We start from the raw sequence: 226,587 nt of genomic DNA on the forward strand, positions 1-226,587 counted from the left end.
CGTCGGCATGCCCGGCACGGTCTGGGTGACCGGCGGTACGTCCGGGTTCCCGGGGACGGGCGGGTCGGTGACGGGCGGGTCGGTGGCCGGCGGGTCGGTCGCGGGCGGGTCGGTGGCGTCCGGCTCGGTGGCGGCCACGACCGTGACCGCGTTGGAGGTCGCCGAGAACTCGCTGGCTCCGGCGGCGTTCACCGCGCGGATCCAGAACACGTACGACTGACCCGGCACCAGGTAGGCGAACGTGAGCTCGGTGGCGTCCGGCCCGGCGACGTCGACGTCGAGCGGGATGCCGGTCTCGGCGTCGAGCGCCTGCACCTCGTACCCGTAGATCGGGGTGCCGCCGTTGCTGGCCGGCGCCGTCCATCGGACGGTGACGGTCCCGTTGCCCGCCGTCGCCCTGCCGATCGCCGGGGCGCCCGGCGCGACCGGGGTGACCGGCCTCGTCGGCGTGACCGGCGGGGTGGTCGGGGTGACCGGCGGCGTGGTCGGCGTCACCGGCGGGGTGGTCGGCGTGACGGGCGGGGTGGTCGGGGTGACGGGCGGGGTGGTCGGGGTGACCGGGGGCGTGGTCGGCGGGGTGGTCGGGGTGACCGGGACCGCCTTGGGGGTGACGGGTTCGGACGGGCCGACGAACTCGCCCGGGCCGTTCGCGGTGACGGCGCGGACCCGGAAGGTCACCGGGACGCCGTTGGTGAGGCCGTCCACGACCAGGCTCGTCGCGTCGGCGGGCGCGTTGATCAGCCGGGTGCCGGTGCCGTCGTTGACCTCGACCTGGTGGCCGGTGACGATCGCACCCGAGGTGTTCTCCGGCAGTGTCCAGACGACCGTCGCCGACGCGTCGCCGGCCAGGGCGGAGACACCCGCGTACGCGGTCGGCGCGGTGACCTCGACCGTCTGGTCGGCGAACGCCAGCCGCTCGATGTTGCGCAGGGTGTCGGTGCCGTCGGGTCCGGACACGATCAGCGCGTCGTCGACCGGGGTCACGGCGTACTCGTCGCGCAGGCCGGAGAAGACCGCGGTGTCCTGGCCGGCGGCCGGGGCGGTCAGGATCTCCCGGACCGTGACGATGTCGCGGGGGTTGACCCGGCCGGCGAACACGTCCGCCTGCAGCTGGGCCATGCTGCCGACCGTGCGCAGCTCCTTGCCGTCGGCGTCGCGGACGCTGAGCCGGACGTTGAGGTAGCGGTCGCCGTCGATGACGTCGTCGCCGCCGCGGCCCTCGATGGTGTCGTTGCCGGCGCCGCCGAGCAGGATGTTGCCCTCGCCCCACACGTTGCCGCTCAGGGCGCACGGGCGGCCGGTCTGGTTGCCGACGGCGGAGGCCGCGGTCGGCAGGCTCGTGATGATCCGGTCCAGGCCGGCGATCCGGGCGATGCCGGCGGCGTCGAGGGCGTCGCAGCCCAGGAAGCCGGCGCCGCCGATGGTGGACGGGATCACGTCGTCACCGCGCAGGATGTCGTCGCGTGCGCCGCCGGAGAGCGCCTCGACCTCGTTGTACCGGTCGCGGACGCCGGCGGCGAGGATGTCCAGCGGGATCAGCGGCAGGTCCAGGTCCGCGTCGACCGGCTGGTCGTCGCCGCCCTGGTCCGGGCGGGACGCGATGGACCAGTCGAAGCCCGAGCCGCCGGCGTTCTTCTCGATGCCGGGGCCCTGGACGCCGATGTCGTCGCCGCCCTCCATGTCGTAGTCGTCGTCGCCGCCCTGGCCGATCAGCACGTCGTGGCCGGGCTTGTTGGAGTCGTCCAGGAAGAACAGGTTGCCGCTGTCGCCCTGCAGCAGGTCGGGGGAGTCGCCGCCCTCGGCCCAGTCGTCGCCGGCGTCGCCCCAGAGCATGTCCTCGCCCTCGCCGGCGAAGAGCAGGTCGTCGCCCTCGCCGCCGAACGTCAGGTTGGCGTTGGCGCCGCCGTTGGTGAAGTCCCGGCCGTCGCCGCCCAGGATGAGGTCCAGGCCGGGGCCGCCGTCGATCGCGTCCTCGCCGGGCCCGCCCTTGGAGATGTCGTCGCCGCCGAGGTCGGTGAGGACGTCGTCGCCCTCGCCGCCGAGCGCGATGTCGTTGCCGGCGCCGCCCTCGATGACGTCGTCGCCCTCGCCGCCCCAGACGGTGTCGTTGTCGTTGCCCGCGCCGACGCGGTCGCGGTCGTCGGTGCCGGCGAAGACGGACTGCGCGTTGATGCCCGGCTTGTCGACGCTGTTGCGGGCCCGGTACCTGATGGTCCCGTCCGGCATCCTGATCAGCAGCGCCTTCTCGTCGCAGGCCGAGGCGGGGTCGTCGGCGACCTGGTTGCCGAAGCGCTCGTACCCGGCCACGGTGCCGGCCAGGTGCGCCAGGTCGAACGCGCAGTCGGCGGTGGCGAACGAGTCGGCCCGCAGGCTGTGCGCGCTGGTGGTGCGCCCGATCAGCTCGGCGAACGAGTTGCCCTCGAGCTGGCTGCGCAGGTTCATGCCCGGCGTACGGGCCAGGTAGTAGAGCCGGTCGCCGTTCTGCAGCCGGGTGAGCTGGTTCTCGAAGACGTAGTTGAACGTGCTGCCGAGCAGGCCGCCGAACGGGTTGGTGGTCTCGGCGAGCCCGCCGATCCAGAGGTCGACGGCGTCCAGCCCGGTGTTCCCGGCGGTCCAGGTGCCGGTGGCGTTCATGAACGCGGCCGCGTCGGCCGGCGGCTCGTCGCCGTCCTGCGGGTCGACGATCGCGCGGGCCGCGAGCCGCTTGGCGGCGAGGTCGGCCGCCCCGGCGATGCTCGGGTGCGTGCCGTACGCGGCGACGAAGTTGACCAGCGACTCGGGGTGCTTGAGGTTCTCGCCGAGGTCGACCCAGCTCACGTACGGGGCGAGCTGGCCGTCGTTGGTGCGCTCGTGCAGGGTGCGCCGGAAGACGTTGAGCGACGGCACGCCCTCGGAGCGGCCCCGGGCGATGTTGATCGCGGCCAGGTCCATCGGCAGGCCGAGCAGGTTGCTGCGCAGCGTGTCGGTCATGAACTCGTCGAGCTCGTTGCCGACCTGGCCGGACATGCCCCGGACGATCTGGCCGGCCGCCTGCTCCGGCGTCAGCGTTCCGCCGTCGGTGTACGCGGGCGGGTTGAGGAAGCCGTCGAGCAGCGACATCGAGGCGTCCGAGCCGTCCTCGCGGGTCCGGGCGATGCGCTCGTTGAGCATCGAGTGGCCGAAGCGGTAGACGGCGTGCGCGAACTCGGCGTAGACGGCCGGGTTCAGCTCGGTCTGGGTGAACGCGAACGGCTGGAACGGGTTGATGCCCGGCTGGATCTTGCGGGCGAACTCCTCGAAGACGAGGTGCTGGTACTCCATCTCGTTGACGAACCGGGCGGCCTGGAAGATCCGCTCGCCGTTCCAGGCGTCGCCGAGCTGCCACTCGGCGAGCGCGGTGCCGTCCTCGGTGAGCACCCGCTCGATGTCGGCGACGAGCCGGTTGTGCTCGGCGTGGAAGATCTCGTGCACCGCGGTGAGGCCGATGTTCTCGTTGACCCGGCCGTCGCCGGCGATGTAGTGCGCGTCGAGCATCTCGTCGTCGTACGTGCCGGCGGGCTGCTTGGTGAAGTCGGCGCTCGCGGTGTCGTCGTCGTCGGCCCGGGGCGCGACCGGCGCGGTGGCCGGGTTGTGGTCGGTGTCCTGCGGGGTGGGGTCGGCGTGGTGCGCGATGTCGGTCAGGAACGGCGTGTCGAAGTGCAGCACGTCCGCGGGTACCCGGACCGGGTTCGCGGTGTCACCCTCGACCAGGCCGGAACGGGTCACGTACTGCGGCAGGCCGCGGGCCGGGCCGGGCACGAACCGGCCGTACGGGTCGGCCAGGATCATCGGCACGTTGAGCGCGTCCGCGTCGCTGAGCTTCAGGCCGAGCAGGGTGCGGGACTGGATCTTGGTGTCCGCCCAGGTGGGCAGGCCGCCGAGCGGGCCGGACAGCATGTTGCCGGTGGACACCGGGCGGCCCTGCGCGTCGGTGACGTATTCGCGCAGGAAGACCTGGTGCGCGGCGTGCGAGGCGTAGGTCTGCGAGTTGTCGACGTACGGCGTGTCGGTGTTGACCGCGTCCTGCACGTCGTCGGCGGTGCCGAGCTTGCCGTCGGCGCCGGGCTGGTTGGCGGCCCGGGTGAGCACCATGAACCGCATCGAGGGTGCGACGTAGCGGGCGTCGCCGGGCTTCGGGTCGTCGGCGTTGCCGGGTACCCGGTCCGGGCCGGCGATCAGCGGGTCGTCGGTCTTGAGCGGCACGATCACGGTGCCGCCGCCCTTGACGGTCTGGTCGATGCCGTGGTCGAAGAACTGCCCGAAGAGCGTGAACCACGAGTTGTACGGCGCGGACAGCCCGACGTCGGTGGTGACGTTCGGGATGAACAGCGTGCCGTTGTCGTCCGCCGGCGTGGTGGCGCCGCCCTGCGAGCGTACGGGCCGGTTGGCCGCCGCGACGGCCGCCGGGTTGGCCGCGGTCTGGTCGGCGATCAGGTTGCTGATCATCCGGGGCTGGGCGTCGACGACGGTGTTGTTCGCGCTCTTGTCCGCGTACGTGGTCGGGAACGACGGGCTGCCGGGGCCGAACAGGCCGGCCGGAGCCTTCTCGGCCGCCCGGAAGTCCTTGCCGGCCATCCGCGGGAAGGTCTGGTCGGCCGCGCCGAACCGCTCCTGCCCGGCCGTGAGGTTGGTGCAGGTGCCGTCGACAGTGCGCAGGCCCTGCGACACCAGCGGGCTGGCCAGCTGGTCCGGGCCGGTGCCGACCAGGGCGCCGCAGGGGCCGGTCGCGCTGGTGGTGTTCGCGACGTGCGCCTCGGCGATCTTGATCTGCTTGAGGATGTAGGCCAGGTCGGCGGCGGTCACGGTGAAACCTTGGCCGATCGGCCCGGCGGTGGCCGGGGTGGCCACCACGACGGTGGCCAGCAGGGTGGTGAGCACGGCGCTCACTGCGGTGCGAAGCGGGAGCCTCATTACGCGCATCTCCGGGGGAGTCAGGGGAAAAGCGTTGAATTCGCACATCTTGGGCACCGCCGGTGTTGCCCGACTCCCGTCCACCTGTGGGCATGCTGAAGGGCCGCACCCGTTGCCGGGGACGGCCCTTCAGGTAGAGCTCAGATCAGCTGTGGTGGCCGCCCGAAGACCTCGTGGTCAGGTCGGGGATGCCGTGCGACAGATCCACGCCCGGACCGGGCAGGTTCGCCGCGACCGCCACCCGGTCGCCCGGTACGCGCGCCGCGCGCCCCAGCGCCTGGCGTACGGCCTCGACCTGGCCGTCGCTGATGATCGCGCCGAAGTACCGGACGGTCAGCCCGGAGCGCTGCACCGTGGTGCGGTAGCGGTTCAGCGAGTCGGACAGCACGCCCTCGGCGTCGATCGACGCCGACACGTCGGCCGGCAGGACGCCGGCCGCCGGGACGACGGCGAACGTCAGGTCGTGCACCAGCACCGGCTGCACCAGGTAGAACGCCACGCTCGCCGGCTGGTTGTCGCGCATGAACGCCTCGGCGTCGGGCACCGAGACGCCCTCGTCCAGCACCAGCGTCTGCTCCGGCACCAGGTACTCGAGCAGCTCGGGGCTGAACACCGCGAACGTCGCGTCGGTCAGCGTGCCGAGCTTGGCGCGCTGCGCCGCCGCGCGCAGCTCGCGGGCGATCTGCCCGCGGTCGGCGCCCTTCGCCGGGTGGATCGCGACGGCCGCGCGCTTGCGCACCATCGGCCCGTCGAAGGTCGTCGTGGCCAGGTCGTCCCCGTGGTCGTCGTTGACCGGGCCGGTGGCGGCCTGTGCCGGGGCCTCCAGCCAGCCGCCCCAGCGGGCCAGCGCCGCGCCGCCGCCCGCCAGCAGGGCGAGCACCAGGCACCACCGCAGGGCGTTGCCCCAGGTGAGGCTCTTCATCAGGTACCCAGCGGGTAGCTCGGCCCGTACTCCACCGGCTGCTCCGCCTCCGCGTCCGGGTACGCCGCGTCGGCGCGGACCGGGTCGTTGGTGTTGAGGTCACCCACCGCGAACTGGATCATCATGTCGCTGTCCTCGTGGATGAGGTTGTGGCAGTGCACCATGTAGCGGCCGCCGGCGTTGCCGCCGCCGGTGGTGAACTGCATCAGCACGCTGACCGTCTCGTTCTCGCCGAGGTAGAAGACGTCCTTGCCGCCGTTCTCCCAGGCGTACGCCTTGCCGTTCGGGGTGTTGTTACGGCCGATGATCCGCCCGTCGATCAGGTGGATGTGCAGCGGATGGAACCAGCCGCCCGACTCGTTGACCAGATCCCAGATCTCGACGTCGTACGGCTTCGGGTTGCCGAAGATCCGCTGGAAGCCGCTCTTCTCGACGTCGTCCCAGGTCTCGCCGTTGATGGTCCAGATGCCGTGCTTGCGCTCCAGCCGCATGCGGCGCCGGGCCGTGGCCATGTCGGGCGTCAGCTTGTTGACGTCGATGGCGCCCAGGTTCGCCCACGGCTGCGGACCGAGGTCGAGCGTCTTGGGGATCACGTACGGGTCGGGCCCGGCCGGATCCGCGACCACCTCGAACTGCATGACCTTGTTGGTCTTGTCGAAGTCCTCGTTGTTCTTGTTGCTGAGGTTCTTCAGCTCGATCTTGGTGCCCGGCTTGTACTTGCGGAAGTCGATCAGGATCTCGTAGCGCTCGGCGGGCGCGTGCCGCCACGACGACACCGCGGTGACCTCCGGGGTCATGCCGCCGTCGGTGCCCACGACGTAGACCTGGTCGTCGGTGCTCAGCTTGAAACGGTACGAACGGGAGATGCTGGACACCAGCACCCGGAACCGGTAGACCCGGGGCTTGACCCGCATCTTGGGCCACGGCACGCCGTTGACCAGGATCACGTCGCCCATGAAGCCGGCGTTGTCCTCGCCGTCGAAGGCCACCGAGCCGTTGGCCTTGAACGCCATGTCGCTGACCACCAGCGGCACGTCGTACTCGCCCTGCGGCAGCTGCCGCTGCTCGTGCTGGTCGTGCAGGTGGTACATCGCGGCCAGCCCGACGAACGCGTTCTTCGCGGTGGTGCGGTGGTTGTGGTCGTGGTACCACATGGTGCGGGCCTGCTGCCAGTTCGGGTAGCGGTAGGTCTTGGCGTGCCCGGGGCTGGTGTGGTCGTTCGCGTACCCGTCGTACTGCGGCAGCGAGGCCGAGCCGTGCAGGTGGGTGACCGTGTTGAACTCGCCGCTGTACAGCGGGTGGTTCTGCAGCGCGTTCGCGATCCGGACCTCGGCCCGGGTGCCCTGCTGCACCTTGATGGTCGGGCCCGGGAAGATCCCGTTGTAGCCCGCGATCGTGGTGAGCAGGCCGGGGACGATGCTGGCCTGGCCGATCCTCTGGGTGAGCCGGTACTTGTGGAACGGCCCCTTGTCGTCGACGCCCTGCTCGCACGGCATGAGCACCGGCGGCCGCCGGAACATGTTCGTGAACGGGGTCGGGGTGTTCTTCGCCGCGAGCTTGCTCTCGGCGGCGATCACCTGACCGCCTGCGCCGGCCACGACCAGCCCGCCGCCACCGATCGCGAGCGCACCCTTGATCAGGCCGCGCCGGGTCACCATTCCATCAGTCATCCGTACTCTCCGTGTCCATCTCACCAGTCAGGCGCAGAAGCTAGTGACCGGCCCTGAGGTAAACCGGTGGAAATCCTGAGGCCGCCTTGAGCGCGCTCGGCCGGGCCGCCCGAAATCCTTAGGTGCAGGCCGAGACCGCCGATTTCGCAGCGGACAGAGGGAGTACGAACAGATGCGCGTGACGGTGTTGGGGCCACTCACAGTGACCGACGGCGGCGGCACGATCCTGCCCGCCGGCGACCTGCCGCGCCGGGCCCGGCAGGTGCTCGCGGTGCTGGCCGCCCGGCACGACCGCATCCAGACCAAGGACGCCCTCGCCGACGCGGTCTGGGGCACCGAGCTGCCCGGCAACCACGTCGCCACGCTCGAGCACTACGTGTCGATGATCCGGCGGCGCCTGCAGCCGGACGGCAGCGTCGCGAACTGGTTCATCGTCACCCGCGGCGGCGGGTACCTCTTCGACACCTGCCGCGCCGAGCTCGACCTGGCCGACCTGCGCGGGCAGATCCGCAGCCTGGACGCGCTCGCGCCGGACGGCCCCGACCGCCTCGCCGTGCACTCGTCGATCCTCGCCCTGGCCGGCCAGCTGCCGTTCCCGGAGGACCCGTACGCGGAGTGGGCCGAGCAGGCCCGCACCGAGGTGCAGCTGGCCGCGGTCGACGCCCTGCTGGCGCTCGCCGGCGCCGCCCTGCCCGAGGATCCCGCGCGGTCGCTGCGGCTGGCGCAGGAGGCGATCGGTCTCAGCCCGTTCCTCGAGTCGGGCTACCAGGCGGCGATGACGGCGGCGGTCGCCATGGACCGCCCGGACCAGGCGCTGCGCATCTTCGACCGCTGCCGGCGGGTGCTCGAGGAGGAGCTCGGCCTGCCGCCCTCGGCCGAGCTGATCCGCCTGCAGAGCGCCGCCCTGGCGCACCGGCAGACCACGCCCGCCGAGAGCGCGCCCGCGCCGGTCGCGCGGCCCGTCGCCCCTGCGCCCGTCTCCGGCGCCGAGCCGGTCTTCCTCGGCCGCCAACACCAGCTCGAGGTGCTGTTCGAGCCGACGGCGCCGCCGGTCGTGCACGTCGTCGGCCCGGTCGGCGCCGGCAAGTCGGCGTTCGTGGCCGAGCTGGCCCGGCGCGCGCCCAACCGCGTCGGCATCGGACATGCCGGCTCGTCGGTGTTCCGGCTCGCCTGGCTGCGCGCCGTGCTGATCGACCTGGGCGCCGGTCCGGAGATCCTCGCCGTCGTCGACGGCGCCCGCGCCGACGAACCCCTCGGCCCCGCCGAGCTGGAGCTGATCGGCTCGCTGTTCTACGGCCCCGAGCGGATCTTCCTGGCCGTCGACGACGCCGCCGACCTGGACAGCGCCAGCGTCGCGGAGCTGGCCTGGCTGAGCCGCAACTGCCCGCGGCTGCGGATCGTGCTGACCTACCGCTACCCGTCGCAGGTCATCGACCGCCCGCTGGCGGCGCTGCACACCACGGTCGTGCTGCGGCTGGGCCCCTTGAGTGCGCAAGACCTGGCGTCGCTGGACGACGACCGGGTGGCCGAGCGCAGCGGCGGAATCCCGGCGCTGGTTGCGGTCGCGACCCGGCCGCACGAGATCGCCTGCGCGGTCGCGATGCAGATCGCCCGGCAGCGGACCCGGTGGATGAACGAGCCGGCCTGGGACGTGCTGCGCCTGTGCGCGGTGCTCGGCCCGCTCAGCGCCGCCGACCTGGCCCCGCTCACCGGCCGCTCGGTGCAGGAGGTGCTGACCTCGATCGACGATCTGGTGCACGCACACCTGCTCAGCGACGAGCCCGACGGCACGGTGCGGCACCGCGGCACGCTGATCCGCGACGCCATCCGGGAGCAGGTGTCCCAGGCGTCCTGCACCCACCTGCGGGAACGGCTGACGGCGGCCTCCTAACGGAGACCGCCGCCGCTGTGGTGCCTTACTCAGCTCAGCCCGTCAGTTGGTCACGTTGACCGCGAAGGCGAGCGTCTGTGCGCCCGTCGTCGTGACGAAGCTGACCGTACGCACCGTGCCCGGGTTGGGCCCGGTGACCCGCAGGTCGAACGCCCCCGTGGCGTCGATGGTCGCCGGAGCGCCGATGGTGCGGCCGGTGAGCGTGCTGCCCAGCACCACGGTGACCCGCTGGCCCGCGAGCAGGCTGCTGGTACCCGAGATCCGCCACTCGTTGTTGCCGGTGCGGTAACGCACCGCGAGGTTGGACAGCGCGTCCGCCTGCGGCCGGATGATGACCCTGCCGGTGTCGGAGCCGGCCGGGTTGGTGACCGTCAGCTCGAGCACCACCGGGTCGTTGTTGAAGACGTAGGTGTTGTTCGGGCCGGGCACCGCGGGCAGCGCCTGCACCGGGTAGGTGAACGTCGGCTTCGCGCTCTTGGGGTTGACCAGGTTGACCGTCGGACCGGACACCTGCCGCCACGAGTACGTCTCGGCGGCGTTCGAGTTCGAGGCGTCCAGCGCCACCGCGCGGCCCCGGACCACGATCTGGTCCGCGCCCGGCTTGGCCTTCGGCAGGGCCGCCGCGATCACGTTGACGGTCAGCGTCACCGGCACGCTCGTGCCGCCGGGCCCGGTCACGCTCAGCGAGAACTTGTACTTGGCCACCTCGCTCGGCACGAACGTCGCCACGGACCCGGTCGGGTTCGACAGCGTGACGGCCGGCCCGGCCGTCTGCACCCAGTTGTACGTGCCGATCTCACCGGCCGAGCCGGTAGCGTCCAGGCGGATGGTCTGCCCGACGATGGCCGGCGATTCGACAGTCGCCGCGGCGACCGGGGCGGTGGGCAGGAAGACCTGGCCGGTGCCCGCCACCGAGGCGGTCGCGGAGCCACCCGCGGCCGAGTTGACCGTGATCACGGCCGGCGGAGCGGCGACGTTCTCGAACGGCACCCCGGCGGTGATCGGGCCGAAACCGGCGACCGAGAGGACCGGGTTCGACTTGTCGTCGCTGGAGTCGGCGGTGACCGACAGGGTCTGCGCGTCGGAGTTGTAGGCGACGCCGGTGATCGTCACGACGTCGACCAGGGCCCGCTCCTTGCGGGTCACCGGCCGGTCGCTGGCGTTGATCACCTCGATCTTCGAGCCCTTGGCCACGGCGCCGGCCGGGAACCGGCCGTAGTAGTGGCTGCCGCCGCCGCGCAGCGAGGTGGTGTGGAAGCCGAGCGCCTCGTTGGCGGCGACCTGGATGACCTGGTCGGGCTCGCTGCTCGCGAACACCTCGACCACGCTGACGCCGTCCGCGTTGGTCGAGTAGGTGGCCTGGTCGATGTCGACGCCCGCGTTGGTCGCGTAGCGGCCCTGGACGCTGAACACGTCGGTGAAGCCGACCTGACCCAGCACCGCGCCGGTGGTCGGGTTCAGCTGCTCGACGCGTACGAAGTTCGTGCTGTACGGGCTGCCGACGACCTTGTGGTCCACGCCGGGGTCACCGGTGTATCCGGCGGGCGCGGCGGGCGCCACGGCCGGGTCCCACTTCAGGAACGGGCCGATCCGGCTGCTCAGAACGCCACCGAACGCACCCGGCGCGATGCCGATGTCCTCGGTCATGTTGACGCCCTTGTCACCCGCGACGATGTCGTCGATCCCGTACGGGTGGGTGATGCGGAAACGCTGGCCCTCGGGCGCGTCGAAGCGGATCCGGACCCGGCCGAAGACGACCTGGTCGCCGGCGATCGGCTCCTCGCGGGCGAACGCCGCCTCGACGTTCATCCCGACCGTCACCCGGGCGCCGCCGGTGATCGCGAAGTCGGCGCCGGCGAGCTGGTAGAAGGACTCACCGGGGAAGTTGTCGGGGAAGGACACCGGCTCGTCGGGGTTGGGCATCTCGTCGGCGGGTCCCGGGCAGAGCAGGTCACCCGGGTCGGTGCACAACTCCAGGCGGGTGTTGTTGCTGTCCCGGTACCAGGCCGGGAACCCGTGTTCGGCGATCGGGCCGACCTGCACGAGACTGCCGGTCCGCTCGGTGGGAGGCTGCAAGGCCACCGCGGCGGCGGTGCCGGCCAGCGGCGCCACCACCGCCACGATCACGCCGAGCGTGACCGGGAGGCGAGCCAGTGTCTTCTTCATGGCACTCCTAAGCTGTTACTGGAGCAGCCAAAATAGGAATGCCGCCTGTGGCACCGCTGTGGTCCGGCTGAGGCTCCCGCTCGGCGGGCCGACCCGGGCCCTGACCCGGTGCGGCCTCAGTCGCGGTCCCGCTCGTCCAGGACGGGCCGGTCGCCGTCGCAGCCGACCCGGACCTTGACCCGGTCGTGGTTGTCGACGGTGCTCCGGAACTCGCCCTCGGCTTGCGCGCGCGGGCCCTGGTCGCGCTCGTGCACGGCGAATCCGCCCAGCGGCGACATCGCGACGATCTCGGCCTGCCCGGACGCGCACCGCACGACCACCGTGCCGCCCTCGGTCCGGAACGTGCGGAGCCCCGCGGCCGGCGCCGGGCCGCTGCCCGCGGACGCCCGGGCGGAGGACGACGCGGCGGTCGCCGGGGTGGTCGCCGGGTTGGTTGTCGGGTTGGTCGTCGCCTGGGCGGAGGACGGCGCGGTGAGCGTCGGGGTGGTCGTCGTCTGGGCGGCCAGGTCGCGTTCCACCTCCGCCGCAGAGCGCGGTCGCCCCGCCTCCGAGCTGAGGCCGTCACCGATGACCCGCACGGCGGCCAGCCCGATGAGCACGGCCAGCACCGCCGCGCCGATCCAGCCTGCGGTGCCGAGCAGAGTTCGTCGCTTCATCCGGTCGACTATGCCCTCCCGCACGCTAAGGCCGGGCCGGGACCGCGCTAAGGGAGGGTTAAGCCGCTGGTGACGGGCATCCGGGTTACGGTGCGGGGATGGCGCACCTGTTGCTGATCGAGGACGACTCGGCGATCCGTACCAACCTGCTGCGGGCGCTGCGCGAGCGCGGCCACGCGGTGGCGGCGTCACACACCGCGATGGACGGGTTGCAGACCGCCCTGGCCGAGCGGCCCGATCTGGTCGTGCTCGATCTCGGCCTGCCCGACCTCGACGGTCGCGAGCTGCTGCGCATGCTGCGGGCGGTGAGCCCGGTGCCGGTGATCGTGGCGACCGCCCGGGACGACGAGGAGGAGATCGTCCGGGTGCTGGACGCGGGCGCCGACGACTACCTGGTCAAGCCGTTCACGGCCGCCCAGCTTGACGCCCGGATCCGGGCGGTGCTGCGCCGCGGCGGCGAGGACCGCGCGGAACAGGCCGAGATCACCGTCGGCGGTCTGCGGGTCGACGCCGGTGCCCGGACGGCCTCGCTGGACGGCGCGCAGCTGGACCTCACGCCACGCGAGTTCGACCTGCTGCACCACCTCGCGTCCCGCGCCGGGCAGGTGGTCACGAAGCGGGAGCTGCTCTCCGAGGTCTGGCAGGTGCCGTACGGCGGCGCGGACAAGACGGTCGACGTGCACCTGTCCTGGCTGCGCCGCAAGCTCGGCGAGACCGCGCAGACGCCGCGATATCTGCACACGGTGCGGGGGGTGGGCGTGCGGCTGAGTGAGCCGGCATGAGGCGCCGCCTCACCCTGCTCGTCGCCGCCACCACCGGCCTGGTGCTGCTGGCCTTCCTGGTGCCGCTGGCGGTGCTGGTACGCCAGGTCGCCGCGGACCGCGCGGTGGGCCGCGCCGACAACGTGGTCCGGGCCATCGTGCCGCTGGTGGGCACGAGCGACTCCAGCGAGCTGGAGCTGTCGCTGAGCGGCGCGTCGGCACCGGTGACCGTCTACCTGCCGGACGGCCGGGTCCTCGGCGCACCGGCGGAGCCGACTGCGGCGGTGCGGCTGGCGAGCGCGGCCGGGCAGTCGTTCACGGTCGACGGCGCGGCGGGCCGGGAGATCGTCGTGCCGGTGGTCACCGCGCAGGGCACCGCGGTCGTGCGCACGGTGGTGCCGCGCGCGGAGCTGACCCGCGGCGTCGTCAAGGCGTGGCTCGTGCTCGCCGGCCTCGGCGTCGTGCTGGTGCTGCTGGGCCTGCTGATCGCGGACCGTTTCGCCCGGACCCTGGTCGCGCCGATCGCCGACCTGTCCGCGGTCTCGCACCGCCTGGCCCGTGCGGAGCTGTCGGCGCGCGCCTCACCCGGTGGGCCGCCGGAGATCCAGGAGGTGGCCGGCGCCCTCAACCACATGGCCGCCCGCATCCAGGACCTGCTGCGGCACGAACGCGAGCAGGTCGCGGACCTCTCACACCGGCTGCGCACCCCACTCACGGCGCTGCGCCTGGAGGCGGAGACGCTGCGCGACCCCGACGACGCGGCCCGCCTCGCGGCCGCGGCGGACGCGATCGAGCGGGCCGTCACCGCCGTCATCCGCGAGGCCCGCCGCCGCGGCACGGCCCGCCCCCGCTCCGGCTGCGACGCCACGGCGGTGGTCGCCGACCGGGTCGCCTTCTGGTCCGTGCTCGCCGAGGACACCGACCGAGGCGTACGCCGTGAGCTCCCCGCCGCGCCGCTCCCCGTCGCCGTCCCCGCCGACGACCTGGCGGCGGCGCTCGACGCCCTCCTGGGCAACGTCTTCGCGCACACCCCCGACGGAACCGACTTCGCGGTGTCGCTGGTCGCCCGCCCGCCCGGCGCTGTACTGACGGTCTCGGACGCGGGCCCCGGCTTCCCGGAGTCCGCGACCCGCCGCGGCGTGTCCGGCTCCGGCTCGACCGGCCTGGGCATGGACATCGCCCGCCAGGCCGCCGAAACCACCGGCGGCACCATGCGCGTCGAATCCGCCCCCGACGGCGGCGCCCGCGTAGTGCTCGAACTGACTGGCCCCTTAACCACCCCTTAGAGGTCACACAGCGTGCCGCTAAGCCGCGGTACGCGAATGTTCAGGGCGTCAACCAGTCACCGACCACCAGCCACAGCCACCAGTCAGCGGCCACGGGCTACCAGTCAGCAGTCAGCAGTCACCGGCCACCGGCTACCAGTCACCAGTCACCGGCCACCAGTCACTGGCCACCAGTCAGCAGCCAGCAGTCAGCAGTCATCCCACCGGAGGTTCAACCAAATGATCACGCTCCGCACAGTCTCCACCCTCGCTGCCGGCGTGGCCGCGGCGCTCGCCCTCGGCGGCACCGCCCTCGCAGCCAGCGGCGCCGACGACCCGAGCGGCTCCGACGACCGCGGCGGCGCCGTGGAGATGCTGCCGAACGGCGACCCGGTCCCGACCGAGTCGGCCACGGACCCGGCACCCACCGCCACCGCCGCCACCTCCACCCCGGAGGCAGTGCCGCCGGCCGCGATCGACATCGCCACCGCCCGCGCGATCGCCCTGAAGGCCACCGGCGGCGGCCGAGTCACCAGCATCGAGGCCGAGACCGAACACGGCCGCGCCGTCTGGGACATCGACGTCGTGACCAACGGCGTCCGCCACGACCTCGACGTCGACCGGTCGACGGGCGCGATCCTGCGCCACCGCACCAAGTCGTCGAACGGCTCCTCCTCGTCATCCTCCTCCGACCGCCGCGGCGGCCACGGCTCCGACGACACAGGCGCTGACGACCGCGGTCGCGGCCGCGGCTCCGACGACTCGGGCTCGGACGACCACGGCCGTGGCGGCCACGGCAGCGACGACTCGGGCTCGGACGACCACGGCCGCGGTGGCCACGGCAGCGACGACTCCGGCTCCGACGACCACGGCAGCGGCGGCCACGGCTCCGACGACTGACCCTCCGACGCCGCCGCCCGGCGGCCGCCGACCGACCACCGTCGGGCAGCGGTCGTCGGGTAGCGAGTCGCCGGGCAGCGGGTCGCCGGGGCAGCAGCCGCCGGCCAGCGGGTCGCCGGGCAGCAGCCGCCGGCATCGGTCCGGTGGTCGCCGCCCCAAGGCCGGGCTGATTGCTCACCGAATCGGCCCGAACGATCGCACGCAGCAGCAGGGCCCGCGGTCTCGCGGCGCTCTGCTGCCGCGGCGTCCGCCCACGTGACGACGGAGCAGCCCGACTACCAGCAGGGCGCTTCACCGTCCTGGTGCCCGCCCGCCGCACATGGGTCGCAGCGTGCTGCCGACTCAGGACGACACGCCCGTTGAGACAGCGGTCGGAGCCGCCCGATGCAGCGAGCAGCAGCGGGTCAACCAGCAGGCTGCCTCGCCAAGCTCGTCACTGAGAGTCGCCGAACCCTATGCCGCAAGCCTGCGCGTGGATCTTCGATTCGCGCCTGCCGCGAATATTGAGTAAACGTCAGCGCGAAGAGTCCTTTCTGTCAATGAGAATGCACCCATCGGGTCGCCGGAATGTTTGCAATTCCTGTGCGTGCAATAGGCGCCTTGACCCTCACGAGCTCTGGGTCGGTTTGAGTTGCGAATCGCCGGGACGGGGTGGGGATCTCATATTTTGCCGATGCCTATCTCGGTTGATTTCGTCCGACCTGGCCCGTGATCGACGCGGTCGGCACCGAGCAGTGAGCCGGCGGGGGCCACTGGCTACCCAGGTTCCGTAGCGGTCGCCGATCCGCCTGCGTTGATCTTGATGTGGTGGGGATAGGTGCGGCCGGTGCCGGGTTGCCGGCGCAGTTCGGGTTGCGGTGGCGAGGCGTTGGCTACCCACGTATTCCTCCAAGCCGGCATGCCGCTCACGGGTTCGGCCGCGGTGATTGGTCCGGCTTGGCTGATCGGATAGGCGCACGGGTCGTAGCCGTCGTCTGTAGGCGAGTCCCGCTTGACGGTGGGCTTCGTCTGTCGGTCGCGCTTGGGCGGCCGTCACCTGCCCGCCGATCCCGGCCGGCGAGCATGCCTTGATCGGCTCCGAATCACCGGCAATCTCGCTCGGCGGATGTGTCTCAACAGGCTCCGCCCGGCCCGCGGCCTTGTCGGGTGGGAGCGCCTGGTCGGGTCTTGCCTGCCTGGCGGTTCTGCTCGATGGTTGCGCCTTGGCCAGTCCCGCCTGCCTGGCGGGCTCGTTCACCCGACGAGCCTCGATCAGTTGCATCAGGCAGGCGGTCTGGTCCGGCGGACCCGTCGTGGTCGGCCTCGTCCAACCAGCGGGCTCGTTCGGCGGTCGCGCCGCGGCTGCCTTCGCCGGGACGGCGGTCCGGTCCCGCGTGCGCGTCTGGGTGGGTTTCGCCGGGCGGGCGGTTCTGCTTGGCGTAGGTGTCTGAGCGGGTTTCGGCTGGTCGGCGGTCTCGTTCGGCGTGCGTTTCTGGGTGGGTTTCGCCTGGCAGGTGGCTTTGGCCGGCGCGGATGTCCGGGTAGGTCCGTGCTGGTGGGTGACCTCGCTTGGCGAGCGTGCCTTGGTCGGGTTCGCCGGGTGGGCAGGCTCGGCTGGCACGCATGGCTGGGTTGGGTTCACCTGGCCGGCGGTCGCGTCCGGCGTGCGCGTCTGGGTGGGTTTCGCCGGGCGGGCGGTTCTGCTTGGCGTAGGTGTCTGAGCGGGTTTCGGTTGGTGGGTGGTCTCGTTCGGCGTGCGTGTCTGGGTGGGTTTCGCCTGGCAGGTGGCTTTGGCCGGCGCGGATGTCCGGGTAGGTCCGTGCTGGTGGGTGACCTCGCTTGGCGAGTGTGCCTTGGTCGGGTTCGCCGGGTGGGCGGGCTCGGCTGGCACGCATGGCTGGGTTGGGTTCACCTGGCAGGTGGCTTTGTCCGGCGCGGATGTCCGGGTAGGTCCGTGCTGGCGGGCGACCCCGCTTGGCGAGTGTGCCTTGGTTGGTTTCGCCGGGTGGGCGGGCTCGGTCGGCGCGCATGGCTGGGTTGGGTTCACCTGGCCGGCGATCTCGTCCGGCGGAAGCGTTCGGGCGGGTTTCGCCTGGTCGGCGGTTCGGCCGGGTCGGTGGGCTTCGGTGACGGCGGTCTTGCCTGGGTGCTCGGTCTGGTTGATGTTCCGTCGATCGTGGTGGGTCGAGGTGGTGCCGGGTGCCGGGTGTCGGGCGGGTGTGGGGTGGGCGGGTCCGACCGGGCGGGTGGGCGTCCCGGTCCTGTGGGGCGTCGCGGGCAGTATTGGCTGTGGGCTTGCCGGGCGTCGCTGGTCCGGGTGGGTCGTGGGGCGCTCGTCGTCGCGGCTGCGTAGCTGGCGTAGGCGCCGGGCGTGGCGTTGTGTCAGGCCCCATGCGCGGTGTCGCTCGTGGTTGCGGCGGAACTCGTCGCGCTCGGGGGAGTAGTTGCGGGATGCGGTGCGGTCACGCATGGCGGCCAGTTGGCTGCCGGTGAAGAATTGAAGCTGCTTGAAGCATTGATGCTGCCGCATGGATTTATTATCCCGGGCCGGCCGACACTTTTCCTCGCCAATCTGTGTTGGATCATGCCAACTTATCGAAGGAACTTACAAGGCGGTCACGGTGAAGATCTCATTGGTGGCTGCTGATTCGGTGTTCATTAAGAAATTGCGCGATACAGCGAACACCGCAACGAATTATCGTCACCGTCCGTGCATGTCACGCGCGGCAGGGAGGCGTCACGGAAGTATGCGCATCAAGACCGGAGGAGAAGCTCTGGCAGGACCTGTAGGAGCGCCACTCAATCCAGCCAGCAGATCACCGCGTCGCCGTCCTTGGCCGCTGCGGTGAAGAAGGTCTGCGCGGATGGTAGGAAGTGGGCCACCCACGCCAGCTCGCCGGGTCGTTCCCAGGTGCCGGGGTAGATCTCGGCCCGGTACAGCTCGGTCGGATCCACGTCGCGGGTGAGGTCTTCCTCGGTGAGCGTCGCCAGCTGCGCGGCCGCGGCCGCCACCTGCGCCGGCGTCAGGTAGGACGGCGGCCCGTAGCCCCAGTCGTCCTCGAGGCTCTCCAGGAAGTCGAACATCTCCGCGCTGTCGGGCTCGACGTCCGGCAGCTCCACGAAGCTCTCCGCGCCCAGGACCAGCGGAATCTCGAAGCCGAGCCGGTCGAGCAGGAAGTCGAGTCCGTGCCACGCCTTGCCGGTGCCGGTCCAGCGATCGGAGTCGCCGTCTCGTTCCTTCCTGGCGAGTTCATGGGCCCAGTCGAGGTCGGACACGGCGCGTTCCAGCTCGTCGGGGGACACGCGTAGCCAGTTGCCGTTCATGCTCACGGCGGCAGCCTAGACGTCGCCTACGACAGTTCTCACATCCAGAGGACGCCGTCGGCCTCATGCTCGCGGACTCGGTACTCGATCATGCGGCGCAGCAGGTCCGCCGGGACCGGGTGGCCGTACGGGAGCTTGATCGAGCCCTTGCCGGTCTCGAGATCGCCGAGTTCGGCGGCGAAGGCCTCGCGGGTGCTGGGGGTGAACGCGAAGTTCGCGTGCTTCGCGTGGCCGCTGATCATGAACAGGATCGTCCCCGAGGGGTGCACCCAGGCGGGGTGGCCCCACTTGATGGCCTCGCTCGCGTCCGGCACGGTCGCGCTGGCCAGCGCGTGCAGCTGCTCAAGCAGCTCACGGGCCGGCCCGGCGACACCGTCGATGTACTCGTCGATCGTCCGAGGCCTGCTCATGGCATCAGTCTGGCAAATGCTCAGGAGTCGTAATACCGGCTTCGTTGCCGCCGGTAGGATCCGGCCCGCGCGCGGCGGGAGTCCATCATGAAATGCCGGCAGGCGAAGACCGTCAGGCCGATGCTCACGAGCGCGACCAGCACGATGGGAATCACCGGAGCTCCGCCGACCGACAGCGGCGTGGTTGAGCTCACCGCCTTCTGCGCCTGCGCGGCGCCGGCCGTTCCGCCCGTCGCCGCCGCCGGCGGAGGCGCGGTCGGCAGGCCGGCGAAGTCGACGATGCCGCTGCTCTCCAGCAGGGTCATGTGCGTCATGACGAACTGGTTGGTGCGCTGGGCGAGCTTGCGTACCGTGTCGTTGCGGGTGCTGGCCCGGATCGTGGCGATGGCCGGGAAGATCTTGCCGTGTGCGGCCCGCAGCCGGTCGATGTAGATCTGGTCGAACTCCTCGCCCTCGGCCTCACGCATCTCGTTGAGCCAGCCCTGCTGGTCGGCGTTGGGCTTGTTCGGCAGGTCGACGTCGAGCTTCTTCGCCGCGTCGCGGACGAGCTTGTCCAGCACTCCGTGCTGCTCGGCGATGTCGCGGCCGATGGCCTTGATCCGAGGGTCGTCCGACTTCTCCTGGGCCATCTCGCCGGCGGGGATCTCCCACAGCCCGGCCAGGCGGACCTTCACCGTGAAGTCCTGGTCCGCCTCGGAGATGGTGCCCTTGCCGCGGTCGGTCAACAGTTCGTTCGGCGGCAGCGGGATGCCGGGCTCGGCGCGTGCCGAATTCGGGTCGAGCAGGATCAGGGCGACGGCGACGAGCGCCGCACCCGACAGGCGGTGACGCCACCCCAACACTTGATCGACGGCGAACACGTCAACCTCCACCCCGGTATTCGATTGCTGCCAGCGACGGGTACTACGTACCGGGTCCCGTTCTGGATCAACTCACGAGGACGAATTTCTACGGGCGGTCGAGGTCGGTGTTGAGGGCCAGGGCTCGGCGCCAGTGCCAAAGGGCCTGTTTCGGGTCGCCGGCGGCGTGGTAGATGTTGGCGATTCCGGCGTGTGCGCGGGCCCGTTCGGCGACGGCGTCGGTGTCCGCGGTCAGGGTGAGCACGGAGTTGTGCAGGTCAAGGGCGCGGTCGTGCTGCCCGGTGGCGTGCAGGGTCTCGGCCAGGCCGTTGAGCGCCGACCCCTCGCCGGTGCGGTTGCCGATGCCGCGGAACAGGTCGATGGCCTGCCGGTGGTGGTCGATCGCGGCGTCGAAGCGGCCCTGCTCCCGGCGTACCAGGGCGAGCTCGTTCAGGGCGTCGGCCTCGCCGGGCCGGTTGCCGATCTCGCGGTCCAGGGCCAGGGCGCGCCGGAGGTGGTCGACGGCCTGTTCGTGGCGGCCCTGCCGGGCGTGGATGGCGCCGAGCCGCTCGAGCTGCATCGCCTCGCCGAGCGGGTCGCCGAGTTCGCGGTAGAGGGCGAGCGCCTCCCGGGAGTGCTCGGTCGCCTCGTCGTAGCGGCCCTGCTGGCGGTGGACGATGCCGAGGGTGTCCAGCGCGTCCGCCTGGCCGAGGCGGTTGCCGGTCTCCAGGAAGATCGCCAGCCCTTGCCGGGTGCAGTCGACCGCCTGCCGGTGGCGGCCCCACCGGCAGTACGCGTAGCCGAGGTTGTTGAGCGCGCGGGCCTCGCCGGCCCGGTGGCCGATCTCGCGGAAGTTGAGCAGGGCGTGCCGGAGGTGGTCGACGGCCTCCGCGTGCCGGCCCAGCCCGTCGAGGCTGGTGCCGAGGTTGGCCAGGGCGTTGCCCTCGGCGGCCAGGTCGCCGCAGCGGCCGGCGGCCGCGCCGGCGTGCGCGTGGACGGTCAGGGCGTCGGCGAAGTGGCCGCCGAAGTCGAGGTAGAGGCCGAGGGTGGCGGCCAGGCGGCCGGTGTAGCCGGGCCGGCCGTCGGCGGCGGCGTAGCTGCAGACGGCGACCAGGTTGGGGCGTTCGGCGTCCAGCCAGGCCCGGGCCGCGGCCGGATCCGCGACCACGGGGGAGGGCGAGCCGGCGGGCGGCACCCGCGGCCGCTGGAACTTGCCGGCCGGGAACAGGGCGTCCATCGCGGCGGCGGCGGTGGCCAGGTAGTGGTCGAACAGGCCGCTCAGGGCGGTACGCCGGGCGTCGTCGGGGTCCTGCGAGCCGGCCAGGTCGGCGGCGTAGGCCCGCATCAGGTCGTGGAAGCGGTACCGCCCCGGCACGGCCTGGATCAGCAGGTGTGCGTCGAGGAGCTCCTCGAGGATCCGGCCGGCGGCGTCGAGACGCAGGCCGGTGAGCGCGGCGACGGCGTACGGGTCGGCGTCGGCGCCGGGGTGCAGGCCCAGGCGCCGGAACGTGCGCCGCTGCTCGTCGGTGAGGTCGTCGTAGGACAGGGCGAAGGCGGCGGCCACGCCGCGTTCGCCGTCGTGCAGCTGGCCGAGCCGGTCGGCGAGCAGCTCGGCCAGGTGCGCCGCGGTCCAGGCCGGGCGGGCCCGCAGCCGGGCGGCGGCGATGCGGACGGCCAGGGGCAGTCGCCCGCACAGCCGGACGACCCGCTCGGCGGCGCCGGGATCGCCGGCGGCGCCGGGCCCGGCGATCCGGGTGAACAGGGTGACCGCGTCGGCGAGGGGCAGGCTCTCCAGCGACAGGGGCCGCGCGTCGTCCAGGGCGGTCAGCCGCCGCCGGCTGGTGACCAGGACCAGGCAGCCGGGCTCGGCGGGGAGCAGCGGGCGGACCTGATCGGCGGTACGCGCGTTGTCCAGCACGATCAACATCCGGCGGCCGGCCAGCCGGCCCCGGTAGAGCGCGGCCCGGTCGTCCACCTCGGCCGGAATCTGATCACCTGGTACGCCCAGCGCGCGCAGCAGCCGCTCGAGCGCCTGCCCGGGCTCGATCGCCGCGACGGCGCGGGTGTATCCGTGCAGGTCGAGGAAGAGGCAGCCGTCGGGGAACCGGGCGGAGAGCCGGTGCGCGGCGTGTACCGCGAGCGCCGTCTTGCCGATGCCGCCCATGCCGTCGACCGCGCAGATCACCACGACCCCGGACGGCGTACCGGGTGCGAGGTCGAGCAGCTGGGCGAGCTCGGCGCGGCGGCCGGTGAAGTTCCCGGTGTCGGCCGGCAGCTGCGCCGGAACCGGCACCGGCGCCCGGCCGTCGAGCACCGTCCGGTACGCCTCGTCGAGGGCGTCGGTGGGGTCCACCCCGAGCCGGCCGGTCAGGTCCGTATGGGTGCGCCGGTAGACCTCGATCGCCTCGTCGCGCCGTCCCGCGGCGTGCAGGGAGCGGATGAGCAGCGTCGCCGCGCGTTCCCGCCCGGGCTGCCCGGCGGCCACCGGGGTGAGCAGGTCGATCACCTCGTCCGTGCCGCCGCGGGCGAGCAGCGCCGCGGCGAGGTCCTCGGTCGCGGCCAGCCGCAGGTCGCTCATCCGGTCCCGAATCGGGTCCAGCGATCGCTCGGTGAGGTCGGCGAGCGCCGGCCCCCGCCACAGGCCCATCGCGAGGCGCAGCGACCCGGCCGCGTCGCCGTCGTCCGCCCGGGCCTGCGCGACCAGGTCGCGGAACCGGTGCCAGTCGACGACATCCGGGTCCACTTCGAGCAGATAGCCCGGCGCGCGGGAGACCAGCCGTACCTGATCGCCGAAACCCGCCTTGCGGAACGCCGTCCGCAGCCGGGAGACGTAGTCGGTGACCAGCCGGTCGATGGTCACCGGCGGGTCGCCGGCGCCGCCGCCCCAGGCCAGCCTGACCAGGTCCGCGCGGCTGACCACGGTGTTCGCGTGGAATGCCAGCACCGCGAGCACCGCGCGCTGCTTCGAACCCAGCGCGACCGGACGCCCGTCGTGCCGGACGTCGACGTCGCCGAGCAGCCGCAACTCGACCATCACAGGCGACCCTACGGGATCGCTACGGCCCGGATCGGACCTCGTGTCCCGACGCTGTCGCCATGACCACTTTCTACGATCACGGCGGCATCCGCATCACCGATCGGTGGCTGTCCATCGGCGGCCGCCGGTGCCGGGTCGGCCACCTGCGCAACCTTCGGACGGCGCGGGGACACGGTGACCGCGCCACCCGGCGCGCGGCGGGCACGGCCGTGGTGTCGCTGCTCGTCGTCGGCGCGGCCGCCCGGCACGTACCGGCGCCGGTGTCCGTGCTCGGCGCGGTCGTCCTGGTCGTGCTGCCGGCCCTGGTCGCGGCCGCCCGCGCCCGGCTGGTCCGGCCGGCCTACCTGCTGCTGGCCGACTACCGGGGCACCACGGTCCGGCTGTACGCGACCCGGGACGAGACCGAGTTCGGCAAGTTCAGCCGCGCGCTGGCCCGCGCGTCAGTCGAGGCGGAACTCGCGGACCAGGTTGCGCAGCTGGACCGCGAGCCGGGCGAGGTCGGTCGCCGAGCTCTGGGTCTCGCCGGCGCCGATCCTGGTCGTCGCCGCGTCCTGCATCACGGCCTGTAGCTCGCTGGAGATGCCGTCGACCGCGGTGACCGCGCGGGACACGCTGTCGGTGATCTCGGCGGTGGCGCGGTTCTGGTCGCCGACCGCGACGCCGATGACGTCCTGGGTGCCGTTGATGTCGCCGACGATGCGGGCCACCTCCGCGGTGGCCTGGCGCATCGCCTGCGAGTCGCGCTGGATCGCCTCGATGCGCCCGGAGATGTCCTCGGTGGCCGCGGCGGTCTCCCGGGCCAGGTCCTTGACCTCCCCGGCGACCACCGCGAAGCCCTTGCCGTACTCCCCGGCGCGGGCGGCCTCGATGGTGGCGTTCAGGGCCAGCAGGTTGGTCTGCTCGGCGATCGAGGTGATCAGCTTCACCACGTCGCCGATCTCGGCGCTCGAGGTGTCCAGCCGCTCGGCGAGCCGGCCGGAGGTCGCCGCGGCCGCCGCGGCGTCGGCGGTGATCCGCCGGGCGTCGTCGGCGCGCGCGACGATCTCGTCGATCGAGGAGCTGATCCGGCCGATGCCCGAGGCCGCGGAGCCGACCACCTCGTGCACCGTCCCCGCCGCGGCGGCCAGCGTGTCGGTCCGGGCCACGGTCGCCTGCGCGCCGTCGGTCAGGCTGGTGCTGGTCGCGTGCAGCTCCTCGGAGGCGCTGCTCAGCGTCGAGGCGGCCTCGTCGAGGTCGAGGACCGCCGACCGTACGTTGTCCGTGGCGCGGCTCATCGCGACGGTCAGCTCGGTCAGCTCGTCCGAACCGGTGATCCGCGGGCGCACCGACAGGTCCTTGGCGGCGATGGCGTTGGCCACCTGCAGGCAGTCCGCGAGCCGGCGGCCGAGATGCCGGGCCAGCAGGACGGCGGAGCCGAGCAGCAGGACCGCGGCCAGCACGCTGGCGGCGATCGTGAGGTTGCGGGCGGAGCTCTGCACGGAGGCGGCGTCGAGGCTCGCCTGCTTCGACTCGGCCGCGATGGCGTCCTCCACCGGGCGGAGCGCGGCGACGAGCGCATCGGACGCCTTCTGGAAGACGGGCAGCGCCGCCTGGGCCTTCTCCTGGGTCGGGTCGGTGACGCTGAGGTTCGCCAGGCTCACCAGCCGCTGGCTCACCGTGACCAGCTGCTCGACCTGCTCGTCCAGGCCGCCCGCGGCTTGCCGTACGGACGCCGGCGCCGTGTCGGCGTGCAGCGCGTCGATGCTGTCCCGCAGCGTCGTCGCGTCGGCGCCGAGCCGGTCCAGGGCCGCCCGGCGCTGCTCGGCGGTGCGCGCCACCATGGCGGCGAGCACGTCGCCGCGCAGCACGGCCTGTGCGGCGGCGATCGCCCGGTCGGCGCGCTCGGCGTCGGTGGCGAGGACCAGGCGCGCCTGCGCCTGCTGCTGCCGGTCCGCGGCGAGCAATCCGATTCCGCCGACGGCGAGGACCAGCACCAGGCCGGCGATGGCCAGCGCGACGATTTTGCGGCCGAGGCTCAGCCGTGGCATGACCCGCAACATGCGACCCCCTACGCGTTCTCGTCCTCCCATCGGCCCGCCGGTGAATTACTTGAGGCTGCAAACTTCTCAACTTCCACGGCGGCGCCGTCGATGGGACTCAGCGACTACTCCGGGTCAGCAGAGGGGGAGACGTGCGCGTCAAGCCAGCCCTGACGGTTATCGCCGTCGTGACCGCCCTACTTGCCGGCAACGCGGCCTACTCGTCCGCGGCCCCGGCCGGGACGAGCCGGGCCGCCGCGGCCGTGCCCGCCGACGTGCGGCAGGCCGGGACCCTCGTCGTGGCGTCGGAGATCGGGTACCCGCCCTTCGAGTACGAGGACGAGCAGGGGAAGGCCGTCGGCGTCGACGTCGACCTGGCCGCCGCGCTCGCCGACCGGCTGAAGCTGCGCCTGGAGTTCCGCAACGTCGCCTGGGACGACCTCATCCCCACCGTCGCGGGGCACAAGGCCGACGCGATCATGTCCGGGATGACCGACAACGCGGAGCGGCAGAAGCAGCTCACCTACGTCGACTACCTGGTCGAGGGCTCGCAGGTCGTGGTCGCCGCCGGCAACCCGCACCGCATCGGCGGCATCGACGGCATCTGCGGCCGGCGGGTCGCCCTCCAGGCCGACACCACCCAGGACGAACTCGCACACGCGCAGGCCGCGCTCTGCGCCGCCGCCGGGCGCCGCCGGCCGGTCATCTCCGGCCTCGGCAGCGGCGAGGCGTACCCGCTGCTGAAGGCGGGCCGGATCGACGCGATCGTCGACGGCTACACCAGCGCCGCGTCCCAGGTCAAGGACGGCAACGGCGCCTTCGAGCTGGCCGGGGTCCAGGTCGAGGCGAGCCCGATGGGCATCGGCATCGCCCGGGACCGCGCCGAACTGCGCCACGCCGTGCAGCTCGCGCTGCGCGAGATCATCGCCGACGGCACGTACCTGAAGATCCTCGACAAGTGGGGCCTGAAGGCCGAGGCGCTGACGACCGCGGCCATCGACGGCGGGGTCTAGGTTCCGAGGGCGGTCAGCGACGCCCAGAGTGCCACCACCGCGAGCACCAGGGTGGCCGGCACGGCGAGCAGGCCGAGGCGGGTGAACTCGTTCAGGCTCACCTCGGCGTCGTGCTGGTGCACGATGCGCCGCCACAGCAGCGTGGCGAGGGACCCGGCGTAGGTGAGGTTGGGGCCGATGTTGACCCCCAGCAGCACGGCCAGCACCGCGCCGGGCCCGGCGGCGGCGGTCAGCGGCAGCAGTACCAGCACGGCGGGCAGGTTGTTGATGACGTTCGCCAGCACGGCGGCCAGCGCCGTGATCGCGAGCAGGGCCGCCAACCCCGTGCCGCCCGGTATCAGCCGCCCCAGCGCCGCGCCGAGGCCGTTGTCGACCACCGCGCCGACCACGATCCCCAGCGCCAGGACGAAGACCAGGAACGGCACCCCCGCCGCCCGTACGACGTTCGCCGGGGTGGTGCGGCGCCGGGCGAGGGCCCGGACGGCGAGGACCAGGGCGCCGGCGAACGCCGCCCAGGCGGGGTTGATCCCGGCCGCGGAGGTCGCGACGAAGCCCGCCAGCGTGCCGACCACCGTGACCAGCGCGAACACCGGCACCCTCGGCTGCTCGGCGGCCGCCGGGGCCGGGGCGCCGGCGTCCAGGTCGGCGGCGAAGAAGCGCCGGAAGACCAGGTACTCGGTGCCGATCGCCACCAGCCACGGCAGCGTCATCAGCGCGGCGAAGCGGGTGAAGCTCAGCGCGCTGGCGGTGAACGCCAGCAGGTTGGTCAGGTTGGAGACCGGCAGCAGCAGCGAGGCCGTGTTCGACAGGTGGGTGCAGGCGTAGACGTGTGGCCGCGGCCGGGCGCCCAGCCGCGCGGCGGTGGCGAACACCACCGGGGTGAGCAGCACGATCGTGGCGTCCAGGCTGAGCACCGCGGTGATCAGCGATGCCGCCGCGAACACGTGCGCCAGGAGCGTGCGCGGTCGCCGCCGCGCGGCGCGCGCCATCCAGATTCCGCAGGCGTGGAACAGCCCCTCGTCGTCGCACAGCCGGGCCAGGACGAGCACGGCGGCCAGGAAGCCGATCACCGGCCCCAGCAGGGCGACCTCGGCGCGGACGCGATCGAGCGTGATCGCCCCGGTGGCGATGACAACGCCGGCCGCGGGTACGGCGACGACGGCCTCCGGCAGGCCCCAGGGGCGAACGGCGGCGCAGGCCAGCACGGCGATGAGCAGGACGACGGAGAGGGTCTCCGCGAGCGAGGTGTTCAAGGTCCGGCCCTTCCCCGGAACCGGCGGCCGCGAAACCGTCCCGGCCGCCGAAGTGATCTTGGTCCCGTCCCGGTTGCCCCGATGAAATGAACCGTGGTTCACTCCTTGGCAAGCTTTGAACCCGGATTCAGAAGTTGGGAGCCTCCGGATGCCGTACCGGCAAACCGCACTGACCAGGCAGAACGCGCGGGACAAGCGGGACGGGATGCTCCGCGCCGCGCGGTCGTTGGTCGCCGCCGAGGGGTTCAAGGGGGCCACCGTCGCCGCGATCGCCGCGCGCTGCCCGGCCAGCGTCGGCTCGGTCTACTCCTACTTCGACAGCCGCGACCGGCTGCTCGCCGAGGTGTTCCGCAGCGCCGCGAGCCACGAGATCGACCTGGCCCGGGCGGCCGTCGCCGACGCCGGTCAGCACGCCGCCGAGCGCCTCAACGGACTGATCCGCACGTTCAGCGGGCGGGCCCTGCACGGGCGGCGGATGGCCTGGGCGCTGCTGTTCGAGCCGGTCAGCCCGGTGGTCGAGGAGGAGCGGCTGGTCTACCGCCGCTCGTACACCGACATCGGCGAGCGGATCATCCGGGACGGCCTGACCAGGGGCGACTTCGTGCCGCAGGATCCGCGGCTCGCGGCCTCCGCCGTGATGGGCGCCATCTCCGAGGCGCTGGTCGGGTGGATCCGCCCGGACAGCCCCGAATCGTCGCCCGAGGAACAGGCCGGCGTGATCGAGGCGATCCGGCTGTTCTGCTTCCGCGGACTGGGAGTCGCCCGATGACCACGACGTCGTCCCTGGCCCGCGCGCAGCGGGTGCTCGCCGACCAGTCCGTGTCCCGGATGTTCGGCACCCGGCTGGTCTCGTTCGGCGAGGGCAGCGCCACCGTCGAGATCGACATCCGGCCCGAGATCACCAACCACCACGGCGCGGTGCACGGCGGGATCGTCGCGTACGCCGCCGACAACGCCCTCGCCTTCGCCGGCGGCGCGGCGCTGGGGCCCGACGTGGTCACGTCCGGGCTGAGCATCGACTACATCGCGCCGGCCCGGGGCCGTACGCTGCGGGCGCACGGCATGGTCATGCGCGCCGAGGGCCGGCGCGCCGCCTGCCGTTGCGAGCTGCACGCGATCGCCGAGGACGGCACCGAGACCCTGGTCGCCGTCGCGCAGGGCACCATCGTCGCGCCGGCGGAGCCGGCGGCCACGCCCGCCGCCACGCCCGCCGCCCGGCCCGTGCGGCCCCGGGTGGGCCGGCTCGCCAAGCCCAGCGTCCAGGACGTGCTCCTCGAGCGCCGCCGCACCGGGAACACCGACGACGGCGCCACCGTCGCGCTGGTCATCGAGGGCGGCGGCATGCGGGGCATCGTCTCCGCCGCGATGGCCGCCGTCATCGAACGGGAGGGCCTGCTGCCGTCGATCGACATGATCGTGGGCACCTCGGCCGGCGCGGTCAACGCGGCGACCCTCGCCGTCGGCGCCGCCGAGGCGATGGCCGCGTCGTACGCGGAGGTCTTCACCTCGCCCGAGTTCATCGACCTGCGGCGGTTCGCCCTCGGCCGCCCGGTGATCGACGGACCGCGCATCGTCAGCCGGGTCGACGAGCTGTTCGACCTCGGCTCCGCGGCCGGCACCGACTGGGCCGGCCGGCTCGCGATGGTCGCCACCGATGTGGACACCGGCCGGGCCGAGGCGCTGTCCGACTTCACCGACCGCGCCGACCTGATCGCCAGCCTGCACGCCTCCGGCCTGCTGCCGATGCTCGCGGGCGACCCGGTCGAGCTGCGCGGCCGCCGTTGGCTGGACGGCGGCATCGTGGAGGCGGTGCCGGTCGTCGCCGCCGCCGTGCGCGGCGCCACCCACGCCATCGTGCTCGCCACCCGGCCGCCGGGCACCCAGCCGTCGTTCGGCGCCGTCGACGTCGTGGTCGAGCGCTACCTGCGCCGCCTCAACCCGGAACTCGCCGCCGCGTACCGCGGCCGTCCGCACCGCTACCGGGAGACCCTCCAGCAGGTGCGCGACGGCTGGAGCCACGGCCTGAGCACGCTCGCGCTCGCGCCCCGCCTCGGCGACCCGCTGCCGTCACGGCTCGAACGCGACGCGGGGGCGCTGCGTGCGGCCCGGGACGCGGCCACCGAGGCCGCCCGCGAAGGCCTGGCCTTCCTCCTGCGGTGACGCACGGAGGTGGCGCGGCGGCCGGAGCCGCCGCGCCACAGGTGCGGTGTCGTGGCCGGCCGGGGTCAGCCCGTCCGGCAGGTGACGGTCGGCCAGGTCCAGTTGCCGTTGGCCATGATCGTTACGCCGAAGTTGTTGCCGTTGCCGTTCGGCCGGGCGGTGACGGTTCCGCTCGTGCCGCTGACCGAGGCGTTCCAGCTGTTCTGCAGGCTCTGGCCGCCGTTGAGGCCGAGGCTGACGACCCAGGTGTTCGTGCCGCTGACCGCGACGTTGAGGTTGAACCGGTCGCCGAACTGCTGGCCGGCCGAGAGCGTCGCGGTGCAGTTGCCGCCGCCTCCGGGCGGGGGAGTGGTGGTGGGCCCGGGGGTGGGGCTGCCGCCGTCGCGCACCGTGATGTCGGAGCTGCCGCTGCTCTGGTAGCCCTCGGTGGCGATGATCTGGTACGCGTGGTTGGTGCCCAGGTTCAGCCCGGCGCGCGCCCAGGCGTCGAAGTGGTTGGCGGTGGTGATGGTGCCGCCGGTGCGCTTCGACTGCCGCACGCTCCAGTACTGGTAGAACGTGGCGGTGCCGTCGATCGACGGCTGGTTGACCCGCTGGGTGCGGTAGAGGTCGTAGGTGCTGCCGTCGGTGGTGACGGAGCCCATCCGGGTGGCGCCGGTGCTCGGGTTGTACGTGCCGAAGTTCTCCACGACGTAGTACTCGATGAGCGGGTTGCGCGTCCATCCGTACAGGGCGAGGTAGCTGTTGCCGTTCGGGCTGTAGCTGCCCGAGTAGCTGATCGTCCTGCGGCTGCCGGTGGCCCAGCCCTTGCCGCCGACCCAGTTGTTCGTGCCGCTGCCCCAGTTGCTGGAGTAACGGCCGTCGGCGCGCAGCGTCATGCTGGCGTTGCCGCTGTCCTTCCAGAACGAGAAGTAGAACCCGTTGTGGGTGCCGGTGGTGTTCGAGCTGACGGTCCGGTCGGCCTCGGCGTAGGCGCTCGGCGCGGCTATCACCGTGCCGGCGACGGCCATCACCGCGGCGCACGCGGCGCCGAGGAGGAGCCGCGTCCGGCCGCGTCTCCTCGGTGTGGTGGGGATGTCATTCATGAATCTGCTTCCTCCTCGTGACGGCTGGCGGGAGGCCAGCGGCGCGGACGGCCGCCGGGCATCGGCGTCTGACCACGCGGTGGGGGCCGGTCGCGGTTTGCAGTGCCATCGACGGTCATGAGTCCCGTCGATGGCGACGCTATTTCCGTACCCGCGAAGGTGTCAACAAGTTTCGGTAACCTTCCGGAAATCAAGCCGTGACGAAAGATCGGCGTTCAGCCTGACCGGCAGCAGAACGGCCGGATCCCGCTCCGAGGCGATCGCCGCTCGGATTGCGCAGGTCTGGGGACTGGCTGCTCCGGAAGTTTCGGTAGCCTGTGGTCCATGCATCCCGCGCACACGCAACGCGCCTACCGGCTTCGCTTCGATTGGGGGCTCGCCGGTGCCCGGGCGGCCGGTGCGGACGCCGACGTCGTGGTGGTCGTCGACGTGCTGTCCTTCACGACCACCCTGAGCGTCGCCGTCGAGGCCGGCATGGAGGTGCTGCCGTACCGGTGGAACGACGGGACCGCCACGCGCTACGCCGCCGAGCGGCAGGCCGTTCTCGCGGTCGGCCGCTCGGTCGCCGGGCCGGGCGAGGTCAGCCTGTCGCCGGCGACCATCCGGGCGAACGCCGCCGTCCGGCGCGTCCTGCTGCCCTCGCCGAACGGGTCGACCATCTCGCTGCTGACCGGCGCGAGCGGTGCGACGGTGGTCGGTGCGTCGCTGCGCAACTTCTCCGCGGTCGCGCGCTGGATCACCCGCCGGGCGGCGCCGCGAGTCCCGACGGTGGCGGTCATCGCCGCGGGCGAGAGGTGGGACGACGGCAGCCTGCGGCCCGCCGTCGAGGACCTGTGGGGCGCCGGGGCCGTCATCCGGTCGCTTCAGGACGCCGGGCTGGTGGACGCCTCGCCGGAGGCCGAGGCCGCGGTCGCCGCCTATGCCGCGGTCGAGAAGGACGCGCCGGCGGCGCTGCGGGCCTGCGCGAGCGGCCGGGAGCTCATCGGCAACGGCTACGCGGGCGACGTGGAGATAGCCGCCGAGATCGATCGGTGCCCCGCCGTACCCGTCCTCTCCGGCGCCGCGTTCGTCGCCGCCTCCTGAACCGTGCCGACCGCTACGGGGTCGGCGGGCGGACGGCGGACTTGTCGACGGTCTCGGGCGCCCGGCCGGCGAGGTGTGCCTGGATGAAGGCGACCAGGTCCGCACGGTCCTGCGCCGCGAGCTCGCCGACCGGGACCGGGATGAACTGGCCCCCTCCCACCATCCAGACGATCAGCACGTCCGGCCGCTGCTCGAGCCGGTCGAGGACCGGCCACCGGATGAGGCTCTCGGTGTGCCGGGCGATCGACTGGATCCCCTCGGCGTCGATCCGGTAGGCGATCGGGCCGTCGAGCAGCCGCCGCGCGCGTCCCACCGAGACGCGTACCAGCAGGGCCGGGATGCCGACGGCGAGGGTCAGGCCGGCCAGGACCAGGACGGTGCCCTCCACGTGGATCGCGATGCTGACCGCCAACGCGCCGAGGAGGGCCGCCAGCAGGCCGAAGATCCGGAAGAACCAGATCACCTTCCGCGCGGCGAGCCGTACGCTCGCCGCGAACTGGGCCTTGCTGAGCTGAGTCGTGAAGGCGAACTGCGTATCGGTCTCCATGGACGCGAGAGCATACGGTGCGGCTCAGGCCGCGTGGTGGTCGAGCAGGCGCAGTGCCCGGTGCACGTGTCCGTCCGTCTCGGCCAGCGCCCGGCCGGCCGCCTCGGCGCTGGCGCCGGCGATCAGCGTCACCACCGCGACCTTCGCGTCGCCGGCGGCCGCGCGCAGCGCCTGCCGGCACTGTTCCAGGTCGGCGCCGGTGGCCTCGGCCAGGATGCGCAGCTGCCGTTCGCGCAGCTTGGCGTTGCTCGCCAGCATGTCGGTCATCAGGTTCGAGTACGTGTGCCCGAGCCGCACCAGCGTCGCGGTGGAGAACGCGTTGAGCACCAGCTTCTGCGCGGTGCCGGCCTTCATCCGGGTGGATCCGGTGAGCACCTCCGGCCCGGTGTCCGGCGCGACGTGCACGTCGACGCCGTCGGCGATCGGCGAGGCCGGGTTCGCCGACAGCAGCACGGTCCGCGCGCCGCGGGCGCGGGCCACGGCCAGCGCCGCCCGGACGTACGGGGTGCGCCCGCTCGCCGTGACGCCGACGACGAGGTCTCCCGGGCCGGCCTCGGCGGCGGCCGCCGCGCCGGCCTCCTCGTCGTCCTCGGCGGCCTCGGACGGGTTGGTGAGCGCGTGCGAGCCGCCCGCGATGTGCGCGACCACCCGGCCGGGTGCCAGCCCGAACGTCGGTATCAGCTCGGCCGCGTCCAGGACCGCGATCCTGCCGGAGGTGCCGGCGCCGACGTAGTGCACGCGATGCCCGCCGGCGAGCGCCGCGACGGCCAGCTCGACCGCGGCGGCGAGGGCCGGCAGCACGTCGGCGACCGCGACCGGCACCTGGCGGTCCTCGGCGTTGATCAGGCGGAGCAGATCGAGGGTGGACATCCGGTCGATCGAGGCGCTGCGCGGGTTGCGCTGCTCGGTCCGCGACAGCGGCGCCTCGTCCAGGGGCCTCACCCGCGGCTCCGATCGGTGCCGATCCGCCGCCCGCGTACGGCCGCGTAGGTGACGTCCAGCGCGGCCCGGGTCTGGTGGTAGGTGCGCTGGGCGACGCCGACGAACACGCAGTCGATGACGGTGAGCTGGGCCAGCCGGCTGGCCATCGCGCCGGAGCGGAACGTGGTCTCGCGGGCCGCGGTGGTCAGCACCAGGTCGGCGGCCTGCGTGATCGGCGCCTTGGGGAAGTTGGTCAGCGCGACGGTGCGCGCGCCGTGCCGCCCGGCCTCGGTGAACGCCTCGATGGTGTCGCTGGTCGTGCCGGTGTGCGAGATGCCGAACGCCACGTCCCGCTCGTCCAGCAGCGCGGCGCTGGTCAGGGCCAGGTGGGTGTCGCTCCAGGCGAACGCGACGCGGCCGATCCGGTGCAGCTTCTGCTGGAAGTCGCTGGCCACGAACGCGCTGGCGCCGACGCCGTAGATGTCCACCCGCCGGGCGCCGGCGACCAGGTCGACGACCTGCTCCAGGACCGCGATGTCGATCTGCGACGCGGTCTCCTCGACGGCCCGGGCGTCCGCGAAGGCGATCTTCTTGACCACCTGGGCGAGGTCGTCGCTCTCGCTGATGTCGCTGCCGACCGGCGCGTCGCCGGCGCCGGCCTCGTACGCGCGGCCGGCCTCGGCGGCGAGGGTCAGCCGCAGCTCGGAGTAGCCGGCGAAGCCCAGCGCCCGGCAGAACCGGATCACCGTGGTCTCGCTGGAGCCGGCCCGCCGGGCGAGGTCGGTGATGGTGAGCCGGGCGGCGGTGGCCGCCTCGTCGATGATCACCCGCGCCACCCGCTGCTCGGCCGGGGACAGCGACGGCAGCAGGCCGCGGGCCCGGACCGTGATGGGCGAGCGGTCGACCGCCGTATCTGTCATGGAGAAAAGTTTCCTATGCTCGTCGTGCACGGTCAATTGTCTCCACCGACGGGTACGGTCACCGGAGGATGAGTGCGGAGCTGGTGATCGGTGTCGACGCGGGTGCCACCACCACGCGTTGCGTGGTCGCGACCCTCGACGGCGCGGTGGTCGGCCGGGGCACGGCCGGCGGCGCGAACCGCAACAGCAGCGGCGGCGACGCGGGCGCGAGCCTGCGCGCGGCGCTGACCGCGGCGCTGGCGGCGGTCGAGGTCTCGGCGGTGCGCCTCGGCGTCCTCGGCGCGGCCGGCTCGGCCGGCGCGGGCCGGGCCGCGTTCCGGGCGGCCGCGGCGGGCGCCTGGCGGGACGCCGGGCTGACCGGCGAGCCGGTCACGGTGACCGACCTCGAGGTCGGGTACGCGGCCGGCACCGCCGAGCCCGACGGGGTGCTGCTGCTCGCCGGCACCGGCGCGCTGGCCGCCCGGTTCACCGGCGGCGTGCTGCGGCGCCGCTGCGACGGGTACGGCTGGCTGCTGGGCGACGAGGGCTCCGCGGTGTGGATCGGCGTGCGCGCGCTGCGCGCGGTCCTGGCCGCGCTCGACGGCCGCGGCGAGCCGACCGCCCTGGTCGACGCCGCGTGCGCACACCTCGGCGTGGATCGGGGACAGTCTGAAGAGGACGTCGCGCAGGCCCTGCTCGCGGCCGGTTTCGCCGCGCCGCCCGCCGCGCTCGGCCGGCTCGCGCCCGCGGTGGGCGCCGCCTGCGAGGCCGGCGACCCGGTGGCCGGGCGGATCTGCGCCGCGGCCGCCGGCCGCCTGCTGCACACCTTCGACAGCGTCGGGCCGCCACCCGGCGCCGTCGTGGTGCTGGCCGGCTCGGTGCTGCTCGGCCCCGGGCCGGTCGGCCGGGCGGTGCGCGCCGGCCTGCTGGCCCGCACCGGCGCCGAGCCCCGCGCGGCGCGCGACGGCGCCGGCGGGGCGGCCGCGCTCGCCGTCGGCCTGCTCACCGGCGCCCCCGTGGCGCCGGTGGTGCACGCCCGGCTGACCGGCGGTCCTCACGAGCCGAGCCGCGAGTAGCGCAGGTACGGCCGGCGTCGCGCGTCGAACTCGGCCAGCTCCCCGGCCCACGCACCGACCACGTCGTCGGTGCCCGCGCCCGCGTCGATCATCGTGCGCAGCCGCGACGAGCCGGTGAGCAGGTCGATCCAGTACCGGGTGCCGCCGTCCACCCGCCACGCGAACGCGGCCTCGCGGCGGGCCTCGACCAGCATGCCCACCGCCGTACGGATCGGGTCGTACGCGGCCTGGTCGGTCACCTTGACCTCGACGCCCGCGCAGAGCCGGTTGGCGAACTTGTTGAACGTCGGCGTGAAGTACGCCTCGCGGAACTCCACGCCGGGCAGGTCCAGCGCGGTGACCCGGTCGCACCAGCGGTGGTCGAAGTCCGGCCCGCCGATCAGCTCGAACGGCCGGGTGGTGCCGCGTCCCTCGGACAGCGAGGACACCCCCTCGAACATGCCCGTGCCGGGGTAGACCACCGCGGTGTCCGGGGTGGGCATGTTCGGGCTGGGCAGCACCCACGGCAGGTCGGTGTCGCCGGCCCGCAGCCGTCCGTGCCAGCCCCGGCAGGCGATCACCTCGAGCTGCACCTGCCGTCCCGCCTCGGCGGCGACGAACTCGCCGTTGTAGAAGCGGGCCAGCTCGCCGACCGTCATGCCGTGCTGCTGCACGATCTTCAGCCGGCCCACGCCGGAGGTGAAGCCGTCCGTCATCATCGGCCCGTACGCGCGGCCCCCGACCGGGTTGGGCCGGTCCAGCACCAGGTAGCGCAGGCCCAGCCGGGCGGCCGCGACCATCGAGTCGTACAGCGTGTAGATGTAGGTGTAGAAGCGGGCGCCGACGTCCTGGATGTCGAAGACGACGGTGCGTACCCCGGCCGCGGTGAACATGTCGGCCCACCTGGCCTGCGAGGCGAGGTAGGCGTCGTACACGGTCAGCCCGGTGCGGGCGTCGGTGCCGGTGCCCTCGCTGCCGCCGGCCTGGGCCGAGCCGCGGAAGCCGTGCTCGGGGCCGAAGACGCCGCCGATGGTCACGCCGTCGGCGTGCATCCGGTCCACCAGGTGCCGGTACCGTCCGTCCACGCCGGTCGGGTTGGAGACGACGCCGACGCGCTCGCCCCGGACCGCGGCCCAGTCGTCGGCGGCGAGCCGGTCGAGGCCGGTCTGCACGCTCAGGCGGGGGAGCAGGCCGGGCTTGGCGGCGGCCGGTGCGCCGGGTGCCAGCGCGGCGGCGGCGCCGGCCGCGCCCGCGGCGAGCAGGCCGCGACGGTTCACCGGACGCTCCAGCTCAGCCCGTGCCCGTACGGATAGCTGCCGGGTATCTCGACCGGCAGCTTGCCGCGCGGCGGGGCGGCGCCGAGCAGGACCTTTGCGAGGGACTCCATGGCGACGCCCGTGAAGCTGTAGGTGGCCAGGTAGGTGGTGACCTCCGGCAGCGCCGCGATGTCGTAAGGGTCGCGGACCGCCACCACGACGACCGGCTTACCGGCCGCCACCAGGGCTCTGACGAGGGCCTGCTGGCGACCACCCGGATCGGCGACCGTGGTGTCCCACGCCCTGCTGGTGAGCACCACGGTGAGGTCGTGGGTGCGCGCCGCGGCGACCGCCTCGGCGATCTTGGCGTCGTTCGGCAGGTTGGTGACCAGCGGTGTGGCGCCGAGCGCGCCGGCCAGCACCGCGACGTTGTTGTACGCGCTGGAGTTCCACCCCGTGACCAGCACGGACTTCCCGGCGTGGGACCAGGGGAGCAGGCCCGCGTCGTTGCGGACCGCGGTGACGGTGCGGTCGGTGACGGACCGGGCCACGCGGACGTGCTCGGGCGAGCCGACGGCGCGCTCGGCCGCGGCCGGGTCGAGCGGGGTCCAGGCGAGCAGGCCGCGCTTCTGCTTGAGGGTGAGGATCCGGCGCACCGAGGCGTCGATGCGGGCCTCGGTCAGCTCGCCGGAGGCGACCGCGCCGAGCACGGCGTCGTAGGCCACCTGCATGTTCGGGGGCATCAGCAGCATGTCGACGCCGGCCTTGAGCGCCAGCACCGGTACCCGGTCGTCGCCGTACTTCTGGCGCACCCCGGCCATCTCCAGGGAATCGCTGACGATGACGCCGCGGTAGCCGAGCTCGCCGCGGAGCAGCCCGGTGATGATCGGCTGGGAGAGGGTGGCCGGGTCGCCGGCCGGGTCGAGCGCCGGCACCACGATGTGCGCGCTCATGATGGCGTCGACGCCGGCCGCGATCGCGGCCCGGAACGGCGGCGCGTCGACGCGCTGCCACTCCTCGCGCGTGTGCGTGATCACCGGCAGGCCGGTGTGGCTGTCGGTGGCGGTGTCGCCGTGCCCGGGGAAGTGCTTGGCGGAGGCCGAGGCGTTCGCGCCGCGCTGGAGGCCGAGCACCTGGCCCGCGGTGAGCGCGGCGGCGAGCTTCGGGTCGCTGCCGAACGAGCGCACCCCGATGACCGGGTTGGCCGGGTTCACGTTGACGTCGGCGACCGGGGCCCAGGCCTGGTTGATGCCGACCGCGCGCAGCTCGGCCCCGGTGACCTGCCCGGTGCGGTACGCGTCGAGCACGCTGCGTCCGGCGCCGAGCGCCATCCCGCCGGGGAACTGGGTGGCCGGCGCGGGCATCCGGGTGACCACCCCGTGCTCCTGGTCGGTGGAGATGGTCAACGGCACGCCGGGCGAGGCGGCCTGCAGCCCGTTGCTGAGCGTGGTGATCTGGCGCGGGCTCTGCAGGCTGTTCGTCCAGGCGAAGTAGATGACGCCGCCGAGGTGGTACTTCGCGACGATCTGCGCCGGGGTGTCCACGCCGTACAGGCGGCGGTTGGCGGCGGCGTCGGCGGCCGACGGCGCGTTCGCGTCGTTGCCGTAGACGTAGGTGGTGAAGAGCTGACCGACCTTCTCCGGCAGGGTCATCCGGGCCAGCGTCGAGTCGACCGGTGACGGCGCGGGCTTCGCGGCGGCCGGAACGGCGGGGACCGTGAGACCCAGGGCGGCGATAGCGAGAAGTGCCACGGGACGCGTTCGCATGGTGCCAGAAGGTAGCCGGGTCGCCGTGGTATGGCAATAACATTCGCCCCTCTTGCCAGTTACGAAGGAAACATTCATCCTCGACAGATCGACGTATGGAGAGGCGTTGATGATCAGACTTCGGTTCCTGCCCCCGCTCTGCGTGCTCGCCTGCCTCGTCGCCGGTGCGCCCGCGGCCGCCGCGCCCGCACCGGCGACGGCGCCGGCCGTCACGCCCGCCGACATCCGGTTCCGGCACGACGTGCTGCGGTCCGGCACCGCGTACGAGGCCGGCCTGCTGCCGGACCGGATCGCGGCGCTGCCCGGCATCGCCGCGTCCTACCTGGAGCCGACGCCCGACCATCCCGGCCGCCCCGCGTACGCGGGCGCCGCGGTGCTCGCGGCGCACCACGGCGTCGTGGTGTCGCGATTCGCGGTCGGCGACGCGGTCCGCTACACCGCGGGCGACGGCGGGATCGCCGAGCTGCCGCCCGAGCAGCGGATACCGGCCCGCACCGACACCCTGTGGGACCTCGCCTCGATCTCCAAGCTGTTCACCACGATCGTCGTGCTCCAGCAGGTGGAGGCCGGCCGGGTGGACCTGAACGCGCCGGTCGCGGACTCGGTCCCGGAGTTCGCGGCCGGCGGCAAGGGGTCGGTGACGGTCCGGCACCTGCTCACCCACACGTCCGGGCTGCCCGCGTTCCTGCCGTTCTACTCCCGGTACGGCACGCCCGAGGAGCGGACCGCCGCCGCCCTCACCACCCCGGTGACCGCCGGGTCGACACCCGGCGGGCAGTACGTCTACTCCGACATCGGCCTGATCGCGCTCGGCGTGCTGATCCAGCGGGTCACCGGCGAGTCCCTCCCGGACGCGGTCCGGGCCGGGGTTACCGGCCCGCTCGGCCTGCGCGACACCGGCTACAACCCCGGCGCCGGGCTGCGGGACCGGACCGCCGCCACCGAGTACCAGCCGTACGTGAACCGCGGCGTGGTCTGGGGCCAGGTGCACGACGAGAACGCCTGGTCCCTCGGCGGCGCGGCCGGGCACGCCGGGATCTTCTCCACCGTGGACGACCTGGCCGTGCTCTGCCAGACGCTGCTCGACGGCGGCAGCTACCGGGGCCGGCGGATCCTGTCCCGGTCGATGGTCCGGCAGGCGCTGGTCGACTACAACGCCGACCTGCGGCCCCGGTACCCCGAGAGCGCCCGCGGGCTCGGCTTCGAGCTCGCCAAGCACTGGTACATGGACGGGATGACCTCGCCGGTCACCTTCGGGCACACCGGGTTCACCGGCACGTCGATCGTCATCGACCCGCTCGACCAGTCCTTCCTCATCCTGCTCAGCAACCGGGTGCACCCCGACCGGGCCTGGGGGAGCAACAACGTCGCGCGGCGCGCGCTGGCGCGTACCTTCGCGGCCGCCCACCCGGTCCGCCCGCTCGCCGGCGGCGAGCCGTGGCGGACCGAGACGCGCGACGGCGCGGTCATGACGCTGACCGCGCCGCTGCGGCGCGCGGCGGGTGAGCGGGCCCGGGCCTCCTTCCTGCTCTGGTACGACACCGAGCCCGGCTACGACAGGGCGGCGCTGGAGTGGTCGGCCGACGGCGTGAGCTGGGCGCCGCTGCCGACCACCCTGCGCTCCGGCCGGGAGCGGCTCGCGGGCGACGGCACGTTCACCGGCTTCGGCGGCCGCCACTGGTGGCTGGCCACCGCCGACGTGCCGGCCGGCACCACCGCGCTGCGCCTCGCCTACCGCACCGACGCCGCCTCGCAGGGCCGCGGCGTCCTCCTCGACCGTCTCCGGGTCTTCGAGCCCGGTGCGCTTCTCGTCGACGGCGGGACCACCCTCGCCGCCGACGGCTGGAACCCATCAGTGAACTCATAGGCGGGAGCCGAACATGGGATACCGGATCAGCCGGCGCGGGCTACTCAACGGCGCGGCGGGCGTCGCCGCCGCGGGCACCCTCACCGGGTGCGCCATGGGCGGCGACGACCCCGAGTCCGAGGCCAAGGGCGAGGTCAGCGCGGCCAATCCGCTCGGCGTGAAGGAAGACGCGCCGCTCGAGGTGGTCATCTTCAACGGCGGCTTCGGCGAGGAGTACGCCAAGGCGCACGAGGCCATGTACCAGCAGCGCCACCCCAAGGCGCAGATCAAGCACTCGGCCACCCAGCAGATCTCCCAGACGCTGCAGCCGCGGTTCGTCGCGGGCGACCCGCCGGACGTGGTGAACAACTCGGGCGGCAACCAGATCGACTTCAACGGCCTGGTCTCGGAGGGCGCCCTGACCGATCTCGGCGAGCTGCTCGACGCGCCGAGCCTCGACGACCCGGCCAAGAAGGTACGCGACACGCTGCTGCCCGGCATCGTCGACGTCGGCTCGTACGACGGGAGGTTCCTGTCGCTGAACTACGCCTACTCGGCGTACGGCGTCTGGTACTCGCAGAAGCTGTTCGAGTCCAAGGGCTGGCAGTACCCGAAGACCTGGGACGAGATGATCGCCCTCTGCAAGAAGATCAAGGCGGCGGGCATCGCGCCCTGGACCTACCCGGGCAAGCACTCCCGCTACATGAGCTGGCCGATCCTCGCCGCGGCCGGCAAGGCCGGCGGCATCGAGGTGATCAAGGCGATCGACAACCTGGAGCCGAACGCCTGGAAGCACGAGGCGGTCCGGGCCGCCGCCGAGGCGTACTACCAGCTCGCCGTCGACGGCTTCCTCCAGCCGGGCGCCGAGGGCATGGACCACGTGCAGTCGCAGACCGAGTGGTGCCGGGGCCACGCCGCGTTCGTCTCCTGCGGATCGTGGCTGGAGAACGAGCAGAAGGCGGTCACCCCGCCGGACTTCCGGATGGCCGTCGCGCCGACGCCCAGCCTCGGCGCGGGCGACAAGATGCCGTTCGAGGCCTACCGCGGCACCGGCAGCGAGCCGTTCATCGTCCCGACCAAGGCCAAGAACGTCCGCGGCGGTCTGGACTACCTGCGGGTCATGCTCTCCCAGCAGGGCGCCGCCGACTTCACCCGCAAGGTCAGCAGCCTCACCTGCGTGCGGGGCTCGAGCGCCGGCATCGAGCTCGGCCCGGGCCTCACGTCGGTGACCGGCCTGATCGACGCGTCCAAGGGCGCCGCGTTCACCTGGCTGTACTCGTCGTACTACCGCAAGCTGGAGCGCGAGCGGGTGGACGGGGCGTGCGCCGAGCTGTACAGCAAGCGGATCAACGCGGCGCAGTGGTGCGAGAAGGTGCAGAAGTCCGCCGACGAGTTCGCCCAGGATCCCGCGGTCAAGAAGTACAAGCGGTCCTGAGGTGCGCGGCAAGCGGCTGTTCATCGCCACCTTCCTGATCCCGCCGCTGCTGCTGTACGGCGTCTTCGTCGTCTCGCCGTACGCGCAGGCGTTCCAGATCGCCGGCACGGACTGGAGCGGGCTGTCGCCCGACTACGAGTTCGTCGGGCTGGACAACTTCCGGCGGCTGGCCGGCGACGGCTACTTCTGGAACGCGCTGCGGCATAACGGGCTGATGCTCGTGCTGCTGCCGGTGGCGACGATCCTGCTCGGGCTCTTCTTCGCCTCGATGATCAGCGTGGGCGGGCGCTCGGACCGGGTCGGCGTGCACGGCGTACGCGGTGCCGGCCTCTACCGCGTCGTCTACTTCTTCCCGCAGGTGCTCTCGGTGGCGATCGTCGGCGTGCTCTGGAAGGAGATGTACGCACCGCACACCGGCATGGTCAACGGCGTCCTGCGCTCGGTCGGGCTGGACCGGCTCGCGGTGGCGTGGCTGGGCGATCCGCGGTTCTCGTTCTGGTGCGTGATGGCCGTGCTGATCTGGATGAACGTGGGCTTCTACGTGGTCCTCTTCAGCGCGGCCATGCAGTCGATACCCCGCGACCTGTACGAGGCGGCCCTGCTCGACGGCGCGAACCGGCTCACCACGCTGGTCCGGATCACGGTGCCGCTGGTGTGGGACACCATCCAGGTGGCCTGGGTGTACCTGGCCATCCTCGCGATCGACGGCTTCGCCGTCGTCCAGATCATCACCGACGGCGGCCCGAGCTCCTCGTCGGACGTGGTCGGCCTGCGGCTGTACAAGACCGCGTTCGCCGACGGGCAGTTCGGCTACGCCTCGGCCATCGGCGTGGCGATGTTCTTCCTGACCCTCACGGTGGCGGCCATGTTCCTGCGGGTCACCCGCCGCGACCGGGTGGAGCTGTGATGGCGCTGCTCACCGAGACACACCGCGAGTCGCCGCCCGCGCCGCGGACGCCCCCGCCGGCGCGCCGGGTACCGGTGCTCTCGCACGCGTTCCTGATCGGCTGGGCGCTGCTCACCACCCTGCCGCTGCTCTGGGCGGTGCTCAGCTCGTTCAAGAGCGACGAGGAGATCCTGACCGACCCGTGGAGCCTGCCGTCGCGCCTGCGGTGGGAGAACTGGGGGCGTGCCTGGAACGAGGCGCACATCGGCCGGTACTTCCTGAACAGCGCGATCGTGGTGACCGGCGCGCTCGTGCTGACCATGCTGCTCGGCGCCATGGCCGCGTACGTCCTGGCCCGCTACCGCTTCCGCGGCCGCCGGATCGTCTACCTCGCCTTCGTCGGCGGCATGATGTTCCCGGTCTTCCTGGCGCTGGTGCCGCTCTTCTTCGTGGTACGCAACCTGGGCCTGCTCGGCACCCTGCCCGGCCTGACGCTGGTGTACGCGGCCTACTCGCTGCCGTTCACGGTGTTCTTCCTGACCGCGTTCTTCCGCACCCTGCCCACCTCGGTCGCCGAGGCCGCGATGGTCGACGGGTGCGGGCACTTCCGGCTGTTCTTCGCGGTCATGCTGCCGATGGCCCGGCCCGGGCTGGTCAGCGTCGGCATCTTCAACTTCCTATTCCAGTGGAACCAGTACGTCCTGCCGATCGTGCTCATGCAGGGCGAGGGCGCGGAGCGCAAGTGGGTGCTGGCGCAGGGGCTGACCGCGCTCGCGGTCAACGAGGGGTACCGCGGCGACTTCAGCGGCCTGTTCGCCGGCATGACCATCGCGATGCTGCCGGTGATCGCCGCATATCTGCTGTTCCACCGGCAGGTGCAGAGCGGCCTCGCGGCCGGCCAACTCCGGTAAACGTCATTGTACTGTGGACCTTTGCGCTGCAAGGGAGAGCAACAATGGCCTGGGAGCTCAACGGAAACGGCGGCACGGACGCGACCAATATGTTCTTGGGAACCACCGACAATCAGCCGTTGGTCTTCCGGACCAGAGGCTTCGAGCAGGTGCGGATCGACCGCTTCGGGCGGATGGGAGTCGGCACGTCGGATCCCAGTAAGACGCTCACCGTGTCCGGGCACGTCGAGGTGGCCGGAAAGGTTTCCGGGTTCGGCTCCTCCGAGGACGACTCCGTCTTCCGGGTCAGGCACACCGGCAAGGGTTTCGCGGGATTCTTCCACGGCAAGGTCGGCGTCGACGGGGACTTCAACGTCAATTCCAACATCGGCGTCATGGGCGACATCAAGCTGGTCGGCGGCGGCGACCTGGCCGAGGAGTTCGACGTCGTCGGCGACGTCCCCGCCGAACCGGGAAGCGTCGTGGTGCTGGTCGGCGGCGACAACGTGCAGGTCAGCGACCGGCCGTACGACCGGCGGGTGGCCGGCGTGGTCTCCGGCGCCGGCGACCTGCGACCGGGCCTGATCCTCGACCGGCGCTCCGGGCCTCGCCGCCGTCCGCTCGCGCTCAGCGGCAAGGTCTGGTGCAAGGTCGACGCCGATCGCGGCGCCGTCGAGGTCGGCGACCTGCTCACCACGTCGGAGACGCCCGGGCATGCGATGCGGGCCACGGACCGCGAGCGCGCCTTCGGGTCGGTGATCGGCAAGGCGCTCGGCCCGCTCGATTCGGGCCTCGGTCTGATCCGCGTGCTCGTCGCCCTGCAGTGACCGCTATGCGCTGAAGCCGGCGGCGTTGGAGGTGAGGCCGCTGCGGAGTCCGTGTGCCCGCACGACATGGTCGGTCGGCTGGGCGCCGTGCACGAACCCGATCCTGGCGCTGTAGCCGCCGAACGCGTCCGCCTCCACGACGGCGTGAATGTGGATTCCCTCGACGATCTGCACCGGCTCCCGGGCCGCGAAGCCCCCACCGAAGATCCTCATCTCGGTCACCGTCGCGCCGGCCGGGCCGCTCGGCGCCAACTCGACCGAGCACGTCGGCAGGAACGGGGGAGCAGGCGGCGGCGCGGCGGGAGCCGGGCCCGGGCTGTGCACCGTGAACGGGAGGCTCCGCACCACGACGGCGAATCCGTCGCCGGTGATCCCACTCCGCGCGATCACCGCCTGATAATGGCCGGGTTCGTTGAACGTGGTGGGGACGATGGATCCCGAACCGATGTCATTGCCATTTGCCAGGGTCAGGGGTGTCACCCGGGGCAGCGGCACCCCGCCCTTGAAGTAATTGAGTACGGTTTCGATGGCATTGCCGGGCTGTGCGCTCACCTGAATACGCGGCGCGAACGGTGGCCGCCCGGACGCCGGCCCGACGATTTCGGCGGACAATTCCAGCGAGGACGGAAGGCGCCCCAGAGCGCTGATCAAAGACCGCAGGGAGCGCCGCGCATCGGCCGGAATGCCGGGAACAAATGCCGCTACCGTTCTCAGGTCGGGCTGCCGCAGGGCCTGGCCGACCCGGACGCCGGCGCTCGTCAGCACGCCGGTGAATTGCACGACGTCCCTTAGTGAATGAAGCTCGGGCATCAGGCTGCACCTCCGTGGCCGCCACCCGATACTAGGCCCTGGCACCCCGCGCGATGAGGTCGAACGCCGCCGGCAGGCAGGTGCTCCAGTAGCCGAAGTTGTGGGCGCCCGCCGAGTACGTTCCGGCCGCCTTCGGCCGCGGCAGCGCCTTCTCGAGGGCGCGTACCTCGGGGAGCAGGCCGTCGTCGGTGCCGCACCAGAGCCCGACGGGTGTGTCGCGCAGGCCGCCGGCGCGGGCGAACACGTCGTCGCCCGGGTGCACCGCGGGGGAGAACGCCGCGACGGCCCGGACGAAGCCCGGGAACGTCGCGGCCAGCAGGAGGGCGCCGTAGCCGCCCATCGACCAGCCGCACACGGCGAGGCGGGTGGTGTCGAAGCCCCGCTCGGCGCACCAGGCCGGGATCTCCTCGTGCACCATGCGCTGCGGATCGTCGGTGCCGGTGGGGCGCCACGACAGCCGGTCACCCGTGGCGCCGGCGAGGACGAACGGCGCGTTTCCCCGGCGTACCGAATCGCTGGCGAAGCGGCCGAGTCCCAGGCCGGGGAAGTCGGCCGCCGTCGTCGAGGCGCCGTGCAGGACCAGCAGCACCGGCAGGCCGCGCCCGTCGCCGTGCCCGGCGGGCACGGCGGTGTAGAAGTCGACGGTCCGTCCCCGGGCGGCGGATCGGCGCCGGTCGAGCCGCTCGTCGCCGAGCGGCGCGTCGGGGATCGTCGGCGGCGTCGCGGCGCGGCCGCGGTAGACGCCGCCCAGCGTCGCGACCGCGGCGGCGGCGCCGAGCGCGGTCAGCGCCGTTCGCCGCCTCAATCGTCCTCCATCGCCTGGTTCAACGAGGCGGTGCCGTGCCGGGACGCGCGGCGCGCACGGCGTCCCGGTGCTGCCGCAGCGAGGTGCTCATCGCCGCGATGAACCGGTGCACGGTCTCCAGCTCGTCGTCGGTGAAGTCCGCCATCACCGTGTCCGTGCGCCGCCCGAGCGGCTGGAAGAACTCCATGGCGAGGGCGGCGCCCGGCTCGGCGTAGTGCAGCAGGATCTTGCGACGGTCGGCGGTGTCGCGGTCGCGGCGGATGTGCCCGGCGCGCTCCAGGCGGTCGATCAGGGCGGTCACCGATCCCGAGGAGAGGTTGAGCTGCTCGCCGAGGCGGCCGGGGGTGGTCGGATCGCCGAGCAGTTCCGCGTCCATGACCGCGATCAGGGCGTGCAGGTCCGTCGGCCCCAGCCCGTGCAGGTTGGCGAAGGCGTGGCCGACCTGCTGGGCATCCGCCGCGTACTTCCGCAGGTCGTTGGTGACCTCGGCGACCAGCTGGTCGCGCCGCGTGTCGCGCGGCCGGTACATGCCGTGCTGTGTCACGTGATCCTTTTCTCCCTCCGCCGGTTTGCAGCATAACTCAGCTGTCGATAGTCTCGATTTTCGAGATACATGGAATTCAAGACTTCTGTCGTCGAGACGAGGAAACGATGTCCCTGCTCACCCACGTCGCCCGCGGCCGCCTCGCCGCGTGGCTCACCGTGGTCGCCGCGATCGTCATCGGCGCCGCCGTCTTCGGGCTGCCGAAGCCCGCCAACCCCGACCCGGTGTCCGCCACCGGCCTGTCGGCGCAGTGGCAGTCGACGGTGGCCCAGCGGCTGCAGGAGGAGCTGCCCGCCAGCGACGTCGAGCCGGCCCTGGTCGTCGCGAGCCGCGTCGACGGCGGGCCGCTCACCCCCGCCGACACCGCCGCGCTCGCCGGGCGGTCCCGGGACCTCGGCCGGTTCGCGGTCGGCGGACAGGTCGCGCCCCCGCGGGTCTCCCCGGACGGCACGGTCGCGCTGATCGCGGTGCCGGTGTCCACCGCCGGCGGCCAGGAGCAGGTCGCCGACACGATCGCCGCGCTGCGCGCGGCGCTGGACGGCACCGCGGCGGGCCTGACCGTCGAGGTGACCGGCGGGCCCGCGTTCACCGCGGACCTGACCAAGGTCTTCGAGGGCGCCGACGCCACGCTGCTGATGGTGACCGCCGGCGTGGTGGCGCTGCTGCTGCTCATCACCTACCGCAGCCCGTTCCTGTGGATCATCCCGCTGGCGGTGGTCGCGGCCGCGGAGCAGCTGACCCTGCGCGCGATCGACACGGTCGTGCCCGCGCTCGGCATCAACCTCCAGGCGGGCGCCGTCACCGGCATCGCCAGCGTGCTCGTCTTCGGCGCCGCCACCGACTACGCCCTGCTGCTCATCGCTCGCTACCGCGAGGAGCTGCGCCGGGAGCCGGACCGCTTCGCCGCGATGCGCGCCACGCTGCGCCGGACCGCCGAGCCCATCCTGGCCAGCGGGTCGACCGTGGTGCTCGGCGTGCTCACGCTGCTGCTGTCGGAGCAGGAGAACAACCGCGCCCTCGCCGTGGCGTGCGCGATCGGCGTCGTGTTCGCCATGCTGTCGGCCCTGCTCGTGCTCCCGGCCGCGCTGGTGATCTTCGGCCGGGGCCTGTTCTGGCCGTTCGTGCCGCACGCCGGCAGCGAGGCCCGGGAGGGCCGGCTCTGGGGCCGGCTCGGCACCGCCGTCGTGCGCCGCCCGGCGGCCGTCGCCGTCCTGTCGACGCTGCTGCTGGCCGGCCTCGCCCTCGGCGGCCTGGGCATCCGCACCGGCCTGTCGGAGACCGAGCAGTTCCGGGTCGAGCCGGAGGCGGTCGCCGGCGCGCAGACCCTCGCCAAGGCGTTTCCCGCCGGGACCACCCAGCCGGTCGCCGTGCTGACCAGCCCCTCGGCGGTGGACGCGGTCACCCGGGCCGCCGCCGCGGTACCCGGCGTCGCGTCGGCCAAGCCCGGCGCCGCCGGCCCCGCCGTCGCCCAGGTCGACGTCGTGCTGGAGGCCGAGCCGGGCACCGGCGCGTCGGACCGGGCGGTCGAGGCGCTGCGCGCGGCCGTCGCCGCGGTTCCCGGCTCCGCGCCGCCGGCCGTCGACGGTGCGGAGCCGAGCACGGGCGCGGTGGTCGGCGGCAGCGTCGCCGCCACCTACGACACCGCCGAGGCCAACGGGCGGGACCTGCGGCTGATCCTGCCGGTCATCCTGCTGCTGGTGGCCGCCGTGCTGGTGCTGCTGCTGCGCGGCCTGCTCGCGCCGGCGCTGCTCGTGCTCACCGTCATCGCCTCGTTCTTCGCCAGCCTCGGCGCGGCGTGGCTGCTCTTCGACCGGGTGCTCGGCTTCCCGGCGCTGGACAGCGGCGTCATCCTGCTCGCGTTCGTGTTCCTGGTGGCCCTCGGCGTCGACTACAACATCTTCCTGGTCACCCGGGCCCGCGAGGACGCCCGCCGGTTGGGCACCCGCGACGGGATGCTCTCCGCCCTGCGCGTCACCGGCGGGGTCATCACCAGCGCGGGCGTGCTGCTCGCCGCGGTCTTCGCGGTCCTGGGCGTGCTGCCGCTGATCCTGCTGACCCAGATCGGCGTCATCGTCTGCATCGGCGTCCTGCTCGACACGCTGCTCGTGCGGACCGTCCTCGTGCCGGCGCTGGCGTTCCTGCTCGGTGAGCGCTTCTGGTGGCCGAACCGCGTCCAGGGCGCCGCCGACGGACAGGGCCCGACGCCGCCCGGGCAGGTCACCGCGGACGACCGGCCGTCCGGGCCCGGCACGCACCCGGGCCGCACCCTGCTCCTGGACCGGCGCTGACCCTCAGCGGGCCTCGCCGGCGAGGCGATCCAGGAGTTCCCGGTCGTCCGGGGCCAGCCAGGTCTCGTCGAGCAGGCGGCCGCCCGCGCGCCGGACCGCGTGGACGAACGGCTGCGCCCAGAGGTGCTCGATGAGGGCGACCGCGGCGGCGCCGCCCGGCGGCACCGCGTCCTCGAGGGACCAGGTGGCCGGGTCAGTCCCGCCCTGACCGACCCGGTGCCCGTCGCTCGCGGCCTCGGTCTCGGCCTCGCTGAGGAACGCGGTGGTCAGCCGGCCGAGGTCCGGGGCGGCGCCCGGCGGTGGCGGCAGCGTGTCGAGGCGGCCGTCCGCGGTGCGCGACACCAGCAGTACGTCGAGCAGCCGCACGACGCCCGCCTCGGCGAGCCTGTTCAGCTCGGCCAGGATCTCGCCGGACAACGACGCCTCGGGGAACCCCAGCACGAGCACCTGCACCGGACCGCTCACGGCGTCACCCGCGCCGCGAACTGCTGGTACTCCTCGGCCGTGAGCACGCCGGCGGCGAAGAGGTGCTGCAGCGCGGCCAGCTGCTGGTCCGTGGGGGAGGCCGGCGCCGGGGGAGGCGGGGCCGGGCGCGGCTGGGGATGCGACGCGGCGTACGCCTGGGCCGGGCTGAGCCGGCCGCCGTAGTAGGGCACGTCGCCGGTCATGCCGACGCGCAGCAGTTGCCTGGGCACCAACAGCATGGCCTACGAGTCCTTCGCCCCGAGCGCCGCCGAGATCTGCTCGATGGCGGCGGCCTCACCGGGGCTCACGGTCTGCCCGTGCTCGCGGTGCGCCTCGGCCACCTTGTCGGCCAGCGCGAGCACGAAGCGCCGGTACGCGTCGACCTCCTGCGCCGTCGCCTTGCCCTCCAGCAGCGCGACCGCGTCGCGCAGGTGCTGGAGCCCGTGCTCCTTCATGTCCTCGAAGGAGCGGTATCTCGTGTGATCCGCCTGGGGTTTGGCCGCTGCGATCTCGTCGAGCAGCTCGCTCTCGCCGTGCAGCGCGCGTGCGTCCAGGTACGCCTTCGACATCGCGATCGTCTCGCGGAACGTTCCGCCGCGCGACGCCGTGATGACGATCAGGCCCGCGGTCGGCGGGCCCTCGAGCACTGACTTCCATTCCTCGGGCGTGAAGGCGCTCTTGGTGGTCATCGCAGCTCCCAATGGTCAGGCCATTGGCTCGAGGTTAGACGATCAGGGCCGGGTGCGGGGCCGAGTTGGGCGCGCCGCCCGTCGCGATGACGGGCGGCGCGCGGATTCATCGACTAGAACCTGATCTCGCCCTGGTTGTACACGCGGGGCAGGAAGTAGGCGTTCTGGATCTCCGCGTTGCTGTTGCTGCCGCGCAGCTGCTCGGACCAGATCATGAAGTACGTCCACCTGGGCTGACCGTCCAGCAGCGCCGCGGTGGGCATCTTGCCCATCTCGGCGAGCGCGATGGGCTTGCCCGCGGCGATCGCCTGGATCTGCTGGTAGTCGCCGCTCGACGGGTGGTTCTTGTACCAGACGTCGAGCGAGACGACGTCGACGTAGTTCGCGCCCGGGTAGTAGCTCGACCAGCCGCCGGCCGGGTTGTCCTGCACGTTCCAGACCCAGATCAGGTTGGTCAGGCCCTGACTGTCGAAGTAGTCCTTCATCTGCTGGTAGATCTTGGCGCCGCCGTTCGCCCCGGGCCGGGCGCCCCACCAGTTCCAGCTCTCGTTCATCTCGTGGAACGGCCGCCACAGCACCGGGACGCCGGCGTCCCGCAGCTGCCGCAGGAACGGGACGACGGCGGCCATCCGGCTGCGCCAGGTGGCGTTGAGGGCGGTGCCGCCGGTGACGATCTGCTGGAACTGCGCGTTGCTGATGCTGGTCTTGACGCCGCCGTCGAAGTTGCAGGTGGCGCCGACGGTGGGTGAGCAGGCGTGCCAGGTGAGCGCCACCAGCGAGCCGTTGGCCCATTCGGTCTTCGCCTGGTCGACGACCCGCTGGCGGTTGGCGACGTCGGCGGCGTTGAACATCATGTCGCCGCCCCAGAGGCCGGGCCACTGACCGGTGATGTCGTGGACCTGCTGGGTGTACTGGCCGGGTGCCGCGGCGGGTTCCTTGTTGTGCTGGCCGCTGACGGTGTGGTTCCCGGTGATCGACCTCAGGTAGTTGATCACGGTCTGCTTGGGCGTGGCGGGGAACGCCTGCGCCGGGGTGGCGACCGAGGCGGCGGCGGTGGCCACCAGGGCGGCGGCGGCCAGCGTGGCCGTCAGCGCGCGGACGGGGATTCTCATGGGAGGTTGTCCTCCTTAGGGGGAGCGGCTCTCGTGCCGACAGCTTCGGGCAGCTGTTACGGACGTGTCAATAGGTGATTTAATAATTTAAGTTTCAGCGAGCATCGATCGATCCCGATGCGGGTGGACCCGTGTTCAGGCCTGGCCTGGGGTGTGGCCAGGGGCTACGGACGCCTGCACCACCAGCGCGGCGGCGCCGATGCCGGCCGCGTCCCGGGGCTGCGCCGAGAGCTCGACGGTCACGCTGTGCCGCTGCCGGGAGTGCGCGGTCCGGTCGAGGTGGGCGCGCAGCCGGCGGGCGAAGATCGATCCCGCCCGCGCGACGCCCGGCCCGGTGAGCACGAGCCGGCCGAGATCCAGCAGGTTCACCATGGACGTCGCGGCCGCGCTCAGCCGCTCGGCCGCCTGATCCAGCACCTGGTACGCGTCCGGGTCGCCGTGGACCGCGGCCCGGGCGACGGCGTCGTACGCGCTCGACTCGCTGCCGTCGAGGGCCAGTCGCGCGCGCAGGTCCGCACGCTCGCGGGCCGCCACCACGATCGCCCGCATCGACGCGTACCGCTCCACGCAGCCCAGGTTGCCGCACGGGCAGGAGCGCCCGGCGTAGTCGACGGACACGTGGCCGAACTCGCCGGCGCCGAAGCTCGCCCCGCGGTACAGCGCGCCGCCGAAGACGAACCCGGCGCCGATCCCGGTCGACACGTAGATGCAGCCGAAGGCCTGCTCGCGCGACACCCGGCGGCTCCAGAACTCGCCGAGCGCCGCGGCCGCCGCGTCGTTCTCCACCAGGATCGGCACGCCGAGGCGCCGCTCCAGCTCGGCGCGGACCTCGCCGGGCTGGTCGCCGAGTCCGGTCGCGGCCCGCGGCAGCCCGGGCCCGGGCGCCGGCGCGACGATGGCCAGGCCCTCGACCCGGTCGCGGGGCAGGGCCAGGCCGTCGGTGAAGTCCTCGAACCGGTCGGCCAGCCGGTCCGCCGCCCAGGCCTCGTCGGGCAGGCGCGGCACCACCTCGCGGCCGACCACGCCGCCGGTCAGGTCGATCGCGACGCAGGTGACGGTGTCCGGCCCGAGGTTGAAGCCGACGCCGAACCGGTTGGCCGGGCTGATCGCGATGAGCTTGCGCCGCCGGCCCAGCACGGAATCGGTCGAGCCGATCTCGTGGATGATGCCGTCGGCGATGAGATCGCGGACGATGTTGGAGATCGACGGCTGGGTGAGCCCGGTCAGCTCGGCGAGCTCGACCCGGCTGATGGCCACCGAGGACCGGACCACGTCGACGATCAGGGCGCGACTTCCCGGCCCGGCTGCGGGCGCTTCTCGACGAGCCATAGGGGTGCGTCTCCGGTTCGTTGCTGTCCGCTCCGCGCTAACTTACCGTCCCGGCGCGTGGCTCCGGCGGCGATGTGATCGCTCAGGAATAAATTACTAATCTAATCTTGACAGCTCATCGACGGCCGTCCCATGCTGGGCGCCCAGGCGGGCGGTGACGCATCCGCCCAGGCCGAATCGGCGGACGGATTCCAGCATGATCAATAGAAGGCACTTCATCGGCATCGGCGCGGCGGCCGCGCTCGCGTGCGTGTCCGGCTGCACCGGCGGCGCCGGTGGTGAGTCCGGCCCGACCGGCGACTTCTCGGGCGACGTCAAGGGCGCCATCACGGTGCTGACCAACCGGACCGACCTGGTCGACACGACGTTCAAGGAGTACGCCAGGACCTTCGAGGCCCGGTTCCCCGGTACGAAGGTCACGTTCGAGGGCGTCACGAACTACGACAACGACGTCACCACCCAGCTCAGCGGCGGCGACTACGGCGACGTGCTGATGATCCCCGGGACCGTCGCCATCGACCAGTACAGCCAGTTCTTCGAGCCGCTCGGCACCGACGCCGAGCTCAAGGCCAAGTACCGGTTCACCGGACCCGCGACGTACGACGGCAAGGTGTACGGGCTGTCGCTGGGCGGCATCGCCAAGGGCTTCGTCATCAACAAGCGGATCTGGGCGCAGGCCGGGATCACCAAGCCGCCGGGCACGCCGGAGGAGTTCCTCGCCGGACTCGAGGCCGTCGCCGCCAGGACCGGCGCCGTCCCGTACTACACCAACTACAAGGACGCCTGGCCGTTGAGCGAGTGGAACAACCACCGGGCCGTCCTCGCCGACCCGGCGATCAACGACAAGTTCCCGGCCGACGCCGAGCCCTGGCGGGCGGGCAGGATCCAGTACCTCACCGACGGCCTGCTCTACGACATCGTGAACCGCAAGCTCAGCGAGAAGGACCCGCTCACGACCAACTGGGAGAGCTCGAAGCCGATGATCGCCACCGGCAAGGTCGCGACCATGCTGCTCGGCTCCTGGGCGGTTCCGCAGATGCAGGACGCCGCCGAGGCCGCCGGCGCGAACCCGGACGACATCGGCTTCTGGCCGTTCCCGTACCGGACCGGCGGCCGGTTCCACGCCGCCATCGACGGCGACAAGCTGGCCGCGGTCAGCCGGAACTCGGAGAACAAGGCGACCGCGCGGGCGTTCCTCGACTGGTTCGTCAACGACTCCGGCTTCGCCGCGGAGCAGCAGGCCATCCCGCCGGCGCTCAGCCAGCCGCTGCCCGCCGGCCTGAAGGCCTTCGAGGCCACCGGGGTCGAGCTGATGGAGGTGCCGGCGGCGACCACCAACTCCGGCAAGGAGGACGAGATCATCAAGGAGTCGGAGATCGACCTGAAGGGCGAGATCTACCGGCAGAAGCTCGTCGACATCGCCCGGGGAGCCGCCAAGGGCGACAAGGACTCCTACTTCGCCGAGCTGAACGAGCGGTGGAGCGCCGCGCAGTCGCGGGTCATGAAGTGATGCTTAGGGTCCGGCAGAGCCCATGGCCGTACCTGGCGCCCGCGCTGATCCTGCTGATCACCTTCACCTACCTGCCGGTCGCCAACATGCTGTGGTACAGCTTCCACAGGTGGGACGGCCTGGACGTCACCATGACCCCGGCGGGGTTCGGCAACTACGTGCGGGTCTTCACCGACGAGCAGTACTGGCGGGTCTTCCTGGTCAGCCTCTACTACTTCGCCGCGTCGTTCGCGCAGATCGCGATCGCCCTGTACTTCGCGGTCGTGCTCTCGTACAACGTCCGGTTCCGGAACCTGTTCAAGGGCATCCTGTTCTTCCCGTACCTGCTCAACGGCGTCGCGGTCGGCTTCGTCTTCCTCTACCTGTTCCAGCCGGACGGCACCCTGGACACGATGCTGCGGATGCTCGGGCTCGGCGAGCACACCCGGTACTGGCTGGGCGACCCGGACGTCGCGAACCTCTCCCTCGCCGGCACGTCGGTGTGGCGGTTCACCGGGCTCAACTTCGTGCTGTTCCTCGGCGCGATCCAGTCGATACCCGCCGACATCTACGAGGCCGCGGAGCTCGACGGCGCGAACCGGTGGCACCAGTTCCGGCATATCATCGTGCCCGGCATCCGGCGCATCATCAGCCTGTCCTTCATCCTGGCGATCTCCGGCAGCCTCGCGGTCTTCGAGATCCCGTTCATCATGACCGGCGGCGCGAACGGCACCCGCACGTTCGTCGTCCAGGCGTACCAGACCGCCTTCCAGTTCCGGCAGATCGGCCTGGCCTCGGCCATGGCGGTCGTGCTGCTGCTGATCGTCCTGATCGTCACCTGGATCCAGCGCCGGATCCTGCCCGACGACGAGGTGAGCCTGTCATGAGCGGGCTGGCTCGCACCGCGAAGTACCTCTCCCTCGTGCTGGCGTCGCTGGTCGTGCTCGTCCCGCTCGTGGTCGTCCTGTTCGCCGCGCTCAAGACGCACGCCGAGTACAACTCGACCGGACCGCTCACCCCGCCGCGGAACTGGTTCAACCTCGACAACTTCGTCACCGCCTGGACCGCCGGGAACATGCTGCGCGGCTTCTGGAACACCACGGTCATCCTGGTCGTGTCGCTGACCGGAACGGTCCTGATCGGCACCCTCGCCGCCTACGCGGTCAGCCGGGTCACGTTCGGTTTCAAGCGCCCGGTCCTCGGCCTCTTCCTGGTCGCCGCGCTCGTGCCCGGCGTCACCACGCAGGTGGCCACGTACCAGATCGTCAAGTCGATGGGCCTGGTCAACACCCAGTGGTCGGCCATCGTGCTGTTCATGGGCACCGACATCGTGTCCATCTACATCTTCATCCAGTTCATGCAGTCGATCCCGGTGAGCCTGGACCAGGCCGCGATGATCGACGGCGCCGGCCGGTTCACCGTCTACCGCCGGATCATCCTGCCGCTGATGAAGCCCGCCATCGCCACCGTGGTGATCATCAAGGGCATCGCCATCTACAACGAGTTCTACATCCCGTTCCTCTACCTGCGATCGCCCGGCCTCAGCGTCATCTCGACCGCGCTGTTCCGCTTCAAGGGCCCGTACGGAGCGCAGTGGGAGACGATCGCCGCCTGCACGATGATCGTCCTCCTGCCCACCGTCGTGATCTTCCTGCTGCTGCAGCGCTTCATCTACAACGGCATCACCGCCGGGGCCACCAAGTGACGAAGGACGTGCACATGCTGCAGACGCTAGACCTCGGCGGATCCTGGGAGCTGCGGGCCGACGGCGCGCTGACCGAGCTGGCCGGCGTCGCCGTTCCTGCTGTCGTACCGGGATGCGTACACGTCGACCTCCTCAACGACGGCCGGCTGCCGGATCCGTTCCGGGACGACAACGAGAAGGCGGTCGCCTGGGTCGGGCGCACCGACTGGCGGTACACCCGGGAGGTGGCCTGGACCGGTGACGGACACGAGCGCGTCGACCTGGTGTTCGACGGTCTCGACACGGTGGCCGCCGTCGAGCTGGGCGGCGAGCTGCTGGGCACCACCCGCAACATGCACCGCGGCTACCGGTACGACGTCACCGCTGCGCTGGGCGACGGCGCCGCGCGGCCGCTCACCGTGCGCTTCACCTCCGCGTACACCGAGGCCGAGCAGGTCCGCGACCTGCTCGGCGCCCGCGCGAACGCCTACCCCGAGCCGTTCAACTTCATCCGCAAGATGGCCTGCGGCTTCGGCTGGGACTGGGGACCGACCCTGGTCACCGCCGGCATCTGGCGCCCGGTCCGGCTGGAGGCGTGGAGCGTCGCCCGGCTCGCCGCGGTCCGTCCCCTCGCGACCTGGGCCGGCGGCGCGGGCCGCCTGGACCTGACGGTCGAGGCCGAGCGCCTGCGTGACACGCACCTGAGCCTGCGGGTTCTCCTGGACGGACGCGAGGTGGCGCGCGGCGAGCTGCCGCCCGGCGACTCCCGGTCGGTGATCGGCACGACCGTCGCCGGGGTACGGCCGTGGGCGCCGATCGGCTACGGCGAGCCCGTCCTGTACGACCTCACCGTTGAGCTGTCCGCCGGCGACGTGCTCCTGGACCGCTGGCAACGGCGCACCGGCTTCCGCGGCGTGGCCGTCGACCGCGGCCCGGACGCGGCCGGCTCCCGGTTCGTGATCGAGGTCAACGGCGAGCCGGTGCTGGTCAAGGGGGTCAACTGGATCCCGGACGACATCTTCCCGTCCCGGATGACCCGGGAGCGCTACGAGCGCCGGCTGCGGGAGGCCGCCGACGCCGGCGTCAACCTGATCCGGGTGTGGGGCGGCGGGATCTACGAGGACCGCGCCTTCTACGAGGCCGCCGACGAGCTGGGCCTGCTGGTCTGGCAGGACTTCCTGTTCGCCTGCGCCTGCTATCCCGAGGAGGAGCCGCTCTACTCCGAGGTGCTCGCCGAGGCCCGGGAGAACGTGGCCCGCCTCGCGCCGCACCCGAGCCTGATCACCTGGTGCGGCAACAACGAGAACCTGTGGCTGCGCGGCGCGATGCGCTGGGACCGGCAGGAGGGCGGCGACCTGACCTGGGGCGAGCGGTATTACCTGGAGACGCTGCCGCGGGTCGTCGCCGAGCTGGACCCGTCGCGCCCGTACCAGGCCGGCACCCCCTGGTCCGGCTCGTGGGACCACCCGCCCAACGACGCCGGCCACGGGACGTTCCACTCGTGGGAGGTGTGGAACCGCGAGGACTACGCCGACTACCGCGACTCTGCGCCGCGATTCGTCGCCGAGTTCGGCTGGCAGGCGCCGCCGGCCTGGACCACGCTGCGCGACGCGGTCTCCGACGATCCGATGCTGCCGGACTCGCCGGGCGTGCTGCACCACCAGAAGGCCGAGGACGGCAACGGCAAGCTGGCCCGCGGGCTGGCGCCGCACTTCGGGGCGCCGGCGGGGACCGAGGCCTGGCACTACCTGACCCAGCTGAACCAGGTGCGTGCGGTCCGCACCGGCATCGAGCACTGGCGGTCGCACTGGCCGCACACCGGCGGCACGATCCTCTGGCAGCTCAACGACCTGTGGCCGGTCACCTCGTGGGCGGCGATCGACGGTGCCGGGCGGTACAAGCCGCTCTACTTCGAGCTCAAGGCGCTGCACGCGGCGCGCGGCCTGACCGTGCAGCCGCGGGGGAGCGGCCTGGTCGTCGCGGTGCTCAACGACAGCCCGCGGTCCTGGTCCGGGCGGCTGGCCGTGCGGCGGAGCACCGCGGTCGGCGAACCGCGGGCGGCGTGGGCCGTGCGGGTCGACGTGCCCGCCCGGCAGGTGTCGACAGTGGAGATCCCGGAGCACGTGACCGCGCTCGGGGTCGGGGAACTGCTGGTCGCGGAGCTGGACGGGGCGCGGGCGCTGTGGTTCGGCGTACCGGACAAGGACTTCGCCCATCCCGACGCGGGCCTGACCGTGACCGCGGACCCGGCACCCGGCGGTCTTGAGGTGCGAGTCCGGGCCGCGGGCCTGGCGCGGGACGTGCTGGTGCAGGCCGACCGGATCCATCCGGAGGCGGTCGCCGACCGCGGCTTCTTCACGCTGCTGCCCGGCGAATCGGTGACAGTCAGGGTGCGCGGCCCGTTCGAGCCGGACCCCGCGCTGCTCGAGGCGCCCTGGGTGATCACCGACCTGGCCTCGGTCCTGCGCCTCGGCCTGGCGGTACGGTAACGCGGTGACACAGGCGCAACGGCGGGTCGGACTGGTGCTGGCCCGCGCCTCGCGGGTGCTCGGCGAGGAGCCGTATTACCACGAGTTCCTCGAGGGGCTCGAGCGCGTGCTCACCCCCGCCGGGGTGTCGGTGCTGGTCAAGGTCGTCACCGACCGGGAGGCCGAGAAGCAGGCCTACGAACGCTGGGCCGCCGACGGGCGGGTCGACGGCGTCGTGCTCGTCGACCTGACGCCCGAGGACGACCGGGTGGCCATGGTGCACCGGCTGGGGCTGCCCGCGGTGGTGATCGGCGCACCGTCGACGGCGTCGGGCCTGCCGACGGTCTGGACCGACGACGCCGGGTTCGCCCGGGAGGTGGTCGGATTCCTGGCCGAGCGGGGGCACGAGGTGATCGGGCACATCAGCGGCCCGATGTCGTTCGTGCACACCCAGCTGCGCCGCGAGGGCACCGAGGCCGAGGCCGCCGCGCGCGGCGTGCGGCTGCTGCACGGCGAGGGCGACTACTCGTACGAGTCGGGCCGCGCCGTGACCGCCGGCCTGCTCGGCGCCGGCCCGACCGCGATCGTCTGCGACAACGACCTGATGGCCCTCGCCGTGCTGGACGAGCTGCGCGAGCGCGACCTGGCGGTGCCGCACGACATCTCGGTGGTCGCCTGGGACGACTCCGCCCTGTGCCAGCTGGCCGTGCCGCCGCTGTCCGCGATGAGCCACGACGTGGGCCGCATCGGCGAACTGGCGGCCCGGGCCCTGCTCGACGCGCTGGCCGGTGCGGCACCCGAGGTCTACCGGGCGCCGACCGCGCACCTGGTGGCCCGCGAGAGCACCCGCTAGCGGTCCAGCAGCTGGGCCAGGTGCACGGCGGGGCGACCCCGCAGGTCGGCCACCTGGGTGCGGCAGGAGAAGCCGTCGGCGAGGACGACCGCGTCGGGCGCGGCGTCCAGGGCGGGCAGCAGGTTCTGCTCGGCGACGGCGACGGAGACCTCGTAGTGGCCGAGCTCGACGCCGAAGTTGCCGGCCAGGCCGCAGCAGCCGGCCAGCCGCCGCACCCGGGCGCCGGCGGCGGCGAGCAGGTCGGCGTCGGCCTTCCAGCCCAGGACGGCGTGGTGATGGCAGTGCGGCTGCGCGACCAGCTCGACGCCGGACAGGTCCGGCGGCGCCCAGCCCGGCGTCTTGGCGAGCAGCTCGGCGAGGGTGTGCACGGCACCGGCCACCAGCGCGGCGTCGGCGTCGCCGGGCAGCAGCTCGTGCACGTCGGAGCGGAGCACCGCCGTGCAGGACGGCTCGATGCCCACGATCGGGACGCCGTCGCGGGCGTCGGCGGCGAGCGCCGCGACCGTACGCGAGAGGATCTTGCGCGCCGAGTCGAGCTGTCCGGTGGTGATCCAGGTCAGGCCGCAGCACACCGAGCCGGACGGCAGCCGCGGTTCGTAGCCGGCCGCGCGCAGCACCCGTACCGTCGCCTCGGCCACCTCGGGTGAGAAGGCGTCGGAGAACGAGTCGGCGAAGAGCACGACCGGCGTGCGGCCCTGGGCCGCCGCCGGGGTGAAGGCGCGCCGGAACGGGCGCCGGGCGAAGGCCGGCACCGAACGCCGGGCGTCGACGCCGGCCAGCCGCAGGGCGAGGCGGCCGAGCCCGGGCAGCCGGACCGCCGCGTTCGCCAGCCGGGGCGCCCAGCCGGCCAGGCGGGCCCAGAACGGCAGCCGGCCGAGCGTGTAGTGCGAGCGCGGCCGCAGCCGGCCGCGGTAGCTCTGGTGCAGCACCTCGGACTTGTAGGTGGCCATGTCGACGCCGGTCGGGCAGTCGGAGGCGCAGCCCTTGCAGGACAGGCAGAGATCCATCGCGTCGTGCACCGACGGGTGCGACCAGGGCAGTTCGCCGCGCACGACCTCCTGCAGGATCCGGGCGCGCCCGCGGGTGGAGTCCTTCTCCTCGCGGGTGGCCAGGTAGGACGGGCACATCACGCCGCCGGCGGCGGAGTTGTCGGCGCGGCACTTGCCGACGCCGGTGCAGCGGTGCACGGCCTGGCCGAGGTCGCCGTCGTCGTGCGGGTACGCCATGGCCAGTTGCTTGAGCGGGAAGCGCCCGGCGGGCCGGATGTCGGCGTCGACCGGGTCCGGGTCGACCAGCACGCCCGGGTTGAGCAGGTTGCCGGGGTCGAACGCGTGCTTGACCCCCGCGAACAGGGCGATGGCGTCCGCGGAGTACATGTGCGGCAGCAGCTCCGAGCGGGCCCGGCCGTCGCCGTGCTCGCCGGAGAGCGAGCCGCCGAACTCGCCGACGAGCTTGGCCGCGTCGGTGAGGAACTCGCGCAGCACCGCCGTCCCGCCGGGCCGGTCGAGCGGGTAGTCGAGCCGCACGTGCATGCACCCGTCGCCGAAGTGGCCGAACGGCGCGGACGTCATGCCGTACGCGGAGACGAGGTCGTCGAAGCGCGCCAGGTAGGCGCCGAGGCGCTCCGGCGGCACGGCGGCGTCCTCCCAGCCGGGCCAGGCGGGCTTGTCCGACGGCGCCCGGCCGGCCAGGCCCGCGCCGTCCTCGCGGATGCGCCAGAGCCGGGCCTGGGTGGCGGGGTCCTCGACGACGAGGGCCTCGCCGAGGCCGTCGGCCGCGAGCTTGCGGGCCCGCGCGGCCACCTCGCCGGGCTCGTCGCCGGCCAGCTCGACGAAGAGCCAGGCCGCGCCGCGCGGCAGCGGCGGGACGGCGTCCGGTCCGCGGCGGGCGCGCAGCACGTCGACCAGGCGCGAGTCGAGCCCCTCGCAGGAGGTCGGCCCGTGCGCGACCACGGCCGGCGCCGCCTCGCCGGCCGCGATGATGTCCGGGAAGCCGAGCACGACGACGACCCGGACCGGCGCGTCGACGACCAGCTTGACCGTCGCCCGGGTGATGACGGCGAGGGTGCCCTCGGAGCCGACGAGCGCCCGGCCGAGGTCGAAGCGCTCGGGCAGCAGGTGCTGCACCGCGTAGCCGGACACCTGGCGGCCGAACCGGTCGAACTCGGTGCGCGCGGTGGCCAGGCGCGCGCCGACCACGTCCCGCAGGCCGGCGACCACGGCGTCGCCGCCCCGCACGACGGCGGCGCCCCGGTCGTCGTAGCCGGTGACGACGCGGTCCCCGGCCGCGGTCAGAAGCTCGAGCCCGGCGACGTTGTCGCTGGTCCGGCCGTAGGCGAGTGACCGCGAGCCACAGGCGTTGTTGCCGATCATCCCGCCGATGGTGCAGCGCGGATGGGTGGACGGGTCCGGCCCGAAGCGGACGCCGTGCGGCATGACCGCCTTCTGCAGGACGGCGTGCACGGTGCCGGGCTCCACCACCGCCGTGCGCGCGGCGGGGTCGACCTCGAGCACCCGGTTGAGGTGGCGGGAGAAGTCCAGCACGATGCCCCGGCCGACGGCGTTGCCGGCCACCGACGTGCCGGCGCCGCGGGAGGTGAGCGGCACCCCGGTCTCGCGGGCGACGGCGAGCGCCGCGGCCACCTCGTCCACGTGGCGGGGCCGGACCACGGCGAGCGGGGGGATCCGGTACAGCGAGGCGTCGGAGGAGTACATCCCCAGCGTGCCCGCGTCGGCACGCACCTCGAGCCCGGCCTTCCGCAGGGCTTCCACCACTTCGCTCATGAGTAACATGTTACTCATGCCTCGACTCGCCCTGCCGACGGACGCGCACAACCTCGCCGACGCCGTCGCCCGGGCCGTCCGCGACGGCGTCGCCGCCGGCGAGCTCGTGCCCGGCACGACGTACTCCGTCTACCAGCTGGCCGACCTGCTCGGGGTCTCCCGCAGCCCGGCCCGCGAGGGCCTGCTCCGCCTCGCCGAGGCGGGGCTCATCGAGATCCACCGCAACCGCGGCTTCCGCGTCCTGCCGCCGGGCCCGCACGACATCGAGGAGATCGTCGAGATCCGCCTCGCCCTCGAACCGCCCGCCGCCCGCCACGCCGCCGAGCGCGGCACCGACGAGCAGCACCGCACCATCCGATCCGCCCTGGACGAGATGGCAACCGCGGCCGCGCGCGGCGACGACGCGTCCTTCTGGCCGGCCGACCGCGCCCTGCACGACCTGCTGCTGCGCGCCTCCGGCCGGCACCGCACGGCCGCCGTCGTCGAGCGGCTGCGCAGCACCACCGCCCTGCTCGGCCCGCCGACCACCGCGAGCGGCCGCACCCTGCCGGAGATCCACGCCGAGCACGAGCCGGTGGTCACCGCCGTCCTGGCCCGCGACGGCGCCGCCGCGGAGGCCGCCATGCGCACCCACCTCGAGGCGACCCGGGACCTGCTGGTGCGGAACCTACTCGCCGTCGCACCCGGCCGGGTCGATCGAGCGTGAGCCGGGCAGCGCCTGCTCCATCCAGGCCAGCTCGGAGCCGACGTCGGCACCGGTGAAGAGATCGACATCGTCCGCGTCGTGCACCACCACCAGCACCCGATCACCCCGGGCCGGTTCGGCGCCCGATCCGCTGACCGAGAGCACCGCCGGCCCGTTCTCCGGCTTCAGATACCGCGGCGCGTCGAGCGTCACCGTGAACCGGTCGCCGCCGCGGCTCACCGACGTCACGTCTCCCACCGCGATCGTCTCGGCGCAGGCGACCAGGCCCGGCAGGCTCCGGCTCTCCGAGCTGTCGGACGACCCGGTCCCGCTCACCGCGTAACCGCCGGCCAAGGCGATCCCCACCGCGGCGCCCGCCGCCAAGATCCAAAGTCCAAACCTTTTTCCCTTACGCGTCAACGAGGCGGGAGCCTCCTCGTCGGTACTGCCGCGTGCGTCCTCGACCCTGGCCATCTGACACCCGTCCCTCCGCGTGCCGGGCGGCACTCGGCACTTCGACGCAGAGCACCCCGAAAACGTTCACGAAGATCAGGCCGTCCACCGGTGGCCCCGGCTTCAGGTACCGCGTCGCGTCGAGGAAGAACACCGCGACAAGCCGCGAGTGGCAGCGCCGACGAGCAGGCTCCCGCCTCGTTGACGCGTAAGGGAAAAGGTTTGGTCTTCGGGTCTGCGAATGGTTGGTCTCTGTATCCGCGGCGAATGTTAGATGGTCTCCCAGGTGAAGCCGTCCGGGTCGGTGAAGGGGCCGGCGTCGCCGCCGACGACTATCCGGTGCGATCCGGTGCCCTCGGGTGCGACGCCGACGTTCTTGGCGGCGGCGCGGCGGCCGTAGAGGGCCAGGTTGACCGGCGAGCCGGCGGTGTCGAACTCGACGTACTTGCTGCCGAAGCTCTTCTTCACGGCCAGGCCGTGGTCGACGTAGAACTGCTTGCTGGCCTTCACGTCCGCGACGCCCAGCAGGAGCACGACGTCGTCGACCTCCCGGGTCGGCGGGCCGGTGTCCTTCTTCGATGACGTCGCGACGCTCCAGATCGTGCCGTCCGGTGCCTGCACGGCCGCGCCGTAGCCCCAGAGGCTCTTCTTCGCCGGCTTCAGCGTCGTGGCGCCGGCACCGAGGGCGGTGCCGACCAGGCTGTCGACGATGCTCGGCTGCGACACCACCAGGGAGAGCGTGAAGCCGCGGAAACCGGTGGTCGGCGCCGACGAGGCCCGGAAGGTCACCATCTTGCCCAGGCCGAAGGCCTCGGCGTAGAAGGCCTCGGCGGCCGCGGGGTCGTCCACCTCGAGGGACACGTACTCGATGGCGGTCACTTGGCCACCTCCTGGATCCGCACCATGTTGCCGGCGGGGTCGCGGAAGGCGCAGTCGCGGACGCCGTACGGCTGCTCGGTCGGCTCCTGGATGACCTCGGCGTCGCCGGCCTGCAGGCGCTCGAACGTGCCGTCGAGGTCCTCGGTGGCGAGCAGCACGCTGCCGAAGGTGCCCTTGGCCATCATCTCGCGGATGGCGCGGCGCTCGTCGTCGGTGAGGCCGGGGGTCGCGGCCGGCGGGTACAGGACGATGGAGGTGCCCGGCTGGCCCGCGGGGCCGACCGTGATCCAGTGCATCCCGTTGTACCCGACGTCGTTGCGGACCTCGAAGCCCAGCTTGTCGCGGTAGAAGGCCAGGGCGGCCTCCGGGTCGTCCTGTGGCAGGAAGCTCGAGAAGATCGTGATGTCCATGCCGACAACGCTAGGCGCGCCGCCCGGACCTCGCTTCTCGATTCCTGATCGGTCTCAGGCCAGGGGTGTGTGGGCGCGCAGCAGCGCGCGCGTCAGCGTCGCCGCGGTGAGGTCGAGGGTTCGTACGGCCATCGCGCCGGCCCGGGACGCCTGGCGCAGGCACTCGGCGAGCGGCTCGCCGTCGAGGTGCGCGGCGAGGAACCCGGCGAAGAAGGCGTCGCCGGCGCCGTTGGTGTCGAGGATCTCGCCGGCCGGCGTGGCCGGCACCCGGATGATCCGCCCGTCGGCGTCGCAGGCGATGGCGCCCCCCGCGCCTAGCGTGCAGACGGCCAGGCGGCTGCCGGCGGCGACCCGCTCGCGCAGGAAGGCCTCGGGGTCGGCGAGGCGTTCCCCGCTGAGGAACAGGTAGTCGGCGGCGTCGCGGAACTCGCGCTGGAACTCGCTGACGCCGTCGTAGTCGTGCAGGTCGCACCAGACCGGCTTGCCGGCCCGGCGGGCCGCGCGCAGCACCGGGCGGGAGTGGTCGGCGAGGTCGGCGACGACCAGGTCGGCGGCGTCGATCAGGCCGGGCTCGACCGTGACGTCGTGCGCGGCCGCGGGCAGGGTCAGGTACACCGAGAGCCGCTGCCCCTGCGCGTCCATCAGGTTGACGTGCCGCTCGGAGCCGTTGGCGCTGGGGATGACCACGAGATCGATCCCGGGTGTGCGCAGCTCGGCGGTGATCCGCGAGCCGGTCTCGTCGTCCCCGACCAGGGTGATCAGGGTGACGGGCACGCCGAGCCGGGCCAGGTTGAGCGCCTTGCCGGCGGAGGTGCCACCCAGGCTGTCGTGGTGCGACCGGGCGAACAGGGCGTGTGGCTCCGGGAGCGGCAGGTTCGGCACGTGGACGATGAGGTTCCACGATGCTGGACCGGCGACGAGGACGCGAGGCATGGCGACATCATGCCGCACGACGCACTCTGCAAGAAGTTTCAGTTACGTGCCGGTTTCCGGGCCGTCGCGGGCCGCCGGGCCGGCCGCTCGCGCCTGGTGATTCCGCTCACGATGGCCGGTGGGAGCTGGCACGTGTGACCTGCGCGGAAGGCGCCCCAGGGCATTGACGGCAGTTGACGTCCTCTGCAAGAACTTGCAAGGGTGGAACGCGCCCCACGCCGAGCCGAACCACCCTCTGATGCGGAGAGAACACCATGCGCCTGACCACCGTCCCGACCCTGCTGGGCGTGATCGCCGCGGCGCTGCTGCCCGCCGCGCCCGCGTCCGCCGCCGCCGCCACCGCGCCCGTGATCCGCTTCTCGCCGGACTGGAACACCACCGTCGAGGGCGTCGTCGCGGCGAACGCCCCGGTGCTGGTGGAGTACGACCCGGCGCGCCTGCCGACGTGCCGCGCACAGTACGCCGGCGGCGACGCGTGGAGCATCGGCGTGGAGTTCCGGATCGACGGCGGCGCGGTGCAGCGCCGGCCGGTCACCGAGCTCGACGCCAACCGCCACCAGGTCCCGGTGCCGGCGTCCCTGCCGCTCGGCGCGGGCGCGCGCGAGCTGGAGCTGTGGTTCGTCTCCGGCGACCGGGCCGGCTGCCGGGAATACGACTCGCGGTACGGCGCGAACTACCGCTTCGCGGTCGCCCCGTGACCATCCGCGCCCTGCTCGCCGCGCTCCTCATCGTCGTCGCAAGCCCCGGTGCGGCCGTCGCCTCCCCGCCTCCGCCGCGGGAACTCGGCGCGCCCGACCTGGGCGGCTACTGCCGCTCGCTCGGCTACGCCGACGCCATCGCCCTGGGCCGCTCCGCATACGACTGGCACTGCCGCACCGCGGACCACCGGTACGGCGACCTGACGCTCGACGCCGCCTGCCGCTGGACGTACGGCACCCCGCAGGCCGTCGACCGCATCGCCGACTTCTGGCGCTCGGGCAGCGTCCAGTGCTGGCGGGTGCGCGACGACGTCATCGCGCCCGACCTCGACCGGTACTGCCGCACCACCGGCGCGGACGGCGCCGTACTGGTCGGCGGCGACGCCTACAGCTGGCGCTGCGTCACCGGCGCGGCCGAACCGGCGAGCGTCGACCTGCTCGCCGCGTGCCGGGAGGCCACCTTCGGGTACGCCACGATCGACCGCTTCGTCGACTTCCGGGACCCGTACTCCTGGCAGTGCCGGGTCTGAGCGGTCACGCGGGCGCCCGGAAGCGCCAGAACGTCGGGCGCCGGCGCAGGCGGAAGCCCAGCTCCTGGTACAGGCGGATGGCCGCGGTGTTGCCGGCGGCCGTGTGCAGCAGCGGGGTCTCGCCACGCTCGCGGATGCCGGCGGCCACCGCCCGGACCAGGCGGGTCGCCAGGCCGCGCCCGCGGTGTGCCGGGTCGGTGCAGACCGCGCTGATCTCGGTCCACCCGGGCGGGTGCAGCCGCTCGCCCGCCATCGCGATCAGCGCGCCGCCGCGCCGGATGCCGAGGTAGGTGCCGAGCTCGACGGTGCGCGGCAGGAACGGGCCCGGCTTGGTTCGCCCCACCAGGTCGAGCATCTCCGGCACGTCCGACGCGGTCAGGGTCACCGCCTCCGGGTCGGGCTCGGCCCGCAATGCCACGTCGACCAGCTGGACGCCGCCGATCCGCTCCAGCAGCGTCCAGCCCGGCGGCGCGACGAGGTCGTCGCCGGTCAGCGTCAGCTCGGCGCCGGGACCGACCAGCGCGCGCAGGTCCGCCCAGGCGCCCGCCTCGGCCGGATCGGACACCGCGTGGAACGGCGCCACCTCCGGGTCGTAGCGGGCGGCCCGCCCGACGACTCGCGCGAAGCGGGCGTGCGCGCCGCGCAGCGACGCCCACGCCGGGTTGTCCAGCACGGCCGTGTCGACGATGGTCATCGGGCCGCTCCCGCGACGGCGGGCACCGACAGGCCGAGGTGGTCGCGCAGGGTCGTGCCGGCGTACTCGGCGCGGAACACGCCCCGCTCCTGCAGCAGCGGCACGACGGTGTCGGCGAACTCGTCGAGCCCGTCCGGGGTGACGTGCGGCACGAGGATGAAGCCGTCGGCGGCGTCGCGCTGGACGAGGTCGTCGATGCGGTCGGCGACCGTGGCCGCCGTACCGATGAAGGTCTGCCGGCCGGAGACCTCGATGATCAGCTCGCGGATCGACAGGTTCCGCGCCTCGGCGCGCTCGCGCCACTCCCGCGCGGTGGCCAGCGGATCGCGGTGCATCCGCACGCTGGCCCGGCCGCGCGCGATGTGGGTGTCGCCGACGTCGGGGTCGACCTCGGGCAGCGGACCGTCCGGGTCGTAGCCGCTGAGGTCGCGGTTCCAGAGCTGTTCCAGCAGGCGCAGCGCGGTCTGGCCGCTGATCTGCCGGCGGCGGATGTCCGCGGCCTTCTCCTGGGCGTCGGCGTCGGTGTCGCCGAGGGCGAACGTCGCGGCGGGCAGCACGAGCAGCTGCTCCGGGGTGCGCCCGTACGCGGCGAGGCGCCGCTTGACGTCGGAGTAGAACGCCTGCCCGGCCTCGAGGGTGCCGTGCCGGCTGAAGATCGCGTCCGCGGTGCGGGCGGCGAACTCGCGGCCGCCGTCGGAGTCGCCGGCCTGCAGGATCACCGGCCGGCCCTGCGGCCCGCGGGGGACCGTGAACTGCCCGGCGATGTCGAAGTGCGCGTCGCGGTGGCTGAAGGAGCCGACGCGGGGATCCTCGACGAACAGCCCGCGGCCGGGGTCGGCGGGGAGCCGTTCGGCGGGCCACGAGTCGAACAGCTCGGTCGCGGCCTGCAGGAACTGGGTGGCCCGGCGGTAGCGGTCCGGTTCGGCGAGGAACCCGCCGCGCCGGAAGTTCTCCCCGGTGAACGCGTCCCACGAGGTGACCACGTTCCAGGCGGCCCGGCCGCCGGAGAGGTGGTCGAGGCTGGCGAACTGCCGGGCCACCTCGTACGGCTCGTTGAAGGTCGAGTTGATCGTGCCGGCCAGCCCGAGCCGGTCGGTGACCGCGGCGAGGGCGGCCAGCACGGTGAACGTGTCCGGGCGGCCCACCACGTCGAGGTCGTAGATCTGCCCGGCCTGCTCGCGCAGCCGCAGGCCCTCGGCGAGGAAGAAGAAGTCGAACTTGGCCCGCTCCGCCGTCTGCGCGAGCCGCGCGAAGGAGCCGAACTCGATGTGGCTGCCGGAGCGGGGGTCGCTCCACACGGTGGTGTTGTTGACGCCGGGGAAGTGCGCGGCGAGATGGATCTGCTTACGGGGCTTGCTCATCGGCGCTCCCGGTGGCGTATCGGTTGGTGGGGCGGGGCAGGCCGAGCAGGCCCCGCAGCGTCGCCGCCTCGTACCCGCGGCGGAACACGCCCCGCCGTTGCAGCTCGGGCACCAGGGCGCGGGTGACGGCCTCGAGGTCGTCCGGCAGGGTGCCGGGGCGCAGCCGGAAGCCGGTCAGCCCGGCGCCCCGCCAATCGATCAGCAGGTCGGCGAGCCCTTGCGGCGTACCGGTGAAAACCGTGGCGTCGGAGGTGAACGCGGCGCCGGCCAGGTCGTCGAGCCGCGCCTTGCGGTCCCGGGCCGCGGCGTCGGTCTCGCCGAGGAAGACCGCCAGGTCGGCGAAGACGTGCACGGTCTCGCCGGCGCGGCCGGCGGCCTCCTGCTCCGCCCGGATCTCCCGCACGATCGCCGCGCCGTGCGCGGCGTCGGCCGGCGTCACGTACACGATGTCGGCGCCGCGGGCACCCAGCCGGTACGCGATGCCGGCGTGCGCCAGCGCGCTCACCGGCGGCTGCCCCTGCGGCGGCCGCGGCGTGATCGACGGGCCCTTGACGCTGAACTTCGCGCCCTTGAAGTCGATGTAGTGCAGCTTGTCGCGGTCGATGAACCGGCCGGTGGCCGCGTCGCGGATCTCCGCGTCGTCCTCCCAGCTGTCCCAGAGGCGGCGGACCACCTCGATATGGTCCGCCGCCTCATCGAAGAGCTCGCCGAGCAGGTCCTGAACCTCGGGGGTGTCGAGGTCGTCGATCCGGAACGGCGGGATCGTCCGCCGTCCGAAGTGGGCCGCCTCGTCGGGCCGGCCGGACACCTGTGCCCGCCAGCCGGCCCGCCCGTTGCTGACGTAGTCCAGGGTGGCGATCGCCTTCGAGATGTGGAACGGCTCGGTGTGCGTGACCGTCGCCGTCGGTACCAGCCCGATGTGCCGGGTGAGCGGCGCGACCCGCGCGGCGACCAGCACCGCGTCGAGCCGGCCGCGTACCTGGTCGGTGCGGTCGTCGGGGCCGTCGCGCCGCGACGACTGCAGCCCGAGGGAGTCCTCGATGGTGACCAGGTCGAGCAGGCCGCGCTCCGCCTCCCGGACCAGGTCCACCCAGTAGCCGGGCCGGAACAGCTCGGCGGGGCGGGCGTTCGGCGCGCGCCAGGCGGCCGGATGCCATCCGGCGCCGTCGAGCGCCACGGCGAGGTGCAGCGGTACGGCTGCGGACATCGATCACTCCTTGGTCTGGCCGTCCCGGATGGCTACTTGTTGTCGATCGGCAGGCCGGGCGGGTTGACCTCGGCCTTCGTGACCGCCTCGTTGCGCAGGTTCCAGCGGTCGAGGATCTTGGCGTAGTCGCCGGACGAGATCAGCTGGTCCAGGGCGGCCGCGAGCGCCTTGATGAGGCCGTTGTCCTTCTTGGTGGTCAGCGCGATCTTGCCCTGCAGGTTGGCGCCGGCGCCGGAGTAAGTGCCGACGATCTTGGTCTGGCCGGCGACGGAGACGTGGTACGCGGCGCTGGGGTTGGGGGTGAAGTAGGCGTCGATCTGGCCGGAGCCGAGCGCCAGGTAGACGGCCTGGTTGTTCTGGTAGTACTTGATGTCGATCGGCTTGAGGCCCTGCTTCTCGGCCTCCCTGCTCCACTCGACGAGGATCTTCTCCTGGTTGGTTCCGGAGCTGACCGCGACCTTCTTGCCGGCGACGTCCTTCGGCGCGGTGATCGTGAGGTCGGTGTCCTTGCGGACCTCCCAGGCGAGGTTGTCCAGCCGGTACGTCACGAAGTCGTACTTCTGCTTGCGCAGCTCGGTGACGGTGATGTTCGAGGCGCCGACGTTGTACTTGCCGCTGTCCAGGCCGACGAACAGATTCTCCCAGGAGGTGTTCTGCAGGTCCGGCGTGAGGCCGAGCACGCCGGCGATCGCCACGCCGAGGTCGGGCTCGTTGCCGATCAGCGTCGTGTTGTCGGTGGCGGTGAACGCCAGCGGCGGGAAGCCGGACGCCGCGGCGCCGACGCCGATGGTGAGCTTTCCGGTGTCCCGGACGGCCTGCGGCACGAGGCTCGCGATCGCGTCCACCTTCGCCGGCACGATCCGCTTCTGGTCCGGGCTGGTGTTGAGGGCGGCGGACGACGCGGAGACGGTCTTCGGCGTCTCCTCGGGTGCGGCGCACGCGGCCAGGCCGGTGAGGAGGGCGGCGGCGGTCAGCGCGGCTCTGATGCGCATGGGGTCTCTCCAGGGGGTGTCAGCTGAGGACTTTGGACAGGAAGGCGCGGGTGCGGTCGTGTTCCGGGCGGTCGAGGAGCCGGTCGGGCGGGCCCTGCTCGACCACGAGCCCCTCGTCGAGGAAGACGATCGTGTCGGCGACCTCGCGGGCGAAGCCGATCTCGTGGGTGACGACGATCATCGTGGTGCCGGCGGTGGCCAGGTCGCGCATCACGTCGAGGACCTCGCCGACCAGCTCGGGGTCGAGCGCCGAGGTGGGCTCGTCGAAGAGCAGCAGCTTCGGGCGCAGGGCGAGCGCGCGGGCGATGGCGACCCGCTGCTGCTGGCCGCCGGAGAGCTGCCGGGGGTACGCGCCGGCCTTGTCGCCGAGGCCGACCCGGTGCAGCAGGGCGAGCGCCTCGGCGTGCACCTCCGCCCGGGGGCGGCGCTGCGCGGAGATCGGCGCCTCGGCGACGTTCTCCAGGGCGGTCAGGTGCGGGAACAGGTTGAAGTTCTGGAAGACGAAGCCGATGCCGGCCCGCTGGCGCAGCACGTGCCGCTCGCTCAGCTCGTGCAGCCGGTCGCCTGAGCGCCGATAGCCGATGATCTCCCCATCGACGCTGACGTAGCCGCGTTCGGTCCGCTCCAGCCGGTTGATGCTGCGCAGCAGGGTCGACTTGCCGGAGCCGGACGGGCCGATGACGACGGTGACGCCGCCCGCCTCGACGGTCAGGTCGACGCCGCACAGCACCTCGTGCGTGCCGAAGCTCTTGTGCAGGCCCCGGACCTCCACCATGGGCCGGCTCATCGCGCGCCGCCCGCGCGGCGCAGGGCGAACAGCCGCTGCAGCGGAGTCGGCGGCAGGGTGCGCAGCGCGCCGCGGGCGTAGTGCCGCTCCACGTAGTACTGCAGCACCGACAGGGCGGCGGTGAGGATGACGTACCAGACGGTGGCGACCATGAGCAGCGGGACGACCCGGCCGTTGCGCCCGTAGACGACCTGCACCTGGTAGAAGAGTTCGCCGATGGCCAGGACGTAGACCACGGACGTGCTCTTGAGCAGGTTCACCAGCTCGTTGGCCGCGCTGGGCAGGATGGCGCGCATCGCCTGGGGCAGCAGGATGCGGCGGAACTGCCGGCCGCGGGGGATGCCCAGCGCGGCGGCGGCCTCGAGCTGCCCCTGGTCGACGGAGATGATGCCGGCGCGCACGATCTCCGCGGCGTAGGCGGCCTCGTGCAGCGCCAGGCCGAGCAGCGCGGCGCCCAGCGAGCTGACCAGGTGCAGCGTCTCGAAGCGGAAGAACCCCGGCCCGAACGGCACGCCGACCTGCAGGGTCTCGTACAGGTAGCCGATGTTGGCCCAGAAGAGCAGCTGGACGATCAGCGGCACCGACCTGAACACCCAGGTGTACGTCCAGCTCACGGCCTGCAGGACCGGGTTCTTCGACAGCCGCATCGCGGCGAGCACGATGCCGCCGAGGAAACCGAGCACCGCGCCGGCGACGGTCAGCTCCAGGGTGACCACCAGCGCGCGGACGATGGACTTCTCGAAGAAGTAGCCGCCGAACGTGTACCAGTCCCAGCCGGGGTTGGTGGCCAGCCCGTGTGCGAACTGTGCGCAGAGGACGAGCACGACCAGCGCGAAGACCCACCGCCACGGATGGCGTGCGCGGACCACCCGCAGCCCGGCGAGGTCGGCGGGCAATGCGGCCGGATCGTCCGGCGGGTCGGCGTTCTTGCGGTTGATCGATGACACCAGGCTCACGGTTGCCTCCGCAATCACGGTTGGCGATGACCGTAGATCGCATCCATTCTGCCCACAAGTCCTATGGGCGTAATATGCTTTACACCGCACAACCTCTTGCCGTATCCCCATAGGCAAGGTAGGAAATACCCCGTGAGCACCTCTGTAGTCGAAAGGCCGGCCGCCCCCGCGACCGGACCGGGCGCGACGCGTTCCGCGCGCTCGTCGGGCGGTCGCCGTCGCCGGATCGGGCTGCGGGTGCTGGCCCTCGTCGTTCTCTACCTGCTGTGGGAGCTGACCGCCCGGGTGACCGCGAACCCGACGTTCATCCCCTCGCCGGGCGCGGTCTGGCATCAGCTGGTGCTGACCTCCACCACCCACGACGGCATCCGCGGCTACAGCGGCCACCTGCTCGTCGAGCACCTCGGCGTCAGCCTGCGCCGCATCGTCATCGGATCCCTGATCGGCATCGGCGGCGGTCTGCTCCTCGGGATCCTGATGGGCACCGTGTCCTGGATCCGGGTGGTCGTCGAGCCGGTGGTCACGTTCGTGCGCGCGCTTCCGCCGCTGGCGTACTTCAGCCTGTTCATCATCTGGTTCGGCATCGACGAGACGCCCAAGCTGTGGCTGCTGTCCATCGCGGCCCTCCCGCCCGTCGCCGTGGCCACCGCGTCGGCCGTCTACTCCGCGCCGACCGGGCTGGTCGAGGCCGCCCGTGCGCTCGGCGCGGGGCGGTGGCAGGTGGTGCGGGACGTGGTGCTGCCCAGCGCGCAGCCGGAGATCTTCACCGGCGTTCGGCTCGCGGTCGGCATCGCGTACTCCTCGGTCGTCGCGGCCGAGACCATCAACGGCGTCCCCGGCATCGGCGGCATGGTCCGCGACGCGCAGCGCTACTCACAGACCGACGTCGTCGTGCTCGGCCTCTTCGCCATCGGCCTCTCCGGCCTGCTCATCGACGCCCTGCTGCGGTCCGCCGAGAATCGGCTGATCCCGTGGCGGGGCCGCGCCTAGATAAGGAAATCCCCCCGTGAAGATCACCCGTTTCCTCGCCGCCGCCCTGCTCGTCGCCGCGGCCGCCGCCTGCGGCGACGGCGCCGCCAGCGGCAACGCCGATCCCCAGCAGAAGACCATCCGGCTCGCCTACCAGGCGTTCCCGAGCGGCGACCTGATCGTCAAGAACCAGGGGCTGCTCGAGAAGGCCCTGCCCGGTTACCGGATCACCTGGACCAAGTTCGACTCCGGCGCCAGCATCAACACCGCGTTCGTCGCCAAGAGCATCGACATCGCCGCGATCGGCTCCAGCCCGGTCGCCCGGGGGCTGTCCGCCCCGCTGAACATTCCGTACCAGGTGGCCTTCGTGCTCGACGTCGCCGGCGACAACGAGGCGCTGGTCGCCCGCAACGGCAGCGGCGTCACCTCGATCGAGGCGCTGCGCGGAAAGAAGGTCGCCACGCCGTTCGCCTCGACGGCGCACTACAGCCTGCTCGCCGCGCTCGACCGGGCCGGCGTCAAGGAGTCCGAGCTGACCATCGTCGACCTGGAGCCGCAGGACATCCAGGCGGCCTGGACCCGCGGCGACGTCGACGCCGCCTACTCGTGGCTGCCGTCCCTCGACGCGCTCAAGAAGAACGGCAAGGTCCTGATCACCAGCCGCGAGCTGGCCACCGCGGGCAAGCCGACCCTGGACCTCGGCGTGGTGTCCACCGCGTTCGCCACCGCGCACCCGGAGGCCGTCGACGCGTGGCGCAAGGCCGAGGCGCAGGCGCTGGACCTGATCGCGAGCGACCCGGCGGCCGCCGCGGCGGCGGTCGGCGCGGAGCTCAACATCAGCGCCGACGACGCTAAGGCGCAGCTCGCGCAGGGCGTCTTCCTCAAGCCGGGCGACCTGTCGTCCGACGAGTGGCTCGGCACCGAGGCGAAGGTCGGCAAGCTCGCCCAGAACCTGCAGAGCGCCGCCGAGTTCCTGAAGGCGCAGCAGAAGATCGACGCCGTGCCCGACCTGGCGAGCGTCGAGAAGGCCATCTACGTCAAGGGCCTGCCGGGTGTCCTCTCCTGACGCCATCGAGATCAGCCAGGTCGAGCACGTCTACGGGGCCGGCGCCGGCGCCGTCACCGCGGTCGGGCCCGTCGACCTCACCGTCGCGGCGGGGGAGTTCCTCGTCCTGGTCGGCGCGTCCGGCTGCGGCAAGAGCACCCTGCTCCGGCTCATCGCCGGGTTCGAGGAACCGACCTCCGGCAGCGTGCGCACCGCCGGCGCCGCGCCCCGCCCCGGCCACGGCGCTGGACTGGTGTTCCAGCAGCCGCGGCTGTTCCCGTGGCTGACCGTCGGCGGCAACGTCGAGCTCGCGCTGCGCTACGCCGGCGTGCCCCGCCACGAGCGGGTCGCCCGGGTGCCCGGGCTGCTGGCGAAGGTCGGGCTGGACGGCATCGCGCACCGCCGCACCTGGCAGATCTCCGGCGGCCAGCAGCAGCGGGTGGCCATCGCCCGCGCGCTCGCGGTCGACAACCCGCTGCTGCTGCTCGACGAGCCGTTCGCCGCGCTCGACGCCCTCACCCGCGAACGCCTCCAGGAGGACCTGCGCCGGGTCAGCGCCGCGACCGGCCGCACGTCGGTCTTCGTGACGCACAGCGTCGACGAGGCGGTCTTCCTGGGCAGCCGGGTCGTCGTCCTCAGCGCCCGCCCCGGCCGGGTCGTCCTGGACGTCGCCGTCGACCTGCCGCGGACCGGGCTGCCGGCCGACGAGCTGCGCGGGCTGCCCGAGTACGCCGCGCTGCGCGCCACCATCGGTCACGCCGTCCGGGACGCGGCCGCCGTACCGTGACGCTGGTGTTCGGGTACGCGGTCGAGCAGGATGGGTAGCCGTGGCCGACCTCACCGCCTCCGCCTTCGTTGATCGCCTGCGTGCCGCGCCCCGCCGCGCCGATGAGCCGGGCCCGGAGCGCCTCGGTCTGGCGATGGGCACCATCTTCAACCTGGCCAAGGAGTACCTCGACCTCCCTCTCGGCGAGGTCGAGGCCCTGCTGGACCACCCCGTCTACGAGGCCCGCGTCGGCGCATTGTCGATCATGGACAAGAAGGCGCGCCGGAAGCGGACGAGCGCGGACGAGCGCCGCGGGCTCTACGAGCTCTACCTGCGCCGGATGGACCGCATCGACGACTGGGGGCTCGTCGACCTCGGGGCCCAGTACGTCATCGGCGGGTACCTGCTGGACAAGCCGCGCGACGTGCTCTACCGGCTGGCCCGCTCGGAGAACGTGTGGGAGCGGCGCACCGCCATCTGGGCGACCATGTTGTTCGTCCGCCAGGGCGACCTCGACGACATGTACGCCATCTCCGAGCTGCTCGTCGACGACCCGGAGCACTTCGTGCAGACGGTCGTCGGCGGCATGCTGCGCACGGCCGGTGACCACGACGCCGACCGGCTGCGCGCCTTCCTGGACCGGCACGCGGCGACGATGCCGCGCACTGCACTGCGGTACTCCATCGAGCATCTCGACAAGCCGGAGCGCGATCACTACCTGTCGCTGGCGAAGGCCGGTGCCCCGGGGCGGTGACGACCCGGCCGGTCGCGGGCGGGGCGGGCCGTCGCGGGGCATGCTGGGTGGATGGCAGCGATGACCCGGCAGGAAGCACTCGATTTCATCTCCGTCGGCACCCGCACGGGCAAGCTGGCGACGGCCTCGCCGGCGGGTGAGCCGCACGTTGCGCCGATCTGGTTCGTCGTCGACGGCGACGACCTGGTGTTCACCACGGCCGAGCAGACGGTCAAGGGCCGCAACCTGCGGGCCGACCCGCGGGCGGCGCTCACCGTCGACGTGTCCGAGTTCCCCTACGACTTCGCCGTGGTCCGCGGCGTGGTCAGCCTCGACGCCCACGCACCGGACCTGCTGGAGTGGGCGACCCGGATCGCCGAGCGGTACGTGCCGGCCCGGCTCGCGCCCGACTACGGCAAGCGGAACGCCGTCGACGGCGAGATGCTGTGCCGGCTGCGCATCGACCGCATCAGCGGCGCCCGCGACATCGCCCTGTGACGCCTCACAGGTACAGGTCGACCCCGGCGCCGTCGGACAGCCGGGCGGCCGCGATCGCGGGCATACGGAGGCCCATCAGCGCCTGCAACAGGTCCGCCTGGGCGTTGACCTGACCCTGCCGCGCCTCCGGCGACGGCGTGCCCGCCCCGATCGCGGTCCGGAGCGCGAACATGGCACCCGCACCGACAGAACCGACCGACATTGTTGCCTCCTCGCGACCGAATACGCGTGCACCATCGGCCGCGGCGGCCCCGACCTGAGACGAACGGTGGCCCGGGCATGGCGAGCGCCTGCCCGGGCCACCGACCCTTCATCCGTACGGATTAACGGGTGCCGTTGAGGGTGGATGCCGGAATGTGGTCGGCGACCGGCGGGAGCTGCTTCGACTCGTCGGCCCGCATGGTCGTCTTCTGCTCGGCCTCATCCGGCTCGAGCGGCTCGGTGAACGGCTGGACCGCGCCCTGGCAGACCTTGCCCTTGGCCGGCAGCGTGCCGCGGAGCAGGTAGGCGTCGATCGCATTGGTGGCGCACGCCCCGGTGCCGTACGCGGTGTGCCCGAAGTTCGTGCTGGACAGCAGCCGGCTGTTCGGCAGCCGCTTGGCGGAGGAGACCGCCTCCACGTAGTTGGTCGCCGGGTCCCAGTAGCTGCCCACCACGAGCACCGGAGCCGCGGAGCGGCGGTTGAACGGGCCCTTGTACGCGTCCTCGTCGCGCACGGTCCAGGAGTTGCGGGCGCACTGCACGCTGCCCCAGGCCCAGGCGCGGCCGAAGTACTTGGCGCGCTTGTCCGCCTTGGCGGTCGCCGCCGGCCAGGAGTTCGCGTCCTTCGGGTGCAGCCCGTCGGTGCACATGACACCGCTGAACGACTCGAAGCCGTTGTCGTACGGGAAGTCACGGGCCGGGCGGGTGGCCCGGGCGTCCTTGATCCGCTTGATCACCGCGGCCTTGGCGGTCGCCTTGGCGGTGCCGCCCGCGAACAGCAGCTGCCACAGCTCGGCCGACATGGAGGCGATCTGCTCGCCCGCGTACATGCCGTAGAGCGCGCCGAGGACGCCGCCGACGAAGTCCGCGTAGGTGACCGTGTACGTGCCCCACTCGTCGGTGATCACGAGCGGCTTCTTGCGCAGGCTCGCGGCGATCGCCTCGAAGTTCTTGACCGGGTCGCCGTCGGAGAACGCGCAGTACGCCGGGCCGGCCTTGTCGCAGCGGACCAGGATCTCCTTGAGCGCCTTGTACGCGCCGTCGGCGGAGCGCATCCGCTCGTCCTGGATCTGGTTCCCGGTCTTCTTCGTGCCGGTCCACGACACCGGGTCGATGACCCCGTCGACGACCACCGCGCGGACCCGGTCCGGGAACATGTTGGCGTAGTACTGGCCGATGGCGGTGCCGTAGCTGAAGCCCAGGAAGCTGAGCTTCTTGTCGCCGACGGCGCGGCGCAGCACGTCCATGTCCCGGACGACCTCGGCGGTCGACATCGCGCCGGCGATCTTCTTACCGGTGGTCGAGCAACCCTTGGCCACGGCCTTCGCGGACTTGATGTAGGCCGTCTCCTGGCCCTTGCCGTACGGGAAGGCGACGTTGAGGCCCTTGTAGGCCAGGGTCTGGTCCTTCGTGGACTTGAAGCACTTGATGTTCTCGCTGCTGGCGATGCCGCGCGGGTCGACCCCGACGATGTCGAAGCGGTCGAGCAGGGAGTCGCTCAGGAACGACGGCGCGGCCAGCGCGATGTCGACGCCGGAGCCGCCGGGGCCGCCCGGGTTCAGGAACAGGCTGCCGATCTTGTGCTTCTGGTCGCGGGCCTTGATCCGCAGCACGGCGATCTCGGTGGTCGCGCCCTTCGGCTTGTCGTAGTCGAGCGGCAGCCGGACGGTCGCGCATTCGGCGGTGCCGTAGCACTTGTACCAACCCAGCTTGGGCGTCTTGACGCTGTCGACGCGCTTGCGTTCCTTGGCGCTGGTCTTGTCGGACTTGGCACGCACGGCGAACGATGCGGTGACCGGCGCGGGTTCCCGCGGCGACATGGCATCGGCGGGCGCGACGAGACCGGCGGCGAGAATCACGCCGGCGATTCCCGCGCTCGCCAGACGGCTGGCGGTGAATGGCATACAGGGTGCCTTTCGAAAGGGGTGCGCAGCGGGTGCTGCGGTCGGTGGGATCGTAGGAAGTCGATGCCACTCCCGATCGATGTCATGCACTGGCCGGTTAGGACTCACGGAGAGAGATGAGTGCAGATCAGGGCCCGATTCGGCGCACGACGGTCAGCTGCGATCACCGCATGTTCGGGATTCACGATCCGTCCTGTGAGGAATCCGACAACTTCGCGACGGCGGTGTCGGCGGCAAGCCGCGAGGTGGTCGGCTGGGCGGCCAACGCCGTCATGGTCGAGGTGGTCTGCGACCGGGTCCGCATCGGCGTGCAGGTCGAGGCGCTCGCCGGTGAGCCGGCCGCGGACCAGGCCGCCGAGCTGCTGCGCGACGGACGGCTCGAGGCGCCCGGCGGCCTGGTCAGCGTCCCGCAGTCGGTGGACGAGGCGTTCCAGCGCGGCGTCGAACTGCCCGACGGCCCCGGCACGTACGGGGTGCGGGTGCTCGGTTACGGCCGGGCCCGGGCCCGGCGGCTGCGGTCAGAGGGGGCCGGCCCCGGCGGCCCGGCCGATATCGACGGCATCGCGGCGGCGCTGGCCGGGATAGAGAATTATCGAATCTGTTTGTGGCAGGTGTCGTCCGAACCCCGCTGGGAGGACGACGAGTGAGCGCGACGCGCGGGCGCCCGCCTGCCGCGGCCACGTGTTCGAAGACGTGTTTGCGCGCTGCCCGTACCTCCCCGCGTAGGAATGCGCCGGCACGCCACGGAACCGGCCCGGCCCGCAGGGAATCACACCGATCGGCGCCCATTCGTCTCGTGGATTCAAACGCAATTTGAGTTGTCCAGATTGGAGCTTCACGGCTTCGCCGTACGCGGGCGACCCGCCGTCGGTACCGTGAGGCCATGACGGTCAACCCGGTACAGGACGCACGTCTGATGGAAACTCTGCAGGAGGCGATGGACTCCGCCACGGTCGGCAGGGTGTTCGGCGCCCCGATCGTGCACGACGGGGTACTGCTCCTGCCCGTGGCCAAGGTCGGCGGCGGCGCCGGCGGCGGAAGCGGCAGCGGGCAGGAGGGCCCGGGCCGGGAACAGCGCGGCATGGGCGGCGGCTTCGGCACGGCCGCCAAGCCCCTCGGCGTGTTCGTCCTCAAGGACGGCGAGATCAGCTGGCGCCCGGTCGTCGACGTCAACCGAATCCTCCTCGCCGGCCAGGTCATCGCGGTCGCGGCCCTACTCGCGGGCCGCGCCTTCCTCCGCGCCCGCCGCCGCCGCGCCGCCCGGCTTTAGGCCGCGAGGTCCCTTCGGACCGTCTCCTGCCCGGGGCGCCGGCGCTGGGCGGCGCGGGTGCTGGCCGTGGGGTGACGCCGGACCGTGCTGGCGCTGGGCCGTGTGGGTGCTGGCCGTGGGGTGACGCCGGACCGTGCTGGCGCTGGGCCGTGTGGGTGCTGGCCGTGGGGTGACGCCGGACCGTGCTGGCGCTGGGCCGTGTGGGTGCCGGTCGTGGGGTAATGCTGGGCCGTCTGCTGCTTGGGCGCGCTGGTGCCGGGCCGCGCTGGTGCCGGTGGTGGGGTGATACCGGCGTTCTTCTGCTCGGGGCGCGTGGGTGCCGACCGTGGGTTGATGCCAGGGCCGTCTTTGTTCGGGGCGCGTTGGCGCCGTGCTGCACGGGGTGTCGGCCGTGGGGTGATGCCGGGCCCTGACCTGCTTTGGGTGCGACGGCGCCGTGCTGCCCGGGTGTCGGACGCCGGGTGACGCCGGGACCTTCGGCCCTGCACAGACCGGCGGCCGGCGGTGCAGGGTGAGTGGAGGCGGGTCAGCCCGGGAAGCCGGCGCCGCCTTCGCCGATTCCGCTCGGTCAGCGGGAAGGAGAAACCACAATGACGGCGTATTCCGAGGCCGACCTGCTGCGCGCGGCCGCGGCCGGTATCCGCGCGCCTTCCCTGCTCAACACCCAGCCGTGGCTGTTCCGCCTGCGCGCCGGCGCGGTCGAGGTGCTCGCGGACCCGTCCCGCCGGCTCCCGGTCGCCGACCGGGCCGGCTGGGCGGTACGGCTCGCCTGCGGCGCGGCGCTCTACAACGCGCGCCTGGCCCTGGCCACCGCGGGGAAACCGGCGGCGGTCGAGCTGCGCCCGGACCGGTCCGAGCCGGACCTCATCGCCCGCCTCACCCCCGGCCGGCCCCGGGCGGCGACCTACACGGAGGTGGAACTTCATGCGGCGATACCGCGCCGCTTCAGCAACCGCGCCCCGTTCTGGCCGGACCCGGTACCGGCCGAGACCCGGCTGCGGCTGATCGACGCGGCCCGCTCCGAGGGCGCGTGGCTCGACCTGCTGGTCGGCATGACGGCGCTCAGCGGCTTCGCGGAGCTTGCCCGCAGCGCCGACCGGGTACTGCGCCGCGACGTCCGCTACCAGTCGGAGATGGCCGGCTGGACACACGCCGACGCGGCGGCGGACGGCGTGCCGGTCACCGCGGGCGCCCCCGCCGCCGAGCCGCAGGACCTGCTGCCGCAGCGCGCGTTCTCCGACCACCGGCGCGGCCCCGGCCGCGACTACGAGCCAGAGCCGCTGGTCGGCATCCTGGGCGTCATCGGCGACCTGCCGGTCGACCAGATCGTCGCGGGCCAGGCCCTGCAGAAGGTACTGCTGACCGCGACCGACGCGGGCCTGGCGGCGTCGATGCTGTCCCAGCCGATCGAGGTTCCGGCAGCCCGCGACCAACTGCGCCGTTCCCTCGGCCGCTCGGGCGTCCCACAGCTGGCCCTACGCTTCGGCTACGGCAGCCCGGGCCGCCCGACACCCCGCCGCGACGTGGCCGAGGTCCTGCTCGCCACAGAACCCTGACCGGCCGCCCGTTCCGGCATGAAGAAGCCCGCCGGCGGGGCGCTCCTGGCAACCCGTGGCGACACACCGTACCGTCACGCTGCGCCGTATCCACCACCCGAGGCTTTCGCCCCGGTACCGGCGGCTTCTGTTTCCATCCTCGCCCGACGTCTCCAGCCCAGGCAGGGCCATTGGTCCTGACTCGACTGTTCCTTCATGGCGTGGTGTCACCAGCGCGACATGACGCGCTGCAGCCACCGGCCAGGCCTGCTCCAGAATGAACCCGGCGACGGAATCGACCATGACCACGGAGACCACGACGGCACCTCCGAGCACCTGGGATCAGCAGTTCCGCGAGGCGTCTCGGAGATCGTCTTGCGTGTCGAGTCCGGACGAGTACTTCGATGCTGGGCTGGCGCCGGCCCTACACCGGGCTGGTGCTGCCACCGGTCGGATCCTCGCCGCCGCACAAATCACCGACCCTGTCACCGACCGACAACCATCCAAATAAAGCGCACCCTAAGTCAAGTCATTGACTACATGCGTCTCGCTCAATCTTCCGCGATGCACTGCATCCTGCATGCCAAATCCGGTCCATCTCGACATTGCCGCGAACAAGCCGCACACCGATAGCGACATCATTTAGTAGCCAATCCTGCCGATGGAGGGGTTTGCCGAATTGGTGGCAAGAATCGCAGGTCGAGATTAGATCAACCGCCCACTATCGATATGATCAGCGGACGTTTTGGCCCAACCGGCCCAGCCCAGCCCAACCGGCCCAGCCCACCGGCCCAGCCCAACCGGCCCAGCCCAACCGGCCCAGCCCGATCGGCCCGGCCCAGCTCAGCCGGCCCAGCTCAGCCGGCCCAGCCCAACCGGCCCAGCCCGATCGGCCCGGCCCAGCTCAGCCGGCCCAGCTCAGCCGGCCCAGCTCAGCCGGCCCAGCCCGCGGGCCCAGCTCGCCGGCCCAGCCCAGCCCGACCGGCCCGGCCCGATCGGCCCAGCTCAACCGACCCAGCCCAGCCGTACCAGTCGGCCCAGCCCAGCCGGCCCAGCACGGCCCAACCGGCCCGGCCTAGATGGCCCGGCCCAATCGGCCCGGCTCAGCCGGCCCAGCCCGCCCGGCCCAGCCCGCCCGGCCCAGCCCGCCCGGCCCAGCCCGCCCGGCCCAGCCCGCCCGGCCCAGCCCGCCCGGCCCAGCCCGCCCGGCCCGGACCAGCCCAGCCCGCCCGGCCCGGACCAGCCCAGCTGGCCCGGCCCAGCCCGCCCGGCCCGGACCAGCCCAGCTGGCCCGGACCAGCCCAGCCGCATTGAGCACAAGATTCTGTTCAATGCAAGGTGCTTCGACATTGAGTGAGTTGACTGTTCGACACGCCTGAAAAGCGACTATTCAGGAGCGTCTCTTCCCAACTCAATCGTGGTGCGAGTTTCGTCACACCGACAATTCTTCTGGCGTTCGGTGCCGACATAAGTTGGCATGATCGAAAACGGATCGGAAAGGACAAGCGCTGGCCGTATCGGGATAATAAGTTCATGGGGCAGCTTCAATTCTTCACCAGCAGCCAACTGGCCGCCATGCGTGACCGCACCGCATCCCGAAACTATTCCCCCGAGCGCGACGAGTTCCGCCGCAACCACGAGCGACACCGCGCGTGGGGCCTTACGCAACGCCACGCTCGGCGTCTGCGCCAGCTGAGCCGCCGACACGAGGAACACGCCAGGCCGGGCTCGGACGAGCGGCACCCGGAGCACCCACAACCGACCCGCCCGGCGGGCCTCGCCCACATCGAACCGGGTCTGCGCCCGGCCTCGGGTCTGCGCCCGGCCTCGGGTCTGCGCCCGGCCCCGGGTCTGCACCCGGCCCCGGGTCGCGCCGCCTCGCCCAGCCACGATCTGAGGTGCCGCCACGATCTGTGGGACAGCAACCAGATCGAGTCCCCCGGCAAGGCCGAATCCACTGAGGCGCGCCGACACCGCCGAGCCGCCGACCCGAGAACCCGCCCAGCTGAGTCCCGCGGAACGCATCCCCGGTCATGTGCGACTAAACCTTCCCGAGCGCGCCTGCCGCAAGAGGCCGCCTGCCAGGCGCGCTCGACGGACAGGATCGCCGGTCGAGTGGGGTCCATCCGGACGCCCGCGCCGAGCCAGGCCGCTGTCTGTCAGGCGAAGGCGCAGCTGCGGAGCCGGCTCGCCAGCCAGATGGAAGGGGAATCTGGCCAGACGCGCTTGTTGACCGCGGCGCACCCGCGGAGCGGGTCCGTCGGTCATGCATCACGTCGCGGGTGCAGCACGCCGTGCGCGTGCGCGGCCATCCTGGGGGAGTGGGTAGGTAGGCGACATCGCGCCACCGCATCCCGAACCGCACCGGCAAGCGGGCGCCCGCCGCACCTACCCAACCACGTCAAGATCAACGGATCGGAGGCTGCGGCGGAACCTGGGCAGTCGGTGGACCCAATGACGAGATCGACCGGTGTTGGAGACCGGCGAAATGCAAGATCCCCACCCGCCTCGGTGAGTCCCAACGCAACCACAACCGGAGCCAGTTGCGATTGAGCTTTTGTTGCACGCAGACGCTTTTCCGGGGTGGCGACACCGAGGATCCGCAGTCCCCGGTGGCCGAACGGATGCATCCTCGTCGGCCAAGCCGTGCGCGGAGACTTCGGTCCGGAGGCCGTGCGGCAACCGAGGGTGTGGTTGAGGCGCGCGTCGAGGTTCGGCGGGCGTGGTCGTTCGGCGCACGGCGGCGTGCGGGAGCTGGTGAACGAGAGCCGGGCGACGCGCACGGTTGGCGTGGTGGGGTTGTTGGGCGTGCGGTGGCGTGCGGGTTGGCGTGGTGGGTTGTTGGGCGTGCGGTGGCGTGCGGGTTGGCGTGGTGGGTTGTTGGGCGTGCGGTGGCATGCGGGTTGGCGTGGTGGGTTGTTGGGCGTGCGGTGGCATGCGGGTTGGCGTGGTGGGTTGTTGGGCGTGCGGTGGCGTGCGAGTCGGTGTGTGGGTCGTTGGGTGCTTGGTGGTGTGCGTGTCGGGGTGGCGGAGGGAGTGAATTGCAGGTCGGTGGCGTCGGTGTGGCGGTTTGTTGGGTGCTTGGTGGTGTGACGGCGCGAGCTGCACGTCGCGGAGGGTGACGCCGGTGTCGAGGCTGGTGGTTGCGACGAGGGGCTGCTTTCCGCAGGGTCGTGGACGAGTGGCCGGGTGTGCCTCTCGGCCGGGCTTGCGGCCGTGGAACTCCTTCGTGTTCCTGAGGGCCGGGTGGTTGTCGCGCGGGCCGTCGGCGTTGGTCTCGTGGACGTGCTGGTCTGCGCGGGGCGTGGTGTGTTGGAGGTCTCGTGGGGTGGCGTGGAAGCGGGTGGGGGATGCGAGATGATCTTCGGATGGGTGCTCGCTTTGTTGGCATTGGTGGGATGACTGAGGTTCCGGCGGTCGCTGTCGTGGTCGATGTCATGCGGGCCTTCACGGTCACTGCCTGGGCCTTTGCTCAGGGGGCGGAGAAGGTCGTTCTTGCCGGTTCGCTGGAGGAGGCCCTGGCGCTCAAGGCGCGCCATCCGGAGTGGGTCACGCTCAAGGACGGCCCGCCGGCGCCCGGGTTCGACCTGGTCAACTCGCCGGGGTTGCTGAGGTCGATTGACCTTGCCGGGCGGACGGTGGTGCAGAAGACGACCAACGGGACGGTCGGCGTGCACGCGGCCAAGGGCGCGTCGTTGCTGGTGTGCGCCAGTTTCGTGGTGGCAGGGGCGACGGCGCGGCTGCTGCGGGCGCGTGGCGGCGACGATGTCACGTTTGTGGTCACCGGCGGCGACGGGCGGGCCGAGGAGGATCTGGCGTGCGCTCAATACATCGCCGGCAGGGCGGGCGGCGCGGAGATCGGTGCGGCCGGGTTTCTCGGTCGTGCCGCTGGGTCTCGTGCCGCCGCTGACCTGGCGGCCGGGGTGCGGGGCGGCCTTCCCGGACTGCATGCCGACGATGTCGCGCTCTGTCTGGAGGTCGACCGGTTTCCGTTCGCCATGGTGGTGACTCTCGAAGACCCGCTCGTGGTCCTGCGGCCGGTTGATGTCGGGCGGCTCAGCGGATCATTCGGCACGAGTCGAAGAGCGTGACCCGGCGCCGGCGGAGGTTATGTCGGTTGGCGGGATTGGACGGCTGTGCGGACCGCGGTGAGGAGCTGGGATGCGGTGAAGGGTTTGGACAGCAGCGTGGTGCCCGGTGGGAGCATTCCGTGGTGGTCGATGAGGCCCTCGGCGTAGCCGGACATCAGCAGGACCCGGCTGGACGGGCGGTCGGCGGCGAAGCGGCGGGCCAGGTCGGGGCCGGTTGTGCCGGGCATGACGACGTCGGTGAGCAGCAGGTCGATGGTGTCCTGGTCGGCGGCCAGGGTCAGGGCCTCGTCGGCGTCGGCGGCGGTGAGGACGGTGTAGCCGGCGTGGGTCAGGTTGCGGGCGACCGTCTCGCGGATGCCGGCCTCGTCGTCGACGACCAGGATGGTCTCGTTGCCGCCCGAGGCCGGGGCGCTGGGTGCCGGTGGCGGGGTCTCGACCACGTGGTCGGTGGTGGGCAGGTGGATGGTGACCATCGTGCCGCGCTCCGGGGCCGATTCGATGCGCAGTGAGCCGCCGAGCTGGTTGACGAGGCCGTACGTGGTGGCGAGGCCGAGGCCGGCGCCGGTGCCCTTGGGTTTGGTGGTGAAGAACGGCTCGAGGGCGCGGTCGAGGATCTCGGGCGTCATCCCGGCGCCGGTGTCGTGCAGGGAGAGCCGGGCGTAGCGGCCGGGCGGGAGGCCGGTCTCGGGGTTGTCCTCGCCGCTGAGGTCCACGGTGGACGTGACGATGGTGAGGGTTCCGCCGGCGGGCATCGCGTCGCGGGCGTTCATGGTGAGGTTGAGCAGGATCTGGCCGATGTCGACGGGTTCGGCGAGGATCGGGCGCAGGTCCGGGGTCAGGTGGGTGATGACCCCGATCTGCCGGCCGATGCTGGGTGCCAGCAGGTCGTTGGATTCGCGGATCGCCTCGTTGAGGTCCATGGGGGTGACCGACAGCTGCTTGCGGCTGCCGAACGTCAGCAGCTGCTGGGTCAGGTCGGTGGCCCGGCGGCCGCCCTTGCGGATCTGCGCGAGGTCGTTGAGCAGCATGCTGCCGGTCTCGGCCGGCAGCCGGCCCGCCTCGGTGAGCTCGGTGACGGTGTCGGTGATCAGGCCCTCGAAGCCGAGCATCGCGCCGAGGATGTTGTTGAAGTCGTGTGCGACCCCGCCGGCCAGGCGGCTCAGGCCCTCCAGGCGCTGCGCGGCCTGGATGCGGGCGTCGACGTAGCGCTTGCGCTCGGTCGCCTGCTGCTGTCGCTCGGCCTCGACGGCGGTGGTGATGTCGTCGACGGTGGCGATGAAGCCGTGCGCGGCGCTGTCCGGGATCGACTGGACGTTGACGTGCAGCCAGCGCCGGCGGTTGTCGGGCAGGGTGACCTGGCCGCGGAACTGGTGTTGCGCGCCGGTCGGCCCGCGGCCTTCGACGACGGAGAGGATGGCCTCGCGCCGGTCGGGGGTGACGCAGCGCAGCCAGCGCAGGCCGAGCAGTTCGTCGGCGGGCAGGCCCATGATGGCGACGAAGCGGCCGTTGACGTAGTTGGCGTGGCCGTGCCGGTCGCCGAACACGGTGCCGACGGGGGAGTGGTCGGCCATCAGCTGGAAGCGGGCCGCGGTCTCGGCGAGCACGTTGGTGCGTTCGAGCAGCTTCGCGTCGACGGCGCGCCGGCGCGCCCGGGCGGCGTTGTCGGGGTCGAAGCGGGTGTGTGGCTCCGCGGCGCCGGCGATCGCCTCGTCGACGGTGCGCAGCAGGGTCTGCGGGTCGGTGGACTTCAGCAGTACGCCGGCGACGCCGCAGGCCTCGGCGACCGGCTGCGCCTCGGCGGGCAGGTAGTTGGCGGTGAGGAAGACGATGGGGGTGTCGGCGGTGTCGGGGGCCGCGCGGAGCTCCTGCGCGAGCTGATAGCCGTCCATGCCGGGCATGAGCACGTCGGTGAGGACCAGGTCCGGGTGCCGGGCATGTGCCAGCCCGAGCGCCTCGCCGCCCTCGTGCGCCTCGATGACCGTGTGCCCGCGGTAGGTCAGGATGTCGCGGACCAGCTCACGGTTGGCTCTCTGGTCATCGACGACGAGGACAGTGCTCATCGCAAGTTCCCATCTCGAGACGCGTAACGATGAATGTACGCCGTTTTATAGCTCTTTAGGCTGATTTGAGCTTTCCTCGGACGTCGGCGAATTCGATGTGCAGGCGGCCGAGGGTGTCGCGTGCGCCGGTCAGGTCGTGGTTGAGCGCCGAGACCTCGAGGAGGTCGCAGGCCGACGCCATCGCGGCGGCGCCGAGGTTCGACGCGGCGCCCTTGAGGCTGTGCGCGGCGAACCGGACGGCGTCGGCGTCGCCCGCGGCGACGGCGAGGTCGAGGTCGGCGAGCTGGCCCGGCGCCTCGTCCAGGAACGCGGTGATCAGGTTCGTGATGGTCTCGGGCGGCGCATAGCGGCGCAGGTCGGCAAGGCGATGGGCGATCGGGTCCGCGGGCGGGTCCGATGCGGGCTCCGGCTCCGGGTCCAGCCATCGAGAGAGGACGGCGGCCAGGTCGTCGGGCTCGAACGGCTTGCTGAGGTAGTCGTCCATCCCGGCGGCGAGGCACCGCTCGCGGTCCTCCTTCAGCGCGGCCGCGGTCATCGCGATGATCGGCGTACGGGCCGGCGGCTCGCCGGGCGCGGCGGCCGACTCCTCGCGCTCGCGCCATCGGCGCGTCGCCTCGTATCCGTCCATCCGCGGCATCTGGCAGTCCATCAGGACGGCGAGGTAGGAGCGTTCCGCGCCGCGGTCGAGGGCCTGCACCCCGTCGGCGGCGATGTCCACCTCGAACCCGAGGTGGGCGAGGACCCCGGCGGCGACGATCTGGTTGGTGGCGTTGTCCTCGACCAGCAGCACCCGGCCCCGCGCCGGCGGTTGCGGCGGGGGCGGAGGAGCGGCGGCGGCGGGTTCCGTCGCCGGCACGTCGTCGACGGCGATGTCGATCAGGCAGTTGAAGAGCGCGGACTGCTGCACCGGCTTGCGGACCTCGGCGGCGATGCCCACCTCCCGCAGCCGCTCGGGCGGCACGGTCTCGCTGCTCAGCAACACGACCGGAAGCGGCGGGATGCCGGGGTGCTCCCGGATCCGGGCGGCCAGCTCCGCGCCGTCGCCGTCGGGCATGACCTGGTCGATCAGGGCGACATCGTACGGCCGCCCGGCGATCGACGCCTGCCACAGCCGCTCGACCGTCTGCTCGCCGGAGTCGACCGCCGTGGTCACCATCTCCCAGCTGGTGAGCTGCTCCTCGAGGACCTCCCGGGTGGTGGCGTTGTCGTCGGCCACCAGCACCCGCAGCCCCGCGAGGCTGGCCAGGTGCGCCTGCGGGGCCCGCGCGGACGAGTCCCGCTTCAGCGGGATGTCGCACCAGAAGGTGCTGCCCCGCCCCGGCTCGCTGTCCACGCCGATCTCGCCGCCCATCGCCGTGACCAGCTCCCGGCAGATCGCCAGGCCCAGGCCGCTGCCGCCGTACCGGCGGGTGGTGGAGACGTCCGCCTGGGTGAACGCGTCGAACAGCCGGTCGTGCAGCTCCTGGCTGATGCCGATCCCGGTGTCGCTGACCTGCAACCGGACGACGACCGGCCCGGCGGGCGCGGGCGGCGACCCCGGTGCCGTGCGGACGACGACGGAGACCTCGCCGCGGTCGGTGAACTTGATGGCGTTGGTGGTGAAGTTCAGCAGGATCTGGCGTACCCGCACCGGGTCGCCGCGCAGCCACTGCGGCACGTCGTGGTGGCACTGGCCGATCAGCTCCAGCTTCTTCACCCGCGCGGTCTCGGCGACCATGTCGAGCACGTCCTCGACGATGCTGCCGAGGTTGAGGTCGGTCTCGTCGAGCACCAGCGCGCCCGCGTCGATCTTGGAGAAGTCGAGGATGTCGCTGATCACCGCGACCAGGGCCCGGCCGGCGGCGCGGATGCTCTCGGCGTACCGGCGCTGGGTGTCGTCCAGGTCGGTGCGCAGCAGCAGCGCGACCAGGCCGATGACGCCGTTCATCGGCGTCCGGATCTCGTGGCTCATCGTCGCCAGGAAGGACGATTTCGCGGCGGTGGCCGCCACCGCCTCGTCCCGGGCCGACGCCATCACCTCCATCGAGGTGTTGACCAGGGTGGCCATCTCCGCGAGGTCCGCCGGACCCGTCACGTCGACCCGCTCGGCCAAGTCACCGTTGATGATCCGCCGGGCCGCGGTCGTCACCCGGCGCACGGGGACACTCACGGCGCGGGTCACCGTGTACCCGACGCCCGCGACGACCAGCAGGCTCAGCAGGGACGTCCACAGGATCAGGTGCTGGGTGCTCTCCGCGCGCTCGGCGCTGATCCGTTGCAGCTGCTGCAGCTGGTGGTCCTGATAGGCGTGCATCTCCTGCAGCACCATCTCGATCTGGGTCATCGCCCGGGCGCCGCGCTGGGTGAGCACCACCTCCTGCGCGGCCTCGAAACCCCGCTCGCGCCGGAGCGAGATCGTCTGGTTCATCTCGGTCAGCTTGTCGTTCAGGATCAGGTCCAGGTCGGACAGGAGCCGCTGTTGTTCGGGGTTGCCGGCGGTGAGCTGCCGCAGGTGCGCCACGCCGTCGTCGATGTCGTCGACCACCCGGCGGTACGGCTCCAGGTACGCCTCCTGGCCGGTGATGAGATAGCCGCGCTGGCCGCGCTCGGCGTCCTGGACGTCGGACCGGAGGATGTCGACGCGGTGCATCACCTCGTTGGCGCGCGCCACCGGCACCTGGTCGGTGACCAGCGAGCCGATCCGGGCGTACGAGCTGACCGCGACCAGGATCAGCCCCGCCGCGGCGATCCCGAAACCCACGGCCAGCAGCCACCGCACCGGCCAGCGCCAGATCTGGCGCAGCGTCCTTCCGGGTACGGGATCATCCGCCGTCACAAGGGCGACGCTATGTCCCCGGTCCGGCCCGTGTGTGGCCTTTGGGGAAGGCCGTGGAGCCATAATGATGGGCGATGCGTCATCCAGTACCGCCTTTCGGAGGGAACGAGATGAGCGAGCACACCTACCGCGTCACCGAGATCGTCGGCAGCTCGCACGACGGTGTCGACGCGGCGATCCGCAACGCCGTCAAGCGGGCTTCGCAGACCCTGCACCACCTCGAATGGTTCGAGGTGAAGGAGATCCGCGGTCACCTGGAGAACGGCGAGATCGGGCACGTCCAGGTCACGATGAAGGTCGGTTTCCGGCTCGACGACGTGTAGCCGGGCTGTTGTACCCTCGCGTAATGGTGATTACATGATTACGCCGTCCATTCGGGTCACCGAGGACGGGCCGTACCGGGTCGAGGGTGAGGTGTCGATCCGGGACACCGACGGCAACGAGCTGCGCGCCGAGGGGATCTGGCACCTGTGCCGGTGCGGCGGGTCGCGCAACAAACCGTTCTGCGACTCGACGCACGGGCTCAAGGGCTGGACCGGGCCGGAGACGGCCGAGCGCGGCGGCGACGCGCCCGCCGACGGCCCGCCGTCGATCACGGCGACGGCGGACGGCCCGTACCGGGTGTGCGGGGCGATCCGCCTGGTCGGCGCGGACGGCGAGCCCTACGCCGCGCGCGGACGGCAGCGGCTGTGCCGGTGCGGGCACTCCGGCACCAAGCCGTTCTGCGACGGCTCGCACCGCTACGCCGGCTTCCGGGACCCGCTGCCGCCCGAACTGGAGAACACCCCGACGGTGTACGCCTGGCTGGGCGGCCGCGCGGCGCTCGAGCGGCTGACCACCGCGTTCTACGACGGCATCCTGAACGAGCCCGACGACCTGCTCGAGCCGGTCTTCCGCGGGATGGACCCCGAACATCCCAGGCACGTGGCCGCCTGGCTGGGCGAGACCTTCGGCGGGCCGGCCGAGTACACCGCGCACCACGGCGGCTACGAGCACATGGTGGCGGCGCACCGTGGCCGCGCCCTGACCGAGGAGCAGCGGCAGCGCTGGGTGAGCCGGCTGGCCCGCACGGCCGACGAGGTGCTGCTGCCCGACGACCCGGACGTGCGCCAGGCGTTCCTGTCCTATCTCGAGTGGGGCTCGCGGATCGCCCTGTTCAACAGCCAGCCGGGCGTCGAGGTGATCGCGCACGCGCCCGTACCGAAATGGGGTTGGGGTAATGCGGTGCCCTATGTGCCGCAGCCCTGGGACGATCCGGAGGCCGCGGCCAAGGGCCGCGCCGCTCAGGACGGTCCGTAGGCCAGGTTCCGGGCCGGTCAGCCGGTCGCCGCGGGTCCGCGTCGCCCGGGCACGACCAGGCCCGACTCGTACGCGACGACGACGGCCTGCGTCCGGTCCCGGAGCCCGAGCTTGCCCAGCACCCGGCTCACGTGCGTCTTCACCGTCTCCTCGCCGACCACGAGGCGGGCCGCGATCTCCGGGTTCGAGAGCCCCTCGGCGATCAGACACAGCACCTCGGTCTCCCGGGGCGTCAGCGCGCCCAGGCCCGCACCGTCCGGCGCGCGCCGCGGCCGGCGCAGCCGGGCGAACTCCTCGACCAGCCGCCGGGTGATGGCCGGCGCGAGCAGCGCCTCGCCGGACGCCACCACCCGCATCGCGTCGAACAACCGCTCGGCGGTGACGTCCTTGAGCAGGAAGCCGCTCGCGCCGGCGGCCAGCGCGTCGTAGACGTGTTCGTCCAGGTCGAACGTGGTGAGGATGAGGATGCGGGGCCCGTGCTCGCCGGCTTCGTCCAGGATGCGGCGAGTGGCCTCGATCCCATCGAGCACCGGCATCCGGACGTCCATGAGCACCAGGTCCGGGCGGTGCTCCCGGCACACCGCGACCGCGTCCTCGCCGTCGAGCGCGGTCGCGACCACGCTGAAGTCGGCCTGCGTGGCGAGCAGGGCCGCGAACGCCGTGCGCACCACGTCATGGTCGTCGACGACGACGATCCGGATCGGGCTCATTCCTCGTTCCCGGTGGGCAGGACGGCCTCGATGAGGAAGCCGCCGATCGGCGCCGGCCCCGCGCTGAGGCGGCCGCCGACCATGGCGGCCCGCTCGCGCATGCCGGTCAGGCCGTGCCCGCCCGGGCCGGGCGCCCGGCCGGCGGGCGGCGGCCCGGGACCATTGTCGCGTACCCGCAGCAGCAGGCTGCCGGGCCGGTAGTGCAGCTCGACGTCGACCGCGGCACCGGCCGCGTGCCGGCGCGCGTTGGTCAGCGCCTCCTGCACGATCCGGTACGCCACCAGCTCGACGCCCGGGTCCAGCGGCACGACGCCGCCGTGCACGATCAGCCGGGTGCTGCCGGCCGACAGGTCGCGCGCCTCGTCCAGCAGCTCGTTGAGCTGCTGCAGGCCGGGCTGCGGCCGGCGGGTGACCTCGCCGCCGGCGTCCTCGCGCAGGACGCCGAGCAGGCGGCGCATCTCGGTCAGCGCGGCCCGGGCGGTCTCGCCGATCGCGACGAGCCGCCGGGCGCCCTCGGCCGGCATGCCCGGGGTGGTCAGCCGGGCGGCGTCGGACTGCACCGCGATCATCGAGATGTGGTGTGCCACGACGTCGTGCAGCTCCCGGGCGATGCGGGCCCGCTCACCCCGGGCCACGTGCTCCATCAGGGTGTCGGCGATGGCCCGGTCGGTGGCCTCGTGCCGGGCGGCGGCCGCGCCGGCCCGCCGGGCGGTGCCGGCGACCGCCGCGACGGCGGTCACCGCCAGCATGGCGATGGACGGTGTACGCCCGCCGGCCGCCATGGCGGTGCCGGGCGCGGCGGCGTAGGCCACGAACGGCACGATCAGCACGCCGGCCGCCCGGGCGTGGCCCCGCCGCCCGAGGACGTAGCAGGCGACACCGAGCGCGACCAGCGCGGCGACCGGGGGCGGGTAGCCGATCAGCGGGCTCAGCAGGCACACCGCCGCGACCAGCACGGCCGACACCACGGGCGTCGCCCGCACGAGCGCGATCGGCGCCGTCGCGGCCAGGGCCAGCAGGGGGCCGAGCGGCCGGGTCAGCGGCTGCCCGCCCTCGCGGACGGCCACCTCGACGAGCGCGGCGCAGCCGAGCACGGCGGCGAACAGGTACGGCCAGTAGGGGTTTTCCTGGTTGGGCCGCACATCAATCATTGTGACCGCCACCCGGCGCGGCGTCGTCCCCCGGCGCAGGGGGCCTGGGCTCCCCCGCGCGGGGGAGCCCAGGACCGCTCCGCAGCGTGACGACCGCGGCCCCGTCCGGCTCCTAGCCTGTTGACCATGCCACCAACCATCGAGGTACGCGGCGTGCGCAAGCACTTCCGCGGCACCGTCGCCGTCGACGGGCTGAGCTTCACCGTCCGCCCGGGCGAGGTGACGGGATTCGTCGGGCCCAACGGCGCCGGCAAGTCCACCACCATGCGGATCATCCTCGGCCTCGACGCGCCGGACGAGGGCGACGCGCTCATCGACGGGCGGCCGTACCGGTCCCTGCGCACCCCGCTGCTCCAGGTCGGCGCACTGCTGGACGCCGCCGCGGTGCACCCCGGCCGCAAGGCCCGCGACCACCTGCTCTGGCTCGCGCACAGCAACGGGATCCCGCGCAGGCGGGTCGGCGAGGTCCTCGACCAGGTCGGGCTCGCCTCGGCCGCGGGCCGCCGGGCCGGCGGCTACTCGCTGGGCATGCAGCAGCGGCTGGGCATCGCCGCGGCGCTGCTCGGCGACCCGCCCGTGCTGATGTTCGACGAGCCGGTGAACGGCCTCGACCCGGACGGCATCGTCTGGATCCGGGGCCTGATGCGTTCGCTGGCGGCGGAGGGCCGGGTGGTCTTCGTGTCGAGCCACCTGATGAGCGAGCTGCAGGACACCGCCGACCACCTGATCGTCATCGGCCGCGGCCGGCTCATCGCCGACACCAGCGTGTCCAAGCTGATCGCCGCGGCCTCCAAGGACCGCGTCGACGTGCGCACCTCCCGGCGCGCCGACGCGATGTCCCTGCTCGCCAACGCGGGCGGCACCGTCGCCGCGATCGACGCGGAGATCCTGACCGTCGAGGGCATCACCGGCGAGCGGACCGCCGCCCTGCTCACCGAGGCCGGCCTGCCGTTCTCCGAGCTGCGGTCGCACCGGGCCTCGCTGGAGGAGGCGTACATGGAGCTCACCCGCGACGCGGTCGAGTTCAGCGTCACCGAGGAGGAGGGGCGATGACCGCGCCGGGAGAGAGCTTCGGGCGGCTGCTGCTCGCCGAGTGGACCAAGCTGCGCTCGGTGCGCCGATGGGTGATCACCCTGTTCGGCGTCGCCGCGCTGACCGTCGGGGTCAGCGTGCTCGCCGCGAACGGCGGGTCGACCGACGTCAACGAGCGACCGAACTTCGTGGTCGGGCCGGACGGCACCGCGGTCACCGACGGCATGGAGTTCGTCCACCAGCCGATCGCCGGCGACGGCTCGATCACCGTGCGGGTGGCCTCGCTGGGCAAGCCGCCGGCCGAGCGTCAGGCCTCCGGCGGACTGGCCGGCTCCTCGCTGCTGCCGGTCGGGCCGTGGGGCGGCGCGGGCGTCATCATCAAGGACGGCACGCGCACCGGCTCGGCGTACGCATCGGTGCTGCTCACCCCGGCACACGGCGTACGCATGCAGTCCAACTACAAGACCGACCTGGCCGGCGAGACGGGCGGCGGGCCGCGCTGGCTGCGGCTGACCCGCAGCGGTGAGTTGATCACCGGGTACGAGTCGGCCGACGGAACGAACTGGCGCAGGATCGGCGAGCTGACCGTGCCCGGGCTGCCGCGCGACGCCGAGATCGGCATGTTCGTGTCGGCCGAGCCCGAGATGCGGCTGCTGCGCCAGGCCGGCGGCACCTCGGTCGGCGGACACGCCGGCAAGGCCGTCGCCACCTTCGACAACGTCCAGCTCTCCACCTCGACCGGGCCGTGGCGCGCCGACGTGCTGGCCATGCCCGCGCCGCCGGAGCCCGTGGGCGAGCCGCGCAAGGGCGACGAAGGGCCGCAAGGCGGTATGACGGAGGCGAACGGCACCTACACCATCACGGGCACGGGCAAGATCGGTCCTGAGGTCCCGCCGGACGACATGGTGCAGATCTCGCTGTTCGGTGTGCTGGCGGGCCTCATGGCGCTGATCGCGGTCAGCGTGCTGTTCGCGACGTCGGAGTACCGGCTCGGGATGATCCGCACCACGTTCCTGGCCAGCCCGCGTCGTGGCCGGGTGCTCGCCGCGAAGGCCCTCGTGCTGGGCGCCGTCACCTACGTGGTCGGCCTGGCCGCCGCGATCGCCGCGTTCCTGATCGCCCAGCCGATCCTGCGCGAGCACGGCTTCGCGCCGCCCGCCTTCGCGCAGGAGTCCCTGACCGATCCGGCCGTCGTCCGGGCGCTGCTGCTCACGGCCGCGTTCATGACCGCCGTCGCGGTGTTCAGCCTCGCCATGGGCACGATCATGCGCCGGAGCGCCGCCGCCATCACGACCGTCATCGTGCTGGTGATCCTGCCGGTCATCGTCGGCTCCCTGCTGCAGGCCGCGCCCGCGCGCTGGCTCATGCACGTCACGCTCGCCGGTGGCTTCGCCACCCAGCGCGCCAAGCCGCCGAGCGACACCCTGGTCGAGCCGTGGTCGATGATCGGCCCGTGGACCGGCCTCACGGTCGCCTGGGTGTACGCGGGTGGCGGGCTTCTGCTCGCCTGGCTCCTGCTGCGCCGGCGCGACGCATGAGCGGCGCGTCGGTTCAGGTCCGGGAGCGCGCGAAGCAGGGGCCCGGCATGGGCCGGGCCCTGCACGCCGAGTGGACGAAGCTGCGGACCCTGCCGAGCACCGGCTGGCTGCTGCTGGCCGCGGTCGGGCTCACGGTCGCGGTCGGCTACGCGGCCGCGGCGACCCTGCAGGTCCGGGAGTGCCAGGCGCCGCTGTGCCACGAGGACCTCACGAAGATCAGCCTGGTCGGGGTCCGCCTCGGCCAGGCGGCGATCGTCATCCTCGCGGTCCTGACGGTGACCACCGAGTACGGCACCAAAATGATCAAGGTGACGCTCGCGGCCGTGCCGCGCCGGACGAACGTGCTGGCGGCCAAGCTGGCCGTCGTCACGGCGGCCGCGGCGCTGGCCGGCGCCGCGGGCGTGCTCGGCACGATGCTCGCCGCCCGGGCGGTACTGCCCGGCAACGGCTTCACGGCCGCGAACGGCTACCCGCCGCTGTCCCTCGGCGACCACCTGACGCTGCGGGCCGCCGCCGGCAGCGTGCTCTACCTGTGCCTGGTCGGCGTGCTCGGCGTCGGCGTCGGCCTGCTGATCCGAGACACGGCCGGCGCGGTCACCACCGTGCTCATGCTGCTGTACGGCTCGCCGATGCTCGCCCTGCTGATCTCCGATCCGCGCTGGCAGCACCGCATCCACCGGTACTCGCCGATGGACGCGGGGCTCAGCATCCAGACGACGCGGGACTTCACGACCGCGCACATCGGCCCGTGGGCCGGCATCGGCGTGCTCGCCGCGTACGCGGGCGCGGCGGTGCTGGCCGGGGCGCTCGCCCTGCGGCTCCGGGATGCGTGACCTCGCTAGCCTCTGGACACATGATCGTGTGGATCAACGGTACCCACGGCGCGGGCAAGACCACGACGGCCGGGCTCGTGCAGCGGCTGCTCCCCGATTCGCGGGTGTTCGACGCCGAGAACGTCGGCGCGATGCTCATGGACATCACGCCGGGGCTGCCCGCCACGGACAACTTCCAGCACTGGCCGCCGTGGCGGCCGCTGGTCGTCGAGACCGCCCGGCGGGTGCTCGACTACACCGGCGGCACCCTGGTGATGCCCATGACCGTCCTGGTCGAGCAGTACTGGCGCGAGATCAGCCGGGGCCTCGCCGGGCACGCCATCCCGGTCCGGCACTTCGTCCTGCACGCCGACCAGGACACCCTCCGCGGCCGCATCGAGGGCGCGTCCGTCGTGCCCTCACCGTTCCGCCTCCAGTACCTCGAGCCCTACGCCGAGGCGGCCCGCACGTGGCTGCACGGCGAGGCCGAGGTCGTCGACACCACGCACCTCACGCCGGCACAGGCCGCACGGCGGATCGTCGCGGCGCTCACCACCAGTAGTTCTCCTGCGGCCGATAGGGAGTCTCCAGCTCGGCGATCTCGTCATCGGTGAGATCGAGCGCGAGAGCGGCAACCGCGTCCTGCAGGTGGTTCGGTCTGGTGGCGCCCACGATCGGGCAGGCGACGACCGGCTTGGACAGCACCCAGGCCAACGCCACCTGCGCCATCGCGACGCCGCGACCCTCGGCGACCCGCTGAATCGCGCCGACCACCGCCTCGTCGACGTCGCGGTCGAACGCCGTGGCGACGTTGTCGGACGACGACCGGGCCGTCTGCCCGCCCCACGGCCGGGCGGCCCGGCCCTTCGCCAGCGGCGAGTAGGGGGTCAGCCCGACGCCCTGGTCGAGGCAGGTCGGGATCATCTCCCGCTCCTCCTCGCGCTTGAGCACGTTGTACTGATCCTGCATCGCCGTGAAGGTGGTCCACCCGTTCACCACGGCGGCATGCTGCAGCTTGGCGAACTGCCAGGCCCACATGGACGACGCGCCGAGATAGCGCACCTTGCCGGCCCGGACCAGGTCGTCGAGCACCCGCATGGTCTCCTCGACCGGCGTCTCGGCGTCGAAGCGGTGGATGTAGTAGACGTCGATGTAGTCGGTGCCGAGCCGCCGCAGCGACGCGTCGACCTGCTCGAGGACGGCTTTGCGGGACAGGCCGCCGCCACCCGGGCCGTCGTGCATCCTCCCGCTGACCTTGGTGGCCAGCACGATCTCCTCCCGGCGGGAGAACCGGGTGATCGCCCGCCCGACGAACTCCTCCGACGTGCCGCCCTGGTAGACGTTCGCGGTATCCCAGAACGTCACCCCCAGCTCGACGGCCTGCCGGAAGAACGGCGCCGCGGCATCCTCGTCGAGGGTCCACCGGTGCATGCCGGCCGCGGCATCGCCGTAGCTCATGCATCCCAGCCCGACGCGACTCACCCTCAGCCCACTGCCGCCCAGCCGCGCGAACTCCACCGCAGTACCCCCGAGACCATCGTTCAGCAGGAAAGGACCTGCACGGGTCGGAACGTTACCTTTGCTGCGCCGGCTGTCCGACCTTGCCTTCGACGCCGCCGAATTCGACGTTGGCCGCGGTCAGGTACAGGACGTTCTTGAGTTGGAACGTGGTCAGCCTCGGATGCTTGGAGAGAATACGCGCGCAGAGCCCGGAGATGAACGGTGCGGCGAAACTGTTCCCGCTGGCACGGATGCTCCCCCCGCCCGGCCACGCCAATTCGACGTTCTGCCCCGGAGCGAAGAACTCGACCGGAGGCCGCTGGTTGTAGAGGAACAGGTCCGGCTGGTCCTCCTGGTGATGGCTGCCCACCGAGATGACTGAGGAGAACCGCCAGGGAAAACTCTCCACCGGTACGTTGTGTGCCGAAGCCACGACCGCGATCCGTCGGAAGTAAGCCTCGTCCGCGAGTGCGCGCAGCTCGTCGACGTACCGCGTTCTGGTAGTGGACAGGCTCAGGTTGATCACGTCGAAGTTCTGCTGTATCGCCCACCGCAGGCCGGCGAGCAGGCGGTCGCCGGTGCAGGTCCGGTTGGCGCCCAGCACCCTGACGCTGAAGATCTCGCAGTCGGGTGCCATGCGGCGGATGACCCCGGCGCAGGCCGTGCCGTGGCCGCAGGCGTCTTCGGCGTCGACCGGCTCTACCTTGTATCCGCTGCCCGTGTAGACGACGGACCAGGAGCCGGCGACCGGTCCGACGAGCCGATGGCAGGGCTCCACGCCAGAGTCGACGACGCATACCCGGACCCCGGCCCCCGACGCGCCACCCCAGGCCCACTCCGGTGTGGCCGGTTGTCCGTGGGCGACGACGGCCAGATCGGGCTGGTCCTCCTCGATCAGCCGCCAGGTGAGCCCTTCGCCGCCGGCCGGTTCGGTGCTACTGCTCATGCCATCGCCTCCGTCCACAGGCTCAGCAAGCTCCACGGTTCCCCCTGTGATAGGCCATCCATGCGTACGCGGACCGGTGCAGTCTCGCCGGGCCGAGCCGGGTGGGGGCTGCCTTGCGGATCGAATGCGGTATGACCGCAGCCCAGGCGAGTGCCCGGCCCGCCGCGAGGTCCGCGGCGCAGGTCCGCGGCGCTCGGTACACCCCCGGCACGCAGCGGTCATACCGCCGCCATACCCGTGCGCAACCGTTCCTTGCATACGGCTACCTAGCGTTCGGGGCACAGCGGAGCACCCCGGTTCCGCACCGAACCGAAGGAGTCTGGCAATGACGATGAACGCGCGGATCGTGCTGTCCCTGCAGCAGCAGCAGGCCGAGACCGGGCCCGAGGGCGAAGGCGACGTCGAGGGTCACATCAGCACCCTCAGCGTCCTGGTCAACAGCTGCCAGCTGCCGGTCTGAGCAGTCGAGAGGCGGGTGCGTCGGTCCCCCCGTCCAACGCGCCCGCCGCCCCTGCCGGAAGCCTCGGCAGGTAGTCACAAGAAGGAGCCAGAGCATGACGATGCACGCACGGACGGTCCTTTCCCTGCAGGAACAGCCGACCGAGAGCGGGCCCGAGGGCGAACAGGACGTCGAGGGCCACGCGAGTTGCAGCTTGATGAGCCTCTCGGCGAGCTGCCAGAAACCGTTCTAGGCAATCGCCCGGCCCGGCGGCGCATGCTCCGCCCGGCCGGGCGATTCACCGGTCCACTTCAGGCTCAGATGGAGATGCCATGAGATTTCCGATGGAGTTCGCCGGGGCGGACCGGGAGTTCTACGCTCCGCCGGACGACGACGGCGACGACGGCGACGTGCTGCGGCCGGCGCGCATCCCCGGCGGATGGATCGACGTCCGGTCCGGCGTGTGGCGGAGCTGGCACCGGCCGGAGCGGGAAGCTCAGCCGGACGACGGGTGGAAGGTGCATGTCTCCGCGCGGGCAGAGCGGATCCAGCACGTCTTGGATACCGCCGCGGCGCTGTGCTTCGCGCAGGGTGTCGCATTCAAGCACCTCGCGACGAGCGCCGGCTACTTCGGGCAGCAGGCGAAGCACGCGAACCGGGCACAGAGCGGCAAGTTCATCGCGGCGTACCCGGTCGACGTGGCCGCGGCGCGGCAGCTCATGACCGCGCTGCACGCGGCACTGGCCGGCGAGGACGGCCCTTTCATCCTCTCGGATCGGCCGTTTCAGGACTCGAACGTCGTGTTCTACCGTTACGGCGCGTTCACCAGGCGGGTGCGCCACCAAGCCGACGGCACGCTCGCGCTGCTCACCCGCGACGGTCACGGGAACCTCGTCAATGATCGTCGCGGCGTGTCCTTCCACCTGCCGCCGGGCATCTCCGATCCCTTCCACACCGAGACCGTCGAGCCGCCACCGGCGGCCGACCTCAACGGCTTCCGCATCGAGTCGGCAATCCGGTTCACCAACGCCGGCGGCATCTACCTCGGCCGGGAGTCGGCCACCGGCCGGCGCGTCGTATGCAAGGAGGCGCGGCCCCACGTCGGGTTGCGTGAGGACGGTCCGTCCGCGATCGAGCAGCTCCGGGCCGAGTACGACATCCTGACCACGCTGCACCGCCTGGCACCGGGGCTGGCGCCGGAGCCGATCGCCCACTTCTCCCAGTGGAAGCACGAATTCCTGGTGATGGAGCACATTCCCGGCGAGTCACTGGGGCCGTGGATGGTCCGGCGGACGCCGCTGGTGCGGGCCGGCGCGACCGCGGCCGAGTTCGCCCACTTCTACGAGCGCTGCGCGACGGTCCTGGCCCAGGTGGAACAGGCGATCCGGCGGCTGCACGCGATCGGTTACCTCTTCGTGGACATGAGCCCGACCAACGTCATGGTCGACGGCGACGACACCGCCCGGCTCGTGGACTTCGGCTCCGCCCAGCGGATCGGTGCCTCCTTCGTCGCAGGGGTCACGCCTGGGTTCCTGCCGCCGGAAAGCATCGTGCGCGACGATCCCCGCGAGCACGACCTCTTCGGGCTGTCCCGGCTGGCCCAGCAGTGCCTCGGCCCCCTGCAACTCGTCGTGGACCGCAACCCGGATGCGCTGGCGCACCTGCACCACGATCTGAGCGACGTCGCGCCCGTGCCGCCGGTGCTCTGGCAGCGCGCCACCAGCCATCACGTCCCCCGCAACGATCCGCGCCTGCCGACGCCCGCGCAGGTGGCGGCCGACCCGGTCGGTCACCTGACCGCGCTGCGCGAGGGCGTCGCGGACGCTCTCGTCGCCATGGCCGATCTGACGGACGAGCGCCGCGTGTTCCCCACCATCCCCCAGGGGCACCAGTCCAACACGGTGTGCGTGGCATACGGCACCGCCGGCGTGGTCCACGCGCTGCACCGGGCCGGCCGTGCGCTGCCGGACGGCCTCATCGAGCGGTTGTGCCGGGACGCCCTGCGCCAGGCCGGCGAACTCGGCCCCGGGCTTTTCGCCGGCCTGGCCGGCATCGCGCAGGTGCTGGCCGCTACCGGCCGCCTCGACGAGGCGCGAGAGCTCCTCGCGGTCGCCGACCGCCATCCACTCACCGGTAGCTGCGCCACGATCTTCGCCGGCGCCGCCGGTGTGGCGCAGACCCACCTGTCGCTGTACTGGCGCACCGGTGACGAACACCACCTCGAACGGGCCTGCGCGCTTGCCGCCGCGCTGCCATCCGACGAGGCGCTTACCGACCACCTCGGCGCGGACGACGCCACCGGGCTGATGCACGGCCGCTCCGGCGTCGCGTTGATGCTGCAGCAACTGGCCGGCGTCACCGGTGACGGCCGCTACCTCGCGCGGGCGGTCCGGCTGCTGCACGCCGAACTCGACCGGGCGGTCGACGGCGACACGTCCGGCCTGATGTTCCCCGCGTCCGTGACGGACCGGCGCATCATGCCGTACCTGTTCGCCGGCTCGGCCGGCACCGCCTTCGCGGTGACCCGCGTCCTGCGTGCCGTCGCCGACGAGCGCCTGGCGATCGCGCTGCCCCGCCTGCTGGCGCCGGTCCACCTGACGTACACCGTGATGCCCGGGCTCTTGCAGGGGCTGGCCGGTTTCGCGTTCACCCTCGCCGACCACGCCCTGCTCACCGGTGACGGTTCGGCGCAGGACGCCGCGCTGCGGGCGGCCCGGGCCCTGTTCAAGTACGCCGTACCGCACGAGACCGGCGTCCGCATTCTCGGCGACCAGCTGCTGCGGTTCAGCGCGGAGTTGTGGAGCGGGTCGGCCGGCGTGCTGCTGGGGCTGACCCACGTGCTCGACCCACGGCCGGACGCACTGTTCACCGTGGATGAGCTGATCGACGCCCGAGGTCGGCCGGCGCCGTCGGTCGCGGCCCTGCCCGCGACGGCGGGGAGGTGACGTGCGCCCTGGGCGGCACCGGCAACGCCCCGGGCAGCATCGACGTCGCCGGGGCGGCTCCGCCGACGTCCGGCTGTACTGGTGGGGGCACACCGCATCGGCGCTCGGCACGGCCTTCACCGGGATCACGCTGCCGATCGTCGCGGTGGTCCACTTCGACGCCTCCGCGGGGCAGATCGGCCTGATCAGCGCGGCGGCCGTGCTGCCGATGTTGCTGCTCGGGTTGCCGGCCGGTGTCGTCGCCGACCGGATCGCGCGACCACGCCGCGCCCTCATCCTGCTCGACACGCTGTCGGCGACGGCCGTCGCCGCGATCACGGTGGGTGTCGCCCTGGACGCCGCCTCGATCGGCTGGCTGGTGGCCCTCTGCGCCGCACAGGGCTGCGTCGGGATCCTGCTGGAGGCGGTGTACTTCATACACCTGCGGCAGCTGGTCGATGACGCACAGCTCGGCACGGTGCGGGCCCGACTGCAGGCCGGCCAGTACGCGGCGGGCATCATCGGCCGGCTCCTCGCCGGCCCGACCGTCGTGGTGCTCGGTCCGGCGGCCGCGCTGGCGGTCGACGGAGTCAGTTACCTGCTGAGCGCCACCGCGCTGGTGTGCATGACGCCGGTGGCACGACGGCTTCGGCCGGCCGCGCCCGGGCCCGCGGCCGGGTTCGGGGCCGTGCTGCGCGAAATGACGACCGGGCTGCGGTTCTGCTTCGGTGACCCGGCGCTGCGGGCGGTGCTCATGGCGCTGCTCCTTCCCGGCGCCGCGCTTGCGGGAGCCGCCGCGCTCACCGCGCCGTTCCTGCTGCGGGTGGTACTGATGCCGCCCCAGGCGTACGGGTGGTTGTTCATGGTGTCGGGGTTGGCGGGTCTGGCCGGTTCGGTGCTCGCCGGACGGCTGCTCGCCGGCCGCTCGGATCCCCGGGCCGTCCTGCTGGCGTCGAGCGGTGCCGCCGCGCTCGCCGGTGTCCTGCTGCCGGCGGCGGGCGGGCCGATCCTGTTGGCCGCCGGGCTGGCCACGGTCGGCGTCGGCCTGCCGGCGCTCTTCGCGGCGGTGGCCAACGTCGCGCTCGGGCCCGTCATCGTCGCCGACGTCGACGAGGGCGCCCTGGGCCGCGTCCTGGCCGCGCTCCAGGTGGCGGGTGCCGCCTCCGGGCTGCTGGGTGCGGTCGCCGGCGGCACGATCGGTGAGTTCGTCGGCATCCGGCCGGCGTTGTGGGTATTGCAGCTCAGTGCGCTGGCGGCCGTGCTGGTGTGCGCGCCACCGGCGTTCCGGGCCGTCCGCCGGTCGCGGCGCGCGGCCGCACCGGCGCCGGCGGAACTCGCCCGGACGTTGGAGTTCGCCCGGGTGGCGTGAGCATCGCCCCGGCGCGGTGCCGGCTCAGGCGTCCTGGCGGCTCAGGTCGCGGACGAAGGACCGGACCAGCGGCGGCAGGACGAAATGCGGCGACGCCTGCCCGTCGTGTGCTTCGACCTCGGCCGGTCGCACCTCGACGAAGTGCTCCGCGGCGAGGCGCTCGAGTGCGGACTCGGCCTGTGCGAGCTCGACGCCGAGTCCACAGGCGACGTTCGACACCGAGGCACCCGGCTCGGCCGACGCCGCCAGCAGCCGCAGGGTCGCACGATCGTCGGGCCGCAGATCGTGGTACCAGACGGAGAGGCGAGCCCGCAGGTCGGCGTCGCCGGCCGTCAACTCGCTGAGCAACGCCCGGCCGTCCGCCAGCCGGTCCGCGTACCGGTCCAGCGGGAGGTGCCGAAGCCCGTTGAGCTTCCCGCCGACGATCCGCAGCGCCAGCGGCAACCCACGACAACTGGCGAGGAGCCGCCGGGCGGCCGCCGGCTGCGCCGTCACCCGATCCGGTCCGACCAGCCGGCCGAGCAGCTCCAAGGCCTCCGCATCGGGCAGCGGCTCCAGGCCGATCCGCACCGCCGACGCTACGCCGTCCAGCCGTCGCCGGCTGTTGACCACGACCGCTCCACCCCCGGCCGCCGCCAGCAACGACCGCACCTGGAACTCCGTGACCACATCGTCCAGGATCACCAGCATCCTGTGCCGGGCGGTCACCGACCGGAACAGCCGAGCCCGGTCGCGCGGCGATTCCGGCACCGGATCGGCCACGCCGATCTCACGCAGCAGCTCGCCGAGCACCTCCGGAACCAGGCGCGGTCCGCCGTCGGGTGCGCGGAGCGAGACCATGATCCGGCCGTCGGGAAACCGGCTGGCGAGCCGGTGCGCGCAGTGCACCGCGAACGCCGTCTTGCCCACCCCCGCGGCGCCGCTCACCACCGCCACGGTGTCCCGACCAGCGGTAAGCGCCCCGAGCAGGACGTCGGTCTCGTGGTCGCGCCCGGTGAAGTCGGGGGTGTCGAAGGGCACGTTGACGCGGCCGGCCGGGACGCTCGGCATGGGCGCGGCGACCGCCGGCGCGGTCTCCGGCACCTGGGCGTTCACGTCGCCACGCAGCATCGACTCGTACTGAGCGGCGAGCACCGGACTCGGCGGCAGCCCCAGCTCCCGGGAGAGCTGCTGACGCATCGCCTCGTACTGGGCGAACGCCTCGGTGTGCCGGCCGGACCGGTACAGCGCCAGCAACTGGGCGCGCCGCAGCCGCTCCCGGAACGGTTGCTCCCGCGACGGTTGGTCGAGCGCGTCCACGACGTCACCGTGCCGTCCCAGCGCGAGGTTGACCTCCGCCCAGTCCTCCAGGACGGCCAGGTGCCGTGCCTGCAGCCGGTCGGCCTCGGCGGCCACCTCCGGCACCGTCGCCAGGTCCGGCAGGAGGGGACCGCGCCACAAGCGGACGGCCTGCCCGAGCGCGTCGGCGGCCCGCTGCAACGTACCGTCGCGCATCGCCTGCTGACCGGCGCGGGCGAGCCGCTCCTGCCGGAGGGTGTCGAGCTGGTCCGGACCGACCTGAATCGAGTAGCCGTGCGGGTGGTGACGCAACGGCCCGTCGCACCGAGCGCCGTCCGACCGCTGACCGAGCAGACCGCGGAGCCCGGACACGTACACCTGAAGGTTCTTCTGTGCGGTTCGCGGCGGATCGTCGTCCCACAGCGCGTCGCGCAGCACACCGACCGGCACGGCCGTGTTCGCGCGGCACAGGAGCATGGCCAGCACGATCCGTTGTTTGCGGGCACCGATGATGAGGGGCCGATCACCCTGGAGCACCTCGAGTGATCCGAGGATGCCGTACGTCAGTTCGGGAGCGGACCGTACTGCGCGCTGTTTCTGCTCGTCGGCCCCGTTGCCCATCATCGCTCTCCCGCCAGCGGACCGCTCGGTGCGGCCGGCATACCAGGCTGTCAGGCACTGATGATCGCGGGCATCCGTAGGCACCCGCATCCGCGAACACGTAGGAGGCTCAGCGCGCCAGCCGGATGTCGACGACGGAACGAGGTAGCCGCCTGGGGTCAGACCGCGCGGAGGACGTTGCGGTGCGGGTGTTGGCGCAGTCGGTCGACGGCCTCGGCGGTCGCTTCGTCCGCGGGCAGGAGAACGATCAGCTGCTGGGCATCCGAGGCGGGCAGCTCGAGGACCTCCCGGTTCCACTGCAGATGGTTGATTCTCAGCGGTACTCGGGCCGGTGGGAGGTGGTGGTGGAGCCGCCGGGTGAACTCGGCGCCGGCGACGGTCGCGAAGTCGGCCGTGAACCATTCGAAGGCTTCGGTCGACGGACCGAGCCACAGGTTGAACACCTGCTCGTCGGCGATCTGGTCCCAGTCGGCGAAGGTGGTCCTGGCCCGAGGATCCGTGAAGACATATCTGGTGAGGTTGGGCTCCTCGACGTCCAGCAACCCGGTGTCGCGCATGATCAAGGCGAACCCGCTGGTGTGGGCGAGCACGTCGCCGGTTCGGTTGGTGACGAAGGCGATGCCGGGCTCGAGAAGGTCGAGGATCCGGCGGACGGCTGGTCGCACGCTGCGGTCGGGCGGCGCCGGCCGGGTGTGCCTTGCGCACGCACCGCCGGTGATCTTGGCCAGGTACATCAGGTGCGTGCGTTCCGCGGCGTCGAGGCGGAGCGCGTCGGCGATGGCGTTGACGACGGAGGCCGACGGGTTGCGGTCGCGGCCCTGCTCGATTCTGGTGAGGTACTCGACGCTGATGCCGGCCTGCCCGGCCAGCTCCGAACGTCGTAGCCCCGGGGCGCGGCGCCGCTGGTGTACCGGGAGCCCCAGATCCTGCGGCCGGATGCTGTCGCGCTTGGCCCGGATGAAGTTGCCCAGCGGCGTACCCATGTAGCGAGCCTACGGCCCTGCCGCGCGCTAAGGGTGGCCCTGCGGGGGCCAGCCTGCACCCGGCCTGGCTGACGAGCCCGGAACGGCAGATCGTCTACGGCATGACTGACAAGAGCAGGCTCGTGGTAATCATCGGCAGCGTCCGCGAGGGCCGGTTCGGGCCGGTCGTCGCCGCCTGGGTGGCGGACCGGGCCAGGGCGCACGGCGGGTTCGATGTCGATGTCATCGATCCGGCCGGGGTGGACATTCCGCTGGCGCTGCCGGCCGCGCCGCCGAAGTTCGCCGGCGACGACTACCCCCGCCCCGAGGGCATGAAGGACGTCACCAGGAGGCTGGCGGAAGCCGACGCGTTCGTCATCGTCACACCGGAGTACAACCACAGCTACCCGGCATCGCTGAAGGCGCTCATCGACTGGCACTTCACCCAGTGGACGGCCAAGCCCGCGGCGTTCGTCAGCTACGGCGGCGCGGCCGGCGGCCGGCACGCGGTCCTTCACCTCGAGAACGTGCTCACCGAGCTGCACGCGGTGACCATCCGGGACGGACTGGCCTTTCCCGACTACTTCCACGCCTGGCAGGACGGCGCACCGCTCGACGCCGCGGCGGAGGGCTACGCCAAGGCGCTGCTGGAACAGCTCTCGTGGTGGGCGCAGGCACTGCGCACCGCCCGTGCCGCCAACCCTTACCCGGGAAATTGAGGGCTGGGCACGCATGTGCCGTCTGGTCCGTCCCCAGGAAGGTGGCCTGAGTTGAAGCCATGGAGGGGACGGGATGATGAGACTCAGGGCCGCGGTGATCGCCGCGGGTTTAGCCGGGGTGTCGCTGGGAGGCGTTCCCGCCGCCGCACAGCCGGAGGGCGGCGGATGGCGGGAATTGATGGCCGTGCAGGAACGCCTGAACGCGGCCGGCACAGCGATCCTGGGCGCCGCCGAACGGCTGTCCGACGGGGGCGGCTACGCGGGCATCGTGGCGACACCGCACACCTCATCGCCGAGAACGCAGATCCGGCCGGCCGCTGCGCGGGCACGCTGGACACCACCCGGTCGCGGCCGCCGGCCACTCCCAGGGCGCGGGCGGCGCCGCCCGCGCCACGCTCGCCGCCGACGGTCTCATCAGGACGGTCGTCGTGGTCAACCCGCCGGACCCGATCTGGATCCCCGACGCGGACGAGATCGACGTCTCCCGGGTCACCGTCCCGGTGCTGCTGCTCACCGGCGGACGCGACACCCTGATCTCACCGCCACGCACCCTGACCGGATACTACGATCGGATCCCCGGCCCGGCCGTCCGCGCGGCTCTGCGCGCCGCCGGCCACAACACGATCCAGGACGACGGTGGGGGATACCTCGGCTCGGCTACCTGGCGGCCTGGCTGCGATACCGGCTCGCCGGCGACGGACACGCCGCAGCCGCGTTCCTCGGCACACCCGGAACTGCTGAGCAATACCGCGTGGTCGCACCAAGCGGCGAAACACCTGCAACTCTTCAGTGGATGGCATGGTCGAGGCCCCGCCCGGAGTCGAACCGGAAGTGGGTCACCCGCTTTGCAGGCGGGGCGCTCCGCCGGGAACGCCACGAGGCCGTCGCGCCCCCGGCTGGACTTGAACCAGCGGCCTCGACGTTCGGAACGTCGCGCTCTGTCCTGCTGAGCTACGGAGGCATTTCACGCGTGCGGGCGGAGGGATTCGAACCCCCTCAGCCTGAGGCACCTGGGTTACAGCCAGGACCGACTCTCCAGCGTCGGCGCGCCCGCATGAAGGCGTTACGCAGCGCGGACGGGACTCGAACCCGCACATTCCCGGGTGAAAGCCGGGTGACTCTACCTCTTCGTCCACCGCGCCAAGGTGCTGCTGCGTGCGCCGCCAGGGACTCGAACCCTGCTCTCCGGATTAAAAGTCCGGAGCATGACCATCCATGCTCGCGGCGCGAGCGGAGGAGGGCGGGGTCGAACCGCCACGGGCGGCTAAGCCCCAACCGTTTTCGAGACGGCGGCCGGCGCCGACTGTCGGCTGGCTCCTCCAAAGGTGCGTCGGGCCAGCCGGATTCGAACCGGCGTCCTCTCGCTTCCAAAGCGAGCGCGCTGACCAAGCTGCGCCATGGCCCGGTGGTCCCCGCGTGCGGGGATGACACGATCACGAGATGAATCTTGCTGAGGTCCGTGCGGATGTCGCCGTGATCGATGAGCTGTTGCGGGACATCGCCAACCGCCCGGTCGATCTCAGCGATCCGAACTGGGCGGCCAAGTTTCGGGCACGGCCGCCGGTGGAAGAAGCCGGGGTGGCGGCCGAGGCGGCCGCCGCGCTCGATGCGCTGTTGGATGCGTACGAGACGGGCGGTTCGCCGACTCGAGAGCAGGTCCGAGACATCTTTCGGGACTACCCGTCCTTCCGCTGGGGTGCCCACCTACCGAGGGAGTGGAACTCGGTAGGAGAGTTCCGTCGCCGGCTTCTGCACGTCTCCGCGATGGATAAAGGCGCCGATCCTCGCGACCAGCTGATGGCGATCTGGTGGCTGTGTAACCGGGCCCGCGAGCTCGGGATCGACGTCGAACCGGTGCTCCGCGAGGTGGCGGACCTGTCATCCGATGCGGACTGCCAGGACTTCGGGTCGGCGCGAATGAGAATCATGCGAGGGCTGGAGGAACACGACCTGGACTAGCAAAGGCGCCTCCACGAGGACTCGAACCTCGGACACCCGGATCCGTAATCCGGTGCTCTATCCGCTGAGCTATGGAGGCCTGGTCTCGCCGGCAGGATTCGAACCTGCGCCCTCCTCGTTATCAGCGAGGCGCCCCTACCAGCTGGGCCACGGCGAGACGAAACGATGCGCGCCGACGACGGGAATCGAACCCGCGACCCTCCGCTCGACAGGCGGATGCTCTACCACTGAGCTACGTCGACATGTGGACCCGGTCGGATTCGAACCGACAACCTTCGCCGTGCAAAAGCGTTGCTCTGCCAGTTGGAGCTACGAGCCCTGGAAACGTGCTGTCGCGTACCCGGAGCAGGATTCGAACCTGCACTGCCCGCGTTCTGGGCGCGGTGCCTCCTACCGTTGGGCTACCCGGGCATGGGTTGTCGCGTGCCCTCGGCGCGATTCGAACGCGCACCGTACGGTCCCTCAGACCGTTGCCTCTGCCGTTGGGCTACGAGGGCGGGAGCTGCGAGCGGAGGATTCGAACCTCCATCGCCCGGGTCAGAGCCGGGTGTGCTGCCGTTGCACCAGCTCGCATCGGCCCGGGCCGGCGGGGGTAGCGATGCCCGCACGGCCCGGACCCTTTCAGCGCGCGGTGAGCTGTGCCCAGCTGGGGACCCGGGGAGGGTTCCGCAGCGGCATCCCGGCCTCGGTCGGGGTCCGGTCACCCTTGCGCTGGTTGCACCGGCCGCACGCGGCGACGGTGTTGATCCAGGTGTTCTCCCCGCCGCGCGAGCGCGGCAGGACGTGGTCGATGGTCGAGGCGTCCCTGCCGCAGTACCCGCAGCGCCGGCCGTCGCGGGCCAGCACGCCGGGCCGGGACCAGGCGGGGCCGCGGTTGTGCCGCCAGCGGGTCACCACGTAGGCGACCAGCCGGACCACCTTGGGCATCGGGTAGACGCCGATGAGCCGGTCCGGCTCGGCGTCGTGCACCTCAGCGACTCTGCGGCACAGCATGCGGATCGCGTGTTTGAGGGTGACCCGGTGCAGCGGGCCGAGGTCGGCATTCAAGACGAGGACCGCGGTCACCGGGCCCACCTCCTTTCTGATTCGTCGTCGGTAGTGCTGGACATGAGTGGCTACGGGGAGTCGAACCCCGGTCTCCGCCATGGCAAGGCGGCGCACTGACCGTTGTGCTACAGCCACGGGAACGTGCACGTGCTGGGGGTGCAGGACTCGAACCTGCACGACCGAGGTCAAAGCTCGGCGGCCTGCCGTTAGCCGAACCCCCATGGGGTGCCGCGTCGCCCGTCCGGGGGTTGAACCCGGTCTTCCGGATCGAGAGTCCGGTGGTCTACCTACCTCAGCCTCACGGGCGGAAATCATCGGCACCCAATTGAAGAATGGGTGCCGAATATACATGCCATCCACTGTTGAGTTGACAAACATCAATTCCACTGAACGAATTCAGGGCACGCACGGGTGGCAGGATTCGAACCTGCAACCTTCGGATTTGGAGGCCGGTGCTCTAAGCCGTTGAGCTACACCCGTCAGACAATCAAGAACGAAAAAACCGCCCGTTCCCCGGGTACGGAGGAGGGCGGCGTATGCGCAGACACAACTGCGCTAACCGCTCCAACGCTCCAGGTCACGAAGGGTTTCGTAACCTCGCAGGGTAAGTTTCACCGTCACGACGGGCGTGGCTTGGCCACACCGCGCCGCCCTCGATTGGGCGATCGCACAGTTCGGCTGCCACGACATGACGGTTCAACTCCTCTCGGGACTCTCGGTGCGGTATCGCCATCAAGGATGACCGACAACGCTTCATTCGTCAACGCCTTTGCGGCCGGATTTCCGGTCCGCCGTCGGCGTTGGGATCACTCTGCCGCAGCACCCGGAATTCCCGCCAGTTATTTATCGCGGCGAGATTCCGTGCTCCGCCGGCGGTGGAGCCTGGTGCGGGCCGAGCCGCGGGGCGGTCAGAAGTAGGCGTCCTCGTCGGACTTGCGGTAGTCGTGGATCTCGTCGAGGCGCCCGGCCGCCGCGAGGGTCACCCACGCCGGGTTGCGCAGCAGGATTCGCCCGAGCGCGACGAGGTCGAACTCGCCGGCGTCGAGCCGTTCGAGCAGGCCGCGCAGCGCGCCGGAGCCGAGGAAGTCCCGGGTCAGCCCGACCGAGCCGACGGTGATGGACGGCAGGCCGGTGAGGTGCTTCGCCCAGCCGGCCAGGTTGCGCGGCGAGCCGGGGAACGCCGGTTCGGCGAAGTTGCGCTGCGAGGCGTGCAGCACGTCGGCGCCCGCCGCGGCGAAGGCGTCGAGCAGCACCGCCAGCTCGGCGGGTGACCCGGCGATCCGGGCGGCGTAGTCGCGCTCCTTGAACTGGGAGAACCGTACGATGATCGGCATCTCGGCCGGCACGGCCGCGCGGACCGCCCGGATCACCTCCGCCGGGAACGCGGCCCGGGCCGCGGGTGACCCGCCGAAACGGTCGGCGCGGCGGTTGGTGCGCGGCCAGAGGAACTCGTCGAGCAGGTAGCCGTGCGCGGCGTGGATCTCCACGGCGTCGAACCCGGCCCGGGCCGCCACCCGGGCGGCGTCGGCGTACGCGGCGAGCAGCGCGTCGATGTCGGCGAGGGTCATCGCGTGGCTGCCGCCGGGCCGGCCCGAGGGGGTCCAGGCCGCGATCCCGTCCACCGGTTCGCGCGCGCTGCCGAGGTGCCAGAGCTGCGCGGCGATCCGGCCACCGGCGGCGTGCACCGCGCGGGTCACCCCCAGCCAGCCGTGCTCGGAGGCGCCGGCGGTCATCCGCGGCACGGTCGTCTCGTGGCCGGCGCTGGGGTGGCCGACGAGCACACCCTCGCTGATGATCAGGCCGATGCCGTGCTCGGCCCGGCGCCGGTAGTAGGCGGCGACCTCGGGCGTCGGGACGCCGCCGGGTGAGCGGAACCGGGTCATCGGCGCCATCGCGACGCGGCTGCTCAGCGGGAGGCCGGCGAGGTCGACCGGCGCGAGCAGGGAGCCGAGCGCGGTGGTGCAGGTCGTGGTCATGGCGCTACGGTAAAACCTGACATTGACGTCAGGGGCAAGTTTTGTGGCGAGGGAGACACCCGTGCGGATCGGGGACCTGACCGCGGCGACCGGCGCCAGCGCGCGATCGTTGCGCTATTACGAGGAGCAGGGCCTGCTCGCGAGCGAGCGCAGCCCCGGCGGGCAGCGGCACTATCCCGACTCGGCGGTCGCGCGCGTGACGCTGATCCGGACCCTGCTCGCCGCCGGCCTGTCCAGCGGCACCATCCACGACGTGCTGCCGTGCATCTCCGAGGAGGCGATCCGCACGCCCTGGCTGGCCGAGCGGCTGCGCACCGAGCTGGCCCGGGTCGAGGATCAGATCAGCTCCCTGCACCGGACCCGCGACATCCTGGCCGGCCTGGTCGAGCAGTACGCCGTCTGACAAAAAGACCGCGGCGCACATCCGAGGAGTCGGATGCGCGCCGCGGCCGGAAGCGACTTGCTCAGTGCACCAGGATCGGGGTCTCGGCGCGGTCGCCGTCGCCGCCGGTCTCCGCCGCGGGCACCCGCTTGCGGGGCAGGAACGCGATCGGGATGAACGTCGCCAGCACCAGCAGGAACGCGACCATGAACGTGGTGGCGAACGAGTCGGCGACGAACGCCAGGCCGCGCTCGATGAGCGACGGCGGCACCGGCGCCGGCAGCAGGCCGTGCTGGCTGGCGATCGCGACGCCGGCCTCGGTGACCGGCTTGCCGTCCGGGGTGGTCATGCCCGGGATCGGGGTCGACTTGTTGAGCTGGCTGGTCAGGATCACCGACATGATCGCGGAACCGATCGAGCCGCCGATCTGCTGGAGGATGTTCACCAGCGTGGAGCCGCGGGCCACGTCGTGGCTGCCCAGGGTCCGCAGCGCCGACGTCATGATCGGCATCATCGTGCCGCCCATGCCGAGGCCCATCACGAACAGCGAGCCGCACAGCAGCCAGTACGAGGTGTCCACGCCGACCTGGGTGAACGTGAAGAAGCCGGCGGCGATGAGCGCCATCGCGAAGGGCACGGTCCGGCCCACCGGGATCTTGTCGGCCAGCGCGCCGGCGATCGGCATCGTCAGCATCGCGCCGAGGCCCTGCGGCGCCATCAGCAGGCCGGCGTGCAGCGTCGACTCGCCGCGAACCTGCAGGAAGTAGCTCGGGAACAGCAGGCCGGCGCCCATGAACGCGATGATGAACACGAACAGCGAGATCGACGCGATCGCCAGGTTGCGGTTCTTGAACAGCCGCAGGTCCAGCAGCGGGTGCTTCGGCTTGAACGAGTAGAAGACGAACCCGATCACCAGCAGGGCGCCGACGAGCATCGGGATCCAGACCTTGTTGGCCGTGATCGAGCTGGTCTCCGGCAGCGACGAGACGCCGTACAGGAAGAGCGCGAGGCCGGGCGAGAGCATCAGCATGCCGACGACGTCGAACGACTCCGACGGCTGCGGGTCGTCCTTCGGCAGCGCGAACTGCGCGTACACCAGGCCGATGATGCCGATCGGCAGGTTGATCAGGAACACCCAGTGCCAGCTGTACGCCTCGATCAGCCAGCCGCCGAGGATGGGGCCGGCGATCGGGCCGAGCAGCATCGGAACGCCCAGGACCGCCATCAGGCGGCCGATCCGCTCTGGGCCGGCCGCGCGGGTCATGATCGTCATGCCGATCGGCATGAGCATGCCGCCGCCGAGGCCCTGCAGCACCCGGAACGCGACGAGCTGCTCGATCGTGTCGGCGGTGGCGCAGAGCACCGAGCCGAGCGTGAACAGCAGCAGCGCGAGCATGTAGAGCCGCTTGGTGCCGAACCGGTCGGCGGCCCAGCCACTGAGCGGAATCACCGTCGCGAGCGCCAGGGTGTAGCCGGTCATGGTCCAGGCGACCTCGGCGTACGTGGCGTCGAAAACGTCCTGGAAGGTCGGGAGCGCGACGCTGACCACGGTGATGTCGAGGATCGACATGATCGCGCCCAGGACCACCACGCCGGCGATCTTGAATACGGCGGCGTCCAGTTTCGTGGGCGCGCCGGCCTGATCAGTCACAAGGAGCTCCATGTTCGTCGTTCGGACTGCCGCCCGTGGCACACCGGATCCCAGGCCCCGCGCGACGCAGACGGCCATGGTGTCACTGCGGCCGGGCCGCGATCATCCAATATTTCCAGCATTGCAGGGGTGGCCCCGCCACGGGCCGGACGGTGACCGACGGCACAGTCACCTCCGGACAACCCCGAAAAATAAGGCGCCGTCCTTTCGGCGGCTCCGCACGCCGACCTCACCGTTTGTGATCCGCGCCATGTCGGCGCCCCGTCGGCCGGGCAGTCGGATCTTGGACATCGGCGTGGCACCGCCGATCCGGCCGGTGCGATCCTGTTGCCGGTCCTACCTGCGCAAGAGGGCGGCCGATGACCTTTCGATCACGGGTACGCGCGCTGGTGGCCGGGCCGGCCGCGGCGCTTCGCCGCTCGGAGCACGCCGCTGAGCTCGACCGGCAGATCGCGCGGCTGCGGGCCGGGGTCGACGACGCCGAGCCGGGCCTGGGCCGGGCCGAGCTGCTCAACAGCCTCGGCAACCGCCTGGTGGACCGCCACCGGTTGTCGGGGGACGCGGCCGACCTGGCGAGCGCCATGGACTGCTACCGGCGCTGCCGGGACCTGGCGCCGGGCACCGAGCTCGCCACGGCGGCGCTCGGAAACCTGGCGGTCGCGTGTGTGAACCGTTACACCCAGCTCGGTGCGCTCGAGGATCTCGAGGCCGCGATCACGAACGGCCGCGCCGCCCTCGCCGTGGTACAGGACCCGGCGGACCGGGCCCGCGGCCTGAGCAACCTGTCGCACGCGCTGCACGAGCGGTACTACCGCACCCGCCACCGCGAGGATCTCGACGAATCGGTCACCGTCGCGGAGCTCGCCGTCGAGCTCGCCGCGGCCGGCGCGCCCGAGCGGGCGGCGGCGAGCGTGAACCTCGCCGTCGCGCTCCTCGAACGCGCCGCCGCCACCGAGTCGTTCGCCGACCTGGACCGTGCCGCCGGGCTGTACGAGAGCGCGGCGGCCATCACTGACCGGGACTCCTGGCTCCGGTCACCCGTCGCCGCGGGCCTGGGCACGGTGCGGCTGCTCCAGCTCCGCCGGTCGGGGCAGTCCCAGGTCGCGGGGGAGGAGGCCCGGACGATCGCCGGCCTGCGGGCGATCGCCGAGCGGGCACCCGCGGGCTCGGCGATGCGGCATGCCGCCTACTACGCGATCGGCGGCACGATGTGGCAGCGCTACCAGCGGGACCGGGACCCCGCACGGCTGGAGGCGGCGATCGAGGCGCTCGAGGCCGCCGTCGCCGCCGCGCCCGACGGCGCCGGCGAGCTGCCGAGGTACCTCAACGCGCTCGGCATCGCGCTCAGCGAACGGACCTTCGTGTCGGGTAGCTACCAGGGTCTTGCCGCGGCGCTCGCGGAGTGGGTGCGCGCCCTCAACCTGCTGGACCGGGGCTTCGGCTCGGTGCCGATGGCGTACAAGCTCGGTCAGCAGGACATCGCCGCCGGCCTCGGCATCGCCGAACGGGTGGTCTCGGCGTACCTGGTCCTCGCCGAGGCGGTCGCGACCCGGGCGGGCGTCGACCGCATGCTGCGCAGCGCGATGGTGATCGCCGAGGCGGCCAAGTCCCGGCTCCTGACGGAGCTGATCGGGCGGGCGGACCTGCCGGCGCCGGCGGGCGTACCCGCGGAGGACGCCGGCCGGGAACGGGAGATCTTCGCCGAGCTGCGGATGCTGGACACCGTCGAACTCGTCGATCACGGCCGGGACGCCGGGGTGACCGACGCCGGCTCGGACGGCCGCCTCGCCCGGCGCACGGCGCTGCGCGGGGAGCTCGACGCGGTGTGGGCGTCGATGACGGCCGCCGATCCGCGCGCGGAGGCCTACGTGGCGCTGCGGCGCGGGCGCCCGCTCAGCTGGGAGACCCTCGCAGATCTCGCGCGGCGGCTCGGGCCGGGGACGGCGCTGCTCTCCGTCTTCCTCACCAACTCGCGGACGGTGATCTTCGTGCTTCGTTCCGGCGAGGACGCGCCGGACGTCTGCACGGTCGACCTCGAGCCGGCACAGTGGGACGACATCGTGAACCGCTTCGACCGCGAGGTGCTCGCCGGCTCCGGTCGCCGGGCCGAGACCTGGGACCGGCCGCTGCGCCCGCTGCTGGAGGCGGTCTCCGCCCATCTCGGCGGCGTCGAGCGGGTCGTCCTCGCGCCGTACGACGCCGGGCTGCGACTTCCGTGGTCACTGATCGCGGCGCGGGCCGGCTGGCGCGCCGGGGACGGCGGCGCGCTGCCGCTGGTCACCATGGAGTCGCTGGGCCTGCTGCCGTTCCTGCTCGATCGCCGCCCGGCCGCGCCGGGACCGGCCACCGTGGTCGGCGACCCCACCGGGAACCTGGCGCACGCCGGCGCCGAGGCCGCGCGGATCGCGGCGATGATGGGGGTCGAACCGCTGCTCGGTCCCGCCGCGACGAAGGCGCGCGTGCTGGACCGGCTGCGCCGCTCGCCGGTCGCGCACATCGCCGCGCACGCGCTCTTCTCGCCCGGCTCGCCACTGGACTCCGGGATCGTCCTCGCGGACGGCGTCCTGACCGCGCGGGAGATCCTGGCCGAGTCCGTCACGCTCGACCTGCTCGTCCTCTCCGGCTGCGAGACCGGCGTCGCCGAGCCACTCGGCGGATACGAGTTCGCCGGGCTGTCCCAGGCGTTCCTGCAGGCCGGGGTCCGTTGCCTGGTCGCGAGCCTGTGGCGGGTCGACGACCCGGCGACCGCCGCGCTGATGGCCTCGTTCTACGGCGCCTGGCGCGACGGCCTCGACCTGGACCGGTGCCTCGCCCGCGCGGTGTCCGCCGCGAGACCCGCCGGCCCGGGCCGGGCGCATTCGTCGGACGCGTTCGTGCTCTCCGGCGACTGGTCGATCACCTGGCCGGTGACCGCACCGAGATGAGGAGTCGCACCATGTTGCTTCGGGTACCGGACACGATCCAGCGGCCGCTCTGGGAGGGCGAGCTGGCGGCGGACGACACCGTTCCGCCGGCCGAGACGCAGCGCGGCACGCAGCCCGTGCGAGGGGTCGATCCGCTGCGGAACCTGCCGGTCGTCAGCATCGGGCGCCCCGAGGTCTGGAACCTAGTCGACCTCTTCGACGCCGGCGAGCTCCCGGCCCCGATGCGCGCGAAGCTGTCGGAGGCCAGCTTCCACCTGGTGCGGCTGGCCTGCTCGTTCCGGCCCGAGCACGACAGCACCGAGATCGACTGGGCGCGGTTCTCCGTGTCGCTGCAGCCCGACGAGGCCGGCCTGACGGCCAGCGCGTTCGACCTGCATCCGCTGTTCGTCACGCAGGAGGTGAAGCGCAACGTGACGGTCAGCCTGGCGCCGACGCTGAAGTTCCTCGAGGTCGAGGCGGGCATCGGCTCGATCGGTTTCGGCTTCGAGTATCAGGAGATCCAGCCGGTCATCAGCGCGTCCGGCGCGGGCGAGCCGGAACCGGCCTGGGACTTCCAGGCCGTCAAGGGCGCACGGGTGTACGGCAGCAAGTGGATGCATCTGCTGGTCCGGGCCAGCCCGGCGATGACCGCCTGCGACGCCCGGCTCGAGCTCAGCGCCGACGTGGTCCGCAGCGGCCTGCGGATCGCCGCGTTCAGCCGCCCGCGGCAGACGTCGGCGGACCCGCTCACCGTACGCCTGTGGGGTTGATCAGTCCTTGATCGAGTCTCGGCCGCGCTGCACGAGCAGGGTGTCCGCGGGGAAGACCACCGAGGTGTCCTTGCCCTCGTAGTCGAACTGGTTGAGGAAGAACCGCATCGCGTTGATGCGGGCGCGCTTCTTGTCGTTGCTCTTGATCGAGGTCCACGGCGCGTGGTCGGTGTCGGTGTGCTCGATCATCGCCTCCTTCGCCGTCGTGTACGCGTCCCAGCGGTCGAGCGACTCGATGTCCATCGGCGAGAGCTTCCACCGGCGTACCGGATCGATCTGCCGGATGGCGAACCGGGTGCGCTGCTCGGCATGGGTGACCGAGAACCACAGCTTGGTCAGCGAGAAGCCGCTCTCCACCAGCATCTCCTCGAACACCGGCGCCTGGCGCAGGAAGATCTCGTAGTCGCGGTCGCTGCAGAACCCCATCACCCGCTCGACCCCGGCCCGGTTGTACCAGGACCGGTCGAAGAGCACGATCTCGCCGGCGGTCGGCAGCTGGGAGACGTACCGGTGGAAGTACCACTGGCCCAGCTCGGTCTCGGTCGGCTTGGTCAGGGCGACCACCCGGGCGGCGCGTGGGTTGAGGTGCTCCATGAACCGCTTGATCGTGCCGCCCTTGCCGGCGGCGTCGCGGCCCTCGCACACGATGACATGCTTGGTGGCGGTGTCCAGCGTCCAGTACTGGAACTTCAGCAGCTCGATCTGGAGCTGGTACTTCTGCTCCTCGTAGACGTCGCGGTCGAGGCGCTCGTCGTACGGGTAGTCCTGACGCCAGGTCTCCACCGGGTTGCCGCCCGGATCGATCAGGTCCGGATCCGACAGGTGTTCGTCGTGCCGGACGCTGTAGCCCTCACGCAGCAGCTCGTCCAGGTACTCGCGGAAGTTCTCACGTATCACCGCCTCAGTATCGGCCCACGCGGCGCGTCAGGTGGGTCCGGCGAAGGATCCCGCCGCGCTCCACGCCACGAGGGTCTCCCCGATGAACCGGTTGATGTCACCGACCTCGTGGATGCCGACGGTGAGCGCGGCGATGGCCGGCGCCCACTCCGGCCGGTCCGCCGGCACCCTGCGTGCCGGCATGCTGAAGGCGTCCGACCGCCATGCGCCGAACCGCCGCGCGTCCGTGTCGGGCGGCCGGATGTTCTCCAGGGCCTCCGCCTCCGCCCACGGCGCGCCGATCTCGAGGGCGCGCGTGCGCAGCACGGTCAGGCGCGCCGTCTCCCGGGCCGCCTGCCGCAGCAGCAGGCCGTACTCGGGTGGGTTCGGCAGATACAGCTCGCACTGGTTGCTCAGCCCGAGGACGGCCATCCGTGTCATGTCGTCGGGTGGTCTGCGATTGCGTTCCGCGGTGAGCAGGCCGGCGGAGGCCTTGCGCAGCTTGGCCTCGAGCTCGCGGAAGCGGTACTGGTGCCTGCTGCCCATCGCCATGGCGACCGCGATGGCGTGCAGGTCGGCGGTCGACTTCGCTACCTGCGCCGCGAGCGCGTGACTCTCCGCGTGATTCGCCTGCCGGCTGGAGACCCGCTGGAGGACGACCAGCGCCACCGGTATGCCGAACATGGCACCCGTCAGCGACGACACCAGGTTCGTCAGGAACGGCTTGTCCGACCAGAACCCGCGGTCGTCGCCGGCCCATCCGGCCGCGGTGAGCGTGATGCCCAGGGCCCACATCGGCGCGAAAGTGTGCCGGACGACGGGTGCGGTCGAGCGCCAGAAGCGGCGTACCGAGCGGAACAATGGCCGATTCCCTTCCCGTTGATCGGGCACATTCTCGCGGCGGCCGACGGGGGCCGGACGGCCCGCCTGTCCGACGGACGAGGACCCGACCGAGCCGTTGTTGATCGACGGTGCTAGCTTCGTCGCCTTGGGACAAGCTGAAGAATCCTCGGAAACACCGGTCTAATTCAAGAAGTTCTTAGGTAGACGGTGGCCTAACCCGCGGAATCTTCAGCGCACAAGCAAGGGGGAAGTTAGTGACCACCATGAATCGCCGTGAGTTGCTGAAGCTGACGGCCGCCGGCGCGGTGGCGGTCGGCACCGGCGCGCTCGGCGTCCAGGTGCTGACGGCCGGCGACCCGGCCGTCGCCGCCGCCGACAGCGGCGAACGCTTCGACGAGACCTACCGCGGCCGGCGCATCCAGGGCGCCGCCGTACCCGCCGCGCGGGCCCGCGCCCTCGCCGACGGCGGCGCCGGCACGGCGGCCATGCCCGACGTCGTCATCGACGGCGCCGCGCTGCACGTGATGGTGAACGCCGACGGCACCTACACCAGCGTCGCGAACCACTACCAGACCTTCCGGACGCTGCGGGAGGTGGCCCGGGCCGCCGTCGACGAGCTCGACGGCGCCCGGCTGGTGCACGTCCGGCACCGCTGATCCGCGTTCCCGGCAGACCCCTCATCGAAAGGCGACCCGATCCATGGGCGTACGCAAGAACCAGCGTGACCTCACCGCGAACCAGAAGCGCGACTTCGTCGGCGCCGTGCTCGAGCTCAAGCGCAGCGGCCGGTACGACGAGTTCGTCCGTACCCATAACAGCTTCATCCTCGGCGACAGTGACAACGGCAACCGGGTCGGCCACCGCTCGCCGTCCTTCCTGCCCTGGCACCGGCAGTTCCTGCTCGACTTCGAGCGCGCGCTGCAGGCCGTCAACCCCGCGGTCGACCTGCCCTACTGGGACTGGACCGTCGACCGCAGCACCACCTCGTCGATCTGGTCCGCCGACTTCATGGGCGGCGACGGCCGCGCCGGCGACGGCCGCGTCACCACCGGGCCGTTCGCGTTCGGCGCCGGCAACTGGGCGCTGAGCGTGCGCACCGACGAGCGCACCTATCTGCGCCGGGCGCTGGGCGCCGGCACCCGGTCGCTGCCGACCGCGGCCGAGACCCGCGCGGTGCTGGCCATCGGCACCTACGACGCCGCGCCGTGGAACAGCTCGTCGGCCACCGGCTTCCGCAACCAGGTCGAGGGCTGGCGCGGACCGAACCTGCACAACCGGGTGCACGTCTGGGTCGGCGGCGACATGCTCGCCGGCACCTCGCCCAACGACCCGGTGTTCTGGCTGCACCACTGCCACATCGACAAGCTGTGGTCGGACTGGCAGCGTGCGCATCCGGACGCGGGCTACCTGCCCACCGCCGGCACCCCGGACGTCGTCGACCTCAACGACACGATGACGCCGTGGAACACCGTGCGCCCGGCGGACGTGCTCGACCACAAGCGCTGGTACACGTACGCCTGAGTGGCCGGGCGGGCTCGGCCGGCGGCGGGCCGCCGCCGGCCGGGCCGGTCGATCCGGCTCAGGAGCCGTCGCGGAGATCGGCGAGGCGCCGCGCGGCGAAGCGGATGTCGGAGAAGGTCACGGCGCATCCGTCGCCGGTCGGCGACTGCGCCTCGAAGCCGATCCGGTGCCCGGACACGTCGTCGCCCAGCGCGAAGACCCGGATCAGCCGCCAGGTCGAGCCGTCCGTCGAGGAGTGGTAGGAGTAGACCCGGTCGACGCGGGACACCCGCAGCCATACCGACCGGTCCGCGACCGTGAACGCGTTGGCGTCGTCGGAGACCCCGCGGGTGACGACCGAGACCACCATCGGCTCGGCGTCGGGCGAGAACTCGAAGCAGAACTTGGCCCAGTTCCGCTCGTCGAACCAGAGCAGCAGCACGCCGGCGTCGTACTGCGACCGGAAGTCGACGCCGACCCGCGCGCTCAGCTGGAAGTCGCCGGACGGCGGCGTGCCGAGCAGGGTCGCCGCGTTGAGCAACGACTCGGCGTCGGCCGAGTCCGCGCCGCCGGGATTGACATAGAGGTCGGTGTGCGCCGGCGCCTGCGCCAGCACGGCGCCGTCCCCGTCGCGCCGCCAGACACCGGGATGCGAGGCGACCAGCCGGAACGGCAGCGCCGGCACCTCGACCACATCGTCATCCATCAGTGCGCACGCTCCCTCTCGTATCCGCGATGGTGATTAGGATCATGTCACGGAAGATCGCGGCCGCGCCCGTTGCTGACGCCGGCATGACGACTACTCCACTCAGCACCGCCAGCTCTCTGCTGCGGCCGGTGACCGCCGGCGCGCTGCGGGCACCCAACCGGATCTGGATGGCGCCGCTGACCCGCAACCGGGCGAACCCGGACGGCACCCCGAACGCGCTGCAGGCCGAGTACTACGGCCAGCGCGCCGGTGCCGGCGTCATCATCGCCGAGGGAAGCCAGCCGTCGGCGGTCGGCCAGGGCTACCCGAACACCCCGGGTCTGCACACCGACGAGCAGCAGGAGGGCTGGCGCCGCATCGCCGAGGCGGTGCACGCCGACGGCGGGCGGATCGTGGTGCAGCTCATGCACGCCGGACGGATCTCGCACAGCAGCACCATCGGCGGGCAGGCGCCGGTCGCGCCCTCCGCCGTACGCCCCGCGGGCGATGCGCTCACCGCGACCGGCCCGCAGCCCTTCCCCGAGCCGCGCGAGCTGCGGACCGAGGAGCTGGCCGGGGTCGCCGCCGAGTACGCGGACGCCGCCCGCCGGGCGGTCGCCGCGGGACTGGACGGTGTCGAGCTGCACGCCGCGAACGGCTACCTGCTGCACCAGTTCCTGGCCGACGGCGTGAACGTGCGCACCGACGGTTACGGCGGCTCGGCGGCCAACCGTGCCCGCTTCGTCGTCGAGGTGGCGGCCGCCGTCAGCGCCGCGATCGGCGCCGACCGGGTCGGGATCAGGATCTCGCCGCTGAACCCGTTCAACGACATCACCGAGGACGACGCGTCCGTCTACGAGGTGCTCACCACCCAGCTCGCCGAGCTGGGCCTCGCGTACCTGCACCTGCTGGCCGCGCCGGGCGATCCGATCATCGGCAAGCTGCGCGCGCTCTGGCCCTCGACGCTCGTGCTCAACACCGGCTTCGGGGTGGAGTCGGACCGCGACGAGCTCGAGCGGCTCGTCGCCGACGGCGTGGCCGACGCGGTGGCGGTGGGCCGCCCGTTCATCGCCAACCCGGACCTGGTGCTGCGGTGGGAGCGGGGTGCCGAGCTCAACGAGCCGGACCCGGCCACCTTCTACGGCGGCGGCGCCAGGGGCTACACGGACTACCCCGCCCTGCCCTGAACCAGCCGCAGCTCGGCGACGCCGGTGCCATCCGCCTCGTCCAGGCGGGTGGCACCGTCGGGCTCGAACCCGGCCCGCCGGTAGAAGTCCCGGGCGCGGCGGTTGGGCGCGTAGACATAGAGGCACAGGGGCCGGTGTCCGCGCCGTCGGAGATCGAGCACCGCGTGCCGGAACAGCCGGGCGCCGAGGCCGGAACCGATGCGCTCGGGCGCGATGTAGAGCCCGTAGATCTCCGCGGCCCGGTCGCCGAGGTCGGCGTCGTCGACCGCCGGGCCCGTGCGGCAGAAGCCCTCGACGGTGCCCTCCCGCTCGGCCACCCACAGCCGGTGACCGTCCGGCATCGACCTCAGGTAGCCGGCCCAGTCGTCCGCCTCCCGGTCCGGGTCCAGCGCGTCGAGGACGTCGCTGCTCATGAATTCCCCGTACGCCGCCCGCCAGGCTCGGACCTTGAGGGCGCCGATCCCGCGCGCGTCCCGAAGCTCGGCCGACCTGATCATCCCTATACCGTATTGCCCCTCACGCGGCGTCATGCCGCATAGTCCGTGGCGTGGAAGAGCAACTGACCGTCGGCCACGTGGCCGAGCTGGCCGGCGTGACCGTCCGCACGCTGCACCACTACGACGAGATCGGCCTGGTGCGGCCGTCCTCGCGGACCGCGGCCGGATACCGGGCCTACGCGGCGGGCGATGTGGAGCGGCTGCGCGAGGTGCTCGCGTACCGGCGGCTGGGCTTCGGGCTGCGCGAGGTGGCGGTGCTGGTCGACGACCCGGACACCGACGCGGTCGCGCACCTGCGGCGGCTGCGCGGCCTGCTGGTCGACCAGCGCGACCGCGCCGCCGCCATGGTCACGGCCATCGACAGGGAACTGGAGGCACGGGCGATGGGGATCGAGACGACGCCGCAGGAGCAGCTGAAGGTGTTCGGCGCGCGGCTGTACGACGCCATCGGGTCCGCCTATCCGGCGACGCGGCGCACCGAGCCGCGGATCGCCGCGCAGATCTGGGCGGCGCTCGGCGACGCGCGGACGGTGCTGAACGTCGGCGCCGGCACCGGTTCATACGAGCCACCGGACCGCGACGTCACGGCGGTGGAGCCGTCGGCGGTCATGCGGGCGCAGCGCCCCGCCGGCGCGGCGCCGTGCGTGGCGGCGGCCGCGGAGAGCCTGCCGTTCGAGGACGGGTCCTTCGACGCCGCGATGGCGGTCAGCACCGTTCATCACTGGCCGGACGCGGTCGCCGGGCTGCGCGAGATGCGGCGGGTGGCCCGCCGCGTGGTGGTGTTCACCTACGACGCCGACGACGCCGCCTGGCTTCAGCGGTTCTGGCTCACCCGCGACTACCTGCCCGAGTTCGCCGGCCTGCTGACCGGCCGGCCCTCGCTGGCGGAGCTGACCCGGGCGATCGGGGGCCGCACGGAGCCGGTGCCGATCCCGTGGGACTGCGCGGACGGCTTCTTCGAGGCGCACTGGCGCCGGCCCGAGGCCTACCTGGACGAGCAGGTGCGCCGCGCCGTCTCGGTGTGGACCCGGGTCGGGCCGCGGGCCGAGCGGCGGGCGGTCGGCCGGCTCCGCGACGACCTCGCCTCGGGCCGGTGGGCCGAGCGGAACCGCGAGCTCGCCGGCCTCGACGCGGCGGAGCTCGGCCTACGCCTGATCGTGGCCTGAAGCCGCCTGTTCCTCGTACACGCGTTGCGCGACACGGCGGGTCTGCTCGTCGAAGAGGACCAGGCGCACCGACTCCACCGCGGACGGCCCGCCGCGCAGCGCCGCCAGCGCCTGCGCGACGGCGTCGTCCTTCGGCCAGCGGTACACGCCCGAGGAGATCAGCGGGAACGCGACCGATCGCGCGCCCAGCTCGGCCGCGACGGACAGCGAGTTGGTGTAGCAGCCGCGCAGCAGGGCCGAGCGGTCTTCGTCCGCGCTGTACACCGGCCCGACGGTGTGGATCACCCAGCGGGCCGGCAGCCGTCCGGCGGTGGTGGCCACCGCCTGCCCGACCGCCAGCCCACGCCCGTAGTGGCTGGCCCGCAGCGCCCTGCACTCCTCGAGGATCGCCGGCCCGCCCTTGCGGTGGATCGCCCCGTCGACGCCACCGCCGCCGAGCAGCGACGAGTTCGCCGCGTTGACGACCGCGTCGACCTGCTCGGCGGTGATGTCGCCGGTGACGAGCTCGACGTGCACTGGTCCCCTCCTCCTGGCTGGTTACTCGAACAGGTGCCGGTTGGCGTGACTCCACCGGATCCGCGCCGCGACCGCGTCGAGGGCGCCGGCGTCGCGCCACGCCGCCTGCGGCTGCCTGCCCTGGTCGGCGCGCCGCAGCACCTGGGGCTGCTGCGCGAGGACCTCGTCGACGAGGCCGTCGGCCGTGGCGAGCTTGTACGCCCAGCCCGGGACGGCGGCCGGGCGGAAGCCGCGCACGGCATCGTGGTGATCGGGAATCCGACGCCCACCAGGTGCCGCAGCAACTCGTGGACGGTGGGCGACCACGGATGCACGGGCCGGCGCACCGTGCCCCCGACGCGAACGACCCGCCGATGCGGACCGTCCTGCAACACCTGGTGATCGACCATCCCCAGCCACGATACCGAAGCAGCACCTACCGTTGAGGAGGAACGTCCGGGTAGCCGAGGAGCTCGACCAGGTCGCCCGCGGCGGCGGTGAAGGCCTCCTGGACGTCGTCGTCGAAGTGGTTGTGCCAGTCGCCGGGCCGGCCCTTGCGGTAGTGGGAGACCGCGCAGTCCGCCTGCGCGCCGCGCATCCTCGAGAAGCTGTACCGGGCCTGCAGCGCGGCCAGCTCCGCGGGCGGCAGGGCGATCCCGCAGTGCCGCAGCATCCGGTCGAGATCCTCCAGCTGCCGCTCCCCGGTCAGGTCCTCGTAACGGAAGATCCGGACGTCCTCCGTGCTCGGTGCGGTCGCCCACGCCCGCAGGGACTTGAAGGTGCCCTTCCTGCGGTGGTGGTCGATCACGTACAGCAGGCCCTCCTTCGGGGACTTGCCCTGCAGGGCGGCGCGCACCTGCGGGACGTCGCCCATCGGCGTGTGCGAGCTCCGGTAGGAGAAGTAGCTGGACACCACGATGTCGCGCGGATCCCGGCAGACGAAGAACGCCCGGTAGCGTTCGGGCTTCGGGATCTTCAGGAAGCCCTGGTGCGAGATGAACAGGGACGAGACCGCCCGGCCGGACGGGAAGGCCATCGGCGGGTGCCATTTGTACGGGCGGGGATCGTAGGGGAGCAGCCCGGAGTGCCGGTACACGACGGGGTCGTTGAGGATGGCCTTGATCCATTGGCTGGCCGTCTTGCGCATCGTGCAGTGGTAGACGTTCTCGTACTCGCACCGGGACCGCACCGGGACCGTGAGCCGCAGCCTGGCGTTGTGCGCCTCGCACAGCATCCGTCTCGCCGCGACCCGCATGGAGTTCGGTGTGTGGTGCTTGGTGAACGTGACGGCGCGGTTCATCATCGCCTTGACCTCTTCTTACCTGCGCGGCCGGGTAGCACCGCAGGACAGTCGAGAACAGCTTTTCAGGGATTCCGGAGCGGGCCGCCCTGTGCGGTTAATCTTCACCACTCCGAACAAGAATGTGGGTTGCGGCACTCTACAACGAACTCGGCGAGTTCGCCCCGTGGCGTCGCATCGAAGATCGGGCCGCAATACCACATATGGGCGATAGTTCTGCAGGGCGGCCGAGGCTAGGCTGGACATCGCTGTCATTGCCGAGATCGTTGCTGCTCAAGAAGCGGGCGGCGCACCTGTTCCTCGGGTGCCTGCTGCTTTGGAGTAGTCATGCCCGTTGAACTGAAGCCGCCGTACCTGATCAATCACGCCCCGGCCCGCGGCGACGGCCGGGTGGCGGTCACCGCCGACGTGGCCGGTGCGGTGATCGAGGTGGCGGTGCACGGCCGCTGGAATCCGTCGCTGCGGATGGACGCGTGGGCCGCCGTGAGCAAGTGTTTCGCGCAGCATCCCCCGATGGTCATCGTCGACCTCCACGACCTGGGCGATCCGCTGGCCGCCAGCGCGCCGGCCTGGTGGACCATGGGCGCGACCGGCGCGGCGATGCACCCGCCGGTGTCGGTGGCGGTGTGCCTTCCCACGGCGACGGCGCTGGCGGCCCGGCTCAACCGGATCGGCGTCAAGCGGCAGCTGTCGATGTTCGCGACCATGCCCGAGGCCCATGTCGCGGTGACGGACCGGGCGCCGACGGTCAGCAACGTCCAGCTGGAGGTCCCGCCGCGGCCCGGCGCGGTGGACCGGGCCCGTGACCTGATCGGCGAGGCCTGCGAGACCTGGAATCTGCCCCGGCTGCTGGGCCCCGGCCGCCTGGTCGTCGGCGAGCTGGTCGCCAACGCCGTCGAGCACGCCGGCACCGACGTCACGGTCACCGTCCGCCGGCGCGGCGGCGGGCTCCACCTGGCCGTCAGCGACGGCGACCCGCGGCTGCCCTGCCTGCTCGACGCGCCGCCGGGCCGGTCGGCGCCGGACGGGCGCGGCCGTGGCCTGCGCGCCGTGCACGCCGCCGCCATCTCCTGGGGCGCCCTGCCGACGGCCACCGGCAAGGTCGTCTGGGCCGTCCCGCGCCCCGAGGCGCCGTAGGCTCAAACGCTTCGAGCCGCGGCGACCAGCGCGTCACACCGTGACCATCTGCGGCCAGGAGTCGCCCAGCTCGTCGGTGACCTTCCTGGCGTCGACCATCTTGTCGATCACCTCGGTGACATGGTTGACGCCGTTCTCCAGCCCCTCGTACATGGCGTTCACCGCGATCTGGACCAGCTCGCCGCTCTTGCCGATCGCCTCGAGCGCGCCGACGACCGTCGTCGCGTCGGCGATCGCCGCGCCGAGCGCGCCGGCGATGTCGAACAGGGGCTTGAACAGCGTGACGATGTAGGCGGCGTTGGCCGCGGCGAGCTCGGCGAGCCAGCTCGCCAGGTCGCCGCCGGCGGCGGCGAGCCCGTCGATCGCCTTGACCTGGATCGGCACCCGCTGGTCGTACGCGCGCCTCGCCGGACCGTCCCAGTTGTTGGCGTTGACGGTGTACCGCGCGGCGGTGTCCGACATGGCCGTGACGGGCGCGTGCACCCGGTCGAGCCAGTCGAACGCGCGGGTGATCAGCGAGAAGACCGGGATGCCCTCGTCGAGGATCTTCTTCACCAGGGCCAGCACCTCGACGACGGCCTTCTTCAGCCGCTCCAGGGCGTCGCGCACCTTGTCGCCGTAGAAGTGCGCGACGGCGACGCCGCCGACGCCGCCCAGCCAGCTGACCTCGCCGAGCTCGGAGAGCGTCCCGTCGACGGTGCTGATCAGCTTGTCGAGGGCGTCGCCGGTCTTGCGGTGCTGGTCCGCCACCTTCTCCGTGGAGTCCTTCAGGGCGGTGCCGGCATAGTTGATGTTCCTACCGTCGCCGGGCGGCGGGGCCATCGGGAATCACTCCGTTCGCGGTCGGGCTGCTATCTGCCGTAGACGCGGCTCAGGTCGTAGGCCTTCCTGCCGTCGGTGGCCTCGTACTCCTCGTGCGCGCGGCGCAGGGCCTCGTCGATCTGCCTGAACTCGGTCGCGGCCTCGCCCGCCAGCTTCGACACGAGGTGCCAGACGCCGTCGTAGGCGTTCTTCGCCGCCTGCGCGGTGACCGGGTTGTCGGTGCAGAACGCCGTCACCTGCAGGGCGAGGTCGTCCACCTGCCGCTGGACCGCCGTCATGTCGGTCGAGAGCGCCGACCACTTGGCCGCCTCGTCCAGCAGGGCCTGCTTGACCACGCGCGTCTCATCGGGGCTTCCCGCCATCAGGACCTCCGTTCTGTTCGCGTGGCGGCGCGGAAGGCGCCGAGGGCCTCCTGCGCGACGGCGCCGCTCGTCGCCAAGGCCGGCAGCCGGCTCAGTGGCACGCGGATGTCGTGTATCCGGCCGGCGTGCACGGTGATCTCGACGAAGCCCGACGGGCCGGTCACCGTCGCGTCGCGGCGCTCCGGAGCCCGGACGGCCGGGTCGTCGCCGTGGCGCTGGAGCAGCTCGATCTGCCGCAGCCGGTCCTGCACGTCGCCGAGCAGCTCGTCCGGGGCGAGGGAGCGCCGGCGGTGCGACCGCGGGTCGTCCTCGGCCTGCCGCTCCAGCCGGGCCTCGTCGACGTCGCCCGCGGCGTCCTCGAACGCCCGCGCGCCGGCGGTGAGCAGGTCGCACACCGCCTCGCCGTACGCCCGCAGGAGCGCCTCGCCGAGTCGCTCGCGGGCCAGTCGCCGGTCCCAGCGCGGGTCGAGGTGCACCTGCTCGACGCGCTGGCGACCGTCGACTGTGACCGTCACCGTCCCGGAGCCGTCCCGGCCCTCGAACCGCGCTCCGGGTTGGACCGTCGCGCCGGTGGCCCGGCTCAGCGCGCGCAGCTCCACGCTGACGCGCCGCAGCCGCAAGAAGACGTCGTCGCGGGGTTGCGCCATGATCGGTCGTTCCGCCTTCCGCGCCCGGGGTGCGGCCCTCGCCGCACCGCCGGGACGCTACTAGCAAACGGCCGGTCGACGCTGCCTCACTTCCACCGCCTGGGGATGACGCTCAGCCCCGGCGGCGCAGGCAGATCAGCTTGCCGCCGGCGTCGACGGCCACCGTCTCCCAGCCGCTGCTCTCCAGCAGCTCCGCGGCGGACAGCAGGACGTCCACCCGGCCCAGGTCGCTCGGATGGATCTTGGCGTCGGCGTAGTACGACGACAGCGCGATGACCAGGTAGATCAGACGGAAGGGGTAACCCTCGAGCGAGACCCGACCATAGAGGACATCCTCTGCCTCGAAGACGCGAGGAGGGCGCGGCAGCATCGGACCAATATCTCATCCGCCGTCAACCTGCCGGGCTCAGCGCCGCCCACGCATCGTTATCAAGTCGAACGTGAAATTAAGGAACAACACATTAGAGGGTCGCGAGGGCGTATCGATCATGATAGTTTGATCCGGCGCGCGAACTTGTTGGTTACATAGGACGCGCTAACGGGGGCGCGTCCTGCTACGGGGAGGTAGACGTGCGGATTCGACTGATTGCGGCTGTCGGTGCAGTGTTCTTCGCGGCCGCGGGCCTGGCAGGTCCTGCTCAGGCAGCGTTTTCTGATTGCGACGCTGACCGGGTGTGTATCTGGGGAAATAACGACTACCAGTGGATCATTGGCGAGCGGACCGGCGGTGGAGGAATCTCCAACATCGGCGGCGAGAACAACAATGAGATGGACTCGTGGGGCAACCGGACCACCCGCAGGGCTGCGGGCTACGATGACCGCGGCGGCGTCGGCGACTGCCAGAACTTCGCCGCCGGCTCGCGGGACAACAACGTATCGCCGGTGAACAGTGATGAGCTTTCCTCATGGAAGACCAACGGTGGTTGCTGAAGAATCCGAACAGGAGGCGGACGTTGTTCTCCTGCTGCGCGGGGTGAACAAATCGTTCGTGTCCGAGGTGGAGACCGTTCGGGCGGTCAGGGACGTGTCCCTGGCCGCCCGGCCCGGGCAGTTCCTGTGCATCCACGGCGCCAGCGGCTCGGGAAAGTCCACGCTGGTCAGCGTCTTGGCAGGGCTCGACGTGCCGGACTCTGGCGAAGTCGTCATCGATGGCGTGGACGTCGCCAACCTCGGCGAGTCCGAGCGGTCGCGACTGCGGCTCGAGCGCGTCGGTGTGATATTCCAGGGCGACGAGCTCATCGACGAGTTCACCGCTGTGGAGAACGTGGCGCTGCCACTCGAGATGCGCGGGACACCCAGCTCCGAGGCTTTCGCGCAGGCAAAAGATCAATTGACGCGTGTCGGAATCGGTGACCTGTCCGATCGCTTGCCTCATCAAATGTCAGGCGGGCAGCGTCAGCGCGTGGGCGTGGCCCGTGCACTGACCGGAAACAGACGGGTACTGCTCGCGGACGAACCGACCGGAGCATTGGATTCGAAGACTTCACGAGGCATGTTCGAACTGTTTCGCCATCTCTGCGACGAGGGGGCATTGGCCATCGTCTGCTCTCACGATCCGGCATGTGGCGAATACGCCGACAGGGTGTACGAGATGTCGGATGGGGAACTCCTCATCCGCGGCGAATCACCGACGCGCGGGCCGAGAGCAGAATCGCATTGAGGCTCACCTTTGTTCTAGCCAGACGCTTTCTGCGAAATCGTTCGCAGCTTGTCACGACACTGACTGCCCTGGTCTCCTCGGCATTCATCACCTGCATTTTCGTGACGTTGAGCGCTCTGACGCTTTCCGGGCCGCAGGTGGCCGAACGCGACCTCGGGCGGTTCGAGTACCGGGCGGACCTCGGCGGAGTCGCCACCTTCGATCCGGGTGATGAAGAGCTGTCCGAGGCACTGCTGACTGCCGTCCGCGATGCCGGCGCCGGCGACGCGACCGTCTCAATGACCTCGACCGAGATCCGGCCCTCGGCGGTGAACGCCCCGTACACGCCGTTCCAGGAAGCGGACTGGTCCGCCAACCCACTGCCGAAACGGTTCGTGCTGACGCAGGGGCGGTGGCCGACGGCGCCCGGAGAGGTCGCGGTGACTCGCGCCGACGTTCTTCGGGCGGATACCGATGGCCGGCTCTCCGTACTCGCGGGCAGGCAGCATTTCCGCGTTGTCGGCGTCGCGGACGACCGCTACGCCGACGTTCCGACCTACCTGGCCGCACGTGGCACCTGGGCAGCGATGAGTCAGGACCTGAAATCCGCGTTCCCCAGTCTCGTGGCGAACCCGATCGTCTTCTGGAGCGGCGCCGACCGCGACGACGTGGTGTCATCACTGAGCGACGTGCTCGCTCGGCGGCCGAGCTCGAACGGTTCCGACGTCGACCCGGCCACGCTGCGACAGTCGGTGGACGTATCCATCCTCAGTCTTCCGGACGCGCTGGACACTCGCGAGACATCCTGGATCGAGCGGATCCCGGCCGGCTACACCGTCCCATCGCTGGCCCTACCCGCCCTGGCGACTCTGTTGATCTATGCGCTCAACGGCAGGCGGGCCCGCAAGGCGATCAACACAATGGTCTCGGTCGGCATGCAGCCCAGCCAGGCCACCGGCGGAATCGCACTGGCGATCCTCGGGTGGACCATCGTGGCGTCGGCGGTCGGCGTCATGATCGGAGCAGCTCTGGGCCTGGTTGCTCGAACCGTCGTCGGGCAGTTCGGCCACCAACCCCTCTCGCCGTACCCGGCACTGACCGGCCCGGCCCTGCGCATACTGCTGGTCACTCTCGTCGCCGCGGCGGCGGCCACACTAGCCCTTCGGTACACCGGCCGATCCCAGGCCGGCCGAGGAGGTGGCAAGCCGGTGAAACGCAAGGGCGCGCCGACCAGCCGGGTACTTCGTGACGTCCGGCATGTGGTGGCCATTGCCGGCGGCTGCGCGATCGTCCTGCAGATACCGCGGCTGGACTCCCCGGCGAAGGCCATGATCCTGGCAGCGACGGTCACCCTCCTGTTACTGCTGATGGTGCCTGAGATCATGAGGGTCGCGTTGCGATGCATACCCGAACGGGGTCCGCTGCGCCGACTCGCGCGCCGGCACCTGTCCAACGACAGCGGGCGCGCGGTGCTCACCGTGACGGTCCTGGCTATCGGGCTCGGCGCGCCCACGGGTTTTCTCACCCTCCTGAACACCATGCTGTACACGGCCGAGGCCCAGATCTTCCCGGAGGTCGCCGCCAATCAGATCGTGGTCAACGGCAGCGGCGGATATCTCGAGCCGCCGTCCCCGGCCGTCGTCAAAATCCTTGATCGGCAGTTGGACGACAAGACCGCCATGCGTCTGAGGTACCTCGGCACACCTCAACGCTCCGTGGCACTCGGCGGGGAGGACTTCGGCTTCATCGCCGCCGTCGACACCCTCGATCAGCTCGAAAGCTGGTTCGACCGGCCGCTGACGACGAGCGAGTCCTCGGTGCTCCAGCAGGGCGGCCTGCTGCTACGCGACGGTAGCGCCCCTGGACCACGCCGGCTCGTCGCCCAGGGCGATGGCGACGTCGTCGATTCCACCCGGCCGCTGGCCACGACGGTGTCCCGCTTCCCCCTGGTGGACTGGCGACAGAGCATCGTCGCCATCATGCTGACGCCTGCCGCGCGACAACTTGCGCTGCCGGCCTCCGACGGCGCGTTCTTCTACACCGGCGTATCCGAGGGCGAGGCCGCCGCCGCACAGCAGGCTGTGCTCGATGCCGGGTTGGACGCACGGGAGGTCGTCACCCACCGGCCACCGCGCGCGTTCGTCCCTCCCACCGCCTTGTACGCGGCCGCGCTGGGACTGCTCGTTCTGCTCCTGCTCACCTGCACCTCAGCTGCCGCCGGGCAAGCTCACACGCTGCGGCGCTACCTCGGCGGACTGATCACCATCGGGGCCTCACCACGGTGGGCCCGTAACGTGCTGTTCCTCGAACAGGGCGTCATCGTCACACTGAGCATCGCGCTGGCCGCACTGATCGCGGTTCCTCCGGTGGTGGTCGCCGCCGCACGTATCCCGGACTTCACGTTGCACATCCCCTACGACTGGATAGGCCTCATCGTCGCTGCGTACGTGACAGCGGTCGCCGGCTCTACCGTCATCTCAAGCAGGCGGCTGAAGGCCGAAGACAGACGAACCGCCGTCTAGGCGAGGCCGGCCTCCTTGGCCAGGATCGCGGCCTGCACCCGGGAGGAGCAGCCGAGCTTGGCGAGCACCCGGGAGACGTGCGTCTTCGCGGTGGCCTCGCTGATGGACAGCGTCGCGGCGAGGCCCGCGTTGGACAGGCCGCGGCCCAGCGCGGCGAGCACGTCGCGTTCCCGCTCGGTGAGGCTCGCGAACGCCGGTGGTGCCGCTGGCGGGGCCGGCGCGGGCCCGGCGGAGACGAACGCGGTCAGCAGCCGGCGGGTCACCTCGGGCGCCAGGAAGCCGTCGCCGGCCGCGACCCGGCGTACGGCGTCGATCAGCGCCGCCGGCTCGACCGACTTGAGCAGGAAGCCGGCCGCGCCGGCGCGTAGCGCGCCGAACAGGTAGTCGTCGAAGTCGAACGTGGTGAGGATCAGGACGTCGGCGAGCCCGGCCGAGGTGATCGCGCGGGTGGCGCTGATGCCGTCGGTGCCGGGCATCCGGATGTCCATCAGCACGACGTCCGGGCGCAGCGCGGTCGCCTGGCGCACCGCGACGGCGCCGTCCGCCGCCTCGCCGACCACAGTGATGTCGCTCGCCTGCTCCAGCATCAGCCGCATCCCGGCCCGGATGGCGGCGTGGTCGTCGGCGACCACGACCCGGATCGGCCGGTCGTTCACGGTGTCTGCGCCGGGTGCAGCGGCAGCGACGCGCGTACCCGGAAATGGTCGTCGTCGCGGCCGGCGGTGAGCTCGCCGCCGAGCAGGGCGGCCCGCTCGCGGAGCGACACCAGGCCGGTGCCCGAGCTGAGCGCGTGGTGGTCGACGCCGCCGGACCGGGTCAGGGTGTTGGTGACGGTCGCGGTCACCCGGTCGCCGGCCCGCCGGACCTCGAGGCGGACCTGCGAGCCCGGTGCGTGCTTGCCCGCGTTGGTGAGCGCCTCCCGCACGATGCGGTACACCGTGTGTGACACCACCGCCGGAATCCCGGGCACCTCCGCGGTGTGCGTCTCGATCCGCAGCCCGCCGGCGGCGGCCTCCGCGACCAGGTCGGGCAGGCGGTCCAGGCCGCCCGGGAGGGTGGGGTCCGTCGCCGCCGGGTCGTCGGCCCGCAACAGCATGATCATGGTACGCATCTCCTCGAGGGCGGCGAGGCTGCTCGTCCGTACGGCCTGGATGGTGGCCCGGTCCCGCTCGGTGTCCGGCGGCCGGGCCAGCGCCGCGCCGGAGTGGATCGCGGTCGTCGACAGGTGCGCGGCGATGACGTCGTGCAGGTCCCGGGCCATCGCCGCGCGCTCGGCGAGGACGGCCTCGCGGGCGGTCCGTTCGGCGTCGAGGGCGCCGAGCTGCCGCTGCTGGCGGATGTTGGCCGCCCACCACAGCGGCACGAACAGCAGGGTGGTCAGCTGCAGGCCGATGAAGACGGCGATGCGCAGCTCGCCCGCGGCGAGCCCGCCGACGACGCTCGCCGTGCCGATGACCACGAACACCGCCGTCGTCAGCGCCGCCCGGGCCCGGGCGGAGGCGAACTGCCCGGCCGAGAAGAGCAGGTCGAAGAGGACCAGCACCAGGGCGACGCTGCCGCCGAGCGCCATGTCGGCCGCGGTCGCGGCCGCGCCGGCCCCGAGCGCGAGCATGGGGTGGCGGCGCTTGCCGAGCATGGCGAGGCAGCCGGCGGCCAGCAGGACCGTGTGCCACCAGGCCGGCGCGCCGGCGAGCCGGCCGGCCTCGGCGATCGCCCAGACATCGGTCAGGCCGACCAGGTTGAACGCGCACCCGGCGGCGAACGTGCCCGCCGCGGTGACGACGTCCTGGAACCGGGTGCTGCTCCGCCAGCGCGCCCTCACACCCACCCGCCCATCTCACCACGCACCGCCCGGGCGTGCGTCAGACGAAGGATGTACGCGGCGCCGGCCCGGCCATCCTTCGGGCGACGCGGCCGGGGCCGCGCGCCCGGCAGGGTGCCGGCATGGACCTCGCGCTGCTCGGCTCGCTGGCCGCCCTCGCCCTGATCGATTCCACCAGCTTCGGGACCCTGCTGATCCCGGTCTGGCTGCTGCTGCACCCCGGGCCGGCGCGGCCCGGCCGCATTTCGATCTTCCTGGGTACGGTCGCCGCGTTCTACTTCGCGGTCGGCCTCGCCGTCGCACTGGGCGCCGACGCCGTCCTGCCGCAGCTCAGCCGCGTCCTCGACACCCGGCCGGCGGCGTGGGCCCAGCTCGTCCTGGGCGTCGCGCTGTTCTTCGCGAGCTTCCGGCTGGGCCGCGGCGGCAAGGCCGGCGGCGGCCGCCTGATCCGCTGGCGGGAACGGGCCCTCGCCGACCGCGGCGGCGCACCGGGCCTGATCGGCCTGGCGCTGGCGGCGGCCGGCGCCGAGGTCACGACCATGCTGCCGTACCTGGCCGCGATCGGGCTGCTGACCACGTCCGAGCTGGATCCGGCGCGGATCGCGCTGGTCATGGCCGGCTACTGCCTGTTGATGATCGTTCCCGCGCTGCTGCTCCTCGCGGCGCGGCTGGCCGCGGGGGAGCGGGTCACGCCGCTGCTGACCCGGATCAGCGACTGGATGGTCAACAGCAACGCGCTGTCGTGGATCGTCGGCATCGTCGGCTTCCTGCTCGCCCGCGACGCCGCCTTCCGGCTCGGCCTGATCGGCGGCTAACCGGACGAACCGCCCGGAATCCCTGGCGTCGGCGGCGCCGGATGGGCAGCATGAAGGTGGCGCGGACGCCGTCCGCGCAGACCGAGTCCCGCGGAGGTTCGCCATGGCGGACGGCACGGCTGCACCGCAGCCGGAGGGTGACGACTACGAGTACGACGAGGCGCACGACGCCGACGTCCGCGCACCGCGGCCCCCGGACCCGCCGCCGGTGCGCATGCCGGAGGGCATCCACGTCACCGACACCGGCGGCGACTACGGCTACGACAGCGCGCACGACCGGAGCTGAGCCTTGCCGCGTCCTTGAAGCCCGGTTGAGGCTGCGTTGACCTACGCTGCCGACTTCTTCCCTCGACAGCACCGGATGGCACGCAGGGCTCCGGTCAAGGGAAGGACGTTCTGATGCAGGGTGCAGTGGGCATGGTCGCGGCGGCCGTAACGGTGGCCGGCGGGATCGCGGTCAGCTCCGGCGTGATGTGGCAGGCGTCGAGCGCGGCCTTCACCGCCACGACCAGCAACTCGGCCGACGCGTGGAACGCGGGCACTGTCGCGCTCAGCGACGACGACACCAACACGGCGATGTTCACCGCGAACAACCTGCGGCCCGGCTCGACCGGCTCGAAGTGCATCAAGCTGACCTACAACGGCAGCCTGTCGGGCAGCGTCAAGCTGTACAGCAGCGCGGTGTCCGGTGCGCTGGCCCCGTACGTCGACCTCGTGATCGAGGAGGGCACCGGCGGCGAATTCGGCACCTGCACCGGCTTCACGCCGGCGGGCACGGACTTCACCGGCACCCTGGCCGCGTTCGGCACCGGCAACACCGGCTTCAGCACCGGTGTCGGCACGTTCGCGCCGACCGGCCCGGGCCTGACCAGGACCTACCGCTTCAACTACACCGTGAACGCCGCCGCGCCGGACGCCGCGCAGGGCACCGGCGCGAACGCGACCTTCAACTGGCAGGCGGCGAGCTGACCATGGGCACCGTACTTCTCGAACCTCCGCCGGCGACCATCACGGTCCCCGCCGACACGAACCAGGACCACTCGGGGCCCGCGGCGCCGGGACGCAGGTACAAGGGGCGCCACCGGGCGCGCAAGGGTGCGCCGTGGTGACACTGCGCTGGTCGATCCCGCTGATGCGGCTGGTGGCGATCGGCCTGCTGGCGGCCGCTGCGGCGGTCGTCGCCTGGTCGGTCCTCCCGCTCTCCTGGGGCTGGAGCTCCGCGGTGATCGTCAGCGGCTCGATGGGCCCGCGGGTGCACCGCGGCGACGTGGTGATCTCGTCTCCGCCGGCGGCGGACTGGCGGCCCTCGGTGGGCCAGGTGGTCACCGTGCCGGACGCGCTGCACCCCGGCGGGACGGTGACCCACCGCGTCGTCGGGTTCGACGAGCGGGGCCGGCTGATGACGCGCGGCGACGCCAACGGCAGCGACGACACCTTCCACACGGCGCCGGAGCAGGTGCGCGGGATCGCGCGGCTGCTCGTGCCCCGGGTCGGCCTGGCGACGCTGCTGATGCGCGAGGGGAACCCGGCGCTGTTCGTGGCGCAGAGCGTGGCGGTGTTCGGCCTGCTGGCGCTGGCGCTGCGGCTGCCGGTCGTGCCGCGCCGCTGGGCGGGAAGGTTCAAGTCCGGCGCGCTCCTGCCGACGTAGTCCCCGAGGGAGGACCGTGATGGCTGGCGACACACCGCGGGCGCGGCGCGGCCTGCGCACCGGGCTGGCGCTCCTCGCCGTCCTCGGCCTGGTCGGCCTCGGCCTGCTGCCCACCAGCATGGCCGCCTTCTCGGCCACGACCTCGAACCCCGCCTCCTCGTTCACGGCCCGCGCCACCTTCGGCCTGACCCAGACGGCGCCGTGCTTCAGCCACGACGGCTCGGGCGGCTGCACCGCGGCCACCGCCATCGCGGCGGGCCGCAGCGCGGTGGTCAGCCCGGACGGCGCGCACGTCTACGTCGCCACCAGCTACACCCCGGACGGCATCCGAAGCGGCGTGGCGCAGTTCTCCCGCAACGCCGCGACCGGGGCGCTCACCCAGCTCGGCTGCCTCAGCAACGGCACCCTCGCCGGCTGCACCGCGGTCGCCGGCGCGCTCAACGGCGTGCAGGACGTCGCCATCAGCCCGGACGGCCGGCACGTCTACGCCGCCGGGGCCACCAGCTCGACGATCACGGCGCTCAGCCGCGACCCGGGCACCGGCGTGCTGAGCGCGCTGGCCGCACCCAACCGGTGCCTCTACCACAGCGCGGCGACCGCCGTCTCCGGCTGCACCTCGGGCCGCGTCCTCGACGGCGCCGGCGGGGTCGCGGTCAGCCCCGACGGCGCGTTCGTCTACGTCGCCTCCAGCGTGTCCGACTCGGTGACGGTCTTCGCCCGCGACTCCGGCACCGGCGCGCTGACCCAGCTCGCCGGCACCGCCGGCTGCGTCACCAACTCCGCGGTCGGCGGCTGCGCCACCGGCAAGGGCCTCAACGGGGCCGCCTATCTGCACCTGTCGCCCGACGGCAGCAGCCTCTACGTGGCGTCGACGACCAGCAACGCCGTCGCGGTCTTCCAGCGCGACGCCGGCACCGGTGTGCTCACCCAGCCGGCGGCGCCGAACGCCTGCGTGTACAACAACGGCTCCACCGCCATCACCGGTTGCACGGCCGTCAGGGGCCTCTCGGGTGTGAAGAACGTGGCGATCGCACCCGACGGCCGCACCGCGTACGCGATGGCGGTCTCCGGTGACAACCTCGCGGCGTTCACCCGCAACACCGGCACCGGCGTGCTCACCCAGGTCGCCGCCCCGAATGCATGCCTGTACCGGGTCACCGTGGTCACCGGCTGCACCGCCGCCAACGGGCTCGACGGGCCGTCGGCCATGGCATTCAGCCCGGACGGACTGTTCGCGTTCGTCGCCGCCTCCGCGTACAACGCGGTGCTGACGTTCCGGCACGACAACACCACCGGAGTGCTCACCCAGCTGACCGGGACCGCCGGATGCCTCAAGCTGAGCGGCGGGACCGGCTGCACCACCGGCCTCGGGCTGTCCCGGTCCAACTCCGTCGCGACGAGCCCGGACGGCCGCGACGTGTACGCGGTCGGCGGCAACGTCAACTCCACCGGCTTCGTGGTCCCCCTCAACCTCGCACACTGAAGGAAGAGCGCGGGTTGAGGTGGGCTTGATGTGGGCCGGGCATTGTTGGCCACGTCAAGGAAGTCGGGGACGTTGAAAGGGAACCGAACATCATGAAGTCAAACCGCCTGATCGCCATCCTGGGTGTGGCCATCGCCGGCACCCTGCTGGTCGCTCCGCAGGCGGCGTCGGCCGCAGGGGCGCAGGTGCCCGTCGACGAGGTGCCCAACGCCCCGATGGGTCTGCAGCAGCTGCGCTCGGCCACCGACGCCTCGCTGACCGACGTGTACTGGAAGCCGGCGACCTACGCCGCCAGGTACCGCGTCAAGGTCACCGACGGCGTCAACACCGTCTCCAACCAGGTCGTGCCGGCGACCCAGGCGCTCACCAACGGCCTGTACCACCTGAGCGTCGCGACGCCGAACAAGTGCTCGACCTACAAGATCACCGTTCGGGCGGAGGACGCCATCGGCCAGGGCGCCGCGGCCGGCGTCACCGAGAAGTCGCTGGTTCCGACGATCGTCACCAAGGCCCGCGGGTACCGCAGCGCGGACCGGACCAAGGCGACCTTCGAGATGTCCACCCCGCAGTGGAAGGGCTACCTGGTCGCTCCCGGCGGCGGCGCCAAGCCCGACAACCTGAAGAAGCCGACGATCTCCGTCAGCACCACGATGCAGCTGGTCCGGCTCATCGACAACAAGGTGATCAACACCGCCACCACGACGCAGACCGGGTGGACCACCGCGAAGGTCGCCAAGACCTACACCCAGCTGGACACCAAGCGCGCCTACGTGCTCCGGGTGACCACCTCCAACGCGTGGGGCAGCTGCTCCCGCGCCGACGGCCGGATCCTGATCAACCCCGTGCCCGCCTGAGACATCCCCTAAGAGAACGGCCCGGCATCCGCCGGGCCGTTTCTCGTTGTGCCGGGATCTTGCAGGAAGCCCAGAGCCGCGCTTGACCGCGGGTTGAGACACCGGGCCGATCGGCCATGTGTCAGCAGGAAGAACGAAGGAGAAGTTCATGAAGATGTCGCGCCTCGTGGCCGTGCTTGGTGTGGCCGTGGCCGGCACCGTCGTGGTCGCACCGCAGTCCGCCTCCGCCGCCGCCAACTCCGTGCCGAGTCACCTGATGGGCATCGCGGCGGTCCGCGGCGGCCTGCAGGGTGAGACGACCACGGTCAGCTGGAACACGCAGACGGACGCGACCAAGTACCGCGTCGTCGTTCTCGAGGGGGCCAAGAAGTCCGAGTACGTCGTGCCGGGCGCCGGCGCCACCGGGCGGATGGCGACCACGGTCCCCACCGCTGACAAGTGCTCCTCCTTCCGCATCACCGTGTACCCGGAGAACGCGAACGGCGTCGGCGCGCACCAGAGCCAGTGGATCGGTACGTTGATGCCCACGATGATCGTCAAGGCGAAGGCCAAGCGCGGCGCCGACGGCACGACCGCCACCTTCTCGTACGCCGACCCGCAGTGGGCGGGATACGTGGGCGACGCCAAGATGGGCCCGCGTCTGCCGGTCCCCTACCACTGGACCGTGCCCCTGCAGATCAAGCCCACCCTCGTCAAGATGGTCGGCAACCAGGTGGTCAATGAGAAGCCGACCTCGGTGCGCGACTCCGCCAGGCTGGACAACCTCACCTACAAGAACCTCGACCCGAAGCGCGCGTACGTGCTGAAGGTCAGCACCTCGAACGGCTGGGGCACCTGCGCCCGCGCCGACGGCAAGATCCTGCTCAAGGCCGGTAAGTAAGTAGCACCCCGGCAACCGGCCCGCTACCCAGGCGGGCCGGTGCTGCACCCGCCGGTCGCGAGACTCGGCTGGACGACCTGGGGCTCAACGGTCCGCCCGTACGGCATCAGCCGCCGGGCGGACCGCTTCGGCATGTGACCGTCCGGTGATCTGCCGCCGCCCCGCGCCGACGTCCAGGCCGAGGAGCGCACAGCGATGACGACCCGACCGAACGCCCGATCACGGCGGTATTCCGCCATGGCGATCATCGCGGCGCTGGCCGTCGCCCTGACGGTCGCCGGACCGCCCAGCCCGGCGTCGGCCTCGGTACCGACGGCCGCGAAGCGGTGGTCGTCGCTGATGTACCACAGCCTCACCCCGACCAAGCAGTACGTGGCGCTGCGCAAGAAGCTCGCCTCCCAGCGGAGCACCATGGCGAAGCGGGCCGAACGGGTACCCGTGCGCGAGGCCGCGCAGGAGGCCGCGCAGACGGACGTGACGGCGGCCGTCACCGCCGACGTGGGCCCGCGTACCCGGTATGCGCTCGCCCGGGAGGAGCTGGCCAGCGCGCGGAACCGGCTGACCGTGGCGACGCAGCTGCGGCCGAGGAACGCCACCGCGGTCGCCGCCGCGAAGAAGGCCGTCACCGCCGCGGCCGAGACGGCGTCCGCCCGCCGCAAGGAGGCGGCCACCGCCGCCGCGGCGCTGAAGAAGGCGCAGGCCAACGCCCGGACCGCCACCGTCCAGCTGGACAAGGCGATCACCGAGCTGCAGACCTCCAAGGACGCGGTCCGGACGAACCAGCGCAGGCTCAAGGCGCTCGACAAGTCCGCCGAGCTGGCCGCCGACGCCGCCGCGACCAGCCGCGACGTGGTCACCGCCGTCCGGGGCAAGTTCGCCTACGCCGACACCACCACCGTCAACGGCATCAGGGTGCACCGGAGCGTCGCGTTCGCGTTCCGCCGGATGATCAGCGACGCGAAGGCCGACGGCGTCGCGCTGTCCGGCGGCGGGTTCCGGACCAAGAAGCGGCAGATCGAGCTGCGGAAGATCAACGGCTGCCCGGACGTCTGGAAGGCGCCGGCCTCGTCGTGCCGGGTGCCGACGGCGATTCCCGGCCGGTCGCTGCACGAGCTCGGCCTGGCCGTCGACATCACGTCCGGCGGCCGCACGCTCACCCGCGACAGCGCCGGGTTCGCGTGGCTCAACGAGCACGCACACAAGTACGGCTTCGTGAACCTGCCGTCCGAGGCGTGGCACTGGTCGATCACCGGCGGGTGACCGGCGGGCCGCCGTCCGGTCTCCGGACCGGCCGGGGTCCGCGAGAATGGCCGGATGACCATGCGCATCACGCCGTTGACCGACCCCAACCGCGGCCCGTCCAGCTATCGGCTGGCCTGGCTCGCGGCCGGCGGGGACGGGCGGCCGCTCGGCACGGCCTTCCTGCGGGTACCCGCGGTCGGCGACTCGGGCGAGGTGGAGCTGCACGTGCACCCGGCCGAGCGGCGCGCGGGCGTCGGCACGCGGCTGCTCGAGACGGTCGCCGGCGCCGCCGGCGAGCTGGGGCTGCGCGGCGTGCTGACCGAGGCGGTGCAGGAGGATTCGGCGGGTGACCGGTTCTGCGCGGCGCGCGGGCTGCGGCGGGTGCTTGCGCTCACGTACGCCCGGCTGGAGCTGGCCGGGGCCGAGCCGGTCGCGGATCCGGTGCCCGGCTACCGGCTGGTCCAGTGGGACGGGACCGTGCCGGACGACCTCGCGGAGACGTTCGCCCGGTCCCGCCGGGCGATGGACGACATGCCGATGGACGACGCGGGCTACGTGCCGCAGCCCTGGAACGTCGAGCGCCTGCACGCGATCGCCGATGCGGTCGCGGTGCGCGGCGAGACGCTGTTCACCGTCGCGGCGGTGGCCGCGGACGGCGAGATCGCCGGCTTCACCGAGCTGGTGGTGCCGGGCGACGGCACCGGCGACGGCCAGCACTACGGCACCGGGGTGCTGCCCGAGCACCGCGGCCACGGCCTGGCCCGGTGGATGAAGGCCGACGCGATCAACCGGGCCCGGTCCCGCTTTCCCGGGCTCGCCGGGCTGCTCGCGGACACCGCGGACAGCAACGTGGCGATGCGCAAGATCAATGACTCGCTCGGCTACCGGCCGACGCATCGCAGCGTGCTCTACCGCCTGGACCTGGCGACGGCCGACTGAGGGATGCCGCCCCGCGCGGCGGGACGACATCCCTCTCTTTCCCCGCCTACTCGGATCCGCAGATCACGTCGTCCATGAGGCGGGAGGTGCGCTGGGACACCGCGCCGGCCGCGTCCTCGTCGGCGAGCTGGGTGGACAGGGACAGAATCGCCACCCGGTCGCCGTCCGCGTCGACCGCGTTCGCGGTGCTCATGCCGGGCACGTCGCCGCCGTGTGACCAGTAACCGCCGCACCGGTTCGGGATGAACATGATGCCGAGGCCGTAGCGCGCGCCGGGGATGAAGTCCTGCCACGTGTCGGCGAGCACCGTCTCGTGCAGCTGCGCCATCTGGCGCGGCTTGAGCAGCCGGCCGCGCTGCAGCGCCTGCCAGAAGCGCGCCAGGTCGGTCGGGGTGGTGATCAGGCTGCCGGCCGCGTCGGCGACGGTCGGGTTGAACCGGGTGGTGTCGTAGAGGGTGCCGCCGGGTGCCCACTGGTGGTAGCCCTTGGCGTGCGGCGCCGGCAGGGACGGCCGGTCGCCCGGTTCCGAGGTGTGGCGCAGGCCGAGCGGCTGCAGGACGCGGGCGCGTACCTCGGTCGCCCAGGTCCGGCCGGTCGCCCGCTCGATGATCATTCCGGCGAGGATGTAGTTGGTGTTGGAGTAGTCCCATCGGGTGCCGGGCGCGAAGTCGGGCCCGTGCTTGGTCGCCAGGGCGACGAGGTCCGCCGCCTCGTAGTGGTCGTACCGGTGCGCCAGGTACCCCTCCTGGGAGCCGAGCGCCGTGATGTCGCGGGTGTAGTTGTAGAGCCCGCTGGTGTGCTGGAGCAGGTTGCGGACCGTGATCCGGCGGCCGTCGTTGCCGTTGCCGGAGACGACCCCGGGCAGCCACCGCTCGACGGTGTCGTCCAGCGACAGCCTGCCCTCGCCGACGAGCTGCAGGACGACCACGGACACGAACGTCTTGGTGTTGCTGCCCATCCGGAAGTGGCCGTCGAGCGGCACCGGCGAGCCCCGCTCGAGGTCGCCGACGCCGGCCCGCGCGCGGACGGTGTCGCCGTCGACCCGGGTGAGTCCCTGCACCCCGGTGATGCCGAGGTCGTGCAGGTCGTCCACCGCGACCTGAAGCCGCCGGTCGTGGTGCGCCGCCGCGGTGGCCGGCACCGCGGTGCCGGCCACCAGGGCCGCGGTCAGCGTGGCGGCCAGTCCGCACCGGCCGAGGTGTTTTCGCATGTCAAGGCCTCCTCCACAGTAGGAGTCTTGACCGTACGAAGCCCTTCGATGCGTCTCCAGCCGGTGATCCCCCCAACCGGGGGTGGGGCTAACCCCCGTAAACGCCTCAGGTCGGCGGTATCCGCCGGCGGACGTCGTCCACCGTGGTCGCTCCCGGTTGCCAGGTGGACACCCAGGCGCCCTCGCCGGGCGGCAGGATGATGCCCTCCTCCAGGAAGGCGTAGCGGCCCTCCAGCACGCGCCGGGCCACCTCGACGTCCGGGGAGTCGGTGTTGTCCCAGAGCGCGGTGAACAGCGCCTCGATCCGCAGCCGGGACTGCCGGCAGAAGACGTGCGCCAGCTCCACACCCTCGGGATGCGTCTGCCGCTCGCCCTGTGCGCGCACGCAGACCGCCGACATCGCGAACAGTTCGGCGCCGATGTCCACGATGCGGCCGAGGAAGCCCTGCTTGCGCTCCAGCCGGCCCTGCCAGCGCGACATCGCGTAGAAGACCGACCGGGCGGCCTTGCGCGAGGCCCGCTCGACGTAGCGCAGATGCCCGGCGAGGATGCCGAACTCGGCGTAGCCCCGGGGTAGTTGGCCGCGGCCGACGGTCAGGGTCGGCAGCCACCGCGCGTAGAAGGCGCCGGCCCGCGCCCCGGTCTTGACCTTCTGGCCGGCCCCGGCCTCCGGGTCGATGATGTCGCCGGCGACGGAGAGGTGCGCGTCGACCGCCTCGCGGGCGATGAGCAGGTGCATGATCTCCGTCGAGCCCTCGAAGATGCGGTTGATCCGCAGGTCGCGCAGGATCTGCTCGGCCTCGACCGCGCGCTCGCCGCGGGCGGCCTGCGACTCGGCCGTCTCGTAACCCCGGCCGCCGCGTACCTGGATCAGCTCGTCGGCGACCAGCCAGGACATCTCGCTGGCGAAGAGCTTGACCAGGGCGGCCTCGATGCGGATGTCGTTGCGGTCGTCGTCGGCGATCGTGCAGCAGAGATCCAACATGGATTCCATCGCGTACGTCGTGGCGGCGATGAACGCGACCTTCTTGGCCACCGCCTCGTGCTGCCCGACCTGGCGGCCCCACTGGACCCGCTCCGCAGACCACTCCCGGGCGATGTTGACCGACCACTTGGCCGCGCCGAGGCAGAGCGCGGGCAGCGACAACCGGCCGGTGTTGAGCGTGGTCAGCGCGATCTTGAGGCCCTTGCCCAGGCCGCCGATGAGGTTCTCGGCCGGCACGAACACGTCGTGGAACCGGGTGACGCTGTTCTCCAGCCCGCGCAGGCCGAGGAACTCGTTACGCCGCTCGACGGTGATGCCGGGCGCGTCGCCCTCCACCACGAACGCGGTGATGCCCCGGTCGGGCACCCGGGCCATCACCACCAGCAGCGTCGCCAGCGTGCCGTTGGTGGCCCACAGCTTCACCCCGTTGAGCCGGAAGCCGCCCTCGACGGGCTCGGCGACGGTGCCGAGGCGCGCCGGGTCGGATCCTACGTCCGGCTCGGTGAGCAGGAACGCGGACACCTCGCCCGCCGCCAGCCGGGGCAGGAACGCCTTCTTCTGCTCGGCCGTGCCGAAGAGCTTGAGCGGCTGCGGCACCCCGATCGACTGGTGTGCGGACAGCAGCGCGCCGAGGGCGGGGCTCACCGAGCCGATGAGGGTGAGCGCCTTGCAGTAGTGCAGGTTGGACAGCCCGAGGCCGCCGTACTCCTTGTCGATCTTCATGCCGAAGGCGCCGAGCCGGGCCAGGCCGTGGAAGACCTCGTCCGGGATCCGCGCCTCCCGCTCGATGCGCGCACCGTCCACCTCGGAGCGGACGTACGCCTCGAGCTTGGCGAGGAAGTCCTCGGCGTCGGTGGAGGATCCCGCGGCCGGCCACGGATCGATCAGATCGAGCCGGAATCGCCCTAGGAACAGTTCCTTGCCGAAGCTCGGTTTGCGCCACTCGGACTGGCGAGCGGCCTCGGCTACCTGTCGCGCCTGCTTCTCGGAGACGTCGGCCGGCTTGGTCACGGTTACCCCCTTGACCTGGGTACGGCTGGCACGCCCCGTGAAGATGCTCATCCCCGCCGGGGCCTGGCAAGCGCCACGTTACCGACGGGTGTTACCGGAAGGTAGTCGTCTGCGCTATTCGTCTGTTCGCGCGTCTTGTGCTTTCCCGCCGCATGTCCAGGCACTTCGCATGCCCGCTCGCCGGCTCAGGCGCCGCGCCGGCGGAGCAGCAGGCCCTGCGAGACCGCGACGCCGGCGAGCACGATCACGGCGCCGGCCGGCTGGTTCCAGTGCAGGTGCTCGCGCAGGACCAGGACGCCGACCAGGGTGGCGACCACCGGCATCAGGTAGGTCACCGACGTCGAGGTGCTGGCGCCGGCGACCCGGATCACCTGGAAGTTGAGCACGAACGCGATGCCGGTGCCGAGGGCGCCGAGGGCCAGCACGCAGAGCAGCACGTCGGCGGAGAGCGCGGTCACCGCCGGCGGCGGGCCGGCCAGCAGCGGCGCCGCGACGGCGAGCATGGCCAGGGCGGCCAGCAGCTGGGCCGCGGCCATGGAGACGCCGCTGCCGGCGCGCCCGGCGATGAACTTCTTCTGGTAGGGGATTGCCACCGCATAACACATCGCCGCGCCGAAGCACATGAGCTGGCCGGTGAGCTGGGCGCCGCCGACGCCGCGCCAGACGCCGAGCACCACCAGCACGCCGGCGAAGCCGATGCCGACGCCGGCCGCCAGGCGCGCGGTCATCCGCTCGGTGCGGAACAGCAGCACCGCCAGCGGCAGCGCGGCCAGCGGCGTCGCCGCGTTCCAGATGCCCGCCAGCACCGAGGACACCCGCTGCTCGCCGAAGCCGAACAGGGTGAACGGCAGCACGACGCCGAGCAGCGCGACGACCGCCAGGTGTCCCCACAGTCGGGCGTCGCGCGGCAGGCGGTCCCGGGTGACCGCGAGCACCGCCAGCAGGATCAGCACGCCCGCGGCGACTCGGCCGAAGGTGAGCCACAGCGGGTGCAGCTCGCGGACGCCGACCTTGATGAACAGGAAGCTGGTGCCCCAGATCGCGGCGAGCGCGAGGTAGTGCGGCAGCCACCGGCGCAGCGCGGCGGGCGCGGCGGCGGACGCGGCGGCGGGCGGCTCGAGGTCAGGAGCGGTTTGCGTGGTCACCCCTGACACTCTGCCGAACGGGTACGACAAAACTCGCGCGGTTTTCCGACCTGTGGGTGTGTTCTGCGTTACCGGCCGCGCAGGAACGGCAGCGTGACGGCGAGGAACTCGGCGGGCGCCTCGGCGTACGGCGCGTGCCCGGTCGGCAGCGGCGACCAGGCCGCGTGGGGGAGCAGGCGGCGGGCCCGGCGACCGTCGTGGCCGAGCAGCGGGTCGCGGGTGCCCCAGGCGAGCAGGGTCGCGACCCTGAGACCGCCGGTGGCCGCCCGCAGGTCGTGCGCGGGGTCGTTGAAGCTGCGCCAGATCGCGGCCTCGACGGCGATCGCCGCCGGGTCGCCGCGGCGCGCGTCGTCGCGGGCCAGCATCTCGGCGACGGTGGCGTTCCGGCGGCGCAGGTAGCGGCGGCTGAGCCGGCCCGCGAGCAGCCGGGTGGCCGCCTCGGTGCCCTTGAGCCGGACGAAGGCCCTGCTCAGCGGCGTCGGGCGGGTGAATCCGCCGCTGTTGACCAGCACCAGGGCCCGGACCCGCCCGGGATGATCCAGCGCGAATCGCACGGCGCAGTAGCCGCCGACGCTGTTGCCGATGAACGCGGCCTCGTCGATGCCGAGCGCGTCGAGCAGCTGCGGGACCAGCTCGGCATAGCCCATGGCGGTGGCCGAGGAGGGCGGCCGCGGCGGTGGCGACTCGCCGTAGCCGGGCCAGTCGACGGCGTACACGGTGAAGTGCTCCGCGAGGGCGGGCGCGACGGCCGCGAAGTCCCGGCTGTCGCCGGGGTTGGCGTGCAGGAGCACGACGGCCGGTCCGGCGCCGGAACGGTGCACGACGACGGGCCCGGCCGAGGTCGGCACGGTCGCCGGGTCACGGTGCATGCGGCCCTCCAGGCAGGAAGCCGGCCAGCGCGTCGCGCAGCGGCGCGATGACGGCGTCGCGGGCCGACTCGGCGACGGCGACCTCGGCCGCCATCACCACCCACAGCTGGGCGGCGGCCTCGGCGCCGGGCCGGTCGAGCGCGGCGAAGTCGGCGGCGGCGAGCGCGGTGAAGTGCGCGTTGCGCCGGGCTATCTCGGCGAGGACGGCCGGCTCGGCCCGCGCCTCGACCAGCAGCGCGCGCGTGCCCCGGTCGCGCCGGCAACCGTCGAGGTACGCGGTCGTGGCCACCACCAGCCGGTCGCGGCCCGGGCCCAGGTCGCCGATGGCCGCGGCGATGTCGTCGGCCAGCCGGTCGTGGAAGCGGCGGTGCAGCTCGACCAGGAACCCGGCGCGGTCGCCGAAGTGATGGAAGAACGTACCCTTCGCCACGCCGGCCGCGGCGACGACGCGGTTCACGCTGACCTGGCCGAGCCCGTCCCGGTGTGCCAGCGAGACGCCGGCCGACAGCAGCGCGTCGCGCTTGGCGTCCGGATCGCGGGTACGCATCCCCGGACCCTAGCTATTGACCGACCGGTCGGTCAATAGCATGATCTCGGCATGCGTACGTTCGATGAGCTGGTCGGTGAGGCCGCGGCGGCGGACGTGTCCGGCTGGGACTTCGGCTGGCTCGACGGCCGGGCCACCGAGGAGCGGCCGCCGTGGGGCTACGCGCGGCTGCTCGCGTCGCGGCTGGCCGAGGCCGGCTCGGCCCTGGACATCGACACCGGCGGCGGCGAGATCGTCGCCGAGGCCCCGCGCCTGCCGCCGGGAATGGTCGTCACCGAGGGGTGGCCGCCGAACGCCGAGCGGGCCCGCCGCCTGCTCTCGCACCGCGGCGTGCGGGTCGTGGAGGTGGAGCAGGGCGGGCCGCTGCCGCTGCCGGACGCCGCCTTCGAGCTGGTGAGCAGCCGCCACCCGGTGCGCCCCGACTGGCCCGAGATCGCCCGGGTGCTGGCCGACGGCGGCACCTACCTCGCGCAGCATGTCGGGCCCGCCTCGGCGTTCGAGCTGATCGAGTGGTTCACCGGCCCGCTGCCGCGGAACGGACTGGCCCGCGATCCCGAGGGCGAGGCCGCGGCGGCCCGGTCGGCGGGCCTGCGGGTCGTCGACCTGCGCACCGCGCGCTGCCGGATGGAGTTCTTCGACATCGGCGCGGTCGTCTACCTGCTCCGCAAGTGCGTCTGGTGGGTGCCCGATTTCTCCGTCGACCGCCACCGCGCCGCCCTCGTCCGGCTCGACGCGCACCTCCGCGAGCACGGCTCCTTCCGTGCCCACTCGACCCGGACGCTGATCGAGGCCCGGCGTACTTGATCATGGCCGCTACCCTCGCGTCGTGGCGGACGGCTCGTGGCGGGTACGGCTGGTGGCGGTCCTCGCCGCCGGCGGCCTCCTGGCGCTGGCGCTCGGTATCCGGGTGGCGGCGGGCGGCGGCGTCCTGGACAGCTCCGGCGCCCTCGCGCAGTACTCGGGCACCGTGTTGTACGCCTCCATGATCTACGCGGGGGTGTTCCTCCTGGTGCCGGCCGCCGGCCCCTGGACCGCGGCCGCGACGGCGGTCGCCTTCTGCTGGCTCGTCGAGCTCTCGCAGCTGACCGGCGTGCCGGCGGCGCTGTCCGAGCACAGCGTGCTCGCCCGGCTGGCCCTCGGCGTGCGGTTCGACGCCGCCGACCTGGCCTGGTACCCGGTGGGCGTGCTGCCGCTCGCGGCGCTCCACGCCATCGCCCTGCGGAGGTCCCGGTGAACGCGCGGCGGCGCGAGGTCCTCGGCCACGTCGCGCGCCGGATTCCGGTGCTCGACGGCCGGGCGTGCCCCCGGGTCGCCGTCGACGGGCCGGACGGGTCCGGCAAGACCGTCTTCGCCGACGAGCTCGCCGCGGCGGTGCGTGCGCTCGGGCGTACCGTCGTGCGGGTCTCGCTCGACGACTTCCACAACCCGCGGGCGGTGCGCTACCGGCAGGGCCGCGAGTCACCGGAGGGCTTCTGGCTGGACTCGTACGACTACCGGCGCTTCCGCGGCGACGTCCTGGAGCCGTTCGCGCCGGGCGGCTCCCGGCGGTACCGCCCCGCCGCGCACGACCTGGCCACCGACGCCGTGCTCGACCCGCCGCCGCGCACCGCGCCGCCGGGGGCCGTGCTCATCGTCGACGGGCTCTTCCTGCACCGGGAGGAGGTCGTGCGGGACTGGGACCTGTCGGTCTTCCTCGACGTCCCGTTCGCCGTGACGGCGCGGCGGATGGCGGTCCGCGACGGCACGGACCCCGACCCGGAACACCCCGGCATGCGGCGCTACGTCCAGGCGCAGCGCATCTACTTCGCCGCCTGCGCGCCGCAGCGCCGCGCCGACATCCTGATCGACAACCAGGACTTCGACGCTCCTCGCATCGTTGACCGGTGACCCCACAATCGCGGTATGCGGTGGTGGGGGAGCGCCCGGTGCCCGGTACGCGACGTTGAGCGCGACTGGATCGACACGTCGCTGGACTGGCTGCTCGCCGAGTTCGGCCCGGACCGGCTGCGCGGCGCCGTGCTCCTGCCGACCGACGACTTCTTCCCCGGCGCCTACCGCGGCACCCGCGAGGACACCAGGTCGGTGCTCGGCCTCCTCTGCGCGCACATGGGCATCGACCCGGCCCGGATCGACCTCGAGCACTACGCCGACGACGCCGACCCGGAGCTGTCCGCGCACGTGCCGCTGAACTCCAGGTCGCGCGGCGCCGCCGGGCATCACCGGATGCGCGACGGCCGGTCGGTCATCGGCATCGCCGACGAGCAGGCGGACGCGCCGATGGCGCTCGTGGCGACCATCGCGCACGAACTCGGCCACGTGCTGCTGCTCGCCGACGGCCGGGTCTCGGCGCGGCGCAAGGACCACGAGCCGCTGACCGACCTGCTCACGGTCTTCTACGGCCTGGGCGTCTTCGCGGCGAACTCGGCGTTCGAGTACGCCGCGGACGCGAACAGCTACCGCACCTCGCGGCTGGGCTACCTGACCGAGCCGATGTTCGGGTACGCGCTGGCCCGCTACGCCTGGCTGCGCGGCGAGGCGGACCCGCCGTGGGCCCGGCACCTCGACACGAACCCGCGGACGTTCCTCAGGCAGGGCCTTCGCTATCTCGCCCGGTAGCCTCGTCCGGTGCGCGCATGCGCCACGCGTCGGTCACCAGTTCGGCGAGCCGGTCGGCGTCCACCCGCGCCAGCCAGAGCATGACCAGGGGCAGCCCGTCGTAGGCGGGCGTGGTGAAGAAGAGCCCGGGCTCGCCGAGGAGCAGCGCCTGCTTCTCCGCCTCGTCGCCGACGAACAGCACCGCGACGTCGGTCCGGATCACCCGCGGCCGGCCCGGCGTGCGCTCCGGGTACGACCAGACGAAGCCCTTGCCGGCCACCCGGAAGTCGAAGCCGTCGCTGTCGATCTCGGCGACGTGGGGCAGGGCGAGCGCCAGGCGCCGGACATCATCGGCGTCAGCCATCCGGCGATGCTATCCGGCGACCGGGAAATCGGCTGCGGCACCCGTCGGCGCCGGCCTACGCTCCCGCGATGACCTGCCGCCTGTCCGCGCTCAGCATCGACGCGGTCGAACCGCTGCGACTGGCCCGCTTCTGGTCCGGGCTCCTGGGCCGGGAACTGACCGACGACCTCGCGCTCCTGCCCGGCGACGGCACCGGGTTCCCGATCCGGTTCGTGCCGGCGCGCGAGCCCAAGACCGGCCGGAACTGGATTCACTTCGAGCTCACGAGCGAGTCGCCGGAGGCCCAGCGGCGGACCGTGGCCCGGTCGCTGGAGCTCGGCGGTGCGCACTACGACGTCGGGCAGCTGCCCGACGAGGAGCACGTCGTGCTCGCCGACCCCGAGGGCAACGAGTTCTGCGTCATCGAGGCGGGCAACAGGTTCCTGGCCGGCTGCGGGTTCCTCGGCGCGCTGTCCTGCGACGGTACGCGGGAGGTCGGGCTCTTCTGGAGCGCGGCGCTGGGCTGGCCGCTGGTCTGGGACCAGGACGAGGAGACCGCGATCCAGTCGCCGGCCGGCGGCCCGAAGATCACCTGGGGCGGCCCGCCGCTGATGCCGAAGCCGGCCCGCAACCGGCTGCGCTTCGACCTCGCGCCGCCGCCCGGCGGCGATCGGGGTGCCGAGGTCGAGCGCCTGCTCTCCCTCGGCGCGACCCGGATCGAGGGCGCGCTGGTCGACCCCGACGGCAACGAGTTCTGCGTCCTGACCCCCCGCTAGGTCCGGGCGTCGGCCCGATCACGACCGTCTTCGTCGCCGTGCCGCGACGATTCCGACGACCGCGATGCCGGCGGCCAGGACCACGGCGACCGCCCACGCCCCGGCCGGGATACGGCCGTCTCGAGGGCCGGAGGCGACCGCCCCTCCGGAAGGGGCCGACGATCCGGTCGGCGCGGCGGCGGGAACGGTGACCGCCGGACGGTCCGTCAGCGGGTAGCGCCACACGTCCGCCTTGGTGCCGGGCGGCTGTTTCGCCACCTCGGAGACGGTCAGCAGCGCGGTACCGTCCCCGCGGTACGCGACGGACTCTCCCTGCGGCTCGTCCGGCAACGCGATGATCCGCGGCGTCCCCGCCGTGATGGCCCGGACCACGTCACCGTCGGGCACGTCGAACTCGAACGCGTCGGCGTAGGTCCGCAGCACCGCCCGCCGCCCATCCGGGCTGACCGCCCCACCGGTGACCACCAGACGGCCGGGCAGCGAGTACGGATTCCCGGTGGTGGTCAGCGGCACGGCGACCGAGCCGGCCCGGCGCAGCGGCGTCGTCCGCCCGGCCCGCAACGCGCCATCCGGGACGTACACCGCAGCTGTCGCCGCGCTCTTCGTCACCACGATCGGGGTACCGGTCGGCGAGAGCAGCAGCGCCTCCGCGTCGTGCGGCCCGTCCGGGTAGGACAGCCGGAACAGCCGGGGTTTGCGCGCACCCGGGGCCAACCGCCACAGGGCGATCGTGGTGCGGGTCAGCCCGTTGTCGCCGATGTCGGCGACCCAGACGGTGCCGTCCACGGCGAGCGCCAGATCCTCGGTGTCGCGGGGCCGCGACGGGTAGCGCACCGCGCGGACCACGGAACAGCGCCGGTCCAGAAAGAAGATCCGCCGGTTGGCGGCCTCGTCGGACCCGTCGTTCACCACCACGTACCCGGTGGGTGTCTCCGCCAGGCCGGAGATCTCGGTCAGCCGGCCGTCACCGATCCGGCACACCCGGGTCCGGTCGGCGGCCGCGGCCGCCGCACGACCGGGCAGGACCACCGGTACGCCGATCCCGAGCAGCGCGGCGATCAGCGCGGCCACACGCTCGCTCCTCAGCAGCACACCCGGCCCCTGTTCCTCGCCAGGTGCCGCAGTCGGCTACCTGCTCTCCAAGAGAACGTAGCCCCCGGATCACTCCGGTTCGAGGTCGGTCAGCGCCCGGCCGGTCGCGGCGTCGAACGGGACCGACTCGTGATCGTGGACAATCAGCCACCGGCCGTCGATCCACCGGCAACCGAGGGTCGCCCGTACCCACATGTCGACGTCGCCGCCGGCGACCAGGGTCCCCGTGACGTGGTACAGGAACGAGCAGAACCCGACGTCACCGTCGGCCGTCACGTGCAGTTCGCGGACCTCGTACCCGATGTCGGACGCGTACGCGTCGAACCAGGCCCGGGTCGCCTCCTCGACGGCGGCGCCGCCCCGCGCGTGCAGCGGCGGCAGCACGTTGAACGTGACGATGTCGGGGTGCTGCCGCGCCGCGAGCGGCTTGGGGTCCTTGGCCGCAACAGCGGCGATCCGCTCCGCCACGACCGCTTCCAGCTCGCTCCGCCTGTCCATGAGTACCTCCCCGAGTGGATTACCGGACTTTGATCCCGTACCCGGGCACGGCGCCGGTAACCGCCGTCCGCTACCCGTTCCCGGGTGGCGAGGCCTTCGTGGTCTGCCTCTTCATGGTGCAGAAGAGGCAGGGCGTCCGGCCGGGATGGCATGCTGACCGGGTTCGATTCCCGGTACCGGTGTGGAGGTTTCGGCGTGGCGGTGTTGCGGGTTCGTGGCTACGCCCTTCCCGAGGGCGAGCCGATCGATCTGTACGCCGACGGCGACGAGTGGACGACGGACCCGGTCGCCGGCGCCGAGCTGGTGGCCGAGGGCTGGCTGCTGCCCGGGCTGGTCGACGCGCACACGCACCCGGGTGCGGAGGAGCCGGGCCGGCCCCTCGACGACGGCGTCCTGCGCGGGGACCTGCGGGCGCACCTGGAGGCCGGAGTCGCCCTGATCCGCGCGCCCGGCCTCGCGGGGGACCCGCCGGACTGGTTCGGCAACGGTGACGACAGCCCGCGGGCGTTCCACGCCGGACCGTGGATCGCCCAGTACGGCCAGTTCTTCGACGGCTGGGGGCGGCGCGCCGAGCCGGTCGATCTGCCGGCGGTCGCGGCCGAGCAGGCCGCCCGTACCGGATGGGCGAAGGTCGTGATCGACTGGCTGGTCGGCGACGACGTCGTGCCGTTGGACGTGCTGCGCGAGGCCGTCCGGCGGGTGCACGCGGCCGGCGGGCGCCTCGCGGTGCACTCGATGCATCCCGCGGGCGCGGCGATCGCGGTCGAGGCCGGTGTCGACTCCCTGGAGCACGGCATGTGGCTGGACCCGGAGCTGCTGCCGCGCATGGCGGAGCAGGGCACGGCGCTGACGCCGACGCTCGCGTTGCTCACGGCATCGCTGGAGCGGGCCCGCGCGAAGCCGGACGGCCCGGACAAGCAATGGCACCTCGGTGGTGCCGCCGCGCACGGCCGGTTGACCGCCGCCGCGGTCGAGGCCGGGGTCACCGTGCTGGCCGGCACGGATTCCCGGCCGCACGGGTGCATCGCGGGCGAGATCCGCGCGTTCGTCGACGCCGGTGTCCCGCCGCACGAGGCGATCGCCGCGGCGTCCTGGGCGGCCCGCTCCTATCTCGGCCTGCCCGGCCTGGTCGGGGGAGCCCCGGCCGACGCGGTCGTGTACGACGCCGATCCCCGCAAAGATCTCGGCCAACTCGACAGGCCACGGGCCGTCATCGTCCGCAGCCGGCTGGTCCGCCGCGCCGGCTAGGCGCGTGTATCGAAGTCACAGCCTTCTGGGACGACGATGATTTGATACGTGAACTCCGCGGACAAAGCCACTCACCAACTGACGCTGAGGATTCTCGACTGGCTCTACATCGACGGCCATATGGACAACGACATCAGGCGCTGCCGGGACAGAGACTACGACGATGAGGATCCGTCGGGCAGCTACTGGGATGCTCTCGCCAAGCTCGGTTCAACAATTCGTGAAGCAGGCTGGCAACAGCTTCCAGACTGGCCAGACACCTACGAAGACCTACAGCGCTGGGGCAGCGCAGACGAGACACGCCCTATCAGCCTGACCGCCGGGCAATGGACGCTCGTCGTCGCAGCATTACAGCACGGGGCCACCGTCCAGGACGCCATCGATGAGCCTCAGGAGGCGGCCCGGACACGTGCGCTCGCCGCAGCGGTCCGGCTGGGACTTTCCCAGCAGGGCCTGAACGTTCAGCCGCTCCAAGGCTACAGAAACTAGGTGCGACTACTCAGGTCGGTGGTCGGCCGGGCCCAAGGCACCTGATCGGTGCGCCAGCCGGACTTTGCCGGAGGTCGCCCGCGGGATAGTCGGAAGCCCGGACGGGTGCGACCTGTGCTCCGTAGGGTCATTCCGTGTCCCGAAAATGGCATGCGGGGATCATCGGGGGTTCGGCCCTCCTCGTGCTTGTGAGCGGCTTCCTGCCGTGGTGGGCGATACAGGTGGGCAACGAGACGTACGTTGGATCGGCATGGCGAATGTCCACACGATGGACCGTGTCGGTCTTGCTTACCGTGACTGCCGCGGTCGCATGGCTGGCGTGGTGGATGACCCGCGGCCGAGTGCCCGTAGCGATATGGCTCGCGGCCCTCGTCGCGGTAACGGTCTCGATGTTCCTGACACTTCAGCAGCGCAGCGATGTCGAGCCTTGGCCCCCCGCCGAGGCCACCGCGCTGCTTGAGCCGGGAAATTACCTGTCTGCAGAGGTGGAGATGTCCGACACCGAGTTCGCAGAGTCGGTGATGCCACGCGATCACCTACGGCGGTACACCGACCCTGGCATCGAGTCCGGCACGAGTTACGGCTTCTGGGCCGGGCTCGCCGGCATGATACTGACCGGACTGTCGTTGGCCGCTGCCGGCAGAGGCGGTCGGCACCCGAGATAACACCCGGACAGTAGTCGCACCTAGGTTCTGTCTCATGGATCACAGGCTGTCGGGTCGGGCGCGGAGCCAGAACCTAGCCGGTGGTGAAGGTGTAGCTGCCGGAGGGGGCCCGGTAGACGGCGTGGGCGCCGTCGGTGCGTAGGAACCGGGCCCGGTGTGGGGTACGGGTGACGGCGCCGTCCGTGGTCGGGACCCAGATCTCCGCCGTGGTGTTGGGTGGAATCGTCACGGCCAGCCGGAGCCGGCCGTCCGCGCGGGTCCACTCGGTGCGGGCCAGGCCCTGTGGGGTCGCGTAGCTGCCCCGTACGGAGGTCAGGTCGCCCACGATCCTCGGCTGGATGACCAGCTCCCGGTAGGCCGTCGCGCCGTCGGCCGCGCGGATGCCGGCCAGGCGTGCGTGGAACCACTCCTCGATCTGGGCGAGGATCATGTGGTTCTTCGAGTCGCCGCGGTTCCACCGCTCGCCCACGGTCGTCATGCCGCCGGGGTTGGCGACGGTCGGCGCCATGAAGAAGCCGTAGCTGGGCTCGGTGTTCTCCTGCAACAGGTCCCACAGCACGTCGTCGCGACCGCCCGCGGACAGCGCCCGCACGGTCGGGGCCATGCCGATGGTGCCGCCGCTGAAGTGCGGGCCCTGGCCGAAGCCCCGCACGAGTTCGACGAGCGCGGCCAGCACCGGGGCGCGTTCGCCGTCGGGCACGAGGTCGGCGTCGAGGGCGAGGGCCTGCGCCGTCTGGGTGGCGCCGGCGGTTCCCGCGTCGCCGGCGGTGGTGTAGCGGCGCAGCGTCGTGTTGTAGAAGTGCAGGTTGAACGCCGTCTTGATGTTCGCGGCGAGTGCCTGGTAGCGCCGGGCGTCGGCCGCGTGGCCGGTGAGAAGGGCCAGCTCCGCGAGGTCGCGGATCATGACGTAGTAGCCCCAGGTGCCGGTGATCCGGCCCGAGGTCTGTTCGGCCGCGACCCAGTCGCCGAGGGCGGCGTCGACGATGTGCGCGTCGGCGCCGGTGCCGGCCTTCTGCCGCTGGATGTAGTCGGCGAACCGGACCATCTGCGGGTAGTAGCGGGCCGCCGTTTCGGTGTCGCCGTAGAGCCGGTGCAGGAAGGCCGGCACCAGGATGATGGCGTTTCCCCAGTTGATCTCGTCGCCGAACCGGCCCTCGTAGCCCCAGTCGTAGACCGGGGTCTTGAGCGCCACGTTGCCGAACATCGGGGTGTCCGCGACGGACTGGCCCTCGACCAGGTGCCGCATGGTGGTCCGCAGGTAGGCCGACAGGTCGAAGTCGCGGTGGATCGAGCCCATCGGCATCGTGTAGTCGGCCGGGTAGGACAGTTTCTCGCGGCCCGGGCAGTCGGTGAACACCGACATGATGTTGCCGGCGAAGGAGTACCGGGCCATCTCGTGGATGCGGTTGATCCGGGCGTTCGAGGTGACGACCTCGCCGGCGACGGGGGTGGCCGCCTGCACCCGTACGCCGGTGATGGTGTCCTTGGTGGGCACGTAGCCCGGCGGCAGGCCGGTGACCTGGACCCACTGCATGCCGAAGTAGTTGAAGTCGGGCCGCCAGGTCTCCCCGCCCGGCAGGCCGGCCGCGGTGTAGGTGTTGAACAGGTCGGTGCCGCGGCGCCCGCCGCCGCCGATCAGCGACGCCTGGTCGACGGTGCCGTCGGCGGCCAGTGACTCCGCCGGCGACAGGCGGATGGTCGTGCCGACCGGCACGCCCGGGCGCAGGCGCAGCCGGGGCCAGCCGACGATGTTCTGGCCGAGGTCGAACACCCAGGTGCCGGGCCGCGGGTTGGTGACCGAGACCGCGGTGAACGTCTCGGCGACGGTGATCGGCGGCGCGGTGCGCCCGACCAGCCGGGTGGCGAGGTTCGGCGGCGGCGCGATCCCGGCGCGGATCCAGCCGGCCGGGCTGCCGTCGCGCCGCTGCGCGGCGGCCGACAGGTCCGCTCCCGGCAGGTCCCAGCCGGGCTGCTCGCGGCGCGCGTCGTGGTCGGCGCCGGAGTACCAGGCGTCGGTGACCAGCGGGCCCAGCGCGGTGCGCCACTCGCGGTCCGAGACGATCACGGTCGCCGGACCGCGGGCGTACGCGATCTCGAGGCGCGCGATCAGCCGGGGCGTGACGGCCGCGCCGGCGCTGGCGTCGCTGGCCGCGATGTTGTTGCCGGAGCCGGTGACCGCGGCGCCGGCCGGGTGCGGCCGCGACAGGGCCGGGGCGAAGGTGATGCCGTCCGCCCCGATCGCGGTGATGGTGCGCGACTCCAGGTTGTCGCCGCCGTCCCCGGTGTCGACGTTGACGGTGCCGCCGACGTGGTAGCCGGTGACGGTGTCCAGCGGCACGGTGGTGGCGCCGGCCGGCACGTCGGCGGTGAGGACGCCGCGGCCCTTGAGCTGGCTCTGCCACCACGAGTACGGCGACGCGCGCCCGACTGCCGGGTTGGTGACGCTGCGCCGCACGTACGCGGGTCCGCTGCCGAGGCGCACCCCGACGGAGTTGGCGCCGCCGCGCAGCTCGCCGGTGATGTCGTAGGCGCGGTACTCGCTGGAGAGCTGATAGTTGGCGTACCCGGGCGCGAGCACCTCGTCGGTGAGCCTGCGGCCGTTGACGGTCGGCAGGTGCAGGCCGACGCCGGACAGGTAGAGCCGCGCGTGGCTGATCCGGCGATTCCGGTCGACGGTGAACTGCCGGGCGAAGATCGGCATCGGCTGGGTCTCGGCGCGGCCGGGGTACTCGATCCACCTCGCGGCGCCCCAGTCGGACTGCTCCAGCAGGCCCGTCTCCCAAGTGGACGGCCGGCTCCAATCGGAGGGGCGCCGGTCGGCGCCCCAGGCGCGGACCTGCCAGCTGAGGCGTTGCCGGGAGCCGAGGGCCGCGCCGCCGTAGCGGACTCCGGACTGGACCGCGGAGCTGATCCTGCCGGAGTCCCAGAGCAGGCGGTCGGCGGCGACGTCGCGTACCCGTACCTGATAGGCGGTCTGGCGGTCGGCGGCGGGCGACCGGGTCTCGGCGAAGCGCCAGCTGAGCACGGGATCGGGGTCGTCCAGGCCGAGCGGCTGGTCGGCCCGGCCGTCGACGCGCAGGTCGACGACCCTTACCGCAGGGCCGGTCGCGCCGGCCGGCGCCGCGGTCGTGGTGAGGATCAGGGAGACTCCGAGGGCGGTGAGTTTGTTCCACATGTTCTCTCCCACGTGCTGCTTGAATCGTTTCACGCAATGGGCGAGCGATGGGTAACGTTTTCCAGATTGTTTCGCTGACCTTAGGAGAGGATGCCGATAGGCGTCAAGCATCGATGGGTAACGTTCCCTAGGCTTGAGCGCCGGTCAGGGCGGCTGCGAAGATGCCGATTCGTGACGCGAAGATCCGAACAAAGGCGCCGGGGGCCGCATCGAACAGACCACAGAACAGGCGATTGAAAGGCACCACAAATGCGCACAGCCCCCCTCGCCGGAGCCGCCCTCTGCCTGGCCCTGGCCGGCGGATGCGGCAGCCCCGTGCCGGTGCTCGACGGCGAGGCCGCACCGATCGGCGCCGCGAGTCCGAGCGCCGCCACCGCCTCGTCGGCTCCGACGTCCGCGGCGCCCGTGGCGCCCTCGGTGATCGGGCCGTTCGGCGTGGGCGCGCTCAGGCTCGGCATGAACCGCAAGCAGGCGGAGGCGACCGGCCTGATCACCAAGTGGGTGGCCGGGACGCCGGACCAGTGCACGATCACGGCTCACCTGCGCGACCGCGACCGCCGCCCCGAGGACGCCGACGACCCCGGCGGCGAGGGCAGCATCTACTACTCCGAGGACGGGGGCGTCCAGGCCATCGACGCGCACGTGGGCCTGCACACCCCCGAGGGAATCAAGCTCGGCAGCTCGTGGGCACAGGTGCAGAAGGCGTACCCGGACTGGGACATCGCCGCCGACCCCGACTTCGAGAAGTACGGCAACGGAGTCGACTCGGTCGACGTACCCGGCAACTTCAGGGCGGTCTACCAGATCGCCCTGAACGAGTTCGGGGTCGTGCACCTGGCGCTGCACGCCCGTGGACAAAGCTGCGTCGAGTAGTAGGGTGTGCACTGGCTCGGGTGGCTGTTCACATGGATAACCAACCACCCCGGCGTCATCCGTCAACCATGTCCCTGCTGGGGAAACGCTGTAGGTTGAGACGGTTGACGGGAGCTGATATGAGCGCTGCCGGAATCACGGTTAACGGGCGGGAAATCGCGTTCGGGGACATTGCGCCACACACCACCGCGTTGGAGTGGCTGCGCACGCAGGGCTTCACCGGCTGCAAGGAAGGCTGCGGCGAGGGCGAGTGCGGTGCCTGTTCCGTGCTGGTCGCCCGGCCCGGCCTCGACTGCCCCACCGAGTGGGTCGCGGTCAACGCCTGCCTGCTTCCCGCGCTCGGGCTGGACGGCCAGGAGATCGTCACGGCCGAGGGGCTGGGCGGCCCGGACGACCTGCACCCGGTTCAGTACGAGATGGCGGTCCGGGGCGGCTCCCAGTGCGGGTACTGCACCCCGGGCTTCGTCTGCAGCATGGCCGCGGAGTTCTACCGCAACGGCCGGCAGGCGGGTCCGGTGGACCACGAGCACGGCCCGAACGGGTTCGACCTGCACTCGCTCAGCGGCAACCTGTGCCGCTGCACCGGCTACCGGCCGATCCGCGACGCGGCCTACGCACTGGGCGCGCCGGAAACCGACGATCCGCTCGCCCTGCGCCGGCAGGCGCCGGCGACACCGGCCCGGGCGACCAGCGTACGCAGGGAGGACGGTGAGTTCCTCCGCCCGGCGGCGCTGGCCGACGCGCTGCGGCTGCTGCGGGAGCGGCCCACCGCGACAGTCGTCGCGGGCTCGACCGACTGGGGCGTCGAGGTCAACCTGCGCGGTGCGCGCGCCGAGTGCGTCATCGCCATCGACCGGGTGCCCGAGCTGCGGGAACTGGTCGTCGGCGCGGATCACATCGAGATCGGCGCGGGGCTGACGCTGACCGAGATCGAGCGCCGGCTCGCGGGCCGGATACCGCTGCTGGGCCAGGTCTTTCCCCAGTTCGCGTCGCGGCTGATCCGCAACGGCGCCACCATCGGCGGCAACCTCGGCACCGGGTCCCCGATCGGCGACGCCGCGCCGGCGCTGCTGGCGCTGGACGCCGAGCTGGTGCTGGCCGACGCCGACGGCGAGCGGCGGGTGCCGCTGGCGGACTACTTCACCGGGTACCGGAGCAGCGTCCGGCGGGCCGACGAGCTGATCCGGGCGGTCCGGATCCCGCTGCCGCAGGCCGGGCTCGTGGCCTTCCACAAGATTGCCAAGCGGCGCTTCGACGACATCTCCAGCGTCGCCATCGGCTTCGCCCTGGACGTCGCGGACGGGACTGTCGTGCGGGCCCGTGTCGGCCTCGGCGGCGTCGCCGCAACGCCGATCCGGGCCCGGGCCACCGAAGCGGAGCTGGCGGGACGGCCCTGGTCCGAGGAGACGGCCGCGGCGGCCGCGCGGGTGCTGCGCGGTGAGGGCACGCCGCTGGACGACCACCGGGCCAGCGCCGCGTACCGGGCGGCGATGCTCGAACAGAGCCTGCTGAAGCTGTACGCCGAGAACCCGGAGGCGGTGTCATGAGCGAGCTTTCGGAAAGGCCGGAGAACGCCGCCGTCGGGGTCGCGGTTCCGCATGAGAGCGCCGCGCTGCACGTCACCGGCGCGGCGCTGTACACCGACGACCTGATCTACCGGACCAAGGACGTGCTGCACGCGCACCCGGTGCAGGTGCCGCAGGCACACGCCCGGGTCACCGCGCTGCGGGTGGCGCCGGCGCTGCGCGTGCCCGGCGTCGTGCGCGTGCTCACCGCCGCCGACGTGCCCGGCGTCAACGACGCCGGCGTCAAGCACGACGAGCCGCTCTTCCCGGACGAGGTGATGTTCTTCGGCCACGCCGTCTGCTGGGTGCTCGCCGAGACGTTCGAGGCGGCGCGGCTGGGCGCGGCCGCCGTCGAGGTCGACGTGGAGCCGCTGCCATCGATCGTGACCGTCCGGGAGGCGATCGCCGCGGGCAGCTTCCAGGGCGCGACGCCGCAGATCCTGCGCGGCGACGTCGAGGCCGGGATGGCCGGCGCCGCCCGGGTCTTCAGCGGCGACTTCGAGTTCGCCGGGCAGGAGCACTTCTACCTGGAGACGCACTGCGCGCTGGCGCTGGTCGACGAGGCCGGGCAGGTCTTCGTGCAGTGCAGCACGCAGCACCCGTCCGAGACCCAGGAGATCGTCGCGCACGTGCTGGGCCGGCACAGCCACGAGGTCACCGTGCAGTGCCTGCGCATGGGCGGCGGCTTCGGCGGCAAGGAGATGCAGCCGCACGGCTTCGCCGCGATCGCCGCGCTGGGCGCGACGCTCACCGGCCGCCCGGTGCGGGTGCGCCTCACCCGTACCCAGGACCTGACCATGTCGGGCAAGCGCCACGGGTTCCAGGTGGAGTGGCGGGTGGGCTTCGACGACGCCGGCCACCTGTGCGCGCTCGACGCCACGCTGACCGCGGACGGCGGCTGGAGCCTCGACCTCTCCGAGCCGGTGCTGGCGCGGGCGCTGTGCCACACCGACAACGCGTACTGGCTTCCGCACGTGCGGCTCACCGGGCGGATCGCGCGCACCAACAAGACCTCGAACACCGCGTTCCGCGGCTTCGGCGGGCCGCAGGGGATGCTGGTCATCGAGGACATCCTGGGCCGCTGCGCCCCGCTGCTCGGCGTCGACCCGGCGGAGCTGCGCCGGCGCAACCTCTACCAGGCCGGGCAGAGCACGCCGTACGGCCAGCCGGTGCGCCACCCGGAGCGGCTGCACCGGCTCTGGCAGCAGGTCCTCGACGACGGCGCGGTCCTGGCCCGGCAGGGGGAGATCGCCGCGCACAACGCGCGCCACCCGCACGCCAAGCGCGGCCTGGCCGTCACGCCGGTGAAGTTCGGCATCTCGTTCAACTTCACCGCGTTCAACCAGGCGGGCGCGCTCGTGCACGTCTACAAGGACGGCTCGGTGCTGATCAACCACGGCGGCACCGAGATGGGCCAGGGCCTGCACACCAAGATGCTGCAGGTCGCCGCGACCTCGCTGGGCCTGCCGGTCGCGCGGATCCGGCTGGCGCCGACGCGCACCGACAAGGTGCCGAACACCTCGGCCACCGCGGCGAGCTCGGGCGCGGACCTCAACGGCGGTGCGGTCCGCAACGCCTGCGAGCAGATCCGCGGGCGGCTGGTGCGGGTCGCGGCCACGATGCTCGGCGTGAACCCGGCCGACGTCCGCATCGTCGACGGCGTCGCCCGCGGCCTCGGCGCCGCCGACGGCGTCGCCTGGAACGACCTGGTCCGCGCCGCGTACTTCCAGCGGGTGCAGCTCTTCGCGGCGGGCTACTACCGCACCGAGGGCCTGCACTGGGACTCCTCGGTCATGCGGGGATCGCCGTTCAAGTACTTCGCGTACGGGGTGGCGGCCGCCGAGGTCGAGGTGGACGGCTTCACCGGCGCCTACCGAACCCGGCGGGTGGACATCGTGCACGACGTGGGCGACAGCCTGTCCCCGCTGATCGACATCGGACAGATCGAGGGCGGCTTCGTCCAGGGCGCCGGCTGGCTGACGCTGGAGGACCCGCGCTGGGACGACGGCGAAGGGTCCACGCGCGGCCGGCTGAGCACCCAGGCGGCCAGCACGTACAAGCTGCCCAGCTTCTCGGAGATGCCCGAGGTCTTCAACGTCACCCTGCTCACCGATGCGTGCGAGGACGGCGCCGTCTACGGCTCCAAGGCGGTGGGCGAGCCGCCGCTCATGCTGGCCTTCTCGGTCAGGGAGGCGCTGCGGCAGGCGGCGGCCGCGTTCGGCCCGGCCGGCGTCGAGGTCAACCTCGCCTCGCCGGCCACGCCGGAGGCCGTCTTCTGGGCGATCGAGCAGGCCCGCAACGCCGCCGGCGACGCGCACCTGGCGGAGGCGGACATCGCCCCGCCGCAGCCCGGCCCGGGCGCGCACGCCCTGCATCCGGACTCGGAGCAGGTGGGGCAGGCGGTGAGTCGTGTCTGACCGGACCTGGCTCGGCGCGGTGACCCACCTGCGGGCCGTACGCGAGCCCGGCGTCCTGGTCACCGTCGCCGCGGTGCGCGGCCACGCGCCCCGGGATGCCGGCGCGAAGCTCGTCGTCGGCGCGGACCGGACCTGGGGGTCCATCGGCGGCGGCAACGTCGAGGCCGTCGCGATCGACCGGGCCCGCGCGCTGCTCGGCGCGGCCGGCGCGGCGCCCGACCTGTTCACCGTCGAGCTGTCGGACAGGGCCGTGAACCGGCACGGCGTGCAGTGCTGCGGCGGCAGCGTCACCGTGCTGCTCGAACCGCTGCCGGTGGTGCCCGCGGTGGCGGTCTTCGGCGTCGGCCACGTCGGCCTGGAGCTCGCCCGCATCCTCGCCCGGCACGATATCGAGCTGCACCTGATCGACACCCGCCCGGAGCAGCTGGCCGGTGAGCGGTTGGCGGTGCTCGCCGACGCGGTGGCCGGCGTGCACGTGCACCAGGTGGCGGTGATGCCGGAGATCGTGCTGGGCGAGCTGGCGCCGGGCACCCACGTGCTGATCATGACCCACGACCACGCGGAGGACTTCGCGCTCTGCGACGCGGTCCTGCGCGGCGGCGAGTTCGGCTCCATCGGCCTGATCGGCTCGGCGGGCAAGTGGGCCCGGTTCCGCGGCCGGCTCGCCGAGCATGGCCACGACGACGCGGCGATCGCCCGCATCACCACGCCGATCGGGCTCGCCGGCCTCGGCGGCAAGGAGCCCGCGGCGATCGCCGTCAGCGTGGCGGCCGACCTGCTGCGCACGTTTGCGGCGGACGCCGCCGTCGCCCTGGAGGCCGGCACGTGACACTCTTCCGGGCCCAGGCCATCGACACCCCGGACGACCCGTTCACCGGCGGCGCGCTGCGCGCCGACGCCGACGCCGGGCTGCTGGTGGAGGACGGCGTCATCGTCGAGCGGGGCGCGTTCGCCGACCTGCGGTCCCGGCACCCCGGCGCCGACCTGGTCGAGCTGACCGACGGCGTCCTGCTGCCCGGGCTCGTCGACACCCACGTGCACTTCCCGCAGGTACGGGTGATCGGCGCGCTCGGCATGCCGCTGCTGGAGTGGCTGGAGCGCTGCGCGCTGCCCGAGGAGGCGCGGCTCGCCGAGGCGGGCTACGCCCGCGCGGTCGCCGGCGAGTTCGTCGACGGCCTGCTCGGCGCCGGCACCACCACGGCGCTGGTCTTCGGCTCGCACTTCGCGCCGGCCGTCGACACGCTGTTCGGCGTCGCCGCCGAGCGCGGCCTGCGGATCACCAGCGGCCTGGTGGTCAGCGACCGGATGCTCCGCGCGGACCTGCACACGTCCGCGCAACGCGGCTACGACGAGGGCCGCGCGCTCGCGCGGCGCTGGCACGGCACCGGGCGCAGCCGGTACGCGGTGACCCCGCGCTTCGCGCTGTCCTGCAGCGACGACCTGCTCGCCTCCTGCGCCCAGCTGCACGCCGAGCTGGCGGACGGCTGGTTCACCTCGCACCTCAACGAGAACCTCGACGAGATCGCCACGGTCGGGCGGCTGTTCGGCGGCGGCAGCTACCTCGACTGCTACGACCGGCACGGCCTCGTCGGCCGGCGCACCGTCCTGGCGCACGACGTGCACCCGAGCGACGCCGAGCTGAAGCGGATGGCCGAGGCCGGCGCGAGCGTGGCGCACTGCCCGACCAGCAACTCGGCGCTGGGCAGCGGCCTGTTCCCGCTCAACCGCCACCTGGCGTACGGGGTGCACGTCGCGCTCGGCACCGACGTCGGCGCGGGTACCGGCTTCTCGCTGCTCAAGGAGGGGCTGCAGGCGTATTTCCTGCAGCGGCTGCGCGGGGAGGACGGTGTGGCGCTGACCGCCGCGCACCTGCTGCACCTGGCGACCGCGGCCGGCGCGCAGGCGCTCGGGCTCCGCGACCAGGTCGGCGACCTGAGCGCCGGCCGGCGGTTCGACGCGGTCTGGGTGCGGCCGCGGCCGGGCACGCCGCTCGACATCGGCATGCGGCACGCCGACGGGCCGGAGGAGGCCCTCGCCCGGGTGTTCGCCCTCGGCACGCCGCACGACGTCGCCCAGGTCTGGATCGACGGCGTCCCGGTGGGGTCGCCGGGATAGTTTGTTCCGGTGAGTCTCCTTGATGATGTGGCGAAGCGTGACGGCTGGCGATGCTGGGTGTGCGACGAGCCGGTCGACGCCGACATGTCGGTGAACGACCCGCGCGGCCCGAGCGTCGACAGCCGCACCGCCGACCGGAAGGCGAAGGTCGCCGAGCGGCTCGCGCACCGCGCCTGCAACACCCGCAAGGGCGCGGTCAAGGTGGTCATCGCCTGGCCGGACCGCCTGCACGTGGTGGAGCCCGCGCCGTTGATCACCGTCGCGGAGCGCCTCGAGCGCAAGGGCGGCCGCGAGCTGGTCGCCCGCTGCCCGAGCCGCAAGGACGCGCAGGAGGCGGCGGACTGGCTGGTCGACCGGTTCTCCCGGCTGGTGCCCGGGCTGCCGGTCACCGCGAGCGTCGACGCGGGCGGCGGGCAGTTCCTGGTCGCCCTGGCCACCGGCCGCCGATAGCGATCGACGGCCGGGGCCGGGCGCTCACGCGGTGGCTTGGCCGGGGGAGCGCGGGCGGCGGAGCGCGGTGACCACAAGGGACACCACCGTCGTGGTCGCGGCCAGGCCGGCCAGCACCATGACCGTGCCGACGACGTAGAGGCCGCTGCTGTCGGTGGCGGACGCCGTCGCGGTCCAGGCCGCGGTGAACGCGAGCGTCAGCGCCGCCGAGGCCCAGAGCGGCCGGGCGCCGAGCAGCAGCGCGGCCACGAACACCACCAGCAGCGACGCCGCGCACCCGACGACCTGCCAGGCCTCGTACGGGCCGCTGCTGACCTGCGTGACGGGATCGGTCTGGTACTCGGTGTCCCAGGCCATCCAGACGTACCACTGCAGGGCCGACAACAGGGCTACGACGAAGGCGCCGGCGATCTGCCGGAACAATGAGGTCATGCGCCGAATCTATGGCGGCGGCCCGCCCCGGGCATGAGCTTCGATACTCAGAAGAGCCGGGTCAGGACGCGCTGACCGCGAGCCGGCGGTTGCCGGCCGGAGCCGGCGTGGTGGGCAGGACCAGCGCCGGCGCGGCCGGCAGCTCGGCGGCGGGCAGCGTGAAGGTGAAGCGGGCGCCGCCGCCGGGGTTGTCCTCGGCGGCGATGGTGCCGCCGTGGCGGGTGACGATGTTGTGGCAGATCGCCAGGCCGAGGCCGGTGCCCGCGTACCCGCTGGTGGGGTGCGCGCGGTGGAAGTTGTCGAAGATGGCCTCGTGCTGCCCGGCCGGGATGCCGATGCCGTTGTCGGCGATCGTGATCCGCACGAATCCGTCCTCGCGGGCGCTGGTGACGGCGACGCGTGGGGTGACGCCCGGGGCGGTGTACTTGACGGCGTTGCCGATCAGGTTGTCCAGCAGCTGCCGGACGGCGCCGGCGTCGGCGTGCACCGGGGCGAGCGGGCCGAGGACGACCCGCGGCACCGGCTGGCCGGCGGTGACGGCGGCGTCGGTGCGGGCGGCGGTGATGTCGCGGACCAGCCCGGTCAGGTCGACCGGCGCGGGCGCGAGGTCGCCGTCGCGGGTGGAGGTGTACGCGAGCAGGTCGTTGATGAGCCCGCGCATGCGGGTGGCCGCCTGCGTGACCCGGGTGAGGCCGTCCCGGGACCGGTCGATGGCGGGGTGCGCCGGCGCGGTGTCGAGCGACTCGGCGGCGACCTCGGTCCAGCCCTCGACGACGGTCAGCGGGCTCTGCAGGTCGTGCGCGACGACGCCGGCGAAGTCGGCGAGCTGGGCGCGGTGGCGGCGTTCGGCGGTGACGTCGTGGTAGAGCACGACGGCGCTGCGCCGGCCGTGCTCGTCGGTCAGCGGCGTGGCGGTGACCCGGAAGACGTGCGTGTCGCGGCCGTTCCGGTCGCGCACCAGGACGTCGACCGGGTCGACCGTCTCGCCCCGGGCGGCGCGGGTGGACGGCAGGTCGGCGGTGTCGATCGCGGAGCCGTCGAGGTGGCTGAGCCGGGTCTGCACGTCGCCGACGGCGTCGGCCGGCCCGAGCATGCGTACGCCGGCGGGGTTGCGCAGCGTGATGCGCCCGTCGGCGTCGATGACCGACAGCCCGTCGGCCATCGAGTCGATGACGGCGTTCAGCAGCGCGGCGTGCCGCGCCGCCTCTTCCTCGTGCGCGGCCAGCTCGGCGAGCAGCGCCACGCGCTCGTCGCGGCCCAGGGCCAGCAGCAGGCCGACCGCGGTGATCAGGACGACGAACAGCTGGGCGACCAGCGTACGCATCAGGGGGTCGGGGATCGCGGCGAACGGACCCTCGCCCTGCAGGGTGAAGATCATCGCCGCGGTGCCCAGGATCAGGCTCTGCAGCACGACGCAGGTGGTGTTCAGTCGCAGCCCTGCCCAGACGGTGACCACGATGAGCGGGAACGCCAGCGGCAGCCCGCTGTCGTAGACGAACCCGATCAGGTAGGCGCCGGCCGAGCACAGCACCACGGCCAGGCCCTCGACGACCCGCAGGGCCGGCACCGCGCGCAGCGCCCGGTCGACCGCGTTCCAGCAGCCGCGCACCGAGCCGTAGCGGGCCGCGCAGGTGGTGATGCGGTGGCCCAGCCACAGGCCGGCGGTGGCGATCACGAACATGCCGGTGACCTGCCGGGCCATCCAGTCCGCGAACGTCACGGCCGTCACGTGCCCCGTCATCAGCCACAGGCCGGTCAGGCCGTACACCGCGCCGGCGGCGGCGGCGACGGCCGAGAAGGCCAGCAGGCTGCCCAGCTCGCGCGGGTGGGACAGCCGCCGGTTGCCGCCCGCGCCCCACAGGGTCGGGCGGAACCGGCACAGCAGGCTCACGAACACCGCGGCCATCACCAGGTTCGCCACGGCCAGCATCCCGCCCAGGAGCAGACCGGTGCCGGTGGCGGCGTTGCCCACCCACGCGATCGTGACCAGCGCGGCCACGTCGACCCACCGCCTCGGGGCGCCACGCTGGGCGCAGAACCACACCACGGCCACACCAGCCGCGGGCCACACCAGCGCCATCCGGGTATCGGCCATCACGGTCATCCGGCCCACGATGATCGCGGCGGCGTACAGCGCGGCGAATGCCGCCGTACGGGCTAGCGATGCACGTGTGCTCAACCGGTGCCCCCTGGGGTCCAAGATCGTGAACCCGTCCGGGTCCACCCTTCCGTTCGGACGCCGCGCGGAGACTCTGGTAGCAAAACGGGTGCCACCCGGTGGCAGGCGGGTTCAGCCGCACCACATCTGCTGGATCTCGTCCGGCCCCAGCGCCTCGAGCAGCGCCTCGAGGGCCTCCGGGCGCATGCCGTCGCCGAGTATCTCGACGCCGGACGCGGTCACCGAGATGCGCAGCCGGATCAGGCCGCCGTCGGGGTGCTCGTCGTACTCGGCGGCGTCGATGAGGTCCGGCAGCTCCGGCACGCCCTCGTACCTGGTCATCTCAGTGCCACCGCCCGTCGATCGGGTGACCGCAGCGGGCGCAGCGCCCGTCGCGGATCTCGGATGCCTCCAGCCGCCACACGCCGCGGCGGACCACCGTCTCGTCGCAGCCCGGGCAGCGCGTCGCCCGCCCCTCGTCGCCCAGCGCCCGCTCGACGTACACGTGCCGCAGGCCCGCCGCGTGTCCGATCCGGACGGCCCGCGCCAGGTCGGCCGGCGTCGTCGGGTCGTGGCCGGTCATCCGGTACGTCGGGGTGAACCGCACCAGGTGCCACGGCACCTGCGCGCCGATCGACGCGACGGCGCGCGCGATCGTGGCCAGCTGCCCCGGCGCGGCGCTGGTGCCGGGAATCAGCGGCGTGGTGATCTCCAGCCACACGCCGCGGCGGGCGAACTCGCGGGCGGTGTCCAGCACCGGCTCCAGCGGCGCGCCGGTGAGCCGCCGGTGCGCGGCGGTGCCGGCCGCCTTGACGTCGATGTTCACGGCGTCGACCAGGCCCGCGGCCCGCTCGACCGCCTCGGGCGTCAGGAACCCGTTCGACTTCCACATCACCCGTACGCCGGCCGGCCGGGCGAGCGCCGCGACGGCCTCGGTCAGCTCCAGCGCCAGCGACGGCTCGGTGTAGGAGAAGCAGATGTCGGCGCTCTCGGCCACCGCCCGGGCGACCACGTCGGCGGGGTCCACCGGCTGCGCGTCCCACCCGACCGTGGACTCCCGGCCGTACTGGGAGATGCGGTGGTTGATGCAGTAGCCGCAGGCGAAGGTGCAGCCGGGCGCGGCGAGCGTGAGGCTCCGGCCGCCCGGCCGGAAGTGGTAGAAGGGCTTGCGCTCGTTCGCGTCGACGTGCTGCGTCACGGTCGCGAAGGTGGCGGTCTGCAGGACGTCCCCGGCGCGCCGGCGCACGCCGCACGTGCCGACCTGCCCGTCGCGCAGCATGCAGCGCAGTGGACAGAGGTCACAGCGGATCCGGTCACCGCGCGTACTGAACAACGTCGCCGGGCTCCACTGCACCCGACCATCCTTGCGGGACGCCGCGCCGCGGGCAACCGCCGCGATCCGGACCCTACCGGCGGGGGACCCCGGCGCGTATAACTAACTAACCGGTACGAACATTATTTCGGTTCTGATGGTCCGCCTGGCGGAGCAGGAAGGCGGCGCACCCATGCTCATCGCCGATCACACCGCTGTGAGCGGCCCGGCCGGCGGCCACCGGCTGTCCATCGCCACCGCGTGCCTGTCCGGAACCCTCGAGGACAAGCTGGCGGCGGCCGCCGCGGCGGGATTCCACGCCGTCGAGATCTTCGAGAGCGACCTCGTGGCGTCGCCGTGGTCGCCGTCGCGGATCGGCGCGGAGTGCGCGCGCCGCGGCCTGGCGATCGACGTCTATCAGCCGTTCCGCGACTTCGAGGCGGTGCCGCCGGAGCGGTTCCGGGCCGGCCTGCGCCGGGCGGAACGCAAGTTCGACCTCCTGGAGCAGCTCGGCGCCCGGACCCTGCTGGTCTGCTCGGCCGAGTCCGCGGAGTCGGTGGACGACGACGACCTCGCCGCCGAGCAGCTGCGCGAGCTGGCGGAGCGGGCCGGGCGGCGGGGCCTGCGGATCGCGTACGAGGCGCTGGCGTGGGGCCGGCACGTGAAGAGCTACGCGCACGCGTGGCGGATCGTCCGGCGGGCCGATCATGCCGCGCTCGGCCTCTGCCTGGACAGCTTCCACGTCCTGTCCCGGCGCGAGGACCCGGCCGGCATCCGGGTGATACCCGGCGCCAAGGTGTTCCACCTGCAGCTGGCCGACGCGCCGCGGCTCAAGATGGACGTGGTGCAGCGCAGCCGGCACCACCGGCTCTTCCCCGGGCTGGGCTCCTTCGACCTGACGGCGTTCGTCCGGCACGTCCGCACCACCGGCTACGACGGCCCGCTCTCGCTCGAGGTGTTCAACGACATCTACCGGCAGGCCGACCCGCGGCACGCCGCCATCGACGGGATGCGCTCGCTGCTCGCCCTGCAGGAGTCCGTCGCCGGCCGGCGCGGACCGGCGCCGTCGCCCGGCCTGCCGCCGGCGCCCCGGCTCGGCGCGCACGTCTTCACCGAGCTGGCCGTCGACGAGGTGTCCGGCCCGGTCGTCGCGCGCACGCTGACCGCGCTCGGCTTCGCCCGGACCGGGCAGCACCGGTCCAAGCCGGTGCAGCTCTGGCAGCAGGGCGACGCCCGGATCCTGCTGAACTTCGCGCCGCAGCGCACGATCGTGCCCGGCACCGCGGTGATCTGCGCGCTCGGCGTGGAGAGCGACGACCCGGCCGGGTCGGCGCAGCGCGCGGACCGGCTGCTGGCGCCGGTGCTGCCGCGGGTCCGGCTGCCCGAGGAGGCGGACCTGAGCTCGGTGGCCGCGCCCGACGGCACCGCGGTCTTCTTCTGCCGGGGCGGCGCCGACGGCTGGCTCGCGGACTTCGCACCCACCGGGGAGCGGGCGCGCGACGACGGCCTGGTCACCGGCACCGACCACGTCTCGCTCACCGAGTCCGTCGACGACTTCGACCAGGTCGGCCTCTTCTACACCTCGGTGCTCGGCCTGCGGTCCGGCCCGACGACGGAGGTCGCCGCACCGTTCGGCCTGCTCCGCAGCCGGTCGGCGAGCAACGCCGCGCAGACCTTCCGGGTCACGCTCAACACGGCGCCGATGCGCCGCGGCAGCTGGTCGCCCGGCATCCCGAGCCCGCAGCACGTGGCGTTCGCCGCCGCCGACGTCATCGCCGCCGCGCGGGCCATGCGCGAGCTCGGCGCGCCGGTGCTGCGCATCCCGGACAACTACTACGACGACCTGGACGCCCGCCTCGCGCCGCCGCCGGACCTGCTCGCCGCGCTGCGGGAGAACTCGATCCTCTACGACAGCGACGGCGACGGCGAGTACCTGCACTTCTTCACCGAGATGCTCGGGTCCCGGCTCTTCTTCGAGGTGGTCCAGCGGGTCGGCGGGTACGGCGGTTACGGTGCCGCGGGCAGCGCGCCGGTGCGCATGGCCGCGCACCGGCACCGGCGTCTGCAGGGGCTGCGCGACGGCGCCGGGCGGCCGGACGGCCGGGCGCACGACTACTCGCTGGCACACCTGACCGCGCTGAGCCTGTCCCCGCCGGAGCTCGTCGAGGCCGCCGCCGACGCGGGCTACCGGTACGTCGGCCTGCGGCTGACCCGGGTCACGCCGCAGGAACCGCACTATCCGCTGGCCACCGACCCCGGCCTGATGCGTACGACCAAGGTGCGGCTGGCCGCGACCGGCGTCGAGGTGCTGGACATCGAGCTGGCCCGGATCGGCCCGCACGAGGATCCCCGGGACTTCCAGCGTTTCCTGGAGGCGGGCGCGGAGCTCGGCGCCCGGCACGTCATCACCCAGCTGCCCGACCCGGACCGCAACCGCAAGGTGGACCGCTTCGCGCTGCTCTGCGAGCTGGCCCGGCCGCTCGGGCTCACCGTCGACCTCGAGTTCCCGTCCTGGACCGAGACGCCGGACCTCGGCGAGGCCACCCGGGTCCTGCGGGCCGCCGATCAGAGCAACGCCGGCATGCTCATCGACCTGCTGCACTTCGCCCGCTCCGGGTCGAGCGTCGCGGACCTGCGGGAGCTGCCGGCCGAGTGGTTCCACTTCGCGCACGTCTGCGACGCGCCCGCCGGCGTGCCGCCGACCAACGAGGAGCTGATCCACACCGCGCGGTTCGAGCGGCTCTATCCGGGCGAGGGCGGCATCGACCTCGACGGCATCCTGGCCGCGCTGCCGCCCGGCCTGCCGTACGCGCTGGAGATCCCGCGGGCGCAGCTGGTGGCCCAGATCGGCGCGAAGGAGCACGCCCGGATGGCGATCGCCGCCACCCGCCGCCGGCTGGACGCGGTACCGGCACCCGCGTGAGGCGGCGGGCCCCGGCCGGTTCGGCCGGGGCCCGCCGGATCTCAGGTGTTGTTCGCCAGGGCGATCAGGCGGCTGCGGTTGCCGTTGAAGTGGTTGCGGTCGACGGCGCCGCCGACGCCGGGTACCGAGCCGCTGGCCGTGTACTGCCAGAAGCTGTAATACGGTGCGCCCGCCGGCAGCGTGCCCGGTGCGGCGGCATAGCGGGCGATCCACAGCGGATGGTTCGCCCAGGGCCCGCTCCAGTTGCCGGTGCAACTGGTCCACCAGCTGGTGGTGGTGTAGATGACCGCGTACCGACCGGTGCGGCTGCGGTAGGTGTTGAGGAAGTCCTGTACCCACGTGCGCATCGCGACCTGGCTCAGGCCGTAGCACGTCGCGCCGTACGGGTTGAACTCCATGTCCAGCGCCGCGGGCAGCGTGCGGCTGTCCGCCGACCAGGCGCCGCCGCTGTTGGCAAGGAAGTTGGCCTGCACGGCGCCGCTGGACTTGTTCGGCAGCGCGAAGTGGTACGCGCCCCGGATCACGCCGGCGTTGTACGCGCCGACGTAGTTGGCCCCGAAGTTCGGGTCCTTGTAGCTGACGCCCTCGGTGCTCTTGATGTAGGCGAACTGGATGCCGGCGTTGCGCACTCTGGTCCAGTTGATCGCGCCCTGGTGGTGGGACACGTCGATGCCGGGGGTCGTCGCGGCCAGGGCCGGGGAAGCCGTGACCGTGAGGGTGGCGGTCATCGTCGCGGCCAGTGTGATGACACCGGCCACGAGCCGGCGTAGGGGGCGCCGGGTAGTGCGGGAAATGCTCATCGTTCCCCTTCGGGGCAGAGCGGTTAGTGCCGAGCAATCTATACCTGTGGATCTCCAAAAGCGACGGTGCCGGCGACCCTTGCGGGTCGCCGGCACGGAAGGTCAGGCGCGGCGCTTGCGCGTGGAGGGCAGGGCGATCGCGGCGACCACGGCCAGGACCGCGACGCCCGCGCAGACCCAGAAGCCGTTGGTGAAGGCGGCGTCGGTCGGCAGGCCGCGCGGGGTGGTGTTGGAGGTGATGACGGCCGCGACCACCGCGGTGCCGATGCAGCTGCCGATGGTCCGGGCGATGGTGTTGACGCTGGTGGCCTCGCCGGTCTGCGCCGCCGGGACGCTCTCGATGATGGCGTTGGACATGGCGGCGAACGCGAAGCCGATGCCGGCGCCGGTGAGGATGCCGGAGGCCAGCACCTGCCAGACCCGGTCGTGGGCCAGGGCGGGCAGGGCGAACGCCGCGACCACGAAGACGGTGCCGAGGAACAGCGGCAGCTTCGGACCGAACCGGCGGTTCAGGATGCCCGCGAGGGGGCCGAAGACGACCATCATGACGACGGTCGGTAGCAGGAACAGGCCGGCCTGCGACACGGTCTTCCCGAAGCCGTACCCGGTGGCCTCGGGCAGCAGGAGCAGCGTCGGCACCAGCAGGAACGTGCCGAACATCGCGAAGCCGAGGATCAGCGCGACCAGGTCGGTGGCCCACACGCCGCGGATCCTCATCAGCTTCATGTCGATCAGCGGCTCCTTGACCCGCAGCTCCACGAGCACGAACACGATCAGGCCGACGACGCCGAGGGCGAGCAGGCCGACGGTCCGGGCCTCGCCCCAGCCCCACGCCTGGCCCTTGCTGATGGCCAGCAGCAGCGCGACCAGCGACACCGACAGGATGGCGGCGCCGAGCAGGTCGAGCCGGCCGGGGGAGCGGACCGGGGACTCCTTCATGCCGAAGATCGCGCCGAGCAGCGCGACGGCGACCAGGGCCAGCGGCAGCCAGAACAGCCAGTGCCAGGAGAGGTGCTCGACGATCGGGCCGGCGGCCACGATGCCGACGCCCGCGCCGACGCCGAAGATCGCCGAGATCAGGCCGATGATGGGCGCGACCTTCTCGCGCGGCAGCTCGTCGCGGATCATGCCGATCGACAGCGGCAGGATCGCGCCCGCCGCGCCCTGCAGCACGCGGCCGGCGATCAGCACGGCCAGGCTGCCGGCCAGCGCGGCGACCAGCGTCCCGGCGGCCAGGGCGGCCAGCACGCCGATGAGGACCCGGCGCTTGCCGGCGAGGTCGCCGAGCCGACCGAGGATGGGCGTCAGGACCGACGCCGACAACAGGTACGCGGTGACGATCCAGCTGACGTCGCTGGTCGAGGCGTTCAGCTCGCGCCCGATGGTGGAGAGCGCCGGCGACACCAGCGACTGGAGCACCGCGAACGCCAGGCCGCCGAGCGCCAGATAGAGCACCAGCAGCCCGCCGCCCTTGCTCCCGCCCTCGGCCGGAGCGGATCCGGCGGAGGTGGTTTCTTCGATGGTGTAGGTCATGGCGTTCCCTTGGCGCTCGAAGTAAACGTTTGCTGACTTCATTATCGGCAGCCGGCCGGATAAGTCAACAGATGTTTACTTCAGGCGTGCGCCTGGCGCCGGCTGTGCCGGTTCAGCCGCAGGTACGCGGCCAGCCCCGCCGGCAGCACGAACCAGAAGGAGACGATCCGGTAGCCGAGCACGACCGCCGCCGCGCCCGCCTGGGGCGCCCCGGCCGCGACCAGCCCCGCGAGCAGGCTCGCCTCGATCAGCCCGACGCCGCCGGGCGTGAGCGGGATCTGCCGCACCACCTGCACGGCCAGGTACGCCGAGGCGAGGTGGAAGCCGGTCAGCGGCAGGTCGCAGGCGTGCGCGATCGCGACGAGGCAACCGAGGTCGAGCAGCCAGTTCAGCACCGCGTAGGCGATGGTCGCGGCCCAGTGGCGCAGGCGGACCGCGCGCGCCTCGCGGAGCAGCCGGCGGGCCTTGAAGAGCCCGCGCTCGACGAGGCCCGGCGCGGGGCCGAGCACCCGGGCCGGCGCGGCGGCCGCGTGCGGCGTGCGGCGCCGGTGTGCCGCGAACGCCCACCCGCCGAGAGCGGCGACGGCCGCCGCCGCCCCCGCCACCGCGGCGGCGCGCCATCCGCCGTACGACGTGCCGACCGCGCCCGCGTACAGCAGGGCCAGGCCGACGATGGAGGCCGCGCCGGACAGCACGATCCCGGTGGTGGCCGCGGCCTTGCTCGCGCCGTGGCGGCGGTACTCCCGCATGGCGAACGCCGCGGACATCGCCGAGCCGGCGGGCAGCACCATGCTCATCGCCGTGCGGCTGTAGGTGATGGCCAGGGCGTCGCGCCGGGAGACCCGGACGGCGAGGGCGGCGAGCAGGGTGCGCTGCTGCCGGGCGAAGGCCACCTGCGACAGGAACTGGGCCAGCACCGCGGCGGCGAGCCAGCGCGGGTCGGCGGCGCCGACGATGGCGAGGATCCGGGCGGGATCGGGTACGCGATCGCGCAGCACGAACACCGCGGCGGCGACCGCGGCGAACAGCAGCAGCAGGCGCGCCGTGCGGCCGCGCAGCCACGCCATGCCGGCCGTCGTGGTGACGGCCTCCGCTGTGGTCATCGAACTCTCTCCGCCGGGCCGGTAGTAAACACTCGCTGACATCACAACCTAGCGGCGCGGCGGCCAATATCAACAGCCGTTTACTAACGACTGAGCGACGGATCACAGGGCCCGTGAGCTGCAATGTCATCATTTGTTTACTTGTCGCGCCGATCCGGCTAGGCTGTGCCGGTGACGGATCCCACCCAGCCGCGACGCCGCGACGCGGGCCGGACCCGGCAGATCCTGCTCGAGGCGGCGCGGACCAGATTCGCGCGCGACGGTTACGCCGCGACCACCGTGCGCGACATCGCCGAGGAGGCCGGCGTCAACGTCGCCCTCATCAACCGCTACTTCACCTCGAAAGAGGGCCTGTTCGAGGCCTGCCTGACCACCGCCGTCACCGACGTGCGCAAGGACGAGAACGGCGTGCCGGTGGACGGGATCGCCGAGGGCATCGCCCGGCGGGTCGGCGGCTCGTTCGACGACGACCGGCTGCGCGTCGCGCTGCTCCTGCTGCTGCGCTCCTCCGGCGACGACCGCGTCGACGACCTGCGCCGCTCGGTGCTGCACGCGGTCAGCGAGAAGCTGGCGATCGCCGCGGGCGGCGCCGAACCGGACGACGCGGCGCTGCTGCGCGCGCAGATCGTGCTGGCCACGACCCTGGGCATCGTCACGCTGCGCTCCTCGCTCGGGCTTCAGCCGCTCACCTCGGCCACCGAGGAGCAGCTGCTCGGCCCGCTACGCGACCTGGTGCAGGCCGTCCTCCCCGGCGGGCACCCCCCACACCGGTGATCTGTGCGCTATCGTCCGTCCACCCTGAACCAAGGAGCGGGCATGGCGGCGTGGATTCGACGTGGTGCGGCGGTGGTCGGCGTCGCGATGCTCGGCGCCCTGCTGGTCACCGGACCGGCGGTCGCGGCGCCGGCCGCCGGCGACGAGACCCTCAAGCTCGTCAGCGATGACCCATCGGAGTCGAGGCCGCCGGGCGGGACGATCAGCTACGTGCTGACGGCGACCGGTTGGCCCGCCGGTACGGCGCAGCACCGCACCGTCGTGCTGGAGCTGCCCGAGGGCGTCACCTTCCGCTCCGCCGACTACCCGCTCTCCGCCGGCCCCTGCGTGCCGGACCCCGCCGGGCGCATGGTGACCTGCACGACCAAGGAGCGGGAGACCAGCGCCCGGTGGCGGGTCGACACCGACGTCGCCGAGGACGCGCCGCAGGGTGAGTACGTCACCGCGAAGGCCACGCTGACCACCGAGCTGCCCGACCCCGAGCCGCAGAACAACGTCGCCGGCTTCGACGTCTTCATCACCGCCGGCGGCGATCTGGCGGTCGCCGTCAGCGCGCCCGAGGGCCCCTGGGCGGTCGGCGCGAAGTTCGACACCAGGATCAGCATTCGCAACGCCGGTCCCTACCGCACCCCGCTGCGGGTGAACGTGTTCCTGACCCCGTCCAAGGTCCTGCGCCCCACCGCCACGCCGGCGGGCTGCGAGGCCGACACCGGCCTGCTGCACTGCGACATCGAGATGCTCGAGGCCGGCGCGACGGCCGAGCTGGCGGTGAACCTCGAGGTCACCCGCTATGACAAGGGCGGCCTGTCGGTCAAGCCGGTGCTCGTCCCGGTCGGGCCGGACTCGGACCGTCACAACAACGAGGCGACGTACCGGGCGGAGATCCTCGGACCCTCGGCCTCTCCGGCGCCCTCGCCGACGCAGACCGGCGGCGGCGCCGGCGGGCCCAGCCTGCCGATCACCGGATCACCCGTCGCGCCGCTGGCACTCACCGGCCTGATCCTGCTCGTGGCCGGGTCGGCTGCCGTCCTGCCGGCGCGCCGCCGCCGCGCCTGACGCCGGTGCGAACGCCCGCGGGCTGACGCCGAGGATGCGCCGGAAGTGGCGTACCAGATGGGGTTGGTCGTAGAAACCGCTGTCGATGGCGGCCGACCGCAGCGGTTCGCCGGCGACGATCAGCCGGCGGGCCAGGTCCACCCGCCGCGAGACCAGGTAGCGGTGCGGCGACATGCCGAACTCGCGGGTGAAGGAGCGCACCAGGTACGCCGGATGGAAGTGCAGGGCCCGCGCCGCGTCGTCCAGCGACAGACCCGGCACGACGTGCTCCTCCAGCAGGTCGCGGAGCCGGTACGCCGGGGCGCGCTCGAGCCGCCGCGGCAGCGCCGGGCGCCCGTGCCAGGCGCGCAGCCGTTCGAGGATGTCCGCGAGCCGGCCCTGCGCGTCGAGCTCCTCGCCGGGCAGCCGGATGGCGCGGTGCAGGGCGGCGACCCGCCCGCGCAGCCCCGGGTCGTTCACGGTGGGGTTGTCGACCGCGGCGCCGATCAGCGCGTCCGGCAGCCGGTCCGGCGCGAGGTAGAGCACCCGCTTGTCGAAACCGCCCGGCCTCGCCGACTCGCCGTTGTGCGGCACGTGCGGCGGAAGCAGCGTGACCAGGTCGCCGAACGCACCGCGTTCGTGCCGGTCGAGGTCGTAGCGCACGGCGCCGTCGTCGACGATGAGCAGCGTCCAGGAGTCGTGCGCGTGCATCGGATAGGCGTGGCCGTCCAGGTGGGCGTGCAGCACCTCCACCACGCCTTCCAGGCGCGGCCGCCACGCGGAGATGCTCGCCGGCACGTCAAAATCGTACAAGACCGGCGGGTACCCGGCCGTCCATGATCGGTCCATGCGCTTCGATACCAAGATCGCCGTACTGCTCCGCGACGACCTGCTCAGCTGGCAGCGCCTGAACATCACGGCGTTCCTGGTCAGCGGCATCGCGGCGGCGGTGCCCGAGGTGATCGGCGAGCCGTACGAGGACGCCGGCGGCGTGCACTACCTGCCGATGTTCCGTCAGCCGGTGCTGGTCTTCGAGGGCGGCAAGGAGCTGCTGCGCTCGGCGCACGGCCGGGCGATCGGCCGCGGCCTGCCGGTCTCGGTGTTCACCACGGACCTCTTCGCCACCGGCAACGACCGGGACAACCGGGCGGCCGTGCGCGCGGTCGCCACCGCGGACCTGGACCTGGCCGGCCTGGCCGTGCACGGCCCGCGCAACGCGGTCGACAAGATCCTGAAGGGCGCGGCCATGCATCCCTAGAGAGATGTTGCTAAAGATGTCTTTATAAAGCATCCTCTAGGGTATGGCTGCCGACGAACGCAAGACGATCCGGCTGGACGACCCGCGCGCCCTGCGCGCCTACGCGCACCCGCTGCGGCTCAGCCTGATCGGGATGCTGCGGCGCAACGGGCCGATGACCGCCACCCAGTGCGCCGCCGTGCTGGACGAGAACGTGCCGAACTGCTCGTTCCACCTGCGGCAGCTCGCCAAGTACGGGCTGGCCGAGCGGGCGCCCGCGGCCGACGGGCGGGAGCGGCCCTGGCAGGCGACCGCGAACAGCACGTCGTGGACCGACGACTCGGACGACCCGGAGACGCGGACCGCGGCCGACCAGCTGAACGCGGCGATCCTGCGGCAGTACGTGCGGCGGGCCGAGGCCTATCTCGCGGTCCGCGGCGAGGAGTCCGCCGAGTGGCGCGCGGCGGCCGGCTTCGGCGACGACATGGTCTTCGTGACCGCCGAGCAGCTGGTCGCCCTCGCCGGGCAGGTCGAGGCGCTGCTGGAGCCGTACCGGGACAAGGCCGCGCGCGCACCGGGGTCCCGGCCGGTCGCCATCGTGCAGCTGGCGATACCGACGCCCGAGGACGGCGCGCCGTGACCGCCGTCGCGCCGCCGAGGCCCGCGCCGGCGCTGCTGCGCGACCGGGTGTTCCGGCACTACTGGAGCGCGCACGTCGTCTCGATGGTCGGCGACCAGATCACGCTGATCGCGATCCCGCTGCTCGCCGTCCTGACGATCGGCGCGGGCGCGGCCGAGATGGGCTACCTGACCGCCGCCGCGCTGCTGCCGAACCTCTTCCTCTCGCTGCTCGCCGGCGCGTGGGTGGACCGGCGGGCGTACAAGCGGAAGGTCATGATCGTCGCCGACCTCGGCCGGGCCGCGCTGCTCGCGGCGGTGCCGGCGCTGGCGTTCGCCGGGGTGCTGGAGCTGTGGCACCTCTGCGCGCTGTCCTTCGCCATCGGCACGCTCACCGTCTTCTACGAGGTCGCCGACGGCAGCCTGTTCGCGTCCGTGGTCCGGCGGCCGGACTACATCGCCGCCAACTCGCTGACCAACGGCGCCCGGGCCATGTCGTTCGTGGCCGGCCCGAGCATCGGCGGCGTCCTGGTTCAGGTGCTCACCGCGCCGTTCGCCCTGGTGGTGGACGTGCTGTCGTACCTCGGGTCGGCGCTGTTGCTGACCCGGATCGCCCCGCCGGAGCACGCCGGCTCCGGCTCCGAGGGCGGCGGCGGCCTCGGCGTCGGATCCGGGCTGGCGTTCATCTGGCGGTCCGCGGTGCTGCGGCAGCTGCTGCTCGGCGTCACGGTGATCAACCTGTTCAACTACGTCTTCCACGCGCTGCTGATCCTCTACGTGACCACCGCGCTCGGCCTCTCGCCCGGGCTGCTCGGCCTGCTGCTCGGCATCGCGTCGATCGGCGGGCTGATCGGCGCCGCGGTCACCGGCCCGCTCACCCGCCGCATCGGCATCGGCCCGGTCGTGGTCCTCGGGTATCTGGCGTTCCCGCTCCCGCTGGTGCTGATCCCGCTCGCCGCCGGGCCCCGGCCGGTGGTCCTGGCGATGGTGCTCGCCGCCGAGTTCCTCTCCTGTATCGGCGTGATGATCCTCGACATCGGGGTCGGCTCGCTGCAGACGGCGGCCACCCCGGTGTCCCGGCTCTCCCTGGTCAAGGGCGCACAGCGCACGGTCAACTACGGGGTACGGCCGATCGGCGCGCTGCTCGGCGGCGTGCTCGGCGAACTGATCGGGGTGCACGGCGCGCTGTGGATCGGCGCGGTCGGCGCGGTGGCCGGCGTGTTCTTCGTCCTGCGCTCCCCGGTGCCGCGCATGCGCGAACTGCCCGACGCCTGACGGGGGCCCGGCCCCGGGACCGGGCCGGGCCCCCGCGCGGCTACCGGCGGAACTGGATCCAGTTCACGTTCACGAAGTCGGCCGGCTGGCCGCTGGTGAAGGTGAGGTAGACGGTGTGCCGGCCGGACACGTTGGAGACGTTGCCCGGCACCGAGCGCCAGGTCTGCCAGCCGCCGGTGTTGGCGAGCGCGAAGCTGCCGATCGGCGCGTTGGCGCGGCTGTCGACGCGCACCTCGACCAGGCCGCTGACGTTGGCCGCGGCGCCCGAGGCGACCCGGGCGACGAAGTCGCGGACCCCGCCGGTGCCGAAGTCCACGTTGTTGAACTGCAGCCAGTCGCCGTTGCCGATGTAGCCGACGTCCTGGCCGCCCTCGGACGCGGCCTCCTTGGTGACCGCGGACGCCGCGTCGTACGACTCTGCCTCGATCTGCGTGTAGGCGTCGCGGACCGAGCCGGTCGGCGGGGTCGTGGTCGGCGGGGTGGTCGGCGCGGTGGTGGGCGGCGTGGTGGTGCCGCCGGACTGGTACACGGCGACGTAGTCGACCAGCATGGGCACGCCGGACTGGGTGGCCGCGGTCGGCCCGCCGCCGAACGCCGCCGGGAAGCCGCCGCCCATCGCCACGTTCAGGATCACGAACATGCCGTGCTGGGTGGCGTTGTTCCAGGTGGTCGCGTCCAGCTGGCCGGCGTTGACACCGAAGTACTGCGTGCCGTCCAGGTAGAACCGCAGCTGCTCGGGCGAGACGCCGCGGTCGTACTCCACCGCGTACGTGTGGAAGCTGGTCTGGCAGGTGCCGCACGCGTGCTCGCCGCTGGTCAGGCCGGTGGTCTCGTTGCAGGGACCGCCGGAGGCCACGCCGCAGTGCAGGGCCGAGAAGACCGAGTTCCGGCCGTTGATCGACTCCATGATGTCCCACTCGCCGATGCTCGGCCAGTTCGTCGCGCCGACCGGGCGCGCGGCCGCGCCCAGCGTCCAGAACGCCGGCCAGTAGCCCGCGGCCGCGGCGCCGGTGACGTTCGGCTGCTGCAGCCGGCCCTCGATGCGCAGCTTGCCGCCGGCGGGCGCGGCGAAGTCGGTGCGCTGCGTCTCCACCCGGCCGGAGGTCCAGCGTCCGGCGGAGTCGCGGATCGGCTTGATCACCAGGTTGCCGTTGCCGTCCTGGTAGACGTTCTGCGTCGAGTCGGTCATCGTCTCGATCTCGCCGGTGCCCCAGTTGGCGGCGCCGCCCGGATACCCCGTGCCGATGTCGTAGAGCCAGTTGGACCGGTTGAGGCCGGTGCCGGCGGCGCCGGTGAAGTCGTCGCTGAAGACCAGGGTCATGCCGGACGGCGCGGACGGCACGGCCGCATCGGCGTTCATGGCGAAGGCGGCGGAGGTGCCGCCGGCTATCAGGGCTGCAGCTGCGGCGAGCCACCGGCGACGCCATCGGTACGCGGAACTTGGCATGGCAACGGCCTTTCGGGGAGGGTTAGGATCTCTGTGAGAGCGCTCTCACGGAGTTTCCAGTCCGTTACAAGCCCTGTCAATATTTATTAACGTCTATATATAGCCCCGAGGTGGAGACTGGTACCTTGGTGTGCTGACCGCGACACCGCCCGAGGAGGTGAGACCCCATGACCGCTGTATCGATGTGGGTGCTCCCCGATCCCGTCACGGTCGGGCGATCGACGTAGCCGTCGCCGGGAGCGCCTGAGACTCCCGAAGGGCAACACTGTGTTCAACACCGATGTGATCATCGCCGGCTGCGGCCCGGCCGGCGCGATGCTCGCCGCCGAGCTGCGGCTACACGACGTACGGGTGATCGTCCTGGAGCGGGACACCGAGCCCGCGTCGTTCGTCCGCATCGTCGGCCTGCACATCCGCACCATCGAGCTGATGGCGATGCGCGGGCTCCTGGAGCGGGTCCTCGAACGCGGCCGGCGCCGCCCGGCCGGCGCCTACTTCGCCGCGATCGACAAGCCCGCGCCCGCGGAACTGGACTCCGCGCACGCCTACCTGCTGGGCATCCCGCATCCGGTCATCGTGGGGCTGCTCGAACAGCACGCGGTCGAGCTGGGCGCGGAGGTCCGGCGCGGCGCCACGGTGGCCGGTCTCGATCAGGACGCCGAGGGCGTGACCGTCGAGCTGGCCGAGGGGGAGCGGCTGCGTGCGCGCTACCTCGTCGGCTGCGACGGCGCGCGCAGCACGGTCCGCGGACTGCTCGGCGTCGGCTTCCCCGGCGAGCCCGCGCGCAACGAGACGCTGATGGGCGAGATGTGCGTGGACGCCCCGCCGGAGCAGGCCCGCGACCGGCGATTCAGCCTCACCCCGGCCGGCCCGGGGTTCTGCCGCGTCGTGGTCCCCGCCGAGGGGGTCACCGATCGCGCGGAACCGCCGACCCTCGAGGACTTCCGACGACAGCTGCGCGCCTTCGCCGGGACGGACTTCGGCGTGCACTCACCGCGCTGGATGTCCCGCTTCGGCGACGCCACCCGGCTGGCCGAACGGTATCGGGCCGGGCGGGTGCTGCTCGCCGGCGATGCCGCGCACATCCATCCGCCGATCGGCGGGCAGGGCCTCAACCTGGGCGTCCAGGACGCCGTCAACCTCGGCTGGAAGCTGGCCGCACAGGTCCGCGGCTGGGCGCCCGAGCCGCTGCTCGACACCTACCAGGCCGAACGCCGTCCGGTCGCGGAGGACGTGCTGGACAACACCCGCGCGCAGACGGAACTGCTGACCGACGAACCGGGCCCGCGGGCCCTGCGCAGGCTGTTCACCGAGTTGATGGAGATCGACGAGGTGAACCGCCGCCTGCTCGAGAAGATCACCGCGATCGGCATCCGCTACGACTTCGGCCCGGGCCCCGACCTGCTCGGCCGCCGCCTGCGCGACATCGAGGTGAAGCAGGGCCACCTCTACGACCTGCTGCACCAAGGCCGCGGCCTGCTGCTGGACCGCACCGAGCGCCTGACCGCCGGCGGCTGGTCGGACCGGGTCGACCGCCTCGCCGATCCCACCGCGGCGCTGGAGGTCCCGGCCGTCCTGCTCCGCCCGGACGGCCACGTCGCCTGGATCGGCGACGATCAGCGCGACCTGGACGACCACCTCCTGCGCTGGTTCGGATCAGCCCGCGACGGCGGTGAGCCGGCGTAGCTCCGCCTCGGTGCCGATGGCCGGGCGGTACTCCGGGTGCTGCAGGTACTCGTTGATCGCCCGGGCCAGGAACACGGCGTCGACGCTGCCCGCCTGGGCGCTGCCGCCGCCGGGGTGCATGCCCCGGCGGCGGACCAGGTCCGGGCGCTGGAAGTGGAAGGCGATCCGGCGGCCGCTCGGCATGGCCGGGTACGCGGGGACGAGGGCGTCCCAGGGAATGAACAGGGAGCCGAGCGCCTGCCGGTCGTGCACACCGTCCGGCCGCAGGTGCACGCCCGGCCAGCCCCAGGCCAGCCGAAACTGGAGCAGCACGGCGACGGCCCAGAGGGCGACGAGCGCGGCGCTGAGCGCCCACAGGTCATCGCCGGCCATGAGGTCGTGGACGCTGTCGGCCACCATGAAACCGCCCTGGCACAGGACACACGCGGCGAAGAAGACCGGCGCCGGGTGGGGCCCGGCCGCGAACGCCTGCTCCCGCGGCCGCGCGACCAGGGTCGCGGGGTGGTAGCGCGAGGCGGCGACCATCGCCAGCGTCAGCAGCACCGCCATCAGCACGGCCCAGGCGGCGAAGGACGGTAGCCAGGTGGCCCGGTCGTCCGACTCGCCGAGCGCGCCCAGCGCCGCCGCGAGCGGCAACACGGCGAGCAGGAACGGGCGCCGCCAGCGGCCGACGGCCGTGAATGCCATGATCACGAGAGCATGGTAGGCGTCGACCGCTACCGATCACCGGCCCACATTGCGCGGGTCATCTCGTACTCGACCTCGCCCCACTCCGCGCCGGGCAGCGGGTCGTCCCAGGTGGGGAACCAGGTGCGCACGTACCGCATGCCGATCGCCTCCATGACGCCGCGCGACCCCCGGTTCACCGCCATGGTCTGCGCGATCACCCGGTGCTGTCCGACGGTCTCGAAGGCGTGCCGCAGCAGGGTCCGGGACGCCTCGCTGGCCAGGCCCCGCCGCCAACAGCGGCGCAGTAGGCGGTATCCCAGGTCGCAGACGGCCGGGTCGGCGGGCTGATCGGGGCCGTGCGCCGGCGGCAGCATCATGAGCCCGACGAACTCGCCGTCGCACTCGCGCTCCGGCGCGGCCGGGCCCGCCTCGAACGCCGCCCAGTAGCCCAGGCCGTCGACCTGCCCGGCCAGCGCCATCCGCTGCGAGTGCGAGGCCACCACCTCGGATCTGGTCCGCGCCCGGCCCCAGATGTAGCGCAGCACCTCCGGATCGGAGTCGAGCTCGACCTCCAGGTCGAGGTGCCGGTCGTCCAGCGGGATCAGCAGCAGCCGGTCGGTGCGCAGAATCGGTTGGGGCACCCCGCCAGTCTTACCTTCCCAACCTAAGTCGAGTTATGTAGAGTTTCGGAATGCCGAGGACCCCTCACGCCTCGCCGCAGACGTTGCGGCTGTTCGAGGCGCTGCTCACCGACCCGACCCGCCACCGATACGGCTACGACCTGAGCCGCGAGACCGGCCTGGCGTCCGGCACCCTCTACCCGATCCTCATGCGGCTCGCCGCGCAGCACCTGCTCGACGCCGGCTGGGAGCCCTCCGATGAGCCCGGCCGCCCGCCGCGGCACACCTACCGGCTCACCGCCGACGGCATCGCCCTGGCCCGGGAGCGCCTGGCCGCCGCGGCGGGCAAGGCCCGGCCCGCCACGTTCACGCCGAGGGAGGCCTGATGCGGCGGGTCACCCGGGCGGTCCTGACCGCCGCGGTGCGGGGACGGCGGGACCGGGGCGGTCCCTGGGGCGAGGCGGTCCTGGCCGAATTCGATCAGACTTCCGGCCGGTGGGAGGCGCTGCGCTGGGCGGCGGGCGGCCTCCGGGCCGTCTGGCACGAGCGCCGGGCGGGGACGGCGGTACGCATATCGCTACCGCGCCTCATCATGGCGACGGCGGTCGTCGGGCTGGTCGCGGCGTTCGTGATCAACCAGTTCGCGCTGTCCGCGCGGTACATGGCCAGCGGCTCGATGGAGCCGACCCTGCCGGTCGCCGGCCGCTTCCTGCTGGACAAGGCGAGCTTCCGGGTGACCGGACTCGAGCGCGGTGACATCGTCGAGTTCGCCATGCCGAGGGCGTCCGGCCGGCACGCGGTCAAGCGGGTCATCGGGCTGCCGGGCGACACCGTCGCCTGCCGGGACGGCGTGGTCTACGTCGACGGCGCGCCGCTCGACGAGCCGTACCTGCAGGCCGGAGCCGGCACGTACGACTGCGGCGCGCCCGTCCTGGTGCCGCCCGGCGAGCTGTTCGTGCTCGGCGACCACCGCGAGGTCTCCCAGGACTCCCGCCACTGGGGCCCGGTCCCGCAGTCCGCAGTGGAGGGCCGCCTGCTGACGACGTTCAGCCTGCCCATCTGACCCCGGCGGCATGGTTGGATGCGGATCATGACTCGCACGACGCCACCGCGTCCGCTGGATGTGGTCTCGCTCTTTCCCGAGCTGGCGGACCGGGCCAGGACCGCCACCCGCCTGCATCCGCGCCCCGGCGCGCCGACCGTGCACGACAGCTCGGTCGGCGGGCCGCTGCTCTGGCCGGCCGGCGAGGACTGGCCGGTCTGCGCCGGTACGCACCGGCCGTACGAGCTGACGACCCTGCGGGACGTCCGAACCCGCCGGCGCATCCTCGCGGAGGCCTGGCGGCGGCCCCGGCCGCCGCGGACGAACCTGCTCACCCCGGACGAGCAGGCGGAGATCGACCGGATCGGTGCCGGTCACGACCTCGCGCTGCTGCCGGCGGAGCCGCTGCCGCTCATCCCGCTGGCACAGCTCTACGCCCGCGACGTACCCGACCTGCCCCGTGTCGACGGCAGCGACCTGTTGCAGGTGCTGTGGTGCCCGTTCGACGAGGTCATGGATTCCGGTTCGGAGGTTCGGCTGCGGTGGCGCCGGTCGGGCACCGTGACCGACGTGCTGGCGAACCCGCCGGAGCCCGCCTACGTCGGCAGCGGCGACTACGTGCCGGAACCCTGCGTCCTGCATCCGGAGCGGGTCGTCGAGTATCCCGCCTACCACGACCTGCCCGAGGAGCTGGCGGAACGCGTCATCGCCCGGGAGCTGCTCGCGTCCACGGCGCGCTACCAGGGCAACCTTTCGGTCGCGCCGGGCTGGAAGGTCGGTGGCTGGGCCGCCTTCTTCACGTTCCGCGATCCGGCCGGCCCCGACGAGCTGCGGTGCTGCGGCGCCCCGCTGGAGCCGCTGCTCACCATCGGTGACGAATGGGACCCCGACAGCGTCACCTGGCGCCCCGCCACCGACGACGACTCGACCGGGAACAACCCGACCCAGGTGGTCGTCGGCCGTGGGTACACGCTTCAGATCTACCGGTGCACCGCCTCGCCCGCGCACGCACCGGTCGCCATCATGCAGTAGGGCGATCGGGTAGGTGACAGCGCCGGACGGCCGTGCGGCAGATGATGGCCTGGAGGCACATCGTCCGGGAGGCAGCCGGTGATCACCGTTGGCACGTGGAACCTGGAGAACCTGTTCTGGCCCGACACCGAGTTCGGGCCCGACGACAAGACCGTCTACGACCGCAAGCTGGCCGCACTCGCCGCGACCATCAACGAGGCCGCGCCGGACGTGCTCGGCCTGCAGGAGGTCGGGCGGCCGGAGGCCCTCGCCGACCTCGTCGCCCTGCTGGACGGGGACTGGCACACGGCGCTGTCCACCCACTTCGAGCCGCACCGCCCGATCCGCGTCGGCGTGATCTCCCGGCACCCGCTGCGCGTGGTGACGGACACCGCGACGTTCGCGCCGCAGCTGCGCCCGGTGCAGGGCGGCGACAACCCGCAGAAGACGGTCTCCGGCATGGGGCGCGGCGTCCTCGGCGTCGACGTCGAACTGCCCGGCGGGCCGGGCGTGACCATGCTGGTCTGCCACCTGAAGTCGAAGCTGCTGTCGTTCCCCGGGCCCAACGGCACCAGCCGGTTCTGGCCGCGCAACGAGGCCGAGCGGGCCCGCTACGCCGCGTACGCCCTCTACCGGCGTGCGGCGGAGGCGGTGACCGTCCGCGTCGCCGTCGACGACCTGCTCCACGACGCGGCCGAACGGCGCGTGGTCCTGGTCGGCGACCTCAACGACGAGCCGCCGGCCGCGACGACCCAGATCCTGTACGGCCCGCCCGGCTCGCAGTTCGAGACGCCCGGCTTCGGCCGGCCGGACCGGGGCGACGCCACCAGGCTGTGGAACCTCGCACCGCTGATCCCGGCGGAGACCCGGTTCACCCGCGTGTACGAGGGCAAGCCGGAGCTGATCGACCACGTCCTGGTCAACCACGCCCTGCTCGACAAGGTGCGCGAGGTCCGCACCGTCACCGACCGCAGGCTCCCCTCGATCGGCGACGACCCGGCGGAACGCCGCAAGGCGCCCGACTCCGACCACGCCCCGATCTTCGCCGGCCTCGACATCTAGGCCGAAATTCGATGGACGCCCGGACCGGCCGCGGACAGGGTTGCTCCCATGCGACAGGAGGAGATCTGGGACGCCGAGGCCGCCGAGCGCTATGACACGACGGAGACCGGCATGTTCGCGCCGCAGGTGCTGGAGCCGGCCGTCGACCGCCTGGCCGAGCTCGCCGCCGGGGGACCGGCGCTGGAGTTCGCCATCGGGACCGGCCGCGTCGCGATACCCCTGGCCGGCCGCGGCGTGAGCGTCACCGGCATCGAGCTGTCCCGGCCGATGCTCGGCCGGCTGCGCGAGAAGGCCGACGAGGCGACCATCCCGGTCCTGGTCGGCGACATGGCCACCACGGTCGCGCCGGGCGAATACACCCTCGTCTACCTCGTCTACAACACGATCGCGAACCTGCTGACCCAGTCCGAACAGGTCGCCTGCTTCCGCAACGCCGCGCGCCACCTCGGGCCCGGCGGCCGATTCGTGATCGAGCTGTGGGTACCGGAACTGCGCCGCCTGCCGCCCGGGTCGCCGGCGCTGGTCTTCGCGTCCGAGCCCGGCTACCTCGGCCTGGACACCTACGACCCGCTGCGCCAGCACGTGGTGTCACACCATTTCCGGTTCGGCGACGGCCGGCAGGCCCGGCTCGGCCGCACCCCGCACCGCTACATCTGGCCGGCCGAGCTCGACCTCATGGCCCAGCTCGCCGGCCTCGAGCTGGAGAGCCGGCACGCCGACTGGCGCGGCGCCGAGTTCACCGCCGAGTCGCCGTCGCATGTATCCGTCTATCGCAAACCCTGAGCCCGGGCGCTAGGGTTCCGGCCCATGATCTCCATCAAGCCCTGGCACCTGGCCGCCCTCGTGATCTGTCTGCTCGGCGTCGCCGTCTTCGTCGCGGTGACCCGGCGCCGGTAGCAGTCCACAGACATCGATATCGGCCTATAGTTCGGGCATGGGCACCCGTTATCGGCGGCTCGTCGCCGCAGTCCTGCTCACCTTGGCCGCCGCCGTGATCATGCCCGCACACCCCGCTGCCGCCGGAACCCCCGCGGACCACCCCGAGTTCCCCTACCCGGCGACCTCCTACAACGAGGCGTTCCGCGGGCAGTTCCACTTCAGCTCGCGCGGCGGCTGGATGAACGACCCCAACGGCTCGTTCTGGTACCGCGGCCAGTACCACCTCTTCTACCAGCACAACCCGCACGGGCTCGCCTGGGACACCATGCACTGGGGGCACGCCACCAGCCCGGACCTGGTGCACTGGACGCAGAAGCCGATCGCCCTCGAGCCGGGCGTGCACGCCGGCGACCTCTGGTCCGGCAACGGCGTGGTGGACACCGCCAACGTGACCGGCCTCAAGAGCGGCGCGGACGACCCGATCCTGGTCTTCTCCGGCACCGACGGCGCCACGATCCACTACAGCCTGGACGGCGCGAAGACCTTCCAGACGTACGGCGGCGGCCGCAAGGTGGCCGTACCGGCCGGCACCAGCCGGGACCCGAAGGTGTTCTGGCACGAGCCGTCGCGGCGCTGGGTGATGGTGATGTGGTCGGACGGCGGCGGCAACGGCGCCGACTTCTACACCTCGACCGACCTGCTGAACTGGACCTGGCGCAGCCGGTACGCGGCCGGCTGGTTCTTCGAGTGCCCGGACATGTTCCAGCTGCCCGTCGACGGCAACGCGGCCGACCGGCGTTGGGTACTGACCGACGCGAGCGGCGAGTACGTGACCGGCGACTTCGACGGCACCACGTTCCTGCCGCGGACCGCGGTGCGGCGGATGGACCACGGCGCCAACGACGCGGGCGGCACGTTCTACGCGGGGCAGACCTTCCTCGGCGATCCCCGCGGCCGGGTGGTGCAGACGGCGTGGCAGCCGGCCTCGCGCGGCAGCGTCTGGAGCGGCAACCTGACGTTCCCGGCGGAGCTGGCGCTGCGGACCGGCGCCGACGGGGTGAGCCTCACCCGCAACCCGATCGACGAACTGGCGTCGCTGCGCTCCGGCACCGTGACCGTCGCCGACCGCACGGTGACGCCGACGGCGCCGGTGTCGCCGGCCACCGCGGACACCTACGAGGTGACCGCCGTGTTCGACGTGGCCTCGGCCACCGCGACGCGCTTCGGGCTGCGCCTGCACACCCGCGCGGACGGCACCTACGACCGCGCCGTCGCCTACGACCGCGCGGCCCGCACGCTGTACGGCGCGCCCCTGGCGCCGGTGAACGGCCGGGTGACCATGCGGGTCCTCGTCGACCGCGGGCAGCTGGAGGTGTTCGGAAACAACGGCGCGGTCTCGATCAGCGACGTGGTCCGCTTCGACTCCGCCGCCGGCAGCCAGGGCCTGCAGGCGTACGCCGAGGGCGGCTCGGTGCGGCTGGTCTCGCTGCGGTTCGACCGGCTGGGCTCGGCGTGGGGCGCCGGTGAGCCGACCCTGGGCGGCAACCTCGCCGGCTCGTGGGCGGCCGCCGGCGGAACCTGGACCGACGTGGCCGGCGGCAAGCAGGGCACCGCGACCGGCGACGGCTTCTACCTGAACTCGACGGTCGCGGGCGACGGCACCTACGAGGCGGACGTCCGGCTGCGCGACGCCGCCGCGGCGGGCCTGACGTTCCGGGAGCGCTACACCGCCAACGTGGACGCGGCCGGCCTGGTCAAGCTGTGGCGTCCGGGACGCGACATCGCCACGTACCCGACGCCGATCGCCCGCGACCGCACCTACCACCTGAGGGTGGTCGCGACCGGGCCGCGCCTGCGGGTCTACCTGGACCACGGCACCACGCCGGTGATCGACGCCGAGGACGGCACTTACGCCACCGGCCGCGCCGGCGCGAACGTCTTCGCCGGCACCGCGGTGATCGGCAACGTCACCCGCGACGCGGCCGGCTTCGCCACCAACCTGGCCGGCCCGTGGCAGCCGGTCGGCGGCACGTGGACCGCGCCCGGCGACGGCGTACGCGCACAGGCCGCCGGCGACGCGTTCCTGCTGAGCGCCACGACCGGCACCGACTTCACCTACGAGGCCGACGTGCGCCCGGTGAACGGCGTCGCCGCCGCGCTGACCTTCCGGGCGACCGCCGACGCGTCGCAGCACTACACGGCCAACGTCGACACCTCGGGCGTGGTCAAGCTGTGGCGCCCCGGCCGCGACATCGCGGTACGCGCGACGCCGATCGTGCCGGGCCGCACCTACCACCTGACGGTCATCGCCACCGGCTCACGCCTGCGCGTCCTGCTCGACGGCGCCCAGCTGATCGACGCCGTCGACGCGACCTACACCACCGGCCGCTTCGGCCTCAACGCCTACGCCGGCACCGCCACCTTCCAGAACGCCCGGACCGGCCCGCCGGCGCTTTGAGCCTCCCGAGGGTCAGCACGCTGATCGACCACGGCGCCGATCAGCGCCTGGCATAACGCCCACCGTCGCAGAAATCGGCCGGGGCCGGGTCGCTAAACTGCCCCGACCCGTCCGGCACGCACGAACTCGAATTGGCGACGCATGTCCCTCTACGGCACCCAGCGCCTGCAGGAACTCCGCATGATCGTCACCGGTGGCGGCACCGGCGGGCACACCTACCCGGCCCTGACCACCATCTCCACCCTCCAGGCGCGGCTCGGCGAGACCGGGGCAAGACCCGAGCTGCTCTGGGTCGGCGTCGCCAACGGCCTGGAAGCCACGATCGCCGCACGCAACAACATCCCCTTCAAGGCGATCACCACCGGTAAGCTGCGCCGCTCACCCAACCCGCGCGAGCTGGCCCGCAACCTCGCCGACGCCTTCCGCATCCCCTTCGGCGTCGTCCAGGCCGCCGTTACCGTGGCTCGTACCCGGCCCTCGGTCGTGCTGAGCACCGGCGGCTACGTCTCAGTCCCGATCGGCCTCGCCGCCCGCCTGTTCCGGGTGCCGTACCTGATGCATGAGCAGACGCTCAGCCTTGGTCTGGCCAACCGGATCCTCGCCCGCGTAGCCACCCGCATCCTGCTCAGCCACGAGGCGTCCCTGAACCACCTTCCCGCCTCGGCCCGCCGCCGTGCGATCGTCACCGGCAATCCCGTCCGGCCCGCGGTCCTGCAGGGCAATTCCGCGAAGGGGCTCGCCGCGTACGACCTCGACCCCGGCGTCCCACTGGTGCTGGTCACCGGCGGCGCCTCCGGCGCCCAACAGATCAACCGGATACTCGCCGGTACCCTGCCCGGCCTGCTGCCTCACTGCCAGATCGTCCACCAGTGCGGCAGCCTCAACCATGCCGAGATGCAGCAAGCGGCGCGCGAGCTACCCCCGCAACTGGCACACCGTTACCGCGTCATCGACTTCATCCACGAGGAACTGCCCGACCTGCTCGCCGCGGCGGCCGTCGTCGTGGCCCGCAGCGGTGCCGGCACCGTCGCCGAACTCACCGCCCTCGGCAAGGCATCGATCCTTATCCCATACCCGGTCTCCGCCGGCGACGAGCAGCGCATCACCGCCCGCCACCTCGCCGATCAGGGCGCAGCCGCCATGCTCGACGGGGACCAAGCCACCCCCGAGCAGCTCTACGCCACCATCACCAGTCTGCTGACCGACCACCACCGCCGCGCCGCGATGTCACAGGCAGCCGCCGCTCACGGTCGGCCGGACGCCGCTGCAAGGGTTGTCACTGAGATCCTCACGATCGCCGGCCACGGTCGAGGGACGGCAGGACCGGCGGGCTGATCTCCGATCGTTCGGCCGCGTCAGTACGTCTGGACCGGCGCCGCCGGACTCCGGTGACCCGGCCTCAGGCGGGATCGACCGTCTTCACCATGACGCAGTTCTTCAGGCCTTTGGGTCGGTCGTAGGTGAAACCGAGCCGCTCGTAGAGGCTACGGGTGCCGTTGTAGAGGAAGGACGACGACATCTTCCTGGTCTGGTCGGTGAGGTCGTGGGGATAGCTCTCGACCCGCCCGCCGCCGGCCCGCGCGATCAGGTCCAGCGCACCGGTGATCGCCAGCTCCGTCACTCCCCGTCGCCGGTGGCGCTTGTCGACGAAGACGCAGGTGATCCGGTAGTCGGGGTCGGCGGTCTTGGTGGCCTCGTACTCCTTGTGGTGGTGGATGGAGGGCAGCTCGACCGGGGTGCCGTACTCGGCCCAGGCGATGGCCTCGTCGCCGTCCATCACCAGGGCGGCGTGCGCCCTGCCCTGCTCGACGTAGGCCTTCTTCAGTGCCCGGTTGGCCTCCGCGCCCTGGCCGCGCTCGGGCCCGTCGGGATGGAACCAGATGCACCAGCAGCCCCCGAAGATGCCGTTGTGCCGCTGCACCAGCGCATCGAAGGCGGACCAGGTCCCGGGGCTGAGCGGCGCGATGGTGTACGACGACTCGCCGGCCACGCGGTTCACTCCTTCTTCGCGGCGGCCGCGTCGACGCAGACGATTCCCTTGTTGCCGTCCTGGTCGGCGATCACCGTGAGCGAGGGGGCGCCGCTGTCGTCGACGACGGTCCCACCCGCGGCGACGGCGGCGGCGATCCGTTGCTCGGCCACCTCGGGCGCGACATAGACCTCGACGTGGAACCGCTGGCCCGGGGCCGCGTGCTCGTCGGCGTCGCCGAACCACAGGTTCGGCACCCGGCCCGTGGCATCCCGGATCTCGTCGCCGGGTGTGCCGCGGCCCTGTGCCTCGGCGCTCCCGGTCAGCAGGGCGGCCCACACCGGGGCGATGGTCGCGGAGCGCGCCGTGTCGAGGCCGAGCTCGATCACGCTGACCGAGGCCGGGTCGGCGGAGACGTGGTGACCGGCGGCGATCTCGGTGATCCGCCGCGCGAGGTCGACGTCCTGCTGGGTCACCCACTCGACGAGGTGTTCGGTGCCCTCGTCGTCGCGGTAGACGGCGTCGTCGGTGACCAGCCTGAGGTCGACGTACCCGTTGCCGATCGACACGCGCGGGTGGTGGCCGAGTGCGTCGCCCGCCTCGCCCACCGCGGCGACGAACCGGGCGCCGGCGCCGAAGTCGTCGATCAGGTAGCGGGCATGCAGTCCCTGGGCCAGCTTGCGCCAGTCGGCCAGGCCGGCCTCGGCGATCCGTTCACCCCTCAGCATGTCCATGGACCGTCACCCTAGCCCTGAATCGGCCGTCGCCCCAGGTGCGCGAGCAGCAGCGGGTGCAGCTCGTCGGGTACCCGCAGCGGCAGCAGGTGGTCGGCGGGGGAGAGGGTGACCAGCCGGGCGCCGGGAATGCCCCGCTCGTACCGGCGGCCGATGTCGGTGACCGGCTCGACGTCGCGGTCGCCCAGGACGATCAGCGTCGGCACGGCGATCTCGCCCAGCCGCGGCTCGGCGGCGGGCTCCTCGACCTCCTCCTCGTCCTGCATGAACCAGTCGGCCTGGTCGAGGAGCACCGCGGCGGCCGCGTCGTCCTCGCGCGGCAGCCCGGCCGCGTCGAACGACATCGGTCCCCACAGCCGCAGGATCTCCAGCGCCAGGCCGGCGGCGTCGCCGCGTTCCCAGGCGGCCACCCGGTCGTCCCGGCCGGGCAGGTCCGGCCAGTCGTAGCCGGACATCCCGGGCGCGACCAGCGCCAGCGACCGGATCCGCCCGGGGTGGGCCAGCGCGACGTCGACGCCGATCGCGCCGCCCTGCGACAGCCCGACCCAGTGCGCCGACTCCACGCCGACCGCGGCGAGCACGTCGAGCGCGTCGGCGACCATCGAGTGCGGGCCGGTGGGGCGGGGCGACAGGCCGAAGCCCGGCTGGTCGTACCGGATCACCCGGTGGCCCGCCGCGAGCAGGACGGGAACGGCGGCGTCCCAGACCCGGCGGTCCGTCACACCGGCGTGCGCCAGCACGACCGGCTCGCCCTGTCCCTGATCCTCGATGTGCATCGTCGTAGTCATCGCGATGCACGTTAGCCGAGGGAAGGCCGCGGCCCGCGGCCACCGCCCGGCTGTCAACCTGGAACGTCGCAGGTTACCCGCCTCAGGCCCGCTGGAATAGAAACATGGTGCTGGTCGCAGGACGGAGATCCAGCACACCTACGGGGAAAAGGGGACACCGACCATGTCACAGAATCCAACCTCGACGGACGGCCGCAGGCGTCGCCGGCAGGGCACCGTGGCGCTTGCCGCCACGCTGTTCGTCGCCATCGCCGGCCTGGCCGGTTCCACCGCGCCGGCGGCGGCCGCCTCGGTGCGGGCCGAGGCGCCGGTGGCCGTCGCCGCGCCGGCGGCCGGCTACACCGCGGCGCAGAAGAAGGCGCTGCAGGCCGAGGTCGCCAAGCACCTCAACGACTACGGCCGCGGAACCCAGGTCGGCGTCAACGAGATCTCCTGGGACGGCGGCAGCACGATCCTCACCCTGCCGCTGCCGGGCGAGACGAAGGCGCGCGCCGCGAGCGAGGCGGTGGCCGCGCTGGGTACGGCGAACTGCGCGTTCGAGTACGCCTGCCTGTGGTCGGAGACCAACTTCAACGGCTCCAGGCTCTCGCGCACGGTCTGCGACACGATCACGCTGGCCGCCCCGTACAACAGCAGCACGGCATCGATCCACAACAACCAGACGAGCGGCACGGAGTCGTACATCACGAACTCGTCGCGTCAGATCCTGAATTCGACCCTGGCGCCGAGCCGGGTCAACGACACCGGTGTCGGGTCGCGCAGCGCCGCTCGGTACTGGAAGGTCTGCTGATCCTCAGCTCGACAACGAGGCGCCCCCACCCCCGTGGGGGCGCCTTCCCGCGGTCTATTGACCGGATTCACCGCGTTCGTCCCGGGTGACTTGTTGTGTTGGTGGCCACGAAAGCGTAGTGAATCCGTCATTCTGCGTTAGGCCAACGTAGCGTTGGGCGTTGCCCCGGGCGGGCCGCGACGCCGCACGCCTGGTTGACGCCGACCCGCGAGGTGAAGATGGTGCACGCCCGGTGACCGTGACGACGACTGATCTGCGCCTGGTAGAGCTCCCTCCCATCGCCCTCCCGTCGGCGGGCCCGGCGGTGTTCCGCTCCTCCTGGACCCCGGTCCGCCGCACCCTGGTCGACATCCTCGACGAGACCGTGCGCGCGCACCCCGGCGCCGCCGCCCTCGACGACGGCGCGACCGTGCTGACGTACCGGGAGCTGGCCGGCCGGGTCGAGGCCGTCGCGGCCTCCCTCGCCGGGCACGGGATCGGCGCCGGCGACCGGGTCGGCGTCCGGATCTCCTCCGGTACGGCCGAGCTGTACCTCGCGATCCTCGGCGTGCTCGCGGCCGGCGCGGCGTACGTCCCGGTCGACGCGGACGATCCCGAGGAGCGCGCCGAGCTCGTCTTCGCCGAGGCGGGCGTCTGCGCGGTGCTCGGCGACGGCCTGGCCGTCTCGCCGCGCCGCGCGCCCGGCGGCCGCACCGGCCGGCCGGGCCCGGCCGACGACGCCTGGATCATCTTCACCTCCGGCTCGACCGGCACCCCGAAGGGCGTCGCCGTCAGCCACGGCTCGGCGGCCGCGTTCGTCGACGCCGAGGCGGGGCTGTTCCTGGCCGGCGGCGACGTCGACCCGATCGGCCCGCGGGACCGGGTCCTGGCCGGCCTGTCGGTGGCGTTCGACGCGTCCTGCGAGGAGATGTGGCTGGCCTGGCGGCACGGCGCCTGCCTGGTGCCCGCCGAGCGGTCGCTCGTGCGCAGCGGCGTCGACCTGGGCCCGTGGCTGGCCGGGCAGCGGATCTCCGTGGTGTCCACGGTGCCGACGCTCGCCGCGCTGTGGCCGGTCGAGGCGCTCGACGACATCCGGCTGCTGATCTTCGGCGGCGAGGCCTGCCCGCCGGAGCTCGCGGAGCGGCTGGCGGTGCCGGGGCGCGAGGTCTGGAACACCTACGGGCCGACCGAGGCGACCGTGGTCGCCTGCGCCGCGCGGATGACCGGAGAGCCCCCGGTGCGGATCGGGCTGCCGCTCGCCGGCTGGCAGCTCGCGGTGGTCGACGCGGCGGGCGAGCCCGTCTCGATGGGCGAGACCGGCGAGCTGGTGATCGGCGGGATCGGGCTCGCGCGCTACCTGGACGCGGAGAAGGACGCCGAGAAGTTCGCGGCGCTGCCCGCGCTCGGCTGGCGGCGGGCGTACCGCAGCGGAGACATCGTCCGGGCCGAGCCGGAAGGGCTGCTGTTCGTCGGCCGCGGCGACGAGCAGGTCAAGCTCGGCGGGCGCCGGATCGAGCTGGGCGAGGTCGACGCCGCGCTGCAGGCCCTGCCGGGCGTCGCCGGCGCGGCCGCCGCGGTGCGGCGCACCGCCGCGGGCAACCAGCTCCTGGTCGGGTACGTGGTGCCGGGCGAGGGCGCCGAGTTCGACGCCGCGGCGGCGGCGCTGCGGATCCGCGAGCAGCTGCCGGCCGCGCTCGTGCCGCTGCTGGCGGTGGTGGACGCGCTGCCGACCCGCACCTCCGGCAAGGTGGACCGGGCCGCGCTGCCCTGGCCGCTGGTCACCGGGCCGGACGTGGCGGCCGAGCTGACCGCCACCGAGGACTGGCTCGCCGGCGGCTGGGAGGAGATCCTCGGGGTGCGCCCCGCCGCGGCGGACGCCGACTTCTTCAGCAGCGGCGGCGGCAGCCTGACGGCGGCGCAGCTGGTGGCGTGGATCCGGTCCCGGCATCCGCGGGTGTCGGTCGCCGACATCTACCTGCACCCGAGCCTGTCGCGGCTCGCGGCCGTGCTCGACGCGCTCGACACCACGGCGGCGGTCCGCCGCGAGGTCCGGCCGACGCCGCAGCGGGCCGGGCTGGCGCAGGGCGTGCTCCTGCTGCCGATGCTCGCGCTGGTCGGCCTCCGCTGGCTGACCGTCCTGGCCGCGCTGGGCAACGTGCTGTCCCTGTTCGTCGCGGCGCCGTGGGCGCCGGCCGTGTCCTGGTGGTGGGTGGCGCTGGGCTGGGCGCTGCTGTTCAGCCCGCTCGGCCGGATCGGCCTGGCGGCCGGCGGTGCGCGGCTGCTGCTGCGCGGCGTGCGCCCGGGCGGCTACCCGCGCGGCGGCGGCGTGCACCTGCGGCTGTGGGCCGCGGAGCGGCTCGCCGAGGTGACCGGGGCGACCGGGGTCGCCGGCGCCTCCTGGATGACCGTCTACGCCCGGGCGCTCGGCGCCGAGGTCGGCCCGGACGTCGACCTGCACTCCGCGCCGCCGGTCACCGGCCTGCTCAAGCTCGGCCGCGGCGCGGCGATCGAGCCGGAGGTCGACCTGGCCGGCCACTGGGTCGACGGCGACGTCGTGCGGGTCGGCCGGGTACGCGTCGGCGCGGGCGCCCGGGTCGGCTCCCGCAGCACCCTGCTGCCCGGCGCCCGGATCGGCAAGGGCGCGCGGATCGCCGCCGGCTCGACCGTGGCCGGCACCGTGCCGGCGAACCAGCGCTGGTCCGGCTCGCCGGCGGCGCCCGCCGCGAAGGACCCGGCCGGGTGGCCCGCGCAGCGTCCACCGCGGTCGCGGCTGCGCTCGCGCTTCTGGACCGCCGCGTACGGGGCGACCGCCCAGCTGATCGGGCTGCTGCCGGTGGCGGCCGCCCTGCCCGCGATCGCCCTGCTCGGCGCCGTGCTGGCCGCCCGGCCGACGCTCGCCGCGGTGGCGGCCGCCGTCGCCGCCGCGACCGTCGTCTACCTGGTCGGCTACGCGCTGCTGGTGCTCGTCGCGGTCCGGGCGCTCAGCGTCGGCCTGCGCGCCGGCTTCCACCCGGTGCGGGGCCGGCTGGCGTGGCAGGTCTGGGCCACCGAGCGGCTGATGGGCATGGCCCGGGTCGGGCTGTTCCCGCTCTACGCCAGCCTCTTCACGCCGGTGTGGCTGCGGCTGCTCGGCGCCCGGGTCGGCCGCGGCGTCGAGGCGTCGACGGTGCTCGCGCTCCCGGCGATGACCACCGTCGACGACGGCGCGTTCCTGGCCGACGACACGATGGTCGCCACCTACGAGCTGAGCCACGGCTGGCTGCGGGTCGCTCCGGCCCGGATCGGCAAGCAGGCGTTCCTCGGCAACTCCGGGATGACGGCGCCCGGCCGGTCGGTGCCCAAGCGCGGCCTCGTCGGTGTGCTGTCCTCCACGCCGCGCAAGGCCAAGAAGGGCTCGTCGTGGCTCGGCGCGCCGCCGATGCCGCTGCGCCGCACGGTGGAGTCGGCCGACACCGGCCGCACCTACGACCCGCCGCTGCGGCTGAAGCTGGCCCGCGCGGCGATCGAACTTTGCCGTATCGTGCCGGTGATGTTCACCGCCGCCCTCGCCGTCAGCGTGCTCGCCGCGCTGTCGTTCGCGTGGCAGGTCGCCGGCGCCGTGGCGGCCGCGCTGGCCGCCGGCCCGGTGATGCTCGCCGCGGCGATCGCCGCCGCCGCCGTCGCGACGGCCGCGAAGTGGCTGCTGGTCGGCCGGTTCAGAGTCGCCGATCGCGCGCTGTGGACCTCCTTCGTGTGGCGCAACGAGCTCGCCGACACGTTCGTCGAGGTGCTCGCCGCGCCGTGGCTGATCCGCTTCGCGAGCGGCACGCCGCTGCTCACCGCGTGGCTGCGCACGCTCGGCGCGAAGATCGGCCGGGGCGTGTGGCTGGAGACCTACTGGCTGCCCGAGTACGACCTGGTCCGGCTCGGCGACGGTGCCACGGTCAACCGCGGTTGTGTGGTGCAGACCCACCTGTTCCATGATCGTGTGATGAGCATGGACGAGGTGACCCTCGGCGCGGGAGCCGCGCTCGGCCCGCACGGCATCGTGCTGCCCGGCGCGAGCATCGGCGCGCGGACCACGGTCGGGCCCGGCTCGCTGGTGACCCGCGGCGACGTCGTGCCCGCCGACAGCCGGTGGCTCGGCAACCCGATCGCGACCTGGCCGGCCCCGGCCGCCCGCCGGGCATGATCCGGAAGGTACCGGGCGCCCGCGGAGCCTGGCCCGGTGCCGACCGCTCGACCGACCCGTACCTTCCGCAGCACGGCAACGGCGGCTACCAGGTCGCGCACTACGACCTCGACCTGGACTACCGGGTCGTGTCCAACCGCCTCGCCGGCCGGGCGACCGTCACCGCGGTCGCCCTGCAGCCGCTGTCGCGCTTCTCCCTCGACCTGGGCCGCTTCCGAATCCAGGACGTCCGGGTGGACGGGCGCCCGGCGAAGTACACGCACCGGCCGGACAAGCTGCACATCCGCCCCGAACGCCCGATCTTCGCCGGCGACACGTTCCGGGTCGACGTCCGCTACGCGGGCAAGCCGGTGCCCGTCTCCGGCCGGTGGGGCGACATCGGGTGGGAGGAGCTCACCGACGGCGCGCTGGTCGCCAGCCAGCCGAACGGCTCGCCGTCGTGGTTCCCCTGCAACGACCGGCCCGGCGACAAGGCCGCCTTCCGGGTGGCGATCACCACGTCGTCGCCGTACGCCGTGCTGGTCACCGGTGACCTCGTGTCGCAGCGCCGCGGCGCGGGCAGCACCACCTGGGTCTACGAGCGCCTCGAGCCCACCGCGCCCTACCTCATGAGCGTCCAGATCGGACGCTACGAGCTGGTCGAGCTCGCCGCGGGCGGGGTGCCGCAGCGCGCCGCGATCCCGCGCGCCGTACGCGCCGCGTTCGCGCACGACTTCGGCCGGCACGGCGAGATCATGGCGGTGCTCCAGCGGCTCTTCGGGCCGTACCCGTTCAGCGAGTACGTCGTCGTGGTCGCCGACGACGACCTCGACGATCCGGTCGAGGCGCAGGGCATGGCGGTCTTCGGCCGCAACCACGTCGACGGCCGCCGCACGCACGAGCGGCTCGTCGTGCACGAGCTGGCGCACCAGTGGTTCGGCAACAGCCTCACGGTCGCGGACTGGCGGCACATCTGGCTCAACGAGGGCTTCGCCACCTACGCCGAATGGCTGTGGTCCGGCGTCTGCGGCGACCTGCCGACCGACACCCTCGCGGCACAGTGGCACGCCCGCGTCGCCGCCCGCCCGCGGGACGTCATCATCGCGAACCCCGGCGTGGACCGCTTGTTCGACCCGCTGGTCTACAAGCGCGGCGCGCTCACCCTGCACGCCCTGCGCAAGCGGGTCGGCGACGAGTCGTTCTTCACGCTGCTGCGCGCCTGGGTCGCGGACCACCGCCACGCGACAGTGACGACCGAGCAGTTCCGCGCGCACGCGCAGCACTACGCCCGGGAGCCACTGGACGACCTGTTCGCCGAGTGGCTGGACAAGCCGATGCTTCCCCCTCTCCCACGCTGACCACCCCCTATCCTTTTCCCGTACGGGTGCGGCGAAGTCCACACCGCACCGCGCGGCCGGTCTGCCCGCACCGGGCCGTTACGCGGCCGCCGGGCTGAACAGCGTGGCTCCGGACGAGCCCGCTGGAAGACCCACTCTCGCGCGGTGCCACGCATCCGACGGCCCGACGCTGCGCCCGGGACCTTTCAACCTGGCCTCGGGCCAGAGGTATCCGGGCCGTCGACCTCCGCCGGGAGTCGCCGCCCGGTCCACGCTGAAAGGCTCAATCTGTTGAATGTGCCCGTGCTGCGGCGAGTGGGCTTCTTCCGCGAGTTCTATCCCGGCCATCCCTACCTTCCATTTATGCGTGACAACATGAGGACGCGGTCGGAGGCCAGAATCGTTCGGTAGCTGAGGGCCGGGCACCTGCTCTCCGCGGTCATGGAAGGCATGACGGACTACTTCGATGCAACGCCGTTCGAGGGCGGATCGGGATGCTCGTCATTCCTTACGGACGGGGCGTGGGTGTGGCGCCGTGACCTGGCTCATTACGTCGAGTGCTATCACGTCGGGTTGCCGGACGAGTTCATCCGGCATCTGGTGGAGTCCGGGTTCGAGGTGCCGGACCTGTCGCCGCGGGAACTCGCCGCGCTGACCGCGGCCGAGGAGGAAGCCCTCGGCAGCGACTGGTGGGTCAGCCCCTGACCGGCGAAATGCCGGGCGGCGGGCTTCAGTAGCGGCCGGTATCGACGTGGTGCAGGACGAGGATGGCCTGCACGATCGCGGTGACGCAGCTTGGCCAGGACCTTCCACGGCTTCAGGGTGGCGATCGCGCGTTTCCGCGGGCGCAGATCTTCGCGTGGGCGCGGTTCACGGCCTTCGGCCGGCGTGACAGCTAGTACGGCAGCCGCCAATCGAGATCATGGCTGGAGGTCGAGCAACGAAGAGCCGAGCCGGTCTCGACCGGATCCGGGCTTGGGCTGCGATCCAGCGAGAAGAACCTAGGAGAGCAGGGGCTCCAGGAACGTGGCATCCCTTTTCTCGGTGTTGCTGAGCACCACGATGCGGCGGCCCCGTTCCGGGATGTTCGCCGCGAACGCGGTGAAGCCCGCGTTCTGGCCGTCGTGGTGCCACCACCGCCGGCCGTCGACCTCGCCGACGAAGACGCCGTAGCCGTAGCCGCTCGCTTTCGGGCCGAGGTCGGTCCGCGCTCGTTCCGTCAGCATCAGCGTGCGATGCGGCTCGCCGAGCAGGCGGCCGTCTTGGAGGGCATCGAGCCAGGCCAGCACGTCTCTCGCCGTCGACCAGACATCACCGGCACCCATGCCGACCACGTCTAGTTCCCAGGTCGGCATCGGCCTACCGGCGGCGTCATGGCCCTGCGCCAGGTCCGGATGCCCGTCGGGCGAGCCCGCGAAGGTCCGGGTCAGCCCAAGTGGGCCGAAGATCCGGTCATCCAGGAAGATCCGGTACGGGGTTCCGGTGGCCCGTTCGACGACGTGGGCCAGCAGCACGTACGCCGGGCTGCTGTAACTCCAGCCCGTGCCCGGTGCGTATCGGAGAGGCACGCGATGGAACGTTTCCAGGAGTTCGCCGGGCTCGACCCACTCGCTCAGATTGATCATCGGGTAGTCGTCCCAGTGGCCGAGGCCGGACGTGTGGGTGAGCAGGTGATGCAGCGTGATGCCCCGCCACTGCTTTGGGCAGCCGTCGAGCCGATGTCCGATCGTGTCGTCGAGGGTGAGCGTGCCGTCGTTGGCGAGCAGCAGCACGGCGGCCGCGGTGAACTGCTTGCTGACCGAGGCCAGCTGATACCGCGCCTGCGTGGCATCGTCCACGATGAAATCGTCGCCCTGCCGCACCAGAATATCGGTCCGCACCATGGCGCCACCCTAATTGGTAGGGCAACCACCCGTTTTGGATCATGGTCAGGGCTGGTGGACGCGAGACGGCCACCACGTGATCGTCTGTATGTTGTGGACAAACATTCGAGTCTTGCGGTGGCCTCTGGTCACAGCGTAGACGCCGCCGGATGGCGGCATGTTCTGGACCAGGTACTCGGCGCGTTTGCGGGCCGATTCGCCCGGGTGGAAACGCGGCGTGCAGCGGCAGCGTTCATGACCGGACTGCTGGCCGATCTTGAGGTGAAGACGAGTCGGCAGCTCGCGGAACATGCCGGACACGCCCGCCCGGATGCGATGCAGCGGCTGCTGTATCGAGCGGTGTGGGACGCGGACGCCGTCCGCAACGACGTGCGAGCCCTGGTCGTGCAGAGCCTCGGTGATCCCGATGGCGTCCTGATCCCGGACGAGACCGGGGACCTAAAGAAAGGCACCCACACGGTCGGGGTCCAACGCCAATACACCGACACCGCCGGACGAATCGAGAACGCCCAGGTCGCCGTGTTCATGACCTACGCCGGCCGGCGCGGGCACACCCTGATCGACCGCCGCCTCTACCTACCGGTGTCCTGGACCGACGACCCGGACCGGATGCGTGCTGCTGGTGTCCCGGACCAGATCGGATTCCGCAAGCGCTGGGAACTGGCCACGGACATGATCACCGCAGCCCTCGACGCCGGCGTGCCGGCCCGCTGGGTCGCCGCGGACGAGGCCTACGGCAACAGCAGCACCTACCGAGCACGGCTACGAGAACTGGGACTCGGCTATGTCCTGGCGGTCTCGTGCGACCACCTGGTCCCACTCGGCGGCGGCAAGACCCGCCGCCGCGCCGATCACATCGCCGCAGCCCTGCCTGCCGCCGCCTGGCAACGCCGCTCAGCGGGCGCCGGGTCTAAAGGTCCGAGACTCTACGACTGGGCATGGCTCGACGAGGTGAGCACCGACGCCGACTGCGGCAACGGCCGGCACAGCATCCTCATCCGCCGGAACAACACCACCGGTGAGCTGGCGTTCTACCGCTGCTGGACCCAGAACCAGTCGGCCTCGCCACGCTGGTCCGCATCGCCGGGATCCGCTGGACGGTCGAGGAGAGCTTTGAGGCCGCGAAAGGCCAGGTCGGTCTCGACCAGCACCAAGTCCGGCGATGGAACTCCTGGCATCGCTTCACGACCCTCGCTATGGCCGCTCTCGCCGTTCTGGCAACTGCGTCGCCGACAGTCGCGACCTCGACAACCGCCCCGTCCAGCAGACCATGATCGAACTGACCGTCAACGAGATCCGGCGTCTTGTCAACATGTTCCTCATCGAACCCGTTCATGACCTCATCCACCGTTTGCACTGGTCAGGATGGCGACGCCAGCACCAACTCCGCGCCAAACGATCCCACTACACCCGCCGCCTCAACCTCGAACTCCAGACATGATCTCGAACGGCGGCTGCCGTACCAGGACCGGTAGCGGCGCCGCTTGAACGGGGTGCGCAGGCTGCCGCGGGCGCCTTGATAGCCCTTGTCGGCGAAGGTCTTCACGTCTGTCCTGGTCAGCGTGTCAATGATGTCGTGGGTGCGGGCGGGCGGTCAGATCATGGGTTGAGCCGGGAAGAGCTCCCGAGGCCCAGACGAGGCGGCCTGCCGCGTCGGCCCGAGCAGCGCCTGTCGGCCCGGGTTGAGGCGTCGCCATCTGGATCGTTGCTGGTTGCGGTGGTGGCGGATGCGGTCGGCGAGGTGGGCGGCAGGTAGCCCAGCGGCGCCACCTCAACCTCGTCGGTTCCGGGTCCGGCTGGACAACGCGATCGTGGAACGGGCAGACAGCACAGGCGAGGCTCCCGGTAGGGCATCGGGTTTCGGCCGACTGCCGTCCTACCTGGAGCCTCGTCTTCATCGATCTTCGCCTCACCCGGACCCGCCCTGAGCTGCAAGATCAGCTTGAAAAAGGCTCACTGGAGTTCGGTTGTGCGCCCGCCGACCCCCTCGCGCGTGGACCCCGGTTACGGCTTCGCGCCGCCGTTGCGGCAACGGCCTGGCGAAGCGGTCGGGCGGCGGGCTGGTGAGGCGGTCGGGTGATGGGCCGACTGTGCCCAATCCGGTGCCTGCTGAGGACACGCGGGTGCTTTCGGTGCCGGGCTGCCGCCCGGCTGTTGCCGGACCTGGCCGGTGCCGTGCAGTTCAGCCCGGCGGTCGCGCAACGGCCTGGACCACGCACCCGGCCCGCGCCGCGCGGTGTGGACTTCGCCGCACCCGTACAGGAAAAGGTCCTGGTGTCTCCCCTTCTGACGTCTTCGCTTACCTCCGCTGGCGCGGTAGGGGCGGGTAGGGGCGCTCGTCGACGACGTTCTTCATCACGATCGTCGAGGTGAGTCGCCGCACGCCGGGCAGGGTGGCGAGCTTCTCGTCCCGCACGCGCCGGTACGCCTCGGGGCCGGCGGTCGCCACCCGCACCACGTAGTCGGGGTCGCCGAAGAGCCGTTCCGCGTGCCGGACCTCGGCGACGCCGGCGAGGCCACGCTCGAACTGCTCGATCGTCGCGGCGTCCTCGCGGTCCATGGTGACCGAGACCAGCACCTCGAACCCGAGGCCGAGGGCGGCCGGGTCGACGACCGCCCGGTATCCCCGGATGGTGCCGGCGCGCTCCAGCTCGCGCAGCCGCCGGTGCACCGGCGCCGCGCTGAGCCCGACCCGCTGGGCCAGCTCGGTGACGGTGAGCCGGCCGTCCGCCTCCAGCAACGCAATAATATTGCGGTCGATGGCGTCCATGCGCCGAATTCTATCTCTGAGCATCGAGTTCGAGCATTATTTAGCAAAGTACCTGCGTCGATATCGGCATATCGTTCCGGCGTATGGAGTATCTGTTCGACTCCCTTCCGCTGGTGGCGGCGGCGTTCGGAATTCCGCAGTATCTGCCGCAGATCAGGAAACTGCGCCGCACCCGCGACCCCGCCGGGGTCTCCTGGTCCTGGGCCGCCCTCGCCGGCGTCGACAACGCGGCGTGGTTCGCCTACTTCGCGTCGTCGGGCTACTGGACGGCGCTGGTCCCGGCGACGGCGGCGACGCTGCTGGCGACGACGGTCGCCGTCCTGCTGACCGGGCTGGGATGCGCCGCCGCCCGGGCCGCGGCGTTCGTGTGCGCCTGGGCCGGCTTGCTGGCCGGCGCCGCCGCGGTCGCCGGCACCCGGGGGCTCGGCACGCTGCTGGCCGCCGCCTTCGTGGTCCAGGTCCTGCCGTCGATCGTGACCGCTTACCGGACCCGCCGGCCGACGGGCGTCTCGGCCGGCACCTGGCTGCTCACCCTCGGCGAGGTCGGTTGCTGGGCCACCTACGGCCTGTACCGCTCCGACCCCCGCCTGATCGCCCTCGGCGCCACCGGCATCGCTGCGAGCCTACTGATGCTCGCCCGGGTCCGGCTGAGTCGTTCCCGGACGGGCGCGGGCTTTGAATCTTTTCCCGGACGGGTGCAGTGAAGTCCACACTGCACCGCGCGACCGGTCTGCCCGCTCCGGGCCGTTACGCGCCAGCCGGGCTGAACAGCGTGGATCCGTTGCGCTCGGCGGGTGACCCACCCTCGCGCGGGGGTCGCGCGTCCGCCGCGTCCGCTCCGGCGGTGCACCGGAGTCCGGTGCGGCGCCCGCCGGCTCCCGCGCGTGTGGATCCTGAGCACGGCCTCGGGCCGGCGTCCCGGGTGACGTCGAGGCCGGCCTGCGGTGAGGCGGTCTGGTGGGGGCCTGGTGAGGCGGCTGGGGGAGAGGCCGTGCATGATCCGGTGCTTGCTGAGGATGTGCGGGTGCCTGGTGGGCCACCGTCCGGCGGCGTGACGGATCCGACCGCGCATGATTCGGTGTCTGCTGAGGATGTGCGGGTGCTTGGTGGTGGGCTGCTGTCCGGCGGCGTGACGGATCCGACCGGTACCGTGCAGGTCGGCCCGGGCGGTCGCGCAACGGCCCGGACCACGCAGCGGGCCCGCGCCGCGCGGCATGGACTACTGGGGCAGCGCAGGTCTTCAACGGCGTGAATGGGTGCTCGACTCCAACCCGGCAGATCTGTAGTTCAGCCGATCGAGCCACCGAGCGATCGAATTCGCCGGCCTGGCTCTTCGTTGGGAGGCCGGCGCGGTTGTCCTAGATCGATGGCGTCCCGCGCGGCGTGCGCCCGTCGGTTCAGTGGCGAGTGCGGGGGCTCGCGAGGGTGACGGTGCGATCTCGGCGCGGTCGTTATCGGCCGAGTACGGCGCCGCCGTTGAGGCCGATGATCTGCCCGGTGAGGTATCCGGCGTCGGCGGAGGCGATGTAGGTGATGGCGGCCGCGACGTCCGCTGGGGTCCCGGGCCGGCCGACCAGGGTGTCGGCGATCTTGGTGGCTACGAACTCCGGGGTGTCCTGGCCGTGGAAGATGTCGGTGTCCTGGACGTAACCGGGTGCCAGCACGTTCACCGTGATGCCGTCCCTGCCGAGTTGCCGGGCCAGCCCGAGGGCCCATCCATGCAGCGCGGCTTTCGCTGCCGCATACGACCCGGCCGAGTGCCCGCCCGCACCGCCCCGTTGCGCGGCGGCCGAGCTGATCATGATGAGCCGGCCGCCCGGACGGGTCAGCTGGTTCAGCAGCGCGTTCGTGAGCAGGACCGCGGTGAGGAGATTGGTGTCCAGGTCACGGCGCCAGGAAGCGGCCAAGGCGTCGAGCCCCGCACCTTCCGGGGGTGTGATGATCGCGCCCGCGTTGTTGACCAGCACGTCGACGTCGCCGAGCGTCGCGATGTGATCCGCGGCCTGTTGCACCTGCGCCGGATCCGTCAGGTCGGCGCTGAGCGGGACCACCAGGTCCGCCCCGGCCGCCTGGTTGATCTCCTCGCTGGTCTGGCGCAGCAACTCCACCCGCCGCCCGATGATCACCACCCGGTCTCCGTGGCCGGCGAAGGATCGGGCGATCTCTCGGCCGATCCCCGTCGCCCCACCGGAAATGACCGCCAACCGCGCCGAGGTGATCATGTTTGAAACGGTAGCGGACGGTCGTCCGTGCCGCAGACCTGGTTTCCAGCGCCGAATGCCGCTCCGGTACACGACGGTGAGCCCGCCGGTGGTGCGTCGCCGACCGAACGGCCCGCTGCGGCGAACGGCCCGCTGCGGCTGCTCCGGCGGTCCGGTCCAGATCCGGCCGGTGCCGTGCAGGTCGGCCCGGCGGTCGCGCAACGGCCCGGATCACGCAGCAGGCCCGCGCCGCGTGGCGTGGACTTCGCCGCGCCCGTACCGGAAAAGGGTTATCGGTCGGCGCGCAGGATGGCGTCGAGGCGGCCCAGGGCCGGCATGGTCAGTAGCTGTCGCCACGGCTGGAACAGCGGCCTGGGCAGCGTGTCCAGGTTGTACCAGCCGTGGTCGGTGAACTTGTCCGGCTCGTGGACGGCGGGCTCGCCGCCGACCTCGTCGCCGACCATCCACAGCGTCACGCTGTGCCGGCCGTCGCGGGCGAAGACGTCGTTGGTGACCGCGAGTAGCTCCGGGTCGCCGATCGTCAGGCCGGTCTCCTCCAGCAGCTCGCGGCGGGCCGCGTCGGCGAACGACTCGCCGAACTCCAGGTGGCCGCCGGGCAGCGACCACGTGCCCGCGCCGTGTGCGCCGTGCCGGCGGCCCATCAGGAAGGCGCCGTCGCGCACCGCGAACACGGCGACGCCCACCCGGACCGTCGGAGCGGTCAGAGTCGCAGCTCCGCCCAGTCGAGCAGGCCGGCGCCGAGGTCGCGGACGGTCGCCAGCAGGCCGAGCCGCGCCTTGCGGATCGTCGGGTCGTCGGCCATCACGAAGACGTCGTCGAAGAAGTCCGCGATCGGCGCGACGATGCGGCCGGTCGCGGCCGTGAAGCGGACCAGGTCCGGGTCCGGCGCCGAGCGCAGGTCGGCCACCGTCGCCGCCACCGCCTCGTGCAGCGCGATCTCGGCCGGCTCCTTCAGCACCTCCGGGTCGTACTGGGCGGGGGTGTCCTGCGGAACGATGCGCCGGGCCCGCTGGATGGCCGCGACCACGGCGACGAAGTCGGAGTCGGCGGCGACGAGCGAGTCGAGCTGGTCGAGCAGGCCGACGGCGAGCGACGGGCGGGCGTACTGCGGCAGCACCGCGCGGACCCGGTCGAGTGGGCGGTTCTCCTCGATCAGGGCCTGCTCGAAGCGCTTGGCCAGGAACACGCCGCACGCCGAGAGCACCTCCGCGGTCACCGGGACCGGCTGGAGGGTCGCCGCGGCGGCGAGCGCGTCGTCGAGGCTGAGCGCGGCCAGGGCCGGGTGTGCCCGGTGCACCGCGACGAGGCCGAGCACGGCGCGCCGGACGGCGAACGGGTCGCTGCTGCTGGTCGGCAGGCCGACGGTGGCGGCGAGCCCGACGAACAGGTCGAGCCGGTCGGCCAGCGACAGCAGCGCGCCCTCGGTGGTGGCGGGCAGGTCGTCGCCGGTGTTGCGGGGCAGCTCGGACTCGTAGACGGCCCGGGCGACGGCCTCGCTCTCGCCCGCGCCCAGTGCGTAGTCGCGGGCCATCACGCCGGCCAGGCTGGTCATCTCGGTCACCAGCTGGGAGCCGAGGTCGAACTTGACCAGCTCGGCGGCTCGCCGCAGGGTGGGCGAGTCCAGGCCGAGCCGCCCGGCCAGCGTCGTGGCCAGCGCGGCGATCCGGCCGGCGCGGTCGGCCATCGAACCCAGCTTGTCGGTGAACGTGAGCCGGGTCAGCCGCTCCCGCATCGCCGCGAGGGGTGTCTGCCGGTCGGCGCGGTAGAAGAACGCCGCGTCCTCGTACCGGGCCCGCAGCACCGCCTCGTTGCCGGCGCGGACCAGGTCGACGTCGACCGGGCCGTTGGCCACCGTGACGAACATCGGCAGCAGCGCGCCGGCGGCGTCGCGGACGGGCAGGTAGCGCTGGTGCTTGCGCATCACGGAGGTGAGCACGGCCTCGGGCAACGACAGGTAGCCCGGGTCGAACGTGCCGAGCAGCGGCGTCGGCGCCTCGACCAGGTAGGTGATCTGGTTCAGCAGCGCCGCCTCGGCGTCGGTGTCGATGACGCCCGCGGAGCGGACCAGGCCGGTGGCGCCCTCGGCGATCGCCGCGCGGCGGGCCTCGGGGTCGGTGACGATGCCGTTCGCCGCCAGGGTCTCCAGGAAGGTCTCCGCCGAGGCCACCGGCACGACCGGCGAGTCCGCGGTGCGCAGCAGGCGGGTGGTGCGGCCGGCGGCGAGGGTGGAGACCGCGACCGGCACGATGTCGTCGCCCCAGAGGGCGGTGAGCCAGCGCACCGGGCGGCTGAACGACAGCTGCGGGTCGTTCCACCGCATGTTCTTCGACGACCGCAGCCCGGCGACGATCTTCGCGAGCACGCCGGCGAGCACCTCGGGCGCCGCGCCGCCGGCCTCCTGCCGGACCACGACCACGTGCCGCGCGCCCTTGACGTCCTGCTCCTCTACCTCGGCGAGCGTGGCGCCCTGCCCCTGCAGGAAGCCCTCGAGCGCCTTGGTGGGTACGCCGTCGGCGCTGTAGGCGGCCGCGACCTTCGGGCCCTTGACCACCCGCACGTGGTCCTCCTCGCGGGCGGCGACCGAGGCCACCACCGCGATCAGGCGCCGCGGCGTCGCGAGGACCCGGATGTCGCCGTGTCGCAGCCGGGTCGCGCCGAGCCCGTCGGTGATGTTGCGGCGCAGCTCCTCGCGGGCGGCGCGGGCCTCGCTCGGCGGCAGCTCCTCGGTGCCGATCTCGAAGACCAGCGTGCGCGGCTCGTCGCCGGTCCGCGTCGCCGCGGCGGGCTCGGCCGGCCGGGCCGGTTCGATCAGGCCGAGCGGGTGGCCGAGTTCCTCGCGGCGGGTCTGCCAGAGCTTGGCGACGTCGCCGGCGAGGCGGCGCATGCGGGCGAACTCGGCGGCGCGGTCGGCGGTGGAGACCGCGCCGCGGGAGTCGAGGACGTTGAAGGCCTGTGAGCATTTGAGGACGTAGGTGTGTGCGGGTACGGGCAGCCCGGCGTCGATGAGTCGTTGTGCCTCGGCGGCGTAGATCTCCAGCAGCCGCCGATTGGCCTCGACGTCGGCGTCGTCGAGGTAGTACCGCGACATCTCGTATTCGCTCTGGCCGAAGACCTCGCCATAGCTGATGCCGGGCGAATACTCGATTTCCTTGAAATGCTGTTTGTTCTGCAGCGCCATGACGATGCGTTCGATGCCGTAGGTGATCTCGACCGAGGGCGGGTTGAGGTTGAGGCCGCCGGCCTGCTGGAAGTAGGTGAACTGGGTGATCTCGAGGCCGTCGAGCCAGACTTCCCAGCCCAGGCCCCAGGCGCCGAGGGCGGGGGAGGCCCAGTTGTCCTCGACGAAGCGGACGTCGTGGGCGGTGACGTCGATGCCGAGGGCGGTGAGGCTGCCGAGGTAGAGCTCTTGGGGGTTGCCGGGGTCGGGTTTGAGGATGACCTGGAGCTGGGTGTGTGTCTGCAGGCGGTTGGGGTTCTCGCCGTAGCGGGAGTCGTCCGGCCGCACCGACGGCTCGGTGTACACCACGCCCCAGGGCTCCGGGCCGAGCACGCGCAGGAACGTGGCCGGATTGAGGGTCCCGGCGCCGACCTCGGTGTTCATCGGCTGGACGACCAGGCAGCCCTGAGCCGTCCAATACGCCGTCAACCGGGCCAGCGATTCCTGCATCGTGAGCATGGAGCCGGAGTCTATACGAGCGGTCCGGTTCCGATGCGGCGCGCCGAGCCGTTCGCGCCGGGACGGATTTCGCTTTCCGCGATACCGAAACCGATTGCATTGACTCCGCCGAATGGTATTTGCATTCGGTTGCCAACCGGTTGCTGTCGGGGGGATCACTCGGGCCGCCGCTCAGCGGCCGGGCGCCGATGCCGATAGGCGGAACGTGCGGACAAGGATGGCGGGGTACCGGGCGGGGCCGCACCTTGTCCACCCCGCGTTCCTGGTCACGTCGCTCGCCGCCGTCGCGCTGCACCTGTCGGCACCCACCTCGGTGCGCCTCGCGATCGTGACCGTGGCCAGCGCCGTCGCGGTCATCGGGATCACCGTCGGCATGCGGATCAACCGGGTCGTGCAGCGCGACACCTGGCACGTCCTGCTGGTCGGCACCCTGCTCTTCACGGTCTTCAACGGCCTGTGGTTCCTCGATCTCGGCCTGGGTATCCGGGTCGGCGCCCACGGCCCGGCCGTGCTGGTCCTGCAGGTCGTCGCGTATCTGTGCATTCTCAGCGCGGCCCTGCTGGTGGTGTTCCGGCACGGCGCCGGCGACAGCGGCGGCATGCTCGACGCCGCCCTGATCGGCATCGGCCTGATCACCCCCGCGTGGGAGCTGCTGCTGCGGCCGCACCTGCTGGACGTCGGGGCGCAGGCGTCGACTCAGGCCGTCTACCTGGTCAAGTTGCTGCTGCTGACGGCGAGCATGGGCGCGCTGCTGCGGATCGCCCGCACCGCGGGCACCGCGCGGGTCTCGCTGACCTACTTCCTGATCAGCATGATCTCCACCATCGTGAGCCTGGTCGCCTCGCTGCTGACCTCGCGCCCGGACAGCGACTACTACTCGCCGATCGTCGACCTGTGCGCGATCGTCGCCTACCTCAGCCTGGCCGCGGCGGCGCTGCATCCGAGCTCCACGGAGTTCACCCTGCCCAGCGGCTGGTCGCGCGGCGAGCTGAGGCCGGTGAAGCTGTACCAACTCGGCTTCGTGCTGGCGCTGGTGCCGGTCGTCGGCAGCGTGCCGATGCTGTTCGGGGAGATCCCCGACACGCTGCTGCTGTCCCTCGGCACGCTGCTCGTGATCCCCCTGGTGATCATGAGAATCGGCCTGCTGCTGCAGGCCCGCACGGCGGACCAGGAGGCGCTGCGGTACCAGGCGCACCACGACGAACTGACCGGGCTGGTCAACCGGCGCCGGTTCTTCGCCGTGCTCGAGCAGGAGATCGAACGCTGCGGCCGCGGCGAGTCGCCGGGCCTGGCCGTGCTCTACTGCGACCTGAACAAATTCAAGATCGTCAACGACGAGTACGGCCACGAGGCGGGCGACCACGTCCTGCGCACGTTCGCGGAGCGGCTGACGCACACGCTGCGGGCCGACGACATCGCGGCCCGGATCGGCGGCGACGAGTTCCTGGTGCTGTGCCGCGACGCCGGCGCCGCCGACGCGGAGGGTCTGCGCCGCCGGGTGGAGGAACTGGCCCGGCAACCGGTCCGGTGGGCCGGCCACGACCTTCCGCTCGGGGTGTCGGTCGGCATGGCCGCCGGCGCCGGCGCCGACCTGTCGGGCGACGCCCTGGTCAAGGCGGCGGACGCCGAGATGTACCTGCGCAAGTCGCCCGAGCCCGCGTTTCCGGAGACCGTCGGACGGCACCGCGCCCTGGTGTGACGGCCGGTCTCAGCAGAGGCACCCGGCCGCCGATATGTGTGGCCGATCGCGTCGTTCCGCTGGAGGGATCCCGGTGAACCGTCGTTCGGCCTTTCTCTGCACCGCCGCCGCCCTGCTGCCGTTCGTGACGGGCGGGTGCGCCCCGTCCCCGACGGCCGCGACCGGCCCGGACCCGGCGGCCACCGCGAGGCCGTCCGCGCAGAGCTGGATCGTCGTGGCGGAGGGTGCGGGGCGGCCGAAGGCGTCCGCGACGCCCGCCGCGCGCGCCTCGTCCGCGGATCCCGGCGCCGAGGCGCCGTCGCCCGCCGTCTCCGTGCCCGCCGCCACGAAGACCGGCGCGCGGCCGGGGGAGCGGCAGTGCGTCAAGGCGCAGCCGCAGGGGCACATCGACGTCGCGCTGGTGCGGCCCGGCCGCACGACCGCGACCGTGACCTGGTACCACCCCGGCGACCGCGCCGTCGTCGCCTACCGGGTCGCGGCCGTCTCGCAGGCGCTGGTGGTCGGCCGGCAGCCGGAGCTGTCGTGGACCGTTGTCGAACCGGGCGCGGGCTGCCACGAGCTGACGGCCACCGTGCGCGGGCTTCAGCCGGCGACGCCGTACGTCTTCGCCGTAAACGCGACCCGGATCCGGCACTCGCAGGGCAGCGCCTACAACGTGACCGTCGCCCGGTCGCGCGCGGTCGTCACCGCACCCTGAGCCCGTATGGCAATCACGTCCTTGAATGGATGGTAGCGATCCCGTAACATCCACGACGCGAGATTGTTACCGTTAACATCGCCGGACGTGGAGGTTCCCATGTCGTACCCGCCTGTCAGCCGACGCCGGCTGCTGCAAGCCGCCGGCGCGGGTGCGCTGGCCTCCGCGGCCGGCCTCGGGCCGCTCACCGCCGGCCCCGCCGCGGCGGCCGTGGTGCCGCCCGTGCGCCCCGACCTCGGCGTCTCGGCGTACCCGTTCACGCTCGGCCAGGTCCGGCTCACCGCCGGCCGATGGCTGGACAACCAGAACCGGACCCTGAGCTACCTGCGCTTCGTCGACGTCGACCGGCTGCTCTACAACTTCCGGGCCAACCACCGGCTGTCCACCGGCTCCGCCGCCGCGACCGGGGGATGGGACGCGCCGACGTTCCCGTTCCGCACCCACATGCAGGGCCACCTGCTCACCGCGTGGGCGCAGGCGTACGCGGTGCTCGGCGACACCACCTGCCGCGGCAAGGCCGACTACATGGTGGCCGAGCTGGCCAAGTGCCAGGCGAACAACGGCGCCGCCGGATTCGGCGCCGGATACCTCTCCGGGTTCCCCGAGTCCGACTTCACCGCCCTGGAGGCCCGGACCCTCTCGAACGGCAACGTGCCGTACTACTGCGTGCACAAGACCCTCGCGGGCCTGCTCGACGTGTGGCGCCACACCGGCAACACCCAGGCCCGCGACGTGCTCCTCGCGCTGGCCGGCTGGGTCGACACCCGTACCGCGCGGCTGAGCTCCAGCCAGATGCAGGCCATGCTCGGCACCGAGTTCGGCGGCATGAACGAGGTGCTGGCCGACATATACCAGCAGACCGGGGACGGGCGCTGGCTCACCGCGGCGCAGCGGTTCGACCACGCCGCGGTGTTCAACCCGCTCGCGTCCAACCAGGACCAGCTCAACGGCTTGCACGCCAACACGCAGGTGCCGAAGTGGGTCGGCGCGGCCCGGGAATACAAGGCGACCGGCACCACCCGCTACCGGGACATCGCCGCCAACGCCTGGCGGATCGCCACCTCCGCGCACACGTACGCGATCGGCGGCAACAGCCAGGCCGAGCACTTCCGCGCGCCGAACGCGATCGCCGGCTACCTCACCACCGACACCTGCGAGCACTGCAACTCCTACAACATGCTGAAGCTGACCCGGGAGCTGTGGCAGCTCGACCCCGGCCGGGCCGACTACTTCGACTTCTACGAGCGGACCCTGCTCAATCACGTCATCGGCGCGCAGAACCCGGCCGACGGCCATGGGCACGTCACCTACTTCACGCCGCTGAATCCCGGCGGCCGCCGGGGTGTCGGCCCCGCGTGGGGCGGCGGCACCTGGTCCACCGACTACAACAGCTTCTGGTGCTGCCAGGGCACCGGGGTCGAGATCAACACCAAGCTGATGGACTCCGTCTACTTTTACAACGGCACCACGCTGACGGTGAACCTCTTCGTGCCGTCGGTGCTGAACTGGACCCAGCGCGGCATCACCGTCACCCAGAGCACCACGTACCCGGTCAGCGACACCACCACCCTGACGCTGTCCGGCACCATGAGCGGGTCGTGGGGCATCCGCCTGCGGATACCGTCCTGGACCACCGGCGCCACCATCAGCGTCAACGGGACGGTGCAGAGCGTCACGGCCACGCCGGGCAGCTACGCGACCGTCACCCGCACCTGGGCGGCCGGCGACACGGTCACGGTGAAGCTGCCGATGCGGGTGATCATGCGGGCCGCGAACGACAACGCGGACGTGCAGGCGATCACGTACGGCCCGGCGGTGCTGTGCGGCAACTACGGCAACACCACGCCGGCCGGCCTGCCCGCGCTGAACGTCTCGACGATCACCCGCACGAGTACCGGCAGCCTGGCGTTCACCGCGACGGCGAACGGCGCGAGCGTCAACATCGGCCCGTTCCACGACGCGCAGGGCTTCAACTACACCGTCTACTGGAACACCGGCGCCGCCGCCGTCACCTACAAGCTGGTCAACGTCGGCAGTGGACTCGTTCTCGGCATCCAGGACATGTCCACCGCCGACGGTGGCCTGGCGCTGCAGTGGGACGACAGCGGCACCGCCGACCACAACTGGGTGATGGTGGCCGACGGCAGCGCGGTCCGGTTCCGCAACGTGCACAGCGGCAAGGTCCTCGGCGTGGAGAACATGTCCACCGCCGACAACGCCCGCGTCCTGCAGTGGTCCGACAACGGCACCGCCGACCACCGCTGGACCATGGTCGACAACGGCGACGGCACGCACCGGATCCGCAACGTCAACAGCGGCAAGCTGCTCGCCATCCTGAACGGCTCCGTCGCCCGGGGCGCGCAGGCCGTACAGGACCCTGATAACGGCAGCGCGGACAATCGGTGGCGCCTCGTCCGCCTTACCTGACGCGACGACGGACAACGTGTGCGAGTCCCGGTGGCGAGCGGGGCTCACCATGTTCGGTGTTCATCGAAACGCCCTACGGGAGTTCACCCACCGTGATTGGAGACCGATGGCGACCGTGTTGGTTGTCGATGACGATCCGATCAGCCGGGACTTTCTGCGCACCCTGCTGGGCTACCGGGGGCATCAGGCCTGCGAGGCCGCCGACGGCGACGCCGCACTGATGCTGGCCCGCCGGCGGCTGCCGGACGCGGTGATCACCGATGTCATGATGCCGAACCTGGACGGCTACGAGCTGGCCCGGATGCTGCGCAGCCAGCCGACGACCAGCCACATACCGATCGCGTTCAGCACCGCGCACTACCGCCACGAGGAGATCGAGCCCATGGCCCGCGCCTGCGGCGTCCGGGACGTGATCTTCAAGCCGGCGCAGCCCGGCATGGTGCTGGCGACGATCGACGCGCTGCTGGAGGCCGGGAACCTCGCCGGGCAGGTGCTCGACGGTGCCCTCGTCGGACCCGTCGACGAGGTGGCCGTCGCCGCGCCGGGCCGGCAGGCCGCGCTGCCCGCCGACGAGCTCACCGAGCAGTGGCGGATGCTGGCCGCGGACTTCGCCGACCGGCTCGCCGAGACGCACCAGCTCACCCAGTCCGGCACCTGGGACCTCGACCCGGAGGCCGGCCTGATAGTGCTGTCGATGGGCCTGCGCGACCTGCTCCGGCTGCCATCGGCCCGGGTGCGGCTCGAGCAGCTCCGGCAGCGCGTGCACCCCGAGGACCTCGCCAAGCTGCTCACCACCGCCGGGAACACCCTGCGCACCGGCGTGCCCAGCCTCGCCGAGGTACGCGTCGCGGACATGGACGGCGGCGTACACGAGCTGATCGTGTCCTGCCGGACGGCCCCGCCGGGGCGCCATCGCGCGGAGACGCCCCGGGTCGTGTGGGGAGTCGCGCAGGACGTCACCGAGGTACGCCACGCGCAGCGCGCCCACCTGCGGGCGCAGGCGGAGTGGCACGCGGAGCGGCGGGCCGTCGACTCGTTCCACCGCGCCGTGCTGCCGCAGGCGCTGCCCCTGGTCGCCGGCGGCAGCCTCGGCGCGATCTACCTGGCCGCCCCCGAGCGGCTCGACGTCGGCACCGGCTGGTACGACGCGCAGGAGATCCCCGGCGGCCGGATCCTGCTGTCGGTCGGCGAGGTGGCCGGCCACGACCAGCCGGCCACCGCCGCCATGGCGCCGATCCTCGCCGCGCTGCGCGCGTACGCGTTCGAGGACCCCGACCCGGCCCGCCTGCTGACCCGGCTCAACCGGCTCCTGTTCGGCGTCGTGCGGGACGACACGTTCGTCACCGCGGTCGTCGCGGTCTACGACCCCGACACGAACTGCCTGTGCGTGGCGAACGCCGGTCACCCCGTACCCCTGATGGTCATGCCGCGCAGCGGCGGCGTGCCGGCGGTCGCCATGCTGCGGCAGCGCGGCCCGGCGCTGGGGGTCTTCCCCGACGCCGAGTTCACCGGGCAGTACCTGACCATGACGCCGGGTGCGGTGCTGTGCGCGTACACCGACGGCCTGACCGACCGGCACAGCGGCCCGGAGGCGAACGACGCGCAGCGGCTGCCGTATGCCGTCGTGCGCGCGCTCGGCGAGCTCGCGGAGTCGTCGGCGGATCAGCAGCCGGACGCGCAGGACCTGGCCGAGCAGATCGTCCGGGAGGTGCTCGGCGGCGACTCGCCGGACGACGACGCCTGCGTCGCCGTCCTCTGGGTCGCCGGGGACGGCGACTAACCCGCGGCCAGCGAGTCGTCAACCAGCCGGAGCAGATCCTCGATCTCGTACGGCTTGGTCAGCCACTGCGCGCCCTGAGCCCGCAGCCGCAGATGCACCGACGGATCGGTCTCGCCGCTGACCACGATCACCGGGATGGCGCGGGTGGCCGGGTCGGCGCGGAGCTGGGCGAGCACCTGCTCACCGCTGATGTCGGGCAGGGTGAGGTCGAGCAGCACCAGGTCCGGGCGCAGCCGGGTGGCGCTGTCCAGGCCGGAGCGGCCGTCCGCGGCGGAGCCGAACACCACCTCGGGGCGGCAGGCGAGGATCCGCTCGACCAGGATGGTGTTTATCGCGCTGTCGTCGATGTAGAGCACGGTCTTCCCGGTCTGTTCGGCTGGCACCGCATAACCTCAGTTCGTCGCCGTGGCAGAGCTGGTGCGGGCATCCAGGACGGCGCGGACCGTCCGGGTGATTCCCGTCGCCGTGTAGGGCTTCTCCAGGAAGGCGACGCCCGGGTCGTCCCGGGTGGTGGGTGTCAGCACCCCGCGGGTGTGCGCGGAGGTGAACAGGACGGGCAGGCCCGGCAGCATGGCGGTGATCCGGTCGGCCAGCTGCTGACCGTTCATGCCCGGCATGATCACGTCGGTGACCAGCAGGCTGATCTCCGGGTTCCCCTCCATGATCCGCAGCGCGTGGTGCCCGTCGACGCCGGTCAGGACCCGGTAACCGGCGGTGCGCAGTATCCGCTCGGTGAGCGTGCGGACGGCGGGGTCGTCCTCGATGAACAGGATCGTCTCGGTGCCCGTCACCAGCCGCTGCGGCACCGGGTCCGGCGGGGGACCGGCTGGCAGCTCCGCCGCCGCGGACATCGGCAGGTACACCTCGACGGCGGTGCCCTGGCCCGGCCGCGAGTTCACCTGGATGGACCCGCCCGCCTGCGTCACGATGCCGTACACGGTGGACATGCCGAGGCCGGTGCCCTTGCCCTGCTCCTTGGTGGTGAAGAACGGCTCGAAGATGCGGGCGGCCACCTCCGCCGACATGCCGCAGCCGCCGTCGGCGACGGTGATCCGGACGTTCTCCCCGGGCTGGGCGCCCAGCTGGGCCGCGGCCTCGCCGTCGACCTCGACCCGGTCGGTGCCGATGGTCAGGGTCCCGCCGTCGGGCATCGCGTCGCGGGCGTTGACGACCAGGTTGACGAGCACCTGCTCCAGCTGGCCCGGATCGACCCGCACGTGCAGCGGCGCCGTCACGGCCGTCACCACCATCTCGATGTCCTCGCGGATGAGCCGGTGCAGCATCCCCTCCAGCCCTTTGACGAGGCCGACGACGTCGACGACGCGCTCCTCGGCGGTCTGCGTCCGGGAGAACGCCAGCAGCTGGCGGGTCAGCGTGCCCGCCCGGGTGGCCGCCTCGCGGATCATCGTGAGGTCGCGGGCGGACGCCTCGTCGGCCCGGGCGATCAGCAACGCCGCGTACCCGTCGATGACGGTCAGCAGGTTGTTGAAGTCGTGCGCGACCCCGCCGGCGAGCTGGCCCACCGCGTCGAGCTTCTGCGCCTGGCGCAGCTGCGCCTCGATGTTCTTCTGCGCGGTCACGTCGGCGACCATCGCGAGGACGCCGCCGTCGTCGTCGACGCCCGCCGTCAGGGCGACCATCGCGCACATCACCTCGCCGCCGCTGCGGTGCAGCCCCAGCTCGAGCCGCCGGGTCCCGCCCTCGGCGACGCCGGCCAGTTCCCGCTCGGCGAGCTGCCGGTCGGCCTCGGTCACCAGGTTCATGAACGCCGCGCCCGACAGCTCGTCCTGCGGCCGGCCGAGCATCGCGGCGAACCGGTTGTTGGCGTACGTGATCCGGCCCTCGCCGTCGAGGAGCAGCACGCCCTCGCTGGTGGTCTCCACGATGCCGCGGTAGCGCTCCTCGCTGGCGCGCAGCGTGGCCTCGGCCGCCTGCCGCAGCCGGAGGTCCTCGAACACCGCCGCGCCGCGCACCAGCGCCGGGAAGCGCCCGCGCAGCGTCCAATACCAGACTGCGAGCCCGGCGGTCACCACGTCCCAGCTCGCGATCGACGGGCTGCTGAACGCGTGCCGCATGGCCAGCCCCATGTGCATCGTGGGGTCCAGGTAGGGCAGCATCAGGTGGACGGTGTGCGCGCCGTGGTGCACCGCGCAGCTGAAGAAGATCGCCGCGGTCGCCAGCCCGAGCGGATTGTTCCGCCATTGGCGGGTGCGCAACAAACCCCGCGCGATAGCGAATGAGATCGCCAGATAGGCCACCAGAATCACGGCATTGGCCAATGCGGTCAGCTGCCACCACTCCACGGTTCGCACACCACCCGACCACGCAGACAGGGCGACCACTCCCGGCCGACCAAGCCAACACCATATCCACTTGCGAGCGACGCGGGCCATCACCTGATCGGGGTACCCCGAAGCCTGTCAGCCGTCCACCGGACGTGACTTCTCGTTGATCAGTTCCAGCAGCTGGCGGGCGCTCTCCTGCACCAGTTCGAGCTGGCGCACCTGCTCGTCGTTGAGCGGTCCCGGCAGCCGCAGCAGCAGCGTGCCGGTGAAGCCGATCACCGCCTGCAACGGGGTACGCAGCTCGTGGCTGGTGCGGGTGGACAGGACCGTCTCCTGGGCCGGCTGCGTGTCCCGGCCGCTGTCGGGGGCGCGGCGGGCGGCGACGGCGACACCGACGACGACGCCCGCGTCGCCGGCGATGGGCGATACGCTCAGCCGCACCGTGACGGTGCTGCCGTCGCGGCGGATCCGGTCGCCGACGTACTGGTCGAGTCGTTCGCCGCGGGCGATCCGGCGCAGGATTACCGCCTCGCCGGCGCGGGCCGTGGGCGGGTACAGCTGCTCGGCCCGCCTGCCGATGATCTCCTCGGCGCGGTAGCCGTACAGCTGCTCGGCGGCCCGGTTCCACGCCGTCACCACGCCCTCGAGCGTCATGGCGACGATCGCGTCGTGCGACGAGCGCACGATGTCCGCCAGCGCGGCATCACCTCCGGCGACCGGGGCGGACGCCTCGGCGAGCCTGGACTCACCCGCGGGCCACCCGAGACTGTCGGCGGGCGCGTTCATATTCGGTTCCGCAAGATACGTCCTTGCTCCAGGATGGGCCTAATGACCATGTGAAAAGGCCTTCCGTCGAGCCTTCAAACAATTCGCAGCAAATAGGCTAGCTCGATGACTTTCGGCTGCACAAGCGACCATCGGCCCTAGACAAACGCCCCCCGCGCGGGGCATGCTCCGCGCGGGAGGCGAATTCCCGAAATTGGACCTTGTGGACGCCGCGTCAGCCGAAGATCGACGTGACCCACTCCGGGTGGTCGACGAACGGGTTGCGGTTGCGCTGGTAGCTGCTGTAGATCAGCTCGTTCCGGCGCCGCTCGAACGCGTCCGGCGGATCCTGCAGGTTCCACTGCCGCAGCGCGGAGAGCCGGCCCAGCCGCGGCGCGGTGCCGCTGCCGGTGGCGTCGTCGACCTCGAGGTTGGGCCAGGAGTCGCCACCCTCGTAGCGCACCGCCATGTAGAAGATCATTCGCGCGACGTCGCCCTTGACCGCGGCGCGCGGCTCCCAGGAGTCGGCGTCGCTGCGGTTGCCCGGTGCGTCGGCGACGGCGGTGCCGCCGGTGTCGAAGTCCTTGTTGTCCCGCTCCGAGTTGACGTGCACGTCCTCGGGCCGAAGATGATGCAGGTCGGTGCCGGGTCCGGCGCTGGTGCCGAAGTCGCCGTGCGACTTCGCCCAGACGTGCTCACGGTTCCAGTCGCCGAGGTCGCCGCCGTTGAGCGACTTCGACCGGCTGATCCCGGAGTAGAGCAGGATCACGTTCGCCGAGTTCGCGGGGTCCTGGTCGGTCACCTTCAGCGCGTTCCAGACCGCGTCGTACGACAGGGTGGTGACCCCGCTGGAGATGATGCCGTGCAGCGCGCTCTTCAAAGCGGCGCCCGACTTGCCGGCCGCGGCCGCGTAGTAACCGGTCGGCGCCGGCGAGGTGGTGCCGGTCGGCGTCGGCGTCGGTGTGCTCCCGCCGAGCGTCATCGCGGACGGTGACTTGAGACCCGCGTGCGTGAAGTAGGCGGTCAGCGTGCCGGTCACCGTGAGCGGGTCGCCGACCAGGCCCGGGTTGCTCTGCAGCCCGAAGCTCGACCGGTAGGCGCTGGTGATCTGCACGTACAACATGTCGCCGGTGTCGGTCTCGCCGCTGCTGTCGGCGATCGCCAGCGCGGTGTCGCCGGTGAAGTTGCCGAAGAGCACCGTGTTGGTGGCGGTGGGCTGCCCGACGATGTAACCGCGGACCGTTCCGGTGCCGCCGGTCTGGCCGCTGATCGCCTGCGCGACCGTCATGGTGGCGGCGGCCATCTGGCGCAGGTCGGGCGCCGGCGCCCGGAACATCGGGACGGCCAGGGCGAGCAGCCCTAGCAGGGCCGGCATCAGGAGCGCGACAACGCGCCGGTGTGACGTCAGTCCGGACATCATCAGCTCCGTTCGCCAGGCCATCGACTACCAGCAGTATGGAAGCCCGGCTCGTGGATAGATCCATATCAACTTCGTCATATGTCCCGCCGCCGCAGCGCAGCCCGGCTCGCTCGGCGCAGGGCGCTGAGCAGGGCCGCCGGATCTCGGCTTCCGCCAGACGGGCCGGCGATCGTGTACCGCCGCACGGCGGTTCGCGGGTGCGAACGATCCCTGTCTCCGTCGTGGACTTCCTCGACGGTGACGGTCCTCCCGGCGTACCCGAAGACGATTTTGATCTTGCAGTGGGCCATGCAGACGCCACCGCGTCTGCCGATCCGCCCGGCCGACCGGTGGGGTGGGGGTGCCTGGCCGTGGGTAGGCCGGGACTGTTCGATCAAGGGATAAGTCGGTGGCGGGGCCGCGCGCGGGCCCGTTAGTCTCCGGTCTCCGGCTCGGCGAGGAGGTCCTGATGACTTGCATGGTGTGCAGCGAGGTGGCCGTTACCGCTACGACCCCTGAGTTCGCCGCGATCTGAACGATCACCGCCCTCGAGGGCGGAGTACCCGTAAGACGCGCGAACCCTCGGCTCGCAGCGGTCCAGCCGGCCGCGGTCCACACCGCGCCGCCGGCTCCTGGCGCCGTCATCCGGCGCCGTATCACCGCTTACCGCGCTGACACGAGGAGAATTCGTGGTTTCCGCATCGTCCTTCGAGCCGCTCGCGGCGGCCGAAGGCGGACCCAGTCACGTCATCCGTTCCGGCGAGACGATCAGGCGTCCCGCCCAACCCTGGACCGGCACCGTCCATGCCCTCCTGCGCCACCTCGAGGAGGCCGGCTTCGCCGGCGCCCCGCGGGTGGTCGGCGACGGCTTCGACGCCGCCGGCAACGAGGTGCTGACCTACATCGAGGGCGACATCGTCCACCCGTACGCGTGGCCGGACGACGCCGTCGGCCAGGTCGGCAGGCTGCTCCGCGACCTGCACACCGCGACGGCCGGCTTCCGGCCGCCGCCGGACGCGGTGTGGCAGCGCTGGTGGATGCATCATCGGGGCGCAGACCCGGTGATCGGCCACTGCGACGCCGGACCGTGGCACACCATCGCCCGCGACGGCCGGCCCGTGGCGTTCATCGACTGGACCCTGGCCGGACCGGTCGACCGCCTCGATGAGGTCGTGGCCACCGCCTGGTGGCACGCGCAACTGCACGACGACGACGTCGCCGAACGCAACAACCTGCCCGACGCGGCCACCCGCGCCGGACAGCTGCGGCTGTTCCTCGACGGCTACGAACTGCCGCGCGCCGACCGGCAGGGGCTGGTCACCAGAATGATCGAGTTCGCGATCCGGGACTGTTCCGCCGAGGCGGTCCGTGCCGGCATCACCCCGGACTCGACCGACCCGGCGCCGCTTTGGGCGCTGGCCTGGCGGGCCCGCTCCGCCGGGTGGATGATCCGCCACCGCACCCTGCTCGAACGGGCCATCGCCTAGCAGGCAAGGCTAGGCCGGGGCCGCCGAAGCATCGGCGGCCCCGGTCGCCGTCTATCACCGCGTTGGAGGGCCCCGCGTCCTGGTGACCGACGATCATGCCGGGCCCCATCGCGGTACCGATGAACCGGCACCCGTCCGCCGGCGGCTCGAAGCCGGCCGTCAGATCGTGCAACCGCCGCAGCCGCCGGCCGACCTGAACGGGCATCGAGTCGGCCGTCGCCCAGGCGGGCCAGGGCTGCCGGACTCGGCTGGCGCACCACCGCGGATTGAGCGCGGCGCAGGGCCGATCGCGGATCCTGTCGGCCGGCACCGGGCAGACTGGGCAGATGACGACGAGCACGGGTTCGGTGCGTAGCTTCGACGCCGACGAGGGCTGGGGCATCATCGACGGCCCGGATGTGCCGGGCGGCTGCTGGGTGCATTTCTCGGCCATTGCCGTCGAGGGGTACCGCGAACTGACGCGGGGGCAGGACGTCAGCTTCCGTGCCGAGGCGGCGGACCAGGACGGGTTCGCCTATCGAGCGGTGAAGGTCTGGACGGGAGACAGCGAGCCGGCCGATCAGCCCGGAACCCGCGGCGGATCCGTCGCTTACCACAGCTCGCTGACCCTGGACTTCGATGCGCCCCCGAACGATGTGGCCAGGCCTTGTCGCGGGCGGCCGAGGGGAGCTGTCGTGGTCGAGGATGCGAAACGGTCGCCGGGGATTCTGGCGATCTCATGGGGGCGTATCGAGGTGGCGGGACTCGGGGTGGTCAAGGACGCCAAGCTCTATCCC

Annotated in this window: 200 protein-coding genes, 18 tRNA genes and 3 pseudogenes (2 of these 221 running past the window's edge); 106 read left to right on the forward strand and 115 right to left on the reverse strand. The window is 72.4% G+C overall.

From position 1 onward, the window contains the following. From ACIBSW_RS19480 to ACIBSW_RS19490, 3 genes are all read right to left on the reverse strand, one after another. A protein-coding gene (locus ACIBSW_RS19480; RefSeq protein ID WP_404799385.1) for a peroxidase family protein crosses the window boundary here: on the reverse strand, positions 1-4,929 show its 5' portion. It extends 582 nt beyond the left edge of the window; the window shows 4,929 of its 5,511 coding nt (coding positions 1-4,929); it begins with the start codon at positions 4,927-4,929; the stop codon falls past the left edge of the window. A 145-nt stretch (positions 4,930-5,074) separates the two neighbouring features. Continuing rightward, positions 5,075-5,851: a hypothetical protein gene (locus ACIBSW_RS19485; RefSeq protein WP_354729168.1), complete on the reverse strand. Its 777-nt coding sequence runs from the start codon at positions 5,849-5,851 to the stop codon at positions 5,075-5,077. Beyond that, the gene (locus ACIBSW_RS19490; RefSeq protein ID WP_354729170.1) at positions 5,851-7,521 is read right to left on the reverse strand and encodes a multicopper oxidase domain-containing protein; all 1,671 of its coding nucleotides are present in this window, start codon (positions 7,519-7,521) and stop codon (positions 5,851-5,853) included. The genes ACIBSW_RS19485 and ACIBSW_RS19490 overlap by 1 nt, the downstream gene beginning before the upstream one ends. Before the next feature lie 172 nt (positions 7,522-7,693). On the opposite strand from ACIBSW_RS19490, the gene ACIBSW_RS19495 reads away from it, so the two are divergent. Next, a complete protein-coding gene (locus ACIBSW_RS19495) occupies positions 7,694-9,412 on the forward strand; it encodes a BTAD domain-containing putative transcriptional regulator (protein ID WP_354729172.1) in 1,719 nt (572 codons plus the stop codon). Between the two features lie 42 nt (positions 9,413-9,454). Here ACIBSW_RS19495 and ACIBSW_RS19500 read toward each other — a convergent pair whose 3' ends face one another. Together ACIBSW_RS19500 and ACIBSW_RS19505 are read right to left on the reverse strand one after the other, a co-directional pair. Next, positions 9,455-11,578 (reverse strand): PKD domain-containing protein, encoded by a 2,124-nt coding sequence (locus ACIBSW_RS19500; RefSeq protein WP_354729174.1) that lies wholly within the window; start codon positions 11,576-11,578, stop codon positions 9,455-9,457. Between the two features lie 116 nt (positions 11,579-11,694). Next, entirely contained in the window at positions 11,695-12,234 is a 540-nt protein-coding gene (locus ACIBSW_RS19505; RefSeq protein WP_354729175.1) for a hypothetical protein, read from the reverse strand. Positions 12,235-12,332: 98 nt separating this feature from the next. On the opposite strand from ACIBSW_RS19505, the gene ACIBSW_RS19510 reads away from it, so the two are divergent. The 4 genes from ACIBSW_RS19510 (at position 12,333) to ACIBSW_RS19525 (ending at position 17,786) form a co-directional block, all read left to right on the forward strand. Further along, positions 12,333-13,016: a response regulator transcription factor gene (locus ACIBSW_RS19510; protein ID WP_354729177.1), complete on the forward strand. Its 684-nt coding sequence runs from the start codon at positions 12,333-12,335 to the stop codon at positions 13,014-13,016. Continuing rightward, a complete protein-coding gene (locus ACIBSW_RS19515; protein ID WP_354729179.1) occupies positions 13,013-14,281 on the forward strand; it encodes a HAMP domain-containing sensor histidine kinase in 1,269 nt (422 codons plus the stop codon). Before ACIBSW_RS19510 ends, ACIBSW_RS19515 begins: the two co-directional genes overlap by 4 nt. 219 nt (positions 14,282-14,500) lie before the next feature. Next, positions 14,501-15,160: a PepSY domain-containing protein gene (locus ACIBSW_RS19520; RefSeq protein ID WP_354729181.1), complete on the forward strand. Its 660-nt coding sequence runs from the start codon at positions 14,501-14,503 to the stop codon at positions 15,158-15,160. Between the two features lie 2,386 nt (positions 15,161-17,546). Next, positions 17,547-17,786, forward strand: coding sequence for a hypothetical protein (locus tag ACIBSW_RS19525; protein WP_404799386.1), 240 nt, complete (start codon positions 17,547-17,549; stop codon positions 17,784-17,786). A gap of 152 nt (positions 17,787-17,938) precedes the next feature. On the opposite strand, the gene ACIBSW_RS19530 is transcribed toward ACIBSW_RS19525, so the two are convergent. From ACIBSW_RS19530 to ACIBSW_RS19545, 4 genes are all read right to left on the reverse strand, one after another. After that, positions 17,939-18,463: a DUF1877 family protein gene (locus tag ACIBSW_RS19530; protein WP_354730089.1), complete on the reverse strand. Its 525-nt coding sequence runs from the start codon at positions 18,461-18,463 to the stop codon at positions 17,939-17,941. Between the two features lie 38 nt (positions 18,464-18,501). Next, positions 18,502-18,873: a DUF1801 domain-containing protein gene (locus ACIBSW_RS19535; protein WP_354730085.1), complete on the reverse strand. Its 372-nt coding sequence runs from the start codon at positions 18,871-18,873 to the stop codon at positions 18,502-18,504. Positions 18,874-18,893: 20 nt separating this feature from the next. Next, positions 18,894-19,745 carry a DUF4142 domain-containing protein gene (locus tag ACIBSW_RS19540; RefSeq protein ID WP_354730083.1) on the reverse strand — a complete coding sequence of 284 codons (852 nt, stop codon included), beginning with the start codon at positions 19,743-19,745 and terminating at the stop codon, positions 18,894-18,896. 76 nt (positions 19,746-19,821) lie between these two features. Further along, positions 19,822-22,746 (reverse strand): tetratricopeptide repeat protein, encoded by a 2,925-nt coding sequence (locus ACIBSW_RS19545; RefSeq protein WP_354730081.1) that lies wholly within the window; start codon positions 22,744-22,746, stop codon positions 19,822-19,824. Between the two features lie 62 nt (positions 22,747-22,808). Here ACIBSW_RS19545 and ACIBSW_RS19550 point away from each other — a divergent pair, with 62 nt between their 5' ends. Then, on the forward strand, positions 22,809-23,318 hold the full coding sequence (locus ACIBSW_RS19550; protein WP_404799387.1) for a DUF6232 family protein: 510 nt from the start codon (positions 22,809-22,811) through the stop codon (positions 23,316-23,318). 39 nt (positions 23,319-23,357) lie between these two features. Here the strand turns inward: ACIBSW_RS19550 and ACIBSW_RS19555 are convergent. Then, positions 23,358-24,818, reverse strand: a pseudogene (locus ACIBSW_RS19555) (methyl-accepting chemotaxis protein); the annotation flags it as partial. A gap of 101 nt (positions 24,819-24,919) precedes the next feature. Here ACIBSW_RS19555 and ACIBSW_RS19560 point away from each other — a divergent pair. Next, on the forward strand, positions 24,920-25,780 hold the full coding sequence (locus ACIBSW_RS19560; RefSeq protein WP_354730077.1) for an ABC transporter substrate-binding protein: 861 nt from the start codon (positions 24,920-24,922) through the stop codon (positions 25,778-25,780). Here ACIBSW_RS19560 and ACIBSW_RS19565 read toward each other — a convergent pair. After that, positions 25,777-27,033: an SLC13 family permease gene (locus ACIBSW_RS19565; protein WP_354730075.1), complete on the reverse strand. Its 1,257-nt coding sequence runs from the start codon at positions 27,031-27,033 to the stop codon at positions 25,777-25,779. The genes ACIBSW_RS19560 and ACIBSW_RS19565 overlap by 4 nt on opposite strands. 148 nt (positions 27,034-27,181) lie before the next feature. On the opposite strand from ACIBSW_RS19565, the gene ACIBSW_RS19570 reads away from it, so the two are divergent. Together ACIBSW_RS19570 and ACIBSW_RS19575 are read left to right on the forward strand one after the other, a co-directional pair. Further along, positions 27,182-27,802, forward strand: a complete 621-nt coding sequence (locus ACIBSW_RS19570) for a TetR/AcrR family transcriptional regulator (RefSeq protein ID WP_354730073.1) — start codon at positions 27,182-27,184, stop codon at positions 27,800-27,802. Continuing rightward, positions 27,799-29,193, forward strand: a complete 1,395-nt coding sequence (locus ACIBSW_RS19575; protein WP_354730071.1) for a patatin-like phospholipase family protein — start codon at positions 27,799-27,801, stop codon at positions 29,191-29,193. The genes ACIBSW_RS19570 and ACIBSW_RS19575 overlap by 4 nt, the downstream gene beginning before the upstream one ends. A 65-nt stretch (positions 29,194-29,258) precedes the next feature. Here ACIBSW_RS19575 and ACIBSW_RS19580 read toward each other — a convergent pair whose 3' ends face one another. Further along, positions 29,259-30,278, reverse strand: coding sequence for a glycoside hydrolase family 11 protein (locus ACIBSW_RS19580; protein ID WP_354728857.1), 1,020 nt, complete (start codon positions 30,276-30,278; stop codon positions 29,259-29,261). A gap of 324 nt (positions 30,279-30,602) precedes the next feature. Here ACIBSW_RS19580 and ACIBSW_RS19585 point away from each other — a divergent pair, with 324 nt between their 5' ends. Continuing rightward, positions 30,603-31,361, forward strand: a complete 759-nt coding sequence (locus ACIBSW_RS19585) for a 2-phosphosulfolactate phosphatase (RefSeq protein WP_354728855.1) — start codon at positions 30,603-30,605, stop codon at positions 31,359-31,361. A gap of 13 nt (positions 31,362-31,374) precedes the next feature. On the opposite strand, the gene ACIBSW_RS19590 is transcribed toward ACIBSW_RS19585, so the two are convergent. The 3 genes from ACIBSW_RS19590 to ACIBSW_RS19600 are packed head-to-tail and all read right to left on the reverse strand — an operon-like array spanning position 31,375 to position 33,749. After that, positions 31,375-31,908, reverse strand: coding sequence for a YcxB family protein (locus tag ACIBSW_RS19590; RefSeq protein ID WP_354728853.1), 534 nt, complete (start codon positions 31,906-31,908; stop codon positions 31,375-31,377). Positions 31,909-31,932: 24 nt separating this feature from the next. Continuing rightward, positions 31,933-32,850: an N-acetylmuramic acid 6-phosphate etherase gene (murQ, locus tag ACIBSW_RS19595; protein ID WP_354728851.1), complete on the reverse strand. Its 918-nt coding sequence runs from the start codon at positions 32,848-32,850 to the stop codon at positions 31,933-31,935. Then, positions 32,847-33,749 (reverse strand): MurR/RpiR family transcriptional regulator, encoded by a 903-nt coding sequence (locus ACIBSW_RS19600; RefSeq protein WP_354728849.1) that lies wholly within the window; start codon positions 33,747-33,749, stop codon positions 32,847-32,849. Before ACIBSW_RS19600 ends, murQ begins: the two co-directional genes overlap by 4 nt. 68 nt (positions 33,750-33,817) lie before the next feature. Between ACIBSW_RS19600 and ACIBSW_RS19605 the strand changes: the two genes are divergently transcribed. Further along, positions 33,818-34,804, forward strand: a complete 987-nt coding sequence (locus ACIBSW_RS19605) for a BadF/BadG/BcrA/BcrD ATPase family protein (protein WP_354728847.1) — start codon at positions 33,818-33,820, stop codon at positions 34,802-34,804. On the opposite strand, the gene ACIBSW_RS19610 is transcribed toward ACIBSW_RS19605, so the two are convergent. Together ACIBSW_RS19610 and ACIBSW_RS19615 are read right to left on the reverse strand one after the other, a co-directional pair. Further along, positions 34,783-36,060, reverse strand: a complete 1,278-nt coding sequence (locus ACIBSW_RS19610) for a DUF1343 domain-containing protein (RefSeq protein ID WP_354728845.1) — start codon at positions 36,058-36,060, stop codon at positions 34,783-34,785. The two genes, ACIBSW_RS19605 and ACIBSW_RS19610, sit on opposite strands and share 22 nt — an antisense overlap. After that, complete coding sequence (locus ACIBSW_RS19615) at positions 36,057-37,790, reverse strand: glycoside hydrolase family 3 N-terminal domain-containing protein (RefSeq protein ID WP_354728843.1); 1,734 nt, start codon at positions 37,788-37,790, stop codon at positions 36,057-36,059. Before ACIBSW_RS19615 ends, ACIBSW_RS19610 begins: the two co-directional genes overlap by 4 nt. A gap of 124 nt (positions 37,791-37,914) precedes the next feature. Between ACIBSW_RS19615 and ACIBSW_RS19620 the strand changes: the two genes are divergently transcribed. Genes ACIBSW_RS19620 through ACIBSW_RS19640 form a run of 5 tightly spaced genes read left to right on the forward strand, consistent with a single transcriptional unit; the run spans position 37,915 to position 43,689 of the window. Further along, positions 37,915-39,672, forward strand: a complete 1,758-nt coding sequence (locus ACIBSW_RS19620; RefSeq protein WP_354728841.1) for a serine hydrolase domain-containing protein — start codon at positions 37,915-37,917, stop codon at positions 39,670-39,672. A 13-nt stretch (positions 39,673-39,685) separates the two neighbouring features. Beyond that, positions 39,686-41,086: an N-acetylglucosamine/diacetylchitobiose ABC transporter substrate-binding protein gene (gene ngcE / locus ACIBSW_RS19625; RefSeq protein ID WP_354728840.1), complete on the forward strand. Its 1,401-nt coding sequence runs from the start codon at positions 39,686-39,688 to the stop codon at positions 41,084-41,086. 1 nt (position 41,087) lies between these two features. Then, the gene (locus ACIBSW_RS19630) at positions 41,088-41,993 is read left to right on the forward strand and encodes a sugar ABC transporter permease (RefSeq protein ID WP_354728838.1); all 906 of its coding nucleotides are present in this window, start codon (positions 41,088-41,090) and stop codon (positions 41,991-41,993) included. 5 nt (positions 41,994-41,998) lie between these two features. Continuing rightward, positions 41,999-42,883 carry a carbohydrate ABC transporter permease gene (locus tag ACIBSW_RS19635; RefSeq protein WP_404799412.1) on the forward strand — a complete coding sequence of 295 codons (885 nt, stop codon included), beginning with the start codon at positions 41,999-42,001 and terminating at the stop codon, positions 42,881-42,883. A 44-nt stretch (positions 42,884-42,927) separates the two neighbouring features. After that, positions 42,928-43,689: a hypothetical protein gene (locus ACIBSW_RS19640; RefSeq protein WP_354728834.1), complete on the forward strand. Its 762-nt coding sequence runs from the start codon at positions 42,928-42,930 to the stop codon at positions 43,687-43,689. A gap of 3 nt (positions 43,690-43,692) precedes the next feature. Here ACIBSW_RS19640 and ACIBSW_RS19645 read toward each other — a convergent pair whose 3' ends face one another. Genes ACIBSW_RS19645 through ACIBSW_RS19655 form a run of 3 tightly spaced genes read right to left on the reverse strand, consistent with a single transcriptional unit; the run spans position 43,693 to position 45,833 of the window. Continuing rightward, positions 43,693-44,499 (reverse strand): hypothetical protein, encoded by an 807-nt coding sequence (locus tag ACIBSW_RS19645; RefSeq protein ID WP_354728832.1) that lies wholly within the window; start codon positions 44,497-44,499, stop codon positions 43,693-43,695. A gap of 31 nt (positions 44,500-44,530) precedes the next feature. Then, positions 44,531-45,304 carry an alpha/beta hydrolase-fold protein gene (locus ACIBSW_RS19650; RefSeq protein ID WP_354728830.1) on the reverse strand — a complete coding sequence of 258 codons (774 nt, stop codon included), beginning with the start codon at positions 45,302-45,304 and terminating at the stop codon, positions 44,531-44,533. A 19-nt stretch (positions 45,305-45,323) separates the two neighbouring features. Further along, positions 45,324-45,833 (reverse strand): MarR family transcriptional regulator, encoded by a 510-nt coding sequence (locus tag ACIBSW_RS19655; RefSeq protein ID WP_354728859.1) that lies wholly within the window; start codon positions 45,831-45,833, stop codon positions 45,324-45,326. A gap of 122 nt (positions 45,834-45,955) precedes the next feature. Here ACIBSW_RS19655 and ACIBSW_RS19660 point away from each other — a divergent pair, with 122 nt between their 5' ends. Continuing rightward, complete coding sequence (locus ACIBSW_RS19660; RefSeq protein WP_354728828.1) at positions 45,956-48,136, forward strand: MMPL family transporter; 2,181 nt, start codon at positions 45,956-45,958, stop codon at positions 48,134-48,136. A gap of 3 nt (positions 48,137-48,139) precedes the next feature. On the opposite strand, the gene ACIBSW_RS19665 is transcribed toward ACIBSW_RS19660, so the two are convergent. From ACIBSW_RS19665 to ACIBSW_RS19685, 5 genes are all read right to left on the reverse strand, one after another. Next, a complete protein-coding gene (locus tag ACIBSW_RS19665) occupies positions 48,140-48,601 on the reverse strand; it encodes a DUF6325 family protein (protein ID WP_354728826.1) in 462 nt (153 codons plus the stop codon). Beyond that, complete coding sequence (locus ACIBSW_RS19670; protein ID WP_354728824.1) at positions 48,598-48,840, reverse strand: hypothetical protein; 243 nt, start codon at positions 48,838-48,840, stop codon at positions 48,598-48,600. The genes ACIBSW_RS19665 and ACIBSW_RS19670 overlap by 4 nt, the downstream gene beginning before the upstream one ends. Before the next feature lie 3 nt (positions 48,841-48,843). Beyond that, positions 48,844-49,290, reverse strand: a complete 447-nt coding sequence (locus ACIBSW_RS19675; RefSeq protein WP_354728822.1) for a hypothetical protein — start codon at positions 49,288-49,290, stop codon at positions 48,844-48,846. Positions 49,291-49,403: 113 nt separating this feature from the next. Continuing rightward, positions 49,404-50,402 (reverse strand): glycosyl hydrolase, encoded by a 999-nt coding sequence (locus tag ACIBSW_RS19680; RefSeq protein ID WP_354727407.1) that lies wholly within the window; start codon positions 50,400-50,402, stop codon positions 49,404-49,406. Positions 50,403-50,537: 135 nt separating this feature from the next. Further along, entirely contained in the window at positions 50,538-51,731 is a 1,194-nt protein-coding gene (locus ACIBSW_RS19685) for an ROK family transcriptional regulator (protein ID WP_354727405.1), read from the reverse strand. 196 nt (positions 51,732-51,927) lie between these two features. Here ACIBSW_RS19685 and ACIBSW_RS19690 point away from each other — a divergent pair, with 196 nt between their 5' ends. From ACIBSW_RS19690 to ACIBSW_RS19710, 5 genes are read left to right on the forward strand one after another with little or no spacing between them, the layout of a single operon-like run. Next, complete coding sequence (locus ACIBSW_RS19690) at positions 51,928-53,241, forward strand: ABC transporter substrate-binding protein (protein ID WP_354727403.1); 1,314 nt, start codon at positions 51,928-51,930, stop codon at positions 53,239-53,241. Continuing rightward, positions 53,241-54,107 (forward strand): sugar ABC transporter permease, encoded by an 867-nt coding sequence (locus ACIBSW_RS19695; protein ID WP_354727409.1) that lies wholly within the window; start codon positions 53,241-53,243, stop codon positions 54,105-54,107. The genes ACIBSW_RS19690 and ACIBSW_RS19695 overlap by 1 nt, the downstream gene beginning before the upstream one ends. Beyond that, positions 54,104-54,925 (forward strand): carbohydrate ABC transporter permease, encoded by an 822-nt coding sequence (locus ACIBSW_RS19700; RefSeq protein WP_354727401.1) that lies wholly within the window; start codon positions 54,104-54,106, stop codon positions 54,923-54,925. The genes ACIBSW_RS19695 and ACIBSW_RS19700 overlap by 4 nt, the downstream gene beginning before the upstream one ends. 14 nt (positions 54,926-54,939) lie before the next feature. Further along, complete coding sequence (locus ACIBSW_RS19705) at positions 54,940-57,393, forward strand: glycosyl hydrolase 2 galactose-binding domain-containing protein (RefSeq protein ID WP_354727399.1); 2,454 nt, start codon at positions 54,940-54,942, stop codon at positions 57,391-57,393. 4 nt (positions 57,394-57,397) lie between these two features. Further along, positions 57,398-58,225 (forward strand): substrate-binding domain-containing protein, encoded by an 828-nt coding sequence (locus ACIBSW_RS19710; protein WP_354727397.1) that lies wholly within the window; start codon positions 57,398-57,400, stop codon positions 58,223-58,225. On the opposite strand, the gene ACIBSW_RS19715 is transcribed toward ACIBSW_RS19710, so the two are convergent. Further along, on the reverse strand, positions 58,222-61,008 hold the full coding sequence (locus ACIBSW_RS19715) for an FAD-binding and (Fe-S)-binding domain-containing protein (RefSeq protein WP_354727395.1): 2,787 nt from the start codon (positions 61,006-61,008) through the stop codon (positions 58,222-58,224). The genes ACIBSW_RS19710 and ACIBSW_RS19715 overlap by 4 nt on opposite strands. A 16-nt stretch (positions 61,009-61,024) precedes the next feature. Here ACIBSW_RS19715 and ACIBSW_RS19720 point away from each other — a divergent pair, with 16 nt between their 5' ends. Next, positions 61,025-61,714, forward strand: coding sequence for a GntR family transcriptional regulator (locus ACIBSW_RS19720; RefSeq protein ID WP_354727393.1), 690 nt, complete (start codon positions 61,025-61,027; stop codon positions 61,712-61,714). On the opposite strand, the gene ACIBSW_RS19725 is transcribed toward ACIBSW_RS19720, so the two are convergent. The 4 genes from ACIBSW_RS19725 to ACIBSW_RS19740 all read right to left on the reverse strand — a co-directional run bounded on the left by ACIBSW_RS19725 (position 61,676) and on the right by ACIBSW_RS19740 (position 64,368). Then, positions 61,676-62,029: a hypothetical protein gene (locus ACIBSW_RS19725; protein ID WP_354727392.1), complete on the reverse strand. Its 354-nt coding sequence runs from the start codon at positions 62,027-62,029 to the stop codon at positions 61,676-61,678. The genes ACIBSW_RS19720 and ACIBSW_RS19725 overlap by 39 nt on opposite strands. A 387-nt stretch (positions 62,030-62,416) precedes the next feature. Continuing rightward, positions 62,417-63,025, reverse strand: coding sequence for a glyoxalase (locus ACIBSW_RS19730; protein ID WP_354727390.1), 609 nt, complete (start codon positions 63,023-63,025; stop codon positions 62,417-62,419). Then, positions 63,022-63,435 (reverse strand): VOC family protein, encoded by a 414-nt coding sequence (locus ACIBSW_RS19735; protein WP_354727388.1) that lies wholly within the window; start codon positions 63,433-63,435, stop codon positions 63,022-63,024. The genes ACIBSW_RS19730 and ACIBSW_RS19735 overlap by 4 nt, the downstream gene beginning before the upstream one ends. A 54-nt stretch (positions 63,436-63,489) precedes the next feature. Continuing rightward, entirely contained in the window at positions 63,490-64,368 is an 879-nt protein-coding gene (locus tag ACIBSW_RS19740; RefSeq protein ID WP_354727386.1) for a carbohydrate kinase family protein, read from the reverse strand. 254 nt (positions 64,369-64,622) lie between these two features. On the opposite strand from ACIBSW_RS19740, the gene ACIBSW_RS19745 reads away from it, so the two are divergent. Beyond that, positions 64,623-65,066 carry a DUF6209 family protein gene (locus tag ACIBSW_RS19745; protein ID WP_354727384.1) on the forward strand — a complete coding sequence of 148 codons (444 nt, stop codon included), beginning with the start codon at positions 64,623-64,625 and terminating at the stop codon, positions 65,064-65,066. Further along, the gene (locus ACIBSW_RS19750) at positions 65,063-65,596 is read left to right on the forward strand and encodes a hypothetical protein (protein ID WP_354727382.1); all 534 of its coding nucleotides are present in this window, start codon (positions 65,063-65,065) and stop codon (positions 65,594-65,596) included. Before ACIBSW_RS19745 ends, ACIBSW_RS19750 begins: the two co-directional genes overlap by 4 nt. 4 nt (positions 65,597-65,600) lie before the next feature. Here the strand turns inward: ACIBSW_RS19750 and ACIBSW_RS19755 are convergent, their stop codons facing one another. Genes ACIBSW_RS19755 through ACIBSW_RS19780 form a run of 6 tightly spaced genes read right to left on the reverse strand, consistent with a single transcriptional unit; the run spans position 65,601 to position 71,593 of the window. Further along, positions 65,601-66,290, reverse strand: coding sequence for a GNAT family N-acetyltransferase (locus tag ACIBSW_RS19755; protein ID WP_354727380.1), 690 nt, complete (start codon positions 66,288-66,290; stop codon positions 65,601-65,603). Further along, positions 66,287-67,651, reverse strand: a complete 1,365-nt coding sequence (locus tag ACIBSW_RS19760; protein WP_354727378.1) for an NtaA/DmoA family FMN-dependent monooxygenase — start codon at positions 67,649-67,651, stop codon at positions 66,287-66,289. The genes ACIBSW_RS19755 and ACIBSW_RS19760 overlap by 4 nt, the downstream gene beginning before the upstream one ends. Next, positions 67,635-68,858: an LLM class flavin-dependent oxidoreductase gene (locus ACIBSW_RS19765; protein ID WP_354727376.1), complete on the reverse strand. Its 1,224-nt coding sequence runs from the start codon at positions 68,856-68,858 to the stop codon at positions 67,635-67,637. The genes ACIBSW_RS19760 and ACIBSW_RS19765 overlap by 17 nt, the downstream gene beginning before the upstream one ends. 32 nt (positions 68,859-68,890) lie before the next feature. Continuing rightward, entirely contained in the window at positions 68,891-69,850 is a 960-nt protein-coding gene (locus ACIBSW_RS19770) for an ABC transporter substrate-binding protein (RefSeq protein WP_354727374.1), read from the reverse strand. 19 nt (positions 69,851-69,869) lie between these two features. Next, complete coding sequence (locus ACIBSW_RS19775; RefSeq protein WP_354727372.1) at positions 69,870-70,637, reverse strand: amino acid ABC transporter ATP-binding protein; 768 nt, start codon at positions 70,635-70,637, stop codon at positions 69,870-69,872. Continuing rightward, on the reverse strand, positions 70,634-71,593 hold the full coding sequence (locus tag ACIBSW_RS19780; protein WP_354727370.1) for an amino acid ABC transporter permease: 960 nt from the start codon (positions 71,591-71,593) through the stop codon (positions 70,634-70,636). Before ACIBSW_RS19780 ends, ACIBSW_RS19775 begins: the two co-directional genes overlap by 4 nt. Positions 71,594-71,725: 132 nt before the next feature. Here ACIBSW_RS19780 and ACIBSW_RS19785 point away from each other — a divergent pair, with 132 nt between their 5' ends. Genes ACIBSW_RS19785 through ACIBSW_RS19805 form a run of 5 tightly spaced genes read left to right on the forward strand, consistent with a single transcriptional unit; the run spans position 71,726 to position 75,604 of the window. Beyond that, positions 71,726-72,583 carry an ABC transporter permease gene (locus ACIBSW_RS19785; protein ID WP_354727368.1) on the forward strand — a complete coding sequence of 286 codons (858 nt, stop codon included), beginning with the start codon at positions 71,726-71,728 and terminating at the stop codon, positions 72,581-72,583. A gap of 16 nt (positions 72,584-72,599) precedes the next feature. Then, the gene (locus ACIBSW_RS19790) at positions 72,600-73,628 is read left to right on the forward strand and encodes an ABC transporter substrate-binding protein (RefSeq protein WP_354727366.1); all 1,029 of its coding nucleotides are present in this window, start codon (positions 72,600-72,602) and stop codon (positions 73,626-73,628) included. After that, positions 73,615-74,394 carry an ABC transporter ATP-binding protein gene (locus ACIBSW_RS19795; RefSeq protein WP_354727364.1) on the forward strand — a complete coding sequence of 260 codons (780 nt, stop codon included), beginning with the start codon at positions 73,615-73,617 and terminating at the stop codon, positions 74,392-74,394. Before ACIBSW_RS19790 ends, ACIBSW_RS19795 begins: the two co-directional genes overlap by 14 nt. Before the next feature lie 40 nt (positions 74,395-74,434). Beyond that, positions 74,435-75,127, forward strand: a complete 693-nt coding sequence (locus ACIBSW_RS19800; protein WP_354727362.1) for a DNA alkylation repair protein — start codon at positions 74,435-74,437, stop codon at positions 75,125-75,127. A gap of 51 nt (positions 75,128-75,178) precedes the next feature. Next, positions 75,179-75,604, forward strand: coding sequence for a PPOX class F420-dependent oxidoreductase (locus ACIBSW_RS19805; protein ID WP_354727360.1), 426 nt, complete (start codon positions 75,179-75,181; stop codon positions 75,602-75,604). A 4-nt stretch (positions 75,605-75,608) separates the two neighbouring features. Here the strand turns inward: ACIBSW_RS19805 and ACIBSW_RS19810 are convergent, their stop codons facing one another. Both ACIBSW_RS19810 and ACIBSW_RS19815 read right to left on the reverse strand, forming a co-directional pair. Further along, positions 75,609-75,806: a hypothetical protein gene (locus ACIBSW_RS19810; protein ID WP_354727358.1), complete on the reverse strand. Its 198-nt coding sequence runs from the start codon at positions 75,804-75,806 to the stop codon at positions 75,609-75,611. A gap of 121 nt (positions 75,807-75,927) precedes the next feature. Continuing rightward, positions 75,928-77,709 carry an alpha/beta hydrolase gene (locus ACIBSW_RS19815; protein WP_354727356.1) on the reverse strand — a complete coding sequence of 594 codons (1,782 nt, stop codon included), beginning with the start codon at positions 77,707-77,709 and terminating at the stop codon, positions 75,928-75,930. A gap of 170 nt (positions 77,710-77,879) precedes the next feature. On the opposite strand from ACIBSW_RS19815, the gene ACIBSW_RS19820 reads away from it, so the two are divergent. The 3 genes from ACIBSW_RS19820 to ACIBSW_RS19830 all read left to right on the forward strand — a co-directional run bounded on the left by ACIBSW_RS19820 (position 77,880) and on the right by ACIBSW_RS19830 (position 80,535). Then, on the forward strand, positions 77,880-78,356 hold the full coding sequence (locus ACIBSW_RS19820) for a hypothetical protein (protein ID WP_354727355.1): 477 nt from the start codon (positions 77,880-77,882) through the stop codon (positions 78,354-78,356). Positions 78,357-78,592: 236 nt separating this feature from the next. Continuing rightward, positions 78,593-78,979, forward strand: a complete 387-nt coding sequence (locus tag ACIBSW_RS19825; protein ID WP_354727353.1) for a spore germination protein GerW family protein — start codon at positions 78,593-78,595, stop codon at positions 78,977-78,979. Between the two features lie 590 nt (positions 78,980-79,569). Continuing rightward, complete coding sequence (locus tag ACIBSW_RS19830; protein WP_354727351.1) at positions 79,570-80,535, forward strand: Acg family FMN-binding oxidoreductase; 966 nt, start codon at positions 79,570-79,572, stop codon at positions 80,533-80,535. Between the two features lie 984 nt (positions 80,536-81,519). Here ACIBSW_RS19830 and ACIBSW_RS19835 read toward each other — a convergent pair. Both ACIBSW_RS19835 and ACIBSW_RS19840 read right to left on the reverse strand, forming a co-directional pair. Further along, positions 81,520-81,825, reverse strand: coding sequence for a hypothetical protein (locus ACIBSW_RS19835; RefSeq protein ID WP_404799388.1), 306 nt, complete (start codon positions 81,823-81,825; stop codon positions 81,520-81,522). A 75-nt stretch (positions 81,826-81,900) separates the two neighbouring features. After that, complete coding sequence (locus ACIBSW_RS19840; RefSeq protein ID WP_354730196.1) at positions 81,901-82,230, reverse strand: hypothetical protein; 330 nt, start codon at positions 82,228-82,230, stop codon at positions 81,901-81,903. 1,682 nt (positions 82,231-83,912) lie between these two features. Between ACIBSW_RS19840 and ACIBSW_RS19845 the strand changes: the two genes are divergently transcribed. Then, positions 83,913-84,605 carry a 2-phosphosulfolactate phosphatase gene (locus ACIBSW_RS19845; RefSeq protein ID WP_354730198.1) on the forward strand — a complete coding sequence of 231 codons (693 nt, stop codon included), beginning with the start codon at positions 83,913-83,915 and terminating at the stop codon, positions 84,603-84,605. Positions 84,606-84,622: 17 nt separating this feature from the next. On the opposite strand, the gene ACIBSW_RS19850 is transcribed toward ACIBSW_RS19845, so the two are convergent. Both ACIBSW_RS19850 and ACIBSW_RS19855 read right to left on the reverse strand, forming a co-directional pair. Continuing rightward, positions 84,623-86,665 (reverse strand): response regulator, encoded by a 2,043-nt coding sequence (locus ACIBSW_RS19850; protein ID WP_354730200.1) that lies wholly within the window; start codon positions 86,663-86,665, stop codon positions 84,623-84,625. 55 nt (positions 86,666-86,720) lie between these two features. Further along, positions 86,721-89,480 carry a response regulator gene (locus ACIBSW_RS19855; RefSeq protein WP_354730202.1) on the reverse strand — a complete coding sequence of 920 codons (2,760 nt, stop codon included), beginning with the start codon at positions 89,478-89,480 and terminating at the stop codon, positions 86,721-86,723. Positions 89,481-89,590: 110 nt separating this feature from the next. On the opposite strand from ACIBSW_RS19855, the gene ACIBSW_RS19860 reads away from it, so the two are divergent. Next, positions 89,591-89,803 carry a dodecin gene (locus ACIBSW_RS19860; RefSeq protein ID WP_354730204.1) on the forward strand — a complete coding sequence of 71 codons (213 nt, stop codon included), beginning with the start codon at positions 89,591-89,593 and terminating at the stop codon, positions 89,801-89,803. Between the two features lie 34 nt (positions 89,804-89,837). Beyond that, a complete protein-coding gene (locus ACIBSW_RS19865) occupies positions 89,838-90,779 on the forward strand; it encodes a CDGSH iron-sulfur domain-containing protein (RefSeq protein ID WP_354730206.1) in 942 nt (313 codons plus the stop codon). A gap of 17 nt (positions 90,780-90,796) precedes the next feature. Here ACIBSW_RS19865 and ACIBSW_RS19870 read toward each other — a convergent pair whose 3' ends face one another. After that, positions 90,797-91,489, reverse strand: coding sequence for a response regulator transcription factor (locus ACIBSW_RS19870; protein ID WP_354730208.1), 693 nt, complete (start codon positions 91,487-91,489; stop codon positions 90,797-90,799). Then, on the reverse strand, positions 91,486-92,631 hold the full coding sequence (locus tag ACIBSW_RS19875) for a sensor histidine kinase (protein WP_404799389.1): 1,146 nt from the start codon (positions 92,629-92,631) through the stop codon (positions 91,486-91,488). Before ACIBSW_RS19875 ends, ACIBSW_RS19870 begins: the two co-directional genes overlap by 4 nt. Positions 92,632-92,766: 135 nt before the next feature. Here ACIBSW_RS19875 and ACIBSW_RS19880 point away from each other — a divergent pair, with 135 nt between their 5' ends. The 4 genes from ACIBSW_RS19880 to ACIBSW_RS19895 are packed head-to-tail and all read left to right on the forward strand — an operon-like array spanning position 92,767 to position 96,636. Then, on the forward strand, positions 92,767-93,693 hold the full coding sequence (locus ACIBSW_RS19880) for an ATP-binding cassette domain-containing protein (RefSeq protein ID WP_354726438.1): 927 nt from the start codon (positions 92,767-92,769) through the stop codon (positions 93,691-93,693). Next, entirely contained in the window at positions 93,690-95,210 is a 1,521-nt protein-coding gene (locus ACIBSW_RS19885; RefSeq protein ID WP_354726436.1) for an ABC transporter permease subunit, read from the forward strand. The genes ACIBSW_RS19880 and ACIBSW_RS19885 overlap by 4 nt, the downstream gene beginning before the upstream one ends. After that, complete coding sequence (locus ACIBSW_RS19890; protein ID WP_404799390.1) at positions 95,207-96,043, forward strand: ABC transporter permease; 837 nt, start codon at positions 95,207-95,209, stop codon at positions 96,041-96,043. The genes ACIBSW_RS19885 and ACIBSW_RS19890 overlap by 4 nt, the downstream gene beginning before the upstream one ends. Positions 96,044-96,063: 20 nt before the next feature. Beyond that, positions 96,064-96,636 carry an ATP-binding protein gene (locus ACIBSW_RS19895; protein ID WP_354730108.1) on the forward strand — a complete coding sequence of 191 codons (573 nt, stop codon included), beginning with the start codon at positions 96,064-96,066 and terminating at the stop codon, positions 96,634-96,636. Here the strand turns inward: ACIBSW_RS19895 and ACIBSW_RS19900 are convergent. Continuing rightward, positions 96,572-97,480, reverse strand: a complete 909-nt coding sequence (locus ACIBSW_RS19900; RefSeq protein WP_354730106.1) for an aldo/keto reductase — start codon at positions 97,478-97,480, stop codon at positions 96,572-96,574. The genes ACIBSW_RS19895 and ACIBSW_RS19900 overlap by 65 nt on opposite strands. A 115-nt stretch (positions 97,481-97,595) precedes the next feature. Continuing rightward, positions 97,596-98,504, reverse strand: coding sequence for a S8 family serine peptidase (locus tag ACIBSW_RS19905; RefSeq protein WP_354730104.1), 909 nt, complete (start codon positions 98,502-98,504; stop codon positions 97,596-97,598). A gap of 289 nt (positions 98,505-98,793) precedes the next feature. On the opposite strand from ACIBSW_RS19905, the gene ACIBSW_RS19910 reads away from it, so the two are divergent. The 4 genes from ACIBSW_RS19910 (at position 98,794) to ACIBSW_RS19925 (ending at position 103,200) form a co-directional block, all read left to right on the forward strand. Continuing rightward, positions 98,794-98,928: a hypothetical protein gene (locus ACIBSW_RS19910; protein ID WP_354730102.1), complete on the forward strand. Its 135-nt coding sequence runs from the start codon at positions 98,794-98,796 to the stop codon at positions 98,926-98,928. A 94-nt stretch (positions 98,929-99,022) separates the two neighbouring features. Further along, on the forward strand, positions 99,023-99,160 hold the full coding sequence (locus tag ACIBSW_RS19915) for a hypothetical protein (protein ID WP_404799391.1): 138 nt from the start codon (positions 99,023-99,025) through the stop codon (positions 99,158-99,160). Positions 99,161-99,239: 79 nt separating this feature from the next. Continuing rightward, positions 99,240-101,852 (forward strand): class III lanthionine synthetase LanKC, encoded by a 2,613-nt coding sequence (lanKC, locus tag ACIBSW_RS19920; RefSeq protein WP_354730100.1) that lies wholly within the window; start codon positions 99,240-99,242, stop codon positions 101,850-101,852. A gap of 1 nt (position 101,853) precedes the next feature. After that, positions 101,854-103,200: an MFS transporter gene (locus ACIBSW_RS19925; RefSeq protein ID WP_354730097.1), complete on the forward strand. Its 1,347-nt coding sequence runs from the start codon at positions 101,854-101,856 to the stop codon at positions 103,198-103,200. A gap of 24 nt (positions 103,201-103,224) precedes the next feature. Here ACIBSW_RS19925 and ACIBSW_RS19930 read toward each other — a convergent pair whose 3' ends face one another. Together ACIBSW_RS19930 and ACIBSW_RS19935 are read right to left on the reverse strand one after the other, a co-directional pair. Continuing rightward, complete coding sequence (locus ACIBSW_RS19930) at positions 103,225-105,102, reverse strand: BTAD domain-containing putative transcriptional regulator (RefSeq protein WP_404799392.1); 1,878 nt, start codon at positions 105,100-105,102, stop codon at positions 103,225-103,227. A gap of 155 nt (positions 105,103-105,257) precedes the next feature. After that, a complete protein-coding gene (locus tag ACIBSW_RS19935; protein WP_354730093.1) occupies positions 105,258-106,082 on the reverse strand; it encodes a helix-turn-helix transcriptional regulator in 825 nt (274 codons plus the stop codon). A 101-nt stretch (positions 106,083-106,183) separates the two neighbouring features. On the opposite strand from ACIBSW_RS19935, the gene ACIBSW_RS19940 reads away from it, so the two are divergent. Beyond that, positions 106,184-106,780 (forward strand): NAD(P)H-dependent oxidoreductase, encoded by a 597-nt coding sequence (locus tag ACIBSW_RS19940; protein WP_354730091.1) that lies wholly within the window; start codon positions 106,184-106,186, stop codon positions 106,778-106,780. Between the two features lie 805 nt (positions 106,781-107,585). On the opposite strand, the gene ACIBSW_RS19945 is transcribed toward ACIBSW_RS19940, so the two are convergent. The 7 genes from ACIBSW_RS19945 to ACIBSW_RS19975 form a co-directional block, all read right to left on the reverse strand. Then, positions 107,586-107,663 (reverse strand) — tRNA-Cys (locus ACIBSW_RS19945). Between the two features lie 4 nt (positions 107,664-107,667). Then, positions 107,668-107,741, reverse strand: a tRNA-Arg gene (locus tag ACIBSW_RS19950). Between the two features lie 10 nt (positions 107,742-107,751). After that, positions 107,752-107,834, reverse strand: a tRNA-Tyr gene (locus ACIBSW_RS19955). Positions 107,835-107,848: 14 nt separating this feature from the next. Next, positions 107,849-107,922, reverse strand: a tRNA-Glu gene (locus ACIBSW_RS19960). A gap of 14 nt (positions 107,923-107,936) precedes the next feature. After that, positions 107,937-108,008, reverse strand: a tRNA-Lys gene (locus ACIBSW_RS19965). 3 nt (positions 108,009-108,011) lie between these two features. Beyond that, positions 108,012-108,101, reverse strand: a tRNA-Ser gene (locus ACIBSW_RS19970). A 9-nt stretch (positions 108,102-108,110) separates the two neighbouring features. Then, positions 108,111-108,185 (reverse strand) — tRNA-Pro (locus ACIBSW_RS19975). Between the two features lie 35 nt (positions 108,186-108,220). Here ACIBSW_RS19975 and ACIBSW_RS19980 point away from each other — a divergent pair. Next, on the forward strand, positions 108,221-108,739 hold the full coding sequence (locus tag ACIBSW_RS19980; RefSeq protein ID WP_354729775.1) for a hypothetical protein: 519 nt from the start codon (positions 108,221-108,223) through the stop codon (positions 108,737-108,739). 6 nt (positions 108,740-108,745) lie between these two features. On the opposite strand, the gene ACIBSW_RS19985 is transcribed toward ACIBSW_RS19980, so the two are convergent. The 13 genes from ACIBSW_RS19985 to ACIBSW_RS20045 all read right to left on the reverse strand — a co-directional run bounded on the left by ACIBSW_RS19985 (position 108,746) and on the right by ACIBSW_RS20045 (position 111,762). After that, a tRNA-Arg gene (locus tag ACIBSW_RS19985) sits at positions 108,746-108,818 on the reverse strand. Position 108,819: 1 nt separating this feature from the next. Further along, positions 108,820-108,896 (reverse strand) — tRNA-Ile (locus ACIBSW_RS19990). A gap of 13 nt (positions 108,897-108,909) precedes the next feature. Further along, positions 108,910-108,981: transfer RNA gene (locus ACIBSW_RS19995), tRNA-Asp, on the reverse strand. A 3-nt stretch (positions 108,982-108,984) separates the two neighbouring features. Next, positions 108,985-109,058 (reverse strand) — tRNA-Ala (locus tag ACIBSW_RS20000). 18 nt (positions 109,059-109,076) lie between these two features. Continuing rightward, positions 109,077-109,150, reverse strand: a tRNA-Leu gene (locus ACIBSW_RS20005). 13 nt (positions 109,151-109,163) lie between these two features. Then, positions 109,164-109,236: transfer RNA gene (locus ACIBSW_RS20010), tRNA-Leu, on the reverse strand. 5 nt (positions 109,237-109,241) lie between these two features. After that, positions 109,242-109,312 (reverse strand) — tRNA-Gln (locus ACIBSW_RS20015). 48 nt (positions 109,313-109,360) lie between these two features. Beyond that, positions 109,361-109,804, reverse strand: coding sequence for an HNH endonuclease (locus ACIBSW_RS20020; protein WP_354729777.1), 444 nt, complete (start codon positions 109,802-109,804; stop codon positions 109,361-109,363). Positions 109,805-109,849: 45 nt separating this feature from the next. After that, a tRNA-Gly gene (locus ACIBSW_RS20025) sits at positions 109,850-109,921 on the reverse strand. Between the two features lie 15 nt (positions 109,922-109,936). Continuing rightward, positions 109,937-110,007 (reverse strand) — tRNA-Gln (locus ACIBSW_RS20030). 12 nt (positions 110,008-110,019) lie between these two features. After that, positions 110,020-110,093, reverse strand: a tRNA-Glu gene (locus ACIBSW_RS20035). 99 nt (positions 110,094-110,192) lie between these two features. Continuing rightward, positions 110,193-110,266 (reverse strand) — tRNA-Trp (locus ACIBSW_RS20040). A gap of 428 nt (positions 110,267-110,694) precedes the next feature. After that, positions 110,695-111,762 (reverse strand): 12-oxophytodienoate reductase, encoded by a 1,068-nt coding sequence (locus tag ACIBSW_RS20045; protein ID WP_354729779.1) that lies wholly within the window; start codon positions 111,760-111,762, stop codon positions 110,695-110,697. Positions 111,763-111,823: 61 nt separating this feature from the next. Between ACIBSW_RS20045 and ACIBSW_RS20050 the strand changes: the two genes are divergently transcribed. Further along, complete coding sequence (locus ACIBSW_RS20050; RefSeq protein WP_354729781.1) at positions 111,824-112,165, forward strand: MerR family transcriptional regulator; 342 nt, start codon at positions 111,824-111,826, stop codon at positions 112,163-112,165. Between the two features lie 61 nt (positions 112,166-112,226). Here the strand turns inward: ACIBSW_RS20050 and ACIBSW_RS20055 are convergent, their stop codons facing one another. Beyond that, positions 112,227-113,807, reverse strand: a complete 1,581-nt coding sequence (locus ACIBSW_RS20055; RefSeq protein ID WP_354729783.1) for a DHA2 family efflux MFS transporter permease subunit — start codon at positions 113,805-113,807, stop codon at positions 112,227-112,229. Between the two features lie 347 nt (positions 113,808-114,154). On the opposite strand from ACIBSW_RS20055, the gene ACIBSW_RS20060 reads away from it, so the two are divergent. Then, complete coding sequence (locus tag ACIBSW_RS20060; RefSeq protein WP_354729785.1) at positions 114,155-116,719, forward strand: CHAT domain-containing protein; 2,565 nt, start codon at positions 114,155-114,157, stop codon at positions 116,717-116,719. A gap of 11 nt (positions 116,720-116,730) precedes the next feature. After that, entirely contained in the window at positions 116,731-117,468 is a 738-nt protein-coding gene (locus ACIBSW_RS20065) for a hypothetical protein (protein WP_354729787.1), read from the forward strand. Here ACIBSW_RS20065 and ppk2 read toward each other — a convergent pair whose 3' ends face one another. Together ppk2 and ACIBSW_RS20075 are read right to left on the reverse strand one after the other, a co-directional pair. Then, the gene (gene ppk2, locus ACIBSW_RS20070) at positions 117,469-118,365 is read right to left on the reverse strand and encodes a polyphosphate kinase 2 (protein ID WP_354729789.1); all 897 of its coding nucleotides are present in this window, start codon (positions 118,363-118,365) and stop codon (positions 117,469-117,471) included. 27 nt (positions 118,366-118,392) lie between these two features. Further along, positions 118,393-119,205 (reverse strand): hypothetical protein, encoded by an 813-nt coding sequence (locus ACIBSW_RS20075; RefSeq protein ID WP_354729791.1) that lies wholly within the window; start codon positions 119,203-119,205, stop codon positions 118,393-118,395. Positions 119,206-119,450: 245 nt separating this feature from the next. Here ACIBSW_RS20075 and ACIBSW_RS20080 point away from each other — a divergent pair, with 245 nt between their 5' ends. Together ACIBSW_RS20080 and ACIBSW_RS20085 are read left to right on the forward strand one after the other, a co-directional pair. Continuing rightward, positions 119,451-119,843 carry a tyrosinase family oxidase copper chaperone gene (locus ACIBSW_RS20080; protein WP_354729795.1) on the forward strand — a complete coding sequence of 131 codons (393 nt, stop codon included), beginning with the start codon at positions 119,451-119,453 and terminating at the stop codon, positions 119,841-119,843. A 43-nt stretch (positions 119,844-119,886) separates the two neighbouring features. Next, positions 119,887-120,708: a tyrosinase family protein gene (locus tag ACIBSW_RS20085; RefSeq protein WP_354729793.1), complete on the forward strand. Its 822-nt coding sequence runs from the start codon at positions 119,887-119,889 to the stop codon at positions 120,706-120,708. A 58-nt stretch (positions 120,709-120,766) separates the two neighbouring features. Here ACIBSW_RS20085 and ACIBSW_RS20090 read toward each other — a convergent pair whose 3' ends face one another. Further along, positions 120,767-121,393, reverse strand: coding sequence for a DUF1349 domain-containing protein (locus tag ACIBSW_RS20090; protein WP_354724851.1), 627 nt, complete (start codon positions 121,391-121,393; stop codon positions 120,767-120,769). Between the two features lie 44 nt (positions 121,394-121,437). Between ACIBSW_RS20090 and ACIBSW_RS20095 the strand changes: the two genes are divergently transcribed. Continuing rightward, complete coding sequence (locus ACIBSW_RS20095) at positions 121,438-122,562, forward strand: alkene reductase (RefSeq protein WP_354724849.1); 1,125 nt, start codon at positions 121,438-121,440, stop codon at positions 122,560-122,562. Here the strand turns inward: ACIBSW_RS20095 and ACIBSW_RS20100 are convergent. Continuing rightward, complete coding sequence (locus ACIBSW_RS20100) at positions 122,544-123,059, reverse strand: GNAT family N-acetyltransferase (protein ID WP_354724847.1); 516 nt, start codon at positions 123,057-123,059, stop codon at positions 122,544-122,546. The genes ACIBSW_RS20095 and ACIBSW_RS20100 overlap by 19 nt on opposite strands. A gap of 50 nt (positions 123,060-123,109) precedes the next feature. Here ACIBSW_RS20100 and ACIBSW_RS20105 point away from each other — a divergent pair, with 50 nt between their 5' ends. Next, entirely contained in the window at positions 123,110-124,225 is a 1,116-nt protein-coding gene (locus ACIBSW_RS20105; protein WP_354724845.1) for a MerR family transcriptional regulator, read from the forward strand. Here the strand turns inward: ACIBSW_RS20105 and ACIBSW_RS20110 are convergent. The 3 genes from ACIBSW_RS20110 to ACIBSW_RS20120 form a co-directional block, all read right to left on the reverse strand. Further along, the gene (locus tag ACIBSW_RS20110; RefSeq protein WP_354724843.1) at positions 124,205-124,741 is read right to left on the reverse strand and encodes an O-acetyl-ADP-ribose deacetylase; all 537 of its coding nucleotides are present in this window, start codon (positions 124,739-124,741) and stop codon (positions 124,205-124,207) included. The genes ACIBSW_RS20105 and ACIBSW_RS20110 overlap by 21 nt on opposite strands. A 21-nt stretch (positions 124,742-124,762) precedes the next feature. Further along, on the reverse strand, positions 124,763-124,978 hold the full coding sequence (locus tag ACIBSW_RS20115; protein ID WP_354724841.1) for a hypothetical protein: 216 nt from the start codon (positions 124,976-124,978) through the stop codon (positions 124,763-124,765). A gap of 178 nt (positions 124,979-125,156) precedes the next feature. Further along, positions 125,157-126,023 carry a sulfotransferase domain-containing protein gene (locus ACIBSW_RS20120; protein ID WP_354724839.1) on the reverse strand — a complete coding sequence of 289 codons (867 nt, stop codon included), beginning with the start codon at positions 126,021-126,023 and terminating at the stop codon, positions 125,157-125,159. 324 nt (positions 126,024-126,347) lie between these two features. Between ACIBSW_RS20120 and ACIBSW_RS20125 the strand changes: the two genes are divergently transcribed. Next, entirely contained in the window at positions 126,348-127,157 is an 810-nt protein-coding gene (locus tag ACIBSW_RS20125) for an ATP-binding protein (protein WP_354724837.1), read from the forward strand. Between the two features lie 33 nt (positions 127,158-127,190). Here the strand turns inward: ACIBSW_RS20125 and ACIBSW_RS20130 are convergent, their stop codons facing one another. The 4 genes from ACIBSW_RS20130 to ACIBSW_RS20145 all read right to left on the reverse strand — a co-directional run bounded on the left by ACIBSW_RS20130 (position 127,191) and on the right by ACIBSW_RS20145 (position 129,358). Beyond that, positions 127,191-127,979 (reverse strand): hypothetical protein, encoded by a 789-nt coding sequence (locus tag ACIBSW_RS20130; protein WP_354724835.1) that lies wholly within the window; start codon positions 127,977-127,979, stop codon positions 127,191-127,193. Positions 127,980-128,008: 29 nt separating this feature from the next. Beyond that, complete coding sequence (locus tag ACIBSW_RS20135; protein ID WP_354724833.1) at positions 128,009-128,341, reverse strand: hypothetical protein; 333 nt, start codon at positions 128,339-128,341, stop codon at positions 128,009-128,011. Further along, on the reverse strand, positions 128,341-128,988 hold the full coding sequence (locus tag ACIBSW_RS20140; RefSeq protein ID WP_354724831.1) for a YbaB/EbfC family nucleoid-associated protein: 648 nt from the start codon (positions 128,986-128,988) through the stop codon (positions 128,341-128,343). The genes ACIBSW_RS20135 and ACIBSW_RS20140 overlap by 1 nt, the downstream gene beginning before the upstream one ends. Positions 128,989-129,100: 112 nt before the next feature. Beyond that, on the reverse strand, positions 129,101-129,358 hold the full coding sequence (locus ACIBSW_RS20145) for a hypothetical protein (protein WP_354724829.1): 258 nt from the start codon (positions 129,356-129,358) through the stop codon (positions 129,101-129,103). A 200-nt stretch (positions 129,359-129,558) separates the two neighbouring features. On the opposite strand from ACIBSW_RS20145, the gene ACIBSW_RS20150 reads away from it, so the two are divergent. From ACIBSW_RS20150 to ACIBSW_RS20160, 3 genes are read left to right on the forward strand one after another with little or no spacing between them, the layout of a single operon-like run. Then, a complete protein-coding gene (locus tag ACIBSW_RS20150) occupies positions 129,559-129,918 on the forward strand; it encodes a peptidase inhibitor family I36 protein (RefSeq protein ID WP_354724827.1) in 360 nt (119 codons plus the stop codon). Next, a complete protein-coding gene (locus ACIBSW_RS20155) occupies positions 129,908-130,648 on the forward strand; it encodes an ABC transporter ATP-binding protein (RefSeq protein ID WP_354724825.1) in 741 nt (246 codons plus the stop codon). Before ACIBSW_RS20150 ends, ACIBSW_RS20155 begins: the two co-directional genes overlap by 11 nt. Next, positions 130,645-133,149 (forward strand): hypothetical protein, encoded by a 2,505-nt coding sequence (locus ACIBSW_RS20160; RefSeq protein ID WP_354724823.1) that lies wholly within the window; start codon positions 130,645-130,647, stop codon positions 133,147-133,149. Before ACIBSW_RS20155 ends, ACIBSW_RS20160 begins: the two co-directional genes overlap by 4 nt. On the opposite strand, the gene ACIBSW_RS20165 is transcribed toward ACIBSW_RS20160, so the two are convergent. Together ACIBSW_RS20165 and ACIBSW_RS20170 are read right to left on the reverse strand one after the other, a co-directional pair. Continuing rightward, positions 133,146-133,805 carry a response regulator transcription factor gene (locus ACIBSW_RS20165; protein ID WP_354724821.1) on the reverse strand — a complete coding sequence of 220 codons (660 nt, stop codon included), beginning with the start codon at positions 133,803-133,805 and terminating at the stop codon, positions 133,146-133,148. The two genes, ACIBSW_RS20160 and ACIBSW_RS20165, sit on opposite strands and share 4 nt — an antisense overlap. Further along, a complete protein-coding gene (locus tag ACIBSW_RS20170; protein ID WP_354724819.1) occupies positions 133,802-134,977 on the reverse strand; it encodes a histidine kinase in 1,176 nt (391 codons plus the stop codon). The genes ACIBSW_RS20165 and ACIBSW_RS20170 overlap by 4 nt, the downstream gene beginning before the upstream one ends. Before the next feature lie 116 nt (positions 134,978-135,093). Here ACIBSW_RS20170 and ACIBSW_RS20175 point away from each other — a divergent pair, with 116 nt between their 5' ends. From ACIBSW_RS20175 to ACIBSW_RS20215, 9 genes are all read left to right on the forward strand, one after another. Beyond that, entirely contained in the window at positions 135,094-135,786 is a 693-nt protein-coding gene (locus tag ACIBSW_RS20175; RefSeq protein ID WP_354724817.1) for a GAP family protein, read from the forward strand. Between the two features lie 103 nt (positions 135,787-135,889). Then, positions 135,890-136,072 carry a hypothetical protein gene (locus tag ACIBSW_RS20180; RefSeq protein ID WP_354724815.1) on the forward strand — a complete coding sequence of 61 codons (183 nt, stop codon included), beginning with the start codon at positions 135,890-135,892 and terminating at the stop codon, positions 136,070-136,072. 113 nt (positions 136,073-136,185) lie between these two features. Then, on the forward strand, positions 136,186-136,755 hold the full coding sequence (locus ACIBSW_RS20185; RefSeq protein ID WP_354724813.1) for a hypothetical protein: 570 nt from the start codon (positions 136,186-136,188) through the stop codon (positions 136,753-136,755). A 136-nt stretch (positions 136,756-136,891) separates the two neighbouring features. After that, on the forward strand, positions 136,892-137,434 hold the full coding sequence (locus ACIBSW_RS20190) for a S26 family signal peptidase (protein ID WP_354724811.1): 543 nt from the start codon (positions 136,892-136,894) through the stop codon (positions 137,432-137,434). A gap of 19 nt (positions 137,435-137,453) precedes the next feature. Next, positions 137,454-138,917 carry a beta-propeller fold lactonase family protein gene (locus ACIBSW_RS20195; RefSeq protein ID WP_354724809.1) on the forward strand — a complete coding sequence of 488 codons (1,464 nt, stop codon included), beginning with the start codon at positions 137,454-137,456 and terminating at the stop codon, positions 138,915-138,917. Positions 138,918-139,009: 92 nt separating this feature from the next. Continuing rightward, entirely contained in the window at positions 139,010-139,771 is a 762-nt protein-coding gene (locus tag ACIBSW_RS20200; RefSeq protein ID WP_354724808.1) for a hypothetical protein, read from the forward strand. 148 nt (positions 139,772-139,919) lie between these two features. Continuing rightward, positions 139,920-140,651 carry a hypothetical protein gene (locus ACIBSW_RS20205; protein ID WP_354724806.1) on the forward strand — a complete coding sequence of 244 codons (732 nt, stop codon included), beginning with the start codon at positions 139,920-139,922 and terminating at the stop codon, positions 140,649-140,651. A 195-nt stretch (positions 140,652-140,846) separates the two neighbouring features. Further along, a complete protein-coding gene (locus ACIBSW_RS20210; protein ID WP_354724804.1) occupies positions 140,847-141,911 on the forward strand; it encodes a M15 family metallopeptidase in 1,065 nt (354 codons plus the stop codon). Positions 141,912-141,965: 54 nt separating this feature from the next. Next, a complete protein-coding gene (locus ACIBSW_RS20215; RefSeq protein ID WP_354724802.1) occupies positions 141,966-142,832 on the forward strand; it encodes a GNAT family N-acetyltransferase in 867 nt (288 codons plus the stop codon). 46 nt (positions 142,833-142,878) lie between these two features. Here ACIBSW_RS20215 and ACIBSW_RS20220 read toward each other — a convergent pair whose 3' ends face one another. The 5 genes from ACIBSW_RS20220 to ACIBSW_RS20240 all read right to left on the reverse strand — a co-directional run bounded on the left by ACIBSW_RS20220 (position 142,879) and on the right by ACIBSW_RS20240 (position 148,599). Then, positions 142,879-144,042 carry a serine hydrolase domain-containing protein gene (locus ACIBSW_RS20220; protein WP_404799393.1) on the reverse strand — a complete coding sequence of 388 codons (1,164 nt, stop codon included), beginning with the start codon at positions 144,040-144,042 and terminating at the stop codon, positions 142,879-142,881. A 106-nt stretch (positions 144,043-144,148) separates the two neighbouring features. After that, on the reverse strand, positions 144,149-146,089 hold the full coding sequence (locus ACIBSW_RS20225; protein WP_354724798.1) for an acyl-CoA dehydrogenase family protein: 1,941 nt from the start codon (positions 146,087-146,089) through the stop codon (positions 144,149-144,151). Between the two features lie 134 nt (positions 146,090-146,223). Further along, on the reverse strand, positions 146,224-147,183 hold the full coding sequence (locus ACIBSW_RS20230; RefSeq protein WP_404799394.1) for a DMT family transporter: 960 nt from the start codon (positions 147,181-147,183) through the stop codon (positions 146,224-146,226). A 68-nt stretch (positions 147,184-147,251) separates the two neighbouring features. Further along, complete coding sequence (locus ACIBSW_RS20235; protein ID WP_354724796.1) at positions 147,252-148,052, reverse strand: alpha/beta hydrolase; 801 nt, start codon at positions 148,050-148,052, stop codon at positions 147,252-147,254. Further along, the gene (locus ACIBSW_RS20240; RefSeq protein ID WP_354724794.1) at positions 148,042-148,599 is read right to left on the reverse strand and encodes a TetR/AcrR family transcriptional regulator; all 558 of its coding nucleotides are present in this window, start codon (positions 148,597-148,599) and stop codon (positions 148,042-148,044) included. The genes ACIBSW_RS20235 and ACIBSW_RS20240 overlap by 11 nt, the downstream gene beginning before the upstream one ends. A 51-nt stretch (positions 148,600-148,650) precedes the next feature. Here ACIBSW_RS20240 and ACIBSW_RS20245 point away from each other — a divergent pair, with 51 nt between their 5' ends. Genes ACIBSW_RS20245 through ACIBSW_RS20260 form a run of 4 tightly spaced genes read left to right on the forward strand, consistent with a single transcriptional unit; the run spans position 148,651 to position 151,215 of the window. Continuing rightward, positions 148,651-149,403 carry an SAM-dependent methyltransferase gene (locus ACIBSW_RS20245; protein WP_354724792.1) on the forward strand — a complete coding sequence of 251 codons (753 nt, stop codon included), beginning with the start codon at positions 148,651-148,653 and terminating at the stop codon, positions 149,401-149,403. A gap of 22 nt (positions 149,404-149,425) precedes the next feature. Further along, positions 149,426-149,833 (forward strand): DUF2809 domain-containing protein, encoded by a 408-nt coding sequence (locus ACIBSW_RS20250; protein ID WP_354724790.1) that lies wholly within the window; start codon positions 149,426-149,428, stop codon positions 149,831-149,833. Continuing rightward, entirely contained in the window at positions 149,830-150,486 is a 657-nt protein-coding gene (locus ACIBSW_RS20255; protein WP_354724788.1) for a uridine kinase, read from the forward strand. Before ACIBSW_RS20250 ends, ACIBSW_RS20255 begins: the two co-directional genes overlap by 4 nt. 15 nt (positions 150,487-150,501) lie before the next feature. Continuing rightward, positions 150,502-151,215, forward strand: a complete 714-nt coding sequence (locus tag ACIBSW_RS20260) for a hypothetical protein (protein WP_354724786.1) — start codon at positions 150,502-150,504, stop codon at positions 151,213-151,215. Here ACIBSW_RS20260 and ACIBSW_RS20265 read toward each other — a convergent pair. Then, the gene (locus ACIBSW_RS20265) at positions 151,184-151,558 is read right to left on the reverse strand and encodes an MmcQ/YjbR family DNA-binding protein (RefSeq protein ID WP_354724784.1); all 375 of its coding nucleotides are present in this window, start codon (positions 151,556-151,558) and stop codon (positions 151,184-151,186) included. The genes ACIBSW_RS20260 and ACIBSW_RS20265 overlap by 32 nt on opposite strands. 68 nt (positions 151,559-151,626) lie before the next feature. On the opposite strand from ACIBSW_RS20265, the gene ACIBSW_RS20270 reads away from it, so the two are divergent. Beyond that, on the forward strand, positions 151,627-152,313 hold the full coding sequence (locus tag ACIBSW_RS20270; protein WP_354724782.1) for a VOC family protein: 687 nt from the start codon (positions 151,627-151,629) through the stop codon (positions 152,311-152,313). Positions 152,314-152,331: 18 nt separating this feature from the next. Here the strand turns inward: ACIBSW_RS20270 and ACIBSW_RS20275 are convergent, their stop codons facing one another. Both ACIBSW_RS20275 and ACIBSW_RS20280 read right to left on the reverse strand, forming a co-directional pair. Beyond that, positions 152,332-153,384: a hypothetical protein gene (locus ACIBSW_RS20275; RefSeq protein ID WP_354724780.1), complete on the reverse strand. Its 1,053-nt coding sequence runs from the start codon at positions 153,382-153,384 to the stop codon at positions 152,332-152,334. A gap of 90 nt (positions 153,385-153,474) precedes the next feature. Then, entirely contained in the window at positions 153,475-153,903 is a 429-nt protein-coding gene (locus ACIBSW_RS20280; RefSeq protein ID WP_354724778.1) for a nuclear transport factor 2 family protein, read from the reverse strand. A gap of 195 nt (positions 153,904-154,098) precedes the next feature. Between ACIBSW_RS20280 and ACIBSW_RS20285 the strand changes: the two genes are divergently transcribed. From ACIBSW_RS20285 to ACIBSW_RS20295, 3 genes are all read left to right on the forward strand, one after another. After that, complete coding sequence (locus ACIBSW_RS20285; RefSeq protein WP_354724776.1) at positions 154,099-155,151, forward strand: amidohydrolase family protein; 1,053 nt, start codon at positions 154,099-154,101, stop codon at positions 155,149-155,151. Between the two features lie 48 nt (positions 155,152-155,199). Further along, the gene (locus tag ACIBSW_RS20290) at positions 155,200-155,640 is read left to right on the forward strand and encodes a hypothetical protein (RefSeq protein WP_354724774.1); all 441 of its coding nucleotides are present in this window, start codon (positions 155,200-155,202) and stop codon (positions 155,638-155,640) included. Positions 155,641-155,774: 134 nt separating this feature from the next. Further along, positions 155,775-156,305 carry a hypothetical protein gene (locus ACIBSW_RS20295; protein ID WP_354724772.1) on the forward strand — a complete coding sequence of 177 codons (531 nt, stop codon included), beginning with the start codon at positions 155,775-155,777 and terminating at the stop codon, positions 156,303-156,305. A 73-nt stretch (positions 156,306-156,378) separates the two neighbouring features. Here the strand turns inward: ACIBSW_RS20295 and ACIBSW_RS20300 are convergent, their stop codons facing one another. Then, positions 156,379-159,480 (reverse strand): family 78 glycoside hydrolase catalytic domain, encoded by a 3,102-nt coding sequence (locus ACIBSW_RS20300; protein ID WP_354724770.1) that lies wholly within the window; start codon positions 159,478-159,480, stop codon positions 156,379-156,381. A gap of 249 nt (positions 159,481-159,729) precedes the next feature. Between ACIBSW_RS20300 and ACIBSW_RS20305 the strand changes: the two genes are divergently transcribed. The 6 genes from ACIBSW_RS20305 (at position 159,730) to ACIBSW_RS20330 (ending at position 166,900) form a co-directional block, all read left to right on the forward strand. Further along, entirely contained in the window at positions 159,730-160,353 is a 624-nt protein-coding gene (locus ACIBSW_RS20305) for a hypothetical protein (RefSeq protein WP_354724768.1), read from the forward strand. Between the two features lie 119 nt (positions 160,354-160,472). Continuing rightward, positions 160,473-161,900, forward strand: coding sequence for an FAD binding domain-containing protein (locus ACIBSW_RS20310; protein ID WP_354724766.1), 1,428 nt, complete (start codon positions 160,473-160,475; stop codon positions 161,898-161,900). Continuing rightward, complete coding sequence (gene xdhB, locus ACIBSW_RS20315) at positions 161,897-164,335, forward strand: xanthine dehydrogenase molybdopterin binding subunit (protein ID WP_354724764.1); 2,439 nt, start codon at positions 161,897-161,899, stop codon at positions 164,333-164,335. The genes ACIBSW_RS20310 and xdhB overlap by 4 nt, the downstream gene beginning before the upstream one ends. After that, positions 164,328-165,164, forward strand: coding sequence for a xanthine dehydrogenase accessory protein XdhC (gene xdhC, locus ACIBSW_RS20320; protein WP_354724762.1), 837 nt, complete (start codon positions 164,328-164,330; stop codon positions 165,162-165,164). Before xdhB ends, xdhC begins: the two co-directional genes overlap by 8 nt. Next, positions 165,161-166,450: a guanine deaminase gene (guaD, locus tag ACIBSW_RS20325; RefSeq protein ID WP_354724760.1), complete on the forward strand. Its 1,290-nt coding sequence runs from the start codon at positions 165,161-165,163 to the stop codon at positions 166,448-166,450. The genes xdhC and guaD overlap by 4 nt, the downstream gene beginning before the upstream one ends. Positions 166,451-166,459: 9 nt before the next feature. Next, positions 166,460-166,900 (forward strand): hypothetical protein, encoded by a 441-nt coding sequence (locus ACIBSW_RS20330; protein WP_184995478.1) that lies wholly within the window; start codon positions 166,460-166,462, stop codon positions 166,898-166,900. 24 nt (positions 166,901-166,924) lie between these two features. Here ACIBSW_RS20330 and ACIBSW_RS20335 read toward each other — a convergent pair whose 3' ends face one another. From ACIBSW_RS20335 to amrS, 4 genes are all read right to left on the reverse strand, one after another. Then, on the reverse strand, positions 166,925-167,332 hold the full coding sequence (locus ACIBSW_RS20335) for a hypothetical protein (RefSeq protein ID WP_354724758.1): 408 nt from the start codon (positions 167,330-167,332) through the stop codon (positions 166,925-166,927). A gap of 61 nt (positions 167,333-167,393) precedes the next feature. Next, positions 167,394-169,511, reverse strand: coding sequence for an ATP-binding protein (locus ACIBSW_RS20340; RefSeq protein WP_354724756.1), 2,118 nt, complete (start codon positions 169,509-169,511; stop codon positions 167,394-167,396). Positions 169,512-169,622: 111 nt separating this feature from the next. Then, positions 169,623-169,832: a radical SAM-modified peptide, FtsH ternary system-associated gene (locus ACIBSW_RS20345; RefSeq protein WP_354724754.1), complete on the reverse strand. Its 210-nt coding sequence runs from the start codon at positions 169,830-169,832 to the stop codon at positions 169,623-169,625. A gap of 1 nt (position 169,833) precedes the next feature. Beyond that, a complete protein-coding gene (gene amrS, locus ACIBSW_RS20350) occupies positions 169,834-170,844 on the reverse strand; it encodes an AmmeMemoRadiSam system radical SAM enzyme (RefSeq protein WP_354724752.1) in 1,011 nt (336 codons plus the stop codon). Between the two features lie 115 nt (positions 170,845-170,959). Here amrS and ACIBSW_RS20355 point away from each other — a divergent pair, with 115 nt between their 5' ends. Next, positions 170,960-173,725 carry a TIM barrel protein gene (locus ACIBSW_RS20355; RefSeq protein ID WP_354724750.1) on the forward strand — a complete coding sequence of 922 codons (2,766 nt, stop codon included), beginning with the start codon at positions 170,960-170,962 and terminating at the stop codon, positions 173,723-173,725. A 41-nt stretch (positions 173,726-173,766) separates the two neighbouring features. Here the strand turns inward: ACIBSW_RS20355 and ACIBSW_RS20360 are convergent, their stop codons facing one another. The 3 genes from ACIBSW_RS20360 to ACIBSW_RS20370 form a co-directional block, all read right to left on the reverse strand. After that, entirely contained in the window at positions 173,767-174,525 is a 759-nt protein-coding gene (locus ACIBSW_RS20360; protein ID WP_404799395.1) for a GH25 family lysozyme, read from the reverse strand. Positions 174,526-174,627: 102 nt separating this feature from the next. After that, entirely contained in the window at positions 174,628-176,058 is a 1,431-nt protein-coding gene (locus ACIBSW_RS20365; protein ID WP_354726710.1) for an MFS transporter, read from the reverse strand. Between the two features lie 80 nt (positions 176,059-176,138). Continuing rightward, positions 176,139-177,161, reverse strand: coding sequence for a lysylphosphatidylglycerol synthase transmembrane domain-containing protein (locus tag ACIBSW_RS20370; RefSeq protein ID WP_354726708.1), 1,023 nt, complete (start codon positions 177,159-177,161; stop codon positions 176,139-176,141). Positions 177,162-177,332: 171 nt separating this feature from the next. Here ACIBSW_RS20370 and ACIBSW_RS20375 point away from each other — a divergent pair, with 171 nt between their 5' ends. Beyond that, the gene (locus ACIBSW_RS20375; protein ID WP_354726706.1) at positions 177,333-177,935 is read left to right on the forward strand and encodes a TetR family transcriptional regulator; all 603 of its coding nucleotides are present in this window, start codon (positions 177,333-177,335) and stop codon (positions 177,933-177,935) included. Between the two features lie 42 nt (positions 177,936-177,977). Then, positions 177,978-178,991, forward strand: coding sequence for a hypothetical protein (locus ACIBSW_RS20380; RefSeq protein ID WP_354726704.1), 1,014 nt, complete (start codon positions 177,978-177,980; stop codon positions 178,989-178,991). Here ACIBSW_RS20380 and ACIBSW_RS20385 read toward each other — a convergent pair. Next, positions 178,902-179,819 carry an AraC family transcriptional regulator gene (locus ACIBSW_RS20385; protein ID WP_354726702.1) on the reverse strand — a complete coding sequence of 306 codons (918 nt, stop codon included), beginning with the start codon at positions 179,817-179,819 and terminating at the stop codon, positions 178,902-178,904. The genes ACIBSW_RS20380 and ACIBSW_RS20385 overlap by 90 nt on opposite strands. On the opposite strand from ACIBSW_RS20385, the gene ACIBSW_RS20390 reads away from it, so the two are divergent. The 3 genes from ACIBSW_RS20390 to ACIBSW_RS20400 all read left to right on the forward strand — a co-directional run bounded on the left by ACIBSW_RS20390 (position 179,818) and on the right by ACIBSW_RS20400 (position 182,100). Continuing rightward, positions 179,818-180,228 (forward strand): DUF2000 domain-containing protein, encoded by a 411-nt coding sequence (locus ACIBSW_RS20390; RefSeq protein WP_354726700.1) that lies wholly within the window; start codon positions 179,818-179,820, stop codon positions 180,226-180,228. The genes ACIBSW_RS20385 and ACIBSW_RS20390 overlap by 2 nt on opposite strands. 43 nt (positions 180,229-180,271) lie before the next feature. After that, positions 180,272-180,847, forward strand: a complete 576-nt coding sequence (locus tag ACIBSW_RS20395; RefSeq protein ID WP_354726698.1) for a helix-turn-helix domain-containing protein — start codon at positions 180,272-180,274, stop codon at positions 180,845-180,847. Positions 180,848-180,930: 83 nt separating this feature from the next. Then, positions 180,931-182,100: an MFS transporter gene (locus tag ACIBSW_RS20400; protein ID WP_404799413.1), complete on the forward strand. Its 1,170-nt coding sequence runs from the start codon at positions 180,931-180,933 to the stop codon at positions 182,098-182,100. A 40-nt stretch (positions 182,101-182,140) separates the two neighbouring features. Here the strand turns inward: ACIBSW_RS20400 and ACIBSW_RS20405 are convergent, their stop codons facing one another. Further along, on the reverse strand, positions 182,141-183,547 hold the full coding sequence (locus tag ACIBSW_RS20405) for a carbohydrate-binding protein (protein WP_404799396.1): 1,407 nt from the start codon (positions 183,545-183,547) through the stop codon (positions 182,141-182,143). A 267-nt stretch (positions 183,548-183,814) separates the two neighbouring features. Between ACIBSW_RS20405 and ACIBSW_RS20410 the strand changes: the two genes are divergently transcribed. Next, positions 183,815-185,233, forward strand: coding sequence for an FAD-dependent monooxygenase (locus ACIBSW_RS20410; protein ID WP_354726694.1), 1,419 nt, complete (start codon positions 183,815-183,817; stop codon positions 185,231-185,233). Here the strand turns inward: ACIBSW_RS20410 and ACIBSW_RS20415 are convergent. Both ACIBSW_RS20415 and ACIBSW_RS20420 read right to left on the reverse strand, forming a co-directional pair. Next, on the reverse strand, positions 185,204-185,926 hold the full coding sequence (locus tag ACIBSW_RS20415) for a hypothetical protein (RefSeq protein WP_354726692.1): 723 nt from the start codon (positions 185,924-185,926) through the stop codon (positions 185,204-185,206). The genes ACIBSW_RS20410 and ACIBSW_RS20415 overlap by 30 nt on opposite strands. Before the next feature lie 23 nt (positions 185,927-185,949). Continuing rightward, positions 185,950-186,543, reverse strand: a complete 594-nt coding sequence (locus tag ACIBSW_RS20420; RefSeq protein ID WP_354726691.1) for a GNAT family N-acetyltransferase — start codon at positions 186,541-186,543, stop codon at positions 185,950-185,952. Positions 186,544-186,593: 50 nt separating this feature from the next. Between ACIBSW_RS20420 and ACIBSW_RS20425 the strand changes: the two genes are divergently transcribed. The 7 genes from ACIBSW_RS20425 to ACIBSW_RS20455 all read left to right on the forward strand — a co-directional run bounded on the left by ACIBSW_RS20425 (position 186,594) and on the right by ACIBSW_RS20455 (position 194,309). Continuing rightward, complete coding sequence (locus tag ACIBSW_RS20425) at positions 186,594-186,908, forward strand: PadR family transcriptional regulator (RefSeq protein ID WP_354726689.1); 315 nt, start codon at positions 186,594-186,596, stop codon at positions 186,906-186,908. Next, on the forward strand, positions 186,908-187,585 hold the full coding sequence (lepB, locus tag ACIBSW_RS20430; protein ID WP_354726687.1) for a signal peptidase I: 678 nt from the start codon (positions 186,908-186,910) through the stop codon (positions 187,583-187,585). The genes ACIBSW_RS20425 and lepB overlap by 1 nt, the downstream gene beginning before the upstream one ends. Before the next feature lie 27 nt (positions 187,586-187,612). Beyond that, on the forward strand, positions 187,613-188,596 hold the full coding sequence (locus ACIBSW_RS20435) for a hypothetical protein (RefSeq protein ID WP_354726685.1): 984 nt from the start codon (positions 187,613-187,615) through the stop codon (positions 188,594-188,596). A gap of 78 nt (positions 188,597-188,674) precedes the next feature. Then, positions 188,675-189,637, forward strand: coding sequence for an endonuclease/exonuclease/phosphatase family protein (locus ACIBSW_RS20440; protein WP_354726683.1), 963 nt, complete (start codon positions 188,675-188,677; stop codon positions 189,635-189,637). 48 nt (positions 189,638-189,685) lie between these two features. Then, entirely contained in the window at positions 189,686-190,420 is a 735-nt protein-coding gene (locus tag ACIBSW_RS20445; protein ID WP_354726681.1) for a class I SAM-dependent methyltransferase, read from the forward strand. Positions 190,421-190,571: 151 nt separating this feature from the next. Beyond that, the gene (locus tag ACIBSW_RS20450) at positions 190,572-192,974 is read left to right on the forward strand and encodes a glycoside hydrolase family 32 protein (protein ID WP_354726679.1); all 2,403 of its coding nucleotides are present in this window, start codon (positions 190,572-190,574) and stop codon (positions 192,972-192,974) included. A gap of 141 nt (positions 192,975-193,115) precedes the next feature. After that, a complete protein-coding gene (locus tag ACIBSW_RS20455; RefSeq protein WP_354726677.1) occupies positions 193,116-194,309 on the forward strand; it encodes a UDP-N-acetylglucosamine--N-acetylmuramyl-(pentapeptide) pyrophosphoryl-undecaprenol N-acetylglucosamine transferase in 1,194 nt (397 codons plus the stop codon). A gap of 64 nt (positions 194,310-194,373) precedes the next feature. On the opposite strand, the gene ACIBSW_RS20460 is transcribed toward ACIBSW_RS20455, so the two are convergent. The 3 genes from ACIBSW_RS20460 to ACIBSW_RS20470 are packed head-to-tail and all read right to left on the reverse strand — an operon-like array spanning position 194,374 to position 196,465. Continuing rightward, a complete protein-coding gene (locus tag ACIBSW_RS20460; protein ID WP_354726675.1) occupies positions 194,374-194,964 on the reverse strand; it encodes a GNAT family N-acetyltransferase in 591 nt (196 codons plus the stop codon). A 5-nt stretch (positions 194,965-194,969) separates the two neighbouring features. After that, a complete protein-coding gene (locus tag ACIBSW_RS20465) occupies positions 194,970-195,677 on the reverse strand; it encodes a VOC family protein (RefSeq protein WP_354726673.1) in 708 nt (235 codons plus the stop codon). Positions 195,678-195,688: 11 nt separating this feature from the next. Next, complete coding sequence (locus tag ACIBSW_RS20470; protein WP_354726671.1) at positions 195,689-196,465, reverse strand: alpha/beta fold hydrolase; 777 nt, start codon at positions 196,463-196,465, stop codon at positions 195,689-195,691. 163 nt (positions 196,466-196,628) lie between these two features. Between ACIBSW_RS20470 and ACIBSW_RS20475 the strand changes: the two genes are divergently transcribed. From ACIBSW_RS20475 to ACIBSW_RS20490, 4 genes are all read left to right on the forward strand, one after another. Next, positions 196,629-197,255: a hypothetical protein gene (locus ACIBSW_RS20475; RefSeq protein ID WP_354726669.1), complete on the forward strand. Its 627-nt coding sequence runs from the start codon at positions 196,629-196,631 to the stop codon at positions 197,253-197,255. A gap of 238 nt (positions 197,256-197,493) precedes the next feature. Further along, positions 197,494-201,405, forward strand: coding sequence for a Pls/PosA family non-ribosomal peptide synthetase (locus tag ACIBSW_RS20480; protein WP_404799397.1), 3,912 nt, complete (start codon positions 197,494-197,496; stop codon positions 201,403-201,405). After that, positions 201,402-202,742, forward strand: a complete 1,341-nt coding sequence (locus ACIBSW_RS20485) for a M1 family metallopeptidase (protein ID WP_354726665.1) — start codon at positions 201,402-201,404, stop codon at positions 202,740-202,742. Before ACIBSW_RS20480 ends, ACIBSW_RS20485 begins: the two co-directional genes overlap by 4 nt. Before the next feature lie 552 nt (positions 202,743-203,294). Continuing rightward, complete coding sequence (locus ACIBSW_RS20490) at positions 203,295-203,426, forward strand: hypothetical protein (protein ID WP_404799398.1); 132 nt, start codon at positions 203,295-203,297, stop codon at positions 203,424-203,426. Between the two features lie 296 nt (positions 203,427-203,722). Here the strand turns inward: ACIBSW_RS20490 and ACIBSW_RS20495 are convergent, their stop codons facing one another. Next, positions 203,723-204,604, reverse strand: a complete 882-nt coding sequence (locus ACIBSW_RS20495; RefSeq protein WP_404799399.1) for a serine hydrolase domain-containing protein — start codon at positions 204,602-204,604, stop codon at positions 203,723-203,725. 234 nt (positions 204,605-204,838) lie between these two features. Here ACIBSW_RS20495 and ACIBSW_RS20500 point away from each other — a divergent pair. Further along, a pseudogene (locus tag ACIBSW_RS20500) lies at positions 204,839-206,045 on the forward strand (IS701 family transposase). Between the two features lie 27 nt (positions 206,046-206,072). Here the strand turns inward: ACIBSW_RS20500 and ACIBSW_RS20505 are convergent. Both ACIBSW_RS20505 and ACIBSW_RS20510 read right to left on the reverse strand, forming a co-directional pair. Further along, positions 206,073-206,262: pseudogene (locus tag ACIBSW_RS20505) on the reverse strand (transposase family protein); the annotation flags it as partial. A gap of 641 nt (positions 206,263-206,903) precedes the next feature. Then, positions 206,904-207,374 carry an Lrp/AsnC family transcriptional regulator gene (locus ACIBSW_RS20510; RefSeq protein ID WP_354726661.1) on the reverse strand — a complete coding sequence of 157 codons (471 nt, stop codon included), beginning with the start codon at positions 207,372-207,374 and terminating at the stop codon, positions 206,904-206,906. 83 nt (positions 207,375-207,457) lie between these two features. Here ACIBSW_RS20510 and ACIBSW_RS20515 point away from each other — a divergent pair, with 83 nt between their 5' ends. Then, on the forward strand, positions 207,458-208,078 hold the full coding sequence (locus ACIBSW_RS20515) for a hypothetical protein (protein ID WP_354726659.1): 621 nt from the start codon (positions 207,458-207,460) through the stop codon (positions 208,076-208,078). A gap of 747 nt (positions 208,079-208,825) precedes the next feature. Here ACIBSW_RS20515 and ACIBSW_RS20520 read toward each other — a convergent pair. The 3 genes from ACIBSW_RS20520 to ACIBSW_RS20530 form a co-directional block, all read right to left on the reverse strand. Then, positions 208,826-209,596 (reverse strand): SDR family oxidoreductase, encoded by a 771-nt coding sequence (locus tag ACIBSW_RS20520; RefSeq protein WP_354726657.1) that lies wholly within the window; start codon positions 209,594-209,596, stop codon positions 208,826-208,828. Between the two features lie 269 nt (positions 209,597-209,865). Next, positions 209,866-210,279: an NUDIX domain-containing protein gene (locus ACIBSW_RS20525; RefSeq protein WP_354726655.1), complete on the reverse strand. Its 414-nt coding sequence runs from the start codon at positions 210,277-210,279 to the stop codon at positions 209,866-209,868. Positions 210,280-210,296: 17 nt separating this feature from the next. After that, entirely contained in the window at positions 210,297-213,272 is a 2,976-nt protein-coding gene (locus ACIBSW_RS20530; RefSeq protein ID WP_404799400.1) for a glycine--tRNA ligase, read from the reverse strand. Between the two features lie 205 nt (positions 213,273-213,477). Here ACIBSW_RS20530 and ACIBSW_RS20535 point away from each other — a divergent pair, with 205 nt between their 5' ends. From ACIBSW_RS20535 to ACIBSW_RS20550, 4 genes are all read left to right on the forward strand, one after another. After that, entirely contained in the window at positions 213,478-214,971 is a 1,494-nt protein-coding gene (locus ACIBSW_RS20535; RefSeq protein WP_354728485.1) for a GGDEF domain-containing protein, read from the forward strand. A gap of 73 nt (positions 214,972-215,044) precedes the next feature. Continuing rightward, entirely contained in the window at positions 215,045-215,668 is a 624-nt protein-coding gene (locus tag ACIBSW_RS20540; RefSeq protein WP_354728487.1) for a fibronectin type III domain-containing protein, read from the forward strand. A 99-nt stretch (positions 215,669-215,767) separates the two neighbouring features. Then, complete coding sequence (locus ACIBSW_RS20545) at positions 215,768-218,095, forward strand: beta-L-arabinofuranosidase domain-containing protein (protein ID WP_354728489.1); 2,328 nt, start codon at positions 215,768-215,770, stop codon at positions 218,093-218,095. 106 nt (positions 218,096-218,201) lie between these two features. Beyond that, positions 218,202-219,875, forward strand: coding sequence for a SpoIIE family protein phosphatase (locus ACIBSW_RS20550; RefSeq protein WP_354728491.1), 1,674 nt, complete (start codon positions 218,202-218,204; stop codon positions 219,873-219,875). On the opposite strand, the gene ACIBSW_RS20555 is transcribed toward ACIBSW_RS20550, so the two are convergent. From ACIBSW_RS20555 to ACIBSW_RS20570, 4 genes are all read right to left on the reverse strand, one after another. Then, positions 219,872-220,258 (reverse strand): response regulator, encoded by a 387-nt coding sequence (locus ACIBSW_RS20555; protein WP_354728493.1) that lies wholly within the window; start codon positions 220,256-220,258, stop codon positions 219,872-219,874. The genes ACIBSW_RS20550 and ACIBSW_RS20555 overlap by 4 nt on opposite strands. Positions 220,259-220,267: 9 nt before the next feature. After that, positions 220,268-222,094, reverse strand: coding sequence for an ATP-binding protein (locus tag ACIBSW_RS20560; protein WP_354728495.1), 1,827 nt, complete (start codon positions 222,092-222,094; stop codon positions 220,268-220,270). A gap of 201 nt (positions 222,095-222,295) precedes the next feature. Beyond that, entirely contained in the window at positions 222,296-222,946 is a 651-nt protein-coding gene (locus ACIBSW_RS20565; RefSeq protein WP_354728497.1) for a PAS domain S-box protein, read from the reverse strand. Between the two features lie 214 nt (positions 222,947-223,160). Next, on the reverse strand, positions 223,161-224,342 hold the full coding sequence (locus ACIBSW_RS20570; protein WP_354728499.1) for an endonuclease: 1,182 nt from the start codon (positions 224,340-224,342) through the stop codon (positions 223,161-223,163). A gap of 671 nt (positions 224,343-225,013) precedes the next feature. Between ACIBSW_RS20570 and ACIBSW_RS20575 the strand changes: the two genes are divergently transcribed. Both ACIBSW_RS20575 and ACIBSW_RS20580 read left to right on the forward strand, forming a co-directional pair. Continuing rightward, positions 225,014-225,811 carry an aminoglycoside phosphotransferase family protein gene (locus ACIBSW_RS20575; RefSeq protein ID WP_354728501.1) on the forward strand — a complete coding sequence of 266 codons (798 nt, stop codon included), beginning with the start codon at positions 225,014-225,016 and terminating at the stop codon, positions 225,809-225,811. Between the two features lie 266 nt (positions 225,812-226,077). Continuing rightward, positions 226,078-226,587, forward strand: partial view of an MTH938/NDUFAF3 family protein gene (locus ACIBSW_RS20580; protein ID WP_354728503.1) — the 5' portion only. Its footprint extends 276 nt past the window's final position; the window shows 510 of its 786 coding nt (coding positions 1-510); the start codon lies at positions 226,078-226,080; its stop codon lies off the right edge, out of view.

Source organism: Actinoplanes sp. NPDC049668, assembly GCF_044465445.1.
GTDB lineage: Bacteria > Actinomycetota > Actinomycetes > Mycobacteriales > Micromonosporaceae > Actinoplanes.

Coding starts and splice junctions, on each gene's coding strand:
- ACIBSW_RS19485 (WP_354729168.1), bottom strand. CDS start 5,851: ATGAAGAGCCTCACCTGGGGCAACGCCCTGCGGTGGTGCCTGGTGCTC.
- ACIBSW_RS19490 (WP_354729170.1), bottom strand. CDS start 7,521: ATGACTGATGGAATGGTGACCCGGCGCGGCCTGATCAAGGGTGCGCTC.
- ACIBSW_RS19495 (WP_354729172.1), top strand. CDS start 7,694: ATGCGCGTGACGGTGTTGGGGCCACTCACAGTGACCGACGGCGGCGGC.
- ACIBSW_RS19500 (WP_354729174.1), bottom strand. CDS start 11,578: ATGAAGAAGACACTGGCTCGCCTCCCGGTCACGCTCGGCGTGATCGTG.
- ACIBSW_RS19505 (WP_354729175.1), bottom strand. CDS start 12,234: ATGAAGCGACGAACTCTGCTCGGCACCGCAGGCTGGATCGGCGCGGCG.
- ACIBSW_RS19510 (WP_354729177.1), top strand. CDS start 12,333: ATGGCGCACCTGTTGCTGATCGAGGACGACTCGGCGATCCGTACCAAC.
- ACIBSW_RS19515 (WP_354729179.1), top strand. CDS start 13,013: ATGAGGCGCCGCCTCACCCTGCTCGTCGCCGCCACCACCGGCCTGGTG.
- ACIBSW_RS19520 (WP_354729181.1), top strand. CDS start 14,501: ATGATCACGCTCCGCACAGTCTCCACCCTCGCTGCCGGCGTGGCCGCG.
- ACIBSW_RS19530 (WP_354730089.1), bottom strand. CDS start 18,463: ATGAACGGCAACTGGCTACGCGTGTCCCCCGACGAGCTGGAACGCGCC.
- ACIBSW_RS19535 (WP_354730085.1), bottom strand. CDS start 18,873: ATGAGCAGGCCTCGGACGATCGACGAGTACATCGACGGTGTCGCCGGG.
- ACIBSW_RS19545 (WP_354730081.1), bottom strand. CDS start 22,746: ATGGTCGAGTTGCGGCTGCTCGGCGACGTCGACGTCCGGCACGACGGG.
- ACIBSW_RS19550 (WP_404799387.1), top strand. CDS start 22,809: ATGACCACTTTCTACGATCACGGCGGCATCCGCATCACCGATCGGTGG.
- ACIBSW_RS19570 (WP_354730073.1), top strand. CDS start 27,182: ATGCCGTACCGGCAAACCGCACTGACCAGGCAGAACGCGCGGGACAAG.
- ACIBSW_RS19575 (WP_354730071.1), top strand. CDS start 27,799: ATGACCACGACGTCGTCCCTGGCCCGCGCGCAGCGGGTGCTCGCCGAC.
- ACIBSW_RS19580 (WP_354728857.1), bottom strand. CDS start 30,278: ATGAATGACATCCCCACCACACCGAGGAGACGCGGCCGGACGCGGCTC.
- ACIBSW_RS19585 (WP_354728855.1), top strand. CDS start 30,603: ATGCATCCCGCGCACACGCAACGCGCCTACCGGCTTCGCTTCGATTGG.
- ACIBSW_RS19590 (WP_354728853.1), bottom strand. CDS start 31,908: ATGGAGACCGATACGCAGTTCGCCTTCACGACTCAGCTCAGCAAGGCC.
- ACIBSW_RS19600 (WP_354728849.1), bottom strand. CDS start 33,749: ATGACAGATACGGCGGTCGACCGCTCGCCCATCACGGTCCGGGCCCGC.
- ACIBSW_RS19605 (WP_354728847.1), top strand. CDS start 33,818: ATGAGTGCGGAGCTGGTGATCGGTGTCGACGCGGGTGCCACCACCACG.
- ACIBSW_RS19620 (WP_354728841.1), top strand. CDS start 37,915: ATGATCAGACTTCGGTTCCTGCCCCCGCTCTGCGTGCTCGCCTGCCTC.
- ngcE (WP_354728840.1), top strand. CDS start 39,686: ATGGGATACCGGATCAGCCGGCGCGGGCTACTCAACGGCGCGGCGGGC.
- ACIBSW_RS19640 (WP_354728834.1), top strand. CDS start 42,928: ATGGCCTGGGAGCTCAACGGAAACGGCGGCACGGACGCGACCAATATG.
- ACIBSW_RS19645 (WP_354728832.1), bottom strand. CDS start 44,499: ATGCCCGAGCTTCATTCACTAAGGGACGTCGTGCAATTCACCGGCGTG.
- ACIBSW_RS19655 (WP_354728859.1), bottom strand. CDS start 45,833: ATGTACCGGCCGCGCGACACGCGGCGCGACCAGCTGGTCGCCGAGGTC.
- ACIBSW_RS19660 (WP_354728828.1), top strand. CDS start 45,956: ATGTCCCTGCTCACCCACGTCGCCCGCGGCCGCCTCGCCGCGTGGCTC.
- ACIBSW_RS19670 (WP_354728824.1), bottom strand. CDS start 48,840: ATGCTGTTGGTGCCCAGGCAACTGCTGCGCGTCGGCATGACCGGCGAC.
- ACIBSW_RS19675 (WP_354728822.1), bottom strand. CDS start 49,290: ATGACCACCAAGAGCGCCTTCACGCCCGAGGAATGGAAGTCAGTGCTC.
- ACIBSW_RS19680 (WP_354727407.1), bottom strand. CDS start 50,402: ATGAGAATCCCCGTCCGCGCGCTGACGGCCACGCTGGCCGCCGCCGCC.
- ACIBSW_RS19685 (WP_354727405.1), bottom strand. CDS start 51,731: ATGGCTCGTCGAGAAGCGCCCGCAGCCGGGCCGGGAAGTCGCGCCCTG.
- ACIBSW_RS19690 (WP_354727403.1), top strand. CDS start 51,928: ATGATCAATAGAAGGCACTTCATCGGCATCGGCGCGGCGGCCGCGCTC.
- ACIBSW_RS19695 (WP_354727409.1), top strand. CDS start 53,241: ATGCTTAGGGTCCGGCAGAGCCCATGGCCGTACCTGGCGCCCGCGCTG.
- ACIBSW_RS19700 (WP_354727401.1), top strand. CDS start 54,104: ATGAGCGGGCTGGCTCGCACCGCGAAGTACCTCTCCCTCGTGCTGGCG.
- ACIBSW_RS19705 (WP_354727399.1), top strand. CDS start 54,940: ATGCTGCAGACGCTAGACCTCGGCGGATCCTGGGAGCTGCGGGCCGAC.
- ACIBSW_RS19715 (WP_354727395.1), bottom strand. CDS start 61,008: ATGAGCGAAGTGGTGGAAGCCCTGCGGAAGGCCGGGCTCGAGGTGCGT.
- ACIBSW_RS19720 (WP_354727393.1), top strand. CDS start 61,025: ATGCCTCGACTCGCCCTGCCGACGGACGCGCACAACCTCGCCGACGCC.
- ACIBSW_RS19735 (WP_354727388.1), bottom strand. CDS start 63,435: ATGGACATCACGATCTTCTCGAGCTTCCTGCCACAGGACGACCCGGAG.
- ACIBSW_RS19740 (WP_354727386.1), bottom strand. CDS start 64,368: ATGCCTCGCGTCCTCGTCGCCGGTCCAGCATCGTGGAACCTCATCGTC.
- ACIBSW_RS19745 (WP_354727384.1), top strand. CDS start 64,623: ATGCGCCTGACCACCGTCCCGACCCTGCTGGGCGTGATCGCCGCGGCG.
- ACIBSW_RS19755 (WP_354727380.1), bottom strand. CDS start 66,290: ATGACCATCGTCGACACGGCCGTGCTGGACAACCCGGCGTGGGCGTCG.
- ACIBSW_RS19760 (WP_354727378.1), bottom strand. CDS start 67,651: ATGAGCAAGCCCCGTAAGCAGATCCATCTCGCCGCGCACTTCCCCGGC.
- ACIBSW_RS19765 (WP_354727376.1), bottom strand. CDS start 68,858: ATGTCCGCAGCCGTACCGCTGCACCTCGCCGTGGCGCTCGACGGCGCC.
- ACIBSW_RS19770 (WP_354727374.1), bottom strand. CDS start 69,850: ATGCGCATCAGAGCCGCGCTGACCGCCGCCGCCCTCCTCACCGGCCTG.
- ACIBSW_RS19775 (WP_354727372.1), bottom strand. CDS start 70,637: ATGAGCCGGCCCATGGTGGAGGTCCGGGGCCTGCACAAGAGCTTCGGC.
- ACIBSW_RS19805 (WP_354727360.1), top strand. CDS start 75,179: ATGGCAGCGATGACCCGGCAGGAAGCACTCGATTTCATCTCCGTCGGC.
- ACIBSW_RS19810 (WP_354727358.1), bottom strand. CDS start 75,806: ATGTCGGTCGGTTCTGTCGGTGCGGGTGCCATGTTCGCGCTCCGGACC.
- ACIBSW_RS19815 (WP_354727356.1), bottom strand. CDS start 77,709: ATGCCATTCACCGCCAGCCGTCTGGCGAGCGCGGGAATCGCCGGCGTG.
- ACIBSW_RS19820 (WP_354727355.1), top strand. CDS start 77,880: ATGTTCGGGATTCACGATCCGTCCTGTGAGGAATCCGACAACTTCGCG.
- ACIBSW_RS19825 (WP_354727353.1), top strand. CDS start 78,593: ATGACGGTCAACCCGGTACAGGACGCACGTCTGATGGAAACTCTGCAG.
- ACIBSW_RS19830 (WP_354727351.1), top strand. CDS start 79,570: ATGACGGCGTATTCCGAGGCCGACCTGCTGCGCGCGGCCGCGGCCGGT.
- ACIBSW_RS19835 (WP_404799388.1), bottom strand. CDS start 81,825: ATGCGGCTGGGCTGGTCCGGGCCAGCTGGGCTGGTCCGGGCCGGGCGG.
- ACIBSW_RS19845 (WP_354730198.1), top strand. CDS start 83,913: ATGACTGAGGTTCCGGCGGTCGCTGTCGTGGTCGATGTCATGCGGGCC.
- ACIBSW_RS19850 (WP_354730200.1), bottom strand. CDS start 86,665: ATGAGCACTGTCCTCGTCGTCGATGACCAGAGAGCCAACCGTGAGCTG.
- ACIBSW_RS19860 (WP_354730204.1), top strand. CDS start 89,591: ATGAGCGAGCACACCTACCGCGTCACCGAGATCGTCGGCAGCTCGCAC.
- ACIBSW_RS19865 (WP_354730206.1), top strand. CDS start 89,838: ATGATTACGCCGTCCATTCGGGTCACCGAGGACGGGCCGTACCGGGTC.
- ACIBSW_RS19870 (WP_354730208.1), bottom strand. CDS start 91,489: ATGAGCCCGATCCGGATCGTCGTCGTCGACGACCATGACGTGGTGCGC.
- ACIBSW_RS19880 (WP_354726438.1), top strand. CDS start 92,767: ATGCCACCAACCATCGAGGTACGCGGCGTGCGCAAGCACTTCCGCGGC.
- ACIBSW_RS19885 (WP_354726436.1), top strand. CDS start 93,690: ATGACCGCGCCGGGAGAGAGCTTCGGGCGGCTGCTGCTCGCCGAGTGG.
- ACIBSW_RS19890 (WP_404799390.1), top strand. CDS start 95,207: ATGAGCGGCGCGTCGGTTCAGGTCCGGGAGCGCGCGAAGCAGGGGCCC.
- ACIBSW_RS19895 (WP_354730108.1), top strand. CDS start 96,064: ATGATCGTGTGGATCAACGGTACCCACGGCGCGGGCAAGACCACGACG.
- ACIBSW_RS19900 (WP_354730106.1), bottom strand. CDS start 97,480: ATGAGCTACGGCGATGCCGCGGCCGGCATGCACCGGTGGACCCTCGAC.
- ACIBSW_RS19910 (WP_354730102.1), top strand. CDS start 98,794: ATGACGATGAACGCGCGGATCGTGCTGTCCCTGCAGCAGCAGCAGGCC.
- ACIBSW_RS19915 (WP_404799391.1), top strand. CDS start 99,023: ATGACGATGCACGCACGGACGGTCCTTTCCCTGCAGGAACAGCCGACC.
- lanKC (WP_354730100.1), top strand. CDS start 99,240: ATGAGATTTCCGATGGAGTTCGCCGGGGCGGACCGGGAGTTCTACGCT.
- ACIBSW_RS19930 (WP_404799392.1), bottom strand. CDS start 105,102: ATGATGGGCAACGGGGCCGACGAGCAGAAACAGCGCGCAGTACGGTCC.
- ACIBSW_RS19935 (WP_354730093.1), bottom strand. CDS start 106,082: ATGGGTACGCCGCTGGGCAACTTCATCCGGGCCAAGCGCGACAGCATC.
- ACIBSW_RS19940 (WP_354730091.1), top strand. CDS start 106,184: ATGACTGACAAGAGCAGGCTCGTGGTAATCATCGGCAGCGTCCGCGAG.
- ACIBSW_RS19980 (WP_354729775.1), top strand. CDS start 108,221: ATGAATCTTGCTGAGGTCCGTGCGGATGTCGCCGTGATCGATGAGCTG.
- ACIBSW_RS20045 (WP_354729779.1), bottom strand. CDS start 111,762: ATGACCACGACCTGCACCACCGCGCTCGGCTCCCTGCTCGCGCCGGTC.
- ACIBSW_RS20055 (WP_354729783.1), bottom strand. CDS start 113,807: ATGGAGCTCCTTGTGACTGATCAGGCCGGCGCGCCCACGAAACTGGAC.
- ACIBSW_RS20060 (WP_354729785.1), top strand. CDS start 114,155: ATGACCTTTCGATCACGGGTACGCGCGCTGGTGGCCGGGCCGGCCGCG.
- ACIBSW_RS20065 (WP_354729787.1), top strand. CDS start 116,731: ATGTTGCTTCGGGTACCGGACACGATCCAGCGGCCGCTCTGGGAGGGC.
- ACIBSW_RS20080 (WP_354729795.1), top strand. CDS start 119,451: ATGAATCGCCGTGAGTTGCTGAAGCTGACGGCCGCCGGCGCGGTGGCG.
- ACIBSW_RS20085 (WP_354729793.1), top strand. CDS start 119,887: ATGGGCGTACGCAAGAACCAGCGTGACCTCACCGCGAACCAGAAGCGC.
- ACIBSW_RS20090 (WP_354724851.1), bottom strand. CDS start 121,393: ATGGATGACGATGTGGTCGAGGTGCCGGCGCTGCCGTTCCGGCTGGTC.
- ACIBSW_RS20095 (WP_354724849.1), top strand. CDS start 121,438: ATGTCACGGAAGATCGCGGCCGCGCCCGTTGCTGACGCCGGCATGACG.
- ACIBSW_RS20100 (WP_354724847.1), bottom strand. CDS start 123,059: ATGATCAGGTCGGCCGAGCTTCGGGACGCGCGCGGGATCGGCGCCCTC.
- ACIBSW_RS20120 (WP_354724839.1), bottom strand. CDS start 126,023: ATGATGAACCGCGCCGTCACGTTCACCAAGCACCACACACCGAACTCC.
- ACIBSW_RS20125 (WP_354724837.1), top strand. CDS start 126,348: ATGCCCGTTGAACTGAAGCCGCCGTACCTGATCAATCACGCCCCGGCC.
- ACIBSW_RS20130 (WP_354724835.1), bottom strand. CDS start 127,979: ATGGCCCCGCCGCCCGGCGACGGTAGGAACATCAACTATGCCGGCACC.
- ACIBSW_RS20135 (WP_354724833.1), bottom strand. CDS start 128,341: ATGGCGGGAAGCCCCGATGAGACGCGCGTGGTCAAGCAGGCCCTGCTG.
- ACIBSW_RS20140 (WP_354724831.1), bottom strand. CDS start 128,988: ATGGCGCAACCCCGCGACGACGTCTTCTTGCGGCTGCGGCGCGTCAGC.
- ACIBSW_RS20145 (WP_354724829.1), bottom strand. CDS start 129,358: ATGCTGCCGCGCCCTCCTCGCGTCTTCGAGGCAGAGGATGTCCTCTAT.
- ACIBSW_RS20175 (WP_354724817.1), top strand. CDS start 135,094: ATGGACCTCGCGCTGCTCGGCTCGCTGGCCGCCCTCGCCCTGATCGAT.
- ACIBSW_RS20180 (WP_354724815.1), top strand. CDS start 135,890: ATGGCGGACGGCACGGCTGCACCGCAGCCGGAGGGTGACGACTACGAG.
- ACIBSW_RS20185 (WP_354724813.1), top strand. CDS start 136,186: ATGCAGGGTGCAGTGGGCATGGTCGCGGCGGCCGTAACGGTGGCCGGC.
- ACIBSW_RS20195 (WP_354724809.1), top strand. CDS start 137,454: ATGGCTGGCGACACACCGCGGGCGCGGCGCGGCCTGCGCACCGGGCTG.
- ACIBSW_RS20200 (WP_354724808.1), top strand. CDS start 139,010: ATGAAGTCAAACCGCCTGATCGCCATCCTGGGTGTGGCCATCGCCGGC.
- ACIBSW_RS20205 (WP_354724806.1), top strand. CDS start 139,920: ATGAAGATGTCGCGCCTCGTGGCCGTGCTTGGTGTGGCCGTGGCCGGC.
- ACIBSW_RS20210 (WP_354724804.1), top strand. CDS start 140,847: ATGACGACCCGACCGAACGCCCGATCACGGCGGTATTCCGCCATGGCG.
- ACIBSW_RS20215 (WP_354724802.1), top strand. CDS start 141,966: ATGACCATGCGCATCACGCCGTTGACCGACCCCAACCGCGGCCCGTCC.
- ACIBSW_RS20220 (WP_404799393.1), bottom strand. CDS start 144,042: ATGCGAAAACACCTCGGCCGGTGCGGACTGGCCGCCACGCTGACCGCG.
- ACIBSW_RS20225 (WP_354724798.1), bottom strand. CDS start 146,089: ATGAGCATCTTCACGGGGCGTGCCAGCCGTACCCAGGTCAAGGGGGTA.
- ACIBSW_RS20235 (WP_354724796.1), bottom strand. CDS start 148,052: ATGCACCGTGACCCGGCGACCGTGCCGACCTCGGCCGGGCCCGTCGTC.
- ACIBSW_RS20240 (WP_354724794.1), bottom strand. CDS start 148,599: ATGCGTACCCGCGATCCGGACGCCAAGCGCGACGCGCTGCTGTCGGCC.
- ACIBSW_RS20245 (WP_354724792.1), top strand. CDS start 148,651: ATGCGTACGTTCGATGAGCTGGTCGGTGAGGCCGCGGCGGCGGACGTG.
- ACIBSW_RS20260 (WP_354724786.1), top strand. CDS start 150,502: ATGCGGTGGTGGGGGAGCGCCCGGTGCCCGGTACGCGACGTTGAGCGC.
- ACIBSW_RS20265 (WP_354724784.1), bottom strand. CDS start 151,558: ATGGCTGACGCCGATGATGTCCGGCGCCTGGCGCTCGCCCTGCCCCAC.
- ACIBSW_RS20270 (WP_354724782.1), top strand. CDS start 151,627: ATGACCTGCCGCCTGTCCGCGCTCAGCATCGACGCGGTCGAACCGCTG.
- ACIBSW_RS20280 (WP_354724778.1), bottom strand. CDS start 153,903: ATGGACAGGCGGAGCGAGCTGGAAGCGGTCGTGGCGGAGCGGATCGCC.
- ACIBSW_RS20300 (WP_354724770.1), bottom strand. CDS start 159,480: ATGTGGAACAAACTCACCGCCCTCGGAGTCTCCCTGATCCTCACCACG.
- ACIBSW_RS20305 (WP_354724768.1), top strand. CDS start 159,730: ATGCGCACAGCCCCCCTCGCCGGAGCCGCCCTCTGCCTGGCCCTGGCC.
- ACIBSW_RS20310 (WP_354724766.1), top strand. CDS start 160,473: ATGAGCGCTGCCGGAATCACGGTTAACGGGCGGGAAATCGCGTTCGGG.
- xdhB (WP_354724764.1), top strand. CDS start 161,897: ATGAGCGAGCTTTCGGAAAGGCCGGAGAACGCCGCCGTCGGGGTCGCG.
- ACIBSW_RS20335 (WP_354724758.1), bottom strand. CDS start 167,332: ATGACCTCATTGTTCCGGCAGATCGCCGGCGCCTTCGTCGTAGCCCTG.
- ACIBSW_RS20345 (WP_354724754.1), bottom strand. CDS start 169,832: ATGACCAGGTACGAGGGCGTGCCGGAGCTGCCGGACCTCATCGACGCC.
- ACIBSW_RS20355 (WP_354724750.1), top strand. CDS start 170,960: ATGGTCCGCCTGGCGGAGCAGGAAGGCGGCGCACCCATGCTCATCGCC.
- ACIBSW_RS20360 (WP_404799395.1), bottom strand. CDS start 174,525: ATGAGCATTTCCCGCACTACCCGGCGCCCCCTACGCCGGCTCGTGGCC.
- ACIBSW_RS20365 (WP_354726710.1), bottom strand. CDS start 176,058: ATGACCTACACCATCGAAGAAACCACCTCCGCCGGATCCGCTCCGGCC.
- ACIBSW_RS20370 (WP_354726708.1), bottom strand. CDS start 177,161: ATGACCACAGCGGAGGCCGTCACCACGACGGCCGGCATGGCGTGGCTG.
- ACIBSW_RS20380 (WP_354726704.1), top strand. CDS start 177,978: ATGGCGGCGTGGATTCGACGTGGTGCGGCGGTGGTCGGCGTCGCGATG.
- ACIBSW_RS20390 (WP_354726700.1), top strand. CDS start 179,818: ATGCGCTTCGATACCAAGATCGCCGTACTGCTCCGCGACGACCTGCTC.
- ACIBSW_RS20385 (WP_354726702.1), bottom strand. CDS start 179,819: ATGGACCGATCATGGACGGCCGGGTACCCGCCGGTCTTGTACGATTTT.
- ACIBSW_RS20395 (WP_354726698.1), top strand. CDS start 180,272: ATGGCTGCCGACGAACGCAAGACGATCCGGCTGGACGACCCGCGCGCC.
- ACIBSW_RS20400 (WP_404799413.1), top strand. CDS start 180,931: ATGGTCGGCGACCAGATCACGCTGATCGCGATCCCGCTGCTCGCCGTC.
- ACIBSW_RS20405 (WP_404799396.1), bottom strand. CDS start 183,547: ATGCCAAGTTCCGCGTACCGATGGCGTCGCCGGTGGCTCGCCGCAGCT.
- ACIBSW_RS20425 (WP_354726689.1), top strand. CDS start 186,594: ATGCCGAGGACCCCTCACGCCTCGCCGCAGACGTTGCGGCTGTTCGAG.
- lepB (WP_354726687.1), top strand. CDS start 186,908: ATGCGGCGGGTCACCCGGGCGGTCCTGACCGCCGCGGTGCGGGGACGG.
- ACIBSW_RS20435 (WP_354726685.1), top strand. CDS start 187,613: ATGACTCGCACGACGCCACCGCGTCCGCTGGATGTGGTCTCGCTCTTT.
- ACIBSW_RS20445 (WP_354726681.1), top strand. CDS start 189,686: ATGCGACAGGAGGAGATCTGGGACGCCGAGGCCGCCGAGCGCTATGAC.
- ACIBSW_RS20450 (WP_354726679.1), top strand. CDS start 190,572: ATGGGCACCCGTTATCGGCGGCTCGTCGCCGCAGTCCTGCTCACCTTG.
- ACIBSW_RS20455 (WP_354726677.1), top strand. CDS start 193,116: ATGTCCCTCTACGGCACCCAGCGCCTGCAGGAACTCCGCATGATCGTC.
- ACIBSW_RS20465 (WP_354726673.1), bottom strand. CDS start 195,677: ATGGACATGCTGAGGGGTGAACGGATCGCCGAGGCCGGCCTGGCCGAC.
- ACIBSW_RS20470 (WP_354726671.1), bottom strand. CDS start 196,465: ATGACTACGACGATGCACATCGAGGATCAGGGACAGGGCGAGCCGGTC.
- ACIBSW_RS20475 (WP_354726669.1), top strand. CDS start 196,629: ATGTCACAGAATCCAACCTCGACGGACGGCCGCAGGCGTCGCCGGCAG.
- ACIBSW_RS20485 (WP_354726665.1), top strand. CDS start 201,402: ATGATCCGGAAGGTACCGGGCGCCCGCGGAGCCTGGCCCGGTGCCGAC.
- ACIBSW_RS20495 (WP_404799399.1), bottom strand. CDS start 204,604: ATGGTGCGGACCGATATTCTGGTGCGGCAGGGCGACGATTTCATCGTG.
- ACIBSW_RS20510 (WP_354726661.1), bottom strand. CDS start 207,374: ATGGACGCCATCGACCGCAATATTATTGCGTTGCTGGAGGCGGACGGC.
- ACIBSW_RS20515 (WP_354726659.1), top strand. CDS start 207,458: ATGGAGTATCTGTTCGACTCCCTTCCGCTGGTGGCGGCGGCGTTCGGA.
- ACIBSW_RS20520 (WP_354726657.1), bottom strand. CDS start 209,596: ATGATCACCTCGGCGCGGTTGGCGGTCATTTCCGGTGGGGCGACGGGG.
- ACIBSW_RS20530 (WP_404799400.1), bottom strand. CDS start 213,272: ATGCTCACGATGCAGGAATCGCTGGCCCGGTTGACGGCGTATTGGACG.
- ACIBSW_RS20545 (WP_354728489.1), top strand. CDS start 215,768: ATGTCGTACCCGCCTGTCAGCCGACGCCGGCTGCTGCAAGCCGCCGGC.
- ACIBSW_RS20550 (WP_354728491.1), top strand. CDS start 218,202: ATGGCGACCGTGTTGGTTGTCGATGACGATCCGATCAGCCGGGACTTT.
- ACIBSW_RS20565 (WP_354728497.1), bottom strand. CDS start 222,946: ATGAACGCGCCCGCCGACAGTCTCGGGTGGCCCGCGGGTGAGTCCAGG.
- ACIBSW_RS20570 (WP_354728499.1), bottom strand. CDS start 224,342: ATGTCCGGACTGACGTCACACCGGCGCGTTGTCGCGCTCCTGATGCCG.